Origin of the sequence: Acutalibacter sp. JLR.KK004, from assembly GCF_036941085.1 — a bacterium.
Taxonomy (GTDB): domain Bacteria; phylum Bacillota; class Clostridia; order Oscillospirales; family Acutalibacteraceae; genus Acutalibacter.
In genome coordinates this window covers 2078409-2304356 of record NZ_JAYMNQ010000001.1, presented here as the reverse complement: position 1 = coordinate 2304356, position 225948 = coordinate 2078409, and the positions used below count along the sequence as shown (strand labels likewise).

The window sequence follows — 225948 nt, the reverse complement described above, 5'->3', positions numbered from 1 at the left end:
GGCTGCCGCTGATGGGCGGCGGTTATTCTGTTATCATTCCCCGGAAGCAAACTTGTAGCCCACGCCTAAAACGGTCTTTATGTAAGTGGGCTTGCCACTGTCCGGCTCTATCTTTTTCCGTAGATTGCATATCACATTTGCCACATTTGACTGGCAGCTTTCGCTTTCCATGCTCCACACGGCTTCAAAGATTTGCGCCTTTGTGAATACCCTCCCCGGACTGGCGGCAAGGTAGCAAAGTGTGCCGTACTCTAAACGTGTGAGAGGAATGTCTGACCCGTCTTTCAGTACCCGGCGTTGGTGTAATCTGATTTCCAATCCCGGAAAAGTAAGTGCCGGGGAGTGGGGCGGCTGCATGGCTTCCAGCGGTATCATATCGGCAAGGGCGGCTATGGCTTTCTCAACCGCTTTTTCTTCGGTGTCGTTAAACATAAGCATAACTATTTTTGCGACAAATCTCACCTCCTGTTAGGTAGGCTGTCCGTCAAAGCGGAACTGGAACAGGGCAGCGATAAGCCGCCGTTTAATGTTGTCCTCGGTGTCCTTGTTGACCTGTCCGTTTTCAAGGGAAGCAAGCCGGATTCGCTTGCTGTAATGCCGTAAAACCTCGTCAATGGCTTCCGGCTCTCCGCTGGTTGCTCTGACAATAGTTTCATACGGTACAAGTTTAGGATTCCTCATGGAAAAGCACCTCCATTTCCTTATGCAGCATTTGCAAGGCACTGTGTATGTGATGCCACGCCGTACTCCGGCAGCGTCCGTATAGTTCCCCGATTTCCTGCTGTGTGTAACGTCCAAAAAAGTATAGGTAGATGATTTCCCTCTTTTTCTCCGGCAGAGAGGACAGAGCTTCGGCAAGATTTCCATTTGTGAGGATAACCCTCTGACCACATATCGTAACAGGGTATTGCTTGTAAGGGTCTATGAAATATGTGTCTGACGTACAAAATGGATAAAACTTTTCTTCTGTGAGGTATTCAAAAGATATTTCCCTTTGCCGCCGCTTGTCCCTGTCACGCCATGCGTTGATTGCTGCATAGTGTATAACAATTCTGCAAAAAGCGTTAAATGTGTATTCGATATGTTCTTTGTATGCTTCCGAAGAAGTCACTGGCAATTCCCCCTTTCCACCACAATAGGAACTGTTATTCAAGCTATAAAAGATAACAAGTCGGCCAATGCCATTAAGTTAAGCATTTTGTAAAAAGATAAAGAAACCGGCAAAAAGCCCTTGACAAAATGAGAAAAATATGCGGCGAAGCCCCTTGAAAAATAAAAACTTCAAGGGGCTTATAAAATGAAACAAACCGCAAAAAACTTACGAAAAAAGCTGCTGTCTCAGGTAAGGAAAATGGGAAAGAATCCCCAAATTTACGCCAGCCGGCCGGGACGGGATTTCACCCGCCGCAGGGCGCTGGATTTTGAAAATATCATTTTCTTCTTGCTCACCATGAGCTGTGAAAGCGTGGGCAAAAATCTCATGAAAGCTTTCCGTTTTCAAGAAAAAACACCTTCTGCCTCCGCCTTTGTGCAGCAGCGGAAAAAGCTTTTGCCTAAAGCCTTGGAGGACTTATTTCACAGCTTTTCAAATTCACTTACCCCCGAAAAGAAGTACCGGGGATATCGGCTGCTGGCAGTGGATGGAACGTCCTTGAAATCATCAGCATACCCTGCAGATTTGCTTTCTTATCTGCCCGGAACAGACCGCCAGCACGGTTGGAACAAGCACCTGATAAACGCTCTTTTTGACTTGGAAAACGGCATTTATACAGACTTAATTGTCCAAAAGGAACACGAGAAAAATGAAGGCAAAGCTCTGTGTGAAATGACAGACCGTTCGCGGATTTCAGAGCCGGTTATCCTTTTAGCTGACCGGAACTATGCGTCCCTGAACAACTTGGCGCATCTGGAAAACCGGGGATGGAAATATGTCATCCGCCTGAAGGAAAGGGATTCGGTTTTTGGTGTAAAACTTCCTTGTTTTCCCGAATTTGATATACCCGCAAGCCTCACTTTGGGGCGCCTCACAAAACGAAAACTGGAAACAAGAAATATCCCTGTTCCGGCAGATTATTATAAGCTTACAAGTCAGCGTGTTTTCGATTTCCTGCCTGTAGAAAGCGTTGGCTTTTACCGGCTTTCTTTCCGTATCGTACGCGTAAATTTCTGCAATGGAAAAACGGAAACCTTCCTGACAAATCTGAATAAAAATCAATTTCCGCCCGAAACTTTGAAAGCTCTTTACGCCAAACGCTGGGGCATCGAAACATCTTTCCGCAGCCTGAAATATTCAGTGGCGCTCATTCATCTCCACTCCAAAATTCCAGAACTTATTTTACAGGAGGTTTTTGCTGCTTTCCTGATTTTTAACTTTGCACAGGCAGCAGCCTGGAACGTGAAGCTTTCCTGCCACAACACAAAACAAAAACAGCGCCTCAATTTTTCCGACGCTGTCTTTGCCTGCTGTGCTTTCTTACGGAAACCTTTTCGAGAACTGGAAGGGTTGCTTTACAGGAAACGCTTTCCGGTAAGGCGGGGACGGGCTTTCCAGAGACCTGTTTCCTCGGGTAATCGGATTTCTTGGTTTTATCTTCCGGCACGATAGCGGGGCTCTTTGGGGGCGCTTAACTTAATGGCATTGAACAAGTCGGCAGGTCTTTCCAAAAAATAATCTGCCCGTATGTGCTTATTATGGCTACCCCATACTGCCAAAGCAAAATCAATTCCAGCATTTTCTGCACTTATACTGTCATATTTGCTATCTCCGATATAAAGCACTTTCCTATGTTCTGTTTTTGATAATTCCACATATTTCAAAAGCGGTGCGGCATTTGGTTTATGTTCCTGTGTATCGTCCGCACATATGATTGTTTTAAAATAATGGCTGATACCAAACTGGCAAAAATCATGTGTAAATTCTTCCCTTGTCTTTGAGGTGACAATTCCCATTTTATAATCCAGACTTAGAAGATTTTTCAATAGTCCGGTTATTCCGTCAAATACTTTAATAGTATCTGCATATTTACACATATTTTTATCCCATAATTCTGTCGCATAGGAAATGTCTTTTATCTCAAGTTTTTTCAAAGCGTCTATCCCGGTAATCCCTAACGCAAATTTTAGTTCAGAGCATGGTATCTCTCTCCCCGACAATGCCCTTATGGTTTCCTGTAAGGAATGTAAGACAGCATATTCCGTATCAATCAGAGTACCGTCAATGTCAAAAACGATATGCTTATATTTCATGTAGCCGCCTTTCTTTGTCTGTATCAAAATGACGTATCACCCTGCATGGATTCCCTACTGCAACACAATTAGCCGGGATAGGGCGGTTTACAACACTTCCAGCCCCTATTACGCTGTTTTCTCCTATGGTGACTCCTGGCAGAAGAATACAGCCGCCGCCAATCCAGACATTATTTTCTATCTCTATCGGACGTGCATAGGTTCTAAAAAATGTTGTCTGGCGTTCCCTCCAATCCGGCACAAGCCTTTCCATTGGCAAAACAGGGTGCGAAGATGTATAAATCTGCACATTTGAAGCAATCAAAACCCTGTCACCAATTCGGATAGTTTTGTTATCCACAAAGGTACAATTCATATTGATTATCACATCATTTCCCAAAAAAATATTTTTTCCATAATCACAATGAAAAGGTGTGTCGATTGCCACATTTTCCCCAATTCCCCCCAACAGCTTCCGAAGAATGGAAGTGCGTTTTTCCATATCTCCATAATCAGAGAAATAATATTCCCGTGTTAATTCCCTTGTGCGGGCAATCTGCTTTAATGTATCGCTGTCCGCAGTTTCTAAAAAATCGCTTGCTTCGTAATACACAATATCCCTCCCTAACGAAAACTGTTTTCCACAACGCCCGGAAGCAGAGTATAAACAGAGCAGCCAATCTGTTCTTCAAACAGTTCTTTAATCTCTAAAATTTTTTTCCACCTGTCTATTGTCGCCGGGTGGATGCCGTACCGTATTGTCACATCTACGAATCTCTTTTCCAAAAGGCAGAACCCCGTAGGCATAGCCAATGCGTCACATAGCTGTACCAGACGGTCATAATCATCATATACCGCATTTGCAACAAAATCTTTCATAAACAGGTAATCCTCATCACTGACATCAAACTCTCCGATAGAAGTATCAATATCCTGTATCATAAATGCGTGGGATATACATATCTGTGCAGCTTTTCCCCACCCACGCTCCATACAGTAACGATAGCCGTCTATCAAATGCCTTTCCGAACTCACTCCGGCATAACGTCCAATATCATGTAACAGCCCGAAAAGATACGCCTGTTCAGAAGATAAATCTTTACAGTGTGACGCAATATTTTTACAGGCTTTGGCTACATACCGGGAATGGTCTACCCATGCCCCCGGATTGGACTGCGCCGCTTCCGTTAATGTCATTTCCACGGTTTGAATGTTTAGTTCCATTTTAACTCCTTTCAAAAGGGCGGGGCTGGCAGATAAACCGTCCAGCCCCTTTATGATGAAATATTTACAGACAAATCAACAATCCCCGGCATAGTATGAAACAATGCTCATATAGTCCGTTGGATTAGGAATTTCTAAAACAAACCGCAGGCAGTTTTTGTTTTGGCGGTACTGCCGCCACAAACTGTCCTGTACCCTTTCTTCCCCATTGATATTTCGTTTTTTACCGTCCGGGCAGAGCATATTTACTTTGCCGGTACAGGCATTGACCGTATCTAAAAAATTTTTCATGTTCAGAATGTTCATTTTTACCACCTTGAACCCACCTCCTGTAAATTGCTGATTTACTTTACAGGTATCATTATAATTCAGGAAGTGCAGGAAAAATATTTCATTTCTGCCCTTATCTATCACTATTCTGCCATTTCTTCCGATATTCTGTTGGTGAACAATGTGCGTACTCCCGAAAAACTTTTCCAAAATAGCTGCTGCTCCCCAAACCGCAGTCATGGCTGATAACTGTAACAGGTTCCTGCCCCTTAGCCAACATCTGACAGGCGGCTTGCAGACGGTAAGCCTTTATATAGTCTACGGGGGTCATGTGCAGACAGTCATGGAACACTCTGTAACATTCCCTTTCGCTTAGATATGCTGCCGCTGCAAGCTCCGGGATAGAAATTTTCTCCTTATAATGCTCGTGAATGTATATCATCATCAACTTTATTTTATCGTTGCTCTTGTTCTGTTCTCCCGCCTTTTCACGCATAGGGCGGGATAGTTCAAAAATCATTAGCCATATTTCCGTTAGGATTTCCCGAAGTCTTATTTCATACCCAAATTCATCACCGGAAAAATGAAATGCTTTAAGAATAAGTTTCAAAATGTTTTCTTCTGCTGCATTGCCCGGAAAAAAAGGAATTAGTTCAATCTGCGGGGCAGTTATAACAGGGGCGATATACTTTTGCTCAATCCTGTTTCCCTGTTCTCCGGCAAGTAGGGAAACATCAAAAATATGAAGTAGTTGTATATTCTTTTCCCACTGTGATATTGCTTTTGTCATATGGAGTACGTTGGAATTTACCATGCCGCCGCTTCCGGCAGGAAACAATAGCTTTCCTCCCGGCGTATCATATTCAATGCTGCCGCTTTCCATGTAAAAAAGTTCCACCGTTTTATGCCAGTGCCACGGAACATAACGCCCTATATACTTGTCAAGTTCCGCTCTCGAAGCGATATAGGGAAAATCCTTTTCAAAATTGGGAAGCAATTCTTCCTTGCTTCCAGTATAAAATTCAATGCTGTGTATATTTTTCATGTCTATTCACCTGTATATCTGCGGTTTCGTCTGTTTTATTAAATATACTGGAATAGCTCTGTAATTGTCAATCAATATAGCGTGTTCTTTAACATCAAAAAAGAAGGAATGAGCGGGATTCCGTAGTAGTCGGCATTGTGGTAATGTGTATAACTGGCTATCTCATGGAATTGTGGGTAACTCTGTTTGCAGGACGTGGGAAAGCTGCACTTTAGCTTTTCCATGTGCTGTGAATAGAGTTATCCATGATTCCATAGCCTGTTATGCACATTTCCACAATGCTTGTCTTTTGGTCTTTGGTTCGGAATAGTGTGGTGCTGGCGGTCTATCTCTTGTTTTCGGTCGCTTGCTTCTTTACCGTACATGAGCATTTGCACCAGGGTTGTCATTGCCATAACCTTCCAGAAGGTTGATGACGCCCCATGCGCCGAGGCCGGCGCCCAGAGCAATAACCAGGATTTTCAGGGTATCAATCGCACTTGCAAAAAAAGCCATAAAGTTCCTCCTTTAATTTAAGAAATATTGTTTTTGTGTTGTGACCATATCAGGCCGGAAACGAAAAAAGCCCCTGTGCTTCAAGAACATTTACAAAAAGCACAGGGGCGGCAGAGTTCAGGATATACCTGAAAAAATATTCAGTTGTCAGGGAGGGGCACGAATCCTCAAAAGAACCTCCTTTCAGAGTGGTCAAAACTAAGTCCTAGCACTTTGACAGGCAGGGACAGTATTATGTGGTTTGAGCTTTCAAATTTCTGGCCATGACCGCATAATTAGATTATTTTTCTAAAAGTATTGCAATCGTGAAACTGTCTTTGTTATATGGACTGCCTGCTACATCACCAAAAATGCCGCATACCTTAAAGCCAGCTTCTTTTACCTCCTTAATCAATGTTTCTTTTGTAAAACATGTATTCCAAATGTAATAGGTATTTATTTCATTATCTGAAATAATAGATGTCTGCTCTAATGTCACATTATCGGGATATTTATATAATCCATTAAGTTCAAGGTAACTCCCCTCACGCCAAAAGCCGTTATGATTACAGAATTTCCATGTTTGACTTTCAGTGAAAGATTCATATTTTGCTGTTCCGAAAACGTCTAACAGAAATTTCCCACCGTATTTTAAGTGCTGATACACGTTTCTCATAATAATCTGCCTGTCAGATGTTGATAATGCTCCATAGTCACAATATATCATTGTTCCAAAATCAAAAACTTTTTTTAAATTCATTTGCAAATAATCTTGAAACAGATATGTAATACTTAATTCCTGCCGTAATGCAGATTCCAGTGCATAGTCTATTGACCTTTTTGAAAAATCAATGCCTGTTACCTGATAGCCCTCTTTTGTAAATCTTTCCGCATATATCCCTGGCCCACACCCAATATCAAGAAGTGTTGGATAGCAAATCGGGGCTACAAGCTCCTTCATCCATGCGACAGACCTTTCAATAAAATCCAATTTTCTGCTTGCACCCTCAAATTGGGGATCAAGGTGGGCTTTCAGCATTTGCTTTGAAATATACTCATCATTCCAAAAGGCACCCTCTGACTTTTTATAAAGGGGCGGTTTTTCTAAAGCCATACACATACTGTCTAACATAATTGTTTTCTCCTTTCTTGATGGGAAAAGAAAAAGCCGCAGATTTTACTCTACGACTTAACTTTCCAATGATGAAAACAGTTAAGAGTAAAATAAAATCAAATATAGGTATACAAAATAAACTGCCGAAACAGCTTGTTTTTACCTATTGAATTGATTCTATCTACTCTTTTCCAGTCATACCCATGCCACCGATTTTATGGCATCAAATATGCCGGAGTTTCATCACCTTTTCTATTTAATTTTTACATGTCTATCTTACAGCGTATGACAGGCTTTGTCAATAATACCGCACAAGAAAACCAGACAGGCAGAGACAGCATTATGCAGTTTGTATTTCCTGTTCCAAATCTCCGGTTGTGATTTCATAATTGCGGTACAGCTCGCCGGGACGCATCGGCATTTTTGTGGATAAAAATTTCTCAATGTCAAAAGCGTTCTTAGGGGCATAATCCGAAAGATATTTATAGTTCGGGTGTCTGGTAATATCGTACTTCCGGGAGAGGAAAGGCCGCACGCCTCTGATCTGCAGGAGGCATTTCCCTCCGTCCATGACAGCTAGCTCGTCCACCGACATCAAATCCTTTCCCAGCTTCTGGAAATTCTGGCCGTGGGATTCCTGGGTGCCTTTGGTGACGCTGGTGTTATACATGTCGATGGTCTCCTTTCCGAGCAGGGAGTTCCAGCTTTTTAACGGAGGTTGTCTGCATTGTCTGATAAGTCAAGCTGGTAAATGGAATAAGCGCTGATCCCATACTCTTTTTCATAGGAAGAAATACGCGCTAAAAGCGGCGCCGTTTCTCCCTCCATGTGTTCCTCCTGCTCAAATGCCGCCAGCCTCATGCGGATTTTTCCGGTATCTCCTGAAAGCAGCTCGTCCGCCATGCGTTCCTTTTCCGCATGGGAATCCGGGTACAGGTCTGCATAGGCCCCGCTGTTCTGCCTGAAAAATTCATCCAGGTCAAAGGCCAAATCCGTGGTGTCGTCAAGCCTTATATCGTCCACATCCGGTTCTTCCATGACAGGGGCCGGCTGCTGCTTTTCCTCCGGCGGGAGGGGCTGCTTCACCGCAACGATTTCACCCGCCAGCCGATAAAATTTTTCCGGATATTTGAACTGTTCCTTATACTGCTCCATAAAGTAATCGGGAAGGTCGGTAAAACTTTCCTCACCGAGACCGGCCATGAAAAAGGTACCCGCCATAATCTCGATCATTTCGCCGTCCTCATTATAAATTGCCCTGTTCAGGGCCAGCCCGTTTATTTTCCCTTCATCATTGCAGACAATCGCGACAGGTTCCGCATAAGGGTAATAGCCCTCTATGCCTCCCCCGACTGCCTCCTGCATGGATTCAAGGCTCCCGTCAAGCTCGGCCTCATAAGGCACTTTTCCCGGCTCTATCATTAACACTTTCAAATCTGCATGTCCTCCTTCCTTTTATTTGCCGCTTTCGGTTCTTTCCCTGCCTTTTCCTGTACCTTCACCGCAGACAGCTTTCCCAGCACGGAAGGTTTCTCCGGCTTTTCAGGCATAGAAATACCGCCCTCCGAAACTTCGGCAGCGGTGCGGTCTGTTTTTACCGGTTCCTGGCCTTCCACTGTATAGCCCGGCAGGAGCGCTCCATACACGGTAGGGCAGCTTATCTTTGATGTAACAGGCAAAAGCCCTGGCGGTCATTTCCACGTTGCTGTCCCAATAGCCGCCGTCCTTTTCACATTCCTTACCCATGCGCACGGAATTCCGGTAAAAATCGGTTTCCACACGTCCGACCTGCGGCGCCTCCTGTGCCTGCATCCCGGACAGCATGTGCTCGAATATTTCCAGCCGTTCCCGCTCACTTTTGGGGATCACCCGCCCGGTGACAGACTTCTTAAAGGCGTTTAACTGTTCCACGGAACCGGCCTCACCGGACAGAAACGCCTCCCTGAGAACCGCATAGGTTTCCATCTGTTCCTCATTGCCCTGCCGTTTCAGGGAACCGAGCACCGCGGAATCCAGCCAGCTTGCCGCATTTTTCCGGGTGCGCTCTGTCTGCGCTTCGGTGCGTTTCGCCGCCTGCTCCGGTGTCTCCGGCTTATATTTCATGGTTTCAATTAACTTCTGGAACGGCGCATAGAGACGGGGCTGTTCCGAAAGCATCCCCCCTGGCAGCTTCGGCAATCATCTGTAAAGCGGTATTTTCTGTATTTGTCATTGTAAATTCCTCCTGTTATTCTGGCCCCTCGCTGTTAAGCCGGGGCAAAGCTGATTTTGTTGTGTTCCATCCTCCGGGCAAATTCCTGGACGGCATATTTCACTCCGTCAATCTCCGCATGGGTCTGGTCCAGGAACCGGCAGAGGGAAAAATGCGTATCGCCGTTCCCATAGGAAAGGCAGAGTACGCCGTTGTCTGGAAGCGAAAACAGTTTCTTTCCTGTGCTGTCCGTAAAGCAAATCTGCTGAGCTTCATTCATAAGCAAATCCCCCTTAAATAGAAACAGCCGCCTCTTTCTGACGGCGTGGCTGCTGGTGTTCCTGTATCTGCTCCTTGACCTGCAGCAGCTTTTCGTTGTAGTCCTTCCCTGTGCGGGGCGGGTTGACGCCTACACGGATATGTTTGAACCGTTGATCTTCATGGAGCATTGCCTTGATTCTCCTGGCATTTTTAAGGCCGCCAAGGTCATTGTCCATGTAGAGATTGACGCGCCGGATTTCCGGGTGGCGTTCCAGAAATGCGGTCAGCGCCACATGGGAAGTGCCGCCCAAAGACAGCCGGTAGCCATCCCATTTCCAGCCTTCCAATTCCTGCAGCGTGGCATGGGAGAGGGCGTCAATGGGCGCCTCAAACACCGCCACATGTCGGCTGCCCAGATTCCTCGGTGGATAGCAGAAGCTATATTCCTTGTCGCTGCCGTAGACATCTTTTCTGAGATTACCGGTAATGCTCCGCATACATGCAAAGACGATCATGTGGCGTACCTCCGGGTCGAAGCGTTCCAGCGCCATGATGTCGTGCCCCTTCAATTTCTCCGCGCCGGATTGCTGCCTGGCCTCGGCAATCTTTTCCCCAATCGTCCGGGGCGGGTAGGGCAGACGGTAATTCTTCTGAATATCCCGCACAATGTCCATGCACTCGGCATCCGTCAGGACGCGCAGCTTTGCCATCAGATTCTCCGCTGCCTTCCGTTGTTCGGGATTCTTTGTGTACCGGGCGGTCATGTAAAGCTCGTTCAGGACTTTGGATTGATAGTCCCCCTCAACCTGAAAAAGCAGCCGTTTTTCTATTTCATTTAATTCCATGTGAATCTCCTTTCTTCTGAAAATGGGTATGAAAAAAGGGCGTCCACCTGCAAAAGTGAAACGCCCACGGCAATCAGCGATCCGGCAATATACCGGACCGCTGGCACTATTAAATTTTGTCGTTAATGAAACAGCCTCCTTTATTTGATAATTTTCTCGTCATATTTCAACTTGGAAAAGGAATTGAATAAATGACGGCAAACGCTCAAACCCCTTGAAAATAAAGGCTTTTTCCGTTTGTCGTTATTATACCGTAACGGCATACGGCGGCTACGAATATGCACCAACTGACAGGCGACTTCTACACAGTGGGCGAAGTCCTGGGACATACGCTTGCGGGTATCGGCGTATCGCTTGGGCTGTCTATGAACTTTGAAGCAGTCACAGCGCGTTATGTGGACGTGCGGCTTGAACGGAAGAAAGAAGTGCTTGACGCATACCATGACGCAGTAGGGAAAGCAGACCCGCCGAAAGCAAAGGAAGCCGAGCCGAAAAAAGCAAAGGGCAGGGCAAAGAAAAAAAGCACTGATTTAGAGCTTTGACGGGCGTATCTTTTTACTATTTCTTATGGCGGCTTATATCTGTCCGTCGAGTTAGGGCGTCAAATGGGCGTCAAAACAGATTTTTATACCGCAGCCACAGGAACGGGCAAAGTCGCAAAAACATAGTGTTTATGCGGCTTTGCGGCGTTTCTGGTATTCATTTTTCGCGGCGTGGTGAGCAGATTATTCTACTATTTTTTATTCTAAAACTGAATTGTTGCAGAATTGTCCTAACGCCCACTTCTTTCGACAGAAAAACAGCCCGAATTGCTTCATTTTTGTAGAAATTCAAAATTCAGTGCATTTCAGGCCGCAAAATAACCCGTTTGAACAGGGACATCGTGGCGCCGAAATAGGTCAGATATATCGCGCAGAACAGCAGGATTGTGACCAGACCATAAAACAGCACCAGTCCTTCCTGCAAAATTGCTTCCCCGAAAAAGAACTGCGTCCCCACAATCAGCAGAACCGTAAGAACGATAGGGAAAAACAGCGGGATCAGGAACACGGTGGACAGTTCCCTGCGGACGAGGGAAGCCTGCCTGCGGCCCGATACGCCCAGCCGGTCAATCACCGCATAATTTTTCCGGTTCCGGTCAATAGCGGAAAGCTGCTCAAAGGCCAGCACTGAACAGGAAAGAATGATAAAAATAATGCTCAGATATAGGCCGCAGAAAGAAAGTGTTGTGAATCCGGTGAGCGAATTGGCAACGCCCCACGCCTTTACTGTTACCCCCATCGTCACCCGTTCCGGCAATTCCTGTCCGGGCTGGATGTCAGGCTGCCATTTACCGCTGTTCAGGAATTGCTTGAGTTCGTTTTTCAGTTCCGGGTATCCGCTATCCTCAAGTTTCATCACCAGACGGATTTTCTCCCCGGACAGCCGGGAAGCCACTTCATCCGGTAGAACCAGAACATATCCCTTTGTTCCGGCCATCTGATACTGCTCCATCGGCTCTGTCAAAATCGGAGTTTCGGCAGGCGTCAGCGTCCAGCCGTTCAGCGTGATCTCCGGCTTCTGCTCTAAGCCCTGCCGGATGCCGTCCATATAGTTCCAGGTATCACAGTGAACCAGAAATTCATTGTTGTTCATGGACACAGGGGAAAGCCCCAGAATCTCCCGCAGGTGGTTATAATCGGACAAGGACAAGGCTTCAATCGTTTCATTGGGAACCGCATACAGGTAATAGGTTACGCTGTCCTCCACTTCGCAGCGTTCCTCTACAAAGGAACGGACGGAATCCATGCTGTCCTTGGTCAGCGGCGCGTCAATGGCTACACCGGCGTCATAGGGGTAATACGCCTCCATGTTGGCCTTATAGCCCGCACCCATCGTCATCCCCACAAACATGGTCGCAAGGGAAACGGTCAGCAGGATCGCCACCACCGCCATTGTCCGCCCGGAAGATTGGATGCGCCTGCCGATCTGTCCCAGGAAAAACAGCGTTTCTTCCCGGTACTTCCGGTGCGGGTTTCGTTTTGCCAGTTGGTACAACAGCATGGGGATTTTGCGGTGCAACTCATAAACGCCCGCAAGGATCAGTAGACAGGCCCCACCCCAATACAGCATTGCTTCATTGGTCTGAATGTGCAATCCCTTTTCCAGCAAAATCACTCCCGCCACCATCGCGGCAAGGGAAAGCAGACAGGTCAGGACGCTCCGATGCAAGGGCTGGAACCCAGCTTCTTCATTCTTCTGATTATCATAAAGCAGGTCAATCACTTTCCTACGCCGGATCACCTTTGCCGCGCGCAGCATCCCAAATCCATACATCAGGATGAAAAAGAAAAGGGTCATCCCTAACGCACGGAGAGAGAACAAGACCTGATAGCGGTGAGGAATTTCAAAAATATTCTGGACTACCTGATTCAGTAACCCTGACATGGCGGTTCCCAGCAGAGACCCCAGCAAAAAGGCGGCTCCGCCGATGATGCTGTTTTCCACCAGAAACAGGTTTCGGACCGTTTTCACTTCCATGTCCATCAGTTCGTAGGCGGCAAACTCCTTTTTCCGTTGGCCCAGCATAAACCGGATGGCGTATCCCACAACAAAGGAGGACAGCAGCGCGACCAGCACCGACAGCATCAGGATACCGGAGGTGAGCATGGACATATTCTCCGTCATGGCGAGAATATCCGGGGAGAACCCCAGCGCCAGGAAGGAGTACATCAACGCCGCCGTCAGGGTGAGCGTTACAAAGTAGATGATATAATCCCGCAAGCTCCTGCGGATGTTCCGAAAAGCCAGTTTAGAGTACATCATTCACTCCCCCTCCCATCATGGTGAGGACATCCAAAATCTTGTTAAAGAAAGTCCTACGAGAATCGCTGCCTTTGCGGATTTCCGTGAAAATCGCACCGTCCCGTAAAAAGAGAATACGGTTTGCATAGCTTGCGGAAAAGGCATCATGCGTTACCATAAGAATGGTCGCCCCCAAGGTTTCGTTGATGCCCTGAATAGTGGAGAGTAGCATTTGGGATGAGTGGCTGTCCAGTGCGCCGGTGGGTTCGTCCGCCAAAATCAGCTTGGGATTGTTGATGATGGCTCTGGCGCAGGCGCACCGCTGCTTCTGGCCGCCAGACACCTGATAGGGGTATTTGTCCAGAATATCTGTGATGTTCAGTTTTCCGGCCATTTCCCGCACCCGACCGTCGATCTCGCCTGCGGGGACCTTATTGATGGTCAGCGCCAGGGCGATATTTTCGGAGATGGTCAGGGTGTCCAGCAGGTTAAAATCCTGAAACACAAAGCCCAGATTCTCCCGGCGAAACCGGGCAATCTGCTTCTCGTGGATCTCGGTTACATCCGTTCCGTCCAGATAGATATGTCCCACGCTAACCGTATCAATGGTGGAAATACAGTTGAGCAGGGTGGTCTTGCCGGAACCGGACGCGCCCATGATCCCCACGAATTCACCCTCCTGCACAGAAAAGCTGATGTCCTGAATCGCTTTTGTGACATTCCCGCCGTTCCCGTAATATTTCTGGATATGTTCCAGCTTCAATACTTCTTTCATAGCAATATCACCTCTGCTTCCTATTGTAAAATAGTGTGAGCGCCGTTTGTATCAAGTTTTCTTACAAAGTTCTAACAGAAATGTAAGAAGTGCAGGACCGTTTTCAGCCCTGCACTTCATGGATCAAACAGTTGATGTGAAACGCCAGGAAGATGGCAGTTCCTTGTCCCGACGATTCCGCAGTAATGCCGATGTCCAGCTTGTTACAGAGCCGTTTGCACAGGTACAGACCGATACCTGTGGACTGCTGGACCATGCGCCCATTCTGTCCGGTAAAGCCTTTTTCAAAAACGCGCGGCAGGTCGGCGGGGGAAATCCCGATTCCGTTGTCCTCCACCACGAGGACCACCTGATCCTGCTGCCTGCGGGCGGAAATGCGGAGAACCGGCTGCCCGGACCGATACTTGACTGCGTTGGCAATCAACTGGTTCAGAATGAACCGCACCCATTTTTCATCGGAATAAACCGTATCCTCCATTTCCTCTACTTCCAGCCGCACCCCACTCTGAAGCAGCAGGTATTTGTTGTCCGCAATCGCCTGATGCACCACTTGGGATAAGGACATTTCCCGGACTGAATAATCCTTCTCGGTGTGTTCGCTGCGGGCATAGTAAAGCGCCTGTTCGGTAAAACGGTTGGTCTTTTCCAGTTCCTGAAGCAGTTCCTTTGTCCAGACCGTTCGGTGATTTTCGCACAGCAGCTTCATGGCGGTAATGGGTGTCTTGATCTCGTGAATCCACTGCTCAATGTACTCCTTGTATTCCAGGCGCTCCCGCCGAACCTCCCCGATCTGCTCCAGCATGGACTTCCCGGCCATTTTCAAAAGCTGGTAGTACACCTGATCCTCCGCCTGCTCCGGCAGCTCCATCACTTCGGAAATGAGATAGCGTTCCGAAAGCTGTCCCGCTATATCTAAAAGTTTCTGCATCTGCCGTTTCCGCTTCCAGTAGGTGAGGAACAGTCCCGTCAGCAGGACCACCGCCCACACCACGAGAATTAGAAGCACCGCCGAGATGGAATTGCCGCACACCAGCAAAAACACGGTGAGCGCCGCCATACAGACCAGGTTGGTCAGCAGGAATGGGATTCTGTTTTTCCAATATCGCCTGCGGTTCATATTGTGTACCCCTGCCGGTGCTTGGTTTTGATAAAATCGGTCAGTCCGATTCCTGCCAGCTTCTCCCGGATGCGGTTGATGTTGACGCTCAGGGCGTTATCATCCACATAAAGCTGGTTGTCCCACAAAAACTCCACCAGATCCCCACGGGCGCAAATTTTCCCCGCATTTTTGAACAGGTAATATAGGATTTTCAGTTCGTTCTTGGTCAGTTCCACACTCTGCCCGTCATAGTCCAGGCTACTGGATTCCAGGCGCAGCACCGCGCCTCCGCAGGCCATCTGCCCGCTTTGCTGGACCGGGTACGCCCGCTTGAGCAGGGAGGCAATCTTCGCCAGCAGGATGGCCGTATGGTATGGCTTCGTAATAAAGGCGTCGCCGCCCAGCATGATACTGTTGAGTTCGTCCATATCCGTGTTGCAGCTTGTCACAAAGATGATCGGCACCTGGGAGAAGGTGCGAATTTGAGTGCAGAGGGAAAATCCGCTGGTTCCCGGCAGTTTGATGTCCAGCAAAATCAAGTGCGGCTGTTCCGCCTTGATTTGGTCAATTACATTGTCAAAATCCTCCGGCGCGGCTGTTTCATAGCCGTTACTTTGTAGCAGGGTGTCCAGTTCATTTCGTATCAACGGGTCATCTTCTATCATCAATATTTTTTGCTTCATTTTATCCCTCGTTCAAAGAGCTTCAACGCCTCTTTTCAGAATCATCCTTTTTTCTTTTTTCCTCCCGATACTTACGGATCAGCTTGTTGCGGACAGGAATACCGACACCAATCAGAAGAACTACCGCTAAAATTGTGAAATCCATATTGCTCACCTCACATTTCTTTGTTTTCCATAATCCGAATGGAGAACCAGATCGACACAGCGTACATGACAACAACCAATACAAGCACAAGACCGATCAGCAGCACCGGGGAACTTACAACCGTAGTCACAATGGGATTGTCTGCGGGCATCTTGGGCAGGAAAAACAAGGTCGCCAAAAATCCAGCCACAGGAATATACATGAACACACGGCCTTTGATGGCTCCATATTTGTAATAGCCCGGAATTTGAAATACGGTATAAAGGGCAAACAGGAACAAACCGCCGATAGCCGCACTAATCATATCAAATGCTCCAACACTTTCACCCATTGCCCGCAGCACAATCGGCTGTGTGATAAGAGAAACCACCAGAGCCATCGCGCCCAGCGCAAGAACAAAGAGATACCTGCCTGTTACCATTTCGCTTTTCTTAATGGGCAAAATCCCATACAAACGCTCCATGCTGTTTTTTTCTGTTACCGAGAAGGTGTAGCCTGTGGTCATGGCGATAAAGCACATGGCAAAGGAAACGCCGGTCAGGATGGAACGGTTAATGGCCGCAAAAGCGATAGGAAGAAGCATGGTAAACCCGATCACCTTGATATAGGGCTTTACCAGCGAAAAGTCCAATTTTGTTGCTTTTAATGTATTACTCATAATCGTCACCTTTCTTGCTCGTGAATACAACGATTTCATCAATAGTCGCCGGTTCAATGCTCAAAGAGGAAAAAGCGCCCGTATCCTCGGTCTTGACCAGAGCCTCAAAGCCTGTGGGAAATGTACGGACACCGACCGCTTTTTCTCTCAGATCAGGAGTAAGCTCTTCTGTTCCTCCCTTGACAATGCGGAACATATCGACAAATTCATCCTTGCTGCCGCTGAAAAACAATTCTCCATAGCTGATATAAGTGATATAGTCAGCAGCGCGTTCCAGATCGCCGGTGATATGGGTAGAGAACAGTACACTGTGTTCTCCATCCTCAATATACTCCGAGAGAATTTGCAGCAGTTCATCTCTGGAAACCGGATCGAGGCCGCTGGTGGGTTCGTCCAGGATCAGCAGCTTTGCGTCGTAAGAGAACGCACAGGCCAGCATCAACTTCATCTGCATCCCCTTTGAGAGTTCTTTCACTTTCTTGGTGGGAGCGATGTGAAACTTCCGCAGCATCTCCGCAAACCGTTCCGACTTCCAGTTGGGATAGAAAACGGAGATAGATTTTTCTACCTGTGTTACCTGCCAATCATCGCTGAAATAGTTGGTATCAAATACAACACCAAGTTCCGATTTTGCTTTCTGCTCGTCAGCGATATTATCCAGCCCCATGATTTTGATTTCGCCGCCGTTGCGCTTGAGCATATTCAGAATGAGTTTGATGGTGGTTGTCTTGCCGGAGCCGTTTGGCCCGATCAGCCCCATAATATATCCTTTCGGCAAGGTGAAGCTGATATTGTGAAGCTGGAAACTGTCAAAGGATTTCGACAGGTTTTTCACCTCTAAATAGTTAGTCATCTTTATTCGCCTCCAATAAAATATCTAAAAGACGGTGCAGTTCTTCGTTTGGAAGATCTGCGATTCTTGCCGCCTTGATTGCATCGGTCAACCCATTTTCCACTTTACAAATAAGCTGCTCTCTCATCAGTTCAGAGCCACGGCCCATGACAAAGCAGCCGCGCCCCTGAACATTTTTGACGAATCCCTCTTGCTCTAATTCTGTGTAGGCCCGTGTAACCGTTAGAACGCTGATTTTCAAATCTTTTGCCAGCGTTCTGAGAGAAGGTAAGGCTTCGTCCTCTTTCAGTTCTCCAGATAGGATCGCCGCCTTGACCTGCTGCTTAATTTGCTCATAGATGGGTATGCCTGATACATTTGAAATAATTAGTTTCAATCCATCTCACCTTCTTGCTGTTTTAACTGTTATACTATTATACATAACACTATAACACAAAACAAATGAAAAGACAATACGATTCAAAAAAGTTTACAAATAGCAAAAACTGGTCGGCATCGGAATCTATGATTAAGATAGGTTTCATACGACAAATCCTCCCTTATACCGTAATCCTAAAGGGGAAATGTTGCAGAAATGTCCTGAAAACAAAAAAATTGGCCGGAACAGAAATTTTCTGTCCCGGCCAGCGGTTGTTATTCCACAAGCCGCATCTGCTCAATGAGAGAATTTTGCTCCTGCTTGCGGATGGTGCAGATGGAAAGTAGCAGTTCCAGCACCACCAGGACGCCGATATACAGCAGCATTGATCCAACGGGGAACTGATAAGGCATTACCTGTCCCATCATCGCTTCACCCATCCAGCGGCAAATCCCAATCGCCACGGGGGTTCCTGCCACCAGTGCGATCACGGCGCTGAACAGAACATAGAACATCCCTTCCGCTGTCAGCACCTGATAAAGCTGCCGTTTGGTCATGCCCACGGAGCGCATCATACAGAGTTCCCGGCGGCGGGAAAGTTGGTTCGAGAGGGTCATGTTGACCAGATTGACCACGCCAAAGAGGAAAATCATCCAGGATAACCCCTGAAGCCCGCCAAAAATCACAGCCTGCTGTAAGGTCAAAAAGTCCAGTTCCTCGGCATAGGTATAAAGCCCCATGCCGGAAGGCGCATTGGTAGCGACAGATTCCAATGCTGCTGTCACAGAATCCTCTTTGTTAGGGTCTGCGGAGATCACCCAGGTATAATCAAAGTTCTCCACGCTGGAAATCATTTCTCTGGCAAGCCCTTCTGTAATCATAACGGCGGCGGAGTCCAGGGCATAGGTTCCGTTGCTTGAGCCGGGCTTGCCATAGGTTCCTACCATTGTGACGGTCATGGTATCTTCTTCCGTTTCCAGCTCGATTTCTTCCCCTAATTGAATGAAGTTGTTGGAATCCGGATTATTGGCATAGGCGTCTGCTATGAGAATTTCCCGGTCGTTCTCCGGCATCCGCCCGGAAGTCAGGTGCTGAGCCACATAATCCTAATCCCCCTCCAAGGACAGCCCCTCTTTGGTCAGGATGTCGCATCTTCCACCGCCTTCGGAGGTTTCCCCTTTGAAATCGCTGCCTCCCACACTACGGCGCAGGGTCTGCACCTGCTCCACGCCGTTGATGCTCAAAAGTTCCTGTTTGAAATCCTCGGTGAAGGGCGAATCTTTCATCTGTTCATAAGAATTGAGTTCCGGGTCATCCAGATAAAGCCGGAAATGCCCATAGGGAAATTTTGCGTTTGCGTCCTGCTCCGGGGAGTAGGAGCCAAACACCGAAGCCAACACCACCAGGAGCAGCCCGCCGAAGGTCAGGGACACCAGCACACTGATGACTCGTTTCCGGTCGCGTCCCAGGTTCCGGGCTGCCATTGCCAGCGGAGTAAACCGACGGGGCTTTCTGAATTTCCCGACGGTTTTCTGGCAATCCGTCAGGCGCAGAGCCTCTATCGGAGAAGTGTTGGCGGCGATTTTTACTGGTTTCCGAACCGAAATGCTCACCATGCCATAGCTGACCAACGCCGTCACCAGCGCAACGGTCAGGTCGGTTTCCATGGAAAAGCCGCTGGCAAACAAGTTGGAGGCCAGCAAAGTTCCTGTGACGATTCCGGCCAGAATCCCAATGGGAATGCCAATCAGGGCCAGGAACCGGCTCTCCCGGCGCACCAGCCGCTGAATCTGCCGCTTAGTTGCCCCCAGTGTCCGAAGCTGACCGTAACTCTGGATTTTTTCCAGGATGGAAATGCGGAAAATGTTGCGGATGACCATACTGCCGCCCAGTACCACCGCCAGGACAACCGCCCCCAACTGGAGAATTTCTTCCGGCTGAATGGTGCGGCCGATGGAAAAGTAAATGGAACTGTACGACACGGAGCGCAGTCCCAGCCGATCCCGGATTTCTGCTCCCAGGTCTTTCAGATCATCGGCTTTATAGCTGTCGGCCTCCTTGAAATGGACATAGGCATTGTATTTGCCGGGGTCATAGCCAGGCTGTTCCTTCAGAAAAGATTGGGACACCATCACGCTGTATGCCTCCACGCCGGTATCCGGCGAGGACAGAATGGCGCTGACGGTAAACGGATACTCTTTCCCCTCAAACGGTACGGTGATCTGGTCGCCCACACCGCTGCCGGGGAAGAATTTTTCCAGATAAGAGGAACTGACTGCGGCTTCATCTACTGTTTGAGGGTAGGTTCCCTCCAAAATCTCCGACTGTTTCCGTGCGGCATAAAGGGTATCTTCGTCCCCATAGGACATCGAAACCAGCCCGCCGGTGTCGTTGTTGTCGTCCGTCCCCAGAGCGTATTGCAGTCCGGCCCGTTCGATTTCCGGCTGCTGGCGCAGGTTTTGCAGATCTTCCTCCGTAATCAAGGAATAGACGATTTCATAAGTATCCTCGGCCATCTTTCTCTGCATGGCTCCGGTGGAAAAGATCGCCGTTCCCACAGTGGACATCAAAAACGCCGCCAGCGCAATGGTGATAACCAGCAGGACATTTCGCCGCTTTTCGCTGGACAGGCTGCGCTTTGCCAGTCGATTTACAACCTGAGTTGTGTTATTTTCAAAGGGTAAAGTCATAGTATACGACCTCCTTTCCAGAGAATTGTGTGCTTCATTATTCCATCGTCTTAATCCGTTCCACAAGGGACTGTTTCTGCATATATCGTACTGCAAAGATGGAGTAAAGGACTTGCACAAAAAGCAGAGCCGCCGCAAAAATCAGCAGTTCCCAGATAGGAAATTGATAAATCAGCGTTCCTAAAATTTTGGTCTTATTTACAACTACCACCAGCAAAGAACCTATCAGTCCACCCAAAACCAATGTAATCAGCAAAGTAGCCACCACATAGCAGAAACATTCCATAGTAAGCATTTTGGAAAGCTGCTTCCCCGACATTCCGACCGATTGCAAAACCCCAAACTCCTGCTTTCGGGAAAGTAGATTCGTCATCAAGGTGTTAATCAGATTTACCAATGCAAACAAAAACAGGAAAATTAAAAGCCCATAGACTAACATCATAGTCATTTTTAGAAAACTTCCGAGTTGCTGGGCATAATCAGAACGGGAAACGATACTCAGCTGTGGGTCCTCTAATAAGGAAAAAAGTTCCTCTCGCAGCGCCTCTGTATCCTCACTGGTAAAAACATTCCATACTGTTTCCATATTTTCTATATCCGGGTAAAGCTGCCTTGCTAAATCAATCGGCAAGGCAAACGGTTTATAACCAGCTGCATCAGTTGCTTTTTGCCCATCGGCAATCCCCATAATTGTAAATTGCACTGGTTCTCCACCGTAAGGTTCGATAACCACTATGTCTCCTATTTCCGGGTTATAATCATAAAGCTGGGATTCAAATTCCTCCCGGTCAAAGAGCATTTCCGCGCCGCCCCCGTCCACCACCGTGTACACCGTCAAATCCTGCTCAAACAGTTCCAGCGCCCGCTCTTTGGAGAGGGGCAGCAAGTCCCCGTCCTGATAGCCGCAGTTTTTCAGATCGTCCTCCCGCAGCAAAGGGTCCGGCATCGGGTATTCATCCAGCGCCTGCTCCGGCGCGTCGGGCAGCTGGGCGGCTTCTGCGGCATGGCCGATGGAATCCAGCGCCCGCAGGTTTTGGCTGGCGGGCAAAAGGGCGTATTCCCGTTCCTGTTCGGCGGTCAGCGGCTGGGGGTAGTCGATACAGCCAAAGGCAGTGATGGAATCCTGTTCCACCTTTACCGGCGCGGCCAGTTCAGTGATGGTTTTCCCGTCCATCAAAGGATAGGTTCCCACATTCAGAGATGCCAGCTCTACTTTTTTCGCGCTGCTTTTCAAGTTTCAACACCTCCTTGGTCAGATTTGCGTAGCCCTCCGCTACTTTGCCGCCTGGGTCATGGGCGAAAATGCTCCTGCCCTCCGCGCTGGTTTCCTTTGCCCGGACAGAATGGGGGATCTCTGTGCCGAATACCTTGATTTTGCTGCCGTAGGTTTCCCGCAGCAGGGCGGCAATCTCTTTGGCAAAGTTGGTGCGGTTGTCCACCATCGTCAGCAGGATACCGTCTATTTGCAGTTTCGGGTTGATCTGCCGCTTGACTTTGGCTACCGTAGAGAGCAGCTGTTCCAGCCCTTTGGCGGGCAGATACTCCGCCTGGACGGGGATTATGATCCGGTTGGCGGCGGCCAGCGCGTTGACGGTGAGCATACCCAGGGAGGGCTGGCAGTCTATGAGGATATGGGAATACTGCCCCTTTACACTGTCCAGATATTGCCGCAGAATCGTTTCCCGGCTCATAGCGTTTACCAGCGACACCTCCAGGCCGGACAGCTGAATATCCGCCGGCATCAGGTCCACGCCCTCCGGGTGGCGCAGAATCCCCTCGCCGGGGCGGACCGGCTGATCGGTCAGGATACGGCCCATCGCGTCAGAAAGGGTAAAGGGCAGCTTATCCGGCTGGGGATTGCCCAGGCTGATGGTCAGGCTCCCTTGCGGGTCCCCGTCAATGAGAAGCACTTTCTTTCCGGCCTGCGCCAGTCCTATCCCTAAGTTGGCACAGGTTGTGGTCTTGCCCACACCTCCCTTTTGGTTGGCGATGGCGATGATTTGCGTGTTCAAGATAATCACCTCGTTTCTTGGTATGAAAAAAGGGAGAATGTGACCGGAATCAACATTCTCCCTTAGAAACGATATGTGATTGTGCAATAATCTGTCTTTTGTGAGGTTAGCTTTTGAGAGCCATCTCGCCGCAAACCCGCATGAATACTGGGCTTTTGCCTGTTTGCTTTCCCTTTCCCCAATAACCTGTGTTCAACGAGTTTTACGCCCGCGACACTTCAAAGAAAATCCGGGCTGTCAAACAGGCAAAGGCGCAGAAAGGCGAGCGCGTCAACGGCGAAGCCCCTTACGGCTACCTTATCGACCCAGATAACCGCAATCATCTGATACCTGACCCGGAAACGGCGCACGTCGTAAAACAGATTTTTGCAATGTATGTACGGGGCGACCGTATGTGTGAAATCCAGAACTGGCTACGGGACAATGAAATACTGACCGTCGGAGAACTGCGCTACCGTAGAACAGGAAGCAACCGCCACCCCCGCCCACAGCTCAACGCATGGTACAACTGGCCGGATAAGACGCTGTACGACATTCTGACAAGGAAAGAGTATTTAGGGCATACCATAACCGGGAAAACCTACAAGGTATCTTATAAGTCGAAAAAGACGAAAAAGAACCCGGAGGAAAAAAGGTATTTCTTCCCCAACACTCACGAACCTTTGATTGATGAAGAAACCTTTGAGCTTGCACAGAAGCGGATTGCCACCCGGCAACGCCCGACAAAGGTTGATGAAATTGACCTGTTTTCCGGGCTTCTCTTTTGTGGGGACTGCGGCTACAAAATGTATGCAGTACGCGGAGCCGGGACGCTTGAACGGAAACACGCCTACACTTGCGGCAACTACCGTAACCGGGCAAGAAATGATATGCTCTGCACTACGCATTATATCCGCAAAAGCGTATTAAAAGAACTTGTCCTTGCAGACTTGCAGCGCGTAACGTCTTATGTGAAAGAGCATGAACAGGAGTTTATCGAAACCGCCAACGAGTGCAGCGCAAAGGCAGTACAAAAAACGCTGACACAGCAGCGGAAAGAGCTTGACAAGGCGCAGAACCGTATGAACGAGCTGAACATCTTATTCCGCAAGCTCTACGAGGACAACGCTTTAGGGAAACTTTCAGATGAACAATTTGCTTTTCTGACTTCCGGCTATGATGAAGAAAAAAAGACGCTGACCCGGAGGATTGCGGAGCTGTCACAGGAAATCGACAACGCCACCGAGCGCAGCGCGGACGTAAAAAGGTTTGTCGCACTGGTACGCAGATACACAGCGATTGAAGAACTGACCTACGAAAACGTCCATGAATTTATTGACCGTATTCTTATTCACGAACTGGATAAGGAAACGAACACCCGCAAAATCGAAATCTTTTATAGCTTTGTCGGCAGAGTTGATACAGGCGACAAGCCTACTGAAAGTATCTCCTATTTCAGACAGATAGGAGCCGACGTAAAGAGTTATGCTATCTAACATACATCAAAAAGAGGTAAGATAGGCTCGTCCGCCAGAATCACCGGAGCTTCGCTTGCGAGCGCCCTTGCAATGGCTACCCGCTGCTGCTGGCCGCCGGAGAGTTTCAGCACGTTCCGTTTGGATTCCTCCCTCGTCAGCCCCAGCCGTTCCAGAAACGGGAGTGCCGGTTTCTTTGAAGTCAGCCGGACATTCTCCTGCGGGGTCATATAGTCAATCAGGTTGTAGCTCTGAAAGATAAAAGAAACATTCTTTTTCCGATGGCCTGCCAATCCGGCCTGTGCAATGTCTTTCCCTTCAAACAGGATATTCCCGCTTGTGGGGCTGTCCAGACCGCCCAGCAGGGATAGAAGGGTTGTCTTGCCGCACCCGGACGGGCCGAGAATGGCATACATTTTTCCCGCCTCCATCTGCGCATTGATCCCTCTCAGCACCTTCCTCTTTTTGTCATAAGAGTATGTTAGATTTTGCAGTTCCAAAATTCCCATAGAGGCACCTCCTATTCACCTTCGGGCACAAATTCATAGTCAAAATCATAGTCCTTTACTTTATCCGGCACCTCGTAATCTATGATGGGCGAGCCGGATTGCTCCTGCGTTTCGTCTGATTTATTCTCCTTGGGGGTACACCCTGTGAACAGCAATCCCACAAAAAGGAGGACAGAAAACATTTTCCATACTTTTTTCATATCGTTACCGCCTTTCTCAGCTCATTTTCGATAGAATTTCCCGCGGTTTCAGCCGCATGACGGAAATTGAGGATATTCCAGCGGATACCGTTACAATCCCGATCCCCAACAGGAATAGGAGGCCCATTTCCTCAAGCTGTACACGAACCTGTAATTCCGGGGTTTCGATTTCCGGCTCACCGGTATCTGTTCCGGCCTCCCCACGGGTTCCGGCAGATAAGCCGTCTTCCTGCTGCGCCTCCGTTACCGCCTGCCCGGATTGCAATACGTTTCCCATCTGGCCCGCAATGGCGCTGGCGGAGAAATAAGAGAGGGAAAATGCTAATATCGCAATCAGCAAAACCTCGGCAATATACTGCCCTAAGATGGACAGCTTGCTGATCCCAACCGAGAGCAGGACGCCGGTTTCATGGATGCGGGTTCTGGCCCACATGGTTAGAATGAGCGAGAGGATGGCGATGCTTACAATCAGCGCGATCATCAAAATGGTGGATACCAGCTCCGATAACTGTTCCAAAGAGGACGCGGCGTTTTCATAGTCCTCGTTGTCAACCAGAAAAGAAAAGCCTTTCCAGTCCACGCCGCTGATTTCCTTTACTTTAGAAATGATTTCCTCCATGTTCTGCGGGTCGTTCACCGATACCGTCAGCTCGTTAAAGCCCTGTATTGCGGGGCCGTTTTCGTAAGCCACCAAAGTGGCAAGGTCGGTGATGATAAGGTTTTGTATTTTATCGTAGGTTGTCACCTGATCGTTGATGCCTTCGATTTCTTTTGGAGAGAACAGGCCCACAATCTCAATCTCCACGCCTTTGTCCGTCTGGATTTTGTCACCAATTTTCAGGCCGTTTTTCTCAGCCAAATCCTTGCTGATCAGCCCCTTGTTTTTGTCGTCCGGCAGGATATGCCGCCCCTGCGTCAGCGTAAGCTGCCCGGAAGTAAACCGGGTAAGCTCCTCGCTTTTCCATGTGCTTAAAATCTTTGAGGATGCGCGAAATTCTTCCTCAATGGGGATATTGCCGGTAAATAGTTCCAGAGAGGGGAACGCCGCCAGCCCCTCCACGGTGGCGCTGCACTCCTTGATCCCCTCAATTTCCCGGATTTGCTCTACCAGCTCCGGGCTGATCTGCTGGGTGGAATACATCAGGGTTCCGCCCTCCACGCTTTCCACCTTCAAATAGGGGTTGTTTTCCGTGTAGTCAAAGCCAATGAGAAAACTCCCGCCAAGGCTTTGCCGCAGCTCCTGCTGGGCGGCTTTCGAAGCGTTCCCCAGTGCCAGAGCGGTCAATACAAAGGTTGCCATCACCAGCAAGATGACAAAAAGAAGGATACTCTTGCCCCTCTTGCGGACGATATACAGCCACGCTCGATTCATAAAGTTCATAGAATGACCTCCGTTTCATATAGGATAAGTGTTGCAACGCTGACAGCATAGCACCCCAATATGGAACCAGTATGAAACGGATAAAAAAAGCCATCGCTTTATGGGAGATAAAGGGTAAAGCACATTCCCGGCGGGTTTTTGGTCGCCTCAAATTGATAGGGCATCCCAAGGGCCTTTGAAAGCGTATCTACAATATATAATCCCAGCCCATTCCCTCCATCTTTGCGATCTCTGGCAAAGTCTGGGCGGTAGAACGGCTCAAATACATGGGCCAGCTTATCCGGCGGGATGGGCGTACACTCATTTTCTATTTTTATCTGTCGGGCGTTCAATATAACGGTGATCTTGCATCCCGGCTTTGTGTAAGCGACCGCATTGGAGAACAGGTTAGACAGGATCTTTTCAAGGCTTTTCTTTGACGTGTGGACAGGGCACTTTCCCTGTATGCTGAAAGAAAAGTCGAGTCCCTTTGCCTTCGCAATCAACTGATAGGGCTCGCAGATTGCCGGAAGACGCTCAGACAGGTCAAAGGTTTCCGCGTCCTGTTTCTCCTGTGTAAAATCCAGCCGGGAGGTATCCAAAATTTCTTTAATCATAAAGGATAGCTGCCCGGTAATCTCCTTACATTCCAACAGACAGCGATCCCGGTCTTTGTATTTTCCAATGCCTAAGATCATGTTTTCCAAAATCGCGTTCAGGGCAGTCACCGGCGTTTTCAGCTCATGGGAGGCGGCCCGCAGGAAATCAATTTTCAACCGTTCCGCCTCACGGACGTTTTGCTTTTCTTCCTCCAGATTTTCAATGGTGGAAAGCAGGCTGGCATACAGCTTATTGACGCGGGCGGCCAGCTCGCCAATCTCGTCCTTCGTATGCACCACGCAGGCTGCAGCCTTATCCAGCTTTTCCATCTTTTCCGTTGTAACCGCAATCTGCTTGATCGGCCTCGTCATGGCTCTGGAAAACAACAGGGAACACCCAGCGGAAATGATGGCGCAGCAAAGCAGGGATACCGGCAGTGCTTTTCCGATAGCGGATTTTATCAAAATACCAGTATTCACATCACTCTCAATAATGGCTCCTTCCACAAAACGGTTGGTGCTTACGGTCATTTGCGGCGCAAGCACATAGAGAAAAACATGAGCCATCACGGTGACAAACAGCATTACCAGAAAGGTGTATAAGAAGATTTTAGTAAAGAGCTTTAAATTTCTCATGGGTGTTCCTCATACTTGTAGCCAACGCCTTTTACCGTTACAATCCGGTTAAGACTCAGCTTTTTCCGTAAATTTTTAATGTAGGTATCAATCGTGCGGTCAATGATGGGGTAATCATATCCCCACAACTCGTCCAAGATCTGCGACCGTGTAAGCACCAGACCTTTATGCTCTATCAGCAATTTCAGCAGGTCGATCTCCTTTGGTGTCAGGTCAATAGGGCCGCCCGGCCCGGAAGCAGTATAGCCGCCAAAATCCACCGTAATATCGCCCATCTGAATTTGTTTCAGTTCCGGACTTTTCCCACACCGCCGCAGCAGGGCCGTCACCCGTTTTCCCAGCAAAAGCATGGAAAAGGGCTTTGTGATATAGTCGTCCGCCTGTTCATCAAAGCTGGCCGCCTGAGTAGGCTCATCGTCAAGGGCGGTAAGCATTAAGATAGGAATGTTGCTTGTTTGGCGCAATTCTTTTAATACCTCCAAACCGGTTCGCTTCGGCAGCATAATATCCAGAACCACTAAATCAACCGATTTCTCCCTTGCAATCTGCAAACCCTGTTCACCATCAAGGGCCGACAAGGTAATATGCCCTGCGGATCTCATATATTCACAGATTGCCTCGTTGGTGGCAGTATCATCTTCCACAATCAATAAAACAGCCATTTTTACACCTCCTCACATTATTATACCAAAGCAATATGGAAACAGTATGAAATGCTTTGTGTCAGATTGACAGTGTACTGAACTTAATGGGAAAAAGCAAGCCTTTCATAACGGATCAATCCACACAAGGCAGACTGGCTCATGTTGACAGGAAACTGGCCCGCCTTGCTGTAAGTGAAATACTTTCCCTATTTACTATTTCTATTAGATTCAGAACTATAAATGAATAAATACCAAATATTGCACAAAATAAAGACACCCGCTGCTGAATGATGTATCATTGAAGTACCAACAAACAACATAACTCGATATAATTTTTTCGTCATATATTTTCCCTTTCTTTGTGATTTAACCCTATCAGTAACAAAATTTGATAAGGCTATTGTAAAACCCAAATGTCCGCGAAATGTTATAGCGGACAGATTTTTTCAAAAAAATATCCACCTCTATTATAATTTGATTTGGTTAGTGATACAAGGATAGCGTTTATATCTCACTAAAAAAACAGTATAATCATACCTGTTAGTCGGTATAATAAGGTTATTCCTTTGCGTAAATCGGCACGATAGAATATACTTGAGGTGAATGATTATGCCGATTGATGATTTAACCGCTTTAGGGCAAAAAATGCGGGAAGCCCGAAAAGGAAAAAGCCTGACACAGCAGGAGCTTTCTGATTTGAGCCATGTATCTGTCAAGCAGATTGCCAAGATTGAAAAAGGGCAGATGAATCCGTCCTTTTTGATTTTGAAGGCACTGGCAAAGGTACTGCCGATTTCTCTGGATTCTTTAATCAATCCAGATGTTTCCCCGGAAGATGAGGGAGCCGGTCAGATGAAGATGTTGTATTGCAGCTGCCCGTCAGAAATGCGTGAAACCCTCTTGCACCATACGCAGGAAACCATGAAAGAACTAACCGAACTATCCGAGAAATTTGAAACGAATTGAGCTGGTGAGTGAATTTAACAAATTCCTCACCGGCTTTGTTCTTTTTCGAGAAAAAGAAGGTTATCCCGTTCCGGGATAACCGTGGCAAGCAATGCCCCAGGATAGCCAGCGCCTTTTCCGGCCTGCAATTTCTCCTGAATATCCACCAGAAGATTGACCTTGGGCGGCTCTGATTGAACAGCCGCTTTCTTTCTTGGGGTATGCTCTTTTTCCCCAGCCAGTACCGCCCGTATTTCATCTTCGCTGTACCCTTGTCCCAGCTTTTCATCCATGCGGGCAACATTCTTCCAGCCGGGGGCTTTGAGCCGGATTGCCTGTCCCCGGCGCGACACCTCACAGCCCATTTCCTCAAGCAGCTTTAACAGCGCGTCAAAGTCTGCCGGTTTCTGTTCCAACGTCTGGTCAATCATCATGCGGAGCTGTTCCCGGTGGGAGGGCTTTGCCCGATCCCCCAGCCATTTGTTGTAGCTTTTTCCATGCGGTTTTGGGTCCTCTACAATGGAATAGCCGTTCTCAACGCAGATAGTATCGTTGAGCCGCCGGACCGCGCGGGTACTGCCCCAAAAGTTTCGGAATTTCCGGTCGCAGTTCAGATTGATCGCGTTCCAGATGATGTGGTTATGGATATGGGACTTGTCGATATGGGTGCAGACCACAAAGGCGTGATTGCCCTTGGTGAACCGCTTTGCAAACTCCACGCCCAGCCGGTTGGCTTCTTCCGGGGTAATCTCGCCGGGGACAAAGGACTGCCGGACATGCCCCTGTTCCTGGCGTTCCAGGGACTTTTTATATCCCTCCTCTGTGAGAAAGGCGCGGCTGCGTTCCCCTTTCCAGCCAACAGGGGAATCAGCGGTCAGGGTATCAAAAATAATCATGTGCCGGGTGTCCTCCGCGAACCGGTTTAAGTCCATGTAACTATGGCCGGAATACTCCCGCGCCCCGGCTTTAAGCCGCATTTCCTCCATCAGCTGGCCGATGGTCTTTTGCTCAGGCATGGTGTGCGCCCCCTTTCTCCCGGCCCTGGCCTTTCACCGTCAGAATCCCGTCCAGCGTGGTGGCGGTGATCCGCAGGCGTTCAGCGGTGGCAATATCGTTTTTGACCGTTTCATCGGTCGAGTGTCCGCAGACCACCAGCACATGGGAGCGGCGCAGGTAATCTCTGGCGATGTCGATTCCGTCCTTTCCCGGTTGATAACAGCCAGGCCGGAAAGGGTGTAGTCCCAATCCTCCGGCAGTGAGAGCATCTGGGACAGCAGGCCCTTTGCTTTCAGGCTCAGGCTCTTGTCCCGCAGATGATAGTTGCTCATAACGGTGTATCCCTGTGTGCGTTCTACGCGAAAAACGGCCATTTTCTGCACTCCTTTCGTTTCCCAGGGCATGAAAAAAGCCACAATCCCGTAAAAAGAATTGCGGCGTTCATTTGCTGGCTGACTTCTGCCTGTACCGGTGAAAAAACGGCGGCATGGGCGGTTTGTCAAACAGGCTCTCTAACTGCGGAAACGTCAGGGTTTGAAAAATCCGGTCAATCTCAATGGTTTCCATGTTGCGCTGGGAGCGGCAGTCCTCCCGGATGGCTTCTCTGATTTCCTTAACGGTACACATATTCATTCCTTCCTCTCAATTTGTCGGGTTTACGGGTGGCGTTTCTTTTTGGGCTTGAAGTCCAGGATATGCCCCTCAATGACGCGGGCATACCGTTTGATTTTGATGTCCCGGCGTTTCTGGCTGGCGAGAACGGCCTGGTAGCCGTCCTCGTCCAGAAACAGGCGCGTTTCATCGCCGGGTGCGCCGTAGGCGGTACGGGGCCGCAGGACGGAAAACTCCACCATCCAGCGGGTCTTATCCTGAAACCGTTCCACAGCCAGTATGTTGTGGCCCTTTAACTCCCTGGCAACGTGATCTCTCATAGGCGCTCCTTTCAGCGTTCCTGATCTCTCTGACGCTTTTTCTGCCACTGTTCCAGCAGTTTGATGATGGTTTCCTGCATCCGGGCAGGGGTATAGCTTTTGGGAAAATACTTCCGCAGGGTGTCGGAGGTAAACGTCACCTTGTCCAGATCGCTTTTCTTTTCCTCGCCCATAATCGCCCGCATTACGTCTATGGATAAACGCCCCTCCTGGCTGAATTTCTTGAGCCGCTGGGCTTGGGAAAGGGAGGGGGTGGCCTGTTCGCTGTCCATCGCGTCCAAAAGCTGTGTCTGTTCTTCTTTTTTGAGAAAGGACAGCTCATAGGCCGGGTTCAGGGCAATTTTCTTTTCGTCCACCATGTTCAGCAGTTCGGGGATTAACTCGGTCAGGCGGATGTAGCGTTGCACCTGCCTTTGACTTTCACCAGCTTGATTTGCGACAAGCTGAATAGAAGTGCTGGACTTCTCGCCAACTTGGCGAGAAGTTAAATCCGACCGTTCTCCTTGATGTTTGATGGCCTCCAATTTCATCTTGTAGGCAAAGGCCCTTTCGCTGGGGAGCAGGCTTTCCCTTTGCAGGTTGCTGTCAACCATGATAATCGTGGCGGCGTCATCGTCCAAATCCCGGACAATGACCGGCATGGTTTCTTTCTCTGCCAGTTCACTGGCCCGATGCCGCCTGTGTCCGGCTACCAGCTCATAGCCGCCGCTGGGGTCAGGACGGGCGATAGCAGGAACAAGAACGCCGTACTGCCGGATGCTGTCCGCTGTTTCCATCATGGCATCATCATCTTTGACCTTGAAAGGGTGGCCCTTGAACGAGTGCAGCTCGCTTAAAGGGATTTCTACCACCTTTAATTTATGTGAAGATAAGACTTATGAAAAAATATATCTTGCCTTTGAAAATTACGTTGATGATTTTTTAAATCCCATAAATCTTTGCGGAATCTCGTTAGGTGCAGTTTTGGCATTAAATTATACGTTGAATCATGCTGATAAAGTTTCATCTTTAGTGTTGATTGCGCCACAGTACAAAATGCCGAAGCTATTATTAAGATTTCAAAATATAGTATTCCACATTATGCCAGACAGCCTTATTTCTAAAGATGGAATAGCAAAACAAGATATAATTCAATTAACAAATTCAATGAGGTTTTTGGATTTTGAGCAAGAGTTAAAAAGTGTCGCGTGTTCAACTTTAATTATATGCGGTCAAAAGGATACAGCAAATATTAAGGCGGCAAAGAAAATGGCAAATCTTATTTCTAATTCCAAATTATATTTAATTGATAAATCAGGACATGAAATAAATGTATTTGCTTCTAAAAAATTAGCAAATGCAATGAGTCTATTTTATAAGACAAATAATTAAGGAGCAACAGACTAAGCACTGCCTCACCTCTGAATTATAAATAAAACTGTAAACTACGCAATTTCCTTTAAGGGAGGAAAGGGGAAATTTCCTATGGTTTTCACAGAAGCATACAAGGAGCATATCGAATATACATTTAATGCCTTTTGCAGAGTAGTCATACGCTATGCGGCTATCAACGCATGGCGTGACAGGGATAAGCGGCGGCAAAGGGAAATATCTTTTGAATACCTCACGGAAGAAAAGTTTTAAACTACATGGGCAAAAAAGTGTACTTCCGCTATGACCCGGACGATTTAAGCGCCGTGCGGGTGTATGACCTGGAACAGTGGTTTTTCCGCACCCACTTTCACCGCAAAGAAGGATACATTCTCCCTGCTTGACATTCAAATCAATATGAGAGAGTGTCCTCTTATCAGCTGCCGCTGGGGATGGCCTGCCCCGGCTGTTTCCAGCACAAAGGCAACCATATCGTTGAGCAGGCCGGCATTGACCTCACCTTCATATATTTTCAACTGTGACATTCGGTCCTCCTTCTTTCAGCCGCATACGCAGCCAGTCGTAACCGCTGCTGCGGCCATTGAAGCCAATGTGGTAGCCGGTACGCCGGTAGAAGTCCGAGACAGTACGGGCAAAGAATATGTCCCAATCGGGAGCCTCCACCTCGCCGCTAGCCACGTCATAGGCCAGGTCTTGCAGCTCGCTGGGGATATCCAGGTTCGGCGCCTTGACGTCGTTGGCATAGGATGTGGAGCGGTTCCAGGAGTTCATGGTGTGGTATAGTTAACACAGTTCCAAGGAGGTGATACCTCTGAGGTATCACCTCCTTGGAACTTGGCGGCACGGGTGTGCCCGCGCCGCCCTGCTTGAAAATCGGCAATTACCGATTTTCAAGTGCGTTTACTATTGCGGTAGTGGCGGGCCAGGAAGCCGGTCATGGCCTCTCGGCTATGTCGGTTGACTTTCTGGTAGAACATGCTGCTCATCTCCTTTCGCTGGCGGGGGCCAGCGTCATTTCCCGCCGCCCTTGGCATCGGGAGATGCAAAAGAGGAACCTGCCGCCTGGGCAGATTCCTCTTTTGGGGATGTGCTTAACTGAATTCTAAGGGTCAGCAGGATGCCACCGCAGCAGTCCGCCTGCATATTTCAGAATATGAACTTAATTCTGCTGTCCCTTGAATTGTCCCTTATCAGCCTCCATAAACATTATGGAGCACTATGGAAAGATAAGGGACGGGATGGTTCGGGCAGTTAGGAAATTCCTCGGAATTTCGCCGCTTTTTTACACTTCCACGAAACGCTATGGAAAGCTGTGGAACATGGTGAATTCTTCACTGTAAAAACGCGGTTTTTTGAGCGAATATCTTTTTTATATCCACAGGATGGTCCGAGTGTAATTATAGGACCTGAAGAAAGTCAATCATATCAACGGTTTGCAGGCTGTCAACAAGAGGTTTTTATCCTATACTACTTCAACTTATCGCATATTCTTTGCTGAGCAGATTGGGTATTTCATTCCTTTTCGATAAAGTGAATTCCATAATCGCGGAAGATAAAGCATCCGCAAATGGATGATTAGCGATAGCAATACTACTTTTTTTGAAATGTTTATAAGGTTTTGATTTTTTAGAACATCCTCGTTAAGCCGCTTAGACATATATACATTTTCGGAATAACTGAAGATTATATAGTTTATTACTGCTAACTGTTCAGACAACGACAATTTGTTTAGTTGTCAGAAAACAAATTTATGGATTCAGAACTCGAATTCTATTCCTTATTCACTCGCTGAGAAAAATTGCGTGGTCAAGGGGCATCAGGCCCCTTGCAGGGTGTGGGGCAGCGCCCCACACCCTAACGGGCTGGTAAGTTACGGCTAAGCCCATGCATCCGCACGTAATATCCTGCCACCAGCAGCAGGGCGGCCCCTGTCCAGGCACCTACCTCCGCATAATAGATGCCCTCCTGTCCTATAGCCAGGGGCAGGAAAAGGGCAATGCCTATGCGCACAGCCATCTCCACAAAGCCGGAGCTCATGGGGATAACGGTATCCCCCAGGCCCATGAGGGCGGAACGGTAAATGTGCAGCATATATAAGATGGGCAGGCCCAGGCTCATCAGCGCCAGATAGTGGTAAGCAATGGCCATGGAGGCTTCAATCTCCTCCGGGGTGCCGGAGATGAACAGGCCCAGGATGCTTTTGCCGAAAAGCAGCATGGCCGCGGCAATTACCATGGAGGTGATCAGGGCCACCAAAGCGGCGGCCCGCATTCCCTGGCGGATGCGGCCCAGCAGCTTTGCCCCCAAGTTCTGGCCTACATAGGAAGTGACCGCGTAGCCGTAAGAGGTGGCGGCAATCTCCAGGATGCCGTACAGCTTGTTGGTGGCGGTAAAGCCTGCGATAAACAGCATGCCAAAGCGGTTGACCACAGACTGCACCACCATGCCGCCTACGGAGATGATGGCGTTTTGCAGGGCCACAGGCGAGCCAAGCCGGAGGAGGGCTGCCACCATGTCCCGCTGGAGCTTGAAATCTGTTTTTTCCAGGCGGATGATGGTGATTTTCCGCACATTCCCATAGCAGTATAGGGTGGAAACCGCCTGGGCAAACACCGTTGCCCCAGCCGCGCCCCCGATGCCCCAGTGAAAGCCCATTACAAAGAGGAGATCCAGGGCGATGTTCACAAAGGTGGCCAGCACCACAGCGTATAAAGGCGTTTTGCTGTCCCCCAAGGCCCGGAGGATGGAGGCCAGCAGGTTATAGGCCGCCACAATGGGGATGCCGCCAAACATGATGCGCAGATAGAGCACAGAGCCGCCCAGGATGTCTGCCGGGGTGTTCAGCAGCCCCAGCACCGGCAGGATGGCAAGCTGGCTGACCGCCAGCAGCAAAAGGGCCGCAATGGCGCTTAGGGTTACCGAGGCCCCCACAGAGCGGGAAAGCTGGCGGTAGTCCTTGGCGCCGAAATATTGGGCCATTAAAATGGCGAAGCCCTGGGTGAAGCCCTGGATGATCCCTAAGGTCATCCAGTTGAGCCAGTCTGCGGCCCCCAGGGAGGCCAGCGCCCCCACGCCCACCATCTGGCCCACCACTGCCGTATCCACCACAGTGTAAAGCTGCTGGAACACATTGCCTACCATTAGCGGCAGGGCAAAACTGATGAGCAGCTTTACAGGGCTTCCTTCTGTCATACTGCGAATCCGCTGTTGTGCCATATACCCTCCATCTTCGTTGCAAAACCGTACAGGATGCCTGTGAAAAACCCTGGAAAAGCAGCCTTTCAGGCCCTGCGCCGTTTCTTCTGTGTTTTTTGCAGAAAGCTTTATGTAAAAAAACAGCGCAAACGGTTTCCCGCTTCCGCCGCTTTTTGCGTGCATGGCTATCCTATCACAGTTTTTTGGTTTTTGCAATATGGGAGCGTAAATTTTTACAAAGGGGTGCAAAGGGCCTGGGCAGAAAAAGAGCCTGGGGACAAGCCCCCAGGCTCTTGGACAGACGTGGATGCGCCGCGGCTTTAGGCCGGCATGACAAGGGTGATGATGCGCAGCACGAACAGGGCAAAGGCCACCCACATAACGGGATGCACGTCCTTGACCTTGCCGGTGCAAACCTTCAGGACAACCCAGGCCAGGATGCCGAACATGATGCCGTTGGCGATAGAATAGGTAAAGGGCATCATGATGAGGGCCAGGAAGCCGCCGACGATGTCGGCGATATCCCCTTCAAACTTCATCTTCAGCACAGACTTCATCATCAGCAGGCCCACAAACAACAGGGCCGGCGTGGTGGCAAAGCTGGGGATTGCCAGGAAGATGGGGGACAGGAACAGGGCCAGCACAAACATAACGGCAGTGGAGATAGCGGTCAGGCCGGTGCGCCCGCCTTCCGCCACGCCCGCGGTGGATTCCACATAGCTGGTGACAGTGGAGGTGCCCAGCACAGAGCCTGCCACTGTGCCGATAGCGTCGCTCATCAGGGCAGCCCCCGCTTTGGGCAGCTTGCCGTCCTTTGTGAGCAGGCCGCCCTGGTCGGCCACGCCGATAAGGGTGCCCACAGTGTCGAACAGATCCACAAAGAGGAAAGCAAACACAATGGCGGCGAAGTTTACAAAATGCTTGCCTACAAAGGCGAAGTCAAACTGAAAGAAGGTGGGGGCTAAGGACGGGGGCAGGATGCCGGCGCTGAAATCAGGGATAAGGGACAGGCCCTGATACCAGCCGGCAAGCTGGGCGATAATGCCCAGCACCCATGTGGCGAGAATGCCCCACAGGATAGCGCCCTTGATTTTAAAGTGCCACATGACGCCAATGGCGATAAGCCCTGCAAAGGCCAGCACTACGCCGGGATCGCTGAGGTTGCCCATAGCGACCAGGGTGGAGGAGCTGACTGTTGCGGTGCCGTCCTCTGCCACAATGGCGAAAGCGTCTGTGGTGACAATGCCCGCGCCTTTAAGGCCGACAATGGAGATGAACAGGCCAATGCCCGCGGAGATGCCGTACTTCAGGTTGGCGGGGACGGAATTGACCAGGGCCTCCCGGAACTTGAAGAAAGACAGGATAATGAAGATGACGCCTTCTACCAGGATGGCGGTGAGGGCTACCTTCCAGGGGTCTGTGATGCCCATGCCAATGAGCATGGGGCAGACGGTGTAGGCAAAATAGGCGTTAAGCCCCATGCCGGAGGCCAGGGCTACCGGGTAATTTGCGAAAACGCCCATGATGATGGTGGCCATGGCGGCGGACACAGCGGTTGCTGTGAACACAGCCCCCTGATCCATTCCCGCGTCCGCCAGCATGCTGGGGTTCACAGCCAGGATATAGGCCATGGACAGGAACGTGGTGACGCCGGCGATAACTTCGGTCTTTACGTCGGTGCCGTGTTCCTTGAGCTTAAAAAAACGTATGATCTTTTCCAACGCAGTTCACTCTCCTTATTCCAAAAAGTATGATGAAAATAAAGGCGCCCCCGGCAAGCGAAAAGGCCGGGGGCTTTCAGGCTTATACCCTTAGTATAGCCTGTCCTTTATAGAAAAGCAATAGTCCTGTTACAATTTATTCATATATTTTCCTGGTTTCCCCCTTTTTTCTTTGCCACAAAGCCCTGATACCAGGAAATTTTGTGGTCGATTTTTTGTAGATATTTTTCCATCACGGCAATGCCCTCTATCACCCGTTCCCGATGGGAGGTGAAAATCTCCAGCCGCTGGTCCAGGGTTGCGTCCCCTTCCTGCACCAGCTGGAAGTACCGCTTGATTTCCTTTAAGGGCATGCCTGTGCTTTTCAGGCACAGGGCTGTTTCCAACTGGCTGACATCCTCCTCCGTATAGGTGCGGATGCCGCTGGGCGTGCGGCCCGGGGAGACAATCCCCTCTTTTTCGTAAAACCGCAGGGTGTGCGGCTCCAGCCCGAACTTTTCTGCCACCTGCGAAATGCTGTACTTTTCCATACTCTCGTCCTTTCCGCGCGGCTTTCTTGGGGGCTGCCCTGCAAACCTGCCGCCCCAGACACCGGGCAGGGAATTTTCAGGAAAAACGCCGTGCCTGCTGTTAAAAACCTTTGTGATGGCGCGCGTTTTGTGATTACGAGCCTTCCTTACAGAATTAGTTTACCTTTCCAATCAGGGTTTGTCAACTGGGCGGGAAGGGAGGGGAAAACGGGCGGAGTTGTATTTTTATACAAAACCATGTGCATAAAACCTGATAAATTTCCCGTTTTGCCCCTTTTCAACTGAAAAAATATGCTGTATAATAGGGCCTGTACTAAAACCATAATTCACAAACGGGCCGCAGTTTTCACAATAAAGAAGGGGAAAACGGCCCAGTAAGGAGAGAAAAGAACATGAAAAAATTTGCAATGCTTCTGGCAGCCCTGCTGCTGATGATGACTGTTTTCGCCGCCTGCGGCGAATCGAAGGACGCGGCTTCCGGCGCTTCCCAGCCCGGCGGCGCAGCCTCCAGTTCCGAAGCTGCCGGGGAGGAATCCGCCCAGCCCGCAGACACGGGCGACGGGGACAACACCCTGGTGATGGCCACCAACGCTTTCTTCGAGCCTTACGAGTATTATGAAGGCGACGATATTGTGGGCATTGACGCCGAGGTGGGCAAGGCCATTGCCGACAAGCTGGGCATGGACTTTGAAATTTCCGACGTGGATTTTGACGCCATCATCCCCAACGTCCAGAGCGGCAAGGCCAGCATGGGCATGGCAGGCATGACGGTTACAGAGGATCGGCAGAAGAACGTGAACTTTACCCGCAGCTATGCCACTGCCGTGCAGGTGGTTATTGTGCCTGAGGGCAGCGACATTGCTGCCATTGACGATATGGCAGGCAAGAAGATTGGCGTGCAGCAGGGCACTACCGGCGACATCTACTGCTCTGCCCCTGTAGAGGAGGACGGCTTTGGCGAGGAAAACGTCACCCGCTACAATAAGGGTACAGACGCGGTGATGGCCCTGCTTTCCGGCAAGGTGGACTGCGTGGTTATTGACAACGAGCCTGCCAAGGCTTTTGTGGCTGCCAACGAGGGCCTGAAGATTCTGGACACTGCCTATGCTGAAGAAGAGTATGCCATCTGCATTGCCAAAGACAACGAGGAGCTGCTGGAGAAGGTGGACACCGCCTTGGGCGAGCTGATTGACGACGGCACAGTACAGAAAATCGTGGACAAATACATTACCGCCGAGTAATTAAGGCATGCGGCACGAGGATAGGCTGGGCAGCGCCACGCTGCCAGGGGGGGCTTTTTCCGAAAAGCCCCCCTGATGCCTTGGGAAGAGGAGGAGTTAAAATATGGAATGGCTGTTGGACCAGTTGACACAGACATTCATAACGGACAACCGCTGGCGGTACTTTGTATCCGGCATCGCGGCCACGCTGGAGGTAACGGTGCTGGCGCTGGTGCTGGGGACCATCATCGGCGTGCTGGTGGCGGTGGCGCGCTCTGCCCATGATTCCCAAAGGGGGAACCAAAAGGGCCTGGGGCATATCGTATTGGGGGTGCTGGACTGGCTGTGCAAGCTCTATCTTACCGTCATACGCGGCACGCCCTCCACGGTACAGCTTTTGATTATGTGGTTCATCGTGTTCCAATGGGCCGGCAGCGATTCCATGCTCTGGGTGGCGTCCCTTTCCTTTGGCATCAATTCCGGCGCTTATGTGGCTGAAATCGTGCGGTCGGGCATCATGTCCATCGACCTGGGCCAGACTGAGGCCGGGCGCTCCCTGGGGCTGAATTACGCCCAGACCATGCGGTACATCGTTATCCCCCAGGCCGTTAAGAACATACTGCCTGCTTTGGGCAATGAGCTTATCACCCTGCTGAAGGAAACTTCGGTATGCGGCTTTATCGGCCTGACGGATCTGACCAAGGGTGCTATGATTGTACAAAGCCGCACCTATTCGCCCTTTGTACCCTATATTGCCATCGCCGTTCTGTATCTGATTATGGTGCTGGCCCTTACCTCGCTCTTGGGACTGCTGGAAAGGAGGCTGCGCACCAGTGATAGACGTTAAAAACCTGACGAAAGCCTTTGGGGATCATATGGTGCTTGCCGGTATCAACGAGCATATCCGCAAAGGGGAGAAGGTGGCGGTGATTGGGCCTTCCGGCTCGGGCAAGTCCACCTTCCTGCGGTGCCTGAACCTTTTGGAGCAGCCTACCGGCGGCACTATTACCTTTGAGGGCGTGGATATTACCGATCCCAAAACCGATATCAACAAGCTGCGCACCCGCATGGGCATGGTGTTCCAGCAGTTTAACCTGTTCCCCCATCTGTCTGTGCTGGAGAACATCCGGCTGGCCCCGGTGAAGCTGAAGCTGATGACAAAAGAGCAGGCCGGGGAAAAAGCCCTGGAGCTTTTAAAACGGGTGGGCCTGCCGGACAAGGCCGACGCTTATCCCAAGCAGCTTTCCGGCGGGCAGCAGCAGCGCATCGCCATCGCCCGGGCCTTAGCCATGAACCCGGATGTGATGCTCTTTGACGAGCCTACCTCTGCGCTGGATCCGGAGATGGTGGGGGAGGTGCTGGAGATTATGAAGGAGCTGGCGGACGACGGCATGACCATGGTGGTGGTTACTCACGAGATGGGGTTTGCCCGTTCTGTTGCCACCCGGGTGCTCTTTATGGACGAGGGGAACATCGCGGAGCAGGGCGCTCCGGAAGGGTTCTTCGACAATCCCCAAAACCCCCGGCTGCGGGAGTTTTTGTCTAAGGTGCTGTAAATCCCAGGCTTTCAAAAGCGGCAGGATAGAGAGACAAGAGGGCCAAAAACCTGTATTCTTGCAGGTTTTTGGCCTTCAATTCTGGGAAAGGCGTCGCCTGCTGAAAAAATTCAAAAAATCTGCAAAAAGATCTTGCTTTTTCCGGCAGGATAGGGTATAATTATCTACGTTGTCCGGGTGTGGCGCAGTTGGTAGCGCGCTTGACTGGGGGTCAAGAGGCCGTGAGTTCAAGTCTCGCCACTCGGACCATCCTGTGGATATAAAAAAGATATTCGCTCAAAAAACCGCGCGGTTGCGCGGTTTTTTGATGCCCGGAAGCCTGGATTTCAAAAGTGCGAAAACGTGGATGGCAAAACGGCTTTTTGGCTTTCCGGCAGGAAGTGAACTCTCACAACAACCGAATAGAACGAAATGAGAGGGCCAGCGGAGATGATCTGCTGGCCCTCTCATCGCAAAAATACATAGCCGGTCGCTGGAGAATTTCTCCGAGAACAAGCGACCGGCTTTTTTTTATTTCAGGAAGGAGCTGAATCTATGATAACCTTAAAAATCTGGCACGGCCCCATGCGGACCACGCTGATCCTCCCTCTGCGCGAAGCAGAAATTCAAAAGGCGCTCGTCAAGGAGCTCCGCACCGCACCCTTTAAGGTCACCGCCGACGATGTGTCTCCAGAGGCGCTGGCTATGCTGAATGGAAAGGAAATCGATCTGGACGAACTGAACTTCCTCGCCAAAAACCTGGATCGGTTCACCCCGTATGAACAAGATCAGTTTTGGGCGGCGGTGCAGGTGGAGCAGCCATCAGACCTCAAGGCCCTCATCAACCTGTCCTTCAACATGGAGAGGTACACGTTGGTGCAAAACGTCACCGACCTGGCCGCTGTGGGCAGGAAATATCTGCTCAATAAGATGGGCGCTCTGCCCGCTTCAGAGATTGACAAACTCGACTTCGAGCAGGCAGGCCGTGAACTGTTGACCAGCGGAGATGGAACTCCCACCACCTACGGCTTGCTCTTCACAAGTGAGGACGTACCGTACCGTGAAGTCTACCACGGCGCAACTTTCCCCTACTGCGAACCCCGCCGGGACATTATTGCCGTCGCGCAGATGGAGTACGGCCCCAAAACCGAGTACCTGTACCTGCCGGAAGATGAACTCGCCGTCATCAAAGCCGCCAGGCGGATGGGTGCGCCGTCTCCGGATATGTGCAAGGTGGAATTCACGGATTTCATGCTGGACAATCCAACCTGGAGAGCTGGGCAATTTCCAGATAAGCCAGACCGGCAGCGGGGTGACGGCAGAGTTTGACTGCACCACGGTTTACGGGCCGGATAAAATCCGATGGGAGGCGAAAGGAGTGAATCTGTAGTGAGTGAGCTTGATTTCAGCGCCAGCGCGGTGCTGCAGCGGATGCGGGAAAGCCTTAAGAATGACGCCAACCGCATGGAGGGCGGCTTCTGCATGGACAACCTGCAGGCAGTGGCGGAGGAGATATCCAGGCTTGACACCATGGAGGTCATGCCCATCCCGGACAGGGTGCTGCTGGACACAGCCGAGGGGGAGTTTTTAGACCGCAAGGCCCTGGACTATAACGAAACCAGGAACCCTGCCGCGGCAGCCACGGGCACCCTGCTCTTTACCGGAGACGTGGGCGCGGCCATCCCCCAGGGCACCGGGGCGCTGTACGGCGCTCTGGTGTTTGAAACAACCGCCCCGGCCCGGATCGGCGCAGACGGCACCTGCGAAGTGGGGGCCGTCTGCCAGACCACCGGGCCAGCGGGCAACGCCCCGGCAGGGGCTATAGCAGCCCTGCAGGCATCGGTGGACGGGGTGAAATCCGTCACCAACCCCCAGCCCTTTGGGGGCGGCACGGAATCCGAAAGTGACAATTCTTTCCGGCAGCGCATTTTTGACAAGATACGGCGGCCCATCACCAGCGGCAACCGCAACCACTTTATCTATTGGGCCAAGCAGGTGTCCGGGGTGGGCGGGGCCAAGTGCCTGGGCGCGGAGGTCTGCGGGGCGGGCAAGGTGAAAGTCATTGTTTTGTCCAACCAATACAAGGCCCCGGACAGGGTGGTGCTGGAAAATGTGAAAGCCCATATCGAGGAGGAACGGCAGATCGGCGCGGATGTGACGGTGGCGGGGGCAGCCCCCAAAGCCGCCCATATCGTGGTGGAGGTGCAGGCGGCCCCCGGCTACAACATAGCCGACATACGCCAGAACGCCATAGCGGTGCTGCAGGCGTATGTGGACAGCGTAAACCGGGAGGACTTCGACCAGGCCCCGGCCCGGGGCGATGAGGGCCGGGAAAGCACCATAAGCTATTACCGCATAGGAGACCTGATTTTTGGCGTGGAGGGCGTGGCCGATATCGTAAGCTATACCCTAAACGGCGGCCTTGCCTCCCTTTCCTGCGGGTATGGGGAATACTTCACCCTGGAGGAGGTGGACATCCATGCCCCTGACGGATGATTTCATGCTGCCCCGCAGGGTGCGGACTATGGAGCAAATGGCCGACCTGCTCCAGGCGGAGGAGGCGGAAATCAACCAGGCCCAGCGAACCATAGACGCTATGGCGGCCCAGCTGGCGGTGTGTACCAGCACTTTCCTCCTGCCCCGGCATGAGCGCATATTCGGCCTGCCGGTCAATACCGGGGAAAGCCTGGAGGTGCGGCGGGCCAGGGTGCTGGCCCGCCTTAACACACGGGGCGTCACTACGGTGCAGGCCATACGGGAGCTGGTGCAGATTATAACGGGCCGGGAGGGGGAAGTCACCGAGCATTTTGCGGGCTATGCCTTTTCTGTGACTGTCCGCCTGCTTTTCCCGGACGCCACCAAAGACCTGGGGGAGCTTATCCGGCAGATAGACGAAATAAAGCCCGCCCACCTGATTTTCGACACCATCGGGGCGGTGCAGCCGGTAGTGCTGGAAAACAAAAACCGGCTGCTGTTTGTAAACCAGAGCCTGCGGCTGCGGGTGAGCAACCTGGGGGAAAGCGCCATCTACCTGGACGGGCGCAGGAACCTGGACGGTACCTGGCAGCTTGCCCAAAGGTTTACACGGGGCGCGGCCTTTTCCCGGCTCCTGCTTTCCATGGGGGCCAGCAGCCGGGGCAGCTGGGGGCAGGCCCTTGCCTGGGCCGTCCGGGCCATGGCCCATACACAGCCCAGCTGCCCGCCGTGGCCTATGTTATGACGGGCCTTATCCTATCCGCAGGCGCTGCGCCTATCCATGAGCTGATTGAAAAGGTGCGGGCGTCCAGGGATACCATTTTACTGCCCGGTGAGATTTTCGAGCCGGAGAAAGGGGTGCGGGATGAGTAACAGCGCTTTAAGCTGTATGCGGCAGATAAGCCCCAACCGCAACAGCCCCCGGAACCACAAAATTGACACCATTACCATTCATTGTGTGGTGGGCCAGATGAGCGTGGAGGCCCTGTGTTCCCATTTTAGCAATCCAGGGCTGGGGGCAAGCTGCAATTATGGCATAGGCCCCGATGGCCGCATATGCACCATTGTGGACGAAAGCGACCGCTCCTGGTGCTCCAGCAGCGCCGCAAATGACAACCGGGCCATTACCATTGAGTGCGCAAGCGATGCTTTTTACCCTTACGCCATTAACGCCAACGTCTGGAAATCTTTGGTGGAGCTGTGCGCGGATATCTGTAAGCGCAACTCTATTAAACAGCTGCTGTGGCAGGCAGATAAAGGGCTGGCGGGCCGGATTGACCTACAGAATATGACGGCCCATCGCTGGTATGAAAACAAATCCTGTCCTGGCGATTACATTTACAACCGCCTGGGGCAGATTGCCAAAGAGGTAAACCAGAAATTGAGCGGCGCTCCCGCTGGCCCCTTTAAGCCGTATCAGGGCCAGGTCAATGCGGACGATGGCCTCAACTGCCGCGCGGCCCCGGTAAGCGGCCAGGTGCTCAAGGTTTACACGGACGGCACAGTGGTCACCATCACCAAAGAGGACGGCTGCTGGGGCTACACCGGCGAGGGCTGGGTGTGCCTGGACTATATTACCAAAATCGCCTCGGCTAAAGACCCGGCGGCAAAGGAGGAAAGCATCATGGACGGCAGGCAGTTTAAGAAAATGTACGGTGAAATCAACCCCACCTACAACACCCTGGATGAGGTGCCCGGCTACTGGCGGGAGGATATCCGGGAGCTGGTGGAGAAAGGTATTATCTCCGGCGTGGGCGGCGGCAAGCTGGGCTTGACCCATAGCGAGTGCAAGGCCGCTGTGCTTGCCAAGCGGATCGCGGAAAAGCTGAAATAGCCTGCTGCCCTTCGGTAGTCCGCCCGAGGATTCTGGCCCCTTAATTTACAGAAAGGGATGGACTATTATATGGACAGCTTTATGGGCTGGATCGGCGGCAAGCGTATGCTGCGCAAAGCCATTTTGGAGCGTTTCCCCACGGACAAGGTGGAGCGGTATATTGAAGTATTCGGCGGTGCGGCCTGGGTGCTTTTCGCCAAGGAAAAGCAGGCGGGCCAGCTGGAAGTCTATAACGATATCAACGGCAATCTGGTGAACCTGTTTCGCTGTGTAAAGTATCACTGCGGGGAGCTGCAGCGGGAATTTGACTGGCTGCTTTCTTCCAGGGAGCAGTTTTTTGATTATGTGGCCCAAGCCAACATGCGGGGGCTTACGGATATCCAGCGGGCCGCCCGGTTTTTCTATATGGTCAAGCTGAGCTTTGGCAGTGAGCACAGAACCTATGGAACCAGTAAAAAGATGGTAGATAATGCGGTTGAACGCTTAACCGCCATAAAAGAACGGCTCCGGGGCGTGAACATAGAACACAAGGACTTTGCAGACCTTATCCGGGTATATGACCGCAAGGCCGCACGGTTCTATCTTGACCCGCCGTATATTGGCACCGAGGGGTATTATGACTCCCCTTTTACCCCGGATGACCACCAGCGCTTACGGGCCGCTCTGGAGCCTGTTAAGGGCCGTTTTATCCTCTCTTACAATGACTGCCCCGAGGTGCGGAAATTGTATAAGGATTATACTATCGAGAGGATAGAGCGCAGGGAAAACCTGTCTGGCAGCGGGGAAAATAAAAAGCAGTATGCGGAAGTGATTATCCGTAACTTCTAACAGATATTGTAAGGTTCTTACGATATTTGTCACAACCTTACAAAGTGCGGACAAATTATACTCTTTCTGGTAAAATGCCCAATAAAGGGGCATGAAAGATGATTAAAATTCATCTATCCAGAATCCTCGGCGAACGCCGGTGGACACAAGCCAAATTGTCCAGGGAAACAGGCATCCGGCCCGGTACTATCAGCGATTTATATCAAGAAGTAGCCGAGCGGGTAAGCTTCGAACACCTGGACAAAATCTGTGAGGCTTTGGGCTGCACCCTGCCTGAGCTGCTGGAATACATACCGAACCAGCAGCCCCGGACAGGGGAAAATCTTATCCTTGAGGAACACGGAAACCGCAGGAAAAAGCCAAGCTGATTTCTAAAAAGTAAGAGCGCTTAAACGGTTTATTTTACCATTTAAGCGCTCTTCTTTTTTTGCAGATAATTTGAAATTTTTTTGCGGTTTTTTCGCAAAGCTACAGAGGCCCTCAAGGTTGCAGGCGAAGAAATCCATGCTGAAAGCACTTTCACTCCCGATACTACTGATGGCGAAACTGTAGTGCAGTTCACCTTTGACACCACTGGGCTGGTAGACTCCACGGAAATTGTGGCCTTTGAAAGCCTGTCTCGTGAGGGCATCGAGCTGGCAGCTCATGCCAATATTGAAGACCCGGCGCAGACGGTCAAAGTCACCGTTACCGGGCCGAGGATCGGCACCAAAGCAACTATTGACGGCAAGAAAGAAGTATCCACAGATGGACTCATCACCATCGAAGATGTGGTGTCTTACAAGGGACTGACCGCTGGCAAGGAATACAAGCTGACCGGTACGCTAATGAATAAGACCACCGGTGAACCTTTCAAGCTCAACGGCGAGGAAATCCGCGCCGAGGTTGTGTTTACTCCCGAAAAATCTGAAGGAGAGGTCACTGTTTCTTTTCCCTTTGACACCTCTTGGGTGAATGCCGCTACAGATATTGTGGTGTTCGAAAAGCTGTCATTGGGCGGCAAGGAAGTCGCTGTCCATGAGGATATCGGCGATAAGGAGCAGACCGTCACCTCATGATGGTACTGTCTGCAATCCCAGACATCGAAATCACCTGCACCGACTTCTGCGAATGCTTTGACGATAACAAGGCATATCTCCAGGGCAGGCTCCATCAGGAGCAGAATCCCCAGGTGCGGCGGCTCATCGAGCAGGACATGGATATGCTGGACCGGGCGCAGGCTGAGATGGCGACCGCCCGGCAGTTCCTGTTTATCAGCCGGTGCAAGGGGATGAAAGCTGACCAGGTGTTCCAGGCTGTGAACCGTATTGAGAAAGTAATCTCCGAGCAGGGGTTTGAAGTCAGGCGTATGCGCAAGAGCGACATCAAGCGATTCTTGGCTATCTATTTCGACGCCAGCATGAACGGCGACCAGCTCCCCGATACAGACGGCGGGCAGTTTTTCGAGGTGCAGTCCTATGAGCCGGAGGACTAAATTCGGCGTTTTCATCACTCTGCTGTCGGCTGTCCTTGTCACCTGTGGGATGATGATTGGAGGGGAATTGCTGTCACGGCAGAAAGAAAAAGAAGATTTCGAGGAACTTGCCAAGCTGGTGACAGTAGAAAAACCGTCAACCTCGCCAACACCATCTGCCTATCCACCTGCCAGTACCCTGCCAGACAATTCAGAAATACCAGAAGAAATGCCTGCTGAAGATGAACCGGCACAGCGCGCCCTCTCCGAACTGTTCGCCATGAATGAGGATTTTGTGGGCTGGCTGTGTATCCCTGAAACCGACATCAATTACCCTGTCATGCATACGCCGGACGATCCTGAAAAGTATCTGCGCCGAAATTTTCAGGGCGAGTACAGCGAATCCGGTGTTCCTTTTCTGGATTTCCGATGCAGTCTTGACAGCGACAACCTCATCATCTATGGCCACAACATGATGAACGGTACCATGTTCGCCGCTCTGCAAGGGTATGTGCAGGAGGATTTCTGTGAGCAGCACCCCATCATCGAGTTTCAAACTGCGGATGGCTGCGAGGAATATCAATTGTTCGCCGTGGCCTGGGTCAAAAGTAATGATGAATGGTACAAGTTTGTGAGCGCCGATGCCGCCGAAGATTTCAACAGCGCTGTTGAGAAAGTCATTGGCAAGGCACTGCTGACCATCAATCCTCCCCCTGAATACAGACAACAAATCCTGACTTTGTCTACCTGTTACGACTCCGCCCACAACGGCAGGCTGCTGGTGCTGGCTGCAAAATTATAGAAAGGTTGTGTGACTATGTCCAAGAAGAAAAAGAACAAGAAAATGAACCCGGCCCAGCTTGAAGCTGTGCGTACAAAAGATTTCTTCGACTGCATCCTGCCGGGCTCCGTGCGCTTCATGAGCGATTATTATATCGTGGGCGACTCGTACCGCTCGGTATGGTTGGTGCGGGAGTACCCGCCCAGCACAGAGGAACAGGCTATCCTGTCCCAGCTCGCCGACCGCAGCGGGGTGACCCTGCGCATTTATCACCGGCTGGTGGAGCCTATGGAGCAGAGGAAGATCCTGCAAAATGCCACAAGGAAGAACAAGCTCATGTCCGGCGGCAACGATGTCAACGAAACAATCGAGGCCCAGGGAAACCTCCAGGATGTGGTGGAACTGCTGGCCAATCTGCGAAAGAACAAGGAGCCTCTCTTGCATTGCTCCGTGTTTATAGAACTCAAGGCCCGGACACTCGACAAGCTGAAGGAACTCCAGAGCGAGATATCCATGGAGCTGACCCGCTCCAAGATATCCGTTGACCGCCTGACACTGCGGCAAAAAGAGGGATTTCTCTCTGTTCTGCCTGTGGGCGCGAACCAGTTCGGGGCGCAGTATGAGCGAGTATTACCGGCATCCAGCGTTGCCAATTTGTACCCCTTCAACTTCTCTGGCAAGACCGACCCCCATGGCCTTTATATCGGGCGGGACAAGTACGGTTCCAATGTGCTGGTGGATTTCGACCGCCGGGCAGAGGACAAGACCACCAGCAATATCCTGATTCTCGGCAACTCTGGGCAGGGCAAGTCCTACCTGTTAAAGCTCATTTTAACCAACCTGCGGGAGTCCGGCAAGACCTGCATCTGCCTGGACGCGGAATCCGAGTATGAGGAACTCACCCGCGCCTTGGGTGGCTGCTATATCGACTTCATGTCTGGCGAGTACACCATCAACCCGCTGGAACCCAAGGCTTGGACAGATGGTTCTGGCGAAGTGGATGCAGCTACGCCCGACGCATTCAAGCGGGTAACACGATTGAGCCAGCACATTGCGTTCCTCAAGGACTTTTTCAGGGCCTACAAGGATTTCAGCGACGCTCAGATCGACACCATAGAGATACTCCTCATGAAGCTCTACGCCCGGTTCGGCATCACCGACAGCACAGATTATGCCACCAAAAAGCCCTGCGATTTCCCCATTCTCTCCGATTTTTATAAGCTCTGCCAGGAGGAATATCACACCTATGATAAGGAGCGCAAATACCTTTATACCGAGGAAATGCTCCAGGAGGTGTGCTTGGGAATCCATTCCATGTGCGTGGGGGCTGAGTCCAAATATTTCAATGGGCACACGAATATCGTGGACGACCGGTTCCTGTGCTTCGGGGTGAAAGGGCTGATGGATACCAACAAGCGGCTCAAAGACGCCATGCTGTTCAACATTCTCTCCTATATGTCCAACGAGCTGCTGGGCAAGGGCAACACGGCTGCGTCCATCGACGAACTCTATCTGTTCCTCACCAATATGACGGCAATCGAGTATATCCGCAACGCCATGAAACGTGTTCGGAAGAAGGATTCCTCGATTATTCTGGCCAGGCCGTCTACCATCTGTGCCGGGAAGCTGGTGTGAAATTCGACGCTCACTACAGCCTGACCACCGTTGACCCGCCGGAGGTTATCTATGTTTATGCGGGAGCATTATCCCGACGTTGTTGTGGAGCGTCCCGGTATCACCATGTGGGATTTGATCGTCAAGAAAGGTATGCCTCCGACACGCATAGTCCGCTACTGCTGCGACCAGCTCAAGGAGCGCGGCGGCCAGGGGCGGTTTGTAATAACCGGCGTTCGCTGGGCGGAAAGTGCCAGGTGCAAAAATGGCTGGGGCGTGCTGGAGCTGAACAGCCACAGCAGCGTGCGTATCAAGCTAATGAACGACAACGATGAGGCCCGCCGCCTGCTGGAATCCTGCGTGATGAAAAGCATGCACACCCTCAATCCCATCATCGACTGGCTGGAAGAAGATGTGTGGGAGTATCTGGAGTCCCGTGGCATCTCCCACTGCTGCCTCTATGATGAAGGGTACTCCCGGATCGGGTGCATTGGCTGTCCCCTTGCCGGGGCCAAGCAGATGCGCCGGGAGTTTGCCCGATATCCCAAATATGAGCGGGCGTATCTGCGGGCCTTTGACCGTATGCTCCAGGCTCGGATCGATAACGGCAAGCCCTATTTGAAATGGCACTGCGGGCAGGATGTCATGGACTGGTGGCTCAGAGAGAGCAGCCATTCAGTACCTGAAAACCAAATAACTTTTGAAGATATCTCAGCAGAAGGAGTTGATACACTATGAAAAAAGATTCTATCACCCTCCCTTATGACGAAGAAAAGCTGGCGGCCCTGCGGCTGTACTTGGAGCAAAAGGGACAGTCGGTTGAGCAGGAAATGGTCTCTGCCGTGGATGCGCTCTACGCCAAGTCCGTCCCCGGCAATGTTCGTGAGTTCCTGGACCTGCGCTCCGGCATGGAGGTGAAACCTGCTGAGCGGCGCAAACGGCCCAGGCCGCAGGCAGAACAAGAACCTGTTTCGGCGCCTCTCTCAGAAAGCAGTGATAGCTTTTGAGAACCCAAAAATTTGGCATAGAGATTGAGATGACCGGCATTACCAGGGCCGCAGCCGCCCAGGTGATTGCCGGTCATTTTGGTACCAGCGCCACCCACGTGGGCGGGATGTACGACGCTTTCGCTGTCCGTGACGGTGACAGCCGCCAGTGGAAAGTTGTATCGGATTCGTCAATCCGCAGGGAGTCCCGGCGCGGCGAATCCCGCAATGCGGCCTATGCGGTGGAGTTTGTGTCTCCCATCTGCAAGTACGAGGACATCGGGACGATTCAGGAAATCATACGCAAATTGCGCTCTGCCGGGGCAAAGGTCAACAGTTCCTGCGGCATCCACATCCACATTGACGCAACACCCCACGACGTGAAAACCCTCCGCAACATTGTGAATATCATGGCGGCGAAGGAGGACTTGCTCTACAAGACCCTCAAGGTGGATGTGCATCGGGAACATTACTGTGCCAAAGCTGACACACGGTTCCTGGATGAACTGAACAGCAAGCGCCCATCGTCCATGTCCGACTTCGAGCATATCTGGTACAATGGGCGGTCCGGCAGGAATTATCACTATGATGAGAGCCGGTACCATGGCTTGAATCTGCACTCGGTGTTCTCTAAGGGTACGATAGAATTCCGGCTGTTCAACTCCACGCTTCATGCCGGGGAAATCAAGTCGTATATCCAGCTCTGCATGGCCATAAGCCACCAGGCGCTGGTACAGAAATCGGCTTCCCGCATCAAGACCCAGAGCAGCAATGAGAAATACACCTTCCGGGTGTGGCTGCTGCGGCTGGGGCTGATTGGCGATGAGTTCAAGACGGCCCGGCACCATCTGCTGAAGAATCTGGACGGCAATATTGCGTGGAAGGACCCGGCCCAGGCAGAGGCTCAAAAGCAGAGGTTAGCAGAAAAACGGCTGGCGGAGTCTATTGCTCAGGCCATGGAGCAGGCTCCCGCCCCTCCAATTTCAGAAGATGTAGAATCCGAAGAACCACGAATGTCTATGTGAAAGGATGAGAAAATTGGCTAAAAAATTGTATGTTGCCTACGGCAGCAATCTCAACAAGGGACAGATGAAGTACCGCTGTCCCACGGCAAAATATGTTGGCACAGGCGAATTGCAAGGGTACGAGTTGCAGTTCAAGGGCCGGGAGCGTTCAGCTTTCGCTACCATTGGCCGCAAAGATGGGGCATCCGTTCCCGTGGGTCTCTGGGAAATCCAGGCCAGGGACGAGCGGGCCTTGGATATGTATGAGGGCTTTCCCAGCCACTATTTCAAGCGGGATGTGCAGGTGCAGATGGGCGGCCGGGAGGTCAGCGCGATGGTTTACATCATGAATCCGCGCATGAATTTCAATCTCCCCTCGCCCAGCTACTATGCCACGGTGCATCAAGGCTACCGTGACTGCGGCCTGGATACTGCCGCGCTTGAACAGGCTTTGCAGAGCAGCGCCCAGCACTATTATGATGTAGCTTCGATGTACCAGCAGCAGTCCTTGTTTGATTATGACGAGGATGAACCGGAGGTAGATGAGGATTTTGAGGACGAGGAAGAAGATGAGTGGGAGGATATCGATGACGATGAGGACGAGAGCGAGGGGTATGATTTCCACTTTCATATGTGAGGGGGCGGCAGCATGAATCGTGTAAAAGAATTACGCCGTGCCATGGGTGACAGCTATTCATTCCAAAAATTCATAACAGACCGGGAGGTGTCCCGCCTGCGGCGGCAGGCTCCCCAGCACATGGAGGATACCATTGCCGCCAGCGAAGGGCGGCAATCCAGCAGAACATAGTCATAGTCCCGCTTTACGCTGTCCACATACTGACGCAGCACCTTTTCCCGGCTCATTACGTTCACCAGCCCCACCTCTACGGCGGACAGGCTGCGGTTTCCCGGCACAAAGTCAAAGCCCTCATGGTGCTGCATGATCTCCGGGTGGTCGCGGGGCATTGTCCCGGCCACAACGTCGTTCATGGCATTGGCAAGGGTCAGGGGCAGGTCGTGTGGCTTGCGCTGGCCCAGCATTTTGGTCAGATCACCCTGGGGGTCTACGTCCAGCAGGAGAACTTTCTTTCCTTCCAGCGCAAGACCGGCCCCCAGGTTGTAGACGGTCGTGCTTTTGCCAACTCCGCCTTTTTGATTTGCTACGCTTATCACTTTCGGTTTCGCCATTTTGGGGTTCCCTCCTTTCATAGATTTAGCCGCCTGCGGCGAAACAGACGGCTATGTACGGGCATGGAAAAAGCCGCCTTTCCCATGCAGAAAAGACGGCCTATCCAGTCGGGCAATATGTGATTTTAGAGGGCAGTTCAAAGGGCGGCGCAAAACCGTATGTCCGCATTTCCCGGTGTTTCGTCGTATCAAAGCTCATCCCTTGGTAGTAAATCCGTAGTAATTGGGGTGGTTTGCTGTCAGGAAATGCGGCGTTATGCGCTGTTCCGCAAGGTTTTGCCGGTTCTTACAAAATATTTATTGCAATTGCTCATCATTTCCAGCTGTTGTTTTTTTGCATCAATAACGCTGTTGATGCTTGAACAACATTCGGTCAAATGTGTTGCGATTTCATGCTGGATGGTGAGTGGCGGTACGGTTACTACTAAATTTTTAAGCCCTTCGATTCCCAATTCAGGTCGAGTGCTTTGCATAGAAGCTATATCCTCAATCTGTTTTTGGATAACTGCCGAGTTTAACACATGGAAATAATACTCTGCGTCTTGCGTTTTAGGCATAGTTATCTTACCTACATGGGACGTAGTATTGCTGATGGGCATCCAATCAGGAACCATAGCTGTTTTCCCAATGGTAGCACCTGTTTTTGCAATGAGAAGATCTCCGGGTCTTAATGTACTGTTTCGTATCTTTTCATTCATGTCCTCTGAAATGTACACCATGTTTTCAAGACTCAAACCTTGTCCCCAAGTAAGGTTTAAGACTCTGATATATGGAATTCCCTCGGTAAGGTAATCGTCTGCTTTCGTGATTCCATGATCACCATCGCCGATAAGCGCGGCGGTAAATTCCACAATGGTAATCACCTACTGGGAAATAGGAGAACAAATCTATAAAGCGTGTGGAGAAAATGACCGGGCCGAGTATGGAAAAAAACTTCTGGATTATTTATCTGAACAGCTGACTGTTGAGTTTGGAAAGGGTTTTACCGTCCGTAATCTTCGGGCAATGCGCCAGTTTTATTGCTTGTTTCCGATTCGGCACACACTGTGTGCCGAATTGAGCTGGTCCCATTATCGGCTTTTAATGCGTGTCCAGGATGAACAGGCAAGGACTTTTTATGCAGAAGAATGTGCAAAATCTGCGTGGAGTGTCCGGCAGCTGGAACGGCAGATTAACACCATGTACTACCAGCGCATTTTAGCAAGTCAGGATAGGGTGGCCTCCATATTGTTCCAGTGTAATGCATACTAGAACCTCCTTGTCTTTTTTTGCCATTATATCATGGTGCGGAGAAAATAAAAGTACGGTACTTTTTTGTAGTACCTTGCTTCTTGATTGCAAAGAAGATATAATACCATCAGGAGGTTATGAAAATGAGGAAAACAGAAACAGCAATCTAACGCTGTAAAACGATGTCAACGCTCCAAAAAATCTTAGGTGGCAAGTGGAAACTTGAAATTCTTTACTATATTGCTTTTAATGACATTCATAGATTTGGAGCGTTGCGCCGCCAACTTGGTGAAATTACAGAGTCATCCCTGACAAAACAGCTTCGGGAATTAGAAGACGATGGGTTTTTGATCCGGCATGATTTCAAGGAGATTCCGCCGAGAGTAGAATATACTCTGTCTGATTTAGGCCGGAGCTTCATGGATGTGATTGACTACATGAAAACCTGGGGCGATCAGAATTTGCCGGAAGAAAGATGACCTGTTTCACTCTGTTTTGAACGTTTGATTATCATAGAATAAGCGAAAACTATCAGTATTGCGAATTTGTGACATACTCCTTATCCTTGCATAATGGAACAAATAGAGTATCGTTTTAATTAAAAATGCGTGTGTGACAACAAGAATGTTGCTGCCATCAGGATAGGCCGATCCAACGGATACAAGCAGTTCCTTTAGCCGTTTGCTTATCTGCTCAAAGGTTTCTGCCATTCCAGTAGTATCATGCTGTTTGATTGCTGCGGCAACCTCTGGAAGTCGTTTGTTCATTTCAGAAAAGGAAACGCCTCCCAGCCATTCCGACACTTTTTTGATAAAGATGGTGTTTTGTTCTGCTTCCATTACTCCAAGACACCATTCCCGCAAGCGAGCATCCTGATGTATTGGAATATCGGGATGACCGTGTTCTTCTAACATCAGCCGAGCGGTATGGAATGCCCGGTATGTATCGCTTGTGTATGCTGCTTGAAATACAACGGAAGATAGGGACTTCCCCAACTCCTTTGCCGCCTGCTTTCCTGATGCGGCCAAGGGGGCGTCAGCCCATCCCTGCGCCCTGTCAAGCCGATTCAACAAGGTTTGCCTGTGGCGAACGATATAAAAAGTAATCATATTTTCCCCTGTAATATTAACTGGATGTATCTCCGATGTGCAAAATTTACTGATGTGCCCGAATATATTCAGCCTTGACTTTATCAATCGTTTTTCCACCAATACCAAAATTCTTATCAGGCACTTCTTTGATCGTGGTAACAAAAAACTCCTGCGGTACTTTCATAATTTCGGAAGATACTTCCGTCAACCGCTTTATCAGTTCCTCTTTTTGGGCGTCTGATAAATTCCCGCTTTCAACCGTGATATAGGGCATATTATCTCTCCTTTTCGTTTTGTTGCATTTATGTCAAGAACAGAATTTGTGTTATATATGGCCTCCATGATTAAACATTTTCCATTCCTCAGCATACGTTATGTCTTGATGCAACGGCTCTTTCAAAATTTTTTCGTAAAATGCTAATTTGCTTTGTGTTAAAGCCAATGCCTTTTGTAAATCGGCTATTTGCCCCATGATATTTTCTATATGCTCTTGAACCATCTCATAACGCTGTTCAAGCGTCTTTCCGCCTTGTATCAATAAAGAAACATATTCCTTGATAGATTGGATTGGTATATTAGCCATACGCATACATTGGATCATCCGAATCCATTCAATATCTTCATCTGTGTATTGTCTATACTTTTGGACATTTCTTTTTACTGGCGGCAATAAACTTTCTTTCTCGTAATATCTTAACGTTGCGGTAGAAAGGCCAGTGATCTCCGCAGCCTCCTTTGCTGAATACATTTCAAATCCCCCATTCACTTTGTAGAATAAGCTATGAAGCGCACTTCAAAGCAAGAGGAATTATACCATAAGACAAAAATTTTTTGAACTTTCTTAAAAACAGCACCAGGAGGACGCCCCCCTGGTGCAGTTAGTCGGTTTACAGGCTTTCGTAGGAAACCAGCTCCCTTACCGGGATTCGTGTCTGAATGTGCCGCTCCGGGTCAGTGAAATTCTCCCTAGCATAGCCGATGGCCAGGATGTTGACCGGCTCCAGATTGGCGGGGAGGCTGAACTCCCGGCGCAGAACATCCGGCTTGAAGTAGCACACCCATACGCTGCCCAGGCCCAGCTCCGTGGCCTGGAGCATCATGTGATCGGTCAGGATAGAGGCATCAATGTCCCCGGTCTGCTTCTGGTCAAAGGGCCGCACCCACGCTTTGTTGTGGTCGGCGCAGACGATGATAGCCAGGGGCGCACCGTAGATGTTGGTGGCTTTGCCGATCTTCGCCAGCCCGTCCTCGCTTTGGACGGCAATCAGGTGAACCGGCTGGAGGTTGGCGGCGGTGGGGGCCACATGAGCGGCCTCCAAAATTTTCTCCAGCTTCGACCGCTCCACCTTCTTGTCGGTGTAACTGCGGATGGAGCAGCGAGTTTTCGCAATCGTAATAAAATCCATGATATGTTGTCCTTTCTGAATAGTCTGATGGCTGATAACGGAGAGCGCCATCTGCAATAATTTTAACAACATTCAGAAATCTACACAAGATTGCACTTTTTAGGTAGGTACTTTCCAAAAAGTAAGTCCTTTTCCTAATCGCAACGATATGATATAATTTTCAAGAGGTGATTCCATGAAACAAACGCAATTCAACTGCCCTGTTGAGGCAACTCTATCGCTGATTGGCGGGAAATATAAGCCGCTCATCCTCTGGCACTTGGTAGACCGGCCTTTGCATTACATGGAGTTACAGCGGCGTATCCCCAGCGCAACACCTAAAATGCTTTCCCAACAGCTTCACGATCTGGAAGGATGCGGGATGATACATAGAGAGGTGATCCCGGAGAAGCCGCCGAAAACGGTGTATTCCCTGACGGCCTTCGGGGAAAGCATCATTCCCGTTATAGACGCTATGTGCCAATGGGGGACGGACTATCTGGACGGGTTGGATGTGCAGCCTCCATGCTGCGGCGCATAATTCTTATCGCAGCAACGGCATACTGCCGGTCAACTTATTGACCTTTTTCTTCGGGCCACAGATCGCAACGCCGAAATATTGCAGGGCGCTTTCGGGAATGTGGCCCATCTTCTCAATAAATTCGTCATAGGTCTTGCAGCCCTGGGCCAAATCGGAGAAATCTACCACTGTCAAATCTTGAAAATCAGGCTGGTAGAGCTTTTCCCGTATCTGTTTGATGATCTCCTTTGATCCCCGCAGGATGGGCACAGGAAATTCGATGATGCCAAGATGTTCGCTGCCGCTTTGGTCGGTCACGTCGGCCCCTACTACCTCCGGCATTTTCTTTCCCAAGGTGATCCCCATGATTGCCGCCGTATTTGCGATAATGCCCAGCGGCAGGCTCTCGTCAATGACCATGACGCACTTTTCATTTTGCCAGTCCATTTTGTTTTGCCTCTTTTCTCAAAAATAGTTTGCTCTCTGACAGGAGCAGACCCGCCAGCGTCAAAACCGTCCCGACAGCGGCCAGGGCGGTGATTTTCTCATGGAGAATTGCCACCGAAGTCACCACAGTAATCACTGGAACCATGTAGATATAAACACTTGTTTTGACCGCCCCCAGCGCCTTGACCGCAAAATTCCAGGTGACAAAGCACAGGGCCGATGCGCCCAATCCTAAAAAGAGAATGTTAAACAGATACACAGGATTTGCAAACCTTGTCAATTCCAGCTTGAAATCGAACAGGAACAGTGTCGGGAGCATAAACAGGATACCGTAGCAAAACACCCGCCGGGTAGTGAGGATGGTATTGTAGCCGTAGCCACTGATTCTCTTTGTCAGCACAGAATAACAGGCCCAAATCAGTGCGGCCAGCAGCGCCAGCAAGTCCCCGGTGGGGTTTAGCTCCAGCTTGGAGCCATTGAAGCTAATAAGGGCAATTCCAACCATTGCGACTACAAAGCCAATGAAAAAGCTGGCATGGGGCTTTTCCTCTTTCAAAAACAGATGGGATAGGATGGCCGTGAAAAATGGGGCTACGGAGATAATTACTCCGACATTGGAGGCCATTGTGTAGGTGAGTGCGATATTTTCCAGCAAGTAGTAAAGGCATATTCCACACAGGCCCGCGGCGGCAAAGGTCAATTCCTGCTGGCGGTTCGTCCCCTTCAAGCGCCGGGGACAAACAATAAACAGAGCCAGCAGCCCCATGACGAAGCGGAAGAACAGTATCGCTATCGGCTGGAAGTCCACCAGTAGAATTTTGGTGGAGATAAAGGCCGTTCCCCAAATGATGATTGTAAGCAGGGCGGAGAGATGTCCCGCCATGTTTTTACCTTTCATGCGGCATTTCCTCCGTATCCCTGAATATATCCCTATAAATTCCAGGGGCCAGTCCAATAAATCGGTTGAAATAATTGGAGAAGTGGCTTTGATCGGAGAAGCCGGTTTGCAGCGCCGCTTGGGCGGGGGGAACGCCTTGCTCCAGCAGCTTTTTGGCCTTGCCGATACGAATGTTTTCCAGGTAGCTGTACGGCGTAACACCTTTTGAGCAGGTAAAGGCCCGGAGCAGGGTAGATTTGCTCAATCCGGCGCAGCGGCAGATCTGATTCAGATAAATTCGCTCGGCATAATGCTGTTCCATAAAGGCACAGGCTTTCTCAATTTCCTCCCGGCACTCCGGGACGCAGTTCTCAAAAGGCTGACCGTATTGCTGGATCAGCAAAGAAATCAAAAACAGTAGATTTTCCTCTTTCCCAAATTCATTGGAGCCTTTCATCACCAGCTCATGGAGAGGGCGCAGATAGCAGGTGACTTCTTCATCAAAAATCACGTTTTGGGAAAATCCGGGCAGTTCCCGCTTGCCGGTGACTTCCTCCGCCAAATCCAACATGACCTCCTTGGTGATGTTGAAGCCCCGATAATCCAGCGTACCGCCGTCATTCTGAACACAGGCGTGGTTGTCCCCTGGGTTAAACAGGAGAACATCGCCCTTTGCGACGGTGTACTCCTGATTCTTGCAGGACAAAACGCGCTCTCCGTCCTCCATGAAGCCAATCACATAGTATTCATGGAAATGGTTCGGAAAAGGCTGCACAATGCCCTCAAAACGGTAAGCCTCAATGTGTAGCTCGTCATCGTAGACCACCGTTCGTACTTCTTTTTTCATGCGGTGTACCTCCTTGTCCGTCCCATTATACCAGCCGAGGATTGTGCTGGCTTGTAAAATATCTTCATTTTTTAGGGTTGATAAAACGGCGCAGGGATGGGTTAGCCAATCCCTGCGCCACTGTGTATCACTATACTCTTTGCCAGAGCAGCATATTATTTTCAAACAGGCCGTTCACCCTGCCAGTGTCCTTCAGCCACGCCAGATAGGAGCGGACGGTGCTGCCCACCAGGACGTATTGCTCAAAGTTCATTGTCAGCCCGTAGTCCGTAAACAACCGTTGCAGAATGGCCTCAAAGCAGAGCGGTTCCTGGCAGATGCCAATGATCTTATCCGCAATCTCCAGCACCTTGTCGATGTTGTACTGTGCGAGGTCAGCTATGTCCTCGGAGGCGGCGGCGTGGGCCGGGACAAACACCTTCGCTTGCAGGGACTTCACCATTTCCAGCGTTTTCAGATAGGCGGCAATATCGTAGATAAAGCCAATCTGATACTTGTCCAGCGTTTCCCGGCTGGACAAGCAATCCGCCAGATAGACCACATCATCAGGCGTCCGAAATCCCACCATATCAAAAAAGTGTCCCGGCAGGGGGATGATCTCAAAGCCCTCCGGCAGACATTTCTTCGTCAACTCTTGGGCATCGCTCTCTTGGGCCATGAGGAATTTATGCCGCAGCTCCTTACACGGATAGCCGCCGTACAAAAAGGACGGCTCCAGAATGGGGTGGCGGGTAAAGGCGCAGTCGATCCCCGGCGCGTAGATTTTACACCCGGTCTGGCCCTGCAAATACCTGTTGCCGCCGATGTGGTCAGCGTTGGAGTGGGTGTTATAGATGGCGGTGAGCCACCAGCCGTTGGCGTCCAAAAGCTGACGGACTTTGCGGCCAGCGTCCTTATCGTTGCCGCTGTCGATCAGGCAAACGTCCTGCCCGTCCAACCGCACCAGCCCGATCTTTGCTGGACTTTGGATGTAATAGCTTCGTTCCGAAACCTGGATCAATTCGTACATAATCGGTAACCTCCTTCGCTGTATTAGATGCTGACTGCTTTATGATATAATAAACCAACCGGCCGCGATTGTCCAGTTACGCTATCAAACTGTCCAGTCACGTCAACCGGGCTTACCCTGATAGCCATTTGAACGAATAAACAGGTAGAGGAATATCGCCATGATGAGAATATCAATTTGTGATGATGAAGCCCCCACCCGCGCCTACCTTACGTCCCTGATCCGGGCACAGGACTGCCCCTGTGAGGTCGTGGAGTACGCCTCCGCCAGTGACTGCCTCGCAGACCACCGGGGAATTGACCTGCTCTTTCTGGACATTGAGCTGAACGCCACCGGCCCGGACGGTATGGGGCTGGCTCGGAAGATCAGGGAACAGTCAGCCGTAACACAGCCGGTCATTATCTTTGTGACCGGCTATGAGCGGTATGTGTTCGACGCCTTTGACGTGGGTGCGTTCCAATATCTGCTGAAGCCGGTGGACGAGGAAAAGTTTGCCCAGGTCTTTGCCCGTGCTGTGAAACAGATCGAGGCGGGCCGTGTTCAGCCGCAGCTTTCCCATGCGCTCACGCTTCAATCTGCTGGCACCAGCCGAACCGTACCGCTGGACAGCATTTATTACATTGAAAGCAGCAATCATAAGGTAGTCCTGCGTCTGAAAGACGGAGAATTTTCCTGCTACGCGAAAATCCGGGACTTGGAGGCGGAGCTGGGCGATCAGTTCTGCCGTGTCCACAAGGGTTATCTTGTTAATCTCGCCTATGTGGAGGGGTACAGCAAGACGGAGCTAACGCTGACCAACGGGGAAAAGCTGTTGATCTCCAAATACAAGTATCAGGACTTCGTGAAAGCCTACCTCCGCTTTGTGAAAAGGGGGGCTGGGCTATGAGCGAGACAGGATTTCGGATATTCAATCAGGCATTTTCCGCTGGGGCGGAATTGACATACGCCGCCCTGCTCACTGCCTTTTTCCGGCCTTTCGTTCCCCAGGACAAACGGCGGCGCGGCCTGCCCCTTGTTTTTTTCGTCTACATTCTTTTTGAGATCGTCTGCAACCGGGCGGCGCTGCCCCAAGGTTCCTTTGGGCTGATCCTGATGATGCTGCTGCTGGCAGTATCCAGGTGGATCGGTCTGGAAAAGTCGTCTGTGTTTCTCCTGGCGCTGCTCTATTTCAACGCCAGGATTTCCAGCGGCCTAATGGTGCAAAGCCTGTACTTCATCGTGGAGCGGTCGCTGCCCTTCCAACTGGAACCGCCAGAGGCCGTCTTTCTCCGGGCCGCTTTTCTGGTTATGCTGTTCCTGGTGTCCCATGCCGCTCTGCTGGCCGTCATGCTCTATGCCCTCCAGCATCAAGTGAGAAAACAGCGAATGACGCTCCAACGGCGGGAACTGTGCTATATCAGCTTAGTGCCAACGGCGGGGATTCTGTTCGGACAGGTGATCTCCCGGCTGCTCATCGAGTTCAAGGACGGCGTTCTGTTCCAACTCTATGAGCGCCACCCGGCGTTTTTGGCGGTAGTGCCGGTGCTGGCCCTGCTGTTCTACGCCGGGGCCTGGCTGACCATCGCTTTTCAGCAGGGGATGGCGGCGCTCCGGGAGGAACAGGCCACACACTACATGGAATACCAGCAGACACAGGCGATTCGTGCGCGTATCCATGAGGCGGAACAGTTCTACACCCGTATCCGTGGACTGAAACACGAAATGCGGGGCCACCTGACCAACATCAAGGGGCTGGCGCAGAGCGGCGAATATGCCAGTCTGGAGGACTATATCGCCAAAATGGACGAGAGTATGAGCGGCTTTGAGCTAACGCTCCAGACGGGCAACCCGGTCACGGATGTGATTGTCAACGATATTCGGCGGCGGAGCCTTGACCTGGGCATCTGTTTCCAGGCGGAGTTCCATTACCCCGATCCGGGGGCCTATGATGCCTTTGATGTGGGTATCATCCTTCAAAATCTACTGCAAAACGCGGTGGAGGCTTGCGAGAAGGTGGGCGAGGGGGAACGGTTTATTGTGCTGACTGGAAAGAGAAAAGGACGTTTCTTTCTGATAGAGGTCAAAAACTCTTTTTCGGGTGAGGTGGTATTTGGGCAGGATGGCTTGCCTGTCACAACGAAACAGGAGGATGCCCCCATGCACGGCATCGGCCTTGCCAACGTGCGCCGGGAGGCGGAGAAGTATATGGGAGAATTGGAGCTGAAAGCAGTTCAGCAGGAATTTTCCGCAACGGTTCTATTGCAGGAAAGGAGTAATTTATGAGCGGCATGATTGATTGCAGATATTTGAACAGGGTGTATAGTCCCCTACCCGAAAACCGCACTGTTCGGAGCAGGTTGGCGCGGACTTCCAGTTTTCTGGATATGGCTTCGAGGGTTGGCAGAGGCACGGCTGACGTGCTGGAAATCAGCAGCAGGCCAGAAGTCACCAACGAGGGCGAAACATCAAATGTTGATGCTTACAAGAAACACCTGGAAAACAAATACGGACAGGTTACGATTCAGAGCGTCGGAAAAGACCAAGCCAGCCTTCAAAAAGCGGGCGGTCGCATGAACGGCAACAGCGTTGTGATTGCGCCCAACATTTTAGAGGATATGGCGAATGACCCGGAAAAGGCAGCATATTATGAGCAGAAGATTGATAATTTTTTCAATGCTACTCCAAGATTGAAAGCACAGTTCGCTACCCAGGGCCTTAACTATGAGCCTTGTGGCGTGGTGATCCATGAGGATGGAAGTGTGACCTATATTGGCGGCTGTGGCGATTCCCCAGAGCGCGTGGCCGAGGTAAACAGGATCAACGCGGAAAAGGCAAAGAAAAAAGCGGAACAGTCGCGGCAGTACCAGGAGCAGGCCGCAGCAGCGGCGGCACAGCGCAGGGCCATGTGGGAGCGCACCGCAGGGGCGGAGGTATTGGAAAAATCCTTTTCCAATATCGGTGATCTGCTGAAAACGCGGATGGTATCTGCCCCCGCTATCACGCCGGAGATTTCTTTACCAGCAGGAGCAAATATGTTTTTCCTCAATATGTAATGTCGGGAAGGGTGATACAATGAGCAATACGATTCAACCGGGTTACGGGGCGCAGATATACAGCGCCCCCGCAAAGGCCCGTGAAACAAAGCGGGCGGGGACGCAGGGCAGCAGCTTCATGGATATGGCGGCACAGGCCAGCAGAAGCAGGGCTGACACGTTCACCACCGGCCTGGGCGGTCTGGCAGGCATGGCGGCAATGCCCACCAGCCTGATGATGGATTTGGCGGTTCGGTCTGGCGGACAGGTGCAGGCCGGGGGAACGGAGGCGGTGGAGGCCCCCTCTCTGGAAACCATGCTGAAAGCGAAATATCCCAACATCCACTACCACGTTTTTGACGCCAGCAGCGGTTATTGGCGCACCCGAAACGACTATCCCCACTACCTGCTGTACCAGGATGGGGACAAGGCAAAGGAAACGCTGGAGAATTGGCAGCCCACCGGGGCCAATCCCTTCTACGGCTCCATAGACGGCAGGTTTACCGCTCCCAAGGAGATTCACGCCCTGGGCAACGTCCCGCCTGGGAGCAAAGCTGTGGTCATTCATCCCAAGGTGCAGGAGCGCATGGAGCAAGACCCGGCCTATGCCCAGGAGATTTTTGCCAAAATCGACACATGGTTTGCCTTTGACGTGGCGCGGAACGAGGCCATTATGCCCGGTAGTACCTGGGATATGTCCCAGGCCGTTGCCATCGGGGAGGACGGGAACATCTGTAATGCCTGTTCCTCCAGCGCAGGCGGGGAGATCACCTACTCCAAGAGCGGTTCTGACGATGAAGAAAGCTGGTGGGATTTGCGTATGGCCCGCCACGCCGAGTTTATGAAGCTGGCGGTGGAAAAACAGATTGAGCGCCACATACAAGCATCTCAACTGGCCGCGTCCGCTGCGGCAAAATCCCAGCTTGCCTCCATGCTGACGGGCGGGAACCTGCGGGAGATTTTCGGCAGCGAGATTGCCGGTATTCCCACCGAAACCGTTCTGGCGATCACGCAGTCCCAGGTTTGGGGCGGCGGCGCGATTTTGTGATAATCCCTCTCAGATAAAGCGGAAGGACAAGGCTCAAATAATGGGCCTTGTCCTTCCGCTTTTTGTTCAGATAACCATAGCAGTCTGTTGCCCTTTATATGTTGGGTCTAAGCTCGCCTTTTCCTGTTCGGTAAGATCGTCCCAAGTAATCTCAGGTTCACCATATTTCATATAGAGCCAGTAACAACGCCGTAAACAACGAGGACATTACTTATACGGGGCTTTACAACATGGCCCGGAATATGGGCATAGGCGTGGTGTAAAGGGGGCGCACAGGATGCAGATAAAGCTTGAACGCCGCCAGCCGGTGAGTTTCTACCACAGGCAGGAGAGGCGGCGGCTTTGGGAATGTATCCCGGTGGCCGCCATAGTGAAATACACAGCCCTGACCCTCGTGGGGGTGCTGGTGTTCCGGGCCGGACAGGCCCGCGCCCTGGCTGAGCGTGGCTATGAAGCGCTGGGCGGCGAGGTGTTTGCCCTGTTCCTTCCAGGCTTTTACTGGATGGTATCGCGGGTTATCCGGGATGCGCTGGACATGAGGGGCGGGGGAAAATGATAGTTGAAACTACAAGGGGCCTATGCCCCTCCTTAATGCGGCTGCCCTTTGGGGCAACGGTCACAAGCCCGTATAACGCAGAGTGAGGATAAAGACAAGGAGGCGGGGACGATGGCATGTAACTGGCCCTACACCTGCAGCAGGTGCGAGAAAGCCAATAAGCTGCTGGAAACAGGCGGGCGGGCCTGCTGCACCTGCCAATTTTGGGGGCTGGACATCGACTCCCCCGTGTGCTGGGAGAAAATGCAGATCATGCTGCCCTGCAAGGTATGTGGGGAATGGGAAAGGAGGCCAGCGTGGAATTGAAGCCATGCCCCTTTTGCAGGGGTGCAGCTGTAATAAGCAGCGAGTGGGCTATGGGCCAGTTGTGCGCATATAACGTATATTTTGCCGTGTGTACACGGTGCGGGTGCAGGACAGGCTTGCGTGTTTTGAGGTTATGATTGGCTTAATCAATCATAACCTTTTCTTTTTTCGGGGGTATTGGTATGGTATTTGACAATGGGACATGGTGGCTGGTGGTGCTGCTTTTGGGGTTTGCGACCGGGGCCTTGATATATCTGCTGAAACGCTCCCTTTTCGGGCGGGTGGATAAGCTGGATGAGTCTGTCAAAAGGCTGGATGAAAGCACGGTAAAAAAGGAGCCGTATGAAAAAGAAAAGGATAAGCTCCAGAGGGGCATTGAGCGCATAGAGCGGGACTACACCCCGCGCAGTGTACATGATAAATCCTATGATGAGTTAAAGTCAGATATAAAGACCATCATGCAGACGTATTTGACAAAAGATGATTTTATCCGGGAATTTTCCAAGATGGATAGAAAAATAGACAACCGGCTGGGCAACCTGCAGAGCCTGCTCGGCGGTGAAGGGGTGGCCGAGGACGAGTTCCTGGACAGTGTAAACTTTCTGGCATCTGAGGGCTATATCCATTTGCGGCTGATTTCTACACGGGAGCCCGCGCTGCTGGCAGACCATGAATACACTGAGCTGGAGGCAAAGCTTACCAGCCGGGGCAAGCGCCTTTTGAAAGGCGGCATAGAGGACAACATGATCGAGGTATAGAGAGGTAGGCATATGGGCAAAAAGGGCGCAAACCGAAAGCACAGCAAAATAGACGGGCTAGACCCCTCGCTGCGGGAAGCGGTGGAGCAGATGCTTTTGTCCAATGCCACCTATGGGTGTTTCGCCTCCTCTCTATGGATTTTCTTCATGGTTTCTCTATCGGAGCTGGTCTTCCCCCACTCTCCGTGCAAGGATACTTTGACGTTAGAAAAACAGTGTGCTATAATATCCCTTGAATGAAAGGGGGGGATGCCTGTGTACCGGGTTGCCATCTGTGATGATGAACCACACGCCGCAGAGCAGAATGAAGCCATGCTCTGCCATATCCTGGAGGACAGGAGCCTGAAACGCGATATTGATTATTCTGCCCATTGTTTTTCCTCCCCTGTGCCTTTGCTTGCACAGATGGAAAAACAACCGTCTGCCTTTCACCTGCTCCTGCTGGACATTAAACTGGAAAATGACAATGGACTTTCCCTTGCCGCGCATCTGCGGAAAATAGACGCGGACTGCTCCATTATCTATATCACTGCTTACCGGGATTATGTTTTCGACTGCTTTGACATCCGCCCGCTCCACTACCTGCTCAAACCAGTAGACCAGGAAAAGCTGGCAAAGGTAATCGGGCGGGACCTGGAGGAAAATTACCACCCGGAACAGATCAAGCTCATGGCGGATGGCTGCTGGCAGACAGTGGATGCCCGGAACATCCTCTATGCAGAAGCCGCCAGCCATAAATCCGCCGTCCACCAGCAAGGGGGAAAGGTTCTGTATATCAACCAGAACTTTTCCGACCTGCTCCCACGCCTGAATGGGAAACGGTTCTGCCGCATCCATTTCAGCATCCTTGTGAATCTGGAACACGTTTATCGCCTGACGGACAGCGCCCTCACACTGGATGATGGCAGGGAGCTTCCCGTCAGCCGCTCCCGGCAGAAAGAAGTCAAAAGACAGTATATCGCTTTCATCAAATAAAAAACCAGCCCTTACCGATTTTGCAAAAGGGCTGGTTTTTTATTTTTATCCCATGATCCGGTTTTACAAAAAGCCCCGTCATTCTTCCGGCATCTGCAAAGCTGTGGCGGCAGAAAACATTCCATCCGGAAATTCCAGCAGCAGCTCGCTCTGATATTTCTGTGCCACGGCCTGCACTGCTTTCAGGCCGAAGCCGTGAACCGTCCTGTCCGCCTTTGTCGTGTGGCACAGGCCGGTTTTTTCATCATATTTTACCGGGCCAAACCGGGGATTCTCCACGCCGATATACAGATGCGCTCCCCGGATGTGTATGCTGACCCGCAGCCATTTTTCCGCCCCTGCGGGTGCAAGGGCGTTGGCATCCAGGGCATTTTGCAGCAGGTTCATCAAAACAGTGCAAAGTTCCGTATCTGGAAACGGCAGCGTTTCCGGCGCGCTCACCTCATGCTCCACTTTAATCCCCTGCTTCTGTGCGCGGGCCAGGATCATGGTCAGGACTGCGTTGATAGCCGGATGTGCAACGTATACCATAGCAGGAACCGCCTCCACATCCGACAGCAGGCCGTCCAGATATGCTTCCAGCCTGTCCCATGCCCCGGCCTGGGACAGCTTTTGCAGGACGGTATAGTAATTTACGGTTTCATGCCGCATTTTTCGGAGGGACTCGTCGCTCTCCTGAACCGCCGCAAGCTGTTCCTGGGCCATGCTTTCCCGCGCGGCCAGCACCTGCATCTGTGTTTCCCGCGCAGCCAGAAAGCGAAGCTAGGACAATACACTCACCAGAAAACAAAGCAATAACAGAAAGGCGCTCCACCAGTACAGCGGGAAGTCTGGCTGATGCCAGGCAATTTCTGAAAAGAGCCACTGCATATAGGATAGCAGCCCGCCGCCGCACAGCCCGGACAGCAGGCTCGCCACCCCGATTCCTACGACGGATAACAAAAGCCCTGGCAGGAACAGACGGAATACCTGGTTTTCATCCCGGTATTCCAGTACGGCGCACACTACAAGCGCCGCCACGGTCAAATAGAACACTTCCCCCATCCGGGAGCCGATCATGGAGAACGCAGGAACCACCGTCTGAAACCCCGCTACTACAAAATAAGCCAGCCCTGGCAGAATGGCGAAGGGCAGGAACAGCTTCCGCCATTTTTTCATATGCAGCAGCAAAAACAGCGGCGGGAGGGCGAACAGCGCCGCCCTGGACAGGCAAAGTCACAGCCCATAAATTTCCGGGGGAAGGATATACCCGCCCCGGCTTTGTGCATGGAAATAAAATGCCTGGGACAGCGCCGCAAAACCAAGCAGCAGAACCGGCCAGTCACAGTGTCCCTCTGCCAGCCCAAAGAAAAACAGCCCAAGGACAAGCAGCGACACCACGGCAAAAACGGCTGCCGGGAGTGTGCTTTTCGCCGTATAAGCCCGGTCAGTTTCTCTCGTTACGCCGCTGTCCGTGAGGTACAAAAGCGGGAGCGGCTCCTCTGCTTCCTTTGCCGTTTCCAATGTCAACATTTTTCCCGCACAGTCTTTCGGCAGCATAAAGACGGCATTGCCCAGCGTTTTCCCGTCCCATGCCTCCATACGCCCTACGGAAAGCGTTTCTTATTTCAGGCAGATTGGCGCTAATGTCAAAAGCGTTGTCGTTTAGGGCTGAAAGCAAAATGCTGGGGCAAGATAGCGTACCATTCAAAAACGGTTACGTTATCTCACCCAGCAAACTGCAGGCCAGCAAAGGGATGATACAGGAAGAAGAAAATAGCATGCAGATGGCCGGGCTGGCCATGTAAAATTTTAGTGCCCGGAGGGTTTGCGGTCTAGGGCATCGTGTTCGGAACCCAGGTCGGCCCGGATTAGTTTAACAAGCACAATGCCCATGGGAACCAGAGTAATCCAAATGGCCTTTTCCGCCATGGCAGCGCAGAGGGAAGTCAGCAGGGCCGCGCCCACAAAGAAGCAGGCTACCATCCCCAGATGAATAAGCCCACGGCGAAGGGCTGTGCTGTCTTTTTTGCGCAGCGCCTTGGCAAAGCCCACCCCCACCTGCCGGATATGGTTGGTACAGAAGGTGGTGGCCATGGGGATACCCTCGGCTTGGCGGAAGGTGTTGTACTGCATGGACGCTAAAAAGTTGATGATGACCTGGACGATCTGGTGTGGCACAGTCAGCGGGACGAAGCCCAGAAGGAACAGCGCCGCTGTCTCTACTATTATAAGGTATGTATCCCAGCGGAGGAAGCCCAGCTTTTTAACCGGCGACGGCAGAATCTCCGATACAAACGCCCCCAGCAGGTACGCCGCGAAGGGGATCAGGTAGTATAGCCCGCCTGCCCAATCGCCTTTGCCAAAGGACATGCCCATGACGAGGATATTGGCCGTCTGGGCGTTGCAGAACACCCCGCCCCGCAGGAGGTAGGTGTAGGCCCCCATCATCCCGGCACTGGTCATGAGCAAGGCGTAGACCATCTTCTGCTCGCAGACAAGATACCCGTCCTTTTTTGAATCCTTCATAGAAAACCACTTCCCGCTTCTCGTTTTCAAATCCATTATAAAGGATCGGAGGAAGAAAGACAAGCAGAGAAGCCGAGCGCTTTCTGGGCAACAGCTTTGCCATGCTGCTGATCACCTCTGTCATTATTACCATCACCATTTTAGCGGGCAAAGCGCCTATCCTGCGGCTGTTCGGCGCCAGTGAGGCCACCATGCCCTTTGCCGACCAGTATATGTCGATTTACTGCCTGGGCACCATTTTCGTCCAATTAACCGTGGGCATGAACTACTACATCACCACCCAGGGCTTTGCCGCCACCGCTATGGTCACTACCATGCTGGGCGGGGTACTGAACATCGTCCTCGACCCCATTTTCATGTTCGGCCTGCATATGGGCGTGGCGGGCGCGGCTCTGGCCACCGTCTTGAGCCAGATGGCTTCGTTTGTTTGGGTGCTTATGTTCCTGTTTGGCAAAAAGACCGCCTTGCGCATCCGCCCCAAAAACATGCGGCCCAACTGGGCTATCCTCAAGCGCATCATGCTCCTGGGCGCGGCCCCGTGCTTCATGAGCGCCTCTGAGGGCGTCCTGCACATCTGCTTCAACAACCAGGTACTGGCCTGCGGCGGGGACGTGGCGGTCAGCGCCATGACAATTTTATTTACCATGTTCCAGGTGGTGCTGCTGCCCATCGAGGGAATTGCCCAGGGTTCCCAGCCCATCATCAGCTATAACTACGGCGCAAAGACATATAGCCGTGTGCGGGAAACCGTCTCTCTGGCCCTGAAAGCGGCTACCATCCTGGCTGTGGTCATGGGCTTCACGGTGGTGGGCTTGCCGGAGATCTTCATCCGTATCTTTAACTCCGACCCCCAGCTCATCGAAACCGGTGCGCCCATGCTGCGGCTCTATATGGCGGTGATGTTCCTCCATGGACCCAACTGCACCTTCCAGCAGACCTATAACTCCTTGGGCGAGGGCAAGAAATCCTTCTTCTTCGCCTTCTACCGCAAAATCATTTTGCTGATCCCCCTCTTGTACATACTGCCCGCCTTGCTCCCCGCTTGGGGCGTGATGTCCGTGATTCTGGCAGAGCCTATTTCCGACACGCTGACGGCCCTGGCCAACGCGGTTTACTTCCGGGCCTTTATGCGAAAGAAGCTGGGGTGATCTGGTGAAAAATATTCACACCCCGGAAAAAGTTTTCCATGTGCAGCCCACCAAACTGGCGCTATAATCGTTTCAACATCCAACAGGAGGAAGAATCCCCATGACGGAATCCAAATCAGACCGCAAGGCCCGCCAGCAGCTCTTAACAGAGGGCAAGCCCTATAAGAAAATAATCGCCTTCACCGTCCCTATTTTGATTGGCAGCCTGTTCCAGCAGCTATACAATATGGCGGACGCGCTGATTGTCAGCCGCACCCTGGGGGTGCAGGCTTTCGCCGGGGTGAGCAGCACTGGCAGCATCACCTTCCTGATTTTGGGCTTTGCCCAAGGCCTGACCGCCGGGCTGGCTGTCCAGATCTCCCAGAGCTTCGGCGCCGGGGATGCTCAAGCCGTCAAACGCCACTATGTACATAACCTGGTAATCAGCATCTCCGTGACAGCTATTCTCACCGCTCTAAGCCTGCTGGGTGCCGGCTGGCTTCTGCACATCATGCAGACCCCATCAGACATTTCAGGCTATGCCCGCCGCTACATCCGGGTAATCTTCGGCGGTATGGCAGCATCCATGTTCTATAACTTTTTTGCTAACACCCTCCGGGCCCTGGGGGACAGCAAGTCCCCGTTGTATTTCTTGTTCGTGGCCTCGGGGCTCAATATTGTGCTGGACCTGGTGCTGATTCTCTGCACTCCCTTGGGCGCGGCGGGGGCGGCCTGGGCCACGGTGATCTCCCAAGGTGTCTCGGCGCTGCTGTGTCTCGTCCTCATCTTGAAAAAGGTGGAAGTCCTGTCCCTCAAGGGCTACCATGAAAAGCTGCAGATGACCGTCATTTTTCAGAACCTGCGGCTGGGCCTGCCCATGGCGTTCCAGTCCTCCATTACCGCCATCGGCACCATTTTCATGACCTACGCCACTAACCGCATGGGCAGCTTGGCTGTGGCGGCTTACGCAGCAGGCAATAAGAACGATGGCATCGCCGTAGAGCCTTTGCGCTCCCTAGGGCTAACCATGATCGCCTATACAGGCCAGAACTACGGTGCGGGCAAGCACAAGCGTATCCTCCAGGGTGTGCGGCAGAGCGTCCTTTTATTGCCGCGCTCTTGTCCCTGGTTTTGGGCCTCACGATGTTTTTCGGCGGCCGCGGGCTTGCCTACATTTTCCTGGGTACCCACGATGAAGAAGTCCTGGGCCGCACGGCGCTGATGCTCCTGGTTCACGGCGTGTGCTACATGATTTTGGCGCTGCTGTTCCTCTGCCGCTTCACCGTCCAGGGCTTGGGCCAGACCCTGATGCCCACCCTGGCGGGGGTGATGGAACTGGTGATACGCACAATAGCGGCGTTCCTGCTGGTGCCGAAGCTGGAGTTTTTGGGGGCCGCTATTGCAACGCCACTTTCCTGGCTGGGGGCGCTGGCGCCGGTGGCTGTAGCTTGGTTTCTGGCGGCAGGGAAGCTGAAAAAGTGTTCATCCGGCACAAAGGCCGCTGTGCTGGAACCTGAAGAATGCTAATCGTTTATTCGCCCTTTATCCGATAATTTTTCTCCCGATAAGCCTTAGGCGTGTCTCCGTTATGCTTCTTGAACGCCCGGGTAAAATGGCTCTGAGAGCTGAATGCCAGAATAGAACTGATCTCTGAATAGCTATAGTCCGAGTATTTCAGCATATTCCGTGCGGCTTCCATTTTCTTTTCCATGATATAGGCGGTGATGGAAATTCCCATTTCCTTCTTAAACAGAGTAGAAAGATAACTGGGGCTTAGGCCAGCTTCCTCCGCCAACTCCTCTACAGAAATCTGGCGGTACAAGTTATTATAGATGAAGTCCAGGCACAAGGCGACGGGTTTGGAGTAGGCTTTTCGCTTGTCCAGCGCCGCTACCTCTTTGACGTAGAAGTTGAACATATCCTCATTGAGTTTTTTCAGCTCGTCAATGGTCTGCAGGCGGTCCATTTTCTGGATATACAGGTCACTGATGTTATAGGCCCGCTCGGCTTCCAGGCCAACCTCCATAGCGGCGCGGCTGGTCAGGGTGGCAGAGGCTACCGTCAGGTATTTGTAATTGCGCACCGGATCCTCTGACACCTTCCCCGGCAGGCCGGAAAAGAGGATGCGCACGTGCTCCTGGGCCGCCCGTGGGTCGCCTGCCCGCAGAAGGGCATATTGGTATTCGTCCTCGTCCAGCGTATGGTGCCGGTTGTCCGTTTCGCGGTTCAGGTATTCCATATAGCGCAAGGCTTTTTCGTTTACGAGATGCTGGGACATGGAGACAACTCCTTTTTGGAAAAACTGTAAGTATCCCAAAAATTGTACCACCAACCGAAGGAATGTGCAATACTGGCGTGTGTAAATTTGGTATACTAGTGGCACAATCAAGGAAACAAACCAAACACAAACGGAATTTACAGGAGGAATTTATTATGAAAAACCTGAGCATGATCAGCAAGCCCCAGACTGGCTACAACGTGAAGAAAGCCAACGCAAAAAAAGCTCGCGCCCATGCCAGCCGCGCCCGACAGAGTTCTTACGAGCGGTTCATGAGTGAGCACGGCGGTGCGGATATCCGCTATATCGGCGTACAGGGCGGCGCTGTGCCCCAGCCCAGAATCTAAATCGAAAAAGTATCAGGCCGTGAAACCCTCACGGCCTTTACTTTATAGATAACAAAACAGGAGGAAAACCTATGCTTTATCGGACTTTACCCCATGGCGGGGAAAAAATCGAAGCGTCCGTGGAAATGCATCTGTGCAAACTGAAAACGGATTACATGGACTTTGGGTTTATCCATTGCATCGATCAACAGGCCGAACTGGACAAGGCTTTGCAGGGCGGGATACTGGAGATGGTGCAGAAATACAAACAACAGGGCAAGGTGCGGCATATCGGCTTTTCCTCCCATAACCCCGCCATGGTACACAAGGTGTTGGACATACACATCGTGGATATGGTGATGTTCAGCATCAACCCGGCCTACGACTACACAGATAAGGAAGAATATGGCATCGGCACAGTCGGGGAGCGCATGGCCCTTTACCGCCGCTGTGAGCAGGAAGGCGTGGGTATTTCTGTTATGAAGCCCTATGGCGGTGGGCGGCTGCTGGACGGCAGGCGCACGCCCTTCCCCTTTGCCCTGACGCCCTGCCAGTGCATCCAGTATGCCCTGGACAAGCCGGGCGTGTTGTCGATACTGCCGGGCATCGGCAACCGGGACAGGCTGAAGGAGTATCTTGATTTCCTGGGATCCTCTATGGAAGAACGGGATTACTCCTGTCTGGGTGAAGTCTCCCCGGCGGAGGAGGTGGGCGCTTGTGTCTACTGCAACCACTGCGCGCCCTGCCCCGCTGGGATAGATGTGGGACTGGTTAATAAATACTATGACCTTGCCAAAGCAGGCGACCAGATGGCTGTGGAACATTACCGGAACCTCTCCCGGCACGCCGGAGACTGTACAAGCTGCGGGTACTGTGACGGGAGATGCCAGTTCAAAGTGAAGCAATCGGCAAGGATGAAAGAAATCAAGGAATATTTTGAAATTTGACGCTGTTCCAAAAAGAGGCGCCACAGAACGGGGAAATGTGCAATACAAGGGAAGAGGAAACTGTTATGATTTTTTCGATATATGCAGGAAAGATCACAATGGGAAAGCCAAAACCTGCAAAACAATACTTGAGCTATTCGTGTATACCCAGGGACAAAAAGGGGGTATTTTGCGACGGAAAAAAGCGGGCTTTTGAAAGGCTGCTTGTACATACTTGTACGAGTCAGCCTTTTTCTTTTGCCATGCATTTTTGAATATGGACACGCTTTACGCAGGAGCAAGGGTGTCAGCACATAATTTGCGTCTATGACAGATTTAGAATGACACATTGCCGTTCCCCACCCTCTGATCTGATTTTGACTTATCAACACCAAACTCTGGATGGGTGTCCCACCCTTTCCCCGGAACAGATTGAAAAGCTGGAAACCGATATGATTAACGGCTGGCACCTGGAGGACAAGCCCTATCCCACCTGGGTTCTGTCCAACAGCAGCGTGGAAATACGCCGGGTCAAGGGGCGCATTTCGTCTCTGACAGCGCATAAGACCGCCCACTATGAAGGGTGGGAATTTGATGGCGGTCATATAGAGGCCAATACCGAAGATAATCGTTTGCAGATTTTCTTTGATGAGAAGCCTGATGCGGATACCCGTGCCGCGCTGAAAAGCAACGGCTTTCGCTGGTCGCCTAACGCGGGCGCGTGGCAGCGGCAGTTAAACAATAACGCACTATATGCAGCAAAGCATCTGGATTTCCTATAGCCTGTGAGCGATGAGGGCCCCTCCGAAGATAGGCAGGATGAGTTGGAGCAGGAGGATGGCGGGATGCAGATGCTCTGACTCTTTCAAAAAAAGGTAGATTTCCACAACAGGCAGTGGTATAATAAGCAAAACGGCTGATGGAGGTGGACGCGTGGATCATGGGCGGCTTTATGAAAAGCGGGAGCGGCTTCACAGGCTGCTCTCAGGAATCCCCGGTGACGTCCTGGACAAATTCGACCGGGCCTTTGAAATTGAATACACCCACAACTCCACCGCCATCGAGGGCAATACCCTGACGCTCATTCAGACCAAGGCCATTCTGGAGGACGGCCTATCCATAGGCGGCAAGACCTTGCGGGAGATTTACGAGGTCACCAACCATGCCCGCGCATTCTCATATATAAAGGAGTGCGTGGCAGCTGGCAAGCCGTTGGACGAGTCCATCATGAAGGAGATCCACGCCCGGCTGATGGAGAATATCCAGGTGGGCGGCGTGTACCGGAATTTGGAAGTGCGCATCAGCGGCACCAGCCACAAGCCACCCCTGCCCAGCGAAATATATTGGCAGGTGAAAGAATTCTTTGCGGCTCTCCCGGAAAAAGCGGAGCTGGACTCCATAGAATCAGCCGTCTGGACACACGCGGAATTCGTGCGCATCCATCCTTTTTCAGATGGGAATGTAACACAGAGACACTCGCAGAAAGCGGCGTAACAGCGGCAAACTGCTTTGTATATAAAAAATTAGTTAAAGTATATTATCTTCTCTTGACAAGGGGAAACAGAAACTAATAACATAATGGGCTGTCAACCTTACGCAAAACACTGCTTTCGCTAAAAACGAAGCGGTGTTTTTGTATGCGTTCTGGACACCGTGACCAGAAGCGCTCCCGCCCGTTTTCTCCGTTCCGTCCACGGAGGCTCTGCCGGATTTATCCCCCGTCGCCGCGCCACCCATAGCACAGCCGGGGCTGCCTGTCAAGGGCAAAGCCGCCGCTGCGCGGCGGTGCTCCGCACCCTTGACTGGCTGTCCCGGTTGTGCTACCTCCCAAGGCGCGACGGGGGATATATCCTCCAGAGCCGCCCCCTTTCCCTGGATAGGGAAAGGGCGGGGGGATAGGGTCGAACCGCTTCTTCTCAAATCGCTATCTTTCCACGGCTGATATGTGGACAATTGGCAATTTCAACGCCTTGCCCCGCAAGGGTTTCCGGCCTTGGTTTCATAGGGGCTGGTATAGTATCATTCCCCAGGCCCGATTTATCGGGATACTGTCAACAATTTGAATTTATGGGAGGTATCTATGAACGGTAAAAAATCAACGTTTTGCAGCCCCCAAAGTCCGTCAACTGTGGTTGTGGGAAAGAAACGTGTTCGGAACACGCTGCTCCATGTTTGGCTGTCTCCAGATGAACGGGCAAAAATCCAGGAGCGCATGGCGGATGTGGGTATCCGCAACCTTTCAGCCTATGTGCGGAAAATGGCCCTCAACGGCTATGTGCTCCACGTTGACCTCGCTCCCGTCAAAGACATTGTTTCTCTGCAAAGGCGGTGTGCGAATAACCTCAATCAAATCGCGGTCCGAGCGAATATCAACGGCGGGGTTTACCCGGATGAAATCAAGGCCCTGCAAAAAGATTATGCGGACTTATGGGGGCCGCTTTCCGAACTGCTGGAGAGGCTTTCGGAAGTGGTTGCGCTGTAAGCGCGTAAGGCCCAGGAGCAAAGCGACGGGCCACAGACAGGGAGGCCTCTGGACACGGTGTCCAGAGGCCTCCGGCGGGTTTGGGGTGCAACCTCAACAAGCATTTTCGCAAGGCGAAAATGGTGAGTGTGTTGACACTCGCCCTGCTTGCCGTTTAGCGCGTCCTCCGGAAACGGTGCAAAAATGGAGTAGTGCTTTTAGCGTGTGATAACCATTCACAAGGTTTATCCAAATTTTATTTTTAAGACCAAAGTAGTATTGACAAGCAATTAAGACTGTGGTAGTATATGAGCGTAGCCACTACCACAGTCTTAAAAAGGAGGTGTTACCAAATGGACATTAAGCTGTTTGCTTCTGAACTGAAAGTGATGTCCGTCCTTTGGCGCGATGGCGACGTTCCCGCGAAACATATCGCCAAACTGCTGACCGAGGAATTGGGCTGGAATGTAAATACCACCTATACCCTGATTAAGCGTTGCATTAAAAAGGGGGCTATTGAACGCTCCGAACCCGGTTTCATATGTCATGCGCTTGTACCGCAGGCGGAAGTACAGGAGGCGGAAACAAACGAGCTGATTGACAGGGTATATGACGGCTCTGCCGACAAGCTGTTCGCGGCTTTGCTGGGGCGAAAAAAACTGAGTGCCGAGCAAATTGAAAAGCTGAAACAGATTGTTGGGGATTTGGAATGAGGTGGTGCAAATGAGCCTATTGCAAATGAGCTTTGCGGGGGCCGTGATGATTTTGGCAATCACCATCATACGCGCCCTGGCGATCAGCTTACTGCCCAAAAAGACTTTCCTGGCACTTTGGGGGATAGCGGTTGCGCGGCTGTTGCTCCCGTTCTCACTCCCCTCCACGTTCAGCGTATATTCGCTGATAGGCAGTCAAACTTCCGGGATTGCCGCAACAAAAGTCCCACAGATTGACAAGGTATTGCCGATTGATACGATAGGGCAAATGGCTACTATGCCCGGTGATATTGGCAATACCACAAGTACCGTTTCTATTTGGGGAGCTGTTTGGGCCGCTGGTACACTGATCTGCGCTATGGTTTTTGTAGTAGCGTATTGGAAGTGCCGACAGGAATTTCAAACTTCCCTGCCGGTGAAAAACGACTTCATCAAAAACTGGCTGAACGCCCACCAACTGAAACGTCCGATTTCTATTCGACAGTCCAGCCGGTTTTCTGCTCCGCTGACTTACGGCGTATTCCGTCCCGTGATTTTAATGCCCATATCCACTGATTGGGAAAACACAAAGTTGCAATATGTTTTGGCGCATGAGTATGTGCATATCCGGCGTTTTGACAGCATCACAAAATTGGTGTTGATTGCGGCGCTGTGTGTGCATTGGTTCAACCCCTTGGTTTGGGTGATGTATATTCTTGCTAACCGGGATATTGAGCTATCCTGCGATGAGGCGGTTGTCCGCCTTTTCGGGGAAACAACAAAGGCGGCTTATGCGCGGGCGCTGATCAGCATGGAAGAAACAAAAAGCGGCTTTGCTCCACTGTGCAACAATTTCAACAAAAATGCGATAGAAGAAAGGATAACAGCAATTATGAAATTCAAAAAGGCATCAATTTTCTCGCTCGCTCTGGCCCTGGCCTTGGTTGTCGGTGTAACTACTGCCTTTGCAACCTCCGCTATTGCTACGGCTACTGACAATACGAGCAATATTCCCTCTGAGCTGACAAATCCGGCCTATGATGACGCAGCATTGGTGCGTGATAATATCAATGCTGTACCGCCCGGCGTAACTGGAAATCAGGATAAAAATGAAACCGTAATTCCTGAAAAGTATATGGACATGGATGGTGCGCTCAATTATGAACTTGGAGAGGAACCCGAAGATTTGAACGCCCCCGCCAATGTAGCAAATACTACTTTGCTTTCAGTCAGCCACGATGACGAGCGTAAACATACCCCGGAAGAATGGGCAAAAATCCTCGACCTGATTGACGAGGGCAAGGTGTTTTGGGAAGATTGACCTGAGCTTTCAACCGAGCAAACACGGCATAATAAAAAAACCGTTGTTTTGGCGGCTGAAAACTGGTGCGCCCTAAACAGAAAATAAGAGCCTTGCAGCGGTTTTGAAATAACAAATTTCAAAGCCGCCGCTTTCTTTTGAAAAAATGGAAAACGGAGGGTGTGTTAAAGTCGCCCATTTTTAAGGACACGGCGGTATCCGGGAGGTATCGTCATGTCCTTTTCTTATAGTTTGCTGTCAAAAAAAGCCCACCCTCTCTAAAGGGAAGCCCTGGCCATAACTGCGAAAATTGTAATATCCTGTCGCCCCGGTACGTCCGTATAGCCTTGCGCTATGCGGGCGTTTTTCTATCCAGGCGGTGCTTCTGGACACCGTGTCCAGAGGCCCGCTGCCGCTCCCCGCCCCTCCATTTCGATCTGTCCCTTTCCGCCCCGTATCGAAATGGAGGTTACATATGACGACCATCAAATTGAATAACTACTACCCCCACCTGACCGAGTGCATCACCCTGGAAGTATCGGAGGAGATCGCCGTGACCCTCTCCATTGGAGGCCGTATGTGCGACAGCTACAAGCGGCGCAAGCGGGAGCATGACGAGTGCTCCCTGGACGCTGACCCCGGCTTTGAGCCGGATGTGATGTTCCCGCCCCTGACCCCGGAGGAAATCATTCTGGACGAGGAAAACCGTTCTGTCCTCTACGCCGCTCTTGACCAGCTCCCGCCCATCCAGGCCCGGAGAGTGTATGCCCATTATATCTTGGGCAAGAAGAAGTCCGAGATTGCCAGGGCCGAAAATGTGGAGGGGAGTGCCGTTTGCGACAGTATCCGCCGGGGCCTGAAAAATCTCTCTGAACTTTTGAAAAATTTTCATTGAGGGGTATCCGAAATCGCCTAAAAACCGCCTGATAGGTAAGGAGGCTTATACGCTTTTTGAGGACAACTGAATATACAGTATTCCAGGCACAAAACCCGTGTGATGAGCGACGAAAGGCGCGCCGCCAGGACAGCCCGCTTGAGGAGGTGACAAAAGCGGGTCGAGCGATTAACGCAAGCCTTTGACCCGGCCCTGGCAAGCCGGGCGCGACGACAGCGCGGGGGACAATGAAACTTGCTCACGCCCTCCCATGGACTTGCGGGGGAGCTTCGCAATCCTGCGGAGCTATGACAGCCGGAGCCGCCGGCGGCCTGGGATGCTCCCCTGTGCCGGGGTGCGTGGCAAATACGGCGCAAGCATTTATCAATTATAGATCGAAATGGATTGATCCCTGCTGGCCTCTGGACACCGTGACCAGATGTGGAGCAAGGTTGAAAGGCAGCACTTTTTCGGGTGCTGTCTTTCTGCGTTCCCCCACATCCTTGTGATTTGGGGCTGTCTTTGGTATAATATACTTGTAAAGGTTGACAGCTCCATTCCGACACGGAAAGGAGCCGACAATGGAAAATCGCATTGACGCTATCTACACGAGACAGTCTGTGGACCGTAAAGACAGTATCAGCATTGAAAGTCAAATCGAGTTTTGCAAGTACGAACTGCGGGGAGGGAATTTCAAGGACTACAAGGACAAGGGGTTTTCCGGTAAGAACACGGACCGCCCCCGCTTCCAGGAGCTTATGGCTGACATCAAGCGGGGCCTGATCCGCCGGGTGGTAGTTTACAAGCTGGACCGTATCAGCCGTTCTATTCTGGACTTCGCCACTATGATGGAGCTGTTCCAGCAATACAACGTGGAGTTCGTTTCCTCTACGGAAAAGTTTGATACTTCCACCCCCATGGGCCGGGCTATGCTGAATATCTGCATTGTGTTTGCCCAGCTTGAACGGGAAACAATCCAGAAGCGGGTAACGGACGCCTACTATTCCCGTTGCCAGCGTGGTTTCCACATGAGCGGCGCGGCCCCCTACGGCTTCAAGCTGGAGCCCACCACCATCCAGGGTATCCGCACGAAAATGATGATTCCGGACCCCGACACGGCAAATATCGCCCGGTTGATGTTTGAAATGTACGCCGAGCCGTCCACGTCATTCGGAGATATTGCCCGGTACTTCGCCCAGGAGGGCATACTGGTGTATGACAAGGAGCTGCGCCGGGGCTTCATTTCTCAAATGCTCCGCAACCCCATTTACGCCCAGGCGGACCTGGAGCTGTACGAGTTCTTCAAGGGGCAGGGGGCCGTGGTGGTGAACGAGGCGGCGGACTTCGCCGGGACCAACGGCTGCTATCTCTACCAGGGCCGGGATGTGCAGGAACGAAAAAACAAGGAACTGAAAAATCAGATCCTTGTACTGGCCCCCAGCGAGGGCATTGTTCCCGCCGATACCTGGCTGCGGTGCAGGAAAAAGCTGATGGCGAACATCACATTCCAGGGTGGGCGCAAACCGAAAAATACCTGGCTGGCCGGAAAGATGAAGTGCGGCCACTGTGGACGGGCGCTGAAAAGCCTGGGCAACCGGGCGGGGACCCAATACCTCTATTGTACCAAGCGGGCGGACAATATGAGCTGCGAGGGCTGCGGGACGCTTCGGACGGCGGAGTTTGAGCAGTTTGTCTATGAGGCCATGGTACATAAGCTCTCCGAGTTTCAGACGTTGACCGCCAAGGCCGAAACAGTCAACCCCAAGCTGACCGCTCTGAATGTGGAGCTGGCCCAGGTGGAGGACGAGATTGAAAAGCTGCTGAACACCCTGACCGGGGCCAGCGCGGTTTTGATGTCCTACGCCAACGGGAAGATCGAGGAGCTGGACGCCCGCCGTCAAGGGCTGATAAAGGAGATCGCCGCGCTGAACGCTGAAAGCGTCTCCCCGCAAAAGATTGAATACCTGTCCTCCCACCTGGGGAATTGGGACAACATCGACTTCGACGACCGGCGGCAGGTGGCCGACATTATTCTCTCCCAGGTCCACGCCACGGCTGACCGTGTGTCGTTTGAGTGGAAAATCTGATTTCTAATTCCTAGCGCCCTATTCAATGGTGTGTTTACCTTTGTCAAGCGTTGCTAGGAAGATTGTTGGAGAAAATGTGATTGATGAGCAGAAAAAGACAGAGAGATTGATCTATGAATAATTTATAAATTTGTTGAGCTATTTACAGATATGAAATATAATTATCTTGAAAAAAGATGTCTGCCTGTTGCTTAAATGTGCAAATACCATTCCCATAATCGACTAGAAGCTATAAATAGTAACGTTTAATTATACGATTAGAGTATGGAAGTGTTGACACATAAGGGAATACTTGCTATAATAAATCACTTTGGAGGAAAGTAATGGCGAAGAAAAAGATATATGCGGTAAGAAAAGGAAAATTAGTTGGGATTTTTAGAAGTTGGGATGAGTGCAGAGATTCAGTTAATGGGTATCCAGGGGCAGAATACCAGGGCTTTTTTACAGAGGAAGAAGCAAATGAATATTTATCTGGGATAGAGAAGAGCGAGTTGAATAGTTCTTTTGAAAAAAGGGAAGAATGTTTAGAAAATCAGATTATTGCATATGTTGATGGTAGTTTTGATGCAGATATTGGTAAGTATGCATTTGGTTGTATTATAATTACTCCTAATGGTGAGGTCGTTCGGGAGTCTGGAAATGGAGATAATCCTGATTCAATAGCGTTGCGAAACGTCACGGGAGAGATGCTCGGAGCAATGTTTGCTATAAAATGGTGTGATAAAAATGGATATTCTGCAATAGAGATATGCTATGATTATTTAGGTATAGAGAAATGGGCTACTGGCGAGTGGAAAGCCAAAAACAGTTTGACAAAGAAGTATGCGGATTTCATGAAAGAGAATAGTGATAAGCTTAATATTTCTTTCAAAAAAATCGCTGCACATACAGGGAATAAATATAATGAAGAGGTTGATAAATTAGCTAAAGCAGCATTGACGAATGGAAAGGGTATTCCTAAAATTAAAAAAGGAGATTTTTGGTTTACCGTTGATAATATCTCGTGGTCAGATTTAGAAACTATATTGATTTTGTTAGAGGAAGAATTTGGAACAAATAATATTCAGAAGGAAGAAAAAAGTATTGCATATGGGCGTTGTGTTTTATTAAAATTAGGCAATAAGGATAAAATAGTGATAAATTATTATAACAAGGGAAATAAACTTGTTATGCAAGGAAAACCCAAACAGCTTTTTTCAACAATTTTGTCATATGTGACTGAATTAGTAGAAATTGAGAAAATCCCACAGATATACAATGATACATACAAAATTAATATCGATAAAGATGAAATTTGTTCAAAAATTCAATATTATATGCCGAATGCTTATGATAAATTGCCAGCAAAAATGTCAAAGACATTGCATCAGGCAGTTTATAATTTAAAACTAGATGGGAATATGTTTGATGGCACATATTTGGCTCAACCAGTAATCAGAGCAATAGATGGTCATTTAAAAACGATTCTTTTGAATTTGGAGATTATTCCTGATTGGAAATATATAAAAGTAAATGGCTATGATATGTTTGAGAAAGTAGGGGCAAAATATAGGTTATGTTCTGACAGATATGGGAAAGCTACTACAGAACAAGTGAAATATATAGGGAATTGTTATACTTTCTTTAATAGTAACCGAAATAAATTATCTCATTGGGATGACCCTACAGCACCTTTGGACACAACAGATTTGCTTGATGTAGGAAGAGCACACGATTTAATTAAAAGAACATTATCGCTTATTGATGAATATTATGAATAAGTAGTAAAACCAAGAAAGGAGAATACATATGAATAATTTTGATATTGTAAATCTTGATAATAAAGAAATAAAACTCCTAGTTATTATGAAAACCAGTGATTCTCCTTTTGATTTTGTCAATGAACTTCAAGAACAATTAAGAACATTAGATTTTTCTGGTTTGTTTGTTATTGATGAATTACTGCATAGTGGCAATAATGATGAGCGATTTATTAGTGGTTTTTTTGATGGAAATTCGTTTGATAATTCAAAATTTAAATTTAAATATATAGATAAAAAAAGTATTATTCGTAGTTACATGTGCAATTATCTTAAATCTGATTTAGAAGTTTTGAATTATAGTAGTCTGACAGATAAACAGCAAAAATTGATTTCTCATGGGTGTGTTATATAGGTATAGTGTAAAGAGCAGATGTGATTAGATATATCTGTTATTTATTTGGAAAAATCGACTTGACAGTTATCCCCATCGTTCCATTACCAGATTGGAATGTAACACGGAGATACCAGCAAAAAATAACGTGGCAGCGGCAGACTACTTTACACTATCAAAATACGCCATTTTATGCCCTCCTGATTTGCTATATTGAAACATCAATACGTTGAATTTACATTTTTGTATTGTGATATAAAGAATAAAAGCATAAAACAGAAAATCTTAAATGATATTAAATTATATAATTAGGAAAGTGAATATTTCAAAAAAATAATAAATGATAAAAAATCTAAAGGGCTATATTTTTTCAGAGAAAAAAAACTCGGGAAATTGTATATGTTGGTGTTGGTGGTCTTGCCTTACAATCCTTAGGGAAAAGACTTAAGCAGTACATTAGACCCTCTGATGAGGGGACAAAGTCTTTCAAGTGTAAAGTGTGCGAAATTACAGATGATAAAGTCAAAAATAATTGGAAAAAGTTTAAAAAAGAATATCAAAAAAAACTGGAAAGAAAAATTCTCAGAATTTGAAGTGGGAGTTATATTATGTACTGATTATGAACAAAGAGATTTACTTTTTGAAGAAGCATTTGCTATTGCTGTTTTAAAACCAAGGTATAATTTTTAGTGAAATATATACTATAATTTAAAAGCAATAGTTCATACATTAATAAAAGTGATTCTAATTTTGGGCAGTGTTATTTTACATAAGGTACTATGTGCTAGTGTACTGACCATATTACATTTCGCAAAATATCTTGTCTGAATTTCCATCTGCAGCGTTAGATTTCCCAGACGTAGCCACCGCTACGCCGTCGGAAATCTGCCTTACAGACTGAAAATTCATTCTGCGTTATTTAACTGAAAGTAATCTGGTTGGTACACTAGTGCGAAGATACTTGATTCTATATTCGAAGGGACTGTTGATAAAAGTACTAAGTTAAATGCTATGCTTATATTTCAGGACGGAAATGTAACACGGAGACACTTGCAGAAAGCGGCGTAACAGCGGCAAACTGCTTTGTATATAAAATTGAATAGCGTACATGCCAAAGGACATTTCATCTTTTATTCAGGTGGATGTCCTTTTTTGTACCCATTTTCAGGAGAAAGGAGATTCACATGGAACTGAACGGGATAGATAAGGTAGAATAAGTTTCGCAAAAAGGAAAAGAGACATAGTTTGCAGAATTCTGGTAGAATGAAGTTACCACACACCATTCCGAAAGGAGACAGCAAACCATGTCTGAGAAGATTGTACAGCTAAACGAGGAAGTAATCAAGTGTCAGATCAAGGAACTTGTGCGAGGCAGCGTGGAGGAAACGCTGAACGAGCTGCTGGAGGCAGAGGCAGAGGTAGAGAAGTTGACCCAGGCGGCGCGGTACGAGCGCAATGAGCAGCGGCAGGGGTACCGCAGCGGCCACTACAGCCGTAATCTCACCACGACTTCCGGTGATGTCACCCTGAAGGTGCCCAAACTCAAGGGGATCTCTTTTGAGACTGCCATTATCGAGCGGTACCGCCGACGGGAGAGCAGTGTGGAGGAAGCGCTTATCGAGATGTATTTGGCTGGGGTGTCAGTCCGGCGGGTGGAGGATATCACCGAGGCGCTGTGGGGCAGCAAGGTATCTCCGGCCACCATCAGCGAACTGAACAAGAAAGCCTACGTCCATATCGAGGATTGGCGGAATCGGCCCTTGCAGGGCGGCAGATATCCCTACATTTATGTGGACGGGATCTATCTGCGGCGGAACTGGGGCGGAGAGTATGAAAATGTGGCAATCTTGGTGGCAATTGCGGTAAATGAGGATGGATACCGTGAGGTTTTGGGTGCCGCCGAGGGGATGAAGGAGGACAAGGCCAGTTGGGCCAGCTTCTTCCAATGGCTGCGTGGCCGCGGTCTGGACGGGGTCAAGCTGGTGGTTGGGGACAAGTGCCTGGGGATGCTGGAGGCTGTGGGAGAAGTGTTCCCGGAGGCCAAGTACCAGCGCTGTACGGTCCGCTTTTACCGCAATGTGTTCTCGGTAACACCTCGCTCCAAGGTAAAGCTGGTAGCCAAGAGATGCTCAAAAGATTTGCTTCGCAAACTTTGGCGATCCATGCTCAGGAGAGCAAAAAAGCCGCCCGGGAGAAGGCGAAAGCAGTTGTAGAGGAACTTCGTTCCATGAAACTGAAAGAAGCCGCCAAGAAGGTAGAAGATGGCATCGAAGAGACGCTTACCTACTGCGATTTTCCCAGCGAACACTGGACGCGCATCCGCACCAATAATGTCATTGAACGGCTTAACAGGGAAATCCGCCGCCGCACCCGTGTGGTGGGCTGTTTCCCGGACGGAAACTCCGCCCTCATGCTGGTCTGTGCCAGGCTGCGCCATGTAGCCGGTACTCAGTGGGGCAGTAAGAGGTACATGAATATGAAGCACTTAGAGGCAAGCCTGGAAGGTGTCTCTATCGCTGGCTGACTTCTTTCCCACAGAACCTGCTTACTATTTTGCGAAAAACTCTTGACACTACCCCGTGTGGATATTGCGGATGAAGTTTCAGTTTGCTTTTTGTGCTGGCTCTGCCTGGGATTCCTCTCTTTTTGTCTTGACCCACACCCCGGTCTCGCCTGCCGGCTCGGTCGGTTCGCACATGAGCGCCACTGGCGCTCGCTCACCCCACATGCGGAAATAAATGGAAACAGCTGGATACCTCCGGGTAGGAAGTTCCAGCCGTTTTTGCTTGCTTGACCTTCTTTCACATGACCTTGTCCATAAAATTTCCCATCTTATCTGCGGCTTGTTTCTGCTTGTTTTTCGATCATGCTTTCTCCGCCCTCTCTGACCGGATTATCTTTCATTTCAGTGCATATTCCTGCAACAGGTTGGTGCGGTTGCTCACGGAGGATTTGTGCTGCTGCCGGGGGTGAAACCAGACGCCCCTCACACATCGCCACAAATGCCTCAAAACGGCGTTTTGGGACTGCTCTCGTGCTTTCTTTTCTTCGAGAACGGCCCCAGTTCGCCTGACACGGCCCTCACAGGGGCCGCAAGCGGGTCACTTCCATGACTGGCACTCGTTGTGATACTCAATTTCTCCCTGGATGGGGAGAATCGCGAAAACCAGGTTGTCGTTCCGCACTTGAATGCTGTTGGCTGGGTTAGCTTTTTGCTAGACTAGGGCTTGTTTGAAAAATCGAAAACGTCGTCTTTTTTGCCATAAGAGGCCACCTTCTACGTCGAAAATCCTTGTCAATCACGAGATTGACTTGCGGTTTTCTTCTTGAAATTGTTCCTTTCTGGCCAAAAATCCGTCATTCCCTCTATTTTCAAACAAGCCCTAGTTGTGCAATCAGAGAATGTGTGGTAATATAGAAAACATAGGGTACATCCTTGTGGGTTTCGGTGGAGATGGAAACAGCAGTCGCCGCCCTTTCGGGTTAAATGGGTGCGGGTTCTGATTTGGGCGGCCTTCCCGAATGCACATAGATTCTTATTTCAGGTGCAAGGCCACGCAATATTGACAGACATCTAAACTCCATGTCAGCTTTTGTTGAGCTAGAATGTGCATCGCAATCGACAAAAATAGAATATGGGAGGACCATTATGAGCAGAGAAACCGAAAAAGTCTTGAAACAATTGACAAAGTACATGATGGAGCATCAAGATGAATTACGCAATGGCGTAAGTGAAAATGATCTGGCGCAACGGTTCATGGAGGAATATAATGCGTCACTGCAGCCCAATGATGTTCTTGAGGAGCCGCAGACCGCAGACGATTACATGGAACTGGCTGAAAACGTTTCCGCGAAAAAGAAGAAACTGGAATATCTTTCCAAGGCGCTGGAATTGGAACCGGATAATCTGGATGCCTCCCGTATGATAGCGGAGGTGAGCGCAAAAAAGCCGGAAGAGCTACTGGACGCGTTCTCTGCATTGCTTGAAAAGGGCGATTTTCTGATGGAGAGGGAGGGTTACTTTCGAGATGGTATAGGGGAGTTTTGGGGCATTCTTGAAACTCGGCCCTATATGCGTTTGCGACACAGCTATTTTGAATTACTGATTCAGTGTGGGATGATGAGCAAAGCTGTGAACGAAGGCGAGAGACTGTTGGAGCTTTGTGAAAATGACAACCTTGGCATTCGCTATGAGCTGATGCATCTCTATGCATATTTTGAAAATGAAGACGGTGCCCTTGCGCTCCACAAAAAGTATGACGGATATGAAGAGAGTCAAATGCTTCTCCCTTTAGCCGTACTATACTACAAAAAAGGTATTTTTGAACGCAGCATAGAATATCTCCGGCGTTTGGCTAAGGTGAATAAGGACGCAAAGAGATTTTTTCGTATCGTGTCCAAGAATGGCCCGGATAAATTATTGGAAGAAATGGGTCTATATGGCTATCGGCCGTTCACAATTGAGGAATTGATTGACGAATACCTTACGAACCGTCATTTATTTGACAGCGCGTCTTACTTTTTCGACTGGGCCTACAGGAATATGAGGAAACCTTCCCAGTCGACTGCGGCGTCAAAATAAGGATTTTACGTCAAAGCAGCCGAACCTTGAGAACCGCTGACCTCTGGGATCACAAAATATTTCCGAAACCAATCCCCGAACAGGCCCGGCAAGCGCCCCGTTTGCGCCGGATCTGGGCATACGATTCCAAATGGATTTCCATTACCCTGAGCTGGGGCCGATGATGTCTTTGACGCGGTAATCATCCTGCAAAATTGCGATAGAGACTTGCGAGAAGGTCAGCGGGGAGGAGCGATTTATTGCGATGACCGGAAAGAGAATTTGTGAACCATGCCCAGGAGAGCAAAAAGGCCGCTTGTGAAAAGGCGAAAGCTGTGGTGGATGAGCTGCACACTATGAAACTGTGAAGTTGAAGGAGACTGCCAAAAAAATTGAGAGTGACATTGAGGAGACTCTTACCTACCACGATTTTCCAAGCAAACACTAAACCTGCATCTGTACCAACAATTTAAATTAGACCTCTTGCGAAATTAGGCAAAACGGTCAAAATTGCAGATACCAGCAATCAAAGAAAAGCGAAATGCGAAACGATGCCTGCGGTTGCGATAGCGTTCAGAGAGAATGCGAAACCTTTTGACAAAGCGGATAGCGTGTTCAACAAAGATACGCTCCCTTGAAATCTTGCGGTTATCTTTGCGTTCTTGTTTGGACAACGGATGATTCTTGGAACGCTTTTTCGGCAGGAGAGAATTGGCGTGTATATGGGCAATCCCCTGGTATCCGGTATCCGCCTCCAACACCGTTTCTGCCTTGACATGGACATGAGAATCCTTGAATAGTTGAAAATCATGCCTCTTTCCGTTAGAAAATGCCAGTGTAATGATTTCTCCGGTTTGAAGGCTGACAAGCATCTGTGTTTTCAGCGTGTGCCGCTTTTTCTTTCCGGAATAGTATCGCTTTTGCTTTTTTTGGTCGTTCAATGGGCGATTCCGTTGCGTCAACCAGAATCACCTCATACTCGGCATCACTTTTCAGCGGCGCTTTCCGTCCTGGCAGCGAAAACGTTCCATCCTTTATCAGCGTGTCTTCCACCCACTTGATTCCTCGGTAGATATTACTTTCCGCTATCCCATAACTGGCCGCTATATGGGCATAGGTACGGTATTCCCGCAGATATTCCAGGGTGGCCAGCAGCAGATCCTCTATGCTCAGCTTTGGCGTCCTCCCACGGCGCCGGTGCTTTTCCGCATATCCTTTTTGCAGAATTTCTACCATCTTGTCAAATGTTGTCCGCTTTACCCCGGTAATTCTCCGAAATTTTGTGTTTGAATATTCCGCTAGCTTTTCGTATTTCATGCCTCTATTTTATCGCACTATTTTCATTTTCGCAAGAGGTGTATTCTATGCCCAAACGGACTGATCGATGGCGACTTATTCGTCTTTTGAAAAAGCGCGAACCCCTTTTTAGCAAGCAAAAAAATTCAAAATATCCAGCTTCTGGACGGGGGAAAGGTCAACATGGAGGATATAGCCGTTAAGGGCCATTTTGCGGATATAGGCACTCATATTGCGGATGCCCGCTTCTGTTCCCGGAGCGCGGCGCGGGCGCAAGCCTCGGAGCAGTAGCGCCGCCGCCCGTCCAGGAGAGCGGGCCGCCCGCAGACGGGGCAGGGCCGGGTTTTCGGGGCTGGCCCCTGGGCGGACAGGGCGGCCTCCAGCGCCGTGTCAAGGGGGAGGACGGCCTCCCGGAAGTAGCGGCAGTCTGCGCCTGTTTTCAAGCTGTCGGATTTCTTCCTCAATGCTCGTGATTTTTTCGGCTTTGGTCTTTGCCATGTATCAATCGCTCCTTTCGATTTTTGTGTGGAATGGATTTTTACGGACAATCGGTTTCCCGTTTTATTCCTGCTTATCGGCAAGTATCATTTTCAGAAGCTTGTCGCGGAATGTTTCTGTTCCGCTGTGGTTGAAAAACAGCTCCGCAAGGCAGGTTGGGGGGCAGGATTTTCTTTACATCCAGTTTCACAGTTCAATGCCCCCTTTCTTCCGGTTTTTGGCGGTATCCCGCGTCAGGTTCTTTGCAATCTCCTTGAAGTGGGAAAGCTGGCCTAACAGTGACGGCTTCTTCTGCGCGGAGCGGTTCAGGTTTTTCCCGGCATACTCGGCAAAGCCCGGTACCTGGCGCTGTCCGACGCGCCGGGCAGGTCTGTCCACCTCAGGGGATATCCCGGTAGCAACTCGCAATCCCCTGGGGTAAGCCTGCGGGTGGGGCGGGGCGGCTTCACCACCAGCTTGCCTTGTTCGGCGTAGATATTGCCCGCGCCTTTGCAGTCCCGTACAGCCAGCGTACCAGCCACAAGGGGCAGGTTATTGCCGCCTGTGCCCGCTCCCGCGCAGATGGTGGGTGACACAGACATCGGCCCTGTAAATCGCCCATCTTGCTTGTGGTTCTCAAACACCAGTGGCTGGTGCCCATGCTCCTGTGCCCGGAGGAGGCCTATGCAGGGCAATTCGTACCAACTAGCAGAACCATGTTCTGTTGAGATTAGAACATGGTTGACTTCCTGAACAGGTTGAAGTATAATGAACATTAACGCACTTAACTTGTTCTGGAGGGATAAAATCATGAGCGATCTCCCCATTGCAAAAAAGAAAGATATTCCCCTGGCGGTGTTGCTTTTGGCGGCGCATGTGGCGGTGAACTATAGGAGATTGATTGGAATTTTTACCGGACTCTCCTCTCTGGGTGCCGGAGGGGTTATCGGCCTCATGCAGTACCTGGCGAATGTGGTGTTGGCCCTTGTGCCGGTGGCAATGCTGGTGCTGGTAGCCATGTTCGTTTTCCAGGGCAAGGCGGTGGCGAAGGCCCTATTGGCTCTGTGTGTGCTCATAGTCCACAACCGTCAGCTGCCCGGTGTGCCACAAGAAGTATACCGACAACGGCAATAAACGCAGCATCCAGCGCAAGAATATGTGCAAGAGCTGTAGCATCGGATATAAAGCCACTAAGGACGCGCTTGGATGGTAAAGCAAGCCAATTATTGATTGACTGCCGTCTTTTCCGTTGCGCTTCGTATCAGCGGCCCTCCTCTCCGTTTTCCATCATTTCCTGACAGTAGGGGTTCCGGGCCATGACGGCCCACCAGGATGATGACAATAGTTTGCAGGGCGCTTGCAATGGCTCGGATAGGGACAGCCATTGTGCTAGTTCCATCGCCGGAACCGGGTGTACACACTTTTCCACAGGCCATACCGCTCCGGCAGGTTCCGCCATGGGATCCCTGTATTCAGCCAGTACAATATCCCATTGAGCATCATCCGGTTGTCCTTTCCCGGCCTTCCTCCATGCTTTGGCTTTTCTGGCGGCAACAGGTCTTTCACTTTTTTCCACTGTTCCTCTGTCATTTCATGTCGTTTCATTCTTCTATTTTACCATTGTTTCTCTTTGGGGAATACCATTTGTTTGAAGACACGCGCTAGTATCATAAGGTTATACCTGTAAATAAAATCCCCCCCGGCGGAGCCGGGGGGGATTTTATTTACAGGCTGTTATTTTTTACCGAACTGGTTCCAATATCCCATGATAAAGATGAACAGGACGATGACAGGCAGGATATACGTGACATAGAACCGCACGGCCCGGGGGAAGCGCATCCCCGTTCCTTCGTTGGCCTCGCGGAGGAAGTTTTCCCAGCCCCAGCCTCTTCTGGTGGTGCAGAACAGGACATAGAGCAGGGAACCTAGAGGCAGCAGGTTTTGGGACACCAGGAAATCTTCCAGGCCGGATATATCCATCCCCAGCACCGTAACGCCTGACCAGGCGTTGAAGCCCAGCACGCAGGGCATGGAAAGCAGCAGCACCCCGGCAAAGTTTATCAGCACAGCCTTGTCCCGGGACAGCTTCCAGCGATCCATGGTGAAGGAGATGATGTTCTCAAAAACGGCGATGACAGTGGATAGGGCGGCAAAGGACAAAAACAGGAAGAAGGCCCCGCCCCACAGCCTGCCTAAGGGCATATGGTTGAAGATATTGGGCAGGGTGACGAAAACCAGGGACGGGCCTTCCCCCGTGGATACGCCGAAAGCGGAACAGGCGGGGAAGATGATAAGCCCGGCGGTGAAGGCCACGCAGGTGTCTAAAAGGCTGATGCGCAGGGCTTCCCCGGTGAGGCGGTGCTCCTTGCCGATATAGCTGCCAAAGATGGCGATGGAACCCATGCCCAGGGACAGGGTGAAAAAGGCCTGCCCCATGGCGGCAAAGACAGTTTCTCCCAGAATCCAGTTGCCCTCCGCGTCATAAACCAGGTTGTGGAAATTGGGCTGGAGATAGAACCGCAGGCCCTCCCCCGCCCCTTCCAGGAGGACGGAATTCACCGCCAGCACCACCATCAGCGCCAGCAGGCAGACCATCATGATTTTGTTCACCCGTTCCACGCCGTTGCGCAGGCCCTGGAGGCATACCCCCATGCCAATACATACCACCACCGCCATGTAAAGGGTCATAATCCCCGGCCTGCCCATCAGGGTGTTGAACTGCTCTGCCACCCCTTGTGCGTCCAGGCCTGTGAAGCTGCCCTGCAGCATGCGGACAAAATATTGCAGAAGCCATCCGGCAATAACGGTATAGAACATCATCAGCAGGTAGTTCCCGGCAAAGCCGATATAGCTGTACCAGTGCCATTTTGTCCCCTTTGGCTCCAGCTTCTGGAAGGACAAAGCGATGCTCCGCTGGCTGGCCCGGCCTACAGAAAGCTCCATGACCATAACGGGCAGGCCCAGTATAGCCAAAAACACCAGGTACAGCAGGACAAAGGCCCCGCCGCCGTATTTGCCCGTGATATACGGGAACCGCCACACATTTCCCAGACCAATGGCACACCCCGCTGAGATGAGCACAAACCCAAGACGCGAGGAAAACGTTTCTCTTTTTTCCATCCTGACATACCCCTTTACCTTTTTTAGAAGCTGTTCCTATCGGTACAGGTTCTTAAACTCTGACGAACCGTATACTACAATTGAATTGTAGCATATTTCAAGCGCTTTGCCAAGAGGAAAACAGGGCTGGGCAGGGCTTTGGCGCAAAAAAAGCTTGCAATTGGAGGCAAAGTCCTGTACAATAAAGGAGAATATGAATTTGAGCCTTTGATTTGGAGGTGCTACCATGCCGGATGAGTTTTCCAACAATACCATCACCTTCTCCCTGGATCCTGTGCGGGAGGCGGACATGAAGCGCATTTTGCTTACGGTTTATGACGCCCTGAAAGAAAAGGGGTACAATCCCGTCAGCCAAATCGTGGGGTATCTGCTCAGCGAAGATCCCACTTACATCACCACCCACAACAACGCCCGCAGCCTTGTGCGCCGCATTGACCGCGACGAGCTTTTAAAGGCCATGGTGCGCTCGTATCTGGGAGAATGATCAGGGCTGCAGAACATCTGATATCATGTTAACTTTTATTTTGAGAAGGCGGTGATTATTTGAGCCAGCAGAAGCAAGGCTTTCCCACCTATAAGGGCAAGCCCCTGGTGCGCAGCGGCGACACCATTTATTACGGGAGTATGCGGGACAAATATGTGATTAAGATGGACGTGAAGTCCAAGAAAAAGGTGGGGGATCTGGAGGTGGCTGACAAGGTTGTGGTGCAGCTGATGTACACAGACCCTGAGATCCGCACCCGCAAGCAGATTGTGAAAACCAGCGAAAAGGACGGGCTGTATCTGGCGCTGGACATTGCAGACGCATGGCTTGCCCGCGCCCTGGCGGACTGAACCGCTATGGAACGGGCGCAGGCGCAAAGGGGAGCTTAGTACGGCGGTTTGGCCTCGCTTAGCCGGGGCAGGCCGCCGTTTTTCTTTGCGGGTTTCTTTATGGCGTTTGGGGAAAAAGCTTCCAAAAAAGTGAATACTCTGTGAATTCTTTCCTTTTCCCTTGCAAAACCATTGCAAATATGTTACAATGTAACCGTTTTGTAACTATTGTTTTCTCCTTATGCGGCGCTTGAGGAGTTCAAACAGAAAAACCGCGGGCGGGGCTTCCTGCTCCTCACCCCGCCTTTCATGATTGAGAGGGATCCTTTATGACAGGAATCAAACAAAAAGCAAATATTTTCCAGAAGCTGCTGTGCCTTCTGCTGGCAGCGGCAATGCTTGTTTCCCCGGCCTTTGTCCCAAAGGCCCGGGCCGCAGGTGCTGCCACAGGCATTGGCCTTGCGGAGCATGGCATTAAGGCCCATGCGGAGGGCTGGAAATATCAGTATGGCGGCAAGGGGGAGTATGTGGGCGGCACCCGGGTTTCTGACTGCGCCGGGCTTATTTACGCGTACTTTTCCGATATGGGTATGCGGGATCCGGCGGGCAACTGCACTGGCCACGTGAACCTCAGCAAGTTCCACGGCACCATCAGCGAGTGCCTGCCTAACATCCATGGCCTTTTGCTGACCATGCCGGAGTATAACGCGCCGGAAACCGGGATTTACTCCCACATCGGCATTTATATCGGCGGGGGCATGGCGACAGACAACAGCGATTATACCTATAACATGCGCAGGCTGCCGGTCAATGCCCCCGGGCGGGACTGGAACGCCTGGCACCTGCTGGACAACGGCCTGCTGTATCCCAGCAACGGCTGGTATGAGATGGATCAGAAAATGACCCACTATACAAGCTACCAGTACGACACAGATACGGTGATTGACGGCCTCACCATTAACAGCGAGGGCTACGCGGTAGACGAGGCAGGGGAATACCTGCCTGTGGATGAAACCATGCTGAGCAATGACTTTGTGCCTGCCTCTGTTGTGGCGGATCATCTGGCTACCCTTTACAGCGGCAAAGACAACACCCATGATCTGGTGTACGGCGTGCAGCCCGACCCGGATGACCCCGCCTATAACGGCATTATCACCGGGACAGGGGTAAACCTGCGGGCCGAGCCTACCACCCAGTCTTCTGCTGTGCGGGTGCTGCACAAGGGGGATCTGCTGAAGATAACCGGAGAAGTGGAGGGCATGGAAATCACAAGCGGCGGGAAAACCTCCTCCCTGTGGTATGCTGTTACCACTGCCACCGGAAAGAGCGGCTATGTTTGCAGCCTGTTTGTCTCCAAACGGAATGTTCCCGGCGGAGAGCTGGAGGCCCCTGTCATTGAAAGCGACGGCTATTCTGTTACAATCACCAGCAAAGACGAGGACGCCGACATCTATTACACCACTGACGGCACAGAGCCTACAGAGGACAGCACCCCTTACGTGGGGCCGGTCTATATGACAGGCTGCACCTATAAGGCTGTTGCCATAAAGGACGGGGCCGCAAGCCCTGCGGCCGTATCCACAGTGCTTTCCAACGGTACGGTTTTCACAGATTTCACCTATGCCGACTGGTATGCCGGGAACATCGACCAGGCTGTGACCTACGGGCTTTTCAAGGGCGTGGGGGAGAACAAATTTGAGCCGAACAGCAGGGTGCAGCGGGGGCAGTTTGTGCTGGTGCTGGCAAACCTTGCCGGGGTGAACCTGGACGCCTACAGCGGCGTTACCTCCTTTGCCGATGTAAGCCCCAGCGCATATTATGCTAAGGCTGTGCAGTGGGCCAGCGAGACAGGTATTACCAATGGGGACGGCACTGGGTTCCGCCCCACAGATTCTATCAGCCGCCAGGAAATGTGCGTGTTGATTTACCGCTTCCTGGGCCTGCGGCCTGTGGACATATACGCCTCCTTTGCAGATGATGGAAAGATAGCCTCCTGGGCAAAAGACGCGGTTTATACCTGCCGGGGGGCCGGCATTATCAACGGCGTGGGGGATAACCAGTTTGACCCCTTAGGCACTGCCACCCGCGCCCAGGCCTGCGTGGTTGCGGTGAACTGCTATAACCAGTAAGGGCATGTGCGCTGGATTAATAGAGATTTTTACATACAGAAAGGACGGGCGCTTTATGCGCCCGTCCTTTTTTGTGCTTTAAGAATATCTAAACGAATGTTCAAAGCAAAGCGTGAAACACGAAAGTTTCGTCAACCTTTTCAAAGGTTGCAGGGTTCTTAGGGACAGAGTCCCTAAGAACCCGGAGGCATTGCGTTTCAGCCTTAGCTTTCAAAGAATTTCTGGTGGATAGCCTCCACAGCCCGGTCGCTGTCAGATTTGTGAACCAGTACGGAAATCTTGATTTCGCTGGTGGAAATCATCTGGATGTTCACGCTGCGGCTGAAAAGGGCCTCGAACATTTCCGCCGCCACGCCGGGATGGCTTTCCATGCCCGCGCCCACAATGGACACCTTGGATACGTTGTCGTCCGCCACAATGCTGGAAGCGCCCCAGCGCTCGGTGTAGTCCTGCAGGAGGGTGAGGGTGTCCTCCATTTTGTTTTTCTCCACAGTAAAGCTGATGTCCTTGGTGCCGTTTCTGCCGATGGACTGCAGGATAATGTCTACGTTTACGCCTTTTGAAGCCAGCTTGGAGAAGATTTTAAAGGCCAGGCCCGGTTTATCCGGCACGCCGATAATGGAGATGCGGGCAATATTGTCATCCTTTGCCACACCGCTGATGAGCATTTTTTCCACGTTGCTTTCCTCCTTCACGATGGTGCCCCGGCTGCGTGTCAGGCTGGAAAGCACCTCAAGCTCAATATTGTATTTCTTCGCCATTTCCACAGAACGGTTGTGGAGCACCTGCGCCCCCAGGGTGGCAAGCTCCAGCATTTCGTCGTAGGAGATGCTGGGAAGCTTTACGGCGCCGGGAATTTTCCGGGGGTCAGCGGTATACACGCCGTCCACGTCTGTGAAAATCTGGCACAGGTCGGCGTGCATGGTGGCCGCAATAGCCACGGCGCTGGTGTCAGAGCCGCCCCGGCCCAGGGTAGTCATGTCCCCATAGCGGTTTACGCCCTGGAAGCCTGTCACCACCACAATGCGCCGCTTGTCGATTTCCTTCTTGATGCGGGCGGCGTCCACCTTCTTAATGCGGGCGTTGCCGTAATCGGAGGTGGTGTCGAACCCTGCCTGCCAGCCCAGAAGGGACACCACTGGGTATCCCATGCGCTCGATAGCCATGGCTAAAAGGGAAGCGGAAATCTGTTCCCCGGCGGAAAGGAGCATATCCATCTCCCGCTTGGAGGGCTTCTCGTTTATCTCCGCCGCCTTCTCGATGAAATCGTCGGTGGTGTCCCCCTGGGCAGAGACTACCACCACCACATCGTTGCCCTCTTTGTAGGCTGAGGTTACGATGTCCGCCACGTTGTTGATGCGTTCGGCGTCCCGGACGGACGTGCCGCCGAACTTCTGCACGATGAGTGCCATAGTCACACGCTCCTTCTTTCCTTATTGGGCTGCCGCCCAAACCTGCTTTAAGAAACTTTTTGAAAAAAGTTTCTTAAAAATCTTCAAAAACTTTTACGGCTCTGCCTGCAAATTCCCGGAGGAAGCGATGGGGTAGTCCGGGACGGACTCCAGATTCCCGGAGGAGGATATATATTTCTCCGGCAGCAGCTCCAGGTTGCCGTCGGTGGCTGTTGGCGGGTTGAACCATGCGTCCGTATTGGTGGATTCGTATAAATCTGCCACCTGTTGCCACAGCGCTGCTATAGCTTCCATGACGTCTTCCTCACCCAGGGCGTGAACTCGGTCTAGGCACTGCTTTGGAGTGGTGCCCTCTTCCCATACGAAAGCCTTTTCATAATAGGGTTTTAACTGTTCGAACAGCTCCCGGCAGGCCGCTTCCTCCGGGTGGGCGATATTGATCTGCGCCAGCATAGAGTAAGTCCCCATCAGCGTGGCAAGCTTGTTCTTTCCTGGTATCTCACTGGTGTCATCCAGCATTTTATCTATGTTGCTCATGCCGGACTGTTCATGCCATGCTTCCCAGTCAGCCAGGGTTTGGGGAAGTTTGTTAAAGTCTGGGGGGAAGTAGGACGATTTTTTCATATAGGAACTCGTCCATGTTTCTTCCCGCTGATGCCTATCCAGCGCCTGCTTGCCCACAATGATGCCTGCTATCAGGCCCACACAGGCCAGCAGAATCACCCAGGGAAGCCATTTTTTCTTTTTGGTGTTTTGCGTATTTTCCATTTTGAACCTCCGTTCACTCTATCACAATTTTCGCGCCCTCCCTGGCGGCGCTGAGGATTTCCACCCGCCAGCCCTTAATGCCTTTATCCTCCAGGTGCTTTTTGCAGCTTTCCCCGAAGGCCGCGGCCTCCTGGGAATCCACCATGGCGATGATGGTAGGCCCGGCGCCGCTGACATAGGTGCCCAGGGAGCCTAATTCGTAGCTCATGCGGAACACGTTGTCGTAATTTTCAATAAGCCCGGAGCGGTAGGGCTGGTGGAGCCGATCCTGCACCGCCACTCTCAGGTTATGCAGTTCGCCGGAGAAAAGGGAGGCCGTCATCAGGCCGGAACGGGAAAGGTTATACACCGCGTCCTCCCGGCTGTATTCCCTGGGCAGGGCGGCCCGGGCCTTTTCCGTTTTCAGCTCGAAGGGGGGGATCATCACCGCAAAGCGGATTTTGTCGGAAACGGGCACGCTCACGCTGTACACCCGCTCCCCTTCCATGGCAGAGGCCACCAGGCCGCCGGAAAGGGCGGGGCTGGTGTTGTCCGGGTGGCCTTCGATTTTAGCGGCCAGGTGGATTAAATCATTGTGGGACATGGGGTTGCCCATAAAGCGGTTGGCCCCTAAAATCCCGGCCACAATGCAGGCAGAGCTGCTGCCCAGGCCCCGGGCCAGGGGGATGTTGTTTTCCTGGATGATTTTCAGCCCCGGCAGCTTTTTGCCGCAAATTTCATACAGGTGCTTTGCTGCCCAGAAAATCAGGTTGGTGTCGTCGGTGGGCACCCTTACCCCGTCGGTGCAGGTGATGGAAAGCTCGTCAGATTCCTCCATCCACACCCGGTTCTGCATGGTCAGGGCAATGCCCAGGGAGTCGAAGCCTGCGCCCAGGTTGGCGCTGGTGGCGGGTACGTCAATGCGGATCACAAGAAGCCCTCCTTTTTTAATATGCAGAAAGTACAATGCGGCCCAGGAGGGACACGCCCTTTTGAGACAGGGCTTCTGCCTTCTGGTCAAAGTCCCGCTGGCTGAGGGCCTGCACTGTAAACCCGGCCTCGCCCTCGGCTTCCCCTTTGCGGATCAGGCGCTTAATATCCCCGAAAGCAGCCTCGGCGCAGGCAAAGGCGGCGTCGGACGTGCCCGGCCCCTGAATGTGGACAAAGAAATTCTGCCGCAGCTCCTCATAAGGCTCTACATAGCCGGGCTTTGCGTCCTCCCAGTACAGGTATTTGCGGGCCTTCATGTGCTTCACGCAGTCGATAACGTCTGCTACCACGGCGCTGGCAGTGGGGAGCTTGCCGGCCCCTTTGCCGTAAAACACCACGTCGCCTGTGGCGTCTCCCCGCACCAGGATGCCGTTAAACACATCGTCCACCCCGGAAAGCTGGCTTTCCCGGCTGATAAACATGGGGGCCACCTGGATGTGGATTCTGCCGTTTTCCAGGGCTTTCACTTCCCCAATCAGCTTGATAACCCCGCCCCAGGCCTCGGCATAGGCCACGTCCTCCAGGGTGACCTGGGAGATGCCCTCTGTATGTACCTGCTCCGGGTATACGTGGGAGCCAAAGGAAAGGGAAGCGAGAATGCAGATTTTCCGGCAGGCGTCTGCCCCTTCAATGTCGGCGGAGGGATCCCGTTCCGCATAGCCCAGCTCTTGGGCCATGCGCAGGGCGTCTGCAAAGGCCATGCGCTCCCGGATCATTTTCGTCAGGATGAAGTTTGTGGTGCCGTTTAAAATGCCCGCAATTTCCGTTACCTCGTTTGCCGCCAGGCACTGGCTGATGGGCCGGATAATGGGGATGCCCCCGCCAACGCTTGCCTCAAACAGGAAGTTGAGGTTTTTCTCCTGGGCCAGCGCCAGCAGTTCCGCACCCTTTGCGGCCACCAGCTCTTTATTGGAGGTCACCACGCTTTTGCCATTTTCCAGGCAGGCCTTTACATAGGAGAAGGCTGGCTCCAGGCCGCCCATCACCTCCACCACAATGCTTACCTCCGGATCTGCCAGGATGGCGCTGAAATCCTTTGTGAAAAGCTGGGAATAGGGCAGGCCGGGAAATTCCCGCAAATCCAGGATGTGCTTGAGTTCCACAGCCTCCTTGGCCCGGCGGGCAATGCTCTCCTCGTGGGTGCGCAGCACCTCCACTACGCCTGAACCTACCACGCCGTGCCCTAGTACCGCTATTTTCGCCATGTTGTTTCCCTTCCCTTTTCTATGTATTAGACGCGGCAGCCGCCCTTTTGGTAAGTGCTTTCTGAAAAAAAGCGGCTGCCGCTGAAAAAATGTTGCTTTTTATTGATCCAGCATACTGTCCAGGCACACCACGCCTTCCACCTGCTTGAGGTTTTCCAGCAGCCGGGGGACAGCGTGATCCATCTGATCCGTATAAGCGGAGACGGAAACGAAAGCCCGCCCCTTTACCGGGATGTTCTGGTTCACTGTGAGGATATTGGCCCCTGACTCGTAAAACACCGTGAGAAAGCGCACCAGCACCCCGGGGCGGTCGCTTAAAAGGGCCTGCACTGTCAGGATGCCTGTGGCTCCCTGCCGGGTGTAGGGGAACACTGCGTCACGGTATTTATAATATACGCTGCGGGAAATGCCCGCCATGCGTACCGCCTCAGAGGTGCTGCCTGCCTTGCCGCTTTTCAGAAGGTCGTTTGCCTGCACCACCTTCTGGTATATTTCGGGCAGGGCTTTTTCTTCCACTACGAGATAAGAATCCTTTTCCATTGTTCACCTATAAAATACGATTGTCTTTTGTACATGAACAGTTTACCATAGCCAGAGAAAAATTGCAACCATTGTGTAAGCAAAAAAACTGCCGAAAGGCGCTGCGCCCTCCGGCAGTTTTTTGTTGTATTTTACGTGCCCTGGCTTTACGCGGCAGGCACGTTCGGCTCAAAGTCTGGAATAGAGGTGACCGGTGGCGGCTCGGGCGGGCTGGGCGGCTCCGAGGGGATAGGAGGCTCTGAGGGGAAGGACACAAAGGGATCGGAAGAAACAGGAGGCTCCGTATCGCTGCTGAAGGGAGGCTCTAAGCCGCTGCTGGACTCTCCGCCGCTGCTTTCTCCCGGCGAGGGGGAAACAGAAGGATCTGCCGAAGGAGATGTGCTGGGGCTGGCAGAGGGGGAGGCGCTTGGCCCGGCCGAGGGGGAAGCCGACGGCGAGGGAGAAGCCGCCTTGCCTGCAATGTGGTCAGAGCCGCCGTTGCAGGTGCGGGGGATGTTGTCTGGGGAATAATACCCCAGGGCTGTGTCGTAACAGCTTCCTCCGGCAATCAGCCCGCTGCTGCGGCAGAAGGTGCGCTGCACCACGTTTTCGCTGAGGACATACTGTTTGCCGGACCAGTCGTAATTGTCCAGCAGATGCTGGATGACCGCCCGCCACAGCACCTTGGTGGTGGTGTCGTCCTCTAGCTGCACGCTGTATTCATAGCCGTTCCACACGCCTGCCACGCAGAAGGGGGTGCCGCCTACAAAGTACAGATCCTTAAAGCTGTCGGTGGTGCCGGTTTTGCCGAAAATATCTGTGGGCAGGCCGGAAAGGTAGTCGTAGGCTGTGCCGATGGAGGCATTGTAAATAGGCTCGTGGAGGAGCTTGTTCATAACAGTGGCGTTCTCCGGGGTCATCACCTGTTCTCCGGGGTTGTCCCGGTTGTCCAGAATCACATTTCCATTATGATCCTTCACGTAATAATACGTCATGGGCTTGTGGTACACGCCGCCGTTTGCGAAAATGCAGAAGGCGGCGGTCATGTCCCGCACAGTGACGCCGTAGGTCTGGCCGCCGATAGCCACAGCAGGACTGTTGCGGTCTTCCTCCACCAGGGTGGAGAAGTGGAGCTTGTCCACCAGCCACTCATAGCCCGCCTGGGGGGTGATGTCATAGGCAAGCCAGGCCGCCGGTGCGTTCTGGGACATGGCGATGGCCCTGTCCACGCACATATATTTCTGGTAGGTTTCGCTGAAGTTCTGGGGCCAGCCCCGGTTCCCGCTGCTGAACTCCGGGATGGGCTGGTCTTTCAGCACGCTGCCATAGGTGATGGCGCCGTTTTCAATGCCCATGGCATAGGGCCACAGGGCCTTTATAGACGAACCGGACTGCCGGGCGCTCTGGGTGGCGTTATTGAACAGGAGCAGGCCGTTTCTGGCCTCCCGGGCGCCGATAACCGCCATGACCTTGCCGGTGTAGGGATCCATCATAAAGAAGCCAAGCTGTACGGCAGGGTCGTCAGGGAGCATGTCTGTGTTTGTCAGGAACAGGTGCTCCATGTCCTGCTGCAGCTTCAAGTCCATGGCGCAGTGGATTTCCAGGCCAGAGTTATACATCATGCTCACAGCGTTTTCCCGGCTGTAGCCGTATTTCTCCATCAGGTCTGCCACCACATCTTCAAACATGACGTCAATATACCAGTTCCATTTCATCTGATCCTGGCTGGCCTCGTGTTCTTCGCTGGTGTCTGCCTGCTGGCCCCCGTCAAAGGTCATGGTTTCCAGTTCGGCTATAGCCTGGTCATACTCGGCCTGGGTAATTTTCACCAGGCGGGGATCGGTGAGTTCCCCCTTTTGCGAAAGTTCCAGCATACGGTCCAGCACGTCAACGCAGCGCTTTTTGGAGTCCTCCGGGAATATCTGGGGATTATACTGCCAGGGATACTGGGTGATGCCCGCTATCAGGGCGCACTCCGCCAAGGAGCAGTCCCCGATGGTTTTGCCAAAATAGGACAGGGCGGCGGCCTCCACGCCCTGGTTGGTCCCGCCATAGTTTACCAGGTTCAGATAGGCCTCCAGGATTTCTTCCTTGGTATACAGGTCGTCCTCCATGTTGAGGGCTGTGAAGATTTCCTTCACCTTCCGCAGGATGCTCACCTGCTTTTCGCCTGTGATGTTTTTAATAAGCTGCTGGGTCAGGGTGGAGCCGCCGCGGCCCGCGCCGCCGCCCACGCCCATCAGGCCCGCCACAGCGCCCAGGGTGCCCCGCCAGTCCACGCCCTTGTGCTCGTAGAAGCGGTGATCCTCAATGCATATCTGGGCGGTCTGCATAATGGGGGGGATATCCTTTAAAGGCATCCACACGCGGTTTTCATCCCGGTGCAGCTCCTGATATTCATATTCTGTGCCGTCATCGTTTTGCAGGTAGATGTGGCTGGAATATTTCAGCGCCATGGCGGAGATGTTGGGAGGCTCCACGTCCTTGAAGCTGAGAATAAAAGAGGCCACAGACAGGAACACCAGAAGCCCTGTGATGAAGGCCACCCAGAAGATGGTTTTAATGGTTTTCCACACCATGCCGCCCATGGTGCGCACAGTGGCCCCGGCAGTTTGGGAAAACTCCCCCTCCACCCGCTGGGAGGGCGCTGGGACGATAGGGGTATTGTATTTGTTCAGGTCTTGGTTTTTTCGCACGATGTACCTCCTTTATGCCCCGGTATAAGGAAAGGGAAAACAGCCCATACTACATATAAGAATTTTTCCAGAACCGAGGTGACAAGTGATGGATGAAAGGCAGCTTAAAAACTATAAAAGATATACCCTTGTGCTGCTTCTGGTAACGACAGGCGCATTAGTAGTGTGCGCCGCCGCCTTTTCATTTAAACGGGCTGCCCAGGGGCAAAACGTGAAGCCCCAGGCAGTGGTTACAGAACATTATACCCCAAAGCAGGCGGCAAGTCAAGAAACCCCTGCCCCGGAAAAAGCCGCTGCGGCAGAGGAGGGCGCTCCCCGCATCCAGGAATACCATGTGGGCATCTATAAAGGCCGGGTGGGCGTGTTCCAGGCAGGGAAGGGGACCCCTGTCCTGCTAAGCGAAACCCTGGCCCACCGTCTGCCCCAGGGGGACATCGACCTGCTGCAAAAGGGCATTCCTGCTGACAGCCTGGCAGAGGCCCGGGCCATTTTGGAGGATTACGAATAAGCCAGGGCCATGCGGAAAGCGCGGGAGGGGGCATGCAAAAGCATGCCCCCTTACTTATGTGGCGGAGGAAACCCGCCCTGTTTTGGCGTCCAGGGTTACCACAGTGCCGCTTTTCAGGATGCGTGCGGCGTGCTCTGCCCCGGTGATGACAGGCTTATCCATGGCAAGGCCCGCAATGGCGGCATGGGTGTTCAGCCCCGGCTGCTCGGTGATAATGCCGGAGGCCCGGCGGAGGTATTCCACCATGGCATTGTCTGTGTAGGGAGCCACGATGATATCCCCGTCCCGGAAGGTGGTTTTCAGCTCGTCAAGGTTTTTGCACACGCACAGGCGGGCGGAAACAGATTTTTCCGTAATGCCGGCGCCGGTTAAAAGCACGTGGCCCACCATGTGTACCTTCATCATGTTGGTGGTGCCGGACACCCCTAAGGGCACCCCGGCGGTTATCACCACCAAGTCGCCCCCCTGCACCATGCCTGTGTGCTCGGCAGCGTCTACGGCGTGGTCGAAAAGAGTATCGGTATCGCTTTCCTCCTCAATCAGCAGGGGATATACGCCCCAGGAAAGGCTGAGCTGCCGGTAGACGGTTTCCTCGGTGGTGCAGCCGATAATGGGGTAGAGGGGGCGGAATTTGGAGAGCTGGCGGGCGGTGATGCCGGACTTGGTGACTGTGATGATGGCGCTGGCCCCCAGATCGTGGGCCGTGGTGCAGGTGGCGTGGGAGATGGCGTTGGTCACGTCAAAGGCCACGTCGCTGTTGTCCCGGGAGTTGAAGCGTTTGATATAGTTGATGCTCTGCTCCGCCTTCTCCGCAATGCGCACCATGGTTTCCAGGGCCTCCACCGGGTATTTGCCCGCGGCCGTCTCGCCGGAAAGCATAATGCAGCTTGTGCCGTCGTAGATGGCGTTTGCCACATCGGTGGCTTCGGCCCGGGTGGGGCGGGGGTTTTTCATCATGGAGTCCAGCATCTGGGTGGCAGTGACCACCTGCTTGCCTGCCAGATAGGATTTCTGAATTAACTGCTTTTGCAGCACAGGCACGTCCTCGAAGGGGATTTCCACCCCCATGTCTCCCCGGGCCACCATGATGCCGTCTGCCACCCGGAGGATTTCGTCGATATTCTCCACGCCCTCCATGTTTTCGATTTTGGCGATGATGTTGACGGTGTGGCAGTTATATTCCTTTAAAATCCGGCGGATTTCCAGGATGTCCGCCGCGCAGCGCACAAAGGAGGCGGCGATGAAATCGAAGCCGTTCTGGATGCCGAAAATAATATCTGCCCGGTCCCGGGGGCTGATGAAAGGCATGGTGAGGCGGGTGCCCGGCACATTAATGCCCTTATTGTTGGAAACGCGGCCGCCGTTTACTACCGTACACATGATGTCCGTCTCCGACACATGCTCTGCCCGCAGTTCAATGAGGCCGTCGTCAATAAGCACCCTGGCCCCTGGCTGCAAATCCTTGGGCAGATCCTGGTAGGTAATGGACACCACCTTGCTGTCGCCGGGAGTGTCCCGGGTGGTGAGGGTGAAATTGTCCCCGGCCTGCAGCTCCACCGGGCCGTTCTCAAAGGTTTTCACCCGGATTTCCGGCCCCTTGGTGTCCAGGATGGTGGCAATGGGCAGGCCCAGCTCTTCCCGCAGGCGGGTGACCGCCTCCAGCTTGTGGGCCGCGTCCTCATGGGTGCAGTGGGAGAAGTTAAACCGGGCGGCGTTCATGCCGCCCAGCATCAGCCGGCGCAAGATGCCTTCGTCCTCTGTGGCGGGGCCTAAAGTGCAAATGATTTTTGTTTTTCTGAGCATAATATACCTGCCTTTCCGGTGAAAATAGGGTTTTCTCTGGGATTTTCCAGAGGCGAAAAATCGGTTTTTCCGTTTTTGGTTTTAGAAAAATGGCTCTGGAAAGCCATTTTTTGGCGGCTTAGGAGGGCGGTTTTGCAAATTTTGCATTTTTGATTTTGGTGTTTTTGAAATTATACAAATAGTATAATAGCGGCTATTTTATGCATATAGAAAAACTATACGCTTTAAGTTCCAGGTTTTTCCAGCCCTTGCAAGCGCCAGTTTGCCGCAAAAAAAAGAGCGCCCGCGGTATACGGGGAAGTCCTGGGGCGTGTGCCTCTTTTCTGGTTCTATTTTACTATATCCTGCCGGCTTTCGCAAGATGCCTCATATGTTTTGCGCGCCCTCGCGCGGCAGGGGTGCCGGAGCGCGCAAAAAAGAAGGATCCGGCGCCGCAAAGGCACTGGATCCTTCTTGCCTGCCTGGAAAGGCAGCTTACCCCCGGACGCTTTCTTCCCGGAATTCCTCCCGGTCCCGGAAGATGAGGGCCATGCACCACAAAGCGCAGACAGCCACCAGCGTGTAAATCACCCGGGCCAGTATGGTGGCCTGGCCGCCGCACAGCCAGGCTACCAGGTCGAAACGGAAAATACCTACCAGGCCCCAGTTCACGCCTCCCACTACCGTGAGGATCAAAGCGATTCGGTCCATCATGTTCATGGTCGTTCCCCCTCTTGCTTTTTGCAGCGCCTTTTTACAGGCGCCGGCTTTTGCAAGCCGGCCCTTTGTTTCCGCCTTAGAAAACAAAAAGGCTCGCTTAGCTGGCACACCTGGCGTTTTTGCATCTTTTCAGGTGTGCTGACCATAGTATTGCCCTCTGAAAAGCCGTCCATGCAAAAGAGGGGGTTGTCATATTTTTGAAAACGGCGCAGAACAAACGCCTTTCAAAATGGAGGCACACCGATTTCCCCAGCAGGGCGGCCTTGCCGCCGAATCAAAGGAGCTGATTTTTGGATAAAACCGGGGGCTGGAGAAAAAAAGGGCTGTTATTTTAGAGGGAAATGCGGTATACTATTAAGGTATAAGGGGCATGACCCGAAGCGGCAGGGCGCCCGGAGAAAGGATGGCGTTTTTATGGACGTGATAAAAAACATTGGCAGGGCAGTGGGCTATGCGGCTGCGGCCCTGGGGCATAAGCACAAGAAAACCGCGGTGCTCAACCGCATCCGCACAGTTATCCGCTGCGAGGAGCGGGCGGCCCAGAAGGAATATCTGGCCTTAGGCCGGTATTACTATCATGCCCTGCGGGACAAGGAAAATCTGGTGACAGAGCCTCACTGCGCCCAACTGGATGAAATTGAGGCCCGGCTGGAAAAGGCCCTGGAACTGATGCAGGCCTGTGCGGATGAAAGCTTTGCGGGGCTGGAGGGGGACGCCTGTCCCTGCGGCGAGGACTGCGAGGAAATCACCCTGGAGGATGTGGCCTGCTATGATGAGGATCCCGGCCTGGAACTGGAGGTGCCGGCAGAAGAGGAAAAGAATGAACCGGAGGAGAGCGCTGGCCTGCCCTTTGAGGGCTGAAAGGCCCTGGGAGGGAATTTAGGGAATGTCAACTGAAATTTTAAAGGATATCATCTGCCCCCAGTGCGGGGAGGCCCAGAAATACCGGCTGTTTGCCAGCATCAATGCCCAGGAAAATCCCGAGCTGAAGCAGCAGGCGCTGGAGGAAACTGTTTTTGACTGGCGGTGCCAGCGGTGCAATTATTTTGCCGCCATGGCTTACCCCTTCCTGTATATGGATCCCCAGGCCCGCTATGTAATCTGCGTGACCCCCGGGGGCGGCGGGCAGGCGGCAGAGCCTACTGAAGCAGTGGAGGATTTCGTGAAGCGCCGGGTGAAAAACCTGGCGGAACTGAAGGAGAAAATCCTCATATTTGACAGCGGCCTGGATGACGTGGCGGTTGAGGTGGTGAAAAACGCCCTGTGTACCATCATCAAGAACAAGTATACCGCCAACCGTGTACATGCCTATTTCAGCCGGGTGCAGGAGGGGAACATGGAGTTTGCCATCTTTGTCCCCGGCCAGCCGGAGCCGGCGTACCACTCCACCCGCATGGAGGTGTACCAGCAGTCCCAGGAGGTGCTTCGCACCTTGGACTTCCTGGATCCCCCTGGCTTTGCCACCATCGACGCGCGTTTGGCAAGAGGGATTATCGAGCAGTATCAGGCCACGTGAGCCAAACCTTTTCACAGGCAGGCAAATGAAAATCCCGGAAATCGCAAAAGGTTTCCGGGATTTTTCTATGCAGTCAAAAATCAGTCGAGAATCATCAGATCCCGCATGTACTTGATGGTGTACTTCACACCCTTCTCGCCCTTTTCGCCGCGCCAGGTGGGGCTGTGAGGCTCGATGGCAAGGTAGCCGTCATACCCGTACTTATAGAGGATGGCAAAGAAGGCCCGCCAGTTGATAACGTCGATGCCGGCAGGGGGGTTGTCATACCAGTCGTTGTCCACATGGCTGGTGGCGGAGGCAAGCTCGTCCTTCAGCTCCGGGAACTTCTCCACCAGGGCGCGCTTTGCCCACATGTCAGGCTCTTGGGACTCGCCCCGCTGGATAACGCCTTTGATGTGGCAATACTTGAAGTGCTTGCCCCACTCCAGGCCCTCGGTGAGGTAAGCGCCGTTCTGGCCGCCGTGTACAAAGCTGTGGGAGGGATCGTACTTGATGCCCAGGCCCGGCACCTCGCTGAGAATCAGCTTCCACTGCTCGGGGGTGCGGATATAGTTATCGCCCATAATGCAGTTGACAATGGCGCACTCCATGCCCTTTTCCTTGGCATAGGCCACAATGTCGTTTAAGACTTTAATGGCGCAGGTGATATTTTGATAATAGGAAATCTCCTTCACATAGGCGCAGGAGCACAGGTAATATTTGGCGCCCAGATACGCGCCGAAGTCGATAACAGACTTGACAGCCTCCCATTCTTCCGGGATAACCTGGCCCTTCTCGTCCAGGATGCGGCTGGCCCAGCGGCCCACCGCGCCCACCTCTACCCCGGTGCGCTGGCTGGCAGCCTTTAAATCGGCCTTCACAGCGTGAAGCTCCTCTACAGGCCTGCCGAAAAAGGCGGTGGGGTTGCAGTCAAATTCCACGAAGTCCAGGCCCAGCTCTTTGGCGTGGTCAAAGCTTTGGACTTCGGGTTGGGAGATGATACCGAGTTTCATAAAACTTTCCTCCAAAAGAATATTTGAATAAAAGCCCTAATACATCACAGTGACTTTGTGTATTACAGCTTTGCTTCCAAAGTGACGGAACGGGTGGCAAATCCTAATTTTTCATAAAAACGCAAGGCGTCTGAATTGAAAGGCCATACCATCAGGGTGATGCGCCCGGCGCCCTTTTCCATTGCCGCCCGTTTTACAGACTCTATCAAAGCCCTGCCCACCCCGGCCCTGCGGTATTCCTCCGACACATACAGATCGCCGATATGGGCAGCCTTTACGGGATGGAGGAAAGGCGCGGCGGGCGGTTCTTTTATGGTGGCCATGCAGATGCCGGCGGGCCTGTCCCCAACCTCGGCGATGAGGGCGATTTCATTAGGAGAGGCCAGCAGCTTTTCAAAATCCGCCTGAGTAAAGAGATGCTTGCAGGGAGCAAACAGATCGGGGCGGGCTTGCTGGTGCATGGCGTGCAGGGCGCCATCAAATCTATCGAAGGCGGGGAAATCGGTCAGAACCATGGAGCGGATGGCAGCCGGGGCCATAGAAGCCCCCCTTTCTGTGCAGGCCCCCAAACGGCCTGCTACTTTAATGTTTTAGATGATCGTAACACAAATTACCCATGCTTGCAATAGAAATTGGGAAATTGGAGAAAAAAGTGAAAAAAGAATGGAGGATTTTGATAGTTTCTTTTGCCTGGGAGGGAAGGGGAGAAGGTGGGCTGCGTAAATTTTTATGGGGCTGCTGGACTATATTTCTGAATTGGAATAAAAAACCCGCGTCCAGGGCATATTATAATACAATAGATTTTTGCAAAGGAGGCGTTCTTGTGGTATACGTTTGCGAAGCCTGCGGCTACCGGTACGATCCCGCCCTGGGCGATCCGGATAACGGCATTGCCCCTGGCACCAAGTTTGAGGACATCCCTGAGGATTGGGTTTGCCCCCTGTGCGGCCTGGGAAAGGATCAGTTCGTGGAAGAGTAAAGCAGAAAAGCGGCACAGCATTGCGCTGTGCCGCTTTTTTGCCCTGCGGGCGCTTACCCCGCCTTCTCCAAATCCCGCCGCAGCCGGGTGATAATCCGCTTTTCCAGCCGGGAGATGTAAGACTGGGAGATGCCCAGCTCGTCTGCCACTTCCTTCTGGGTGTGCTCTTTTTTAGAGGCAAGCCCGAAGCGCAGCTCCATAATGGTCTTTTCCCGGGGCGGCAGGCGGCTGACTGCGCTGAGGAGCAGTTCCTTTTCCGCTTCCTGCTCCACGCCCCGGTTCACCGCGTCCGGGTCGCTGCCCAGCAGGTCGGAAAGCAGCAGCTCGTTGCCGTCCCAGTCCACGTTTAAGGGATCGTCGATGGAAATTTCGTTGCGCAGTTGAGAGCTTTTCCGCAGGTACATGAGGATTTCATTTTCAATGCACCGGGAGGCATAAGTGGCCAGCTTGATGTTTTTCTCCACCCGGAAGGTGTTCACTGCCTTAATAAGCCCAATGGTGCCGATGGAGATGAGATCCTCCACCCCGGCGCCGGGGCTTTCAAACTTCTTGGCGATATACACCACCAGCCGCAGGTTGTGGGTGATAAGCGGCTCCCTGGCGCCGGGCACGCCTTTTTGCACCTCTTCCAGCACCTGGGCCTCCTGGGCCTTGGTGAGGGGAGGGGGCAGGGTGTCCGGGCCGTTTATGTAGTGGCAGTCCAAGGGGAAAAGCCGCCGCCAGATACGGGCGGCATGGAAGCGCATAATGGAGAACAGCGTATGGAACATGGGAAAAACCTCCGTTTCTATAGGGAAAATCGTATGCCCTGCCTCATTCGGGAAAGAGATCCGGGTTGAACAGGGCGGAAAACTGCCCGGCTGAAAGAGGGCTGCGGCATACGGCCAGATAACAGGGCAGCTTTTGCCCGGTGCCCTTGATGGAAACGCAGTCCGGGCGGAAGGCAGGCAGCAGGCCAGAGCCTCCTACGCTGGAAAAGGGCACCAGGCGCATGTGGTGGGCGGCGGCCTCTGGGCAGGGGCTGGTTAGGAAGTCCTGCACAGGCTGGGGCACAGCAGCTTTCAGCGCTTTCTCCTCGCAGATAATGACAGGCAGGCCGGAGAAAGGCTCCCGCAGGGCGTTGCCTGTGTCTGCCTTGGCGGCAAGCTCTACAGCCGCGCCCTGGTGGCAAACCTGCAGGGTACACAGCCGCAGGGCGGAGGCGTCCCGGGGGAAAAGCCGCTGGATGGCCCAGAAAAGGCCATAGGCCAGGCAGGTGAAGAAAAAGAGCAGGGGCAGGGAGATATCCAGATAAAGGGCGCTGCCCAGCACAGCCATGTTCCGGGGGGCCAGGAACCGGATGAGAAAAAGGAAAAAACCTGCCAGTAAAAAAGAGCACAGCCACATGCACAGCCAGGCCCGGGCCAGCCTCCGCCAGGGCAGGGGCCAGAAAGCGCCCCATACAGCGACCAAGGCCCCTGCGCCCCCGGCGGGCAATGCTGCCCAGGCAGGCAGGGGGACAAGGCTTATAAGGCCGCACAAGGCCCCGAAAAGGCCTCCCAGCACCAGCCGCCCCCCCTTGGCTTCCAGGTGCAGGAAAGCCCGGACACACCACAGCAGGAAAAAGTCTATGTACAGGTTTACAATGATGAATACGTCTGCGTATACTACCAATGGCATCCCCCCAGTCCATATATGATTATAAGCCTGGCAGGAGGCTTGATTCTGTCGCATTGTGGACAGGGGCGGAAAAAAGGCCGTGCAGGAAATAGAAAGTGAAAAAGTACTACATGATATTTTTCTGAAAAGGCAATATTTGTCCAAAGAAATTATATTATAAAAAAACTATAGTTTATACAGAGGGGATAAACCTGTCAGGCTTCGACGGCGATGTGCGACATGTGTTTACAAAATTTGAGCATACATGATATTGTGGCTATACTAAATATCACCATCGAATATTGTAGCTTTTTGTATGTCTGAATTTGTAGGAAAATTTGTTTTCCCTGAAAAAGGAAAATATCCCGCCAGATTCGACAGGATATTTTTTTGCTTTTTTATGTGAAAACACTTGCAGGAAAACAGGTTATGTGGTAAGATCTATTCACTTCAAAATATTACCGGGAGGTTCGGCATGGAAAAGCAAATAAAGATACTGATATGTGCGGATGACGGCGAATGGGGCCGTGAACCGCTGGAAAAGCTGAGACAGCGGGGAGGCCTGGCAGTGTTCGCCCCGAAAGACGGGCAGAAGGCTGTGCAGAGGATTAAGGAGGAGAAGCCTGCGGTGGTGCTGATGGATCTCTTTATGCCCGGCCTCGACGCTATCGGCGTGATACATGCAGCGGCCCAGGAGCTGGCAGCAGACCGGCCCATGTACATAGTAACCGCTTCTTACACCACGCCGATTTTAGAGCGCGAGGTCATTGGGGCGGGGGCGGCATACTTTGCCCTCTCGCCCTACGACAAGGAGGAAATGGTGGAACGCATTTTCTCCCTGAACGCCCTGCGGGGCCGGCATTTTGACTCGGAGCCTGTAAGCCCTGGCCTGCGGGTGCAGGTGACTGAGATCCTGCACCAGATTGGGGTTCCCGCGCACATTAAAGGCTACCATTACCTGCGGGATTCCATTATGATGGCCATTGAGGATCCGGAGGTCATCAATGCTGTCACCAAACAGCTATATCCCAGCGTAGCCAAGCGCTATGGCACCACCAGCTCCCGTGTGGAGCGGGCCATCCGCCATGCCATAGAGGTGGCATGGGATCGGGGAGACGTGGATGTGCTGAACTCCTACTTCGGCTATACCATCCACAACACCCGGGGCAAGCCCACCAACAGCGAGTTTATTGCCATGATTTCCGACAAGCTCTGCCTGCAAATGGCCAGTGCATCCTGACCTGCCCGTGCATTCCCCCGTCCCCTCAGACGGGGGAATGCTTGTTTCTACAGGCACATAGCGGCTTCCTTTGGCTTTTAAACCCGGCTCCATACTGTTTCCGGCGCGATAACAGTATAACAAAGAACATGGGTGGAATTTGTCGAAATCTGACGCTGTTACACATTTTCTTGTAAAAAAAGAATGAACAAGCGCTATATATGGTATAGGAAAACAAGACAAGAAAGATTTAAGACAGCAGATTTTTAAGACACTTTGGGTGATAGATCGCCTCCCTGCCCCGTTCAGAAGGGAAAAAGGAAAGGCCCCTGCCGTATGGCGGCGCGGGAAGCCTTTCCTTTTTTGCAGTGCCCTGCCTGTCCATATGAAGATTTACCGTTCCGGCAGCGTGTCCGGTTCGGGATACTCGGTGCCAAAGGTTTCTACCGTAACTTTCTCCATCACCTGATCCTCATCGGGACGGTCGGCCCGGCTGCGGGGGACGGAAACAATGGCCTGGGCAGCCTCCATGCCTTCAAGCACCTTGCCAAAGGCGGCATACTGCCCGTCCAGATAGGGAGCGTCATCCACCATAATGAAGAACTGGGAGCCGGCGCTGTCGGGCATTTGGGCGCGGGCCATGGAGAGCACGCCGGTGGTGTGCTTCAAATCGTTCTTTACGCCGTTGGAAGCAAACTCCCCTTTAATGCCGTATCCCGGGCCGCCCATGCCGGAGCCTTCGGGATCCCCGCCCTGAATCATAAAGCCGGGGATGACCCGGTGGAAGATGGTGCCGTCATAAAAGCCCTTTTTGACAAGGGAGATAAAGTTGTTGACCGTGTTGGGGGCAACGTCGGGGTAAAGCTCTGCCTTGATAACCCCCTGGCTGGTCTGGAACGTGACAACTGGATTTTGCATATGGGAAACCTCCGTTTTCAAATGTCTTTTTGCTCATTATACCCGCAAAGGGAATTGCTGTCAAATGGGTGCTAAGTTGCAAAGCTAAAAAAGAAGCCCACTGAATTTCTAAATGCTTAATTTTAGGGTCAACCCCTTTTAAAAAGGGGTTGCGGGGTGTGGGGTGGAACCCCACGACTTTGCGCTATCTGCATAAAACGCCCCGCAATGGGTATTTCCCCGCCAAATGCCCACCTTGCAAAGGGGGGCCGGATGTGGTATGATGGTAAAAACATAAGGGGATTAGGGCCTGTTTGAAAATAGAGAAAGTGCCAGATTTTTGAGACAAAACGCCCGTTTTGGGTAAAAGATGGTGTTTGCGGTTTTTCAAACAGGCCCTAGAGGGTGCGGTATGATGAAAAAGCTGGTTTCTTGGAACGTAAACGGCCTGCGGGCCTGTATGGGCAAGGGTTTTTCGGAGTTTCTGGAGCAGGAAGGGCCGGATGTTATCTGCCTGCAGGAGACGAAAATGCAGCGGGAGCAGGGGGATTTCGCTTTCCCCGGCTACCATGAATACTGGAACTCCTGCCAGGTGAAAAAGGGGTATTCCGGCACAGCCCTGTTCACAAAGGAGGAGCCGCTGAAGGTGTCCTTTGGCATTGGCGAGGAGGAATATGACGGGGAGGGCCGGGTGATCTGCGCCGAATTTGAAGGATATTTCCTGGTGACAGTGTACACCCCCAATGCCCAGCGGGGCCTGGAGCGCCTCGGCTTCCGCATGGGCTTTGAGGACGCGTTCCGGGGGTATCTCCAGGCCCTGCAGCAGGAAAAGCCTGTAATTGTCTGCGGGGACATGAACGTGGCCCACAGGCCCATTGACCTGAAAAACGCCAAAGCAAACATCGGCAACGCCGGGTTTTCCTATGAGGAGCGGGGGAAGTTTGCCGAGCTGCTGGCCTGCGGCTTTCTGGACACCTTCCGCCACTTTTACCCAGAACAGGAGGGGGCTTATTCCTGGTGGAGCTATATGTATAACTCCCGGCAGAACAACGTGGGCTGGCGCATCGACTATTTCCTGGCAGACCAGCGCCTTGCGCCCCAGCTTGCGGACAGCCGCATCCTCTCCCAGGTGCAGGGTTCGGATCACTGCCCGGTAGAGCTGGTTCTGCGGTAACTATATAGCCTGCCTGTGGAAAAGGGCGGCAGAAAAATCATAGTAAAATGCAGCGGGAAAGCATGAGAGAATGCTTTCCCGCTTTTATCGCTTTATTGGGTCTTATCTTGGTACAATCCCTTCATCAGGGCGATTTCCCGGCCATACCCCGCAAGGTCGTTGGGGGTTTCCAGATAAAAGGGCAGTTCCCGCAGGGCCGGATGGTTTATGATGCGCTCCAGGGCCTCTAAACCCAACTCACCCTCGCCCAGCTTCTGGTGGCGGTCTTTGTGGCTGCCCAGAGGGTTCATGGTGTCGTTGAGGTGGACGGCCCGCAGCCTCCCAAGGCCAATCACCTTGTCAAATTCCTCCAGCACCCCGGTAAGGTTCCCGGCAATGTCATAGCCGCCGTCAAACACGTGGCAGGTGTCCAGGCACACTCCCAGCCTGTCTGAAAGGTTCACCCGGTCTAAAATGTCCCGCAGCTCCTGGAAGGTGCGGCCCACTTCAGAGCCTTTCCCAGCCATGGTTTCCAGCAGCACGGTGGTCTGCTGCCCTTCCCAGAGAATCTCATTGAGCTGGGCGGCGATAAGCCCGATGCCCCTTTCCGCCCCCTGCTTTACATGGCTGCCGGGATGGAAATTGTACATGCTGCCGGGGATGTGCTCCAGCCGCTGCAGGTCGTCCAGCATGGTTTCTTTGGCAAAGGTGCGCAGGCCCTCGTCGGCGGCGCAGGCGTTCAGGGTATAGGGGGCGTGGGCCAGGATGGGGAAGAAGCCCTGTTCCGCCGCTAAGGCCCGGAAGGCCGCCACGTCCTCCAAATCCAGGGCCTTGGCCTTGCCGCCCCGGGGATTGCGGGTGAAAAACTGGAAGGTGTTGGCCCCGATTTTCACCGCATCCTTCCCCATGGCCAGGAATCCCTTGGCGCTGGAAAGATGGCATCCGATTTTCAGCATTTTTTTCTCTCCTTTACAACTGGCCCCGTAAGGCGGAAGCTGTCTCCAATCATGTTTTTCACGTCCGCCTCCGGCACCAGACCCAGCACAATGGTGTTCCAGTGGGATTTGTTCATGTGATAGCCGGGCAGCACGCCGCCGGGGTAAGCGCCCCGCCAGAAAGCGGTGTCTGCCGGGGCGCACTTCACGTTTACCCGCATTTTCCCTTGATACTCATACACAAAGGCAAAGCTCTTTTTGTTGGACTTGTGCCGCAGCACTGTCCAGTTGTTATCGTGAAAGGGCGCGTCGGCATAGGCGTCCTGCCACTGGAGGCAGAAATCCACCACCTCCTGCCGGGTGGTCATGGCTGGCCCCCGTCTTTCAGCAGGCGCTCTATCACCATCCTGTCCCGGGTCACCCAGGGGATGGGGCTTTCGCCCCGGGCGCAGAGTTCCGCCTGCTCTTTTTCAGCCCGGCGGTTCTGCTCCAGGGCTTCCGGAAGCGCTGCCCACACAGGGCAAAACCCGTGTTCTTCTTCGTATTCGTCCAGCTTCTGTTTTGCGGCAGGGCCTTCCACCTGGCAGAAAAAGTAGTGGGATTCCATCTCCACCATGTCCGCGGACAGCCCCCGGCGGCGCTCTGTGACCACGCCCCATTTTTCCAGGGAACCTGCCGCCACGGTATACCCGGTTTCCTCCCGCACTTCCCGCAGAAGGGTTTCCTCCAGGGTTTCCCCTGGCTCCGCGCCGCCGCCGGGGAACTTGTAGTCCCCGTATTTTTCCCGCACCAGCAGATATTTGCCCTGGCGCTCTATGATGCCCCGCACAGCAGTGCGCCGGAAAACAGAGCCGCCCTCCGAGTAGTTGTGCAGGTCAACCGTAAATTCTGTCATGCTTCCTCCTTATACCGCGTTCCCTTCTTGCAGGAGCCGTTCCATCACTTTAATTTCCCGGAGAAGCCGGGCAGGCCAGGGCGCGGTGACGCCGCTTTCCTCCAGGCGGCGGTTTGCGGCCAGGGCTTCTTCCAGATCCATCCATACCGGGCGCAGCCCGTCTTCCGCTTCGCCCTCGTCCAAAAGCTGCTCCCCGCCGGCCCCGCTTATTTCGCACAGGAAATAGTAAGAATCCATTTCCAGGATGTCCGCAATCAGGCCCTTGCGCCGCTCCCGCACCACGGCCCATTCCCGCGCTGTCTCCGGCCTTACGGAGTAGCCGCTTTCTTCCTTTACCTCCCGGCACATGGCGTCTGCCAGGGATTCCCCGTCTTCCACGCCGCCGCCGGGGAACCGGAGGGCGCCGTTATGGCCCGTTACCATCAGGTATTTGCCGTCCCTATGGGCGATGCCCCGGGCCGCTACGCGTTTATCCGTTTTCCCGTCTGGGTTGTAGTTTTGTAAGTCAAACGCCAGTTCAATCAACCCGTTTACGCCTCCTTGTCGCTTTCAAACCGCACCCCCAACTGCCGGCGGGCCTCCTCCAAAAATTCCGCCACCCACAGGCTCAGCTCCACGCAGTGGGCATACGCTTCCCGGCTTTCTTCCGGTTCCTGGATATAACGGTAAAAATCTTTGGCTTCCCAGCCCATCAGCTTATACTTTTCGTCCTCGCCGTAAAGCTTTTCGGTTGTGCCGTCCTTATGCCACAGGGAGATGTTGGCAAGGCGGGAAACGGACTCCACATAGACAGTGCCCTCATTCCCCTGGAAATCGGTGTTGGCCCCGGCCTGGCCCAGCTTGGAATAGGTGAGGGTTACCAGCTTGTCCGGGTATTTCATGGTGAGTATGCCTGCCCCGTCTGCCCCGGTGTGAAGCTTTATGCAGTCGGCCTGAAAGCTTTCCGGCCTGCCGAACAGGTGCAGGGCAGGATACACGCAGTATACCCCCAAATCCATCAAAGAGCCGGTTTCCAGCTTGGGGTTAAAGATATTGGGCACCTGCCCCTCCAGGAAGCTGTCCAGCTTGGAGGAGCGCTGGCAGAAGTCGATTTTTGCCATGGAGATGTTCCCAATCTTTCCCAGGGCCTCTTCCAGCACCGCCCGCTGGGGCAGGTGCATGAACATAATGGCTTCTAAGAAGATAACGCCCTTTTCTTCTGCCAGCTTCACCAGCTCTTTCACTTTTTCCGCCTGGGCGCACAGGGGCTTTTCGCAGATGACATGCTTGCCTGCTTCCAGCAGCACCCGGCACTGCTCATAGTGGGCGGCGTTGGGGCTGGCGATATACACTGCGTCCACCTCTTTGCAGCGGGCCAGTTCCTCCACATCTGTAAAGACCAGCTTTGCCCCATGCTTTTGAGCGTAGGCCTCTCCCCGCGCCCTGTCCCGGGAGTATACGGCTGTCAGCTCCCACAGGCCGCTGTCCTTGGCGCCGTGTATATATTCGTCGGTAATCCATCCTGATCCAATTGTTGCAAACCGCAGCATAGCGCTTTCCATCCTTTCTTGGGGCGCTGCCCCAAACCCCGCCAGGGAAACTTTTTTTCAAAAAAGTTTCCCTGGACTCTTCAAAAAATTTTGATTTGTTTTTATTCCGCTATTTCCACCGCGGTCTTGATGATGTCCTTGATGGCCTCCATGTCCTCCGCCACAACATACTCCAGCTTGCCGTGGGCATTGGCGCCGCCTGTGCAGATGTTGGGGCAGGGCAGGCCCATGTAGGAAAGCCGCGCCCCGTCTGTGCCGCCCCGGATGGGGATGGCGAAAGGTTCCACGCCGTTTGCCCGCATGGCCTTCTCCATGGTTTCGATTACCTCCCAGTGGGGCAGGATCTGCTCTTTCATGTTCCGGTAGCTTTCCGTGATGGCAAGCTTTACAGGCTTTGAGGGATACTTGGCGTTCAGGTATGCTGCCGCGCCCTCCATCACCTTTTTCTTTGCTTCAAAGAGCGCCGCGTCATGGTCGCGGATGATAAACTCCATTTTGGTGTGCTCCACATCGCCCTGGATGCCGTCCAGATGGATGAAGCCCTCATAGCCTTCTGTATACTCGGGCTTCTGCTCCCGGGGCAGCATCCCTACAAACTCCATGGCAATCTCCATGGAGTTTACCATTTTCCCCTTGGCGCTGCCCGTATGGATGGAAAGCCCTGAAACCTCCGCCACAGCCGCGGCTGCGTTGAAGTTTTCATATTCCAGCTCTCCCAGATGGCCGCCGTCTACAGTATAGGCGAAGTCGCACCCAAAGCCCTGCACGTCAAAGTGGTCGGCCCCCTGGCCGATCTCCTCGTCCGGGGTGAAGCCCAGCTTTACTGTGCCATGAGGCTTTTTCTCCAGGAGTATCTCCCTGGCGGCGCAGAGAATCTCCGCCACGCCGGCCTTGTCATCCCCGCCTAACAGGGTGGTGCCGTCAGTGGTAATCAGGGTTTTGCCCTTCTGCTCTTTCAGGGAGGGGAAGTCCGCGGGGGAGAGGGTCAGCCCGCTTTCTCCCAGCTTGATGTCCCCGCCGTCATAGTTCTCAATCACCTGGGGCTTGATGCCCTCGCCTTTCACCCCGCCGTAAGTGTCCATGTGGGCGATAAAGCCCACAGTTTTCCGGCCCTCCGCTGTGGCGGGGATGGTGCCGTATACATACCCTGTGTCAGACATATAGGCGTCCGCAATGCCTATTTCCTTCATCAGGTCTACAATGTGCGCACCTAAAACCTTCTGCCCAGGGGTGCTGGGGGTGACGCCAGTGGCGGGGTCGGAGTTGGTGGGATAGGAGATTAAATCTAAAAACGTTTCCTTTACAGACATAGTGTAAACCTCTTTCCTGTTTTGATTTTTCTGCACATCATACCGCATGGGGGTAAAGCGCGCCCCGTTTTTTTCCTGCTCCTCCGACAGGGCTGTAAAGCCCAGATGGAGGTAAAAGGGCAGGCCGTAAGGGGTGGCGTTCAGGGTGATGGCCTGCAGGCCGGGGCTTTTCCGAAGCCTGTCCGCTAAGAGATACCGGAAAACAGCCGTACCCACGCCCTGGCGGTGGTATTCCTTTTTTACAAAGGCTTGGCAGATATGGGTTTTGTCGGGCCGCAGAATCATCACGCCGATGATTTCCTCCCCGTCAAAGGCGCCGTAAACCGGGCAGATCCCCTGCCGGCAGGCCCGGATAAATTTAGGGTTTTCCGTAGTTTCCTGCCGGAAGGCTTCGGCTGCGTCCTCGCCCTCAGCAGGAGCGTCAAATTCCAGATACACCTGCCAAATCAGCGCCATGGCCGCCGGGATCTCATGGCTTTTCACCCGGCGTACTTCATAGCGGATCATACTTCATCCCAATACCGCTTTAAATTTGCAAGGCCAATGCGCACAGCCTCCACGCAAGGCTCCAGGCCCTCAAACTCAATGGCAATGGTATCGTCAAAGCCCGCGGCCTTTAAGGTGCGCAGGCACTGCTTCACAGGCACATTCCCCTGGCCGATGACGGTGCCCCGCAGGTAGTTCCCCGCCCGGGTCTGGAAAGCACCCTCCCCGGGATTTTCGGCATAGAAGCTTTTGCAGATAAAGTCTTTGGCGTGGACATAGGCCGTATAGGGGGCTACCCTGGCCACAGCCAGGGCCGGATTTTCATCGGCGCACAGGAAATTGCCCATATCGCACAGCAGCTTAAAGTTGGAGTGCCCCACTGCCGTATACAGCTTTTCCACCCGCTCCGAATCCTGGGAGAAAAAGCCGTGGTTCTCCGTCATAGTGAGGATGCCCTTGGCTGCCGCATACTCAGTGATTTCCCGCACAGCCTCCGAGAGCCGGGGGAGCAGGCTGTCATAGCTTTGGGCAGGCTTTGTGCCCTGGGTGATGTCGTGGCGCATACGGGGCGCGCCCAGCACTGCGGCTAAGTCCACATATTTTTTCACCCGTTCTATTTCTTTGGCGGTGTCCCCGCCGCTGCCGTTTAGCAAATCTGCCGCCACTGCCAAAGAGGAAAAGCACAGCCCCTGCTTTTCGGCCTCGGCCCGGAGGGCCTGGGCCTGCTGGGCCATCTCCTCCTGTGGGCACTGGAAGTTTACAAAATCCACGGCCTCCACCGCGTCAAAGCCCAGTTCTTTGGCCTTTCCAATGCACTGCATGGGGGTCAGTTCCCCGGCCTTTATGGCGCTGTAGAAGCTATATAAGCTGACAGAAAATTTCATAAGAACCTCCATACGATACAGGATTCCTACTTGTGTCCGGTATCGTTCCTTTCTTTATAATTTTTTTACATGAAGGGTTTTGTTATATATTTTATAGTTATATGTCTTTCAGCTTTACAGGGACAAACGCCTCCATCATCCCTTTCCCCAAGGCCTGGATAGCCTCTGGCGGGGTGATGATATGGCCCATGGAATAATGGCCGGGCCTTTCGTCCAGCTCGAAAATACCGCTGCCTTCAATATACTCCACAGCCTCCTGATAGAGCCTGCGGTTTTCCTCCTCGTCATGATCCCAATAGCAATAGGTGAGGAAAAGCCCGCCGTCAAAGGATGCCTTTTCATAGCCTCCGTCAGGCATACCTTCCTCTAAGGCATACCACCATTCCAGCCCGTTCTTTTCGCGGTTGAAGAACAGGAAATCCCGGGGCATAAAGCTGTCCCGGGGAGACGGCTTTATGCTGCTGAAATAGGCGTTGAATCTCCCCAGCACCCCTTCCGGGGAGAAGTCAAATGCCGGGCTTGGCCCGGAGGTGGCGGCGGTGAAGGGGGGCAGGGAGATAATACGGAAATCCATGGCAGCCCTCCTTTAATCGCCAAAGGATATGCCGATTTGGCGGGCAGCCTTGATTTCATCGCAGTCCACAGGGACAGCTTTCAGCTTCCCGGCCACGTCCTGGAGGGGCACAGGCACCGTTTTGCCATTTACCATGCCAATCATCACGCCAAACACTTTGTCCTTGATGCACTTAGCGGCAGTGGCCCCCAGGCGGGTACACAGCACCCGGTCGTAAGCGCAGGGGCTGCCGCCCCGCTGGAAGTGCCCGGGCACGCACACCCGGATTTCGTTGTCGATTTTGTCCGAAAGCTCCTCGGCAATGCGGTATACAATGGAGGGGTGCCGGAAGTCGGCCCGGGCCTTCTTCAGCTCCTTCTTGGAAAGCTTTGCCTCCTCTTTGGAGATGGCCCCCTCGGCTACTGCCAGGATGGAGAATTTCTTGCCGCTGTCAATGCGGCCCTGGAGGGTTTTCGCCACCTTGTTGATGTCGTAGGGGATTTCCGGCAGGAGTATCACGTCCGCGCCGCCTGCGATGCCTGCCGAAAGGGTGAGCCAGCCCACCTTGTGGCCCATTACCTCCACGATGAAAATGCGCCCATGGGAGGTGGCAGTGGTGTGGATGCAGTCGATGACATTGGTGGCGATTTCCACCGCGCTGTGAAAGCCAAAGGTGATGTCTGTGCCCCAGATGTCGTTGTCAATGGTTTTGGGCAGGTGGATAACATTGAGGCCCTCCTCCCGCAGGAGGTTGGCGGTTTTCTGGGTGCCGTTGCCCCCCAGAATCACCAGGCAGTCTAAATCCATTTTTTTGTAGTGCTTTTTCATGGCGGCAACCTTGTCCACGTTGTTCTCGTCAATGACCCGGATGGTTTTAAAGGGCTGGCGGGAGGTGCCCAGCAGCGTGCCGCCCAGGGTGAGGATGCCGGAAAAATCCCCTGGCTCCATCTTTTTATATTCCCCGAAAATCAGCCCGGTGTAGCCGTCTTTAATGCCGTAAATCTCCACGTCCTTGCCAAACTGCTCATACAGCCCCTTGGCAACGCCCCGGATGGCCGCGTTAAGCCCCTGGCAGTCGCCGCCGCTTGTTAAAATGCCTACTCTTTTCATGTGAAAACACCCCTTCTATATTTTTTACAGCCTGTTCGGCAGCAGCGCCCCAATGGTGGTCACGCTGCCGTCCTCCAGTATGACTTCGCATAAATAGTTTTCATCGCCTATGCAGTTGATAAATTCCCGGCACCGCCCGCAGGGAGCGCAGCCTTTTCCGCCATCGTCCACGCCGGAAGCCGCCAGCTTTACCATGGAGGACTCGCCGGCTGTGGCCATTGCCGCCACCGCTGCGTCATGGTGATGCAAAAACACAATCGCTATGCGATAGTGTTCCGTCACGTTGCCTCATCCGCTGTGTGAATGGGAATCAGCGGGCTGTCATGCTCTACATGCTGGCGGGCTTTCAGGCGCTCCTGGGCGTCTTTGTAGAAAGCCTGCTGGGCGCTGAGGGCCGGCTTGCCCCTGTGGGTGACGTGCTGGTAAGATTTGTCCGGCAGCATTTTCCGGGCGTTGGTGTTGTCGTTTAAGAGCATCTCCATAATGGAGAAGGCCCGCTGCTTCAGGTCCTCGTCCTCAATGGGGAACACCAGTTCCACCCGGCGGTCTAAATTCCGGGGCATCCAGTCGGCGCTGCCCATGTAGATTTTGGGGTTCCCGGCGTTTTCAAAGCGGAAAACCCGGCTGTGCTCCAAAAGCTGGCCCACAATGCTGATAACCTCGATGTTTTCGCTGACCTCCGGAAGGCCGGGAATCAGGCAGCAGATGCCCCGCACCACCAGGCGCACCGGCACCCCGGCGCAGCTTGCCTCATACAGCAGGCCGATAATCTCCGGATCCACCAGGGAGTTTACTTTGGCGGTGATGCCGCAGGGCAGGCCCTTTTTTGCATTCTCCGTCTCCAGTTGGATGCGCTGTTTAAAGAAGCTGCGCAGGCCATGAGGGGCCACAGCAAAGTGCTGGTACTCCGGGGGCCGGGAATATCCGGTTATCACGTTGAAAAGGGAGGAGGCGTCCGCCCCATACTGGGGGTTGCAGGTGAAAAGGCCCACATCTGTGTAGATTTTCGCGGTGGAATCGTTGTAGTTGCCTGTGCCCAGGTGCAGGTAACGGCAGATGCCGTCCTCCTCCCGGCGCACCACCAGGGCAATTTTGCAGTGGGTTTTCAGGCCATACAGGCCGTAAATCACGTGGCACCCGGCCTTTTCCAGCTTCTGCGCCCAGTTGATGTTGTTTTCCTCGTCAAACCGGGCCTTCAGCTCCACCAGCACAGTTACCTGCTTGCCGTTTTCCGCCGCCTTAATCAGGGCCGCGATAATGGGGGAGTTGCCGCTGACCCGGTACAGGGTCTGCTTGATGGCCAGCACGTCCTCGTCCTCGGCGGCCTGCTCAATGAATTTTACCACGCAGTCGAAGCTTTCATAGGGATGGTGAACCATCCTGTCCTTGTCCCGGATGGCTGCAAAAATATCGTCATAGCCCCAGAAATCTGCCGGGGCCACCGGGGAGATGGGCTTGAAGCACAGGTTTTCGCAGCCCTTGATGCCAGCGAATTTGGAGAGGAAGGTCAGGTCTAAAGGCCCGGCCAGCTCGTAAATTTCATTCTTCTTGATTTTCAGCATATCAATGAGAAAGCTTTTCAGGTTCTTGTCGCACTTTGCAGGCAGTTCCAGCCGCACAGGGCGGCCCCTTTTCCGGCGCTTGATGGACTTCTTCATCTCGCTCATGAAGTCCTCGCTCTCCTCGTCAATGGACATGTCCGAGTCCCGGGTGACCCGGAAGGGGCAGGCAGCCTTGATATCATGCAGCTCGAACAGCTCGTCAAGCTTATGCATGATGATGTCCTCCAGCAGGGTGAAGGCCCGGCCCCCCTCACAGGGCAGCTCTAAAAACCGGGGCAGGATGCCCGGCACCTGCACAATGGCAAAGCACTTGTCGTCCCCTTTTTTCTCTTTTTCCTTGGACTTTAGGTATACCGCAAGGTTCAAAGACTTGTTGGCCAGCAGGGGGAAGGGCCGGCTGTTGTCCACCGCCAGGGGGGTGAGCACCGGGAACAGCACTTCCTTAAAATATTGGGAGATATAGTCGAGCTGCTGGCTGTCCATCTCCTCGCAGGAGAGGAAGCAGATTCCCTGCTTTTCCAGGGCGGGCACAATGGAGCGGCTGAGGCAGGAATACTGCTTCTCCATGAAAACGTGGGTTTTCTCCTCCAGCTCCTTTAAAAGCTCCTGGGGGGTTAAATCAAAGGTATCTTTGGGTTTGTAGCCGGAGTTTACCTGGGCCTTCACCCCTGCCACCCGCACCATGAAAAATTCGTCCAGATTGGAGCCTGTAATGGCCAAAAAGCGCAGCCGCTCCATTAGGGGGTTCTCCCGTTTGGTGGCCTCCTCCAGCACCCGGGCGTTAAAGTCCATCCAGCTTAATTCTCGGTTATAATAGGGCATTTTCTTGTCTGCCATAGGTCATTCCTCAATTCTCTATAAAGTGGGGGAAGGGGCTGTTACAGGGCTTCAAATTTCACTGCCAGCTCCGGCAAAAGCCCGAATACATTCTGGAAGAACTGGGAGGCTTCCTCAAAGGCCCAGCGCTCCAAAAGGGTGTTTTCCCGGGCTTTGGCCCGGAACAGCACCCGGTCGCCGTCTGTGCTGATTTTTAAATCCCGCAGTTTTTCCCGGTGGGATTTGTCCAGGGCGTTTGCCATGCGGAACATGGCCTCCAGCTTCATGGCCTCCAGACGCTCCTTGTCGGAAAGGAGCAGAAGTTCCGGATCCTCCTCTGTGGAGGGGTTCACGCTGCCTGCCACCAAGGCGATTTGCAGCACCTGGGCCTCTGAAAGCCCGAAAATGTCCATGCCTTTAATCATATCAAAGGTGCAGCGGCTGTGCTGGCGCACGCATACAAAGCTGCCGCAGCTATGGAGCGTGGCAGCAAGCTCCAGAATCAGCCGGCGGGAGGGGTCCAGCCCGTGGACTTTTTTCAGCTTGTCAAAAATTTTGCAGCAAAATTCCCCGATGCGCTGGGAGTGCTCTAAATCGCACCCAAAGCTTCTGGCTGTGGCTTCGGCGCAGGCCAGAGCATTTTTCCGCAGGTAGGCAGCCCACTGGGCGTCTGCCCTGGGAGAGAGCATATACCGCATGACCCCCTGGGAAATGTCCGCTATGGGGGAAACAACCTCCTTGGCCCCTGGGCAGAAACGCAGAAGCCCTCTGTAAACAAACAGGGCTGTGTACAGCACAGCGGCTTTGTCCTCTGTCATGCCATAGCGCAGGCCAATGCTTTCCGCTGTCATGGAGCGCAGCTCGTCATAAAGGGAAATCAGCTTTTTCACGTCCAGGCGCACCATTTCCCCTTCCTGCCGGGCGCCGCTGAGCCTTGCCACCCGCCCCATCTGAGAGCCGGTGACAATCAGGTTCTGCACCCGGAAGGCGGAAATATCCACCCGGCTTAAAAGCAGATCCATATATTCGTCTACAATGCAGTGGAAATCCTGGGCGCCTTTTCTCATCTTGCTTAAGGCGTCGTGAAGCTTTAAAGGCCCGATGGGGATGTTCTGGGAGTATACGGCCTGCTGCCCGTCAAACACGGCAATGCCGATGCTGCCCGCCCCCACATAGGCGATAAGGGACGCGCCTCCCTTTACGGCCTGTTCCCGTTCCAGGCGCTCCATAATCTCCCCGTAAATATAGGCTTTTTCCTGGCTGTCATCCAAAACCTCCACGTCCAGGCCGTTGCGCACCTTTAGCTGGTCGATAACCAGGGCGCGGTTTTTGGCCTCCCGCAGGGCAGAGCAGGAAACCACCCGGGGCTTTTCGATATTGTAGGAAAGCAGGGCGGCGGAAAATTTGGACAAAGCGGCGGACAGCTCCCGCAGGCTGTCAAAGCTGACGCTGCCGTTTTCAAACACGTCGTGGCCCAGCCCGATGGGATATTCCAGCCTGTCCAGGGTCTGGATTTTGCCCTTTGACAACTGGGACACCCGCAGCTTCACATTGTTGGAACCAATCTCGATGACCGCCGCTATGGGGGCGGCGCTTTTCTTGTTCAAGGAAGATCCCTCCAGAGAGTATAAATTCATGATGTGTCATGCGGGCGGCGCCCGCATTCATCAATATTATACCAAACAGGGCGGGGGGAAGCAAATATTTTTTGAGAATTTTTGCCTGCAAAAGGGAAAGGGAAAAACCTTTTAAAAAAATTTTGAAAAAGGGGTTGATTTTTTCTGCAAAATTCGGTATACTTGTAAAGCCGATAGGGGATACGGAGAGGTATTCTAATTGGTAAGGAGCCACATTGGAAATGTGGTGTGCCGCAAGGCATTGTGCGTTCGAGTCGCATCCTCTCCGCCATAGCAGAGAGCGCCAGGTCATTTGCCCGGCGCTCTTTTCATTTTTTGCAGGAGGGTGGATGTATGGGCTATGAAGTGAACATAGAATTGACCAACATGTGCATGGTGGCAGACGGCACGAAAGTGCTGGTGCAAAACCGGGTGAAGCCCGGCTGGCCTGGCATCACTTTCCCTGGCGGCCATGTGGAGCCGGGGGAGGGCATTACCGCTTCCGTTATCCGGGAAGTGAAAGAGGAGACGGGCCTCGCCATAGAAAGCCCCAAACTCTGCGGAATTAAAACCTGGGGCGGGCCAGAGGGCCTTTTGGAAGTGGCTTTCCTTTATAAAGCAGAAAAGTTTTCCGGGGAACTGAAGCCTTCGGAAGAGGGGGAGGTTTTTTGGGCAGAGCGGGACAGCCTTCCTGCCATGCAGCTTGCCAGCGGCATGGAGGAAACCTTCCGGGTTTTCTTTGAAGAAGATATCAGCGAATTATATTACGAGAAAAAGGATAAAAACGCGCCTGCAGGCCCGTGGCGCTATGAGGACTGGCAATATACCTTGCAGTAACGGGGGATGGAAATGTCCAGGGAAGTTGCAGTGGAACTGACAAACATGTGCATGGTGTGTGACGGCGGCAAGGTGCTGGTACAGGACCGGGCAAAACCCGGTTGGTCAGGCATCACCTTTCCCGGCGGGCACGTGGAGCCGGGGGAGAGCATTACCGCTTCCGTTATCCGGGAAGTGAAAGAGGAGACGGGCCTCACCATAGAAAGGCCCAAACTCTGCGGCATTAAGGACTGGATGCGGGAGGACGGCAGCCGGTATATGGTTCTTTTGTTTAAGGCGGAGAAGTTTTCTGGCAGCCTTGCCCCTTCCAGGGAAGGAAACGTCTTTTGGGCGGAGCGGTCACAATTGCCGGGCATGAACCTGGCCCGCTCTATGAGGGAAACCATCGAGGTGCTGCTGGACGATACATTAAGCGAGTTATATTACACAGTCTATTCCCAAATTACAGACGGCAGCCACTGGGTGCTGCAATAAGGGGGAGCGTATGATGAGGGAAGTAAGGGCGGAAATCGCCAACATGTGTGTGATACAGGACGGCACAAAAGTGCTGGTGGAGGAAAGGAAAGATCCTAAGTGGCCGGGAATCGCGTTCCCGGGGGGCCATGTGGAGCCGGGGGAAAGCATTACGGCTTCTGTTATACGGGAAGTGAAGGAGGAAACGGGGCTTGCCATTGAACATCCCACCCTTTGCGGCATTAAGACATGGACAAAGGAAAACGGCGCCCGCTACCTGCTTTTCTTTTATAAAACAGACAAATTTTCCGGGGAGCTGCAATCCTCGGAAGAAGGGGAGGTCTTTTGGGCCGAGCTGGATGCTCTGCCCGGGATGAACCTGGCAAAGGATATGGAACTGCACCTCCGCTTGTTCCAAGAGGACAATCTCAGCGAACTATATTGTGTAAGGCAAGAGGGCGGCACGAAAAAGGTGCTGCTGTAAAGGAGGGGCTTTTATGTCTCGGGAAATAAAAGCGGAAATCACCAACCTGTGCATGATACAGGACGGCACAAAGGTGCTGGTGCAGAACAGGCTTGCCAAAAACTGGCCCGGCATCACCTTCCCGGGCGGGCACGTGGATCCGGGGGAGAGCGTTACCGATTCTGTCATCCGGGAAGTAAAGGAGGAGACAGGGCTTGCCATTGAACATCCCACCCTTTGCGGCATCAAGGACTGGACGCGGGACGATGGCTCCCGTTACCTGCTTTTCTTTTATAAAACAGACAAATTTTCCGGGGAGCTGCAATCTTCGGAAGAAGGGGAGGTGTTCTGGGCCGAGCTGGATGCTCTGCCCGGGATGAACCTGGCGGAGGACATGGAGGCAAACCTCCGGGTGTTCCTGGAAGATGATATCAGCGAGTTTTACTACGATAGGCAGAACGGCGGCTGGGAAAGCCAGTTGTTCTAAACCAACTTTTTAAGGAGTGAAGGACATGAAACGCGAGGAAATCGCAGCATTTTATAAAGACCTGGACAGCTACAAAGACAAGACGGTGACAGTGTGCGGCTGGGTGCGCTCTGTGCGGGACTCCAAGGCTTTGGGCTTTATCGACTTAAACGACGGATCCAGCTTCAAGGGCGTGCAGGTGGTGTTTGAGGACGGAAAGATTGAAAACTTCAAGGAGATTGCCGCCCAGAACGCCGGGGCAGCCCTGCGGGTGACAGGCACCCTGCTTGCCACTCCAGGCATGAAGCAGCCTTTTGAAATCCACGCGGAAAAGATTGTGGTGGAGGGTGCCTCCGCTCCCGAATACCCCCTGCAGAAGAAGCGCCATGGGGTGGAGTTTTTGCGCACCATTGCCCATCTGCGCCCCCGCACCAACCTCTACAGCGCTGCTTTCCGCATCCGTTCAGCGGCGGCCTTTGCCATGCATAAGTTCTTCCAGGAGAACGGCTTTGTGTATATCCACACCCCCATCATCACCGCCACCGACTGTGAGGGAGCGGAGATGTTCCAGGTGACCACCCTTGACCCGGCAAGCCCGCCCCGCACCCAGGAGGGCGGTGTGGACTACCATGAGGATTTCTTCGGCAAGCGGGTGTTCCTTTCCGGCTCCGGGCAGCTTCAGGTGGAGTGCATGGCCCAGGCCTTCTCCAAGGTGTACACCTTTGGCCCCACCTTCCGGGCAGAGCGCTCCAACACCCCCCGCCATGCCTCGGAGTTCTGGCACATCGAGCCGGAAATTGCCTTCGCCGACTTAAACGACGACATGGATCTGATTGAGTCCACGGTAAAATATGTTATTAACTATGTGCTGGAAACCTGTTCCCAGGACGTAGAGTTCTGCAGCCAGTTTGTGGATAAGGGCCTTTTAGAGCGCCTGCGCCATGTGGCCGGCTCCGACTTTGCCCGGGTGAGCTACACCGACGCCGTTGAGATTTTGAAAGAGCACAACGGCGAGTTTGAGTTCAAGGTGGAGTGGGGCGCGGACATCCAAACCGAGCACGAGCGGTATCTGGCGGAGAAGCACTTCGGCAGGCCCGTGTTTGTCACCGACTATCCCAAGGAGATCAAGTCTTTCTACATGCGCATGAACGACGACGGCAAAACCGTTGCCGCCACCGACCTGCTGGTGCCCGGCATTGGGGAGCTGGTGGGGGCCAGCCAGCGGGAGGAGCGCTACGACGTGCTGAAGGCCCGCATGGCAGAGCTGGGCATGAGCGAGGAGGATTTCTGGTGGTATCTGGATCTGCGCCGCTTTGGCACCACCGTGCATTCCGGCTTTGGCATCGGCTTTGACCGCCTGGTGATGTACCTCACCGGCATCCAGAACATCCGGGACGTGCTGCCCTTCCCCCGCACCACCGGCACAGCGGAGTTTTAATATAGCTTTAAGTCCCCTGGCTTAGCCGGGGGATTTTTATTCAGACACCCCCCTGCAAAAGAAAACCCTTGACAAATCCCCATAAAAAAGCTACTCTTTAAGAGGAACGAAGTCAGACGGGAAAAGCGAGGTGGACATTGTGAGCGTTCCGCGAAGCAGCGACGGCATAGTACCGGATCGATTATGGTTGAGGCACTGCGGGGCGCGCCTTTGCCCTTTCCGCTGATTTTCAGTCGGGGAGGCTCTGCGGGCTGGCAGGCCTGTCCGGTTTTGTGCCGTATCTCTCAAATAGTAAAGGAGGTACGGGAATATGGAAGAAAAAATTTTGGAGCTTTTGGAGGGGCGCGGCTTTTCCCAGGCCGCCGCTCTCTTAAAGGACATGAACCCCGCCGACGTGGCCCAGGTGCTGGGGGAGCTGCCAGAGCAGAAAATGCCTGTGGCCTTCCGGCTTTGCCCCAAGGAGCTGGCGGCAGACGCCTTTGCCTACATGCCCCCGGACGCACAGGAAATCCTGGTGCGTGGCTTCTCCGACAAGGAGCTGGAGGAGGTTATGGAGCAGCTCTTTGTGGACGATGCGGTGGACATGCTGGAGGAAATGCCGGCAAATGTCATCAAGCGGGTGCTGCGCCATGTGGATGCGGATACCCGGAAGATGATAAACCAGATGCTCAATTACCCCAAGGACAGCGCGGGAAGCATCATGACCATGGAGTATGTGGATTTAAAGCGCAGCATGACCGTGGAACAGGCTTTCGAGCGCATCCGTCGCACAGGCGTGGAAAAAGAAACGGTGTATACCTGCTATGTGACGGACAGCCGGCGGAAGCTGGAGGGTATTATCACAGTAAAAGACCTGCTGCTGGCCCCAAAGGACGCGGTACTGCGGGATATTATGGAAACAAATATCAAATTTGTTTCCACCCACACAGACCAGGAGGAGGCCGCCCGGGCCTTGAGCAAGTATGACTTCCTGGCCCTGCCTGTAGTGGACGGGGAAGAGCGGCTGGTGGGCATTGTCACAGTGGATGACGCCATTGACGTTATCCAGGAGGAGGCTACAGAGGATATTGAAAAGATGGCGGCTATGGCCCCGTCTGACAAGCCTTATATGAAAACCAGCATTTTGGACACCTGGAAAAAGCGGGTGCCCTGGTTGCTGTTTCTGATGATTTCCGCCACCTTTACCAGCAGCATTATCAACTCCTTTGAGGATGCCTTGGCGGCCAGCGTGGTGCTTACAGGCTTTATCCCTATGCTGATGGACACTGGAGGCAATTCCGGCTCCCAGTCCTCTATCACTATTATCCGTGGCCTGTCCCTGGGGGAGATACGGTATGGGGACGTGCCCCGCATCCTTTTAAAGGAAGGCTCTGTGGCCCTTATGTGCGGCTGCACCCTGGCTGTGGCGAATTTTATCAAGCTTATGCTCATTGACCGGGTGACGCTTTTAGTGGCAGGAGTGGTGTGCCTCACTCTCTTAATGGTGGTGCTGGTGGCAAATATTGTGGGCAGCACCCTGCCCATCTTAGCCAAGCGCCTGGGCTTTGACCCCACTGTAATGGCAAGCCCCCTTATCACGACCATTGTGGACGCAGTGTCCCTGGTGATTTATTTCAACATTGCCAAGGCTGTGCTGCGGATCTGAAAAGGCAGAAGAATAAGAAAAGGCCGCCTGAGGATATCCTCAGGCGGCCTTTTCCAGGCTTTTTTAGTTTTCCATATACTTTTCCAGCAGCCGGGCCACTTCTCTTACGTCGATAGGCTTTGCCACATGGGCGTTCATGCCGCAGTCCAGGCAGTGCTTGATGTCCTCGGAGAAAGCGTCTGCCGTCATGGCGATGATGGGCAGGTTCGCGTCTGGGTGATCCAGCTTGCGGATGGCCACAGCAGCCTCATAGCCTGTCATCACCGGCATACGGATGTCCATGAGAACAGCGCTGTAATGGCCGGGCTGGGAGTTTTGCAGCATTTCCACGCAGATTTGCCCGTTCTCCGCGTGATCCAACTGGAGGCCCAAATCAGTGAGCAACTCCTCTGCGATTTCCCAGTTCAGTTCGTTGTCCTCAGCCAGCAGGACGTGCTTGCCGTTAAAATCTATCGCATGGTGAGGGGATTCTTCCTTTGGCTCCCCTTCTTCTTTGCCGTCGGCAAATTTTTTCAGGCCATAGAACAGGGTAGACTTGAATAGAGGCTTGGAGATAAAGCCTGTTATGCCCGCCTGGCGGGCCTCGTCCTCAATCTCGCCCCAGTCGTAGGCGGAAATAAGCAGGATGGGGATGTCGCCTTCCATACGGGCGTGTATGGCTTTGGCTGTAGAGATGCCATCCATACCAGGCAGCTTCCAGTCCAGCAGGATAACCTGGTAGTCCTCCCGGCGCTGGTGCTTCTTCACAACCATTTCCACAGCTTCCTCGCCGGAAAGAACCCAGTCCGCCTTTATGCCGATAGACTGCAAAGCGCTGGCTGTGCTCTCGCAAAGCTGCTGATCATCATCCACCACCAGCATGTTCCAGGGAGGCAGCACCATGTCCACCTCAGCCACCTCGGCTTTTTCAAAGTCCAGGGTCACGTTGAATTCCGTACCCACGCCCTGCTGGCTTTCCACCTGGATGGTGCCGCCCATGGCGTCCACAATGTACTTGGTGATAGCCATCCCCAGGCCGGTGCCCTCTGTGCGGTGAATGCGGGTGTTGTCCTCCCGGGTGAAGGACTCAAACACCTTGGCTTTAAACTCCTCTGACATGCCCATGCCCGTATCCTTTACCTGCAAAAGGATGCGCACATATTCCGCCCCTTTGGGGGATTCCGTTTCCCGCAGGGTAATCTGAATGGTGCCGCCCTCCGGCGTAAACTTAATAGCGTTGGAAAGGAAATTCAGCAGCACCTGGTTTAAGCGCACGCTGTCGCAGCAGACGTTTTCAGAGGAAATATCGTAGATGCAGACATTGAAGTTCTGGTGCTTGGCTTTCACCTGGGGCTGGACAATGCTAACAATGCTGTCCATCACTTCCCGCAGGGAAACCTGGTCAATATTCAGGGTCATCTTGCCGCTTTCAATTTTAGACATGTCCAGCACGTCATTGATAAGCCCTAGCAGGTGCTGGCTGGAAAGGGAGATCTTCTTCAGGCAGTGCTGCACCTGCTGGCGGTTCTCTATATTGGCGGTGGCAATAGCCGTCATGCCTACAATGGCGTTCATGGGGGTGCGGATGTCGTGGCTCATGTTGGACAAAAATTCGCTCTTTGCCTTGTTGGCGTGTTCCGCCGCCCGCTGGGCCTTTTCCGCGTCCCGGCGCGCGTCCACCGCCATGGTCAGGGATTTTTCCGCTGTTTTCCTGGCATTGTCCAGATCTACCATCTGCTGCCGGGTCAGCCGGAAATAATATACAAAAATGGAACCCAGCACAATGAGAATCAGGGCGCAGCCCCCCAGCACAAGGCTTGTCCAGGTGTTGCCCATGCTGCTCACCACTTCGTCCAGTTGGCCGTAGGGCATGGCGGTAACCAGATACCACTCTGAATTGGGCAGGGAAGTGCAGTATAGGTGCCGGCGCTCTCCGGGCAGATGGTATACCACAGAGTAAGGCTCGTTTTTCTGCATGGCTTCATAGAGATCCGTAATATGCTTTTCCGCTTCTTCCAGGTTCTCCCCCTGATACAGGGAGCGCAGGCGGTCAAAGTAGTTGCCCCGGTAAGCGTCGGAGCTTTGGATTACAAAGGTGCCGTCCTTGCGGATTACATGGGAATACACCAGGGGGTTGCTTTCATCAGCGTCCAGGGCCAGAATCTGCTTGAAATAGTCTGTCGGCAGGGCCACCACCAGCGCCAGGCTTTCCCTGCCGTCCGCCATCTCATAGGCTGCCGGCACGCCCAGCAGCACAATGCTGTCGTCTGTCTCGTCTGTACCCACAGCCACTTTCTTTTCCTGGCTCTGCATGGAGCGGAAAAACGGCTCCGGATCCGTTACCTGGATCTGTTCGCCGCAGAGCATCTCAAAGGCCCCATCCTCCGCATACAGCGCAAGGCTGACAAAGCCCCGCTCCAGGGCGTTGCTGCCCATGTTTTCAGCCAAGGTGCCGTAGTCAGCGCTGCGTGGCGGGTAATTCTGGACAATGCTTTCAATCTGGTTCAGATTATAGTCGATAGTTGTCTCAAAGTGCATGGAGATGCGTTCATTGAGGCCAGCCATATAGATGGTGCCAATTTCGCTGATAGTAGCCGAGCTTTGGTAGTTCATATAGTAGGCGAGGAAGGTAAAGACAACAACGCACAGCAGCACCACCAAGGCCAGGCTGACCTTCAGGAAGCGCATGGTGTTGTATTTCATGTGGACATCCCCTCCTGGAAGCTTCTGATAGCGGTGACAGTGCGTCCATAGTCCTCCTTCACCCGCTCGCACAGAGGCCCGGCCTCCGGAGTGAGGCCGGAACGCAGCGCCTCGGTAAGCTCTGCGCTGGAAGCAAGCAGGGTGTTGAAGCCCAGGTTCTGGCACATGCCTTTAATGGTATGGGCCGCCCGGAAGGCTTCCTCGCTGTTGCCCTGCTCCAGGGAGGAAATCAGCAGATCATAGCTTTTGTCATCCAAAAATTTCAGCACGAATTTCTGTATGAATTTGTCGCTGGGCAGGCGCCCCCGAACCTCGTTGTAATCTCCGCCGATTTCTGTGTACAATTCCTGAAGGGTCATAGTAGGTTGCTCCTCTCTGTATGTGCCCTCTGTAGGGCAGGATAGATAATATACGTAATGCTGCCGGGCAGATACAACCGGCACACGCCTGAAAGTGTTCTGTCATTTATAGTAAATATTCAGCTTTCGGCTTTCCCGTCCTCTTTGCTCTCAATGGGGCTTAAAGACTGATCCGCATAATTGCCCCTTGTGGGCTTCAGGCTTTGCAGGGCGCCGTCATAGAACTGGAACCGGCCCCGGCCCGACTGCTTTACCGCATACAGGGCCTGATCCGCCGCCTTCAGCAGATCTGTAAACACAGGCTCCACCATCTCCGTGGTGGCTACCCCCATGCTCATGGAAACTGTGAAGCCCTGGAAATCCCCGCCGCTGATAGAGCGGTAGATACGGCGTATAACAGCCTCCAGCTCCTGCTGGTATTCCAGGAAGATAATGAACTCGTCGCCGCCCACCCGGGCCGCAATATCCATGCCGCGCACATTCTGCCGGAGCAGCTCTGCCACGTGGGCCAGCACATGGTTGCCAAAAGCGTGGCCATAGGTGTTGTTGGCGTCCTTGAAATGATCCAGGTCAAAGAAAGCCAGTGCATAGTTTGAATCCGGATGGGCCTTCATCCTGGCCTCAATCTGCTTGCGGGCGCTGTTCAGGTTCAGCAGATCCGTCAGGCCGTCATAGGAAGCCATGCGCTCCAAAGATTCCAGGTTGGTGCGCATATCGTGGATGTCCACAGCCTTGCCGATGCAGCCTGTCATCTGGGGTGGCTCTTCCCCTTCCCACACCGTCTGCATGATGAACCGGAACCACCGCCACTTGTCGTTGTGGCGCAGCCTGCACTCATAGGTAACATACGGGTGCTCTGGGGAGGTGTCCTCCAGCATTTCCATAATGGTCTGCCAGTCCTGTTCATCCAGCAGGCCCATCAGGTTCTTGTTCTCAAAAGGCTCCATAATGATTTCATCCACGCCCAGCCACTTGGCGCCCCAGGAATTCAGGGATACCATAGAGGGCAGGATGGTGTATTCAAACTGAACCTCCTTGCTCATGGCCGCAAAGAAGCTGTACTTCATGCGCTCGTGCTCCAGAAGCTGCAAGGTGCGGCTGGAGGCGCTCAGCTCTTTATGCTGCGAAAGATTCTGTATCATGTCGGAAAGCTCTGCCTGGCTGGGGCCTTCAAATTCCTTGGGTTCCATTTCCCTGGCAATGTCCCCGGAAATATCTTCCAGGCAGGAGAGCAGCAGGGGATTGAAGGTGCCGCATTCCCCGTTCACAATCATTTCCACAGCCTTTTCATGGGTGAAGGGGGGCTTATACACCCGCTTGCTGGTCAGGGCGTCATACACGTCTGCCAAAGCCACTGTCTGGGCGGAAATGGGGATTTCATCCCCCTTCAGGCCGTCGGGATATCCCCTGCCGTCATAGCGCTCGTGGTGCCAGCGGCAGATGTCATAGGCCATCTTGACCACCTTTTCCGCGTGGTACATGTTCAGGCTTTCCAGCATCTGGGCGCCTATGAGGGAGTGGGTTTTCATAACGGCGAATTCCTCAGCCGTCAGCTTGCCGGGCTTGTTGAGGATTTTTTCGTCGATGGAAATTTTTCCAATGTCGTGCAGGGCCGAGGCCATGCTCATGGCGGCAATATCGTCCTTGGAAATGTGGTACTGATCCGTTTTCTGCACCAGCCGGCGCAGCAGCAGCTCGGTAAGCGTGCGCACATGCAGCACGTGCAGGCCGCTTTCCCCGTTTCGGAACTCCACGATATGGCTTAAAATATCCACCATCAGGGCGCTGCTCTGCTGTTTTTCATAGATCTGCTCTGCCACCAGGGCCTCCAGATCCTTCTGCTTGGCATACAGCAGCAGGGTGTTTTTCACGCGCCGGTGGACTATCTGGGCGTCAAAGGGGCGGCTGATAAAATCTGTAATGCCCATTTCATAGGCCTGGTCAATGCGGGAGGTGTTGCTTTCCGCAGAAATCATCACCACAGGCACAGATTCAATCCAGTGCCTGCGGTTCATAACCTCCAGCACGCCGAAGCCGTCCATGTTGGGCATGACGATATCCAGAAGCATCAGGGCAATTTCCGTGCTGTGGTTTTGCAAAAGGCCCACAGCCTGCAGGCCGTCTCCGGCCTCCAGCATTTCATATTCCCCCTCCAGCATATCCACCAGGATGGAGCGGTTCATTTCCGAGTCATCTACAATCAATATGGTTTGTCTGTTCGAGCTGGACACAGTATGCACACCCTCTTTATCTTCTGGACGGCAGCCTGCCGGGACGCGCCGCCAACAGGGTAACGTCAGGTTTTCATTTGTAACAGAAATAGCGCGGCGGGCGCCGCCCGCCGGAGGAAGGGCCTGTTTTGCGCCTGCCTGGAAAGCCGCCTGTCCCTTACAGCAGGACAGCCAGAACCCATAGCGCAAAATTCCCTATAATTATTGTAATATAAAGTGATGAAAATAGCAATAGTTTTCGGCAGATTCAGGGGAAGAATTTAGCGGGAATTTTTCGCCCCTGTACAGGCTTTTTTTATCTATCCTTCCCATGCTGCAAAAAACACAGAAAAGGCGCTGTTTGCGCCTTTTCTGTGCCTTTTGCGGGCTTTATGGCAAAGGAGGATATTCTACTCTGCGTTTAAAAAAGCCTCGTTGATTGTCACCCCGAAATCCCTGGCAATGTCCCGGATGCCGCTGTCCGGGATGGTCTGCCCTGTCCGGCCGCCCCCGGCAGACTGCACCAGCATGTAAATCTCCGCAGCCTTTTCAATGGTGTGCATCAGCCCGAAGGCTGTGTCCAGATCCGGCCCGGACACAAACAGCCCATGGTGGGCCCACACCGCCGCGTCGTAGGTTTTCATCAGCCCGCTTGTCACATGGGCAATTTCCGCCCCGCCGGGCACCATCCAGGGGGCCACCCCCACGCCTTGGGGGAACACCACCGGGCACTCCGTTTCGCTTTTCCACAAGGCCCTGGTGAAGTCCCGGGCAGTCAGGGGCAGGATGTAGGTCATGGCCACAATGTTCACCGGGTGGGCATGGTAAATCACCCGGTTTTCCCCCTTTGTAACCTCCTTGCGCACGCTGTGGTTGAGAAAGTGGCTGGGGAACTCGCTGGTGGGCCTGCCGCCCTTTTCCAGCCCCCACACAATCCGCCAACTGTCCCCGGCATCGTTGATTTCCAGTATGCACAGGTTATCCTCCGGGGCAAGGGGCACGTTGCGGAAATATTTCCCGCTGCCTGTGGCAATAAAATACGTCCCCCGCAGGTTTTCCGCCTGCACCCCCATCTGCACCCACTCCCCGCAGGCTTCCCGGAAGAAAGGCTTCAGGGCTTCCGCCTCCTCAGCCTTCAGCAGATAGGTAAGGTTGCCGCCGTTGCGCTCGTGCCAGCCCTGGAGCCAGCCGTCCTCGCAGGTGCGGATAAAAGCTTGCAGTATCTCCGTGTCTGTTATTTTCATGCTTCCTCCTAAATCCGTTTCAGCAATACGTCACGCTCATAGGCTTCCACTTCTTTAAACCAGTCCCGGCCTCCGGGCACGCCCTGCATCTGGCAGTAATGCTCCCACACGTCTCCAAAAGGCAGGGTTTTCAGTTCCTCCCCGGTCATGAGAAGCTCTGTAAACCGCCCCTCTTCCTGCATGTTCTTCATGTCCTCCCAGGGCTGGAGCAAGGCGTACAGCAGGGCTTTTTCCATGCTCCGGGTGCCGATAACCCAAGCCGCCACCCGGTTGATGGAGGCGTCGAAGAAGTCTAGGCCGATAAGCACCTTCTCCAAAGCGCCGCTGCGCACAATTTCCTTGGCAATTTCCTGGATTTCTTCCTGGTACAGCACCACATGGTCGCTGTCCCACCGCACCGGGCGGCTGACGTGCAGGGGCACCTTGTCAAAAACCGTCAGCAGGCTGGAAATCTTGTCGCTGATATATTCTGTGGGGTGGTAGTGCCCGCTGTCCAGCAGGTTATAAACCCCGGGATGGGTGCAGGCATAGCCTAAATAGAACTCCGCTGAGCCAACGGTGTAGGACTCCAGCCCAATGCCGAACACCTTGCTTTCCACGCAGTCCAGGATCCCCGGCAGCTTTTCCGCGAAGATTTCGTCCAGGCTCTTTTGCAGCCGCAGCCGCGGCCCCAGCCTGTCGGCGGGGATGTCCTTCAGCCCGTCGGGAATCCACACGTTGCACAGCACAGGGGAGCCAAGCTCTCCCGCCATATAAGAGGCAATGCGCCTGCACTGGATGCCATGGCGCACCCAGAAGGCCCGCACCTCCTCTAGGGGGGAGGAGAGGGTAAGGCCGCCCTTCACCATGGGGTGGCTGAAAAAGGTGGGGTTAAAGTCTATCCCCAGGCCGTTTTCCTTGGCAAAGGCCACCCACTTTGCAAAATGCTCCGGCAGCAGCCCGTCCCGGTCTGCCCGCTGCCCCTCCTCAAAAACCGCGTAGCTTGCGTGGAGGTTCAGCCGCTTTTTCCCGGGGATAAGGGAGCAGGCCTTTAAAAAGTCGGCGGTCAGCTCCTCAAAGCTCCTGGCCCGTCCGGGATAATCCCCTGTGGCCTGTATGCCCCCGGAAAGGGCCTGGCCGCTGCCCTCCAGGCCGGTAACGTCGTCGCCCTGCCAGCAGTGGATGCTCACAGGCACCTCACGCAGGGCTGCCAGGGCTTTTTCCACGTCCACTCCCCAGGCGGCATACTGCTCTTTTGCGCTTTCAAACCTTGTCATAACCCTTCCTCCTTTGCAAAATTGACTATCTCTATGGGAAAGCTTTCCCGGATGCAGGCCCGGGCCTCCAGAAGTCCTGAAAATTCCCCGCCGGCTTCCATCTGCACCAGCAGGTTCCCCAGGGCTGTGCCCTCTGTAGGCCCGGCGTACACAGGCAGGCCCGTTTCCCTCGCGGTCAGTTCGTTAAGCAGGCTGTCCCGGCTGCCCCCGCCCACAATGTGTATCCGGCGGTATCTTTTCCCTGTAAGGCTTTCCAGTTCCTGTATGGCGTCCCGGTAACAGGCCGCCAAGCTGTGGTACACACAGGCGGCAAGCTCTCCCAGGCTTTGGGGAACCTGCTGGCCTGTGGTTTCGCAGGAATCCCTCACAGCCCCCGCCATGCTTTCCGGGGCCAAAAAGCTTTGGTGGTTCACGTCCACCCGGGAGGGGAAAGCTTCGGCTGCCCGGGCGGCCTGCTCCAGCTCCCCAAAGGAAACCGGGGCGAATTCCCGCCGCAGGGACTGGAGCATCCAAAGCCCCATAATGTTTTTCAGATACCGGAAGCGGTACTGATACCCGCCCTCGTTGGTGAAATTGGCCCTGCGGCTTGCTTCTGTGGTGACAGGCTCCTGGTTTTCCACGCCTAAAAGGCTCCAGGTGCCGCTGGAAAGGATAACGCTCTCCTCGTCCAGGGCAGGGACAGCCAGAAAGGCGGAGCCTGTGTCGTGGGTGGCGGGCAGCACCACCTGGCAGTTAAACCCCGCGGCCTGCTGTATCTCCGGCAGCAGCCCCCCTAAAGCTGTCCCCGGCATACGCGGCTCCCCGAAAATATGGGGAGGCAGGCCCAGCCTTTCCAGCAGTTCCCTGTCCCAGGTTTTCTCCCGGGCATTTATCAGGGACGTGGTGGTGGCGTTGGTATATTCGTTTTCCATCACCCCTGTCAGCTTGTAGTGAAGGTAGTCCGGCGCCATCAGAAAGCGGCTGGCCTTTTGGAAAATGCCCGGCTGTTCCTTTTGCAGGGCCGCAAGCTGGTAGATGGTGTTGATCTCCATGCGCTGTATCCCTGTCCGGGCATATAGATCTTCCGGCGGGATAAGCCTGTCCAGCTCCTCCGGCAGCCCCCGGGTGCGGCTGTCCCGGTAGGCCACCGGGTCTGTTAAAGGCGCGCCGTCCCCGTCCACCAGCAGGAAATCCAGCGCCCAGATGTCAATGCCCATGGCACAGGGGATTTTCCCCGCCTTGGCGCAGGCCCGCATTCCCTCCAAAACATGGGAGAACAGGGCCTCCATGTCCCAGCAGAGTCTGCCGCCCCTTTTGTGCAGCTTGTTTTCAAAGCGGTATACCTCCTCCAGCCGGATTTTCCCTTCCTCCAGCCATCCCAGGATATGCCTGCCCGAGGAAGCGCCGATGTCCACTGCCAGATAAAGCTTGTTTTCCATAGGCTTTTGCCCCTTTCCGCCCTGCGGCCTACTGCTTTCTGCCTATCACTATACCGCAAAAGGCATAAAAAAGTAAGGACGTGTTTTAAAACTTATACGTCCTTACTTTGCAGGGGCTTCTCCGCCCGGTATTCCTTGGGCGACATCCCATAGTCCTCCCGGAAGCGCCTGTAAAAATAGCTGCTGTTTTCATAGCCCACCGCCGCAATGATATCCTCCACTGGCAGGGAAGTTTCCGCCAAAAGCTGGGCCGCCTTTTTCAGGCGCTTTTCCCGCAGCAGCTCTTTAAAGGTGCGCCCGGTTGCCTGCCGCACAGCAGAGCTTAAATAAGACAGGGACACATGGCGTTCCTGTGCCAGGCGGGTTAAATCCGCCTCCCGGTAGTTTTCCTCAATTTCCCGCAGGGCCGCCAGCACCATGCCCCCGGGCAGCTCCCCCCGGGAGGAGAGGGTTTCCACATGGTTTAAAAGCTGCAAAAGCAGCAGGCCCATGGTGGCCTGGGTGATGCGGCCGGCGTTCTGCTGGGGACAGGCCAGACTCCACAAAAGGTTTTCCACCAGATTCTGCACCTGGGGAGCCTTTGCCACCTTGAAGTGCAGGCAGCTTATTTCCCCGCCGCCCCGGCGCAGGCCCTCCAGCAGGAAGCGGGCCAGCACGTTGTCTGTGCCGATAAGCTCAAGGGCATAGTCGAAAAAAGGGGGGAGCACAATGAAGTTTACGCCCACGTCCTCCAGGCCTGCCCGGGCCACCTGATGCCGGGCGTGCTGGTTGAGGAACAGAAGCTCTCCCGCCCCCAGGGTCAGGGAGGGGCCGCCGTTTACGGTGTGTACCGTCTGCCCGCTGCACATGTACATGATTTCAATGTAATTGTGGGCATGCTCCGGGAAAGCCGTAAACCGGGTGTGGGGCCGCACGGTGATAAGCCTGCCCCGGCTTAAAAGCTTCTCCCTGTCCACAGTGAATTCCCGCCGAGAGGTGTAAAGCTCCCGTTCCAGCGCCCCGCCTGCCAGCAGCCGCTCCTCCTCGGGGGTCACCCGGCGCAGTTGCTCCATCAATTCTTCACGCATAAGGTCGCCTCCGGCGGGCAAGGGAACTTTTTTCAGGAAAAAGTTCCCTTGCAATCTTCAAAAACCTTACTGTCTCCTGCCTCCCTGGGTCAAGCCAGCGGGAGCAGCCAGAGAACGCGATGGCTCACATAAGCGCGAAATCCCATTTCGCGGCGGAAAATTCTCGTTTGCGTTCCCCGCGTTTTAGATGCAGCGTTACGCTGCACGCTGCTATTGGTGGATGTCCAGCAGCTTCTGCTTCAGCTCGCCCTCCAGCCGGCCGATTTCCGCCTCGGCGGCCCGGCGCTTTGCCCGGCCCTCGTCCTGGATTTTTACCACCTCGTCCAGGGTCTGGATAAGGGACTGGTTTGTCATGCGCAGGGTTTCCATGTCCACAATGCCCCGCTCCGACTCCCGGGCTGTCTCGATGGTGCTGATTTTCAGCTTCTCCGCGTTCCGGCGCAGCAGCTCGTTCGTCATGTCCGTCACTTCCCGCTGGGCCTTCACCGCCTGCTCGGAGTGGGCCACGCCCAAAGCCAGCACCATCTGGCTCTTCCACAGGGGGATGGTGTTCACCAGGGTGGACTGGATTTTCTCCGTCATCAGCTTGTCGTTGTTCTGCACAAGCCGTATCTGGGGGGACATCTGCACGCTCACCATGCGGGTAAGCTCCAGGTCGTGAAGCTTCTTTTCAAAGTTGTCGCACTGCTGGGCAAAGTCGTTGGCCGCCTGGGCGTCCTCCGCAAGGCCTGTGCGCTGGGCCTTGGCCTTTAATTCCTCCAATGTGGTGGCCCGCTCCTTCTGCAGCTTCTTTTTGCCGGCAATGATATACATGGAAAGCTCTTTGTGGTAGTTCAGGTTCATCTCATAAAGCTTGTCCAGCATCACAACGTCCTTCATAAGCTGCACCTGATGGGCCTCCAGGGCAGCGGCAATTTTATTCACGTTGGTTTCAGCGGAGTCATACCGGGCCTTCATGGCGGTTATTTTGTTGCTTGTGTTTTTAAAGAAGCCGAAAAAGCCTTTTTTCTCCTCCTCGTCAATATCAAAGCCCTTCAGCTCCACCACCAGATGGGAAATCTGATCCCCCACCTCGCCCAGATCCTTGGTGCGCACGTTGTTCAGCGCCGTATCGGAAAAGGACGCGATTTTCTTCTGGGCCGCGGAGCCGTATTGCAGCACCATGGTGCTGTTCTGCAAATCTATCTTTTCAGAAAACTCCTCCACCACCTTCTGCTCCTCCGGGGTGAGCGCGCTTTCGTCCAAAGTGGTGGCCTCCGGCTTCTTTTCCTCCGGCGGCGCTTCCGGCTCCAGGGTCAGGGCCGGGGGTTCCAGGCCCTCCAGAGTCAGGGCGGGTATGCCCGGGGCCTCCTGCTCCAGGGCCAGCTTCTGTTCGTTTTCCATGTGGCGTCCCTCCTCAAAAAATGTGTGCAAAAAGATATAAGAAATGCAGAAGCTGTACCGGGAAACTTTATGGGATAGCCTGCTGGTACAGCTTCATAAAAGCGCTGGGATCCGTTTGAAATCCTGCCGCCTTACAGGGAAGGCTTTGTTTTGTCCTCCACAAACCCCTCCTGCTCCAGCATGGACTCAAACACTGTAATGTCGGCGGAAATGTCCATGGCCTCGTCGGTGAAAAGGGAGTCGAGCTGCTTTTCAAAGGCGTCTGCTACCGTGTGCATCATGCCCGCGATGTTGAACATGGTGGAAGTGATGTTCTCCCCCTTTACCGACTGCCTGGACAGCCGCTCATAGCTGCCCAGCAGCTTCAGGGTGGTGGGCAGGTAATAGCTCATGAACTTGCGGATCTGGGGGGCCTTCCCCGGATGATCCGCGATATAGGCGAAAATGTCGGCGGAGGCCCGCTCCATACGGTCGATGTCCTCGGAAAGGGCCTCGTCGGGAATGGCGTCGTTTGCCGCCCGCAGCTTCCTAAGATACCCGTTGCCCTCGTCGATAATCTTATCCACTTCCGGGTTCCCGGTGCGGGAGGGCTTCGCCTCCTCCTGGGGCTTTTCCGGTTCTTTGGGCTTTACAGGCTCCGGCTCTATAGGCACGAATTCCTTTTTGCCCTTGAAAAGCGCGGCAGAACCCAGAAACACCAGCACCAGCACCAGGGCGAATATGCCGAAATGAAACATGTTATACATGGGGAACATCTGGGAATAGAGCACTGCCGCCGCCCCTGTAATGTAGAACTTGGCGGGGCTGCCCCGGCGCACCACCTTCATAGGGGGCATTTTCGGCGCGGGGGCCGGGGTGACGCCTCCCGGGCGGCGGGCGGGCTGGGGGGCCGGCCTGGGAGCGGTCTGCCAGGTTTGGCCCTTTGGCTTCTGGTATGCCTGCTGCCGGTATCCTGGGGGCACCTTATTGGTAGGAGGCGGCGTTTGCTGGGGGGGCTGTTTATAGACGTGCTGCTGCCGGTATCCCGGCGGCACCTTGTTGGTGGGAGGAGGGGCCGGGCGGGGCTGGGCGCCCGGGTTTCCATAAGGATGGCGGGCGCCCCCCTTCATCCCGGCGGCAAAGCCGTTTATGGCCCCGTCAATGCCGGCGGCGGCCCGGCCCAGCCCCTCCGCCAGCTTGCCTGCCCCGGCCCCGGTGAGGGTTTTATATACCTGGGAGGAGCGGTATTCCTCCTCTAAAGGCTTGTTTCCATGTTGGTTCATATGCATCGCCATGCGGTATAAGGGCCGCGCCCGTACCGCTCCTTTCTCTCATTCGTTATGTACCTGCCCGGGGCGCCCCGGGTTCCGTTCCTTTTTATTCAGAGTATCTAAATCCCCACTTTTATTTTACGTGGAAATCGACTTTCTGTCAACCTGGTATAGCCATTCCGTTTGAAAATATCTTTTCCAGGCAAAGGGATATCCTGCCGCTGGTTCCTCATTAGAATGATGAACAAACTGTGAATAATGGGAATTTGCGGCGAAAAACCCGCGTTTTGTAAACTGTTTGTAATATTTTGTAACCTATTGTCATTTTTGCAGGAGCCTGTTGGTACAGCTTCTTAAAGAGGATAGGGGTTCCCCACCAGGGGATACAGCTTTTTCACCATATCCCCCTGGGCAATGCCGGCTGTAAAAGCTGTGGCGCAGCCTGCCGCCACGCCCCAGCGCAAAGCGCCCTCCCCGGTGCCATGGAGGCTCCAGCCGTATAGGAACCCTGCCACCAGGGAATCCCCAGCCCCTACGGCGGAAACAGCCTCTCCCTGGGCGGCCCGGCAGAAAAGCCGCCTGCCCGTGCTGTCTGCCAGCAGCGCGCCCTTTTCCCCCATAGACACCACCACGTTCTGGACGCCCATTTCCCGCAGCATCCCGGCATATTCGGCGGCCTGTGAAACTGTGGCGATTTCCACCTGGAAAAGCTCCTCCAGCTCCTGCAGGTTGGGCTTTATCAGGAAGGGCCTGCGGCAGAGGACGGCTTTCAGGGCCTCCCCGGAGGCGTCCACCGCTGTAAGCACGCCTTTCTCTGCGGCCTGCCCCAGCAGCCGGACATAGATATCCCTGGGCAGGGAGGGGGGCACGCTGCCCGCCAGCACCAGCCCGTCCCCAGGCCCCAGTGCCGCGCACTTCTCTTCCAGCTTTTCCAGAAAGGGCAGAGGGATTTCCGGGCCGTCCCCGTTCAGTTCGGTAACCCCGCCGTCCCCGCCCAGCAGCTTGAGGTTGATGCGGGTGCAGCCCGCGGGCAGGGGGAGGAAGTCTGTTTTGCAGCCCTGGGCCGCAAGCTGCCGCTCTACCTCCTGGCCGGTAAAGCCTCCCAGAAAGCCCAGGGCGCAGTTCTCCACCCCTAGGGAGGTGAGCAGCAGGGACACGTTTATCCCCTTGCCGCCGGCGATAAAGTCCCCCTGCCCATAGCGGGCCGCCCCACCGGAAGCTGGGGCGGCAGGGGCAGAGAGATCCAGGGCGGGGTTGAGGGTTACCGTATATACCATAATAAAGTCACGTCCTTACAACATTCTTAAAGGATTCTATCAATTTGTAAAAATTTTTTTCCTGCCCGCATAATCCCTGTCTGGCCGGGGCAGGCTATAGAGTGTTTCAAAACTCTATTTTGTACAGAAAGGGTCATAACCATGAAAGCTATGAACAGGAAAAGCCTGGGGGTGCTTGCGCTGTGCGCCCTTCTGGCCGTAAGCCTTACAGCCTGCGGCAACGGCAAGGTGGGCAGCGACGTTTCCAGCGCTGTGTCCAAGGCCGGCAACGCTATCAGCAGCACTGCCAGCAAGGCAGGCTCCAAGCTGGAGGAAGCAGTGGATCCGGACAGCTCCAGCAGGGCGGACAGCAGCATGGAGTCCACAAAGGACATCAGCAGCCGCCCGGACAGCGAAGCTGCTGAATAAAACACTGGCTCTTGGCCCGGGGACACAAAATCCCCGGGCCTCTACATAGCGATTCAGATAAAACTTTTTTAGAAAGCCTGTTGCCAAAGCCTGTCCTTCTGCGTCTAATGGACGGAAGGGGGGAGGGGCAGCTTATAGGCCAGCAGCATGTCCTTGTCCTCCCGGGGCACCCGGTAAGATTCCCGGATTTTCTGGATGCTTTTGTTCTGGGTGAAGGGGGGCAGGGTGCGGCGGGCCAAAAGGGGCAGGGTTTCGGCGGGGAACTTTACATAACACACCGACACCGCCCAGGCCACTGCCATGCGGACGTAATACTGGGGCTGGCCCATGCCCTCCAGCAGGGACAGGCCCTCCGCGATTTTGTCCTCTGCGGCAAAGTGGGAGAGAAACATCACCACAGCAAAGCGGGCGGAAAACTCCTCCTCCGACTGGAACAGGGGCAGCAGAAACTGCCACATGGCCTCCCGTTCCTCCGGCTTTTTCAGCTTAAAAGAGCTACAGAAGCAGTCGCACACAGCCCAGTTGTCAATGAGGGGCAGGAAACCTTCCACCAGGGGCAGGCGCCCCTCCATGGGCAGCTTCATGCCCGCGATAACCATCCCCCGCACCATGCACTCTTCATAAGAGGCCGGAAGGCTTGCCGCTAAAAAGCCCAGGGGGTCGCCTTTGGTGATTTTTTTGGCAATGGCCCGCATGACGGGCACCCGCACCCCGTAAGCCATCTGTCTGCCAGGGATAAGGCCCTCGTGAAACGCTTTATACTGGGGGTCTGCCTGGGCGGCAAGCTCCTGCAGCACTTTCTGGTAGTCCTCCTGGGTGAAAGCCATAGCCTGTCCTCCTCACTGGCCTGTTTCCTGCCCTGCCAGACGCTCTATCAGGGCCAGGAGGTTTGGGATGGACTGGGACTTGTCAAACTCCCGGCAGTTTTCCCGCATGGCGGAAAGCCGCTGCTTTTCCTGGAGCAGGGCGGAGATTTCCCCGGCAAAGTCCCCGTCCTTCTGCACCCGCACGCACATGTCGTGGGTGAGGAGGAAGTTGGCGTTGTCCTCCTCCTGGCCGGGGATGGCGTCGAACACAGCCATGGGCAGGTTGCAGGCTAAAGCCTCGGAGACAGTGAGGCCCCCGGGCTTTGTCACCAGCAGGTCGGCGGCGTGCATGTATTTCTCCACTTCGTCTGTAAAATACAGCAGGCGGGTGGGCACCTGGCTTTCCTGGGCAACCTCTTTTTCAAAGGCCTCGTAAAGCTTCTTGTTGCGCCCGGTGATAACGATAATCTGCATGGGCACGCTGGTGGCAACCAGCTCCCGGTACAGCCGGATGATGTTGTTCACCCCGAAGCTGCCTGCCATAAACAGCAGGGTGGGTGTTTCCGGGCTGAGGTTTAGCTGGCGCAGCAGCATGGCCTGGTCGCTTTTGTCAAAGAACACCCCGTGTACCGGGATGCCAAAGGGATATACCTTTTCCTCCGGCACGCCGAAAGCGGCAAGCTCCGGCAGCATGTGGCTGCCTGCCACCACATAGGCGTCCACCTCTTTGGCGATATAGGCCCGGTGTGCGCCGTAATCGGTGATGATGCAGATGAGGGGGGCCTTCACAAGGCCGTCTGCCTTCAGGGCTGCCGCCATTTCTGTGGCAAAGGGGTGGGTGGTGATGATGGCGTCTGGCCCATAGGCCTCAATGGCGGGGTAAAGCAGGCGGCTGAACAGGCCGCTGAGCTTTGGCACCAGGTCGGAAAAACGGCTGTTCTTGTTGGTGCGCTTGTAAAGGTGGCCGAAAAGGGCCGGGGCCTTTTTGGCCATAAACAGGTAGCTGTCGCACACCGTCTTGTCCAGCAGGCGGCCTACGGCCTTCAAGGTGTCCACGATGGTAACATCATAAGGGGTGTTGTCCCGGATGTACTGTTCTATGGCGTTTGCCGTGCGGATGTGGCCCCCGCCGGTAGCAGCCGTTAAGAGCATGATTTTCATAGTTTTATATCCCTCGCAAAAGTTAAGGCTTCCTTTTGAAAAAGCGCGGGCGCCATCTTCTGGCCCCTTGGGCGCCTGGGGTTCAGCCGCCTTGCCCTGCGCAAAATCCGTCACTTCCTCTGTTTTCAAAACAAGCCCTGAAAATTTATTACAAACATTGTAACATACACCCCGAAAAAATTCCAGTTTTTTAATCAAATTGAAACCATTTCCCCGTTTACTTTTCCCCGGGCAGACGGTATAATAAGAATGGCGCTTGCGCTGCCCGGCGCAAATGCGAAAAGCGGGAAAGCCGCTCTCACGCAGCAAAAGCCCTCTGCGGGCATGGGAATGGAAGGGTTTTCTTTGGAAGCCTTGTTTGGAAGCGTGGGAAGCTAACGCAGGGGAGCGGCAGGACGATAAAACGGTAAAAAGGCACGGCGCAGGCCGGCAGAGAGGATGGTAAAAGCATGAAGCATTTTTGGAAGTACGCGGTGGTGGCCGGGGCGGCCTCCCTGCTTTTGATTACAGGGCTGGGGGCCTGTTCCAAGCCGGAGGAGGATACTTCTTCCCTGCTTTCCTCAGCGGCGGAGGACGCCTCCCTGTTCCCGGCGGGCACCACCATGGGCGGGCGGAATATTGGCGGGAAAACCCTGGACGAGGCCCTGGATATCTCGAAGAAAGCCCTGGAGGAGGCGGTGAACAGCCTGGAAATCAGCGTGAAGTTCAAGGATGACACCATCCTGCTGCAAAAGGGGGATTTCGTTATCCAGGACGTGCTGGAAAAAGAGCTGCCAAAGCTTTTGGAAAACCGCAGCCCCCAGGAATATGCCCTGCCCTATGTGGCGGATTTGTCCCCCAGCGGCAGGCAGAAGCTGGAGGACGCGGCAAAAACCTGCTATGTAGAGGCCAAGGACGCCACAGTGGAAAGCTATAACGGGGAAAAGTTCTCCTTCACCCAGGAGCAGGCCGGCGTCAGGGTGGACATGGCCGCCACCCTGAAAAGCGTGCGGCAGCTTCTCTCCCAGAAGCATGACGGGGATATCCAGGCGGCGTTCCTGGAGACAAAGCCCAAGCTGACCCAAAGCTATTTAAACGAAAACTTTAAGCTCCTTTCCACCTATTCCACCACCTCCACCAACACGGAAAACGGCAACAGCAACATGCGCCTGGCCCTTTCCCACATAAACGGCACGGTTTTGGAGCCGGAGCAGGAATTTTCCTACAACACAGCCCTGGGCGACAGCACAGACCCATCCCGGGGGTGGCTGCCTGCCGGAGGCATTAACGGCGGGGTGCTGGTGCAGATGTATGGCGGCGGCATCTGCCAGGGTTCCACCACCCTGTATAATGCCGCGCTGCTGGCGGGCATGGAAATTACGGCCCGGGAATGCCACAGCATGCCCTCTTCCTACTGTCCCATTGGCCTGGACGCTACGGTGGACTATGGGAACATTGACTTTAAATTTAAAAACCCCCTGGACGCCCCGGTGTATATTGCCGCCTGGATGGACAATGTGGATCTCCACGTAAGCTTCTTCGGGGTGTTCCCCAAGGAGTGGGATAAAATCAGCGTTTCCTCTGAGCAGACCGGCTCTTCCGGCCCTCTTTCCGAGGTAAGCTTTGTGGTGGACGCGGGCCTTGCCAAGGGGGCCTATAAGCGCAAGACCTCCGGGAACAACGGCTATTCCGCCAAGGCATACCGCACGTTCCTGAAGGGCGACGCCACTGTGCGCACAGAAGAACTGCCCTCTTCCTACTATCCGCCTACAGGCAAGGTGTTCATCATTGGGGAGGGCACAGACACCAGCAAGATAGACACCGGCAAGGAGGAGGGCAATACCCTGCCCTCGCCCTCGCCCTCTCCCAAGCCCTCTGTTTCTCCCAGCCCCACGCCCAGCGTTAAGCCCAGCGAGCCTACGCCTCCTCCGGTAACCCCGCCTCCTGTCACGCCTCCTCCGGTAACCCCGCCCCCGGTTACGCCGGATCCTGTGCCCAGCTTTAACCCGGAGCCGCCTGTGTCCCAGCCCCCTGAAGGCGGGTCAGGAGAGGGCAGCGGCGTGCCCCAGGGATTCTTGGATTAGCGCGTATTGCAAAAGCCCGGGGCTTTCCGTACAAGAACGGCAGAAGAAGGAAGGTATCCCCTCGCCCGGGCGGCGGGGGGATACCCCTGTGAATATAGGAAGAAAGGAGCGGTACAGGACAGAAAAGGCTGCTTTGCAGGCACCCTGTATCCAGTGGCAATGAAGATGAAAGATGGATTTTTCCGGGTGGCGGTCGCCACCCCGGCTGTGCAGATTGCAGACGTGGGCTTTAACAGGCAGGGCATTTTGGAGCTGATTGGAAAAGCGGCGGGGGAGGGCTGCGGGGCTGTGTGCTTCCCGGAGCTTTCCCTCACAGGATATACCTGCGGCGATCTTTTCCGGGAGCGCACCCTTCTGGCAGCGGCAGAGCGTGGCCTTGTCCGCCTGCTGGAGGACACAAGGGAGTTGGACATCCTCTGCGCCGTGGGGGTGCCTGTGGCCCTGGAGGGCGCTTTGTATAACTGCGGGGCTGTGTTCCACCGGGGCAGGCTTTTGGGGCTTATTGCCAAGGAGAGCATTCCCAATTACAGCGAGTTTTACGAAATGCGGTATTTCACCCCTGCCTGCCCGCCCAGGGAGGTGGTTTTTGCCGGACAGCAGACTGTGCTGGGCAAGGGGCTTCTGTTCCCCTGCGAGAACGTGGAGGGGCTGTGCGTGGCCGGGGAAATCTGCGAGGACTTGTGGGGCGCTGCGCCGCCCAGCGCCAAGCTGGCCCAAAACGGCGCCACCCTGCTTTTCAACCTCTCCTGCAGCGACGAAACCATTGGCAAGGCGGAATACCGCCGGGATTTAGTGAAAATGTGGTCGGGCCATCTGCTGGGGGCCTATGTATACGCGGACGCGGGGCCGGGGGAATCCACCACGGACATGGTGTTCGCGGGGCATGACATCCTTGCGGAAAACGGCACTGTGTTACAGGAAAGCAGCCTGTTTTCCAGAGGGCTGGTTATAGGGGAAATTGACCTGGAGCGCCTTTTGCAGGAGCGGCTGCGGATGAATACCTGGCAGCCCCGGCGGGACGGCGATATCCTGCGCATCCCCTTTGCCTATAAGGCGGAAACCCTGGAAAGCTTTGTGCCCCGGCGGGATTTCTCCCGGTTCCCCTTTGTGCCTGAGGACAAGGCATGGCTTTCCGACCGCTGCCGGCTGATTCTCACTATGCAGAGCCAGGGCCTTGCCACCCGGCTTTCCCACATCCATGGCAGCAAGGTGGTAGTGGGCCTTTCCGGGGGCCTGGATTCCACCCTGGCCCTGCTGGTGTGCGTCCGGGCCTTTGACAGCCTGGGCCTTGACCGCAAGGGGATTCTGGCGGTGTCCATGCCCTGCTTTGGCACCACAGGCCGCACCAAAAGCAATGCCCAGCGCATTGCCGAGGAGCTGGAGGTGGAGTTCCGGGAAATCAGCATTGAGAAGGCGGTTTCCCAGCACTTTGCGGACATCGGGCAGAACCCGGAAACCCTGGACGTTACCTTTGAAAATGCCCAGGCCCGGGAGCGCACCCAGGTGCTGATGGATTTAGCCAACCAGCGGGGGGCGCTGGTGATTGGCACAGGGGATTTGTCCGAGCTTGCCCTGGGCTGGGCCACCTACAATGGCGACCACATGTCCATGTACGGCGTGAATGGTTCCATTCCCAAAACCCTGGTGCGCCATCTGGTGCGCCACGAGGCGGAGCACTGCCCGGAGACGGAAAGCGGGAAGCGCCTGCAAAAGGCCCTGCTGGACGTGCTGGACACCCCGGTAAGCCCAGAGCTGCTGCCTCCCAAGGACGGGGAAATCGCCCAGAAAACGGAAGAGCTGGTAGGGCCTTATGAGCTGCACGACTTTTTCCTTTTCTACATCCTGCGCTATGGCTTTTGCCCCGGGAAAATTTATAGGATGGCCTGCCGGGCTTTCCAGGGGGAATACAGCCCCGCTGTTATCAAGAAGTGGCTTGTCTCTTTCTACCGCCGGTTTTTCTCCCAGCAGTTTAAGCGTTCCTGCCTGCCGGACGGGCCAAAGGTTGGCTCTGTCACCCTGTCCCCCCGGGGAGACTTTCGGATGCCCAGCGACGCCTGCGCCGCCCTCTGGCTGGAAGAAGCAGAGAGGCTGTAAAGCTTCCGGGAAATCGGGCAGCGGTTATTCCCTGGTGGGCAAGTATGTTGGTATACGAACCTGTATTCACAACCAGTAACCGCCGCCTAAGCGTTCTTTTGGGAGCCAATCAAGGCTATTTCGATTATGCACACAGGTTCTAAGAAGAAAATTACAGACCCCCCTGGAAAATAGCAGGGGGGTCTTGCTGTTAAGACAGAAAATCCTGTAATTTGAAATAAAGTAAACGCACTTGAAAATCGGTACATCCCAATTTTCAAGTTGAGCGGCTGAGCCGCCTGGTTCAAAAGAAGTATTCTGCCTCTTTTGAACTGCGTTAACGATACACCGCTGAAATGCAGGGGAATCTGTCACCATAGCCGCAATTCCTTCACGCTGCGCCGACATCACGGCCGCAAGGCCTCCACGCCATAGGCCCCCACATTGTAGACGTTAATCAGGATAATCACCAGCATCAGGGCCAGCAGCAGCTTTTCCACGGCTTTGTTGTCCATCCTTTTGGCAAGCTCTGCCCCCAGCAGCGCGCCGCCCACGCCGCCCAGGGCCATCAGCACCAGTTGGGGCCAGGAAAACACCGGCACGTTTCCCTGGGCAATGGCGCTGAGCAGGCTGGCAATCTGGGAAAGCATGATGATGAAAATGGAGTTTTTCGCGGCCTCCTTGGCTTCCATGGAGAAGCAGAAAAACAGCAAGGCCATGTTCAGCGGCCCGCCCCCAATGCCCAGAAAGGCAGACACCACCCCCAGCATCCCCCCGGCAAACAGGCACGCTCCTGTGCCTTTCAAATGATAAGAAGGGAGCTTGTCCTTTTTCAGGGTGTAGAAAAACACCAGTACCGTGGTTATCAGCAGCACCAGGGATTGCACAGTGCCCAAAATGGCTTCGTTGGAACGGGCTTTCACCAGCTCGAACAGCCACTTGCCCAGCAGCCCGCCTGCCGCCGCGCCCACTGCCAGAGGGGCTGTGGTGGCAATGCGCAGCTTCACCCCGTTTCCCCGGCTGCGCAGCAGGGAAGCCGCGGACATGCACAGCACCGTGCAGCCTGACAGGAAGCTGATAGTGGAAACAGGCAGGATGTGCAGGGCGTCCAGCACGGGCTTGATGATAACCCCGCCGCCGTATCCGGCCACCGCCCCTACGCAGGAGGCCAGCAGGCACACAGCGAACATGATAAAGGCTGTCATAAGAAGCTCCCCCTTTGCGCCCGGCCCAGCACCCGCGCTATTTCCTGCAGGCGGGGCAGGGCATAGGTAAAAAATGCCTTATAGGCAGGGCAGAAATAGTTTTCCTGCGTCCCGCCCCCTTGGAGCGGCTCCCTGTCCCGGCGGCACCCGCCCCGGCAGAGGAAGAAATAGGGGCAGTCCCGGCAGGCGTCTGTCAGGCTTTTGGAGGAGGAGATAAACGCCAGGGCCTTTTCCTTTTGGGAGAGGGCAGGGAAACCATCCTCCTGCACAGTGCCCAGCTTCCACTGATCCAGGCAGTAAAAATCGCAGGGGTATACAGAGCCGTCCGCCTCCACCACGTGCTGCACCGTACACTGGCCTGAAAGGCCGCAGCTTTCCGGAGGGCGGCCCAGCAGCATGCCCACAAGGTTTTCAAAATACCGGATGTAGATAAAGTTCCCGGCCGTCACATCCCTGTACCAGAGATCGAAAAGGGTTTTCAGGAATTTCCCATACTGGGCCGGGGTGAGGGAATAAGGGGATGCGCCCCGGGGAGCCCCCAGGGGATCCAGGCAGGGGATATACTGCTGGTACAGCAGGCCGCTGCGGCGGAAGAAATTGTAGATTTTCGTGATGGAGTGGGCTGTTTTCCCTGTCACCACTGTGAGGATGTTAAAGTCTGCCTGGTGGGCTGTGAGGATTTGGGCAGCCCGCAGCACCCGGCTGTAGGTGCCCTTCCCTTCTGGATCCAGGCGGTTTTCATCGTGTATGTCCTTGGTGCCGTCTAAGGAAAGGCCCACAAGGAAATGGTTGTTGTGGAAAAACCGCGCCCAGCTTTCATCTATGAGCAGGCCGTTTGTCTGGATGGCGTTTGCCACCTGGGTGCCATGGATATTATATTTTTTTTGCAGGGCCACAGCTTTTTGAAAGAATTCCAGGCCCCGCAGGGTAGGCTCGCCTCCCTGGAAGCCGAAGGAGCAGTTCTGGGTGGCATAGGAAAGGGCCTTTTGGATGAGGGTTTCCAGGGTTTCCTCGGACATAAGCCCGTAGGAATAGGTGCCGCGGTTCTGCTGCTCGTCGGCATAGAAGCAGTACCGGCACCGGACGTTGCAGCCGCCGGAGGCGGGCTTTATCAGCAGGCTGAGGGATGGCATGGCATAACATTCCTTTCTGGGTTCTTATAGTTCTTCCTGCTCCGGCAGGGCAGGATATTCCGGGGGCGCGGCAGGGATGCGGATGTCCACCTGGGTGCCGTTGGGGTTGCTGAACAGGCTGATGCCATAGCTTTCCCCATATACCAGCTTAATGCGGCGGTTGATGTTATAAAGCCCCAGGCCAAAGGGAGAGGCCTCCTGAATGGACTCGGAAAAGCTGCGGCCCAGGTTTTCCTGGATTTTCTGCAGCTTCTCCCGGGGAATCCCCGCGCCATTGTCGATGATGTTGAACACCAGCTCCCCATCCTCCCTGCGCCCGTAAATGCGGATGGCAGGCCGCTTGTCTGTGCCGTTGTAGGCGTGGAGCATGGCGTTTTCCACAGTGGGCTGGATGATCATTTTCAGGATGCGGCAGTCTAAAAGCGGTTCCTCAATGTTCAGCTCATAGTCCAGCTTCCCGTCATACCGGATTTTATAAATAGACAAATACTGGCAGATAATGCCCACCTCCTCGGCGCAGTCCACAAAGGTGCCGGGGTGGATGGAATATTTAAACACATCGGACATGGCCAGGGCAATCTCCTGGATATCCCGGGTGCGCCCCATGGCGGCAAGGCCGCAGATGCACTGGAGGGTGTTGTAGAGGAAATGGGGATTCACCTGGCTTTGCAGGGCGTAAAGCTCCGCCTCCTTGGTGCGCAGCTCCGTTTCATACAGGGTGTTCTGGGTCAAGAGGATCTGCCGGGTGGCGCACTTGATTTTGTCGATCATCCGGTTGATATCCACAATGATAGCGTCAATTTCCCCCACGCCGGAATAGGCGATATGCTCGGAAAGGTTTTCCCCCTGGTATCCTGCAAGCTGGGAAATGGTGCCGGAAATGGGGCGCAGGATATAGCGCCTGGTGAACTGAACGAGGAGGATGAGGAACAGGGTGACTGCCAAAAAGCAGCAGCCCCCGAACAGCAGCATCAGGCCGGAGCCGCCCTGAACCTGCCCCAGGGTGGCGGCCCCCCGGAGGGTCAGCCCGCCCCGGGCCAGGGGGATTTCCTGGATGAGGGTGTTTGGCCCAGGCTCCGGCGGGACGGGGGAGCTGCTGAAAACGCAGTCATCCCCCTGGTACAGGGCGAAATATTCATAAGAAAGGGCGGTGTCTGTCATCAGCAGCCGGGAAATCCTGCTTTTGTTGCACAGCAGCAGGCCTGTGGCTACCTTCTGGGAGTCGCCGGGCCAGGAATTCAGGTTTAAGATAGGCACGCTGTATACAAAGTACACATTGCTCCACTGGCTTTCCGGCGGGAAGAAATGGAAGCTGCGCTCCAGGGCATAAGGGTCGTGCAGCTCCTCCTGGGAAGTGATCTCCGAGATGATATTGTAGTCCACCCCGGAAAAATAGCTTTTCCCCAGGCCGTTGATGTCCACAATCATCACGTCTGCAATGGAGGTTTCAATGCTGCACAGCAGGGACATGAGCTGGTGGGAGTTTGCCACAGCGCTGCCCACTTCCGTCGGATCTTCCCCGGAGTAGACATTGATAACCGACCAGTTGGAGGAAACGCCGAAGCCCAGCTTTTCCAGGGACATAAAGTATTCGTCAATGTTTTCCCCCATAATGGTCAGGGTTGCGCCCAGATGCTCCTCCAGGGCCTTGCGCTGTGAGGAGGCAAACCACCAGCAGGCCGCCGCCAGCAGGCATAAAAACAGCAGGCAGGCCGTTAAAAACAGGTGCAGAAGGCTTTTCTGGATGCTTCTGCAGCCGGGCGCGTCAGGAGCCGGGCTTTTCCCAGCGGGAGGCCGCCAGCTTCCTGTAGACCCCGGGAGACATGTTTTCCGCTTTTTTAAAAACCTTGCTGAAATAAAACTCATCTTTAAAGCCCACCTTTTCCGCTATTTCCAACTGCTTGAGGTTTGTATGGGACAGGTAGAACTTGGCCTTTTCCAGGCGGGCGCTTGTGAGGTATTGGGAAAAGGTTACGTCCAGGTGCTTTTTAAACAAGGCGCAGATGTACGTCCTGTTTAGAAAAAAGGTATCACTAATGGATTGCAAAGTCAAGTGCTGGTGGAGGTTCGCGTCAATATAGGCAAGGATTTCCTCGAAGCGCCCGGCAGGCAGGGTTTCGCCGGGGGACAGATGGTGCTCCTCGTCCAGGGTGGCCTTGATGGAGGAAAACAGGGTGGTAATTTCCCCGGGATGGATGGGCTTCAAATAATAGTCCACCACGTCCAGGCGCAGGGCGGCCTTGGCATAGTCGAAATTCCGGTGGGCGGAGAGGATGACAAAGCGGCTGGTGCAGCCGTCAAACTGGGCCTTGCGGATAAGCTCCAGGCCGTCCAGCACAGGCATGGAGATGTCGGTAATCACCACGTCGGGGGGATCGGCGCAGATGGCCCGCAGGGCTTCCATCGGGTTTGTGTACAGCCTGTCTATATAGAACCCCAGTTCCTTCCAGTCAATGCTTTCCTTTAAAACGGCGGCGCTCCATGGCTCGTCGTCAATCAATACAATGCGGTACAAAGTCTCACCCCCATAAGTATTTTGAGCAGGCAGTTGGTCTATAACCACTCCAATCATAGCAAAAACATATAAAAAGTCAAGTCAAAGCAAAGGGTGTTTTGGTGAATATATGAATAAATTGCAAACGAACCTGAATATTTTACATGTTTTCATACCCTCTTACCAACTATAATAAAATCACGGCGCAAGGCCGAAGCCCTCAAACCGGACGGGCCTGAAAAAGGCTTTTCCGTGTTTTCCCCGCCGGCAGGCGGGGAAAACACACGGGAAGCGGCTTTCGGGATGACCGTCCGCTCCCAAACCGGGCGGGGCCTTGGGACACGAACATAACTTTTAGGAGGCATGAACATGAAGAAAAGAAAGCTGAGCGCCCTGCTGGCGCTGGTGCTGGCGCTCCTGCTGGCGCTGTCCGGCTGCTCCGGCGGCACAGGCGGCTCCTCGTCCGCATCGTCCAAGGCAGACGCACCGGAAAGCTCCAAAGCGGAAGCCCCCGTAAGTTCCAAAGCGGAAGAGCCTGCTTCTTCCGCGGAAGAAAGCGAACCGGAAGCCCAGGGCACTGCCACGGGCGGCACCCTGCGCATGGGCGCTTACGTGCTGGACACCCAGATGTCCAACAAAAGCCCCTTTGCCACCTCCGGCACCTTTACGGACATGCTGGACATCCTTTACGAGCCGCTGTTCACCTTTAACGAGAAGAAGGGCGAGCTGGAGCCGGCCCTTGCCACGGAATACAGTTGGAACGACGGCTTTACAGAACTGACCTTCACCATAAATCCCGATGTGAAATGGCACGATGGCACCGCCTTCTCCGCGGAGGACGTGGCCTGCACCATGCAGATTCTCAAAGACGTGCCCACCTTCGACCAGTACGCCCTGTGGGACAAGCTGTCCGATGTAAAGGCGGACGGGGACAAGGTTGTGTTCACCTGCAGCCAGCCCTTCACCGCCCTGCCCCGGTATCTCACCAAGGTAAAGATTGTGCCCAAACACATCTGGGAAAACGAGGACGCGGAAAACTTTATTAACGAAACCCCTGTAGGCACCGGGCCTTTTGCCTGGGACAAGTACACAGTGGGCACCTCCGTAGAGCTTACCGCCTTCAAGGATTACTGGAACGGCGCCCCCAAGGTGGACAAAATGCTTATTGTGCTCTACAACACCTCTCCCAACACCACCCTGGGCCTCTTAAACGGGGAAATCGACTGCACCACCGGCACCATCGCCATGTCCAGCATTCCGGAGTTCACCTCCAAGGAATTTGCCCAGATGGATATTTACGCTGGCCTTGGCAACTTCTCCGTGCTGATAAACCATGAAAACGAGCTGCTCTCCGATGTGGCCGTGCGCAAGGCCATGGCCATGGCCATCAACCAGCCGGAGCTTATCTCCCGCGGCGAGTATAACGGCGTGCTGCCCACCAGCATCGGCTGGCTGCCGGATCTCTTTGGCGACTATGTAAGCGAGGAAGCCAAAAACTCCCTGGCCTTTGATCTGGAAGCCGCCCAGAAGGTGCTGGAGGACGCGGGCTACACCAAGGGCGACGACGGCATCTACCAGAAAGACGGCAAGCGGCTGTCCTTTACCTATCACAACGCTTCCGGCGCCCCTGCCCAGCAGATGGAAGCCGGCATGATTCAGCAGTGGCTTTTGAACCTGGGCGTGGAGATTATCCCCAAACTGGCCACCTGGCCCGAGCTGACCTCCCTGGCCCAGACCGGCAAGTTTGACCTTTTGCAGATGGGCATCAACTTCCCGCCCGACCCCTATGCCGCCCTCAATAGCTGCTTCAACTCCTCCATGACCGCCCCCGCCGGCGAGAGCACCCCCGGCCTGAACTATTTCCGCTACCGCAGCGATGAGATGGACGGCCTTCTGGAGCAGGCTTCCGCCGAGACGGACGAGGAAAAGCTGAAGGATCTCTACTACCAGATGCAGGATCTGCTGGCAAAGGATTACGTGTTCCTGCCCATGTATAACTCCAGCGGACACATCCCCTACTATGACGGCGCCGCCGTTACAGGCTGGACGGATTACGAGGCGTCTGTCAAGAGCAACCGCAACCTTATCAATGTGCGGCCCGTAGGCTGATTATAAGGGGTTCGGGCAAGTCTTTTGGGAAAAAATAAATACAGGTAAAAAATAAAGCGGAGGATATTCCTGGTAGCTGGGAGTATCCTCCCTTTTAAAAAGGAGGAGGAAAGCTTGAAAGGCATCACGGTAAAATATGTATGCAAAAGGTTTATAAGCGCTTTGTTCACCCTGTGGGTGGCGCTTACCTTCAACTTCCTGCTGCCCCGCATGATGGGCGGCGACCCGGCGGAATACCTGGCGTCCCAAAGCGCCCTTGGCTCTGCCGAGTATGCCCAGCAGGTGCGGGAGCAGTTCGGCCTGGACAAGAGCATCTTTGAGCAGTATGCGCGCTATCTGGGCGGGCTTTTTCAGGGGGATCTGGGGGTGTCCTACACAAACTTCCCCATCCCTGTCAGCGATATCATCACCCAGGCCATCCCCTGGACCCTGCTGGTGGTCATTATCTCCACCCTGCTGTCCTTTTTGATTGCCTGGATCATCGGGACCCTGGCGGCCCTGAAAAAGGGATCCTGGTTTGACAACCTGGCAGTAGGCACGTCCTTCTACATCCAGTCCATCCCCTATTTCTGGGTGGGCATGCTGCTGGTCATGGGCCTGGGGTATTACCTGGGGTGGTTCCCCATGGGCCACGCCATGACCCCCGGGGCAGAGCTTGGCAATTTCTGGGCCAAGGCGGGGAACATCGCCTACCACGCCTGCCTGCCGGTGCTGTCGCTGGTGATTGTGTCCCTTGCCGGGCGCATGATTATGATGCGCAGCAACATATTGCAGGTGTTCTCTGAGGACTACATTGTGCTGGCCCAGGCAAAGGGGCTGCGGCGCAGCAAAATCCTGACGAAATATGCCCTGCGCAACGCCCTGCTCCCTTCCTTCACCGGGCTGATGCTCAGCCTGGGCCAGGCGGTGGGCGGCGCCATCGCCACAGAGATTATCTTCTCCTATCCCGGCATTGGCCTAACCATTATGAACGCCATCCTGAGCCACGATTATCCCCTGGTGCAGGGCTGCTTTGCCATCATTGCCCTGAGCGTGGTGGCCATCAACTTCCTGGCGGATTTAATTTACCCGCTGATAGACCCCCGGGTATCCCTGGACTGAGAAAGGGGCGCGGGCGTGTGAAAAATATCAAAGAAAGGACGGTACCGGGCACAAAAGGGCATAGCGTTATGGCTTTTTGTGCGGATTCCGTATCGCGTGGCGATTACTTATGAAAAAAGAAAAGGCGGCAAGGCAGAAGTCCGACGGCTACTTGATGCTGGAAAAATACCTTTTGAAAAATATCCGGGCCAAGGTGGGGCTTTTCATCCTCCTGTTCTTCGCCCTGGTGGCAGTGTTTGCCCCCCTGATAGCCCCGTACCAGCCCAAGGATATCAGCTTCATGCCCTGGGAAAAGCCTTCCCTGGCCCACCCCCTGGGGGTGAACAGCTATGGGCAGGACATCTTCTCCCAGGTGGTGTACGGCACCCAGGTCACCATGTCCGTAGGCGTGCTGGCTGGGCTGCTCACCAGCTTCATCGGCATTTTCGTGGGGCTGCTGGCAGGCTATAAGGGCGGGCGCACAGGAGAAGTGCTGATGCGCATTGTAGACGTGTTCCTGGTGGTGCCCACCCTGGCCTTTATGATTGTGCTGGCGGCGTTTTTGCCCAGCATGGGCATCTGGAACCTGATTATCATTATCGGGGGCCTCAACTGGCTGTGGATGGCCCGCAGCATCCGCTCCCAAACCCTGTCGGAGGCCCGCCGGGAATATGTGGACGCGGCAAAGGTGCAGGGCATGGGCACCTTGGAAATCATGTTCCGGGAAATCCTGCCCAACATTATCCCTGTGGTCACAGCCAACATGGTGATGGTGATAACCTCCGCCATGCTTACGGAAGCCACCCTGAGCTTTTTGGGCCTGGGCGACCCTTCCCTCATAAGCTGGGGTCAGATGCTCTCCGTGTCCTTTGACAACAACGCCATTTTATACAACGCCTGGTGGTGGATGCTGCCCCCCGGCCTGTGCATCGCAACCTTAGGCTTCAGCTTTATGCTTATCGGCAACTCGTTCCTGGATATCTACGCAAACGACCGGGGCGGCGCCGTGAAGCTGTGACGGGGAAAGGATGGAAACCATGGAAAACCGGGAAATCGTATTGTCTGTAAAAAATCTCAATGTCCGCTACACAGCGGACAGAGGGGAGGTGCAGGCCGTAACGGACGTAAGCTTTGACATCCATAAGGGCGAGTTCTTCGGCCTTGCCGGGGAGTCCGGCTGCGGGAAATCCACAGTGGCCTTCTCCATCATGCAGCTTTTAAAGGGCGCGGCCCGCATATCAGGCGGAACCATTGCGTTCAACGGCAAAAACGTGCTGGCCTTTACCAAGGAGGAGCTGCGCACCTTCCGCTGGGAAAAATCCTCCATGGTGCTGCAAAGCGCCATGAACAACCTGAACCCTGTGGTCACCATTGGCAGCCAGTTGATGGACGCCATCCTGGCCCACGAAAAGCTTCCCCGCAAGGCGGCCCTGGAGCGGGCCGGGGAGCTTTTAAAGCTGGTGAATATCGACCCCGCCCGTATTAAGGCATACCCCCACGAGCTTTCCGGCGGTATGCGCCAGCGGGTGGTTATCGCCATGGCCCTGGCATTGCAGCCGGACTTAGTGATTTTCGACGAGCCTACCACAGCCCTGGATGTGGTGGTGCAGTATAACATCATCCGCAGGATACAGGAGCTGAAGGAAAAGATGGGCTTCTCTGTGCTGTTCATCACCCACGACCTGCCCCTGATGCTGGAAATGTGCGACCGCATTGCCATTATGTATGCCGGGCGCATGGCGGAAATCTCCCCTGTGGGAGAGCTGCTCCAGGGCGGGGCGCACCCCTACACCAGCGGGCTTTTGCAGGCCTTCCCCTCTTTGGTGGGGCCTCGCAAGGAGCTGAGCGGCATCCCCGGCAGCGTGCCGGATTTAATCACCCCGCCCCAGGGCTGCCTGTTCTACGAGCGCTGCACCCGCCGCCAGGAGGACTGCCTGTCAGCCCCGCCGGCGCTGGAGGATTTGGGGCGCGGGCATAGCTGCGCCTGCTACCACAGGCTTACAAAGGAGGTAGGGTAAATGGAAAATGTGGCGGTAAAGTTTGACCATGTAAAGAAATATTTCGTCAAGCGCCAGGGCCTTTTCGGCAAGGCCAGCCTAAAGGCTGTGGACGATGTGAGCTTTGAGATACGCAAGGGGGAAATCCTGGCGGTGGTGGGAGAGTCCGGCTGCGGGAAGTCCACCATGGCGAAAATGCTGTGCAAGGTGTATGAGCCTACAGAGGGCAGCATCTCCGTAAACGGCATGGACGTGACCGGCCACACAGGGAAAAAGGATGTGAGCCGCTTCCGCAAGGAGGTGCAGATGATTTTCCAGGATCCCTTCGGCTCTTTAAACCCCGCCCATAAGGCGGGCCGCATTGTGGGCCGGGCGGTGGAGCTGCACTATCCGGAACTGAGCACGGCCCAGGTGCGGGAGAGGGTGGTGGAGCTGTTTGAAACCGTAGGCCTCACCCCTGCCGCTGACTTCATGGAAAAGCACCCCAACCAGCTTTCCGGCGGCCAGCGCCAGCGCATTGTCATTGCCCGCGCCCTGGCGGTGAAGCCCTCCATCCTGGTGGCAGACGAGCCTACCTCCATGCTGGACGTGTCCATTGGCATTGACATTATGAACCTGATGCTGGACTTACAGAAAAAGGAAGGCCTCACCTATCTCTACATCACCCACAACCTGGCCTCTGCCCGGTATATGGCAAACCGCATGGTGGTCATGTACGCCGGCAACTGCGTGGAGCAGGGCGGCACAGACGATATCATCCAAAGCCCCCTGCACCCCTACACCGTCCTGCTGCTTTCCAGCACCCCGGAGCCTTTCCGGGAGGAAAAGCTGGAGATACACGCCAGCGAGGATTTGCCGGACTTGACAGGGGACATGAAGCAGTGCCCCTTTGCAAGCCGCTGCCCCAGGGCTACGGACCGCTGCCGGAAGGAAAAGCCGGAAAACTATGTGATAGGCGACAGGCAGGTAAAATGTTTTTTGTATGAGCACGCCAAAGAGGGGGACGGCCCCCTGGTGGACGTGTCCATCTACCGCTGAAAGGAGACGGAAGCTTTGGCTAAAAAACCGAATTTTATTGTCATTATGACAGATGATCAGGGATATGGGGATCTGTCCTGTATGGGCAGCAAGGACTTTGTCACCCCTCACATTGACGGGCTGGCAGCCTCCGGCGCGCGGTTTACCGACTGGTATTCCGGCAGCCCTGTGTGCTCCCCTTCCCGGGCCTGCCTGCTCACAGGCCGCTATCCCGGCAATGCCGGGGTGCGGGCCATTCTGGCAGGGCACAGGAAGGCTTCGGGCCTGACCCCCAAGGTGCCCACCATTGCCGCGGCCTTAAAGGGCCAGGGATATAAAACCTCCCTGGTGGGCAAATGGCACCTGGGGCTTAAAGATGAGTGCCGCCCCAACCAGAACGGCTTTGATGATTTTTACGGCTTCATGGCCGGGTGCGTGGATTATTACTCCCACATTTTCTACTGGGGCATGGCAGACGGCCACACCGACCCCACCCACGACCTGTGGGAAAACGAAAAAGAGGTGCGGGAGAACGGCCGCTACATGACAGAGCTTATTACGGAAAAGGCAGTGGAGAGCATCCGGGGCCACGCGGGGAAGCAGGAGCCTTTCTTCCTCTATGTGGGTTATAATGCCCCCCATTACCCCATGCACGCCCCGGAAAAATATATGGCCCGCTTTTCCCACCTGCCCTGGGACAGGCAGGTGATGGCCGCCATGATTGCGGCGGTGGACGACGGCGTGGGGGAGATACTAGACGAACTGAAGCGCTGCGGGGAATATGAAAACACCTGCATTTTCTTCCAAAGCGACAACGGCCCCTCCCGGGAGTCCCGCAACTGGCTGGACGGCACCCCCGACCCCTATTACGGCGGGCAGACCGGCGGCTTTAAGGGCCATAAATACAGCCTCTTTGAGGGGGGCGTCCGGGTGCCGGGCATCTTCTCCTGGCCCGGGGTTATCCCCGCCGGGCAGGTTATCAAAGAGCCTTGCGGCGCTATGGATGTGTTCCCCACCCTGCTGAGCTGGGCCGGGGGCGATCCGGGAGCCTACACCCTGGACGGCGCTTCTCTGCAGGAGGTGCTCACCCAGGGCGCGGAAAGCCCCCACGAAGATATTTTCTGGGAAATGGACGGGCAGACCGCTGTACGCCACGGCAGGTATAAGCTGGTTTTAAACGGCGTGCTGGTGGAAGGGGAGCCTGTGCAGGCCCCTGTGTTCCTGTCCGATTTGGAAGCCGATCCCGGCGAAACCCGCAACCTGGCGGAGGAGCTGCCGGAGCTTACAAAAGAGCTGACGGAAAAGGCCCTCAGGTGGCGGGAAGCCCTGGAGAAGAACTGGGACGAGAACTTTGCCGCCAATTACAGTCTGGCGTAGAAGCTGTTGGAAAGCTGGGCCAACATCCGGCGTTCCCCGTTTCCGGCCAAAAACAACAATATGGTTACAAAGATGACAATCCGTTTACAAAACAGCGGGTTTGCAGCGAACAGTTTTGTAATTTAATTGTTTGTTCACATTTGGATTGTGAGCATCCATCACCAAAATGCAAGCCCTGCGGAAAAATCCTGCATTTTCCCATCTTCAGGCAAAGCCTAAAGAAAAACCGGGATTAAGACGATAAACACATTAAAGAGAGGAGGAGCTATATGCGCGCAATCATGGTTATGTTCGATTCCCTCAACCGCCACATGCTGGAAGCATACGGCTGCACAGAATCCTTAACCCCCAATTTCCTGCGCTTGCAGCAGCGCTCGGTGCAGTTTGAAAGCTGCTATGCAGGCAGCCTGCCCTGTATGCCCGCCCGCCGGGAGCTGCACACCGGGCGGTACAATTTCCTGCACAGAAGCTGGGGGCCTATAGAGCCTTTTGACGACTCCATGCCCCAGATCTTATGGCAGAACGGCATACATTCCCATCTCATCAGCGACCACGGGCACTACTGGGAGGACGGCGGCGGCACCTACCACACCCGCTATGCCACCTGGGAAAACTTCCGGGGCCAGGAGGGGGATCGCTGGAAGGCGGTGATAGGCGGGGTGGAGGACAAAGACCCCAACCTTATCAGCTTTGACGGCTACCGGGGGATGCTCTACCGGCAGGACGTGGTGAACCGCAGCTTTATGCAGCAGGAGAAAGATCACCCCCAGGTGAAATGCTTTGACGCGGGAATTGAGTTTTTGCGGCAGAACAGGGACGCGGACAAGTGGTTCCTGCAAATTGAGTGCTTTGACCCCCACGAGCCTTTCTTCACCTATGACAAATATAAGGAGCTGTACCCCACAGAGTACGCGGGCAAGCGCTTTGACTGGCCCGACTATGCCATGGTGAAGGAATCCCCGGAGGAGGTGGCAGAGGGCAGGCGCAGCTATAAAGCGCTGCTGTCCATGTGCGACGCCCAGTTAGGCCGGGTGCTGGACGTGATGGACGAGCAGGACATGTGGAAGGACACCATGCTCATTGTCAACACAGACCATGGCTACATGCTGGGAGAGCATGGCTATTGGGCTAAAAATTACATGCCCCTGTACGAGGAAGTGTCCCATATCCCCCTGTTCATCTGGGATCCCCGCTGCGGGATAAAGGGGGAGCGGCGGGAGGCCCTGGTGCAGACCATCGACCTGCCGGTAACCCTCTTACGCTTCTTCCAGATTCCTGTGCCCAAGGACATGTTGGGCAAAGACCTGGGCAAGGTCCTCCAGAAGGAACAGCCTGTGCGGGAGGCGGCCCTTTTCGGCATACACGGGGGCATGCTCTGCTGTACAGACGGGCGGTATGTGCTGATGAAGGCCCCGGCCGCCCCGGAAAACCAGCCCCTTTACGAATACACCATGATGCCCACCCATATGGCAAGCTTCTTTAGTGAAGAGTCCCTGCAGTCCATGAAGTGGCACACGCCTTTCTCCTTTACAAAGGGCGCGCCTGTTATGCAGATGGAGCCTGACGGGAATTTGGGCGGCGGCCATGGCTATGGGGATCTGCTCTTCGATTTGCAGGCTGATCCTTCCCAGGAGCACCCCATAGAGGATGAAGCCCAGAAGGCCCGGCTGGAAGGGCTGATGGCAGCGCTGCTGAAGGAAAACGACGCGCCTCCGGAGCAGTTTGAGCGCCTGGGGCTGTAGAACCTGTATCCACAACCTGTAACCACCGTCTAAGCGGCCTTTTTGAAGCCACTCTATGTTAAATTTTCTTGCAAGGCGACAGCCTTGCTGCGAACATTTGCCTTGATTGGCTTCAAAAATTCCCGCTCATCCGGCAATTTCGATTATGAATACAGGTTCTAAAGGGTTTGACATAAGCTTTACGCCTTTTTGGAAATCCCCTGCTTACAGGCGGGGGATTTCCCTTAGCGGGAAAGGCCCCGCTTCTGCCCTGGTTTTCATAAAGTTCACGGGGTGTTTACAAAATCGAAAGAAATTAAAGGTTGACAAGCAGGTAGTTTGCGGATATAATTATTTGTGTTGTATTACACGACAGAGACCCCTGCCTTTGGGCGGATGGGAGGGATATACATGGCTGAGATCAGGCTCAAGGATAATGAATCGCTGGACAGTGCGCTGCGCCGTTTCAAAAAGCAGTGCGCCCGGGCGGGCGTCATCCAGGAAGTCCGCAAGAGAGAGGCATATGAAAAGCCCTCTGTCAAGCGCAAGAAAAAGTCAGAAGCAGCTCGCAAACGCAAGTATAAGTAAGCGCTGCTCCAAACCTTTCTGACGGAAAGCGGGCTTTGCTGCCCGCTTTTTTGTTTCCGGAAAGTCCCGGCCCGCAAACCGGGGGCGCGCCCCCGCCCGCGCCTAAAGGCGCGGCAGCGGCCCTTTGGGCCGCTGGTTTGCGGGCCGGGGCGCTGGGCGCAGGCGCATTTTTGAGAAGGAGCGTACCTATGGGACTATTGCGGCCCACTGCTATGAGGGCCAGAGTGACGCAGCTAACCCCGGAATTCCTGGAAAGCCTGGGGGTGGAAGCCCTGCTGCTGGACGTGGACAACACCATCGCCACCTACACTTCCCACACCCCTATCCCCGGGGCAGTGGAATGGGCTGAAGAAATGGTGGGGCGGGGGTTCCGGGTCATCATCGTTTCCAACAATTATAAAAAGCGGGTGGGGCCTTTCGCCCGGAAATTCGGGCTGGATTTTATCAGCTTTGCCATAAAGCCCTTGCCCTTTGGGTATTTGCGGGCCAGGCGGCGGCTGGGCGTGAAGCGGCGGGCCTGTGCCATTATCGGGGATCAGATTTTTACCGACGTGGTGGGCGCCAACCTCTGCGGCATGAAGTCAGTGCTGCTGGCACCTATTGAACCGGAGGAGGGCTTTACCTTCCGGGTGCGGCGCTGCCTTGAGCAGGGCCTGCGGAAAAAATTTACAGTGCGAAAGGATGTTTTGAAATGAAAAACCCTATAGAGCGCCTTGCAAAACGAGTGATAAACGGCGACAGCCAAAAGGCGGCGCTGGTGTTTTCCGAGCGCAACCGGCGGTATTTCACCCAGTTCCCTGCCACAGACGGGGCTTTGCTGGTGACAAGCGGAGCCGCCTACCTGCTGATGGATTTCCGCTATGAGGAAGCGGCCCGGTATCAGGCGAAATATTGCGAAGTGGTGGGCTTTAAGGACTTGAACACCGTCCTGTGCGAACTGCTTGGCAAGCACGGCATCAAGGAAGTCTTTCTGGAGGTGGACAAGCTCTCTGTGGCCCAGTCCCGGAAATTCCAGGAGGCCTTTGAAAAGCAGGGCGCAGAGTGCGTGCTGGACAAGACCCTGGACGATGCCATCCGGGATCAGCGGATGATAAAATCCCCGGAGGAGGTCAAGAAAATCGAGGCCTCCCAGGCCATTACAGACGCGGCCTTCCAGCACATCCTGCCCTTTATCAAGGAAGGGGCTGTAGAGCGGGATTTAGCCCTGGAAATTGAGTTCTTCATGCGGAAGAACGGGGCGGAGAACGTAGCCTTTGAGCTGATTGTGGCGGCGGGAAAGAACGGATCCCAGTGCCACGCCGTCCCCTCCGACAACCAGGTGCATAAGGGCGACTTTATCACCATGGATACCGGCGCCCTGTTAGACGGCTACCACTCCGACATGACCCGCACTGTGGCCCTGGGCAAGGTGTCTGACGAGCAGCGGGCCGTATATGAGACAGTGCTCAAGGCCCACATGGCGGTAATCGACCAGGTGAAGCCCGGTATGCCCTGCTGCGATGTGGACAAGATTGCCCGGGACATCATTGAAAAGGACTATCCCGGCACCTTTGGCCATGGCCTGGGCCATGGGGTGGGCTTTGAGATACACGAGTGGCCTCGGTTCTCCCACCTGGACAAAACGCCCTGCGCCCCTGGCATGGTGATAACCGACGAGCCTGGCATCTATGTGCCTGCCAAGTATGGCGTGCGCATTGAGGACATGCTGCTTATCACCGAGGAGGGCTGCCGCTCCCTCACCAAGTCCCCCAAGGAGCTTATGGAGCTGTAAGAAGCTGTACCAATAGGCTCCTCCACAAACCTTTTCGGGAAATTTTCGCACCAATCCTATCGGTACAGCTTCTAAGTGGTTTCTTTTTGGAAAAAAAGTGCCCCTAAAGGACGTTTTCCCTTGAAAAACCAGGCGGGATAGGGTAAAATAAGCAGAGAGACAGTTGTACGTGGAAGTAATCAGTATAGCTTTGGAGGTTTTTGCATATGATCACAGCAGGCGATTTCAGAAACGGCGCCACCTTTGAAATGGATGGTTCCGTGTATTCCATCATCGAATTCCAGCATGTAAAGCCCGGCAAGGGCGCGGCCTTTGTGCGCACCAAAATCCGCAACGTCATCACAGGCGCTGTGGTGGAGCGCACCTTCAGCCCCGACGAAAAGTATCCCACTGCCTTTGTAGAGAGAAAGGATATGGAGTATCTGTACAATGACGGCGACCTGTACTATTTCATGGACAACGAAACCTATGAGCAGGCCCCTATCAACAGCAGCATCCTGGGGGACAGCTTTAAGTTTGTGAAGGAGAACATGGTGTGCAAGGTGCTGTCCTACAAGGGCGATGTGTTCGGCGTGGAGCCTCCCAACTTTGTGGAGCTGGAAGTTACCCACACAGAACCTGGTGTGAAAGGCAACACCGCCACCAACACCCTGAAGCCTGCCACTCTGGAGACAGGCGCCGAGGTGCGCGTGCCCCTGTTTATCAACGAGGGCGAGAAAATCCGCATCGACACCCGCACCGGCGAGTACATGGAGCGCGCATAACGCCCCTACATCCATTAAGCGCCGCCAAACAGGGTGGCAAAAGGAGGAACTGTCATGACAAATTCAGAGCGCGCTTCTTATATCCGGGGCCTGATGGACGGCCTGGAGCTTGACCCCAACGCCAAGGAAACAAAGGTTTTAAACGCTATAGTAGAGCTGCTGGACGATCTGTGCCTCTCCGTGGAGGAGCTGGAGGATGGCTTTGCAGAGCTGAGCGAGCAGGTGGATGAAATAGACGAAGATCTGGGCAATGTGGAAGAGGACTTCTATGAGCTGGAAGGCGGCTGCTCCTGCCACCATCACGGGGATATAGATGATTTCGACGGCGCAGAGTTTGAGGTAACCTGCCCTAGCTGCGGGGATACCATTGAGCTTACAGACGATTTGCTGGAAGAGGGAAGCATTGTCTGCCCCGGCTGCGGCGAAACCCTGGAGTTTGACTTTGACGAAGATGAGGATGAAGACGGCTGCGGCTGTGGCTGCCATCACGACAAAGACGGCGAGTAAAAAGACAGATGGATAGATAAAAGCGCACCCCATAAGGGTAGCTACTCATAAAACAGTATCAACCAACAAACTGAGATAGGGTAGCTGTCATACAGGGTGCAGAAAAAGGCGAGTGAGAAACAAAGCGTTTCTTGCCTGCTTTTTTCATGCCCCTTGTTACGCAGTAGGGGCTGAAAAAGCATTGATACAGGCGGCTTGGTGGGCGCGTTTCCCACGCGGCAAGGGATTTACACCTTTTTCCTCAAAAACGCCTTTCTACGGCGTAACAAAACCGCGGTAATTATCCGGCGGAGCATAGACCGCCTATCTCGGATTTCCCTATGTTGGAAAAGCCTACGTTGGAAAATCCAACGCAACTATTGGTTTATGAAACTATAGTTAAGCAAGCACAGGCTGTTTTAGGTACGGCGTTATCTGGCACAAGCCAACAAGAATTGCTATTTGCAAGGCAAGATGAATATAGTAGGCAGGTGAGAGCGATCCAGGAGCAAAAGCGAGCCTTGTTTGAGAGGTTGGTTTTGGGTGAAATTAGCGAAAGAGATTACAAAGAGCAAAAATCGGTTTTCGACCAGGAGATAACCCGTATTCAACAGCTTCACAAGGCTGTGACAACACAGTTGGCACAGGTGCAGATGGATGAGCAAAGAAAAAACGCCAGAAACCAGTTGGCGCAGAAGGTTGTGGATACTGGAAAATTAAGCGCGAAATTGGTTGATGCGCTGATTGAGAGAGTGTATGTCTATCCGGGTAATCAGGTTGAAATTGTCTGGAAGATGCGTGATTTTGCTCTTGAAGCCTCTGAATTTCGGAAATGTTGAAAAAGTTTGTGTCGTGGGCTTGACATATGGGTGACGGAGCATATGGAAATGGAAGTCCTCCAGCCCCGGCACTTTCTTCTTTGCCTGAACGGCACATGATACTCACCGTACTCGGCGTTTCAATGGCCCCGTCAGGCCGGAGGCAGACAAAGGACAGATCCCGATACCCCTCCGGCACCTCCGCCGTCCTGGGCAGGGTATAAACCTCGTAATAGGCCCGGTCTTTCTCCCTGACCTCCGTGCAGTAGTTCAGGCTGCAAAGCTCGCCATAGCGCAGGCGGTTCCCAATCTGCTCTTTCTTGACCCTCCGCAGGATCGCCGCCAGCGTGTCGCAGAAGTCCACAGTACGGACTTTCTTCCGCTTGGTGGCCCCGATCTCCGTCTTGTGCCTTGCCCCGTTGTAGCGGATACTGCGCTGCACCGTGAGATACTGCTCGTCTAGGTCGATGTCCTGCCAGGTGAGGGCGCAGACCTCGCCAATCCGCAGCCCGGTGTAGTAGGCAATCTGGATGGGCAGCAGGGCCGGGTTATCTTTCTTTTTCAGAAAGTCCTCCAGCGCCCGGAACTGCTCATGGGTGAGGGTAGGCACAGCAGGGGCATCCCCATCCTCCTGGGAGAACAACTCGTATTCCTCTTTCTTTCCCCGCCAGACCATATACTGCATCTTGCTAATTTCTTGGATTGATATAGTTGAACACGCCATCCGCTTTGTCAAAAGGTTTCGTATTCTCTCTGAACGCTATCGCAACCGCAGGCATCGTTTCGCGCTTCGCTTTTCTTTGATTGCTGGTATCTGCAATTTTGACCGTTTTGCCTAATTTCGCAAGAGGTCTATTACAATCTATGCTTGGGGTTTTTATCAAAAATCCCCCTTGCAATTGGAGGGGATTTCGTGTATAGTATAAGTAGTAAAATTGTGGCGTTATGCCGCCAGAAATGGGGATGTAAAGGTTTCGACGGGGAAGGAAAGCCCTGGTAAGCGAGCAGCGGTGCGGACCGCTATAAAACCGCAAACCTTAAAATTAAACGACAACAATTCTGTTGCTGTTGCTGCTTAAATAAGCAGCCGTTCTTACCTGGAGTACCGCGGCCAGGATAAGAGCGCCGATGAGCGGTGAACGTGAATGAGGGCGCCGCCTTTCGCCCTCGTCATGACCCAAAAGGCTACTAAAACCCGGAGCCTGCTTTTGGGCGCCGGGCAGAGGGAATGTTAAAACAAAAGCTACGCTCGTAGAAAGCCTTGGTAATCTTTTTTCGGACGCGGGTTCGATTCCCGCCATCTCCACCAAACGTCAAGTATACGAACACCATGTCAAGAATCAGGTTGGCGGTGTATCGTAACGTGTTCGCCCTTATAGTCGAGATAGACGGCTATGAGGGCGAAACGCGTTTACAGACAAAACGCGCCACCTATAAGGACCTCCAGGCATGGGTCAAGGAGCGGTATGGCATCCATGTCAGCAATCTTGCCATATCCCAGACCAAGGAACTCTGCGGCCTTGCCAAGACGAAGTATAAGGGGTATGGAGATGCCGAAGGGCAGCCTGCCCCAAAGCTGGCCGCAAAGAAAGAGGCGGCTATCCGCGAGGCGTTCATTTGGTTCGGGTTGATAGAAAAGGAATAGTGGAAAGAGGCCATCCTGGACTTGCTGCCGGGGTGGCTTTTTTTGCATCTCCCGATGCCAAGGGTGGCGGGAAATGCCGCTGGCCCCGGCCAGCGAAAGGAGATGAGCAGCATGTTCTACCAGAAAGTCAACCGACGCAGCCGGGAGGCCATGACCGGATTCCTGGCCCGCCACTACCGCTACAACACCATGAACTCCTGGAACCGCTCCACGTCCTACGCCAACAATGTCAAAATCCAAAACCTGGATATCCCCAGCGAGCTGCAAGACCTGGCCTATGACGTGGCTAGCGGCGAGGTGGAGGCTCCCGATTGGGACATATTCTTTGCCCGTACTGTCTCGGACTTTTACCAGCGCACCGGCTACCATATCGGCTTCAACGGTCGCAGCAGCGGCTACCTGGTGCTGTACGAGGCCCAGGCAAACGAGGACGGCACTTACTCACTTTATCCCGGCCGCTCCATCGACATGTACGAGGACTTTGCCGGCTGGGATATGCAGGACCTGCGCGGCCGGGTGGAGCTGGTCCAGGATTTTGACCGCACCTGTGACCGGCTGCGGGAGGGCTTCATTTTCATGTTAGAGCACTACACCCCTGGCGAGTACACGGAAGTCAAGAGGATACCCCACCGCGTTATGAAACCCACCGGCAAGAGCCTGCTGGCCTGATGGAAGGAGGAAAACCTTTGCAACCTACTCCACAGATTATCGTCCGCAACTTCGAGCAGTGTGAGCGCATACTTTGTACTGAGACCGGAACCCTGGACAATTTAAACCTGTCCAGCATTATCACGCGTCTTATCCAAGACGTGGGCCGCTTCTGTGAGCGCTTCGCCAGCGATTTCATTATCAGCTGGGATATGGTTCGCAAGCAGCTGGAACCCCGTCCTGTCACAGAGCCTTACTATACCGTGGAGATTTTCGGCATCCGCCGCGCTGGGGTGGACCACAATAACTTCTTCCTGTCCCACTTGAGAAACGACAGCCGGGGCGGATACTTCTGCTGTGAGAATGTCTACCGAAAGGTGCTGGCGCTGGGCATTGAAATCCTGCCCGCCGAGTCTCCAGAGAGGTGCCCCCGCGTGACCTGCACACTAAAGGACCTGACGGACGAGCTTTGGCGTGTTGAGCCCGGCGACCTGGAGGAAAATGCAGCCTGATACAGCCAAAGCCCTTGCAAATCTCTGAAAAAAAGAATATACTAATAGTAAAGAAGGTGATACCCATGGCAATCAAGCCGTTCCATGAGCTGACGCTGGCGGACGACTTTATGTTCGGGGAGGTCATGCGCCGCCCGGAGAACGCAAAGCCCTTTTTAGAAGCCCTGCTGGGCAAGAAGATTGGCAGCATCACGGCGATAGACAAGCAGAAAGAGCTGACAGACGGCGCGGCCCTTCACGGCGTGCGTCTGGATGTGTGCCTGGAGGACGAGAGCCGCACCCAGTATGACGTGGAGATGCAGACCGGGGCCAGCTATGGCCTGGAAAAGCGCATCCGCTACTACCAGAGCAGCATTGACCGCAGGACCCTGAAATCAGCGGAAAGCTACCGGGAGCTGCGTCAGAGCTTTGTTATCTTTATCTGCACGGACGATTACTACAAGCGCGGGCTGGCGGTATACAGGCGCAGGTCCGTGATAGAAGGCGCGGAGGATATTGCCTACGACGACGGCTCCCATGCCTACATCCTCAACGCCAGCTTCACAGAGGGCAACAGCAGCGCTGAGGTGCTGGACTTCCTACGCTACATTGACGCGGGCTACAGAGGCAGGCCGCTGGACGTTCGCTCGGGCTATGTGGCCCAGATAGAGCAGGCGGTGGAGGCTGTGAAAACCGATGAAGAAATGGAGGGGACTTATATGACGCTGGCTATGAAATTGCAGGATATGAAGTGGGAAGGCCGGCAGGAGGGCAGGCAGGAGGGGGAAGAAAGCAAACTGTTTGCCAACCTCAAGGCTCTAATGGAGAACCTTGATATTCCAGCGGACAAGGCAATGGATTTGCTTAATGTCCCAGCCAGTGACCGGCCAAAGTACCGGAAGATGCTGGACGAGTAACAAGCACAGCAGAAAAGTGATGGGAGGCAGGTCAACTGGACCTGCCTCCTGTTTTATTTGCCCAGGGCAGGACAGTCGCAGGGACGACAACCGTGCGACCATGGTGCGACAGGTTGTGGGACATGGAAACATATTGCCAGGAAAGGAAAGCTGAGAGTTTGTCGCACTGTCTCACCTATTTTTGAAAACTTTTAAAAGTAAGGAAAAATAGGTAGTGTATAGTATTGGGAAAAAGTTTTTTTACAGGCTGCGACGGTGCGACAATGCGACAGCCAATCCGCATATCATGGCTCTGGTGTTATCATCCTCCCCTTTGTCCAAAGCCGCATCGTCCCGATGCCAGGAGCCGCCATGCCGTAATTTCACCTGAAAGGAGTGACCTGCCATGAGCCGCATATCCCTTGATACCCGCCTACAGACCCTGGAGGAAACGGGTTGCAGTGACCCTAGGACAGGCGATTTATGGCATTTTATTTGATATGTTCAAAAGTCAAACATGGATTGTGCTAATCGTTGCAGCTATTGCGTCTTTTTTAATTACGCTCTATTCAAAAAAACTGTTTTGTCAATTAGACGATAGCAATGAATAAAGTAGCCTTGTTTCAATAGTTTATCTACAACAAACACCGCTGCTTTTAGACAAATATAGGTTAAACGGCGGTACCTAATACTTAATAAAAACCGCCGTTTTCTGTTTTGAAAAATAGGAATATGGAGGTGTGTTACCGGGACTTCTCAAACTACACTCTCCCCTACAGGCACATCGACCAGGGCACAGGTTGCAGCGATCTTGCAGAGATATGGAGAGAAATTTCCAACTTTTGAGTAAGCGTAAATCTATCACGATTAGGGGGTGATACATAATTTACAAGGTGTCCGTTCAATACTAAAAATTTTTGGAGGTTCAAAATGAAAAAGCGTATTTTGTCCGTTGTGGTGGCCTTGTGCTTGATTGTAGGGATGTGCCCTATATTTGCGTCTGCTGGTGGAAGGGCATATACATATGTTTTTGACAGTAATGGCGTTAGAAAAAATGTTGCTACTCCTTCTGCGGCCGCAGGTACAAGCGCGGGTGGAACCACTATTTCTTCGGAAGGTAATGGTTGGGCGTGGGATAAAGCCACAAACACCTTAACTCTGAGTGGCGCAGATTTTACCGAGTCATCCGGTATGATGTCCATGTTGTTCTATTGTGACGCAACTATCCACTTAGCAGATAGTTCTCAGAACGTTGTCAGTGCTTCAAAGAGCTCAAATGCGGGAACTGGTATATATTGTATTGGTAACCTAACTATTACAGGGAAGGGTTCTTTGGATCTGCGATGGACAGGTGAAACCGGGTTTACAAGAACGGAACTTGAACTGGAAGCGAGTAAAAAGCTTTTAATAAGAGATGGAAAAATAACTGCACAGAGCCTTAGAGGAAAAGATAAAATCCAGGTTGCTGGTGGAAACGTAACTGTTAACTCCATTGGATATTGCCCTTTGGACGTGGAAAAAGGGATGGAAACCGGTTACGAAAATAAGAAGGTTAGTCTTTCTGTGTCTGGTGGAAACCTGTCCATATCAGAATTAAAGGGCAACCCAAGTGAACTACTTATAACTGGAGGCACTGTTTCTGTTACGGAAAACATGTTTGTGTTTGATTCAGTATTATCTGTAAAAAATGGAACACTAAACATAACTCAAGGAAAGATGTTTTCTCAAGTGAATTTTAAAAGTATTGAAATCGATAATGCAAATGTCAACTCCAACGTACACTTCCAAATAGCCTCATCGGATACTATTATCAGTTTTGACCAGCTGGACAGAATCTGAGAGGCTTTAGACTGCACCCTGCCGGAGCTGTTGGAATACATACCAAACCCGCAGCCGAAAACAGGGGAAAACCTGATCCTGGAGGAGCATGGAAACCGCAAGAAAAAGTCAAGCTGATTTTCCAAAAAGTAAGGGTGCTTAAACGGTTTATTTTACCGCTTAAACGCCCTTCTTTTTTTCTCAAATTATCTGAAAATCTTTCTCGGTTTTTTTGCAAAGCTACAAAGCTAGCGGAATATTCAAACACAAAATTTCGGAGAATTACCGGGGTAAAGCGGGCAACATTTGACAAGATGGTAGAAATTCTGCAAAAAGGATATGCGGAAAAGCACCGGCGCCGTGGGAGGACGCCAAAGCTGAGCATAGAGGATCTGCTGCTGGCCACCCTGGAATATCTGCGGGAATACCGTACCTATGCCCATATAGCGGCCAGTTATGGGATAGCGGAAAGTAATATCTACCGAGGAATCAAGTGGGTGGAAGACACGCTGATAAAGGATGGAACGTTTTCGCTGCCAGGACGGAAAGCGCCGCTGAAAAGTGATGCCGAGTATGAGGTGATTCTGGTTGACGCAACGGAATCGCCCATTGAACGACCCAAAAAAAGCAAAAGCGATACTATTCCGGAAAGAAAAAGCGGCACACACTGAAAACACAGCTGCTTGTCAGCCTTCAAACCGGAGAAATCATTGCACTGGCATTTTCTAACGGAAAGAGGCATGACTTTCAACTATTCAAGGATTCTCGTGCCCATGTCAAGACAGAAACGGTGTTGGAGGCGGATACAGGATACCAGGGAATTGGCCAGATACACGCCAATTCTCTCATGCCAAAAAAGCGTTCCAAGAATCATCCGTTGTCCAAACAAGAACGCAAAGATAACCGCAAGATTTCAAGGGAACGTATCTTGGTTGAACACGCTATCCGCTTTGTCAAAAGGTTTCGTATTCTCTCTGAACGCTATCGCAACCACAGGCATCGTTTCGCGCTTCGCTTTTCTTTGATTGCTGGTATCTGTAATTTTGACCGTTTTGCCTAATTTCGCAAGAGGCCTATTTAATATCTTTAACTGTGATTTACTTCTTAGAAGTTTTCCATTGTTAGTTGTCCTCCCGCCTTATCCTCCTACATAGGATTATTACTGCCGCCCTTCCTCCAATCCCGCCTTCTCTTTCGGGGCGGAGGCTTCCTTTTCCAGTTCCAGCAGAATCCGCTGGGCCGCGGCCCGTTTGGCGTTTGCCTCTGCTGCCAGGCGCAGGGCCTCCTGCCGGGAATCCCGGCCCTCCCCCATGCTTTGTGCCAGTTCGCGGCCTGCCTCCTTCATGGCGGCGTGGTGGGCTTCCCGGAAAAGCCCGTACAGTTCCTCCTGGGAGGCGTCCCCGGCAAAGAGGGTTTTGATGTCCTGCAAAGACAGCACCTGCTTGAGCATACACAGGACAGCCAGGGCCGAAAGCTGCCTGCGGTCGTATTTCTTTTTTTCCGGGCGGAGGACAGCCCCGTTTTTTACATAGTTATTGACCATAGAGCTGGTGAGTAGGGGGCTGCTTTCCCCCCGCTGGAACGCGGCAAGCAAATCTGTCAGGTACAGCACTACCTGATCCATATATAAAGGGATGCCCGGCAGGCTGTCCCATTCCGGCAGGGGCTGGCGGCCCGCCTCCTCTGCCCAGTCGGCGGCGTTTTTCAGGGCGTTCTGCATGATATAACTCCTTTCCCGGCAGCTTTGTGCCATGGAACAATTTCTTCGCATGTCCTTATTATAGCGGAAAACGGCAGGATTTTCAAATTTTCTTTCCCTCTTTCTTGCCTTGTAGGGCGCAATCATGTACAATAAAGGGCGGGATATGCTGTGAAAACAGAAACGGAAGCATGCCGGGCGCAAAGGACCGCTTTTTTATGGCCTTTTTGCGCGTATCCTGTATCCCGCAGCGATTTTATGAGAAAAGAAAGGCTTTTATGTGTATGCAAGCATTAAAAGAAGAAATCCTGGCCCTGCGGCGCAGGGTAATGGAAAAAGATTTTTCCCGGATGAACAGCCGCCAGCAGGAGGCTGTCTTTACGGCAAAAGGCCCTCTGCTGGTGCTGGCAGGGGCGGGCAGCGGCAAAACCACAGTGCTGGTAAACCGCATTGCAAGCCTTATCCGCTATGGCACAGCTTATGAAAGCAGCTTTGTGCAGCCGGAGCTGGCAGAGGAGGATTTGAAGGCCTGCGAAAGGTATGTAGAAGAGGGGCAGCCCCTTCCCAGCGAGGTGCGGGGCAGGCTCTCTGTTTCCGCCTGCCGTCCCTGGCGCATTATGGCTATCACCTTTACGAACAAGGCTGCCGGGGAATTAAAGGAGCGGCTGTGCGCCATGCTGGGAGAGCCAGGCAACGATATCTGGGCCTCCACCTTCCACGCAAGCTGTGCCAGGATACTCCGCCGGGACGGGGACAGGCTGGGCTACACCTCCCATTTCACCATTTATGATACAGACGACAGCCGCCGCCTGATGAAGGACGTGATGCGCCAGTTGAACATTGCGGAAAAGGCCCTTTCCCACAGGGCGGTGCTGGCGGAGATTTCCCGGGCCAAGGAGCAGCTTGTCTCCCCCAGGGAATATGAGATGACAGCGGAAAAGGACTACCGGCTCCAGCAGGTTTCCCGGTGCTACACCTTGTACCAGCGGCGGCTGGAGGACGCGGACGCCATGGACTTTGACGATCTGCTGGTAAACGCGGTGCGGCTCTTTGAAAAAGCGCCGGAGGTGCTGGAATATTACCAGGATAAGTTCCAGTACATTATGGTGGACGAATATCAGGACACCAACCACGCACAATATGAATTTGTGAACCTCCTGGCGAAAAAAAGCGGGAACCTGTGCGTGGTGGGCGACGACGACCAGAGCATCTACAAGTTCCGGGGGGCCACCATTGAGAACATTTTGAATTTCGAGCAGGACAACCCCGGGGCTAAGGTGGTGCGGCTGGAGCAGAACTACCGCTCCACCCAGAACATACTGGACGCCGCCAACGCGGTTATCGAAAACAACCTGGAGCGCAAGGGGAAAACCCTGTGGACAGCCGCCGGGGCCGGGGAGAAGCTGCGGCTCCACACAGCGGAAAACGAGCAGGACGAGGCAGACTGCATTGCCCGGGCCATTCTGGAAGGGGTGGCAAAGGGCCGGAAGTTTTCTGATTACGCTGTTTTGTACCGCATGAATTCCCAGTCCCTTTCCTTCGAGCGGATGTTTGCAAAGCAGGGCATCCCCCACCGGATTATCGGCGGGCACAGGTTCTTTGACCGCAAGGAAGTGCGGGACATGATAGCCTATTTAAGCGTGATAAATAACCCGGAGGACGAAATCCGCCTCCAGCGCATTATAAATGTCCCTAAGCGCGGCGTGGGGGATAAGACCGTAGCTACGGCCGCGGAGATAGGCCAGCAGGTGGGGGAAAGCCTGTATCAGGTGCTCTCCCGGGCGGCGGAATACCCGGTCATTTCCCGGGCGGCGGCAAACAGGCTTGCGCCCTTTATCCAGCAGATGGACAGCTTTATAGAGAAAAACGAGGGGGGCATGGCCCCCAGCGAGCTGTACGGGGAGCTGGTGGAGGCCATCGGCTATCAGCAGTTTTTAAAGGCGGACGAGCCGGACAAAGCCGAGGGCCGCTGGGAAAACGTGCAGGAGCTTTCCTCCATGATCCGCCGCTATGAGGAGGAAAACGGGGAGGAAGCAAGCCTTTCCGGCTTCCTGGAGGAGGTGTCCCTGTTTACGGACATCGACAATTACGATGAAGAAAACGATTCTGTGGTGCTTATGACTATCCACTCCGCCAAGGGCCTGGAATTCCCAGTGGTGTTCCTGCCCGGCTGGGAGGAGGGGGTCTTCCCCGGAAATGCGGTGCTGTTCGATCCTACCCAGGTGGAGGAGGAGCGCCGGCTTGCCTATGTGGCTATCACCCGGGCCAAGGAGGAGCTGTCCCTGTACCACGCGGAGTCCCGGATGCTGTTCGGCTCCACCAACCACAACCGCCTTTCCCGCTTTGCCGGGGAAATTCCGGAGGCGCTTTTGGAGCACAGCCGCTCCCGCACCTTTATCCAGCCCCGGCCCCAAAGCCCCACCCTGCCCGGGATGGGGGAAGGCCGCAAAAAGCCCCAGATGCCCCAATACCGCCCCCAGGTGAAGCCTGCCGCTCCCGGCACCTATAAGCCCGGGGATACGGTTTCCCACAAAACCTTCGGCCAAGGGCTTGTCCTCACCGCCACGCCTATGGCAAACGACACCCTGCTGGAAATCGCCTTTGACAAGGTGGGTACCAAAAAGCTCTTTGCAAACTTTGCAAGGCTGACGAAAGGATAAGGTGGTTTTTATGGCTAAAATCATGCTGGCTGTACCCAACCGCATGGAAGCAAAAACAGAAATGCCCCGCCTTTTGCGGGAGGGTCCCGCCGACCTGTATGTTTTTCCTGAAGGTTTTCTGCGTTCCGGCGAGGAGGAAGCCATGGCCCTGGCGCTTTCAGAAAAGCAGGAGGGCACCATACTTACCGGGTACCGCGACGGGGACACGGAAAAAGTCCTGGTTCTGGAAAGTGGCAGGGTCGTGGATGCATACACAAAGTGCATCCTGCACAGAAGCGAGAAAAAAAGGGGCAAGCGCCCCGGCAGCAAAATCGGCTGTGTAAATACGCGGCTGGGGAAAATCGCGGTGCCCATCTGTTATGAGATACATTTCCCGGAGGTCTGCCGCATTATGGCGCTGGAAAACCCGGTGCTGATGGTGAACCCTATCGGCACCGGCATGTACCACCGGCAGCAATATGAACAGTGGCGGGCCATTGCCAGAACCCGGGCAATCGAAAACGAACTGCCTGTTGCGGGTTGCTGCCATTTCTGCGGGGAGATCCCCCTGGCGTTTGCCTTTAACAGCGCGGGGGAGGAGCTTCTGGCTGTTTGTGGAGGCCATGGAGGCTTTGTGGCAGACATGGATTTGACAGAAGGTTTGAAGCGTCCTCTGGGCTACTTTGACGACCGGGTGCCTAGGCTGTTTAAAACACTTTCAACTTAATGGAAACGGAGGGGGAACCATGCTGGAAACCTATCACATAGAAGCCCTCCGCATCATAACCCAAGCGGCGGCAAAGGAACCGGGCCTTGTATGGGCCTTGACGGGCAGCACCTCCTTTGCCTTGCAGGGCATGGATGTGCAGGCCCACGACATTGACATCCAGACAGACCGGGACAGCGCCTATACGCTGGGGACGCTGCTTAAAGAACACTGTGTGGAGCCTGTGCGCTTTTGCGGCACAGAAAAGATGCGCTCCCATTTTGGGCGGTTCCAAATCGGGGGGGCCGAGGTGGAAATCATGGGGGACATTGAAAAGCGCCTGCCGGACGGCAGGTGGCAGGAGGCGCCAGGCCTGGGCGCGCTCACCCGGTATGTGGATTTTGAAGGTATGCGCCTGTCTGTGCTTTCCCTGCGGTATGAGGCGGAAGCATACCGCACTATGGGGCGCACGGCCCGGGCGGAGGAGATAGAACAATATGTGAAGGGAGAGGTAGCGTTGTGAAACGCCTGCTGGGTTACCTGACGGAATATAAAAAAGAGTGCGTGCTTGGCCCGCTTTTTAAACTTTTGGAGGCAAGCTTCGAGCTGCTGGTGCCCCTGGTAATGGCGGCGGTGATTGACACGGGCATTAAGAGCCGGAGCCAGGGATATGTGATACAGATGTGCCTGGTGCTTGTAGGCTTGGGGCTGGTGGGGCTTGTCTGTTCCATCACCGCCCAGTATTTTGCGGCAAAGGCCTCTGTGGGCTTTGCCGCAAAGGTGCGCGGGGCGCTTTTCGGGCACATCCAGCGCCTGGGGTTCCGGGAACTGGACAGGGAGGGCGCCGCCACCCTTATCACCCGCATGACAAGCGATTTAAACCAGGTGCAAAACGGCATGAACCTGGCCTTAAGGCTGCTGCTGCGCTCGCCTTTTGTGGTGTTTGGGGCTATGGTGATGGCCTTTACCATCGACTGGCGGGCAGCCCTCATTTTCGCTGTGGCAATCCCCCTGCTGGCGGCTGTGGTGTTTGGGGTGATGCTGTGGACTATGCCCCGGTATAAGCAGGTGCAGGCAGGGCTTGACCGGGTGCTGGGCAAAACCCGGGAAAACCTTACCGGCGTGCGGGTGGTGCGGGCCTTTGGCCGGGAGGAAACGGAAACCGCCGCCTTCCAGGAGGAAAACCAGGCCCTCACCCGTCTGCAGGTGTTTGTGGGGCGGGTTTCCGGCCTGATGAACCCGGTGACCTATATCCTCATCAACCTGGCCACCCTGGCGCTGGTGTGGGCCGGGGGCCTGCGGGTAGAGGCAGGCGCCATCACCCAGGGGCAGGTGGTAGCCCTCTTAAACTACATGGGCCAGATTCTGGTGGAGCTTGTCAAGCTTGCGAACCTTATCATCAACATCACCAAGGCCCTGGCATGCGCGGGCCGGGTGGCGGATGTGATGGACATTGCCCCCAGCCTTTCGGAAAAGCCCGGGGCAGTGAAGGCGGGAACCGGGGAGGGCCAGGGCCTTTCTGTGGAGTTCCGGGACGTGTGCCTTGCCTATGAAGGGGCTGGGGCCGAATCCCTCTCCCATATCAGCTTTTCTGTAAAGCCCGGGGAGACAGTGGGCATTATCGGCGGCACCGGCTGCGGCAAAACCTCCCTTGTAAACCTTATCCCCCGGTTTTATGACTGCACCCTGGGCCAGGTGCTTATTGGCGGCGTGCCCGCCGGGGACTGGCCCCTCCAAAGCCTGCGGGGGGAAATAGGCGTGGTGCCCCAGCGCGCCCAGCTTTTCTCGGGGACCATCCGGGAAAACCTGCAGTGGGGCGGCGGGGACGCCTCTGACGAGGAGCTGTGGCAGGCCTTGGAAACGGCCCAGGCCAAAGAGTTTGTGGAGAAAAAGCCCAAGGGCTTAGACGAGCCTGTGGCCCAGGGAGGCCGCAACTTCTCCGGGGGCCAGCGCCAGCGGCTTACCATTGCCAGGGCTTTAGCCCGCAGGCCCAGGCTTTTGATACTGGACGACAGCGCCAGCGCCCTGGACTTCGCCACAGACGCAAGGCTGCGCTCTGCCATTAAAAACCTTCCTTATGGGCAGACCGTGTTCATTGTGTCCCAACGGGCCTCCTCCATCCGGCACGCAGATAAAATCATTGTGCTGGACGACGGCTGCGCTGTGGGGATAGGCTCCCATGAAGAGCTGCTGGAAAGCTGCGGGGTGTATAGGGAAATCTGCGAGTCCCAGATGGAGAAAGGAGGAGAGGGCGCATGAAAGAGAAGGCACAGAAAGGCACTTTAAAAAAAGTGCTGCGCTATATTAAAAAATACCGGTTGTTTGTGGCCCTGTCCCTGGTGCTGGCGGCTGTGACAGTGGCGGGCACCCTGTATATCCCCATCCTTACCGGGCGGGCGGTTGACCTTATCGTTTCCCCGGGGCAGGTGGATTTTCCCGGCATTTTCCGGCTGCTTTTGCAGGCGGGGATTGTCATTGGGATTGCGGCGTTTGCCCAGTGGGTGATGAACCTGTGCAACAACCACGTCACCTACCGGGTGGTACGGGATATCCGCAGCGAAGCCTTCTGCAAGCTGCAAAGCCTGCCCCTTTCCTATCTGGACGCCCACCCCACAGGAGAGGTGGTCAGCCGGGTGATTGCAGACGTGGATCAGTTTGCCGACGGCCTTTTAATGGGCTTTACCCAGCTTTTTTCCGGGATTATCACCATTTTAGGCACCCTGCTTTTCATGCTCAGCGTAAATGTGGCCATCACCCTGGTGGTGGTGCTTATCACCCCGGTGTCCCTCCTGGTGGCGGCTTTTATCGCCAAGCGCACCTATACCATGTTCCACCAGCAGTCCCTGGTGCGGGGGGAACAGACCGGCTTCATTGAAGAGATGATAGAGGGGCAGCGGGTGGTGCAGGCCTTTGGGCAGGAGGAAAAAGCCCAAAAACGGTTTGACGAGATCAATGCCCGGCTGCAGGGCTGCTCTCTGCGGGCCATCTTCTTCTCCTCCATCACAAACCCCTCCACCCGGTTTGTCAACTCCCTGGTGTACACCGGTGTGGGGGTGGCCGGGGCCTTGTCCGTCATCGGCGGGGGCCTTACAGTGGGTATGCTTTCCTGCTTTTTAAGCTATGCCAACCAGTATACCAAGCCCTTTAACGAGATTTCCGGCGTGGTGACAGAGTTGCAAAATGCCCTGGCCTGCGCGGGCCGGGTGTTCGCCCTGATAGAGGAGAAGCCCCAGCAGCCTGATCCGGTAAACGCCCGCACGCTGGTGGATCCGGACGGGCGGGTGCAGGCGGAAAATGTCAGTTTCTCCTACCGCCGGGGCCAGCCCTTGATTGAAAATTTCAGCCTCCAGGTGAAGCCGGGCCAGCGGGTGGCCCTGGTAGGCCCTACCGGCTGCGGCAAAACCACCATCATCAACCTGCTCATGCGCTTTTACGATGTGGACAGCGGGGCTATCTCCGTAGACGGGGAGGACATCCGCCTTTTAACCAGGAAGAGCCTGCGGAAAAACTATGGCATGGTGCTGCAGGAAACCTGGCTGAAGCGGGGCACTATTGCGGAAAACATCAGCTATGGAAAGCCTGGCGCAGCCAGGGAGGAAATTGTGGAGGCAGCCAAAGCCGCCCATGCCCACAGCTTTATCAAGCGCCTGCCGAAGGGCTATGACACCATCATTGGGGAAGGGGCGGAAAATCTGAGCCAGGGCCAGAAGCAGCTTCTGTGCATTGCCCGGGTGATGCTCTCCCTGCCTCCCATGCTGATTTTAGACGAGGCCACCTCCTCCATTGACACCCGCACAGAAAGCCGTATCCAGCGGGCTTTCCAGAAGATGATGCAGGGCCGCACCAGCTTTATTGTAGCCCATCGGCTTTCCACCATCCGGGACGCGGATGTAATCCTGGTGATGCGGGACGGGCGCGTGGTGGAGCAGGGCAGCCATGAGGAACTGCTGCAAAAGGGCGGGTTCTATGCGGAGCTTTATAACAGCCAGTTCGCCAAAACATGACAAGGTTAGGAAAGGCTCCGCAGGGGCCTTTCCTCTTTTGAACCGGCGCAAAGCCGCCTGCCTGCAGGCCAAGCTTTGGGATATATCTGAAGAAAAAAGACAATGGGTTTGACGTTATGCCAAGAGTTTGGTATAATACGGGAAGCGGCGTGCTGTACTTTGGCAAACACCCCTTTTACAGGCAGCACACTTGAAAACAGGCAAACCCTTTCAAGCGCGCCGGATGCATGGCTGTGAAAAACACAAAGGAAAGGAACGAAGCAAGGGTATGAATCTGATGGGATTATTCCGCTCGCCCCAGAACGAACTGGAAAAAGGGGGCAAGGAAGCGGAGGATCAGGGGATCCGCAATAGCTGCCCCAAATGCGGCGTACAGCTTCCCCTTACCGACTTACAGGAAAACCTGAACGTGTGCAGCGCCTGCGGCTACCATTTCCGCATTGGCCCCCGGGAGCGCATTTTCCACATCTGCGACGAGGGCACATTTGCGGAGCTGGACGGGGATTTAATGAGCCGGGATCTGCTGGACTTCCCCGGCTATGACCAGAAGCTGCGAAACGCCAAGCTTGCCTCCCGAGAGAAAGAAGGCGTGCTGTGCGGCACAGCGGAAATTGCTGGCCGGCCCTGCGCCATTTTCTGCATGGATCCCAATTTCATGATGGGCAGCATGGGCACAGTGGTGGGGGAGAAAATTACCCGGCTGTTTGAGTATGCCACAGGGCACAACCTGCCGGTGGTGGGCTTTACGGTGTCCGGCGGGGCGCGGATGCAGGAAGGCATCCTCTCTTTGATGCAGATGGCGAAAACCAGCGCCGCCCTGAAAAAGCACAGCGACGCCGGGAATTTTTACCTCACAGTGCTTACCGACCCCACGCTGGGCGGCATTACCGCCAGCTTTGCTATGGACGGGGACGTGATTATGGCAGAGCCGGGGGCCACCATTGGCTTTGCCGGCGCCAGGGTGATTGAGCAGACTATCCGCAAAAAGCTGCCCCAGGGCTTCCAGACGGCGGAATTCCTGCTGGAGCATGGCTTTGTGGATTTGATAGTCCCCCGCAGCGAGCAAAAACAGGCCATTGCCTGGCTTTTGCAGATGCATACAGCAAAAGAGAGGAGGGAGCAGGATGAGCGCCTATGATAAAGTCCTGCTGGCCCGGGCCAAGGACAGGCCCACGGGCATGTCTTACATTGAAAATATTTTTTCCGCCTTTGTAGAACTGCACGGCGACCGCCGCTTTGGGGATGACCCTGCCATTGTGGGGGGGCTTGCGGAGCTGGAGGGAATGCCTGTGACGGTTATCGCTATGGAAAAAGGCGGAGACATGAAGGAAAAGGTGCGCCGCAACTTCGGCTCCCCCAATCCCGAGGGATACCGCAAGGCCCTGCGCCTGATGAAGCAGGCGGAAAAGTTCCACCGGCCAGTGGTGTGCTTTGTGGACACCTCCGGGGCTTACTGCGGCTTAGGCGCGGAGGAGCGGGGCCAGGGCCAGGCCATTGCGGAAAACCTGCTGGAAATGATCGACCTGAAAACCCCTGTTGTCTCTATTCTCGTTGGGGAAGGGGGCAGCGGCGGCGCTTTGGCTATGGCTGTGGCAGACCAGGTGTGGATCCTGGAAAATGCCGTGTATTCCGTCATCTCTCCCGAGGGCTGCGCCAGCATTTTGTGGAAGGATCCCAAGCGGGTAAAGGACGCGGCAGACTGCCTGCACATTACAGCCCAGGATATGGCGGAACTGGGCGTGGTGGAAAAGGTTATCTCGGAAGAGGAGGGGTTTGACTGCGCCTATGCCCAGATAAAAGAAGAGCTTTGCGCCCTGCTTCCCAGCCTCCTGGCCTTAACCCCGGAAGAGCTGCTGGAAAAACGTTACCAGCGTTTCCGCAACTTTTAGCAGCGTAACGCTGCGCCTAAGCCGCAGGATGAAATTCCGCGCTCATGTAAGCTGCCAGTTTTTTTGCTCTGGAAAGGAATATCCCAAGCGCAGGGCCTGAAAAATTCTAAGAAATATTTTTAAATTTAGTTTTAGGGCCAACCCCTTTTTTTAAAGGGGTTGTAGGGTGTGGGGGCGAAAATCGCCAGTGGCGATTGCTATGAGCTGACCGAGCCGGGAGGCGAGACTCAAAGCCCCAGGGTCTTAGAGTCCGTCTTAAAACTCTCATGATATGCCAAAATGAAGAAAGGAGCGCCCGGTATGGAAATCATAAGCAGTCTGGAAAATATAAGGGACGGCCAGCCCTGCTCTCTGGCCCTGGGCGCTTTTGACGGCCTGCACAGGGGGCACATGGCAGTGATAAAGGCTGCCTGCGGCGCAGAAGAGTTGGTTCCAGGGGTGTTCACTTTTGCTTCTGCCCCTAAGGGCGCGCCTGCCCTGCTTACGCCAGAGGACAAGCTGCTCTTGCTGGAAAAGGCTGGTATCCGCCAAGTGTGCCAGGTGGACTTCGCTTCCCTGTGCCATATGGAGGCGGAGCGCTTTGTGCGGGAAGTCCTCTTTCAAAGGCTTCATGCCGTCCGGCTTTGCTGTGGCGAGGATTTCCGGTTTGGCCGGGGTGCGGCGGGAAATACCAGCTTGCTGGCCGCCCTCTGTAAGGAATCCGGTGTTGCGCTGGAAATCCTGCCTCCTGTCCGGGAGAAGGGGAAGAAAATCAGCTCCACCCTTATCCGCGCTGCTGTGGAGCAGGGGGACATCCCTCTTGCCAACCGCCTTCTGGGCCGGCCCTTTGGCTTTTCCCTGCCGGTTATACATGGCAACCACATTGGGCATTCCCTAGGCACGCCCACCATAAATCAGGCCCTTCCCGAGGGCTTTATCCAGCCCCGCTTCGGCGTATACGCCGCCTGGTGCCAAGTGGAGGAGGCATTCCACTGTGGGGTGGCAAACATCGGCGTGAAGCCTACGGTAGGCTCGGAACGGGTGCTGGCAGAAACCTGGATGCCCCATTTTTCCGGAGACTTGTATGGGAAGGCTGTCCGGTTGTTCCTGCTGGAGTTTTTGCGTCCTGAAAGGAAATTCCCGTCCCTGGAAGCGCTGAAAGCAGAAATTCTGGAAAATGCCCGGCAAGCCCAGGCTGTTACCCGGCGGGTTCCTGCCCCTGCAGCCCTGGGAGAATGACGGGGCGGCGTTTTTCTGAAAAGAAAAAATTTAAAAAAATTTGCAGAACCCCTTGACTTTTTCTCAAAGTTTGGTATAATAGTAACTGCTCTTGAGTGACAGGCACGCAAGAGAGATATAGCGGTATTGTGTAATGGTAGCACAGCAGACTCTGACTCTGTTTGTCTGGGTTCAAATCCTGGTACCGCTGCCAGGCCCCGGTTTTATCTAACCCGGGGCTTTTTTTCGAGGTGTGGCTCAGTTTGGTAGAGCGCTACGTTCGGGACGTAGAAGTCGCAGGTTCAAATCCTGTCACCTCGACCATCCTGTGGATATAAAAAAGATATTCGCTCAAAAAACCGCGCGGCTGCGCGGTTTTTTGATGCCCGAGAGCCTGGATTTCGAAAGTGCAAAAACGTGGATGTAAGTCAACGAAAAATAGATTCGAACCCTCACAATGACAGAATAGGGTGAGAAATACATAGTCGGCCGCTGGAAGTTAGCTCTCACAAATAAGCGATCGGCTTTTTCATTTTCAAGAGAAAGACGTTGATAAAAATCAAGATAACTGCAAAGCATTGTCTGTTCCCTACCCGCGCTCTGCCCAATTGGGACAAGAGCTTCAAAAGCATCTTTAGTAGGTATTTCTTCGAGTTTGGTCTGGACTTATCAAAATCTTGTGGTATCCTTGTGGTCAAGAAAAACTCCAAGAAAGGATGATATCCATGAAGAAAACCCTAACAGTCCTCCTGGCCACAGCCCTCTTAGCGAGCGTTAATGGGTGCCAGACAGCACCTCCAGACTCAGAGCCTGCACAGCAGACCCTCATGGTAAAGGCTGAATCAGCCCCGTTGACTGACCAAACTGCTTTCAATATAGCTGCCACCCTTGAGCAGACCATCGCTGGAATAAATTTCAAACCGGCGGTATCCATACTCAGAAAATCCGCCAGCAAAAATGAAAACAATAGTCACCCCCCTATCCACACACGAAACAAGAAAGCGCACACGCATCCACCTCCAGCGTAGAAGACACCGATACGCAGGGCACAGAACCAAAGACAATAGACCCAACGCCTGCGCCAAAGCAGCCAGACACCGAGCATGATGCCACCCTGACAGTTACCGTGAGAGCAACTCCCACGCCAGTAGCTACACCCACTCCTACGCCCACGCCAGAGCCACCAGCACCCACTCCCATACCTCCCGCGCCAACTCCGGAACCGGTCATAGAGGAGCCCACCTTCGACATCGGCTACTGGATAGGCTACGCACAAAGCTATGCCCAGGGCCTTGGCCTGCGGCTGGAGAGCAGCGCGGTAGATTGCTGGGACAACCCCATAGGGGCCGGGCCACACAGCACCTGTCTTGAGAGGGACATCGCCAGCAGACTGAACCGGTATGCCAACGACCAGGACATCACCGATGTGTGGATCTGGTACGAGCCCACTGATGGGAACTGCTACGACATCTATATCGGGTACGCTTGACAGAAAAATGAATGCCAGCCCTGAGCGCATCGCAAATCGCGGTGCACTTTTTCTTTGCCACTCATCGCCACCTGTCGGCCCCTGCGTGGCCCCGTGTCGGGGCTTGCAGGGCTGGGTCGGGAAAACACACGGCCCTGCACCGGCGAGGGCCGTGTCGGGGCAATGTCGGCCCGGTTTGGAAAGGCACTGATTTCGAGGGGATTTGACCGGCTTTGGGCAAGGCCGAAAAGCAAGCAGGAGAAAGGAGGTGGGGTTGCTATGCTCCCCACCTCCGGGTCACAACGCCCGGCAACGCCGGTCGTTTCAGGGGATTCCGGGCTTTCGGGATTGCAAAATAAAATAGGGTTGCTAATTCTGCAGTTCCCGGAAAACAGGGTTGCAAGACCCATAAATGGCTGTATAACGGCAAATATCCAGGGGTTGCTATATAAATTGTGAAAAAAACACCTCCCGCCAAGAGTGGAGTGCGCCCTCTCGGTGGAAGGTGGTACCTGTCACCATGATAGGTCTAGTGAACTACCCAAGTGAAAAAGAAATACAAGCAGATAGAAAATAGTGATTAAAGCTTACTTAACTTCAATACCCCTTTTGTTAGCTGAAAGACTGCATCAGCCTCTTTCGCCAACTCATTGGAGTGCGTCACGATCACCACACATTTGCCGGATTTATGGGCGCTGTCTTTCAGAATGGCGGTAATCTCGGCGGCGGTGTCCTCGTCCAAGTTTCCGGTCGGTTCATCGGCCAGGATAACCTGTGCGTCACTGGCCAGAGCGCGGGCAATGGCCACACGCTGCTGCTGGCCTCCGGACAGCTTCAGCACATTCCGCTTTGCCTCTTCTGCGGTCAATCCCAACTGCTCCAGAATGGGGAGCGCCGGCAGTTTGGAGGTCAAAGCCACGTTCTCCATAGGGGTCAGATAGTCGATCAAGTTGTAACTCTGGAAGATGAACGCCACATGGCTGCGCCGATGATTGGCAAGGCCAGTCTTTGCAATGTCCTCCCCCTGGTACAAAATCTGACCGCTGGTGGGGCTGTCCAGACCACCCAGCAGGGACAGCAGCGTGGTCTTGCCGCACCCGGAGGGGCCGAGGATTGCGTACATCTTGCCCAGCTCCATTTGAGCGTTGATGCCCTTCAGGACTTTCTTTTTGCCGTCATAGGCATATTGCACATTTTGGATTTCCATGATATTCATAAGGCTACCTCATTTCTTCGTAAAATCATTCCATTTGTGACAGGATTGTTTTCGGCTTCAACCGCATGGCGGGGATGCAGGATGCTAACACTGCTGTCACCAATAGGACACCGCCCACGACAACAACCAGCATAAAGTGCTCCGATGTAACGATGATGTGTTCAGCCGTTTTGCCAAACAGTGTTCCCAAGGTTCCAGCTGCCTGTTTGCTGGACAGATAGGCCAGAGGAAACGCTGCCGCTGCAATCAACAGGACTTCCAGCAGATATTGGAGAACAACCACAGGTTTGGCAATACCAACCGCCAGCAAGATTCCGGTTTCTCTTTTCCGGCTGCGAACGGACATGGATAGAATAAGAACCATCAGCACCATGCTCACGGCGGTAATGACAATAATTAAGGTAGTAATCAGAGTACCTGTGTCAGAAAGGGCGCTGGAGATATTTTGGTACACTTCATCGTTGGCTGTAATAAAAAAGTTGTTCCAGTTGATTGTATTGATTTTTTGCACCTCATGGAGGATACTTTCAAGCCGTTCCGGGTCGGAAACAAAGAAATCTGCGGAGGCATAGCCCACATCTGTGTAATTTTCCAACAGCTTCTTCATTGCGGCTTCACTGACAAAGGCATTGTTCGTATACTCGTAGTAAGAAGATTCGTTGTAATGGTTGCGCTCGTCTGTTTTATCAGCCACGACTTCAAATAAACCAACAATTTCCAAATCCATTGTTTTGTCATCGGATAGAGGGTTATTGACTGCCTGGATGGTATCGCCTGCTTTAAGATCATGTTTATCCGCAATATCTTTACTGATAACGATCCCATTCTTAACAGAGGAATCGATCGTCCTCCCCTCGCACATAACCAAAGCCCCGGACAGGAAAAGAGAATGGTATTTTGAATTGATACAGCTATAAGAGTAAAACTGACAGTCAACAATCGCATGACCTGTAGGTTCCATTTGTTCCAGCCATTGCCCCCGACGATCAGACAGGCATAGAATGGTGCGGATCGAAGCGTTGTAACCCTCTATTCCATTGATAGCAGCGATGCTTTCCATTTTGTCAGCCGTAAGGTATTCCTGCGTGCTGTATGAGCCGCCTCTATCACTGCTCCAGCCACCTGTCGCAGTATTACGGCTGACGGTAAAACTTGCTCCTGTCGTTCCCCTGACCTCCTCGGCCTGTTCCTCCTGAACATCTGCTATGGCAAGCCCGGACAGAACCAGAGTGGTGATTGCCAGCAACAGGCAGAACAGCAGCAGGGTCTTTTTCCATTTTCTTGCGGTATACAAGACCGCTCGTGTGATGAAATTCATTGTGCGCCTCCTTAACTCATCTGCGACAAAATGCTCTTGGGCTTCATCTTCATAATTGGGTAAGCGGCCAAGGCGGTGGATGCCGTGCAAAGTACCATGCCGAAGGCCCACACGGTCAGGTAGTCCTTTGCCGAAACCGCCACTATGATCTCTGACAGTCCCAAATCCTCGGCAGGTCCTCCGCCGCTTTCAGAGTTCCCGGTCAAATCTACTGCTTCATAGGTTTCCGTAGTCACTTGGGACAGCAGACGGCTCCCAATCTGATTGGATATAGCCGAACTGACGCCATAGGAAAGAAGCAAGGCGATAGCCGCCGCCAAAATGACCTCCAGCAGATATTGCAGCAACACGGAACCTTTTGAAATTCCCATTGCCAGATAGACGCCGGTTTCGTGGACGCGCCCGCGAAGCCGCAGGGTCAGAAACAGCGCCAGCACCAAAAGACAGATTACCGACACCACAACGATGGCGATAAAGACGATGTTCCGCAGGCCCTCCAGGGATTCCTTTGCGTTCTGATAATCGTTGTCGTAACGGGTTATCGTACTGCTTTCCCAATCCATTCCTGGAAGTTCCTGCACCTCAGTCATGATGCGGTCAAGATCGTCCGGGTCGTTCACAAAGAAGTCTCCGTATTGGCTGCTGGCCGCGCCATCACCATAGAGCAGGAAAGAAGCGGTGGAGAGGTCGGTAAACACGATGTTGTCATAGAGATCGTAGGATGGAGCGATTCCAATGGAATCCTGCTCCTTTGTGTTGGTAAAGATTCCAGCCACCGTCACCGGGATTGTATGGGCGTTCTCCGATACATTTCCCAGCAGCATGGTATCGCCCACAGCCAGCCCATTGCGTTGGGCAAATTTCTCGTGAATCAGCACCTCATTCCTGCTTCCGGCGGTGACGGCGCTGCCGCCGGTTAGCACGAAGCCCCCATCTGTGAAATAGCTGTCCTCCTGCGAATTGGAGTTCGCCACGATCTTACCGGCATTTTCGTACCCCTCCGGCACCTGGGCCGCGCCCTCGGTGCTGATCTCCAGCAGCTTTCCACCCGCGTCATAATAATTTGCATGGGAATAGGAGCGCAGGGTGTACCTGCCGCTCAAGCCGTCTATGGCGAGAATGCTGCTCACCGCATCCTCCGGGATACCGCTTTCCAGATGCTTTGCGTTGATGGTAAAATATCCCAGCAGGGCCTTTTTGATGTTGGCGTTTGCGGTCTCTGTGGCGGACTGAATGGAGAGGCAGGTCAGCATCATGGTTGCCATGACCAGCAGAAACGCCAGAAGCGTGATTGCCTTGCCCTTTTTCCGTATGGAATATAGGCAGGCCCGTTTCCACAAATTCATTTTATCGACCTCCTTGAGTGGAATGACCCAATCATACGCCGTGAAGATGGAGTTGCGGTGGAGTTAAGAGGTAGATTCGATAGAGTTTTTGATTCTTAACATTTGATAGCTTGATTTGCCCATAAAATAAGGGTACAATCCCTTGTGCCCGAGAGAAAAATATAGGATTTCTCCACCTCAACTTCACAATCATGTTTTATAATAAGGTGAGAGATATGGGAGGCGAATCAGATGGGAAAGCGCATTTTAGTCATAGAAGATGAAGTGTCCATCCAAAACATCCTACGGATATTTTTGGAGGACGCCGGGTATCAAGTCACGCTGGCAGATGATGGCATGGACGGTATTGCCGCCTTTCACAAGGACAGCTTCGACCTTGTGCTGCTGGATATCATGATGCCCCGGCTGGACGGTTATTCGGTCTGCGAGATGATCCGCAACGAGAGCAGTACGCCTGTTATCCTGCTGACCGCTCTGGATGACGAGGATAACCAGATGAAAGGCTTTAATTTGCTGGCGGACGATTACATCACAAAGCCATTTTCTATGCCGCTGGTTTTGAAACGGATAGAGGCCGTGCTTCGAAGAGCCCGGTCCGGAGAGAAAAGCAGCGTGCTGGTTTATCAAAACGTCCAGCTGGACACAGAAAACTATAAGGTTTTTGTTGAGGGTAAAGAAATAACTTTGACCGCCCGGGAGTTTGACATCCTGCGCTTGCTGATGGAGAACCAGGGCCGGGTATTCACCAGGGAGCAGCTGCTGGATATTATCTGGAATTATGACTATCTGGGAGATGATAAAATCATCAACACCCACATCAAAAATATCCGCAAAAAGCTGGGGGTAGACTGTATCGAAACTATAAGAGGGGTGGGATATCGCATTGATAAAAACCATTAAGAACAGCCTATGGATGAAAATATTCTTCTCACTGACCATTCTGCTATTTGCCGTCAGTTTCCTCCTCTATGGAATTGTCACGGCGGTCATGCCAGCCAGCTACCGTTCACAGCAGACTCTGGGCTACACGGAACAGATGGGCCGATTGGTCACGGAACTGGAAAACGGTACTGTGGATGACGCCATAAACCATATCTATGAATTTTGCCTGAACCACAATGCTGTCGCCACGCTGAACGGAAAGCTGAATACTGTCACCTTTGGAGAAGGATCCACATCGGATGAAAAGCAGCCTGCTCAGACCGCTACCGCAAATTTGAAAATTGGCGAAGAAACCTATCAGCTTTCCGTTACCATATCCGGCAGGCTGGTAAATCGGCTTACCAAAGCGTTCTGGAATCTGCTACCCATTATCAGCCTTCTGATCCTGTCTATCTCCATCATCGCCGCCAGCGTGTACACACATTTTCTTGCAAAACCGATTTTGAAAATCAGTGATATTTCCAAGCGCCTTGCCGAGCTGGACATGACTTGGCGATGCGATACTACCCGCACGGATGAGGTGGGCATACTGGCGAGGAATCTCAACACTATGGCGGAACGCTTGGATATCGCGCTCCGGGAGTTAACCACCGCCAACGCAAAATTGCAGGAGGATATTGAGCAGGAACATAGGCAGGAGAAAGTGCGAATGGATTTCTTCCGGGCTGTGTCCCACGAGTTGAAAACCCCTATCACTGTGTTGAAAGGCGAGTTGGAGGGGATGATTTACATGGTTGGCGAGTATAAGGACAGGGATAAGCACCTTCGCGGCTCCATGCGGACTGTAAAAGAAATGGAAAATTTGGTCAAAGAAATCCTGTCCATTTCCCGGATGGCAGGCAGTGATTTCAGTTTGAACAAGGCTGAAGTAAACATGACCGCCCTCGTCCAGTCCTGCTGCCGGAAATGGCAGGGGATGGCAGAGGATAAGGGGCAGCAGCTGATAGCTGACCTCGAAGAATGCACCTGCATGGGTGACCGCGATTTACTTGAAAAAGCTGTGTCGAATATTATTGGGAATGCGGTCATCCATTCGGAAAATAATTCTGTCATCAGGGCGTCGCTGAAAGAGAACGTATTGGAAGTCCTCAACACCGGACGCATACCAGAGGGTGAGTTGGAGCGCATTTTCGAGCCGTTTTATCGGGTTGAGTCCTCCCACAACAGAAAGACCGGTGGCAGCGGGCTGGGGCTGTATATTGTTAAAGCGATTTTAGATCAGCATGGAATGGTATATGACATTAACAATATAGAGGGTGGGGTGCGTTTTATAGTTCACCTTTCTTAAAAAAGGAAAATGAAGGAGTACAACCGGTTCGAAGATGGTTGTACTCCTTTTTTGTTTTTCTTATTCCTGCGGCGCGCACTACCGTTAAAAAACTCTATCAAAACTCCCCCTCAACTCCACCTGTACTCCACTTTTACCCGCTATATTTTAGAAAAAAGCGGCCCGAGCCAGTTACCAGATACAGAGCCAGCGCCGCAGGAGGTGTAAATATGGACAAGAAGAAAGAGGAACATTGGATTCATTGCCCCATCTGTAGAGCAAAAACGCATACCAAAGTTAACCCGGATACAGTTCTGCTGAACTTCCCGCTCTACTGCCCGAAATGCAAGAGAAGTATCCGAATTGGCGTAATCAACCTTAAAATGGTTGTAAATGACGAACCGGGCAAGAACGTGGATTAGACCTTTTGACCCCGCTTGGCCTTTACAATGTTGAGCGCGGCCTCAACAACTGGAATCAGTGCGGCGATCTCGTCATCGCTGCACTCTTTCAGCAGAATTTGTATCTGCCGGAAAGCTGACTCGTCCTGCTTTAGTTCGGGATAAAAGATGTCCCATGGATCTATCCCCAACTCCCGAACTAAGGGATAGAGAATCGTCATCTTAGGATTTCCGTTATAGTTCTCTATGTTCAGAATCGTGCGGGAATCCATAGTGAGCTGTTCCGCCAACCCGCGCTGGGTAAAGCCATTGCGGATGCGGGCCTCTCTGATGGCATTGCCCAATGATTTTGCATACTCTGGCATTAAAATTCACCTCATATGCATTTTACAATACACTGTGCTCAGATGGAATGTTCGCAAATACGATTAATAGTGTATTTTAATTCACTACAAAGGAAGGAAAATCACCCTTGCATATTTGTGCTATTGAAGTACATTTCGTCTCCTTGCTGTAAGGTTTCACGCATCTGAATATGCATCACAGTACACCAACGGCGTTCTTACGGGCTTGATCTCCCGCAAGAACGCTGTTTTTAATCTTGCTTTTTGCTCTTTTGTAGGCTGCCGCAGCCCGCCCCAATCAATCGTTTTGCCAACCCAAAACAGATTGATTGGAGGAATCAACGGTGAAATATCCACCAAGGAAAGTGTTCGTTTTAGAAGATGGAGTGTATGAGGAGCTCACTTATGCTCAGTTCAATCAGAAAAAGACGTGCTATACAGGCAGGCGGTTCATACCCTTGCGCGGTATGTTGATGGAAGTGTCTGAGGGTGACTATAAAGCGTTCTACAAGGACAAACGCCGCCAGAAATATCTGGACGAGCGCTCTGCAAAGAACGGCGATTTTTCCTACGATATGCTCACCACGGATGAGTTCAATGGTGAGGATATTCTGGTTGACATGGCATCCGATACGGCTGGTGACGTAGAAAGAAAACTCATGCTGGACAACCTCCGGCCTGAGTTCAAGAGGTTGTCTAAAGATGAGCAGAAAATTCTGCATCTCATCTACTACCACCGGCTTAGCGAACGGGCTGTCGCGGAGCGCTTTCATGTGTCCCAGAACGCCATCCACAGGCGCAAGGTTCAGATTCTAGCAAGGTTACGGAAAAGCAAAAATTTGAAATAACTGGATGTCAGCCCTTTCGTTTTTCGGCATGGAAAGCGAGAGGGCTTTTTTCTGCCCTCTGTTGCTCTTTGAAAATTGAATATTCAGCGCACCTTTTACTTTCTTTCTGCCGCCGTGAGGAGCGGCAAGCTACATGGGCGGACGCCAATAGCTAACGCAATAGCGTTAGCTATACGCCTCCAGGCTCAGACGACGGAATGCACATCCATCGACGGCGATGACCGGCAGAAGGGATAATGATACTTGCGTCCAGTCCTAAAGCCGAGCGTGACCCGTCGCAGCAAAGGAGGGCGCCCTGCGGAGATCCCGCAGGTGGTAAGATTCCAATGAGGCCGAGATGCAAAGCATTTGAGATGCTTTGCATCTCATAGGCATAGGCCGGAAGGCGTGTTCCCTGTCCAGGGAAGTTGAGAACAAATATGGACAAGCAAAACGATTGATAAGATAACGTGGCCGTCTGTTTTGGGCGGTCACTTCATTATATAAAAGCCTTTTTATAGTGCAATTTTAGCATCACAAAATGGAAGAAAATATATGTCTGAAGTGAAAACTCTGGCGGTTTGCGCTGGATGTATCTGAACTCTTGTGGTATTGTTGGTGGTACCGAAGGGCGAAAATTTAATGAAGGGAATGGTGCATATGACTGTAACCGACATCAGCCGGGAACCACAAAAGCCCGAAATTATCCGGCTTGCCGCCTACTGCCGGTTGTCCAGCAAATCCGCTGACCAGCTGCACTCCTTTGCCGCTCAGATTCGCTACTACAAGGATTATGAACGCAAGAATCCACAGTACAAGTTGGTAGACGTGTACGCGGATGAGGGCCTGTCAGGTGTTGACATGAAGAAACGCGATGAGCAAAATCGGCTCATCCGTGACTGCAAGCTGGGCAAAATTGACCGTATCATCACAAAATCGGTGTCACGCTTCGCCAGGAATACGCAAGAACTTCTGGTGGCCCTGCGCTCTCTGAAAGAAATGGGAGTTAGCATTTATTTCGAGGAACAGGACATTGACAGCGACAAGATGAACATGGAAATGCTGGTGACCTTCCCCGGTATGGCTGCCCAGCAGGAGAGTGTGAACATCTCCGATCATATGCGCAAAAGTTATCAGATGCGCATGGAATCCAGGGACTTTAACTGTTGTGCTCCAGCATATGGGTTCGATTTGGTCGATGGGCAGCTTGTGGTCAAAGAGGACGAGGCCAAGATTATCCGACGCATTTTTGACCTTTATCTGCAAGGAATCGGCAAGCAAAATATTGCGAATATCCTCAACGCAGAGGGTGTCCCCCGCCGGTATGCGCAGAAGAAATGGTACCACAACACCATAAATTATGTGATCAACAATGAACGGTATATGGGCGATGCACTTCTGCAAAAGAAGTTCACAACGGACACTCTACCCTTCAGAAAGAAAAAGAATCGTGGAGAAAAGCCACAGTATTATGTAGAGAACAGCAACCCTCCTAGCCCAAGCTGGCAGTTAAAGAGCCTTGCGGGTCAACGTCTACCAGCAGGACGCGCTTGCCCTGGCGGGCCAGGCCAATGCCTAAATTCACGGTTGTGACGGTCTTGCCCACGCCGCCCTTTTGGTTGCAGATAGCAATGGTTTTTGCTGTTTTGCACATATTTTTATCCCTCTTTTTGATTGTTGAAAGTTTGTCGTTAATGTAAGGTCGCCGTTTTCCACCCCTCTTTTGAGAGCCGTTATTTGCCTGTTTTTTACTGGAAAAAGAATAAGGACAAACCCGAAACCCCTTGATATCACTGGGTTTTCCGATTTGTCTATATTATACCGTAAGGGGCAGCTACGCGACCAATTTCTACCAGGCGGGCCGATTTTTCAGAAAGTAGTCAGCAGGGGAAATTAGGGCTTTCCAGGGAAAAAGCAAAAACCCCAGAAACCATGCGGTTTCTGGGGTTTTCACTGGTGACCCATCGGGGATTTGAACCCCGGACACCCTGATTAAAAGTCAGGTGCTCTGCCAACTGAGCTAATGAGTCTTGCTCATGTGTTGAATATTATACCAAAGCTTCTGTAGGCTGTCAAGTGTTTTTTGCGGCAAGATTTGCCTTTGTTTCTAAAAATAAAAAATGCTTCCGGACTTGGTGGGCTTTAATATGACAACCCACGATACGGCTCACCCTCCTAATTCCTACTTGCATTTTAGGCAGAGCGTGGTATAATTATCATGATGCAAAACGAACGCGATGGCTATGTTTTTCTTCGGCCATTGCAACGGAGGTTGGTTTTTATGATAGGCGGTATTACAGGCACCGGCCCCCTTTATGGGGCCAGGGCTGTTTACGGGGCAGCAGGGTATTCCCGGATGTATGGCGCAGGTATGGACACAGGTGTTTTGCGGGGGCAGGCGGCTGCCCCTGAAACGCCTGTGCAGCCTGTTAAACCTATACCCACTGCTACGGCCCGGGAGCTTCAGCCCGCTGTTTATAGTGAACGGCTGCCCAGCGAGTTTTCCCAATACGCCATGCCAGTCCTGCCGGACAGCTATGCGGCAGAGCAGATGAACCGCGCCCGGGTGCAGTATCCCCAGGGCCAGGCTGCCAGCGGGGAAATCCAGGGGCAGGCAAATGCAGCCAGCCAACTGCCTGGCTGGCCGGGAGCGAATGCTGCTGAGTCTCTGGTGCGTATGCGCATCCAGTATGGGGCGGAAGAAGGGCAGGGCGTAGAAACCGGGGCTGTAGGCGCACAGGAAGCTTTGGAAGAAGGCAAGTGCGAAACCTGCGAAAAGCGCAAGTATCAGGACGGCTCGGATGATTCCAGCGTGTCCTACCAGACGCCCACCCGCATTGATCCGGATTTGGCGGCTTCCGCTGTGCGGGGTCACGAAATGGAGCATGTGTCCCACGAGCAGGCCAAAGCCCAGCGGGAGGACAGGAAGGTGGTCAGCCAGAGCGTGACGCTGCACACGGATATCTGCCCTGAGTGCGGCGAAACCTATGTTTCCGGCGGCACCACCCGCACTGTTACCAAGGCAAATCCTGAGGAGCCGGAGCAGCAGGAAGAACAGGCCCAGGCTCCTGAGGCCGCGTAAGGCAGAGAGCAAAATTTAGAAACGTGATGGTTTCAGGAAGGCGGCGTGGCTTTTGTCACGCCGTTTCCCCTATGGCATCAAACCAGCAGGGTGGGCGCCATGACAAAAAAGCAAAAAGGAGGCACGCGTATGTATCAGTTTAACCGCGAGGAATATGAAAAGCGCATGGCCTGGTATACGGAAGCCAGGTTTGGCATGTTTATCCACTGGGGGCTTTATGCCATCCCTGCCAGGGGCGAGTGGGTGCGTAGCGTGGAGGAAATCAAAAAAGAGGACTACATGCGGTATTTCCAGGAGTTCGATCCCGTAGACTATGAACCCCAGAAGTGGGCCAGAGCTGCAAAGGAGGCGGGGATGAAGTATATGGTGCTCACCTCCAAGCACCATGACGGTTTCTGCCTGTTCGACAGCCAGTATACGGACTTCAAGTCTACCAACACCAAATGCGGCAGGGATCTGGTGCGGGAATTTCTGGAGGCCGGCCGGGCCGAGGGCCTGAAGGTGGGGCTGTATTTCTCCCTTTTAGACTGGTATCACGATGACTACCCGCATTTTGGCGACCGGAACCATCCCATGCGCTTTAACCCGGAGTATCCCAACGAGGGCCGCAATTTTGACAACTACCTCACCTACATGCACAACCAGGTGCGGGAGCTGTGTACAAATTATGGGAAGCTGGATATCCTGTGGTTTGATTTCTCTTATGAGGACAAGTATAACGTCATGCGGGGGGAAAAGTGGCGCGCCACAGAGCTTGTGAACATGGTGCGCGCGCTCCAGCCCGAGGTGATTATTGACAACCGCCTGGAGGTAAGCGGCGAGGGCTTCGGATCTTTGTGGACAGGGGATCCGGCTCCTTTCCACGGGGATTTTGTCAGCCCCGAGCAGATTATCCCGCCAAACGGCATTCAGGACAAAAACGGCCGGGACATGGTGTGGGAAGCCTGCGTCACCATGAACAACAACTGGGGATACTGCCGAGACGACCGCTTTTTCAAGCCTGCCCCCATGCTCATCAAGAAGCTGGTAGAGTGCGTCTCCAAGGGCGGCAACCTGCTTTTGAATGTAGGCCCGGACGCCAAAGGGAACATTCCGCCGGAATCTATGGGAATCCTCCGGGACATTGGCGCGTGGATGGGCAAGAACAGCGAGAGCATCTATGGCTGCGGCAAGGCTGGCATGGAAAAGCCGGACAGCGGCCGCATCACCCGCAAGGGCAATACCCTTTACTACCATCTGTTTGAAAATACCATCGGCCCCATGCCCCTGCCCGGGATTTCCCCGGAACAGATTGACTGCGTGCGGATGCTGGAAACCGGGGCAGAGGTGCCTTTGTCCAATAGCTGGGTGCGCAATGACTATGCCCACATGGCTTTTGCGGATTTAGGCCCTGATCCGGTGCTGCCTGACCCGGTGGACACTGTGCTGAAGGTGCAGTTGAAATGACGGGCCTTTCTAAGGAGTTTTGCGGCTTTGCCCAGAGCGCCTGGCAGGCCAGGGCTGAGCGCCTGGGGGCGCGGGCGGAGGGCTGGGAGCGGGAGATAGCTGCCGCTGGGAAAAACGCACCCCTTCTGCGCTATGTGCTTGGCACTTTGCCCCTGCCTGATTTAGGGGAGTATCCTGCATCCCTCTTTGCGGGATTTGTCCGACACGCCTGCCGGGTGCGGGAGGAGTTCTCCTGGTGCCGGGAGCTTCCGGAGCATCTGTTTCTCAAAGACGTGCTCTATCCCCGGATTAACACGGAAGAGCTTTCAGAGTGCCGCCCCTTCTTTTATGAGGAACTGGCCCCCCGGGTGCGGGGCCTTTCCCTGGAGGAGGCCGTTTTGGAGGCGAACCGCTGGTGCGCTGAACAGGTTACCTACCGTTCTACAGACAGCCGCACCTCTTCGCCCCTGGCTGTTTACCGCCGGGGCTGGGGGCGCTGCGGGGAGGAATCCACCTTCACGGTAACGGCCCTGCGCAGTATAGGCATTGCTGCCCGGCAGGTGTACGCTCCCTGGTGGAGCCACTGCGATGACAACCACGCCTGGGCAGAGGCCTGGGACGGGAAGTCGTGGCGGTATTTAGGGGCCTGCGAACCGGAACCGGAGCTGGACAGGGGCTGGTTTACCGGGGCGGCGGCCCGGGCCATGCTCATACACACCCGGTCTTTCACAGGGGAACTGCCTGCCCCGCCATGGCTTTATCCCGGCATAAACCCGCTGGATTTGGATGTGCGGCAGGGTGTATGCTTTGAAACCCTTACAGCCCGGTATGCCCCTGTGGAGGCCTGCACCGTTACAGTGCGGGAGACAGGAGGCGCCCCGGTAAAGGGCGCGCGCCTCACCTTTTCCCTGCTGAACATGGCGGCTTACCGATCCATTGCCAGCCGGATAACTGACAGTAAGGGCCGAGCCTGCCTGCACTTGGGGCTGGGCTGCGTATATGTGACAGCAGAGAAGGAGGGGCGGGCAGCAGAAGCATGGTGGGACACTGCCCGCGCCCAGACGCTGGTGCTGGAGCTGCCCTCATCTCCAGGCCTTTCTGCCCAAACACCTGGGGATTTCCGGTTTACAGCCCCAGCCGCCCCGGAAACCTTCCCAGCTCCCTTAACCCCAGAGCAGAAAGCAGCCCGGCAGGCTGTGCTGGAACAAGCGGAGGCTTCCCGCAGGGAAAAGCAGGCTGTGCGGCGGGAAGAGGGGGAGAAGGCTTTAGGCCTCGCAGAACGGGTGCTTGCCCTCCTGCCCCGAAAGGACAGGGCCGACGGCGTGCCCCCAGAGGTAATAGCTGATTGCGCCCATGCCCTCCGGTGGGAAAAGGACTTTCCTTTGGAGGTATTTGAGCAGGCGCTGCTTTGCCCCCGCATAGGGCTGGAGCCTTTAAGGGCCTGGCGGGAGGATATCTCTCTGGAACAGCAAATGGCGGCCTGCTGGCGGGCAGATCCCAAGAAAGCGTGGCAGTGGGTGGAGGAGCACATTTCCCAGGCAGAAACCTATGGAGAACTGCCCCAAAGCCCTTACAGCGCCCTGAAGCTGGAAGCGGCAGGGGAGCAGGGACGTCGGGTGCTTTTCTGCGGGATGTGCCGGGCCTTAGGCATACCCGCCCGGCTTTCCCCTTTAGACGGCCTGCCGGAATATTGGCAAGACGGCGGCTTTTGCCGGGTGGAAAAACCGGAAGAGGCCTGCCTGCGCCTAGTAAACCCGGAAAACCGCCCTGCCCTGTGGGAGCAGGGGTATACCCTTTCCCGCTGGGAGGGAGGGGCTTGGCAGGTTCTTTCCACCAGGCACATACGCGCCGGGGAAATCCTTTCCCTAAAGCTTTCCCCAGGATTATACCGCCTGCTGACCGTCCTGCGTTTGCCTTGCGGGGATCAACTGGCCAGGCAGGAGGATGTCTGCCTGGCCGCAGGCGATAGCCGGGAGGTTTCCCTCTGTTTCCCCCGGGCGCAGCGAAGCCAGCTTTTGCAGAGCCTGCCCCTGCCGCCTTTTTTCCTTACAGATAAAAAGGGTCAGGCCCGTTCCAGCAGGGAGGTGTTGGCAGAGGCTCCTGTCAGCCTGCTCTGCTGGCTGGAACCCGGCCGGGAACCGACGGAACATTTATTGCTGGAACTGAAGGACGCGGCGGCAGGCTTTGAGGAGTGCCGGGGCTTCTGCCAGGTTTATTTGATAACGCCCCCTGGCGCGCGGGAAGATCCCGCCCTGCTGCAGGTGATGGAGGCGCTGCCCCAGGCACAGCTTTGGCAGGCCGACATGGGGGAGGTGCCGGCCCTTGCCCGCCAGCTCTTTACAGACCCGGAGCGCCTGCCTTTAGTATTGCTGGCAGATTCCCAGGGGCGGGGGCTTTATGCCTGCAGTGGGTACAATGTGGGGGTGGCGGTGCTGTTGCTGCGGCTTTTAGAGAAAGACAGTTGACTGAGGGCCTGTTTGAAAAATTGCAGATACGGCCTTTTTGTCTAAATCAAAAGGATTTCTGCGCCCCAAATTCAGCGCTTTCTCTGTTCTCAAACAAGCCCTAAAACCTTGTAATTTTTTCGCTTGCAGGCTATCTGCGGCGCCTTGTCCGCAAACGCCCGCCGCTTGCGGCGGGCGTTTGCGGACAAGGACGCTGGGGCGGGCGGCAAGCCGGACAGGAGGAAGAACCTATGGAAAATGACATGATCACTTTGCTGAAAACCCGCCGCAGCGTGCGGAAATACCGCCCGGAGCCGGTGGAAAAGGAAAGGCTGGACGCGGTTCTGGAGGCGGGCACCTATGCCCCTTCCGGCATGAATAAGCAGACCGCCACCATTGTGGCAGTGGAAAACCCGGAGGATCGCAGGGCGGTGCAGGAGCTTAACTGTAAGGCCCGGGGCGGCACAGGCGATCCCTATTACGGCGCGCCGGCCATTCTCCTGGTGCTGGGGGATCCCCGGAATTCCAACACCTGGGTGGAGGACGGCTCCTGCGTGCTGTCCGCCATGATGCATGCTGCCCACGCGCTGGGCGTTTCTACCTGCTGGATACACGGGGAACGGGAGATGTTCCGCCTGCCGGAGGGCAAGGCACTGCTGCGCAAATGGGGCCTGCCGGAGGGGCTGGAAGGCGTAGGCTCCCTTGCAGTGGGTTATGGGGACGGCCCTGCCCCGGAGGCAAAGCCCCGCAAAGCGGGAAATATTGTAAAAGTATAATTGCAGGCCGTCCGGCGGGAAGCCCGCTGGGCGGTTTTTCTGCGCCGAAAATCACTGTTCATATTTTTTAGCTTGTATTTTTTGCCATATACAGATATAATAAAACAATATGGGGTTCCATGGCATGTGCGCTGTGGATGGGAATCCCCTGAAGCAAAAATAAGGAATGGTACTTCACATGGGATATAAACGGTATACCGCACTGCTTTTAGCTTTGGTTCTTCTGATGGCCAGCCTTGCTGGCTGCGCCCCGGAGGAGGAAGATTTTCCCGTTTCCAGCGGGCCGCAGGTTACGCTGGAAAACACAGGGGAGGCGGCTGGGCTTAAAATGGCCTACACCCAGTTGGACGAAGCCTATCAGAAGGCACTGGAGGAGATTATTGAGAAATACCGGGCAGATTTCCCTGAAACGGAAATCATCCTTGTGCCCTGCGATACAGAGCAGCAGGCAGAGGAGCTGCTGCGCACCGGGAAAGCGGATCTGGTGCAGGTGGACAGCGGCAGCCAGCCTGCTTTGGCAGGGGAAAGGCTGTTGTGGAATTTTTATCCCTACCTGCAGGTGTGGCGGGAGGAATATGGCCTGACAAATGCCGCAAGGCAGGCGGTGTATTCCATGGGCGCCCGGCAGGCGTACATTATGCCGGCGGATTTCCGCCAGGAGGTCATGTTTTATCGGGCCGACTGGCTAGACGCCTATAATGAAACCCAGGAGCAGGAAGAGGACAAGCTCTGGTGCCGCACCTGGGGGCAGATCTCCGCTGTGAGAGAGAAGCTGGGAGAAAAGGGAAGGCTGGCTATTGCGGGAAAAGACAGGCTGGGAGATTATTTTGACACCATTATGTGGAGCCGCGCAGGCCGGGGCGCCATGATAAACCCTGCCGCCGGATACTTTGCCGCAGGCATGGACAAGGGGGACACCCTGTTTGCCACCCAGGCGGCAGAGCTTGCCTCAGAGCGGATTTACCTGACCATGAACGAGGACGTGCTGCCAGGCAGTGTGGACTGGACAGAGGAGGAGGCCCTTTCCGCCTTTAAAAACGGAGAGGCCTGCATGCTGCTGACAGACAGCTCCCATACGGCGGAGCTGCGGGAGGCCCTGCCCCAAGGGGCGCTGGGGGTGGAAGGCTTTACCCGGTGCGACAATAACCGCTCCGTGTTTTCCGCCGGATTCTGGGGCTGGGGCATCAGCGAAAACAGCGGGAACCGGGAAACTGCCATCCACTTTCTCACGTATCTTACCAATGCGGATAACAACACCCATATTGCCAAGGCAGCGGGCACTCTGCCCCTGCACGGGGAAGGCCTGGAGATGGATCCTTCCTTAAAGGAGGGGGAGCGGGCCGCCGAAATGCGCATGTGCCAGTTGGGCAATGAATATCAATATGCCTGCCGCCCGGACATGTACCGGGAAGAAAGCCAGGCTTTTGAGGGGGAGTATCGCCGGCTGTTAAAAGCGTTTTTACAGGATGAGGTTACACAGGAAGAGATGTTGTCCCAGTTAAACGGCTTCTGGCAGCAGGTATACCTGGAGCAGCCCAATACCTGGGAGCTGAAAGAACCGGAAGAAGATGAGGACGAGGAGAGCGGGAACGAGTAAACCCGCTGAGCATGATTATATAAACAGGAGGAAGCCTTATGCAGGTGAAACTGCTTGCCTATACCCCAAGCCCGGAGGCCACTGTGGCCTGTGCCGCCAAGCTGTGCTATGCCCAGGCGGACATTGGCACAGTGCAAAAAGGGCTTACGCCGGAAAAAACCGCCTCTTTTTTGGAGATGCTCTCTGAAATTGGCCATGAAAGCCCCATTGAGCACGCAAGCTTCACCTTTGGCATTGAGGGGGTGTCCCGCTCTTTGCTGGCCCAGATTACCCGCCACAGGATTGCTTCCTACAGCGTGCAGAGCCAGCGCTATGTAAAAGAGGACAGCTTTGAGTTTGTGCTGCCGCCGGAGATAGAAGCCTTGCCCGAGGCGAAAGAGGAATTCCTACGGGCCATGGAGGAGGATGCCCGGCATTACGAGCGTCTTGCCGCCCTTTTGCAGGAAAAGCATTATGAGGCCTTTCTGCGGGAAGGGGAGGAGCCTAAGGCCGCCGCCCGGAAGGCAGAGAAAAAGGCCATTGAGGACGCGCGTTTCGTGCTGCCAAATGCCTGCGCTACCAAGCTTATCTGCACCATGAACGCCCGATCCCTTTTGAATTTTTTTACCCACCGCTGCTGCAACCGGGCACAGTGGGAAATCCGCGGGCTGGCAGTGGAAATGCTCCGCCAGGTGCGGGAAGCGGCTCCCCATATCTTTGAAAAGGCAGGCCCGCCCTGCCTGCGGGGAAGCTGCCCGGAGGGGAAAATGTCCTGCGGGCAGGCGGCGCAGGTGCGGGAGAAATTTTCCAGCCTGTAGGGCCGGCATACTGCATGGGGAGGAGAAACAGATATGGGCCTGATTGTACTGGAGGGCTTGGACGGCAGCGGCAAGGCCACCCAGGCGGAGCTGCTCCATAAAGCTTTGGAAAAGCGGCTGGGGCAGGTGCGGAAGGTGGATTTCCCGGACTATGCTTCCCCTTCCTCGGCTTTGGTGAAAATGTATTTAAACGGGGATTTCGGCAGGGAGCCTGGAGACGTGAACGCCTATGCCGCCAGCTCCTTTTACGCGGTAGACCGCTTTGCAAGCTTTCGCCGGGTGTGGGGGGAGGACTACCGCCGGGGGGTGCCCGTCCTCTGCGACCGCTACGCCACCTCCAACCTGATTTACCAGCTTGTAAAGCTGCCCCGGGAGGAATGGGAGGGCTTCATAGCCTGGGCGGAGGACTTTGAATATGGCAGGCTGGGCCTGCCCCGCCCGGACAGGGTGATTTACCTTGCGATGCCTGTGGAGGTTTCCCAAAAGCTCTTAGCAGCGCGCTATGCGGAAAAGGGCGGGAAAAAGGACATCCATGAGAACCATCTGGCGTTTCTAAAGGCCTGCGCCCAAAGCGCCGCTTTTGTGGCGGAGAAGCAGGGCTGGGCCGTTATCCCCTGCGGTAGGGAGGGAAAGCCCCTGCCCCGGGAGGAGATACACCGGCAGGTGCTGGAAAAGGCGCTGGAAGCGCTATGAGTTGGCAGAAAGGAGAAAAGCTTTATGGTATATGTGTTTTTGGCGGAGGGCTTTGAACTGGTAGAGGCTTTGGCACCTGTGGACATCCTGCGCAGGGCCGGGGCGGAGGTGCAGCTTGTGGGCGTGGAAGGCCGGGAGGTTGCCGCGTCCAATGGGGTGACGGTGCGGACGGACTGCACCGCCCAGGAGATTTCCCGGGAAAACCTTGTGGGTATGGTACTGCCCGGAGGCCTGCCCGGCACCCTGAACCTGGAAAAATCCCCCATTGTCCAGGAGACACTGGACTATTGCGTAAAAGAAGGGAAGCTTATCGGGGCCATCTGCGCCGCCCCCTCCATCCTGGCCCACAAGGGGCTTTTAAAGGGCAGGGAGGCTACGGCCTTCCCCAAGTTCCAGCAGGACTTGATAGAAGGGGGCGCGTCCCTCAGCAAGGAATATGTCTGCCAGGACGGGCAGTTTATCACAGGGCGGGGCATGGGCGTTTCCACGGAATTCGGCCTTGCGCTGGCAGCGGCCCTGGTTTCCCCGGAAAAGGCGGAGGAGATAAAAGCCTCCATCCAGAAGCCCTGACCCATGGGACTTCAGGAGGAAAAAGCAGCCCTGCGCCGGGCGCTTTTGGAAAAGCGGGCGGCCCTGCCGGATAAGGAAAGGAAAAGCCGGGCCATCTGCCAGGGGGTTTTAGCTATGCCCCAATGGCGGCAGGCCGAAAGGGTGTTTCTCTATCTCAGCGCCAGGGGCGAGCCGGACACAGGGATGCTGATAGAGGCCGCCTGGGAGCAGGGCAAGGAGGTGCTGGCCCCGGCGTGCGGCGAAGGAGAGGGGGAAATGGCTTTTTTCCCCTTTGAAAGCTTTCAGGATCTGCGCCCCGGCAAATGGGGCATACTGGAACCGGAGTCCCGGGCGCGCGTACCCGGAAAAGGGCCGGGATTGTGCCTTGTGCCGGGCCTTGCTTTTGGCAGGCAGGGGAACCGGCTGGGCTATGGAAAGGGCTATTACGACCGCTTCCTGGCGGCGGGAATGGAATCGGTGGGGCTGTGTTATGGGGAACTGCTTTTTGACAGCCTCCCTGCCGGAAGCCATGACAGGAGGGTTGGCTTTATAGCCACTGAGACAGGCGTGTCCGCCTGCATTGGAAAAAGGCGCATGGCGTGAAAAATATCAAAGAAAGGATCGATACCGGGCATAAAAAGCCGCTTTTCATGGCTTTTTGTGTAAATCCTGTATCATGTGGCAACTGCTATGAACGAAAGACCGGATCAGAACAGAAGAACCCCAGGGGAACCCAGGGCCACGGGCAGCTTTAAGGTGAATATTGACCAGCGGGATCTGATGACTGGCAGCGTGGAACCGCCCGACCGCCGCAGCCGGCGGCAGGAGCCTTACGGAGAGCCGCCTGCCTCTGCCCGGGCCTATCTCACCGAGGAGGAGCGCAAGCAGGAAAAGAAGGCCCACCGCAAGCGCAACCGTATTAAGGCCAGGAAGAACAAGCGCATTTTTGCCTTTATGTGGCTGTGCATGGTGCTTTTAACAGCCTTTACCCTAGCAAGCTACCTTATTAGCGGCTCTAACGATTTCTTCGCCATAGGCCGCAATGAGGGCACCACCCAGGTGGAAATCCCGGAAAGCGGGATGGACATTGATGCTTTGGCGGAAATCCTGGCCCAAAGCGGGGCCATTGACAAGCCGGAGTTTTTCTCCCTGTACTGCAAGGTGAAGAAGGAAGAGCCGAAGTATTTCGTGCCAGGCGTCCACCATGTTGAGACAAACCTGGACTATGAGGATTTGATAAACACCCTGCAGACCAGGCAGGACACCCACGGCGACGAGGTGTCTGTCACCATCCCCGAGGGCTATAATGCCTTGGAGATAGCCCAGCTTCTGGAGGAAAAGAATGTCTGCACAGGCCAGGAGTTCCTGGACGCGCTGAACAACAAGGACTTTTCAAATTATGAGGTCATCGCTGCCATGAACAGCGAAGGCCGGTATTATAAGCTGGAAGGCTACCTGTTCCCCGACACGTATAATTTCTATGAGGGGGAAGAGCTGGAGTCTGTTATCGGCAAGATGATTAACAACTTCCAGAACCGCATCTCCAGCCAGACCTGGAACATGGGGGAGGAGCGGGGCATGACCAAGGATCAGGTGGTAATCCTGGCCTCTATCATCCAGGCGGAGGCGGCTGACACCTCGGATATGTTCAATGTTTCGTCTGTCCTCCACAACCGCCTTGACTTTGGCGCGGAGTATGACATCTACCGTTTGGAATGCGACTCCACCATGCATTACCCGTACCGCAACGCAGGGGCTATCCCTGAGTCGGGGGCGCTTCCCAACGCAGGTTACAGCACCTATGAGCTGGACGGCCTGCCGCCCGGGCCAATCTGCAACCCTGGGGCGGAAGCCATCCTGGCGGCAGTGCGCCCCAATGAAAGCAGCTATCTGTACTTCTGCCATGCCGACGACGGCACAGCTTACTATGCCACCAATTCCTGGGAGCATGAAGAAAACCTGTATGCTGCCGGGCTGATGGATTAGTCTGGTATGGGAGGGACGCTTATGCCAACTATAAGGCCCAAGCCGGAGCTTTTGGCCCCTGCGGGGGACATGGAGCGCCTGACGGCCGCTGTGGAATATGGGGCCGACGCCGTTTATCTGGCAGGGAAAAGCTTTGGTATGCGGGCCGCACCCCAGAACTTTGACGAGGAAGGAATCCGGCAGGCGGTGAAGCTTTGCCACAGCCGGGGGGTGCGGGTGTATGTCACCTGCAACACCCTGCCCCGCAATGAGGAGCTGCCTGCCCTCATCCCCTTCCTGCGCTGCTGCCAGGAAGCAGGGGTGGACGCCTTTATTATTTCCGATCTGGGGGTGCTGGCCCTGGCCCGGGAGCACGCCCCACTGGTGCAGCGCCATATCTCCACCCAGACGGGCATTGTCAATTATGCCGCCGCCAAGGCCTGCTATGATTTAGGGGCCAGCCGGGTGGTGCTGGCCCGGGAGGTGCCTCTCAGCGAAATAAAGGGCATCCGGGAGAACACCCCCCCGGAATTGGAGCTGGAGGCTTTTGCCCACGGATCTATGTGCGTGTCTTTTTCCGGGCGGTGCCTTTTATCCAACTATATGACGGGCCGGGACGCAAACCGGGGGGCCTGCGCCCAGCCCTGCCGGTGGGAGTATACCCTGATTGAGAAGGAGCGCCCCCAGCAGGCTTTTACCCTTATCCAGGAGGAAAAGGGCGCCTATGTATTTAACTCCAACGATATGCGGATGATAGAGCACATCCCCGCCATGGTGGACGCGGGGGTGCAAAGCTTGAAGCTGGAGGGCCGGGCAAAATCTGCCTACTATGTGGCCTGCGTTACAGCGGCTTACCGCCGGGCTATTGATTTCTTCCATGAGCACCCGGAAAAGCCCCTGCCCCCAGAGATTCTGGAGGAGACGGAAAAAATCAGCCACAGGGCCTATTCCCCGGGGTTTTACTTTGGGGGCCAGCCAGGCCAGACCACAGACCGCAGCCAGTACACCCGGAAATATGAGGTGGCGGCTGTGTGCCTGGGCCGGGAAGGGGAGTATCTCCGCCTTGCCCAGCGCAACCGCTTTTTCAAGGGGGATACAGCGGACATCCTCCAGCCGGGAAAGGCAAGCATCACAGCGCCCCTTGGGGAAATTTTTAACGAGGACTGGGAGCCTATTGAATCCGCCCCCCACGCGGAGATGACAGTCTACTGGAAAACAGATGTGGAAGCAGCCCCCGGGGCATACCTGCGCATTCAAAAAACATAGGGAGAAAGGCCGGGCACAGCGCCCGGCCTTTTCATGTTTTGCGGGCAGGGGGCATATCCATAGCGTATACAGCCAAAAGAAAGGATGAACCCTATGAAACGAAAACCCCTGTGCGCCCTGCTGATTTCCTCCCTGCTTTTCTGCTGGATTCTGGCCCTGCCCGCCCAAGCCGACGAGCTTACAGTCACCGCCCCTTCTGTGGTGCTGATGGAAGTCTCTACAGGCCAGGTGCTGTTTGAGAAGGAGAGCCATGCTGTGCGGCCCTGTGCCTCCATCACCAAGGTGATGACCCTGTGCCTGACCTTTGAAGCCATCCAGGCCGGCAAGCTGAATCTTACGGACACCCTCACCGCCTCTGCCCATGCAGCCTCCATGGGCGGCTCTGACATCTGGCTGAAGGAGGGGGAGCAGATGACTGTGGACGACTTGATAAAGGCCACTGTGATTATGAGCGCCAACGACGCCGCTGTTGTCCTGGCGGAAAACGTGGCAGGCAGCGAGGAAGCCTTTGTGCAGAGGATGAACGAGAAGGCCCAGGCCCTGGGCATGGCGGATACGGTTTTTAAAAACTGCAACGGCCTGGACGAGGAGGGCCACGTTACCAGCGCCCATGATGTGGCCCTGATGAGCCGGGAGCTTTTAAAATATCCCAAGATACAGGACTATACTCTTACCTGGATTGACTATGTCCGGGGCGGGGCCACCCAGCTTGTAAACACCAACAAGCTTATCCGCAGCTATAACGGCATCACAGGCCTGAAAACCGGCACTACCTCCCAGGCGGGAAGCTGCATCACCGCAACAGCGGAACGGGACGGGCTGGGGCTTATTGCTGTGGTGCTGGGGGCGGATTCCACAGACAACCGCTTTGCGGACGCCCGTGCCCTCCTGGATTACGGCTTTGGGGGCTGGTCTGTCACCATCCCGGAGGCCCCGGCCCTGGAGCCTGTCCCGGTTGCCGGCGGCATGGCCCCCACTGTGGCGGTGAAAGCAGGGGAAAGCCCGAAAATTTTGATGAAAGCGGCAGATTCCCAGTCTGTCCAGCAGGAGGTGCAAATGCAGGCGGATATTGCGGCCCCCATCCAGAAGGGGGATGTGCTGGGGCAGGTGGTGTATTCTTCCTCTGGGAAAACCCTGGCCCAGGTGCCCATCACAGCCGCTGAGGACGTGGAGGCCATCACGTTTGGATCTGCCTTCCGCTATTTGCTGGGGGCTTTCTTCTCCCTGTAAGGCTGCTTTTAGGGGCCTGCTCCAGGCCCTTGGAAAACTTTTTATGAAGATTGGCGAAAGCAACTTGCAAAACGCGCCGGTTTATTGTAGAATAGAAACACAAAGAAAGACTGCCGCCTTTCCCGGAAGCTCCGGACAGGGCGGGCAGGTTGTGAAAGGGCCGTTGTGCCGGCGGGAAGGCCTCCCGTGAGGCGGAAGCGGCGGAAGAAAAATATCCGGGCCGGGTTTTTTGCCCAGGCCGGAGAAAAGGGGTTTTTACTATGCCGTTGAAATTGCAAGACGGGTATTTAAAGGGCTTTGTGGCCCAGCACGAGTATCAGGCCATGGAGCCGCAGGTTAAAGCCGCTCATGAGACGCTTCATGCCGGAACCGGCATGGGCAGCGATTTCCTGGGCTGGGTCACCCTGCCTGAGGACTATGACAAGGAAGAGTTCAGCAGAATCAAGGCCGCTGCCGCCCGGGTGAAGGAAAATTCGGACGTGTTCGTGGTTATCGGCATTGGCGGTTCCTATCTGGGCGCCAGGGCTGCTATTGAGTTTTTAAAGTCAGACCGCTATAATGACATGAAAAAGGATACGCCGGATATCTATTTCACAGGCAACAGCATCAGTTCCACGGCTTTGCAGGAGCTTGTTTCCATCTGCGAAGGCCGCGACGTTTCCATCAACATGATTTCCAAGTCCGGCACCACCACCGAGCCTGCTATCGCTTTCCGGGTGTTCCGGGAGCTTTTAGAGAAAAAATATGGCAAGGAGGGCGCAAAGGAGCGCATTTTCTGTACCACCGACAAGCAGAAGGGCACCTTGAAGCAGCTTGCTGACAGGGAAGGCTATGAAACCTTTGTGGTGCCTGACAATGTAGGCGGACGCTTTTCCGTACTGACCGCTGTGGGCCTTTTGCCCATTGCCGTGGCCGGCGGGGATATTGACGCCCTGATGGCGGGCGCGGCCAAGGCAATGCAGCTTTACAGCGATCCTGACCTTGAGAAGAACGACTGCTACAAATACGCCGCCATCCGCAACATGCTGTACCGCAAGGGGAAGTCTACGGAGATTATGGTAAGCTATGAGCCTTGCTATACCATGATGAACGAGTGGTGGAAGCAGCTTTACGGCGAAAGCGAGGGCAAAGACCAGAAGGGCCTGTTCCCGGCCTCTGTGGTGTTCTCCACTGACCTACACTCTTTGGGCCAGTTCATCCAGGACGGTTCCCGCACTATGTTTGAAACGGTGGTGCTGATTGATAAGCCCAAATATGAAGTGGCTCTGGGCAACGACCCGGAGAACGTGGACGGCCTGAACTATCTGGAGGGCCGCACAATGGCCTTTATCAACGAGAAGGCCTTTGAGGGCACAGTGCTTGCCCACAACGACGGCGGCGTGCCCAATATCGTGCTGCACGTGCCTGACTTTTCTGAGGACAGCCTGGGCCAGGTTATCTATTTCTTTGAAAAGGCCTGCGCCATTTCCGGCTATATGCTGGGGGTAAACCCCTTTGACCAGCCCGGCGTGGAAAGCTACAAGAAGAATATGTTCGCCCTTTTGGGCAAGCCCGGCTATGAGGATCAAAAGGCTGCGCTGGAAGCCCGCTTAAACGGTTAAGGCTACAGCCGTGAGTTGTGCGGTATTGCCTTAAGGTACAGGAAGCTGCCGCGCCGGGGCGTCGGTACAAAAGCCCCCTGCGGAATTAAAATAAAGGAGAGTTGACTATATGGTTACACTTTTAACAGGTAAGAAGGGTTCCGGCAAGACAAAAAAGCTTATTGAACTGGCTAAGGAGGCTGTGGAGAAGTCCAACGGCAATGTGGTGCTCATTGAAAAGGGCCAGAAGCTTACCTACAACCTGCCCTATTCCGTCCGCCTGGTGGACTCCGATGCCTATGACGTGAAGGGCGCTGACGCGCTGCTGGGCTTTATCAGCGGTATCTGCGCGGGCAACTATGACGTTACCGACGTGTTTGTAGATTCCACCCTGAAAATAACCGGCACTGGCGCTGAGGTTACCGAAGCCCTGGTAGCAGAGCTGAAAAAGCTCAGCGCTGCTGCGGAAACCAATTTTGTTCTCTCTATTTCCGCCGGGGAAGAGGAAATCCCCGCCTCTGTGCAGGAGTTTGTGCTGAAATAAACTGCGCTGGGAAACAGCCGCCGCAAAGCCTCCTCAAAAGGCCTGCGGCGGTTTTTCGGTTTCCTTCCAAGCGGCGTCTGTTCACACGCGGGTTTTCGGCCCGGTGCGGCGGCTCCTGCATTACAAAATTTTGGAGTGGGGAAAGCGCGCCCGCCATTTTTTGCCTTTTAGAAAACACCTGTATATGGTGCCCTGCGGAAAAAAACCTCCAACCTCTGGCAAAAAGCGCTTGACAAACCCTGCGCCGCTTATTATAATATAGCAGTACGGTATGCGGGGATTTGTGCCCTATTGACAGGAAAGGAAAAGGCTGCGGTTGTGATCATCGATCTGAAACGTTTTTTTCAAGCAGACGGGCTTTCGGAAAGCTTTTCCTATGAGCTGGATTTGTCCGGTATGGAATTGGGCGGTGTCAAGCCGTTTTGTGCGCCGGTAAAGACCAGCAGTAGGCTTACAGCTTTTGGAGGTTCCGTGTTGCTGCAGGCAGAGACAGCGTATACGCTTACCATGCCTTGTGACAGATGCTTTGAGACTGTAAGCCGCACCTTTACGCCCTGTTTTTCCCATACGCTGGTGCAGGAGCTTTCTTCCCAGGAGGAAGATGGCGACTGGATACTGGTGCCGGATGGGAAGCTTGACTTGGACGGGCTTTTGCAGGAGGATATCCTGCTGGATCTGCCGGTGAAGTTCCTGTGCCGGGAGGATTGCAAAGGGCTGTGCCCCACCTGCGGGCAAAATCTCAATGAAGGCAGTTGCGGCTGTACCCAGCGGGAGGTAGATCCCAGGCTGGCAGTTCTGCAAAAGCTGCTGTAAATGCCGGAAAATGAAAAAAGTAAGGGACAAAGGGGTTATCCCCAGTCTCAGCAGTATAAGGAGGAGGTGTACCTCATGGCAGTACCCAAGGGAAAAGTATCCAGCGCAAGACAGAACAAGCGGCGTTCCAATGTGTGGAAGCTTCGGGCTCCCGCTCTGATGAAATGTCCCCAGTGCGGAGATTACAAGGCACCTCACAGAGTATGCGGCAACTGCGGCTATTATAACGGCCGGGTGGTTGTGAAGAAGGATGCCTGATGGCGCGGAATACAGAATGGTAAAAAGGAGGGAACGCGGTGGCGCTCCCTCTTTTCTTGATTATGCATCCCGGGAGGGCAGGATATGGCAGTTACCATAACAGGGGTGGAGCCTCACAGCAGGGCGGAGCGCATAGGCATCCGCCCAGGCGACAGCCTGGTGTCTATTAACGGGCACGGGATTATAGATGTGCTGGACTACCGCTTTTTCGAGACAGAGCGAGAGCTGCGCCTGGAACTGGAGCGGGAGGGGAACCCCTATACCCTGGAGCTGGCAAAGCCCCAGTATGCGGAATTGGGCCTGGAGTTTGCCACCTATCTGATGGACGAGCAGCGCTCTTGCCGGAACAAGTGCATTTTTTGTTTTATCGACCAGCTCCCGCCGGGTATGCGGGAAACCCTGTATTTCAAGGATGACGATGACCGCCTGTCCTTCCTGTTCGGGAATTATGTCACCCTGACCAACATGGATGACCGGGAGGTTGACCGCATTCTGCAAATGCACATCAGCCCCATCAATGTTTCTGTCCATACTATGAACCCAAAGTTGCGGTGCAAAATGATGCAGAACCGCTTTGCAGGGGACTCCCTCCGGCACTTATACAGGATGGCGGAAGGCGGTGTGAAGCTGAACTGCCAGATTGTGCTGTGCCCGGGGGTAAACGACGGGGAGCATCTTGCCTATACCCTGGAAAAATTATGGGGCTTAGGGGAAAGCCTCTTGAGCGTGGCCTGTGTGCCGGTAGGGCTGACACGCTTCCGGGAGGGCCTTTTCCCCCTGCAGCCCTTTGACCGGGAATCTGCCCGGGCGGCCCTGGACATACTGGAAGAATACGGGGAAAAATTCCGGAGGGAAAGGGGCAGCCGCACCGTATACCCTTCAGATGAGTTTTATTTAATTGCCCAGTGTCCCCTGCCGCCTCTGGAATTTTACGAGGATCTGCCCCAGATAGAAAACGGTGTGGGGATGCTCCGGGACTTAGAGGACGCCTTCCTCTGGGTGCTGGAGGACTGCATCCTGCCGGAAAAGCCCCGCCGGGTAACTATCCCCACCGGAGAAGGGGTGTTCCTCTTTCTCAATTCCATGCTGGACGCTTTGCGTGCAAAGAGCAGCGCCCTGCAAATAGATCTGGTGCCTGTCCGCAACGATTTCTTCGGCGGTACGGTGGACGTGACGGGCCTGCTCACCGGGCAGGACATTGTGAAGGCCCTGAAGGGCCGGGAGCTGGGGGATGAAATCCTGCTGGCGGGGAACATGATGAAGGCCGGGGAAGATATCTTTCTGGACGATATGACGCTGGAAGAGCTGTCCCAGGCCCTCCATACCCCGGCCCGGCGGGTGCCCAACACAGGAGACGCGCTGCTTATGGCTATCCTGGGCGAGGAAACGCCGGGGCATGACGGGCAGAACCCCTATGAGGGCAGCGGCAGCGCAACGCTGCACCCATGACGCGGCAGCGTGACGCTGCGCCTGTGGCGAGGGGAGCGTGCCATGGGCAACAGGTTCTCGCGTGTTCAGGGACGTGCCCAAAGTTTTTTAAAGATTCTTAAGATGATTTTTTTCAAAAAAGCATTTTAAGCCAGGAGTTTGAGGGCGGCGCCCTCAACAGGGAAAGGAAGGTGTGCAGTTATGGCAAAGCCGATTGTAGCCATCGTGGGCAGGCCCAATGTGGGGAAGTCCACGCTGTTTAATAAAATTGTGGGGAAGAGGCTCTCCATAGTGGAGGACACTCCCGGCGTTACCCGGGACAGGGTGTTCGGGGATACGGAGTGGTGCGGCAAGGCCTTTTCTATGGTGGACACCGGGGGCATAGAGCCTGCCTCCAAGGATGTGCTGCTGACCCAAATGCGGGAGCAGGCGCAGATTGCCATCGACTCAGCCTCTGCCATCATCTTTGTGACAGATGTGCGCACAGGGGTGACGGCTACAGACGCGGATGTGGGGGATATGCTGCAAAAAAGCGGTATCCCTGTGGTGCTGTGCGTCAATAAATGCGACAGCGTTGGAGAGCCGCCAGTGGAGTTTTATGAGTTTTACAACCTGGGGCTGGGAGATCCGGTGATGGTTTCCTCTGTCCATGGCCATGGCACAGGGGATCTGCTGGACAGGGTGTGCGAAAACCTGCCGGAAACTGTGGAAGAGGACGAGGAAGGCGATATTGTCAAGGTGGCGGTTATCGGCAAACCCAACGTGGGCAAATCCTCTTTGGTAAATAAGGTTTCGGGAGAGAACCGCTGCATTGTTTCCGACATGGCGGGCACCACCCGGGACGCAGTGGACACCACCATCCAGAACCAGTTTGGCACCTTTACTTTTATCGACACAGCCGGGCTGCGCCGGAAATCCAAGGTGGAGGACGCCATTGAGCATTACAGCAACCTGCGGGCGGAAATGGCGGTGGAGCGGGCCGATGTGTGCCTCATCCTTATTGACGCCCAGGTGGGCTTTACAGAGCAGGACTCCAAGGTGGCGGGCATTGCCCACGAGGCAGGCAAGGCCTGCATTGTCTGCGTGAACAAATGGGACGCGGTGGAAAAGGATGACAAGACCATGGGGGAGATGCGCCAGAAGCTGGAACAGGACTTCTCCTTTATGTCCTATGCCCCCATCCTGTTCATCTCTGCTAAAACAGGCCAGCGGCTTGACAAAATGTTTGCTTTGATTAAGGCCGCGGCAGCGAACAACGCCATGCGGGTGCCCACAGGGGTGCTCAACGACATACTGGCCCAGGCCACCGCCCGGGTGCAGCCTCCCACGGACAAGGGCAAGCGCCTGAAAATTTTCTATATGACCCAGGCCTCCACCAAACCGCCTACCTTTGTCTGCTTTGTCAATGACCACGAGCTGTTCCATTTTTCCTACCAGCGATATCTGGAAAACCGTATCCGGGAAACCTTTGGCCTGGAGGGCACGCCTATCCGGCTTGTGGTGCGGGAGCGGGGAGAGCAAAAATAACGAAGGGATGCGAGACTATGGTAAATGAAAACGCGATTCGGGGCATCGTCCTGCTGGGCATGCTGGCCTGCGCGGTGATAGGGTATCTGCTGGGCAGTGTGAACACTGCCATCATTGTCACCCGGCTTTTCAAGCAGAAGGCAGATATCCGGAACTATGGTAGCGGCAATGCGGGCATGACCAATGTGCTGCGCTCAGTGGGCAAGCTGCCGGCCCTGCTCACCTTCCTGGGCGATTTTCTGAAAAATGTGGCGGCTGTACTGCTGGGCTGGCTTGTGATGGTTTTGATTCTCCAAGTCATTCTGGACGGCGAGAGTCCCGAACTTATCCAGGCAGGCAAATACATCGCCGGGGTGTTCTGCGTGATAGGCCACATTTTCCCCCTGTACTACGGATTCCGAGGGGGCAAGGGGGTGGCTACGGCTGCCGCCATGATCCTTATTGTGGACTGGCGCGTTTTCCTGCTGGTCATCGCCACCTTCCTCATCACATTTATCTGGAAGCGCATCATTTCCCTGGCTTCCATCCTTTGCGCCGCCGCCTACCCTGTCTACACCTTCCTTATTATCTATTTCTTTGATTACAGATCTGATGGGTGTTCCCTGGGTTATCTGCTGTTTATCACAGGCGTTTCGCTTTTCTTAGGCCTGCTGGTGCTCATCAAGCACCGCTCCAACATAGGGCGCCTGCGCCGGGGAGAGGAAAAGCCTGTGGCCTTTGGAAAGAAGTGAGAGTTGCCCCCGGCGGCTTAAGAACCTTTTTTGAGGAAAAAGATTCTTAAGAATCTCCAAAAACCTTCTCGTTTGCTGTGGAAAGGAGCGTACTTATGGACTGTGTTTTTAAAACCCCGGAGGGCAATTTCAACTACCGGGTGGCAGGGGTTGTTTCCCGCCAGAACCGCCTGCTGGTTATGACTGAAAAAAATATCCCCCACTGGTATCTTCCCGGCGGGCGGGTAAAGCTGCATGAAAGCGCCGAAGCCGCCCTCAAGCGGGAATTTGCAGAAGAATTGTATCTCCCCGCAGAGATAAAGCGGCCTCTGTGGCTGGTGGAAAGCTTCTTTATGCTGGAAGGGAAAAATGAAAAGTTTCATGAACTTTGCCTGTGCTATTTGGTAGATTTGCCCTATGAAAACCTTCCCGCTACCGATACCTGGGAGCAGGCTGACAGCGACGGCGCCTCCCATATCTTCCGCTGGCTTACCCCCGAAGAGGTACGCGGCGCAAGGCTTTATCCCGTATGCCTGAAAGAGTGCTTCCCAGCCCTGCCGGAGCACCTGGAGCTTGTTACGGTTTTTGAGTAAAAAACGCATTTTATGGGGAAAGCGCATGAATGGAAAGAGGCGTTTTTGTTTAAAATGCTTTAAACCGCTGGTTAAACTTGACTTTTTCGCCGCGATGTATTATTATAGAGTCCAACCCCCATACTAATTATGTAAATCGAAATCTTTCAGACCGGGTTTTCCGGCCGTTAGGAAGTGTAAATTTTGGATAAATATGTGATTCATGGCGGCAAACGCCTGGAAGGCGCTGTGGATATTAGCGGCGCAAAAAACGCGGCGGTAGCCATCCTGCCCGCAGTCCTGCTGGCAGATTCCCCTTGCAGGATTGAGAACCTGCCGGACATCTCGGACGTAAAAACCCTCACCTATATTCTGGAAAAGATGGGCGCGGAGGTGGAGTATCTTGACCGTCATACGGTGCTCATCGATCCCCGGCCTATTGCCACCAGCGGCGTGTGTGCTGACGAGGCCCGGAGCATCCGGGCGTCCTATTACCTTATAGGCGCGCTTTTGGGCCGGTGCCAGAAGGCTGTGGTGCCCCTGCCCGGAGGATGCAACTTTGGCGTGCGGCCCATTGACCAGCACCTCAAGGGCTTTGAAGCCCTGGGCTGTACTCACAGCCTGGACAGCGGCGGCATGATTTCCGTGAAAGCGGAAGGGGATCTGCGGGGGGCCAACATCTATATGGACGTGGTGAGCGTGGGGGCCACCATTAACATTATGCTGGCCACGGTAAAGGCCCGGGGCCTTACCATTATTGAGAACGCTGCCCGGGAGCCTCATGTGGTGGACTTGGCAAACTTTTTGAACATGATGGGGGCAGATATCCTGGGGGCCGGTACGGATACCATTAAAATACACGGCGTGCAGAAGCTGCGGGGTGCGGATTACTCCATTATCCCGGATCAGATAGAAGCTGGTACGTATATGGTTGCGGCGGCGGCCACTGGCGGGGACGTAACGGTGCGCAATGTCACGCCCAAGCATTTGGAGTCTATCTCTGCCAAGCTGGCGGAAATTGGCGCGACTATTGAAGAAGGGGATGACAGCGTGCGGGTATACCAAAAAGGCCCCTTGCGCCGCTGTACGGTCAAGACCATGCCCCACCCCGGCTTTCCCACGGATATGCAGCCCCAGATTACCACTCTGCTGTCTATTGTCAACGGAACAAGCATGGTGATGGAGAGCATTTGGGACAACCGCTTCAAATATGTAGACGAGCTGCGCCGTATGGGCGCCCAGATTACAGTTGACGGCAAAATGGCGATTGTAGAAGGCGTGGGCAAGCTGAAGGGCGCTCCTGTAAAGGCTTTGGACTTGCGTGCCGGGGCAGCTATGGTTATCGCGGGGCTGATTGCCGAAGGCACCACCCAGGTGGAGAATATCCAGTATATTGAGCGGGGCTATGAAAGCATTGTGGACAAGCTGGCAGGCCTTGGCGCAGATATCTATTTTAAGCGGGAGCCTGACCGGGACATGGCAAAGCTGGGATAAGTTCTCAAAACGATAATAATTTGGATATGTGGGGGAAGCCCGTGGGGTTTCCCCTTTTTTATGGAGGCTGGCGTATGGCAAGGGTTTGTCCGCTGTTTTCCGGGAGCACCGGGAACAGCTATTACATAGGAAGCAAGTCGGCAGGGGTGCTTATTGACGCGGGTCGCAGCGCCCGGCAGATGGAAGGGATGCTGAAGCTTTGCGGCATCGACCCGCTAGCGGTACACGCCATTCTGGTGACCCACGAGCACAGCGACCACGTGTCCGGCTTGCGGGTGTTTGCTAAAAAATACGGCGTGCCGGTGTTCTGCACTCCCGGAACCCTTTCAGCCCTGGGTACGGCTGCGGCGGAATTTGAGGCGCGGCCTTTGTGTGCAGAGCTTACAATAGGCGATATAGCAATTACCCATTTCCCTGTTTCCCATGATTGCGCCCAGCCTGTAGGCTATCGGATTCATACGGCGGACGGCAGGGTGGTTGCTTTGGCTACAGACTTGGGCTTTCTTTCCGACGAGGTGAAGGCCGGCCTGCTGGAGGCGGATCTGGTGGTGCTGGAATCCAACCATGACATTGACATGCTGCGGTTCGGCCCGTATCCTTACCCTCTGAAGCAGCGGGTGCTGTCAGACAGGGGCCATCTGTCCAACGCTGCCTGCGCTGCTTTTCTGCCGGAGCTTTTGCGGGCGGGCACCCGGCGTTTTGTATTGGGCCATTTAAGCCACCAGAACAATACCCCGGAGCTGGCCCTCCAGACATCCCTTGCCTCCTTGGTGCAGGCGGGCTTTGTGCCGGAGGTGGACTTCCTGCTGGAAGCTGCGCCGGTGGAAAACCGGGCGGGGAAGTCTATTATCCTGTAAGGGGGGAAAGCTTGTGCTTTTAGTCAGGCTGGCCTGCGTGGGCAGGCTGAAAGAGGAATACTGGCGGCAGGCCGTGGCGGAATATGAAAAACGCCTGCGGCCTTTTTGCCGCTTTGAAATCCTGGAAATAGGGGAGAGCCGCTTGCCGGATAGTCCCACAGAGGGAGACATCCGCCGGGCGCTGGAGCGGGAGGGGGAGCAGCTTCTGCAAAAGTCCGTCGGGCTTTTGTGCCCCCTGTGCATAGAGGGCAGGCTTTTGGATTCGCCGGGCATGGCGGCGCTGCTGGGGCAGGCCATGCAGTCCCCAGGCGCCGTCACCTTTTTTATAGGAAGCTCCTTTGGGCTGAGCCAGCAGGTGAAGCAGTCTGGCAAAGGTTTTTCCATGTCCCCTATGACATTCCCCCATCAGCTTGCCAGGGTGATGCTCTGCGAGCAGTTGTACCGGGGTTTTCAAATACAGGCGGGGACGAAATACCACAAATAGGGGTGAAAAAGCTTTGTGTATTTTGCACAATTGCTTCCTGGTGAGTATTCTTACAATAAAACCAATATTTTTTAAGAGATTTTATGCAAGTTGTTGAAAGGTGTTGCTGTTACCAAATTGTAACCACTATATATGCCTGTTTTCACAAAGTTCCTATTGCAATTTTTTGATTTTAGGGTTATAATTCATAACGAACGCAGGAGATGCCTGTCTGCCCCTTGTGCAAATACAACACAACAGGCCGGGCGGCTGTCTCCCACACTCTAAATTTGCGGTTTGACCGCGAAAATCTAAGGAGGATCTACGCTATGAAAAATTGGCGGAAAGTCGCAGCACTGCTGCTGGCCCTGGCCCTGACAGTCTCCATGGCTGCCTGCGGCGGCGGGGAAAACTCTTCCAGCACGTCTGCTACTGACAGCAAGACCAGCAGTGCCGTATCCACGCCTGCTGAGAGCAGCGAAGCTTCCGAGCCCGCTGACGAAAGCGAGCCTGCAAGCTCTGAGGCCGGGGAAGAAGAGGATGATCCCATGGCCACTGCTACCACACCCCGTAATGAAACCCTGTACTATGGCGGCGAGCAGTGGGGCAAGCCCATCAACATGAACCCCCTGTCCAGCAACTCCGGCCTGATGTGCATGGAGCAGGATGACCAGGCCACCGTTATCGTCTGGGAAACCCTGTACATGTTCAACACCATTGACAGTAAGGCATATCCCCTGCTGGCTGACGGCGACTATGAGTGGAATGAGGATCGCACCCAGCTCACCTTCAAGGTAAAGGAAGCTGCCAAGTGGGATGACGGCACTCCTTTCACCGCTGACGACGTTGTAGCCACTTGGGATGCCCATGTAAAGTATGAGTCCGCTACAGGTATTGATTTCAGCCAGTACATTGAGGGCTTTGAGGCTGTTGACGAGCATACTGTCCTGATGAAAGGCAAGCCCGTTGATGATGAGAACTACAATCCCCTGAAGATGATGGAATACCTGAACAAGGTATACATGATGCAGAAGGCATACCTGGAGAAGCTGGACGGCGAGCTGAACGGCGACTCCGGTGAGATGAAGAACGCCACCATGTGGGATGCTCCCATTACCGGCGCATACCGTCCCACCACCTATGACTCCGAGCAGCGCGTTGTGTTCACCCGCAATGACGAGTACTGGGGCCAGGACGCCTCCATGTGGGGCAAGCTGCCTGTGCCGAAGTACATTGCCCACAACATGTACAAGGACAACTCCGGTTCCGCCCGTGCCTTTGAGAACGGCGAAATCGACATCAACCAGCAGTATGTAGCCAACCTCCAGGATATGTGGCTGGAGAAGGATCTGCCCATCTCCACTTACTATGATGAGCCTCCTTATCAGATGGCTGGCACCATGCCCAGCATCATCTTCAACACCCAGAAGCCCGGCCTGGATCAGAAGGTTGTGCGTCAGGCTATCGCCATGGCTATCGACTATGATCAGGTAGTTTCTTCCGCTATGACCGGTCAGTCCTACACCTTCACAGAGGTGCCCCGCACCCTGTTCAACCCCACTGAGCCTGAGCAGGCCCTGATTAAGGATCCCGAGGCTCTGAAGCCCTATCAGCATGCAGGCGGCGACGTTGAAGGCGCCAACAAGCTGCTGGATGAAGCTGGCATCACTGACACTGATGGCGACGGCATCCGCGAGTATGAGGGCCAGAACCTGGTGTTCAAGGCTGAGTGCCCCGATGGCTGGTCTGACTACCAGGCTGCTATCAACATCTGCGCTGCTGCTGGCCAGAACATTGGCATCAGCATTGAGGCGTACTTCCCCGAGTCTGCCACCTACACAGAAGACCAGCAGACCGGCAACTTTGACATCGTGGTAAACGGCTACGCTGGCGGCGGCATTTCTGCTCCTTGGCTGCGCGCTTACCAGACCATGTACGGCTTCGGCGGCAACTTCCCCGACACCATGACCTTCAACTACAGCCGTTACTACAACGCTGAGGTGGATGAGCTGCTCAAGCAGATCCCCCGCGAGACTGACGAGGCC

The 225948-nt window shown here is 53.8% G+C and carries 230 protein-coding genes, 5 tRNA genes, 1 other RNA gene and 16 pseudogenes (2 of these 252 running past the window's edge); 135 read left to right on the top strand and 117 right to left on the bottom strand.

The genetic code is table 11. The annotated features are described in order from the left end of the window. The 4 genes in view from srtB to VSQ30_RS12565 are tightly spaced (at most 36 nt apart) and all read right to left on the bottom strand, a layout consistent with a single transcriptional unit that may run on beyond the window. Positions 1-50: the 5' portion of a class B sortase gene (srtB, locus tag VSQ30_RS12580; RefSeq protein WP_334464414.1), read on the bottom strand. 3607 nt of this gene lie to the left of the window's left edge; only the first 50 of its 3657 coding nucleotides appear in the window; its start codon is at positions 48-50; its stop codon lies off the left edge, out of view. Then, complete coding sequence (locus VSQ30_RS12575) at positions 34-432, bottom strand: winged helix-turn-helix domain-containing protein (RefSeq protein ID WP_207900961.1); 399 nt, start codon at positions 430-432, stop codon at positions 34-36. Before VSQ30_RS12575 ends, srtB begins: the two co-directional genes overlap by 17 nt. A 36-nt stretch (positions 433-468) precedes the next feature. Next, entirely contained in the window at positions 469-681 is a 213-nt protein-coding gene (locus tag VSQ30_RS12570) for a helix-turn-helix domain-containing protein (RefSeq protein WP_004056518.1), read from the bottom strand. After that, on the bottom strand, positions 668-1111 hold the full coding sequence (locus VSQ30_RS12565) for an RNA polymerase sigma factor (RefSeq protein ID WP_004056520.1): 444 nt from the start codon (positions 1109-1111) through the stop codon (positions 668-670). The genes VSQ30_RS12570 and VSQ30_RS12565 overlap by 14 nt, the downstream gene beginning before the upstream one ends. Before the next feature lie 186 nt (positions 1112-1297). On the opposite strand from VSQ30_RS12565, the gene VSQ30_RS12560 reads away from it, so the two are divergent. Then, on the top strand, positions 1298-2605 hold the full coding sequence (locus VSQ30_RS12560; RefSeq protein WP_334461212.1) for an IS4 family transposase: 1308 nt from the start codon (positions 1298-1300) through the stop codon (positions 2603-2605). Here VSQ30_RS12560 and VSQ30_RS12555 read toward each other — a convergent pair. From VSQ30_RS12555 to VSQ30_RS12500, 12 genes and pseudogenes are all read right to left on the bottom strand, one after another. Continuing rightward, positions 2587-3246, bottom strand: coding sequence for an HAD family hydrolase (locus VSQ30_RS12555; RefSeq protein ID WP_334464413.1), 660 nt, complete (start codon positions 3244-3246; stop codon positions 2587-2589). The genes VSQ30_RS12560 and VSQ30_RS12555 overlap by 19 nt on opposite strands. Beyond that, entirely contained in the window at positions 3236-3838 is a 603-nt protein-coding gene (locus VSQ30_RS12550) for a sugar O-acetyltransferase (protein WP_016220908.1), read from the bottom strand. The genes VSQ30_RS12555 and VSQ30_RS12550 overlap by 11 nt, the downstream gene beginning before the upstream one ends. An 11-nt stretch (positions 3839-3849) precedes the next feature. Then, entirely contained in the window at positions 3850-4449 is a 600-nt protein-coding gene (locus tag VSQ30_RS12545; RefSeq protein ID WP_004056527.1) for an HDOD domain-containing protein, read from the bottom strand. Between the two features lie 75 nt (positions 4450-4524). Further along, the gene (locus tag VSQ30_RS12540) at positions 4525-4863 is read right to left on the bottom strand and encodes a hypothetical protein (protein WP_334464411.1); all 339 of its coding nucleotides are present in this window, start codon (positions 4861-4863) and stop codon (positions 4525-4527) included. Continuing rightward, positions 4853-5764: a helix-turn-helix transcriptional regulator gene (locus tag VSQ30_RS12535; RefSeq protein WP_004056530.1), complete on the bottom strand. Its 912-nt coding sequence runs from the start codon at positions 5762-5764 to the stop codon at positions 4853-4855. Before VSQ30_RS12535 ends, VSQ30_RS12540 begins: the two co-directional genes overlap by 11 nt. Before the next feature lie 366 nt (positions 5765-6130). Further along, a pseudogene (locus VSQ30_RS12530) lies at positions 6131-6259 on the bottom strand (Maff2 family mobile element protein); the annotation flags it as partial. Between the two features lie 280 nt (positions 6260-6539). After that, entirely contained in the window at positions 6540-7370 is an 831-nt protein-coding gene (locus tag VSQ30_RS12525; RefSeq protein WP_334464409.1) for a class I SAM-dependent methyltransferase, read from the bottom strand. 322 nt (positions 7371-7692) lie between these two features. Then, positions 7693-8064 (bottom strand): annotated as a pseudogene (locus tag VSQ30_RS12520) (VirD4-like conjugal transfer protein, CD1115 family); the annotation flags it as partial. Further along, positions 8061-8774, bottom strand: coding sequence for a DUF3846 domain-containing protein (locus VSQ30_RS12515; RefSeq protein WP_334464867.1), 714 nt, complete (start codon positions 8772-8774; stop codon positions 8061-8063). The pseudogene VSQ30_RS12520 and the gene VSQ30_RS12515, both read right to left, overlap by 4 nt. Positions 8775-8894: 120 nt before the next feature. Further along, positions 8895-9455, bottom strand: a complete 561-nt coding sequence (locus tag VSQ30_RS12510) for an LPD1 domain-containing protein (protein ID WP_334464407.1) — start codon at positions 9453-9455, stop codon at positions 8895-8897. A gap of 143 nt (positions 9456-9598) precedes the next feature. After that, positions 9599-9823, bottom strand: coding sequence for a hypothetical protein (locus VSQ30_RS12505; protein WP_334464405.1), 225 nt, complete (start codon positions 9821-9823; stop codon positions 9599-9601). A 13-nt stretch (positions 9824-9836) separates the two neighbouring features. Then, positions 9837-10649 (bottom strand): DUF5720 family protein, encoded by an 813-nt coding sequence (locus tag VSQ30_RS12500; RefSeq protein WP_334464404.1) that lies wholly within the window; start codon positions 10647-10649, stop codon positions 9837-9839. A 278-nt stretch (positions 10650-10927) separates the two neighbouring features. Here VSQ30_RS12500 and VSQ30_RS12495 point away from each other — a divergent pair, with 278 nt between their 5' ends. Next, positions 10928-11191 carry a hypothetical protein gene (locus VSQ30_RS12495; protein WP_237076302.1) on the top strand — a complete coding sequence of 88 codons (264 nt, stop codon included), beginning with the start codon at positions 10928-10930 and terminating at the stop codon, positions 11189-11191. 295 nt (positions 11192-11486) lie between these two features. Here VSQ30_RS12495 and VSQ30_RS12490 read toward each other — a convergent pair whose 3' ends face one another. The 12 genes from VSQ30_RS12490 to VSQ30_RS12430 form a co-directional block, all read right to left on the bottom strand. Next, positions 11487-13454, bottom strand: coding sequence for an FtsX-like permease family protein (locus tag VSQ30_RS12490; protein ID WP_334464402.1), 1968 nt, complete (start codon positions 13452-13454; stop codon positions 11487-11489). After that, positions 13441-14208, bottom strand: a complete 768-nt coding sequence (locus tag VSQ30_RS12485; protein ID WP_334464401.1) for an ABC transporter ATP-binding protein — start codon at positions 14206-14208, stop codon at positions 13441-13443. Before VSQ30_RS12485 ends, VSQ30_RS12490 begins: the two co-directional genes overlap by 14 nt. A gap of 103 nt (positions 14209-14311) precedes the next feature. Then, the gene (locus tag VSQ30_RS12480) at positions 14312-15325 is read right to left on the bottom strand and encodes a sensor histidine kinase (RefSeq protein ID WP_004074193.1); all 1014 of its coding nucleotides are present in this window, start codon (positions 15323-15325) and stop codon (positions 14312-14314) included. Then, positions 15322-15990 (bottom strand): response regulator transcription factor, encoded by a 669-nt coding sequence (locus VSQ30_RS12475; protein ID WP_004074191.1) that lies wholly within the window; start codon positions 15988-15990, stop codon positions 15322-15324. Before VSQ30_RS12475 ends, VSQ30_RS12480 begins: the two co-directional genes overlap by 4 nt. 22 nt (positions 15991-16012) lie before the next feature. Further along, a complete protein-coding gene (locus VSQ30_RS12470) occupies positions 16013-16135 on the bottom strand; it encodes a hypothetical protein (RefSeq protein WP_004075246.1) in 123 nt (40 codons plus the stop codon). 10 nt (positions 16136-16145) lie between these two features. Next, on the bottom strand, positions 16146-16832 hold the full coding sequence (locus VSQ30_RS12465; protein WP_502876248.1) for an ABC-2 transporter permease: 687 nt from the start codon (positions 16830-16832) through the stop codon (positions 16146-16148). Further along, positions 16786-17646 (bottom strand): ABC transporter ATP-binding protein, encoded by an 861-nt coding sequence (locus tag VSQ30_RS12460; protein WP_004074186.1) that lies wholly within the window; start codon positions 17644-17646, stop codon positions 16786-16788. The genes VSQ30_RS12465 and VSQ30_RS12460 overlap by 47 nt, the downstream gene beginning before the upstream one ends. After that, the gene (locus tag VSQ30_RS12455) at positions 17639-18022 is read right to left on the bottom strand and encodes a GntR family transcriptional regulator (protein WP_004074184.1); all 384 of its coding nucleotides are present in this window, start codon (positions 18020-18022) and stop codon (positions 17639-17641) included. The genes VSQ30_RS12460 and VSQ30_RS12455 overlap by 8 nt, the downstream gene beginning before the upstream one ends. Before the next feature lie 257 nt (positions 18023-18279). After that, the gene (locus VSQ30_RS12450) at positions 18280-19104 is read right to left on the bottom strand and encodes an ABC transporter permease (RefSeq protein ID WP_334464399.1); all 825 of its coding nucleotides are present in this window, start codon (positions 19102-19104) and stop codon (positions 18280-18282) included. 6 nt (positions 19105-19110) lie between these two features. Further along, positions 19111-20694, bottom strand: coding sequence for an ABC transporter permease (locus VSQ30_RS12445; RefSeq protein WP_334464397.1), 1584 nt, complete (start codon positions 20692-20694; stop codon positions 19111-19113). A gap of 37 nt (positions 20695-20731) precedes the next feature. Next, on the bottom strand, positions 20732-21928 hold the full coding sequence (locus VSQ30_RS20790; protein WP_502876247.1) for an FtsX-like permease family protein: 1197 nt from the start codon (positions 21926-21928) through the stop codon (positions 20732-20734). Next, positions 21846-22706 carry a ParA family protein gene (locus tag VSQ30_RS12430; RefSeq protein ID WP_334464395.1) on the bottom strand — a complete coding sequence of 287 codons (861 nt, stop codon included), beginning with the start codon at positions 22704-22706 and terminating at the stop codon, positions 21846-21848. The genes VSQ30_RS20790 and VSQ30_RS12430 overlap by 83 nt, the downstream gene beginning before the upstream one ends. A gap of 191 nt (positions 22707-22897) precedes the next feature. Between VSQ30_RS12430 and VSQ30_RS12425 the strand changes: the two are divergent. Continuing rightward, positions 22898-24181, top strand: a pseudogene (locus tag VSQ30_RS12425) (DUF4368 domain-containing protein); the annotation flags it as partial. Here VSQ30_RS12425 and VSQ30_RS12420 read toward each other — a convergent pair. From VSQ30_RS12420 to VSQ30_RS12400, 5 genes are all read right to left on the bottom strand, one after another. After that, positions 24178-24669 (bottom strand): ATP-binding cassette domain-containing protein, encoded by a 492-nt coding sequence (locus tag VSQ30_RS12420; RefSeq protein WP_502876246.1) that lies wholly within the window; start codon positions 24667-24669, stop codon positions 24178-24180. The pseudogene VSQ30_RS12425 and the gene VSQ30_RS12420 sit on opposite strands and share 4 nt — an antisense overlap. 11 nt (positions 24670-24680) lie before the next feature. Further along, positions 24681-24869 carry a hypothetical protein gene (locus VSQ30_RS12415; RefSeq protein WP_016215690.1) on the bottom strand — a complete coding sequence of 63 codons (189 nt, stop codon included), beginning with the start codon at positions 24867-24869 and terminating at the stop codon, positions 24681-24683. A 16-nt stretch (positions 24870-24885) separates the two neighbouring features. Beyond that, complete coding sequence (locus VSQ30_RS12410; protein WP_016215689.1) at positions 24886-26250, bottom strand: ABC transporter permease; 1365 nt, start codon at positions 26248-26250, stop codon at positions 24886-24888. Positions 26251-26348: 98 nt separating this feature from the next. Further along, positions 26349-27464 carry an ATP-binding protein gene (locus VSQ30_RS12405; RefSeq protein ID WP_334464393.1) on the bottom strand — a complete coding sequence of 372 codons (1116 nt, stop codon included), beginning with the start codon at positions 27462-27464 and terminating at the stop codon, positions 26349-26351. After that, on the bottom strand, positions 27461-28126 hold the full coding sequence (locus tag VSQ30_RS12400) for a response regulator transcription factor (protein ID WP_016215687.1): 666 nt from the start codon (positions 28124-28126) through the stop codon (positions 27461-27463). The genes VSQ30_RS12405 and VSQ30_RS12400 overlap by 4 nt, the downstream gene beginning before the upstream one ends. Positions 28127-28717: 591 nt before the next feature. On the opposite strand from VSQ30_RS12400, the gene VSQ30_RS12395 reads away from it, so the two are divergent. Then, positions 28718-29074 (top strand): helix-turn-helix domain-containing protein, encoded by a 357-nt coding sequence (locus VSQ30_RS12395; protein ID WP_004070777.1) that lies wholly within the window; start codon positions 28718-28720, stop codon positions 29072-29074. 101 nt (positions 29075-29175) lie between these two features. On the opposite strand, the pseudogene VSQ30_RS12390 reads toward VSQ30_RS12395, so the two are convergent. The 6 genes and pseudogenes from VSQ30_RS12390 to VSQ30_RS12365 form a co-directional block, all read right to left on the bottom strand. Further along, positions 29176-30069: pseudogene (locus tag VSQ30_RS12390) on the bottom strand (DUF5720 family protein); the annotation flags it as partial. After that, a pseudogene (locus VSQ30_RS12385) lies at positions 30062-30265 on the bottom strand (DUF7768 domain-containing protein); the annotation flags it as partial. The pseudogenes VSQ30_RS12390 and VSQ30_RS12385, both read right to left, overlap by 8 nt. Next, positions 30244-30453: pseudogene (locus VSQ30_RS12380) on the bottom strand (DUF6017 domain-containing protein); the annotation flags it as partial. The pseudogenes VSQ30_RS12385 and VSQ30_RS12380, both read right to left, overlap by 22 nt. Positions 30454-30490: 37 nt before the next feature. Continuing rightward, positions 30491-30676 carry a hypothetical protein gene (locus tag VSQ30_RS12375; RefSeq protein ID WP_016322379.1) on the bottom strand — a complete coding sequence of 62 codons (186 nt, stop codon included), beginning with the start codon at positions 30674-30676 and terminating at the stop codon, positions 30491-30493. A 29-nt stretch (positions 30677-30705) separates the two neighbouring features. After that, positions 30706-30981, bottom strand: coding sequence for a DUF5720 family protein (locus tag VSQ30_RS12370; RefSeq protein ID WP_004054662.1), 276 nt, complete (start codon positions 30979-30981; stop codon positions 30706-30708). An 11-nt stretch (positions 30982-30992) separates the two neighbouring features. Further along, positions 30993-31832 (bottom strand): ParB/RepB/Spo0J family partition protein, encoded by an 840-nt coding sequence (locus tag VSQ30_RS12365; RefSeq protein WP_334464390.1) that lies wholly within the window; start codon positions 31830-31832, stop codon positions 30993-30995. On the opposite strand from VSQ30_RS12365, the gene VSQ30_RS12360 reads away from it, so the two are divergent. Both VSQ30_RS12360 and VSQ30_RS12350 read left to right on the top strand, forming a co-directional pair. Further along, entirely contained in the window at positions 31795-32352 is a 558-nt protein-coding gene (locus tag VSQ30_RS12360) for an alpha/beta fold hydrolase (RefSeq protein WP_334464388.1), read from the top strand. The genes VSQ30_RS12365 and VSQ30_RS12360 overlap by 38 nt on opposite strands. Positions 32353-32609: 257 nt before the next feature. Next, complete coding sequence (locus tag VSQ30_RS12350) at positions 32610-32735, top strand: Mu transposase C-terminal domain-containing protein (protein WP_334464387.1); 126 nt, start codon at positions 32610-32612, stop codon at positions 32733-32735. A gap of 3 nt (positions 32736-32738) precedes the next feature. Here VSQ30_RS12350 and VSQ30_RS12345 read toward each other — a convergent pair whose 3' ends face one another. Further along, a complete protein-coding gene (locus tag VSQ30_RS12345; protein ID WP_334464386.1) occupies positions 32739-32876 on the bottom strand; it encodes a hypothetical protein in 138 nt (45 codons plus the stop codon). Further along, positions 32854-33123, bottom strand: a complete 270-nt coding sequence (locus VSQ30_RS12340; RefSeq protein WP_334464385.1) for a hypothetical protein — start codon at positions 33121-33123, stop codon at positions 32854-32856. Before VSQ30_RS12340 ends, VSQ30_RS12345 begins: the two co-directional genes overlap by 23 nt. 56 nt (positions 33124-33179) lie before the next feature. Here VSQ30_RS12340 and VSQ30_RS12335 point away from each other — a divergent pair, with 56 nt between their 5' ends. Further along, positions 33180-33458 carry a hypothetical protein gene (locus tag VSQ30_RS12335; RefSeq protein ID WP_334464384.1) on the top strand — a complete coding sequence of 93 codons (279 nt, stop codon included), beginning with the start codon at positions 33180-33182 and terminating at the stop codon, positions 33456-33458. Positions 33459-34206: 748 nt separating this feature from the next. On the opposite strand, the gene VSQ30_RS12330 is transcribed toward VSQ30_RS12335, so the two are convergent. The 3 genes from VSQ30_RS12330 to VSQ30_RS12320 all read right to left on the bottom strand — a co-directional run bounded on the left by VSQ30_RS12330 (position 34207) and on the right by VSQ30_RS12320 (position 37798). Further along, a complete protein-coding gene (locus VSQ30_RS12330; RefSeq protein ID WP_334464382.1) occupies positions 34207-35568 on the bottom strand; it encodes an MATE family efflux transporter in 1362 nt (453 codons plus the stop codon). 299 nt (positions 35569-35867) lie between these two features. After that, positions 35868-37259, bottom strand: coding sequence for an NCS2 family permease (locus VSQ30_RS12325; RefSeq protein WP_502876278.1), 1392 nt, complete (start codon positions 37257-37259; stop codon positions 35868-35870). Between the two features lie 149 nt (positions 37260-37408). Next, a complete protein-coding gene (locus VSQ30_RS12320) occupies positions 37409-37798 on the bottom strand; it encodes a MerR family transcriptional regulator (protein ID WP_160642443.1) in 390 nt (129 codons plus the stop codon). Positions 37799-38190: 392 nt separating this feature from the next. On the opposite strand from VSQ30_RS12320, the gene VSQ30_RS12315 reads away from it, so the two are divergent. The 19 genes from VSQ30_RS12315 to VSQ30_RS12225 all read left to right on the top strand — a co-directional run bounded on the left by VSQ30_RS12315 (position 38191) and on the right by VSQ30_RS12225 (position 52165). Next, positions 38191-39039 carry a transporter substrate-binding domain-containing protein gene (locus VSQ30_RS12315; RefSeq protein ID WP_160642444.1) on the top strand — a complete coding sequence of 283 codons (849 nt, stop codon included), beginning with the start codon at positions 38191-38193 and terminating at the stop codon, positions 39037-39039. 103 nt (positions 39040-39142) lie between these two features. Further along, complete coding sequence (locus VSQ30_RS12310) at positions 39143-39865, top strand: amino acid ABC transporter permease (RefSeq protein WP_160642445.1); 723 nt, start codon at positions 39143-39145, stop codon at positions 39863-39865. Continuing rightward, positions 39852-40574: an amino acid ABC transporter ATP-binding protein gene (locus VSQ30_RS12305; protein ID WP_334464377.1), complete on the top strand. Its 723-nt coding sequence runs from the start codon at positions 39852-39854 to the stop codon at positions 40572-40574. Before VSQ30_RS12310 ends, VSQ30_RS12305 begins: the two co-directional genes overlap by 14 nt. Positions 40575-40747: 173 nt before the next feature. Beyond that, a tRNA-Pro gene (locus VSQ30_RS12300) sits at positions 40748-40823 on the top strand. A gap of 435 nt (positions 40824-41258) precedes the next feature. Continuing rightward, positions 41259-41882: a hypothetical protein gene (locus tag VSQ30_RS12295; protein ID WP_334464375.1), complete on the top strand. Its 624-nt coding sequence runs from the start codon at positions 41259-41261 to the stop codon at positions 41880-41882. Positions 41883-41942: 60 nt separating this feature from the next. Beyond that, positions 41943-43049, top strand: coding sequence for a baseplate J/gp47 family protein (locus VSQ30_RS12290; protein ID WP_334464373.1), 1107 nt, complete (start codon positions 41943-41945; stop codon positions 43047-43049). Then, positions 43033-43773, top strand: a complete 741-nt coding sequence (locus VSQ30_RS12285) for a putative phage tail protein (protein WP_334464371.1) — start codon at positions 43033-43035, stop codon at positions 43771-43773. Before VSQ30_RS12290 ends, VSQ30_RS12285 begins: the two co-directional genes overlap by 17 nt. Then, entirely contained in the window at positions 43770-43901 is a 132-nt protein-coding gene (locus VSQ30_RS12280; protein ID WP_334464369.1) for a hypothetical protein, read from the top strand. The genes VSQ30_RS12285 and VSQ30_RS12280 overlap by 4 nt, the downstream gene beginning before the upstream one ends. Next, positions 43894-44862, top strand: coding sequence for an N-acetylmuramoyl-L-alanine amidase (locus VSQ30_RS12275; protein ID WP_334464367.1), 969 nt, complete (start codon positions 43894-43896; stop codon positions 44860-44862). The genes VSQ30_RS12280 and VSQ30_RS12275 overlap by 8 nt, the downstream gene beginning before the upstream one ends. Positions 44863-44931: 69 nt before the next feature. Continuing rightward, positions 44932-45690, top strand: a complete 759-nt coding sequence (locus VSQ30_RS12270; RefSeq protein WP_334464366.1) for a DNA adenine methylase — start codon at positions 44932-44934, stop codon at positions 45688-45690. Between the two features lie 98 nt (positions 45691-45788). After that, positions 45789-46058, top strand: a complete 270-nt coding sequence (locus VSQ30_RS12265; RefSeq protein WP_160578847.1) for a helix-turn-helix domain-containing protein — start codon at positions 45789-45791, stop codon at positions 46056-46058. An 81-nt stretch (positions 46059-46139) separates the two neighbouring features. Continuing rightward, the gene (locus tag VSQ30_RS12260) at positions 46140-46748 is read left to right on the top strand and encodes a VaFE repeat-containing surface-anchored protein (RefSeq protein WP_334464364.1); all 609 of its coding nucleotides are present in this window, start codon (positions 46140-46142) and stop codon (positions 46746-46748) included. Further along, positions 46745-47164 carry a hypothetical protein gene (locus VSQ30_RS12255; RefSeq protein ID WP_334464362.1) on the top strand — a complete coding sequence of 140 codons (420 nt, stop codon included), beginning with the start codon at positions 46745-46747 and terminating at the stop codon, positions 47162-47164. The genes VSQ30_RS12260 and VSQ30_RS12255 overlap by 4 nt, the downstream gene beginning before the upstream one ends. After that, positions 47148-47945, top strand: a complete 798-nt coding sequence (locus VSQ30_RS12250; RefSeq protein WP_334464360.1) for a class B sortase — start codon at positions 47148-47150, stop codon at positions 47943-47945. The genes VSQ30_RS12255 and VSQ30_RS12250 overlap by 17 nt, the downstream gene beginning before the upstream one ends. Positions 47946-47960: 15 nt before the next feature. Continuing rightward, the gene (locus VSQ30_RS12245) at positions 47961-49559 is read left to right on the top strand and encodes a VirB4 family type IV secretion system protein (protein ID WP_334464359.1); all 1599 of its coding nucleotides are present in this window, start codon (positions 47961-47963) and stop codon (positions 49557-49559) included. Positions 49560-49610: 51 nt separating this feature from the next. Then, on the top strand, positions 49611-50276 hold the full coding sequence (locus tag VSQ30_RS12240; RefSeq protein WP_160642950.1) for a phosphoadenosine phosphosulfate reductase domain-containing protein: 666 nt from the start codon (positions 49611-49613) through the stop codon (positions 50274-50276). Further along, positions 50273-50545: a DUF6103 family protein gene (locus tag VSQ30_RS12235; RefSeq protein ID WP_160642951.1), complete on the top strand. Its 273-nt coding sequence runs from the start codon at positions 50273-50275 to the stop codon at positions 50543-50545. The genes VSQ30_RS12240 and VSQ30_RS12235 overlap by 4 nt, the downstream gene beginning before the upstream one ends. Continuing rightward, positions 50542-51549, top strand: coding sequence for an amidoligase family protein (locus VSQ30_RS12230; RefSeq protein ID WP_334464357.1), 1008 nt, complete (start codon positions 50542-50544; stop codon positions 51547-51549). The genes VSQ30_RS12235 and VSQ30_RS12230 overlap by 4 nt, the downstream gene beginning before the upstream one ends. Positions 51550-51562: 13 nt before the next feature. After that, the gene (locus VSQ30_RS12225; protein ID WP_334464356.1) at positions 51563-52165 is read left to right on the top strand and encodes a gamma-glutamylcyclotransferase family protein; all 603 of its coding nucleotides are present in this window, start codon (positions 51563-51565) and stop codon (positions 52163-52165) included. Positions 52166-52218: 53 nt separating this feature from the next. On the opposite strand, the gene VSQ30_RS12220 is transcribed toward VSQ30_RS12225, so the two are convergent. Together VSQ30_RS12220 and VSQ30_RS12215 are read right to left on the bottom strand one after the other, a co-directional pair. After that, entirely contained in the window at positions 52219-52716 is a 498-nt protein-coding gene (locus VSQ30_RS12220; protein ID WP_334464355.1) for a ParA family protein, read from the bottom strand. Between the two features lie 254 nt (positions 52717-52970). Next, the gene (locus tag VSQ30_RS12215) at positions 52971-53567 is read right to left on the bottom strand and encodes a restriction endonuclease subunit S (RefSeq protein ID WP_334464353.1); all 597 of its coding nucleotides are present in this window, start codon (positions 53565-53567) and stop codon (positions 52971-52973) included. A 1-nt stretch (position 53568) separates the two neighbouring features. On the opposite strand from VSQ30_RS12215, the gene VSQ30_RS12210 reads away from it, so the two are divergent. Both VSQ30_RS12210 and VSQ30_RS12205 read left to right on the top strand, forming a co-directional pair. Further along, the gene (locus tag VSQ30_RS12210; protein ID WP_334464351.1) at positions 53569-53967 is read left to right on the top strand and encodes a DUF1016 N-terminal domain-containing protein; all 399 of its coding nucleotides are present in this window, start codon (positions 53569-53571) and stop codon (positions 53965-53967) included. A 161-nt stretch (positions 53968-54128) separates the two neighbouring features. Further along, positions 54129-54425 carry a winged helix-turn-helix transcriptional regulator gene (locus VSQ30_RS12205; RefSeq protein ID WP_334464349.1) on the top strand — a complete coding sequence of 99 codons (297 nt, stop codon included), beginning with the start codon at positions 54129-54131 and terminating at the stop codon, positions 54423-54425. Between the two features lie 6 nt (positions 54426-54431). Here the strand turns inward: VSQ30_RS12205 and VSQ30_RS12200 are convergent, their stop codons facing one another. From VSQ30_RS12200 to VSQ30_RS12185, 4 genes are all read right to left on the bottom strand, one after another. Then, positions 54432-55055, bottom strand: a complete 624-nt coding sequence (locus tag VSQ30_RS12200) for a histidine phosphatase family protein (RefSeq protein ID WP_334464348.1) — start codon at positions 55053-55055, stop codon at positions 54432-54434. Positions 55056-55101: 46 nt separating this feature from the next. Next, complete coding sequence (gene dmpI / locus VSQ30_RS12195; protein WP_066535663.1) at positions 55102-55311, bottom strand: 4-oxalocrotonate tautomerase DmpI; 210 nt, start codon at positions 55309-55311, stop codon at positions 55102-55104. 51 nt (positions 55312-55362) lie between these two features. Beyond that, a complete protein-coding gene (locus VSQ30_RS12190) occupies positions 55363-55785 on the bottom strand; it encodes a MerR family transcriptional regulator (protein WP_334464347.1) in 423 nt (140 codons plus the stop codon). Positions 55786-55924: 139 nt separating this feature from the next. Continuing rightward, positions 55925-56443: a nitroreductase family protein gene (locus VSQ30_RS12185; RefSeq protein ID WP_334464345.1), complete on the bottom strand. Its 519-nt coding sequence runs from the start codon at positions 56441-56443 to the stop codon at positions 55925-55927. Positions 56444-56618: 175 nt separating this feature from the next. Between VSQ30_RS12185 and VSQ30_RS12180 the strand changes: the two genes are divergently transcribed. Then, on the top strand, positions 56619-56963 hold the full coding sequence (locus VSQ30_RS12180; protein WP_334464343.1) for a winged helix-turn-helix transcriptional regulator: 345 nt from the start codon (positions 56619-56621) through the stop codon (positions 56961-56963). Positions 56964-56966: 3 nt separating this feature from the next. Here VSQ30_RS12180 and VSQ30_RS12175 read toward each other — a convergent pair whose 3' ends face one another. From VSQ30_RS12175 to VSQ30_RS12160, 4 genes are all read right to left on the bottom strand, one after another. Then, complete coding sequence (locus VSQ30_RS12175; protein WP_334464341.1) at positions 56967-57389, bottom strand: DUF2000 domain-containing protein; 423 nt, start codon at positions 57387-57389, stop codon at positions 56967-56969. After that, complete coding sequence (locus tag VSQ30_RS12170) at positions 57373-58287, bottom strand: DMT family transporter (RefSeq protein WP_334464340.1); 915 nt, start codon at positions 58285-58287, stop codon at positions 57373-57375. Before VSQ30_RS12170 ends, VSQ30_RS12175 begins: the two co-directional genes overlap by 17 nt. After that, positions 58277-59113, bottom strand: a complete 837-nt coding sequence (locus VSQ30_RS12165; RefSeq protein ID WP_334464338.1) for a helix-turn-helix domain-containing protein — start codon at positions 59111-59113, stop codon at positions 58277-58279. The genes VSQ30_RS12170 and VSQ30_RS12165 overlap by 11 nt, the downstream gene beginning before the upstream one ends. Positions 59114-59243: 130 nt before the next feature. Then, entirely contained in the window at positions 59244-60122 is an 879-nt protein-coding gene (locus tag VSQ30_RS12160) for an MBL fold metallo-hydrolase (RefSeq protein WP_334464337.1), read from the bottom strand. 160 nt (positions 60123-60282) lie between these two features. On the opposite strand from VSQ30_RS12160, the gene VSQ30_RS12155 reads away from it, so the two are divergent. From VSQ30_RS12155 to VSQ30_RS12120, 8 genes are all read left to right on the top strand, one after another. Next, on the top strand, positions 60283-61008 hold the full coding sequence (locus tag VSQ30_RS12155; RefSeq protein WP_334464335.1) for a LytR/AlgR family response regulator transcription factor: 726 nt from the start codon (positions 60283-60285) through the stop codon (positions 61006-61008). Continuing rightward, complete coding sequence (locus tag VSQ30_RS12150) at positions 61005-62384, top strand: sensor histidine kinase (protein ID WP_334464334.1); 1380 nt, start codon at positions 61005-61007, stop codon at positions 62382-62384. The genes VSQ30_RS12155 and VSQ30_RS12150 overlap by 4 nt, the downstream gene beginning before the upstream one ends. 134 nt (positions 62385-62518) lie before the next feature. After that, entirely contained in the window at positions 62519-63154 is a 636-nt protein-coding gene (locus VSQ30_RS12145) for a DUF6033 family protein (RefSeq protein ID WP_334464332.1), read from the top strand. A gap of 19 nt (positions 63155-63173) precedes the next feature. Further along, positions 63174-64181, top strand: a complete 1008-nt coding sequence (locus VSQ30_RS12140; protein WP_334464330.1) for a hypothetical protein — start codon at positions 63174-63176, stop codon at positions 64179-64181. 277 nt (positions 64182-64458) lie between these two features. Beyond that, on the top strand, positions 64459-64737 hold the full coding sequence (locus tag VSQ30_RS12135) for a hypothetical protein (protein ID WP_334464328.1): 279 nt from the start codon (positions 64459-64461) through the stop codon (positions 64735-64737). A 111-nt stretch (positions 64738-64848) separates the two neighbouring features. Further along, on the top strand, positions 64849-65043 hold the full coding sequence (locus VSQ30_RS12130; protein ID WP_334464327.1) for a hypothetical protein: 195 nt from the start codon (positions 64849-64851) through the stop codon (positions 65041-65043). Between the two features lie 182 nt (positions 65044-65225). Then, entirely contained in the window at positions 65226-65801 is a 576-nt protein-coding gene (locus VSQ30_RS12125) for a hypothetical protein (protein ID WP_334464326.1), read from the top strand. Positions 65802-66056: 255 nt separating this feature from the next. Then, entirely contained in the window at positions 66057-66776 is a 720-nt protein-coding gene (locus tag VSQ30_RS12120; RefSeq protein ID WP_334464325.1) for a LytR/AlgR family response regulator transcription factor, read from the top strand. A 78-nt stretch (positions 66777-66854) separates the two neighbouring features. Here the strand turns inward: VSQ30_RS12120 and VSQ30_RS12115 are convergent, their stop codons facing one another. Genes VSQ30_RS12115 through VSQ30_RS12105 form a run of 3 tightly spaced genes read right to left on the bottom strand, consistent with a single transcriptional unit; the run spans position 66855 to position 68357 of the window. Beyond that, on the bottom strand, positions 66855-67508 hold the full coding sequence (locus tag VSQ30_RS12115; protein ID WP_334464324.1) for a sensor histidine kinase: 654 nt from the start codon (positions 67506-67508) through the stop codon (positions 66855-66857). Positions 67509-67538: 30 nt separating this feature from the next. Then, positions 67539-67934 carry a hypothetical protein gene (locus VSQ30_RS12110; protein WP_334464322.1) on the bottom strand — a complete coding sequence of 132 codons (396 nt, stop codon included), beginning with the start codon at positions 67932-67934 and terminating at the stop codon, positions 67539-67541. Positions 67935-67991: 57 nt separating this feature from the next. After that, positions 67992-68357 (bottom strand): hypothetical protein, encoded by a 366-nt coding sequence (locus VSQ30_RS12105; RefSeq protein WP_334464321.1) that lies wholly within the window; start codon positions 68355-68357, stop codon positions 67992-67994. Positions 68358-68401: 44 nt separating this feature from the next. Between VSQ30_RS12105 and VSQ30_RS12100 the strand changes: the two genes are divergently transcribed. Further along, positions 68402-68563 (top strand): hypothetical protein, encoded by a 162-nt coding sequence (locus VSQ30_RS12100; protein WP_334464320.1) that lies wholly within the window; start codon positions 68402-68404, stop codon positions 68561-68563. Between the two features lie 4 nt (positions 68564-68567). On the opposite strand, the gene VSQ30_RS12095 is transcribed toward VSQ30_RS12100, so the two are convergent. Continuing rightward, positions 68568-69284 (bottom strand): YoaK family protein, encoded by a 717-nt coding sequence (locus VSQ30_RS12095; protein ID WP_334464319.1) that lies wholly within the window; start codon positions 69282-69284, stop codon positions 68568-68570. 44 nt (positions 69285-69328) lie between these two features. Between VSQ30_RS12095 and VSQ30_RS12090 the strand changes: the two genes are divergently transcribed. The 3 genes from VSQ30_RS12090 (at position 69329) to VSQ30_RS12080 (ending at position 71938) form a co-directional block, all read left to right on the top strand. Continuing rightward, positions 69329-70432: an MATE family efflux transporter gene (locus VSQ30_RS12090; protein ID WP_334464864.1), complete on the top strand. Its 1104-nt coding sequence runs from the start codon at positions 69329-69331 to the stop codon at positions 70430-70432. A 100-nt stretch (positions 70433-70532) separates the two neighbouring features. Next, complete coding sequence (locus VSQ30_RS12085) at positions 70533-71633, top strand: MATE family efflux transporter (RefSeq protein WP_334464318.1); 1101 nt, start codon at positions 70533-70535, stop codon at positions 71631-71633. Continuing rightward, entirely contained in the window at positions 71633-71938 is a 306-nt protein-coding gene (locus tag VSQ30_RS12080; protein WP_334464317.1) for a hypothetical protein, read from the top strand. The genes VSQ30_RS12085 and VSQ30_RS12080 overlap by 1 nt, the downstream gene beginning before the upstream one ends. Positions 71939-71942: 4 nt before the next feature. On the opposite strand, the gene VSQ30_RS12075 is transcribed toward VSQ30_RS12080, so the two are convergent. Then, entirely contained in the window at positions 71943-72689 is a 747-nt protein-coding gene (locus tag VSQ30_RS12075; RefSeq protein WP_334464316.1) for a helix-turn-helix domain-containing protein, read from the bottom strand. A gap of 155 nt (positions 72690-72844) precedes the next feature. Between VSQ30_RS12075 and VSQ30_RS12070 the strand changes: the two genes are divergently transcribed. The 15 genes and pseudogenes from VSQ30_RS12070 to VSQ30_RS12000 form a co-directional block, all read left to right on the top strand. Next, a complete protein-coding gene (locus VSQ30_RS12070; protein ID WP_334464315.1) occupies positions 72845-73036 on the top strand; it encodes a hypothetical protein in 192 nt (63 codons plus the stop codon). 71 nt (positions 73037-73107) lie between these two features. After that, positions 73108-73962: an aldo/keto reductase gene (locus VSQ30_RS12065; RefSeq protein WP_334464314.1), complete on the top strand. Its 855-nt coding sequence runs from the start codon at positions 73108-73110 to the stop codon at positions 73960-73962. A gap of 356 nt (positions 73963-74318) precedes the next feature. Continuing rightward, on the top strand, positions 74319-74723 hold the full coding sequence (locus tag VSQ30_RS12060; protein WP_334464313.1) for a DUF8626 domain-containing protein: 405 nt from the start codon (positions 74319-74321) through the stop codon (positions 74721-74723). Between the two features lie 151 nt (positions 74724-74874). Next, the gene (locus tag VSQ30_RS12055) at positions 74875-75435 is read left to right on the top strand and encodes a Fic family protein (protein WP_334464312.1); all 561 of its coding nucleotides are present in this window, start codon (positions 74875-74877) and stop codon (positions 75433-75435) included. A 640-nt stretch (positions 75436-76075) separates the two neighbouring features. Next, positions 76076-76423, top strand: coding sequence for a plasmid mobilization protein (locus VSQ30_RS12050; RefSeq protein WP_172538555.1), 348 nt, complete (start codon positions 76076-76078; stop codon positions 76421-76423). A gap of 332 nt (positions 76424-76755) precedes the next feature. Next, a complete protein-coding gene (locus VSQ30_RS12045; protein WP_016324176.1) occupies positions 76756-77115 on the top strand; it encodes a BlaI/MecI/CopY family transcriptional regulator in 360 nt (119 codons plus the stop codon). 10 nt (positions 77116-77125) lie between these two features. Next, positions 77126-78415, top strand: a complete 1290-nt coding sequence (locus VSQ30_RS12040; RefSeq protein WP_334464310.1) for a M56 family metallopeptidase — start codon at positions 77126-77128, stop codon at positions 78413-78415. 454 nt (positions 78416-78869) lie between these two features. Continuing rightward, the gene (locus VSQ30_RS12035) at positions 78870-79289 is read left to right on the top strand and encodes an RNA polymerase sigma factor (protein ID WP_160208267.1); all 420 of its coding nucleotides are present in this window, start codon (positions 78870-78872) and stop codon (positions 79287-79289) included. 560 nt (positions 79290-79849) lie between these two features. Further along, positions 79850-81355 carry a recombinase family protein gene (locus tag VSQ30_RS12030; protein WP_334464306.1) on the top strand — a complete coding sequence of 502 codons (1506 nt, stop codon included), beginning with the start codon at positions 79850-79852 and terminating at the stop codon, positions 81353-81355. A gap of 323 nt (positions 81356-81678) precedes the next feature. Then, a complete protein-coding gene (locus VSQ30_RS12025) occupies positions 81679-83115 on the top strand; it encodes a ribonuclease H1 domain-containing protein (RefSeq protein ID WP_334464305.1) in 1437 nt (478 codons plus the stop codon). Between the two features lie 28 nt (positions 83116-83143). Next, positions 83144-83509, top strand: a complete 366-nt coding sequence (locus VSQ30_RS12020; protein WP_334464304.1) for a type II toxin-antitoxin system RnlB family antitoxin — start codon at positions 83144-83146, stop codon at positions 83507-83509. A 492-nt stretch (positions 83510-84001) separates the two neighbouring features. Next, complete coding sequence (locus VSQ30_RS12015) at positions 84002-84178, top strand: hypothetical protein (protein WP_334464302.1); 177 nt, start codon at positions 84002-84004, stop codon at positions 84176-84178. Between the two features lie 614 nt (positions 84179-84792). Further along, positions 84793-86012: pseudogene (locus VSQ30_RS12010) on the top strand (IS256 family transposase). 1125 nt (positions 86013-87137) lie between these two features. Then, on the top strand, positions 87138-88070 hold the full coding sequence (locus tag VSQ30_RS12005) for a tetratricopeptide repeat protein (protein WP_334464300.1): 933 nt from the start codon (positions 87138-87140) through the stop codon (positions 88068-88070). Between the two features lie 269 nt (positions 88071-88339). Next, positions 88340-88494, top strand: a pseudogene (locus VSQ30_RS12000) (IS256 family transposase); the annotation flags it as partial. Positions 88495-88540: 46 nt separating this feature from the next. On the opposite strand, the gene VSQ30_RS11995 reads toward VSQ30_RS12000, so the two are convergent. The 5 genes and pseudogenes from VSQ30_RS11995 to VSQ30_RS11975 form a co-directional block, all read right to left on the bottom strand. Beyond that, a protein-coding gene (locus tag VSQ30_RS11995; RefSeq protein ID WP_334464299.1) for an IS5 family transposase occupies positions 88541-89366 on the bottom strand; the annotation gives its coding sequence in 2 pieces (ribosomal slippage) (positions 88541-88979 and positions 88978-89366; 828 coding nt in all). Positions 89367-89501: 135 nt separating this feature from the next. Beyond that, positions 89502-89633, bottom strand: a pseudogene (locus tag VSQ30_RS11990) (plasmid mobilization relaxosome protein MobC); the annotation flags it as partial. Then, positions 89573-89788: a cysteine-rich VLP protein gene (locus tag VSQ30_RS11985; protein ID WP_502876242.1), complete on the bottom strand. Its 216-nt coding sequence runs from the start codon at positions 89786-89788 to the stop codon at positions 89573-89575. The gene VSQ30_RS11985 and the pseudogene VSQ30_RS11990, both read right to left, overlap by 61 nt. A gap of 118 nt (positions 89789-89906) precedes the next feature. Beyond that, a pseudogene (locus VSQ30_RS11980) lies at positions 89907-89999 on the bottom strand (TnpW family protein); the annotation flags it as partial. Positions 90000-90172: 173 nt separating this feature from the next. After that, positions 90173-90505: pseudogene (locus VSQ30_RS11975) on the bottom strand (hypothetical protein); the annotation flags it as partial. A gap of 85 nt (positions 90506-90590) precedes the next feature. Between VSQ30_RS11975 and VSQ30_RS11970 the strand changes: the two are divergent. Next, entirely contained in the window at positions 90591-90956 is a 366-nt protein-coding gene (locus tag VSQ30_RS11970) for a hypothetical protein (protein ID WP_334464296.1), read from the top strand. Positions 90957-91217: 261 nt separating this feature from the next. Here VSQ30_RS11970 and VSQ30_RS11965 read toward each other — a convergent pair. Both VSQ30_RS11965 and VSQ30_RS11960 read right to left on the bottom strand, forming a co-directional pair. Beyond that, positions 91218-91412: pseudogene (locus VSQ30_RS11965) on the bottom strand (transposase); the annotation flags it as partial. Between the two features lie 144 nt (positions 91413-91556). Then, complete coding sequence (locus tag VSQ30_RS11960) at positions 91557-92942, bottom strand: sodium-dependent transporter (RefSeq protein WP_334464293.1); 1386 nt, start codon at positions 92940-92942, stop codon at positions 91557-91559. Between the two features lie 226 nt (positions 92943-93168). Between VSQ30_RS11960 and VSQ30_RS11955 the strand changes: the two genes are divergently transcribed. The 3 genes from VSQ30_RS11955 (at position 93169) to VSQ30_RS11945 (ending at position 95884) form a co-directional block, all read left to right on the top strand. Beyond that, entirely contained in the window at positions 93169-93426 is a 258-nt protein-coding gene (locus VSQ30_RS11955) for an IreB family regulatory phosphoprotein (RefSeq protein ID WP_160641487.1), read from the top strand. Positions 93427-93485: 59 nt separating this feature from the next. Then, a complete protein-coding gene (locus VSQ30_RS11950) occupies positions 93486-93776 on the top strand; it encodes a hypothetical protein (RefSeq protein WP_334464291.1) in 291 nt (96 codons plus the stop codon). A gap of 308 nt (positions 93777-94084) precedes the next feature. Next, complete coding sequence (locus VSQ30_RS11945; protein WP_334464289.1) at positions 94085-95884, top strand: S-layer homology domain-containing protein; 1800 nt, start codon at positions 94085-94087, stop codon at positions 95882-95884. Between the two features lie 203 nt (positions 95885-96087). Here VSQ30_RS11945 and VSQ30_RS11940 read toward each other — a convergent pair whose 3' ends face one another. The 6 genes from VSQ30_RS11940 to VSQ30_RS11915 all read right to left on the bottom strand — a co-directional run bounded on the left by VSQ30_RS11940 (position 96088) and on the right by VSQ30_RS11915 (position 103453). Further along, a complete protein-coding gene (locus VSQ30_RS11940) occupies positions 96088-97296 on the bottom strand; it encodes an aspartate kinase (RefSeq protein ID WP_334464288.1) in 1209 nt (402 codons plus the stop codon). A 93-nt stretch (positions 97297-97389) separates the two neighbouring features. Further along, complete coding sequence (locus tag VSQ30_RS11935) at positions 97390-98064, bottom strand: hypothetical protein (RefSeq protein ID WP_334464287.1); 675 nt, start codon at positions 98062-98064, stop codon at positions 97390-97392. Between the two features lie 13 nt (positions 98065-98077). Further along, a complete protein-coding gene (thrB, locus tag VSQ30_RS11930) occupies positions 98078-98974 on the bottom strand; it encodes a homoserine kinase (protein ID WP_334464285.1) in 897 nt (298 codons plus the stop codon). 16 nt (positions 98975-98990) lie between these two features. Next, positions 98991-100238 (bottom strand): homoserine dehydrogenase, encoded by a 1248-nt coding sequence (locus tag VSQ30_RS11925; protein ID WP_160641493.1) that lies wholly within the window; start codon positions 100236-100238, stop codon positions 98991-98993. Positions 100239-100337: 99 nt separating this feature from the next. Next, positions 100338-100778 carry an ACT domain-containing protein gene (locus VSQ30_RS11920; protein ID WP_334464283.1) on the bottom strand — a complete coding sequence of 147 codons (441 nt, stop codon included), beginning with the start codon at positions 100776-100778 and terminating at the stop codon, positions 100338-100340. 146 nt (positions 100779-100924) lie between these two features. Next, positions 100925-103453: a transglycosylase domain-containing protein gene (locus VSQ30_RS11915; RefSeq protein WP_334464281.1), complete on the bottom strand. Its 2529-nt coding sequence runs from the start codon at positions 103451-103453 to the stop codon at positions 100925-100927. An 88-nt stretch (positions 103454-103541) separates the two neighbouring features. Here VSQ30_RS11915 and VSQ30_RS11910 point away from each other — a divergent pair, with 88 nt between their 5' ends. Beyond that, positions 103542-103961: a hypothetical protein gene (locus VSQ30_RS11910; protein WP_166554231.1), complete on the top strand. Its 420-nt coding sequence runs from the start codon at positions 103542-103544 to the stop codon at positions 103959-103961. A gap of 54 nt (positions 103962-104015) precedes the next feature. Here the strand turns inward: VSQ30_RS11910 and pyk are convergent, their stop codons facing one another. Next, positions 104016-105764 carry a pyruvate kinase gene (gene pyk, locus VSQ30_RS11905; protein WP_334464278.1) on the bottom strand — a complete coding sequence of 583 codons (1749 nt, stop codon included), beginning with the start codon at positions 105762-105764 and terminating at the stop codon, positions 104016-104018. A gap of 474 nt (positions 105765-106238) precedes the next feature. Next, a complete protein-coding gene (locus VSQ30_RS11900; RefSeq protein ID WP_334464276.1) occupies positions 106239-106463 on the bottom strand; it encodes a DUF378 domain-containing protein in 225 nt (74 codons plus the stop codon). A gap of 414 nt (positions 106464-106877) precedes the next feature. On the opposite strand from VSQ30_RS11900, the gene VSQ30_RS11895 reads away from it, so the two are divergent. Together VSQ30_RS11895 and VSQ30_RS11890 are read left to right on the top strand one after the other, a co-directional pair. Further along, a complete protein-coding gene (locus tag VSQ30_RS11895; protein ID WP_160641497.1) occupies positions 106878-107324 on the top strand; it encodes a hypothetical protein in 447 nt (148 codons plus the stop codon). A gap of 25 nt (positions 107325-107349) precedes the next feature. Next, entirely contained in the window at positions 107350-107979 is a 630-nt protein-coding gene (locus VSQ30_RS11890; protein ID WP_160641498.1) for a CpXC domain-containing protein, read from the top strand. A gap of 80 nt (positions 107980-108059) precedes the next feature. Here the strand turns inward: VSQ30_RS11890 and VSQ30_RS11885 are convergent, their stop codons facing one another. Beyond that, positions 108060-108971, bottom strand: a complete 912-nt coding sequence (locus VSQ30_RS11885) for a sugar phosphate isomerase/epimerase family protein (RefSeq protein ID WP_160641499.1) — start codon at positions 108969-108971, stop codon at positions 108060-108062. A gap of 62 nt (positions 108972-109033) precedes the next feature. Continuing rightward, positions 109034-109510 carry a GNAT family N-acetyltransferase gene (locus VSQ30_RS11880; protein WP_334464273.1) on the bottom strand — a complete coding sequence of 159 codons (477 nt, stop codon included), beginning with the start codon at positions 109508-109510 and terminating at the stop codon, positions 109034-109036. A 284-nt stretch (positions 109511-109794) separates the two neighbouring features. Here VSQ30_RS11880 and rd point away from each other — a divergent pair, with 284 nt between their 5' ends. Continuing rightward, positions 109795-109950, top strand: coding sequence for a rubredoxin (gene rd, locus VSQ30_RS11875; RefSeq protein ID WP_334464272.1), 156 nt, complete (start codon positions 109795-109797; stop codon positions 109948-109950). A gap of 53 nt (positions 109951-110003) precedes the next feature. On the opposite strand, the gene sigE is transcribed toward rd, so the two are convergent. Then, positions 110004-110696 carry an RNA polymerase sporulation sigma factor SigE gene (gene sigE / locus VSQ30_RS11870; protein ID WP_160641521.1) on the bottom strand — a complete coding sequence of 231 codons (693 nt, stop codon included), beginning with the start codon at positions 110694-110696 and terminating at the stop codon, positions 110004-110006. A gap of 67 nt (positions 110697-110763) precedes the next feature. Continuing rightward, the gene (locus tag VSQ30_RS11865; RefSeq protein WP_334464271.1) at positions 110764-111603 is read right to left on the bottom strand and encodes a sigma-E processing peptidase SpoIIGA; all 840 of its coding nucleotides are present in this window, start codon (positions 111601-111603) and stop codon (positions 110764-110766) included. A gap of 460 nt (positions 111604-112063) precedes the next feature. On the opposite strand from VSQ30_RS11865, the gene spo0A reads away from it, so the two are divergent. Then, positions 112064-112828: a sporulation transcription factor Spo0A gene (spo0A, locus tag VSQ30_RS11860; protein ID WP_160641503.1), complete on the top strand. Its 765-nt coding sequence runs from the start codon at positions 112064-112066 to the stop codon at positions 112826-112828. 372 nt (positions 112829-113200) lie between these two features. Here the strand turns inward: spo0A and VSQ30_RS11855 are convergent, their stop codons facing one another. Beyond that, entirely contained in the window at positions 113201-113725 is a 525-nt protein-coding gene (locus tag VSQ30_RS11855) for a peptidylprolyl isomerase (RefSeq protein ID WP_334464269.1), read from the bottom strand. A 394-nt stretch (positions 113726-114119) separates the two neighbouring features. Between VSQ30_RS11855 and VSQ30_RS11850 the strand changes: the two genes are divergently transcribed. Then, positions 114120-114878, top strand: coding sequence for an exodeoxyribonuclease III (locus VSQ30_RS11850; protein ID WP_334464862.1), 759 nt, complete (start codon positions 114120-114122; stop codon positions 114876-114878). Between the two features lie 92 nt (positions 114879-114970). Here the strand turns inward: VSQ30_RS11850 and VSQ30_RS11845 are convergent, their stop codons facing one another. From VSQ30_RS11845 to VSQ30_RS11790, 13 genes and pseudogenes are all read right to left on the bottom strand, one after another. After that, a complete protein-coding gene (locus VSQ30_RS11845; RefSeq protein WP_334464267.1) occupies positions 114971-115813 on the bottom strand; it encodes a deoxyribonuclease IV in 843 nt (280 codons plus the stop codon). Beyond that, the gene (locus tag VSQ30_RS11840) at positions 115807-116160 is read right to left on the bottom strand and encodes an MmcQ/YjbR family DNA-binding protein (RefSeq protein WP_160641506.1); all 354 of its coding nucleotides are present in this window, start codon (positions 116158-116160) and stop codon (positions 115807-115809) included. The genes VSQ30_RS11845 and VSQ30_RS11840 overlap by 7 nt, the downstream gene beginning before the upstream one ends. Next, positions 116157-116687: an NUDIX hydrolase gene (locus VSQ30_RS11835; protein WP_334464265.1), complete on the bottom strand. Its 531-nt coding sequence runs from the start codon at positions 116685-116687 to the stop codon at positions 116157-116159. The genes VSQ30_RS11840 and VSQ30_RS11835 overlap by 4 nt, the downstream gene beginning before the upstream one ends. A 9-nt stretch (positions 116688-116696) precedes the next feature. After that, the gene (locus VSQ30_RS11830) at positions 116697-117212 is read right to left on the bottom strand and encodes an NUDIX domain-containing protein (protein WP_334464263.1); all 516 of its coding nucleotides are present in this window, start codon (positions 117210-117212) and stop codon (positions 116697-116699) included. Positions 117213-117217: 5 nt separating this feature from the next. Beyond that, a complete protein-coding gene (locus VSQ30_RS11825) occupies positions 117218-118216 on the bottom strand; it encodes a Gfo/Idh/MocA family protein (RefSeq protein ID WP_334464261.1) in 999 nt (332 codons plus the stop codon). Positions 118217-118317: 101 nt separating this feature from the next. Further along, positions 118318-119526, bottom strand: coding sequence for a peptidase T (gene pepT / locus VSQ30_RS11820; RefSeq protein ID WP_502876277.1), 1209 nt, complete (start codon positions 119524-119526; stop codon positions 118318-118320). 51 nt (positions 119527-119577) lie between these two features. Then, positions 119578-119982, bottom strand: a pseudogene (locus VSQ30_RS20785) (GNAT family N-acetyltransferase); the annotation flags it as partial. Positions 119983-120029: 47 nt separating this feature from the next. Then, a complete protein-coding gene (locus VSQ30_RS11815; RefSeq protein WP_334464257.1) occupies positions 120030-120896 on the bottom strand; it encodes a sugar phosphate isomerase/epimerase family protein in 867 nt (288 codons plus the stop codon). A 97-nt stretch (positions 120897-120993) separates the two neighbouring features. After that, positions 120994-121470 carry a hypothetical protein gene (locus VSQ30_RS11810; protein ID WP_334464255.1) on the bottom strand — a complete coding sequence of 159 codons (477 nt, stop codon included), beginning with the start codon at positions 121468-121470 and terminating at the stop codon, positions 120994-120996. A gap of 12 nt (positions 121471-121482) precedes the next feature. Then, a complete protein-coding gene (locus VSQ30_RS11805; RefSeq protein ID WP_334464253.1) occupies positions 121483-122559 on the bottom strand; it encodes a 6-phosphofructokinase in 1077 nt (358 codons plus the stop codon). A gap of 24 nt (positions 122560-122583) precedes the next feature. Then, positions 122584-122841, bottom strand: coding sequence for a hypothetical protein (locus tag VSQ30_RS11800; protein ID WP_334464252.1), 258 nt, complete (start codon positions 122839-122841; stop codon positions 122584-122586). Beyond that, complete coding sequence (locus tag VSQ30_RS11795; protein WP_334464251.1) at positions 122838-124958, bottom strand: RNA degradosome polyphosphate kinase; 2121 nt, start codon at positions 124956-124958, stop codon at positions 122838-122840. Before VSQ30_RS11795 ends, VSQ30_RS11800 begins: the two co-directional genes overlap by 4 nt. A gap of 41 nt (positions 124959-124999) precedes the next feature. Next, on the bottom strand, positions 125000-126544 hold the full coding sequence (locus tag VSQ30_RS11790; protein WP_334464250.1) for a Ppx/GppA phosphatase family protein: 1545 nt from the start codon (positions 126542-126544) through the stop codon (positions 125000-125002). Between the two features lie 214 nt (positions 126545-126758). On the opposite strand from VSQ30_RS11790, the gene VSQ30_RS11785 reads away from it, so the two are divergent. The 7 genes from VSQ30_RS11785 to mgtE all read left to right on the top strand — a co-directional run bounded on the left by VSQ30_RS11785 (position 126759) and on the right by mgtE (position 131855). After that, a tRNA-Ser gene (locus tag VSQ30_RS11785) sits at positions 126759-126845 on the top strand. 62 nt (positions 126846-126907) lie between these two features. Beyond that, on the top strand, positions 126908-127390 hold the full coding sequence (locus tag VSQ30_RS11780; RefSeq protein ID WP_334464248.1) for an 8-oxo-dGTP diphosphatase: 483 nt from the start codon (positions 126908-126910) through the stop codon (positions 127388-127390). Between the two features lie 12 nt (positions 127391-127402). Continuing rightward, positions 127403-127864, top strand: a complete 462-nt coding sequence (locus tag VSQ30_RS11775) for an 8-oxo-dGTP diphosphatase (RefSeq protein WP_334464246.1) — start codon at positions 127403-127405, stop codon at positions 127862-127864. Between the two features lie 10 nt (positions 127865-127874). After that, positions 127875-128327, top strand: a complete 453-nt coding sequence (locus VSQ30_RS11770; protein WP_334464245.1) for an 8-oxo-dGTP diphosphatase — start codon at positions 127875-127877, stop codon at positions 128325-128327. A gap of 13 nt (positions 128328-128340) precedes the next feature. Then, complete coding sequence (locus VSQ30_RS11765) at positions 128341-128793, top strand: 8-oxo-dGTP diphosphatase (protein WP_160641525.1); 453 nt, start codon at positions 128341-128343, stop codon at positions 128791-128793. 25 nt (positions 128794-128818) lie between these two features. Further along, entirely contained in the window at positions 128819-130210 is a 1392-nt protein-coding gene (gene asnS / locus VSQ30_RS11760; RefSeq protein WP_334464243.1) for an asparagine--tRNA ligase, read from the top strand. A gap of 310 nt (positions 130211-130520) precedes the next feature. Continuing rightward, complete coding sequence (gene mgtE, locus VSQ30_RS11755; protein ID WP_160641527.1) at positions 130521-131855, top strand: magnesium transporter; 1335 nt, start codon at positions 130521-130523, stop codon at positions 131853-131855. Positions 131856-131918: 63 nt separating this feature from the next. Here the strand turns inward: mgtE and VSQ30_RS11750 are convergent, their stop codons facing one another. The 10 genes from VSQ30_RS11750 to VSQ30_RS11705 form a co-directional block, all read right to left on the bottom strand. Further along, the gene (locus VSQ30_RS11750; protein WP_334464241.1) at positions 131919-134537 is read right to left on the bottom strand and encodes a hybrid sensor histidine kinase/response regulator; all 2619 of its coding nucleotides are present in this window, start codon (positions 134535-134537) and stop codon (positions 131919-131921) included. Then, entirely contained in the window at positions 134534-134896 is a 363-nt protein-coding gene (locus VSQ30_RS11745; protein WP_334464239.1) for an Hpt domain-containing protein, read from the bottom strand. The genes VSQ30_RS11750 and VSQ30_RS11745 overlap by 4 nt, the downstream gene beginning before the upstream one ends. Positions 134897-135015: 119 nt before the next feature. Then, positions 135016-137127: a diguanylate cyclase gene (locus VSQ30_RS11740; protein ID WP_334464237.1), complete on the bottom strand. Its 2112-nt coding sequence runs from the start codon at positions 137125-137127 to the stop codon at positions 135016-135018. A 389-nt stretch (positions 137128-137516) separates the two neighbouring features. After that, on the bottom strand, positions 137517-138350 hold the full coding sequence (gene rhaD, locus VSQ30_RS11735; RefSeq protein WP_160641531.1) for a rhamnulose-1-phosphate aldolase: 834 nt from the start codon (positions 138348-138350) through the stop codon (positions 137517-137519). Positions 138351-138358: 8 nt separating this feature from the next. After that, on the bottom strand, positions 138359-139606 hold the full coding sequence (locus VSQ30_RS11730) for an L-rhamnose isomerase (protein WP_334464234.1): 1248 nt from the start codon (positions 139604-139606) through the stop codon (positions 138359-138361). After that, on the bottom strand, positions 139603-141024 hold the full coding sequence (gene rhaB / locus VSQ30_RS11725; protein ID WP_334464232.1) for a rhamnulokinase: 1422 nt from the start codon (positions 141022-141024) through the stop codon (positions 139603-139605). Before rhaB ends, VSQ30_RS11730 begins: the two co-directional genes overlap by 4 nt. Positions 141025-141116: 92 nt before the next feature. Further along, entirely contained in the window at positions 141117-142091 is a 975-nt protein-coding gene (locus VSQ30_RS11720; protein WP_334464230.1) for an AraC family transcriptional regulator, read from the bottom strand. Between the two features lie 210 nt (positions 142092-142301). Next, the gene (locus VSQ30_RS11715; RefSeq protein WP_334464228.1) at positions 142302-143474 is read right to left on the bottom strand and encodes a toxic anion resistance protein; all 1173 of its coding nucleotides are present in this window, start codon (positions 143472-143474) and stop codon (positions 142302-142304) included. 131 nt (positions 143475-143605) lie between these two features. Further along, a complete protein-coding gene (locus VSQ30_RS11710; protein ID WP_334464226.1) occupies positions 143606-144736 on the bottom strand; it encodes a 5-bromo-4-chloroindolyl phosphate hydrolysis family protein in 1131 nt (376 codons plus the stop codon). A 341-nt stretch (positions 144737-145077) separates the two neighbouring features. Beyond that, the gene (locus VSQ30_RS11705; RefSeq protein WP_334464224.1) at positions 145078-146001 is read right to left on the bottom strand and encodes a 1-phosphofructokinase family hexose kinase; all 924 of its coding nucleotides are present in this window, start codon (positions 145999-146001) and stop codon (positions 145078-145080) included. Positions 146002-146142: 141 nt separating this feature from the next. On the opposite strand from VSQ30_RS11705, the gene VSQ30_RS11700 reads away from it, so the two are divergent. After that, entirely contained in the window at positions 146143-146409 is a 267-nt protein-coding gene (locus VSQ30_RS11700) for a hypothetical protein (protein WP_334464222.1), read from the top strand. A 104-nt stretch (positions 146410-146513) separates the two neighbouring features. On the opposite strand, the gene VSQ30_RS11695 is transcribed toward VSQ30_RS11700, so the two are convergent. Together VSQ30_RS11695 and VSQ30_RS11690 are read right to left on the bottom strand one after the other, a co-directional pair. After that, a complete protein-coding gene (locus VSQ30_RS11695; protein ID WP_334464220.1) occupies positions 146514-147236 on the bottom strand; it encodes a DNA alkylation repair protein in 723 nt (240 codons plus the stop codon). Between the two features lie 12 nt (positions 147237-147248). Further along, complete coding sequence (locus VSQ30_RS11690) at positions 147249-148376, bottom strand: MGDG synthase family glycosyltransferase (RefSeq protein WP_334464218.1); 1128 nt, start codon at positions 148374-148376, stop codon at positions 147249-147251. A gap of 449 nt (positions 148377-148825) precedes the next feature. Here VSQ30_RS11690 and VSQ30_RS11685 point away from each other — a divergent pair, with 449 nt between their 5' ends. Both VSQ30_RS11685 and VSQ30_RS11680 read left to right on the top strand, forming a co-directional pair. Next, complete coding sequence (locus VSQ30_RS11685) at positions 148826-150439, top strand: VanW family protein (protein ID WP_334464216.1); 1614 nt, start codon at positions 148826-148828, stop codon at positions 150437-150439. Between the two features lie 165 nt (positions 150440-150604). Next, positions 150605-152533: an NAD(+) synthase gene (locus tag VSQ30_RS11680; RefSeq protein WP_334464214.1), complete on the top strand. Its 1929-nt coding sequence runs from the start codon at positions 150605-150607 to the stop codon at positions 152531-152533. Between the two features lie 386 nt (positions 152534-152919). Here the strand turns inward: VSQ30_RS11680 and VSQ30_RS11675 are convergent, their stop codons facing one another. Genes VSQ30_RS11675 through VSQ30_RS11660 form a run of 4 tightly spaced genes read right to left on the bottom strand, consistent with a single transcriptional unit; the run spans position 152920 to position 157365 of the window. After that, positions 152920-153717, bottom strand: coding sequence for a sulfite exporter TauE/SafE family protein (locus VSQ30_RS11675; protein WP_334464213.1), 798 nt, complete (start codon positions 153715-153717; stop codon positions 152920-152922). Further along, positions 153714-154850, bottom strand: a complete 1137-nt coding sequence (locus tag VSQ30_RS11670; RefSeq protein WP_334464212.1) for an anaerobic sulfatase maturase — start codon at positions 154848-154850, stop codon at positions 153714-153716. Before VSQ30_RS11670 ends, VSQ30_RS11675 begins: the two co-directional genes overlap by 4 nt. A gap of 24 nt (positions 154851-154874) precedes the next feature. Further along, positions 154875-156716, bottom strand: coding sequence for a sensor histidine kinase (locus tag VSQ30_RS11665; RefSeq protein WP_334464210.1), 1842 nt, complete (start codon positions 156714-156716; stop codon positions 154875-154877). Next, on the bottom strand, positions 156616-157365 hold the full coding sequence (locus tag VSQ30_RS11660; RefSeq protein WP_334464209.1) for a response regulator transcription factor: 750 nt from the start codon (positions 157363-157365) through the stop codon (positions 156616-156618). The genes VSQ30_RS11665 and VSQ30_RS11660 overlap by 101 nt, the downstream gene beginning before the upstream one ends. Positions 157366-157713: 348 nt before the next feature. Here VSQ30_RS11660 and VSQ30_RS11655 point away from each other — a divergent pair, with 348 nt between their 5' ends. The 12 genes from VSQ30_RS11655 (at position 157714) to VSQ30_RS11600 (ending at position 170275) form a co-directional block, all read left to right on the top strand. Next, positions 157714-159453 (top strand): ABC transporter substrate-binding protein, encoded by a 1740-nt coding sequence (locus VSQ30_RS11655; RefSeq protein ID WP_334464207.1) that lies wholly within the window; start codon positions 157714-157716, stop codon positions 159451-159453. 114 nt (positions 159454-159567) lie between these two features. Next, on the top strand, positions 159568-160554 hold the full coding sequence (locus VSQ30_RS11650) for an ABC transporter permease (RefSeq protein WP_160642751.1): 987 nt from the start codon (positions 159568-159570) through the stop codon (positions 160552-160554). Between the two features lie 109 nt (positions 160555-160663). Beyond that, positions 160664-161551, top strand: a complete 888-nt coding sequence (locus VSQ30_RS11645; RefSeq protein ID WP_334464205.1) for an ABC transporter permease — start codon at positions 160664-160666, stop codon at positions 161549-161551. A 19-nt stretch (positions 161552-161570) separates the two neighbouring features. After that, positions 161571-162551: an ABC transporter ATP-binding protein gene (locus VSQ30_RS11640; RefSeq protein WP_334464203.1), complete on the top strand. Its 981-nt coding sequence runs from the start codon at positions 161571-161573 to the stop codon at positions 162549-162551. Beyond that, the gene (locus VSQ30_RS11635) at positions 162552-163568 is read left to right on the top strand and encodes an ABC transporter ATP-binding protein (protein ID WP_334464202.1); all 1017 of its coding nucleotides are present in this window, start codon (positions 162552-162554) and stop codon (positions 163566-163568) included. 15 nt (positions 163569-163583) lie between these two features. After that, positions 163584-164924, top strand: a complete 1341-nt coding sequence (locus tag VSQ30_RS11630; RefSeq protein WP_334464201.1) for a sulfatase family protein — start codon at positions 163584-163586, stop codon at positions 164922-164924. A 269-nt stretch (positions 164925-165193) separates the two neighbouring features. Beyond that, a complete protein-coding gene (locus VSQ30_RS11625; RefSeq protein ID WP_334464199.1) occupies positions 165194-166666 on the top strand; it encodes a sulfatase in 1473 nt (490 codons plus the stop codon). Positions 166667-167056: 390 nt separating this feature from the next. Beyond that, on the top strand, positions 167057-167233 hold the full coding sequence (gene rpsU, locus VSQ30_RS11620) for a 30S ribosomal protein S21 (RefSeq protein ID WP_160577521.1): 177 nt from the start codon (positions 167057-167059) through the stop codon (positions 167231-167233). Between the two features lie 188 nt (positions 167234-167421). Continuing rightward, positions 167422-167928 (top strand): YqeG family HAD IIIA-type phosphatase, encoded by a 507-nt coding sequence (locus tag VSQ30_RS11615; protein ID WP_160643664.1) that lies wholly within the window; start codon positions 167422-167424, stop codon positions 167926-167928. Next, positions 167925-169004: a M24 family metallopeptidase gene (locus tag VSQ30_RS11610; protein ID WP_160643666.1), complete on the top strand. Its 1080-nt coding sequence runs from the start codon at positions 167925-167927 to the stop codon at positions 169002-169004. Before VSQ30_RS11615 ends, VSQ30_RS11610 begins: the two co-directional genes overlap by 4 nt. Positions 169005-169210: 206 nt before the next feature. Further along, entirely contained in the window at positions 169211-169768 is a 558-nt protein-coding gene (gene efp / locus VSQ30_RS11605) for an elongation factor P (RefSeq protein WP_160643679.1), read from the top strand. A gap of 54 nt (positions 169769-169822) precedes the next feature. Beyond that, complete coding sequence (locus tag VSQ30_RS11600) at positions 169823-170275, top strand: CD1247 N-terminal domain-containing protein (RefSeq protein ID WP_334464197.1); 453 nt, start codon at positions 169823-169825, stop codon at positions 170273-170275. Between the two features lie 528 nt (positions 170276-170803). Here VSQ30_RS11600 and VSQ30_RS11595 read toward each other — a convergent pair. Next, positions 170804-171748: a site-specific integrase gene (locus tag VSQ30_RS11595; protein WP_334464196.1), complete on the bottom strand. Its 945-nt coding sequence runs from the start codon at positions 171746-171748 to the stop codon at positions 170804-170806. A gap of 58 nt (positions 171749-171806) precedes the next feature. Here VSQ30_RS11595 and VSQ30_RS11590 point away from each other — a divergent pair. The 8 genes and pseudogenes from VSQ30_RS11590 to VSQ30_RS11555 form a co-directional block, all read left to right on the top strand. After that, positions 171807-171911 (top strand): annotated as a pseudogene (locus VSQ30_RS11590) (IS5/IS1182 family transposase); the annotation flags it as partial. A gap of 120 nt (positions 171912-172031) precedes the next feature. Beyond that, positions 172032-172381: a transfer-messenger RNA gene (ssrA, locus tag VSQ30_RS11585) on the top strand. Positions 172382-172402: 21 nt separating this feature from the next. Beyond that, positions 172403-172717, top strand: coding sequence for a hypothetical protein (locus tag VSQ30_RS11580; protein WP_334464195.1), 315 nt, complete (start codon positions 172403-172405; stop codon positions 172715-172717). 111 nt (positions 172718-172828) lie between these two features. Next, positions 172829-173386: a hypothetical protein gene (locus VSQ30_RS11575; protein WP_334464193.1), complete on the top strand. Its 558-nt coding sequence runs from the start codon at positions 172829-172831 to the stop codon at positions 173384-173386. Positions 173387-173403: 17 nt separating this feature from the next. After that, positions 173404-173877: a hypothetical protein gene (locus VSQ30_RS11570; protein WP_161474834.1), complete on the top strand. Its 474-nt coding sequence runs from the start codon at positions 173404-173406 to the stop codon at positions 173875-173877. Between the two features lie 65 nt (positions 173878-173942). Continuing rightward, positions 173943-174773 carry an Rpn family recombination-promoting nuclease/putative transposase gene (locus tag VSQ30_RS11565; protein ID WP_088364426.1) on the top strand — a complete coding sequence of 277 codons (831 nt, stop codon included), beginning with the start codon at positions 173943-173945 and terminating at the stop codon, positions 174771-174773. Between the two features lie 909 nt (positions 174774-175682). After that, positions 175683-176591: a carbohydrate-binding domain-containing protein gene (locus VSQ30_RS11560; protein ID WP_334464191.1), complete on the top strand. Its 909-nt coding sequence runs from the start codon at positions 175683-175685 to the stop codon at positions 176589-176591. A gap of 260 nt (positions 176592-176851) precedes the next feature. Continuing rightward, positions 176852-177630 (top strand): IS5 family transposase gene (locus VSQ30_RS11555; RefSeq protein WP_334464861.1). Its coding sequence is split into 2 segments (ribosomal slippage): positions 176852-177191 and positions 177191-177630, totalling 780 coding nucleotides; the frame shifts between segments, so codons are not numbered across the junction. A 99-nt stretch (positions 177631-177729) separates the two neighbouring features. Here the strand turns inward: VSQ30_RS11555 and VSQ30_RS11550 are convergent. Further along, complete coding sequence (locus VSQ30_RS11550; RefSeq protein WP_334464190.1) at positions 177730-178323, bottom strand: DUF1836 domain-containing protein; 594 nt, start codon at positions 178321-178323, stop codon at positions 177730-177732. Between the two features lie 230 nt (positions 178324-178553). On the opposite strand from VSQ30_RS11550, the gene VSQ30_RS11545 reads away from it, so the two are divergent. The 10 genes from VSQ30_RS11545 (at position 178554) to VSQ30_RS11500 (ending at position 189028) form a co-directional block, all read left to right on the top strand. Then, positions 178554-180929 carry an ATP-dependent helicase gene (locus tag VSQ30_RS11545; RefSeq protein ID WP_334464188.1) on the top strand — a complete coding sequence of 792 codons (2376 nt, stop codon included), beginning with the start codon at positions 178554-178556 and terminating at the stop codon, positions 180927-180929. A 10-nt stretch (positions 180930-180939) separates the two neighbouring features. Continuing rightward, entirely contained in the window at positions 180940-181635 is a 696-nt protein-coding gene (locus tag VSQ30_RS11540; protein WP_334464186.1) for a carbon-nitrogen hydrolase family protein, read from the top strand. Between the two features lie 19 nt (positions 181636-181654). After that, the gene (locus tag VSQ30_RS11535) at positions 181655-182137 is read left to right on the top strand and encodes a nucleotidyltransferase domain-containing protein (RefSeq protein WP_334464185.1); all 483 of its coding nucleotides are present in this window, start codon (positions 181655-181657) and stop codon (positions 182135-182137) included. Then, a complete protein-coding gene (locus tag VSQ30_RS11530; RefSeq protein ID WP_334464184.1) occupies positions 182134-183873 on the top strand; it encodes an ABC transporter ATP-binding protein in 1740 nt (579 codons plus the stop codon). Before VSQ30_RS11535 ends, VSQ30_RS11530 begins: the two co-directional genes overlap by 4 nt. Further along, a complete protein-coding gene (locus tag VSQ30_RS11525) occupies positions 183870-185618 on the top strand; it encodes an ABC transporter ATP-binding protein (RefSeq protein WP_334464183.1) in 1749 nt (582 codons plus the stop codon). Before VSQ30_RS11530 ends, VSQ30_RS11525 begins: the two co-directional genes overlap by 4 nt. 277 nt (positions 185619-185895) lie before the next feature. Then, complete coding sequence (accD, locus tag VSQ30_RS11520; RefSeq protein WP_502876276.1) at positions 185896-186756, top strand: acetyl-CoA carboxylase, carboxyltransferase subunit beta; 861 nt, start codon at positions 185896-185898, stop codon at positions 186754-186756. Next, positions 186743-187507: an acetyl-CoA carboxylase carboxyltransferase subunit alpha gene (locus VSQ30_RS11515; RefSeq protein WP_334464181.1), complete on the top strand. Its 765-nt coding sequence runs from the start codon at positions 186743-186745 to the stop codon at positions 187505-187507. The genes accD and VSQ30_RS11515 overlap by 14 nt, the downstream gene beginning before the upstream one ends. Before the next feature lie 300 nt (positions 187508-187807). Next, complete coding sequence (gene ribF / locus VSQ30_RS11510) at positions 187808-188725, top strand: riboflavin biosynthesis protein RibF (RefSeq protein ID WP_334464179.1); 918 nt, start codon at positions 187808-187810, stop codon at positions 188723-188725. Between the two features lie 119 nt (positions 188726-188844). Beyond that, a tRNA-Gln gene (locus VSQ30_RS11505) sits at positions 188845-188918 on the top strand. A gap of 33 nt (positions 188919-188951) precedes the next feature. After that, a tRNA-Pro gene (locus VSQ30_RS11500) sits at positions 188952-189028 on the top strand. 370 nt (positions 189029-189398) lie between these two features. Here the strand turns inward: VSQ30_RS11500 and VSQ30_RS11495 are convergent. The 4 genes from VSQ30_RS11495 to VSQ30_RS11480 all read right to left on the bottom strand — a co-directional run bounded on the left by VSQ30_RS11495 (position 189399) and on the right by VSQ30_RS11480 (position 194052). Beyond that, positions 189399-189671 (bottom strand): hypothetical protein, encoded by a 273-nt coding sequence (locus VSQ30_RS11495; protein ID WP_334464178.1) that lies wholly within the window; start codon positions 189669-189671, stop codon positions 189399-189401. 1081 nt (positions 189672-190752) lie between these two features. After that, positions 190753-191388 (bottom strand): ATP-binding cassette domain-containing protein, encoded by a 636-nt coding sequence (locus VSQ30_RS11490; protein ID WP_334464176.1) that lies wholly within the window; start codon positions 191386-191388, stop codon positions 190753-190755. 25 nt (positions 191389-191413) lie between these two features. Then, the gene (locus tag VSQ30_RS11485; protein WP_334464174.1) at positions 191414-192706 is read right to left on the bottom strand and encodes an ABC transporter permease; all 1293 of its coding nucleotides are present in this window, start codon (positions 192704-192706) and stop codon (positions 191414-191416) included. 11 nt (positions 192707-192717) lie between these two features. Further along, positions 192718-194052: an ABC transporter permease gene (locus tag VSQ30_RS11480; RefSeq protein WP_334464173.1), complete on the bottom strand. Its 1335-nt coding sequence runs from the start codon at positions 194050-194052 to the stop codon at positions 192718-192720. A 231-nt stretch (positions 194053-194283) separates the two neighbouring features. Here VSQ30_RS11480 and VSQ30_RS11475 point away from each other — a divergent pair, with 231 nt between their 5' ends. The 3 genes from VSQ30_RS11475 (at position 194284) to VSQ30_RS11465 (ending at position 196683) form a co-directional block, all read left to right on the top strand. Beyond that, positions 194284-194952 (top strand): response regulator transcription factor, encoded by a 669-nt coding sequence (locus VSQ30_RS11475; protein ID WP_334464171.1) that lies wholly within the window; start codon positions 194284-194286, stop codon positions 194950-194952. After that, entirely contained in the window at positions 194936-196282 is a 1347-nt protein-coding gene (locus VSQ30_RS11470) for a HAMP domain-containing sensor histidine kinase (protein WP_334464169.1), read from the top strand. Before VSQ30_RS11475 ends, VSQ30_RS11470 begins: the two co-directional genes overlap by 17 nt. 209 nt (positions 196283-196491) lie before the next feature. Next, a complete protein-coding gene (locus tag VSQ30_RS11465) occupies positions 196492-196683 on the top strand; it encodes a cysteine-rich KTR domain-containing protein (protein ID WP_161475288.1) in 192 nt (63 codons plus the stop codon). On the opposite strand, the gene VSQ30_RS11460 is transcribed toward VSQ30_RS11465, so the two are convergent. Further along, positions 196680-197027: a helix-turn-helix transcriptional regulator gene (locus tag VSQ30_RS11460; protein WP_161475289.1), complete on the bottom strand. Its 348-nt coding sequence runs from the start codon at positions 197025-197027 to the stop codon at positions 196680-196682. The two genes, VSQ30_RS11465 and VSQ30_RS11460, sit on opposite strands and share 4 nt — an antisense overlap. 323 nt (positions 197028-197350) lie before the next feature. Between VSQ30_RS11460 and VSQ30_RS11455 the strand changes: the two genes are divergently transcribed. Next, positions 197351-197854 (top strand): sigma factor-like helix-turn-helix DNA-binding protein, encoded by a 504-nt coding sequence (locus VSQ30_RS11455; RefSeq protein WP_334464168.1) that lies wholly within the window; start codon positions 197351-197353, stop codon positions 197852-197854. A 621-nt stretch (positions 197855-198475) separates the two neighbouring features. After that, positions 198476-199282 (top strand): annotated as a pseudogene (locus VSQ30_RS11450) (recombinase family protein); the annotation flags it as partial. Between the two features lie 46 nt (positions 199283-199328). Here the strand turns inward: VSQ30_RS11450 and VSQ30_RS11445 are convergent. Next, a pseudogene (locus VSQ30_RS11445) lies at positions 199329-199487 on the bottom strand (ParA family protein); the annotation flags it as partial. Between the two features lie 300 nt (positions 199488-199787). Further along, positions 199788-199863: transfer RNA gene (locus VSQ30_RS11440), tRNA-Lys, on the bottom strand. 251 nt (positions 199864-200114) lie between these two features. On the opposite strand from VSQ30_RS11440, the gene VSQ30_RS11435 reads away from it, so the two are divergent. The 24 genes from VSQ30_RS11435 to VSQ30_RS11320 all read left to right on the top strand — a co-directional run. Next, positions 200115-200915, top strand: coding sequence for a hypothetical protein (locus VSQ30_RS11435; RefSeq protein WP_334464167.1), 801 nt, complete (start codon positions 200115-200117; stop codon positions 200913-200915). A 99-nt stretch (positions 200916-201014) separates the two neighbouring features. Continuing rightward, the gene (locus VSQ30_RS11430; RefSeq protein ID WP_334464166.1) at positions 201015-202361 is read left to right on the top strand and encodes an alpha-L-fucosidase; all 1347 of its coding nucleotides are present in this window, start codon (positions 201015-201017) and stop codon (positions 202359-202361) included. Then, positions 202358-204805 (top strand): transglutaminase family protein, encoded by a 2448-nt coding sequence (locus tag VSQ30_RS11425; protein WP_334464164.1) that lies wholly within the window; start codon positions 202358-202360, stop codon positions 204803-204805. Before VSQ30_RS11430 ends, VSQ30_RS11425 begins: the two co-directional genes overlap by 4 nt. Before the next feature lie 230 nt (positions 204806-205035). Continuing rightward, positions 205036-205560, top strand: coding sequence for a nitroreductase (locus VSQ30_RS11420; protein WP_334464163.1), 525 nt, complete (start codon positions 205036-205038; stop codon positions 205558-205560). A 178-nt stretch (positions 205561-205738) separates the two neighbouring features. Then, positions 205739-207157 (top strand): extracellular solute-binding protein, encoded by a 1419-nt coding sequence (locus VSQ30_RS11415; RefSeq protein ID WP_334464161.1) that lies wholly within the window; start codon positions 205739-205741, stop codon positions 207155-207157. Positions 207158-207195: 38 nt separating this feature from the next. After that, on the top strand, positions 207196-207954 hold the full coding sequence (gene thyX / locus VSQ30_RS11410; RefSeq protein ID WP_334464160.1) for an FAD-dependent thymidylate synthase: 759 nt from the start codon (positions 207196-207198) through the stop codon (positions 207952-207954). A 33-nt stretch (positions 207955-207987) separates the two neighbouring features. Then, positions 207988-208647: a dTMP kinase gene (locus VSQ30_RS11405; protein ID WP_160643372.1), complete on the top strand. Its 660-nt coding sequence runs from the start codon at positions 207988-207990 to the stop codon at positions 208645-208647. A gap of 24 nt (positions 208648-208671) precedes the next feature. Further along, entirely contained in the window at positions 208672-209217 is a 546-nt protein-coding gene (locus tag VSQ30_RS11400) for a DJ-1 family glyoxalase III (protein WP_160643374.1), read from the top strand. A gap of 3 nt (positions 209218-209220) precedes the next feature. Then, positions 209221-209799, top strand: a complete 579-nt coding sequence (locus VSQ30_RS11395) for a 5-formyltetrahydrofolate cyclo-ligase (RefSeq protein ID WP_334464158.1) — start codon at positions 209221-209223, stop codon at positions 209797-209799. 87 nt (positions 209800-209886) lie between these two features. After that, the gene (mltG, locus tag VSQ30_RS11390) at positions 209887-211182 is read left to right on the top strand and encodes an endolytic transglycosylase MltG (RefSeq protein ID WP_334464156.1); all 1296 of its coding nucleotides are present in this window, start codon (positions 209887-209889) and stop codon (positions 211180-211182) included. A gap of 21 nt (positions 211183-211203) precedes the next feature. Then, a complete protein-coding gene (locus tag VSQ30_RS11385) occupies positions 211204-212427 on the top strand; it encodes a peptidase U32 family protein (protein ID WP_334464155.1) in 1224 nt (407 codons plus the stop codon). Positions 212428-212520: 93 nt separating this feature from the next. Then, positions 212521-213657: a D-alanyl-D-alanine carboxypeptidase family protein gene (locus VSQ30_RS11380; RefSeq protein ID WP_334464153.1), complete on the top strand. Its 1137-nt coding sequence runs from the start codon at positions 212521-212523 to the stop codon at positions 213655-213657. Positions 213658-213917: 260 nt separating this feature from the next. Then, positions 213918-215258 carry a glucose-6-phosphate isomerase gene (locus VSQ30_RS11375; RefSeq protein WP_160643385.1) on the top strand — a complete coding sequence of 447 codons (1341 nt, stop codon included), beginning with the start codon at positions 213918-213920 and terminating at the stop codon, positions 215256-215258. Between the two features lie 109 nt (positions 215259-215367). Then, positions 215368-215781, top strand: coding sequence for a hypothetical protein (locus tag VSQ30_RS11370; protein WP_160643387.1), 414 nt, complete (start codon positions 215368-215370; stop codon positions 215779-215781). Positions 215782-216072: 291 nt separating this feature from the next. Continuing rightward, a complete protein-coding gene (locus tag VSQ30_RS11365) occupies positions 216073-216594 on the top strand; it encodes a YceD family protein (RefSeq protein ID WP_334464151.1) in 522 nt (173 codons plus the stop codon). A gap of 75 nt (positions 216595-216669) precedes the next feature. Continuing rightward, positions 216670-216852: a 50S ribosomal protein L32 gene (gene rpmF / locus VSQ30_RS11360; RefSeq protein ID WP_334464150.1), complete on the top strand. Its 183-nt coding sequence runs from the start codon at positions 216670-216672 to the stop codon at positions 216850-216852. Between the two features lie 84 nt (positions 216853-216936). Then, positions 216937-218301, top strand: coding sequence for a DUF512 domain-containing protein (locus VSQ30_RS11355; RefSeq protein ID WP_334464149.1), 1365 nt, complete (start codon positions 216937-216939; stop codon positions 218299-218301). A 180-nt stretch (positions 218302-218481) separates the two neighbouring features. Further along, the gene (der, locus tag VSQ30_RS11350) at positions 218482-219807 is read left to right on the top strand and encodes a ribosome biogenesis GTPase Der (protein ID WP_160643395.1); all 1326 of its coding nucleotides are present in this window, start codon (positions 218482-218484) and stop codon (positions 219805-219807) included. Positions 219808-219824: 17 nt separating this feature from the next. Continuing rightward, entirely contained in the window at positions 219825-220538 is a 714-nt protein-coding gene (gene plsY, locus VSQ30_RS11345) for a glycerol-3-phosphate 1-O-acyltransferase PlsY (RefSeq protein WP_334464148.1), read from the top strand. Between the two features lie 95 nt (positions 220539-220633). Further along, a complete protein-coding gene (locus VSQ30_RS11340; RefSeq protein ID WP_334464147.1) occupies positions 220634-221110 on the top strand; it encodes an NUDIX hydrolase in 477 nt (158 codons plus the stop codon). 183 nt (positions 221111-221293) lie between these two features. Then, complete coding sequence (gene murA, locus VSQ30_RS11335) at positions 221294-222583, top strand: UDP-N-acetylglucosamine 1-carboxyvinyltransferase (RefSeq protein WP_334464145.1); 1290 nt, start codon at positions 221294-221296, stop codon at positions 222581-222583. A 74-nt stretch (positions 222584-222657) separates the two neighbouring features. Continuing rightward, the gene (locus VSQ30_RS11330; RefSeq protein WP_334464144.1) at positions 222658-223440 is read left to right on the top strand and encodes an MBL fold metallo-hydrolase; all 783 of its coding nucleotides are present in this window, start codon (positions 222658-222660) and stop codon (positions 223438-223440) included. 13 nt (positions 223441-223453) lie between these two features. Beyond that, entirely contained in the window at positions 223454-223924 is a 471-nt protein-coding gene (locus tag VSQ30_RS11325) for a 23S rRNA (pseudouridine(1915)-N(3))-methyltransferase RlmH (RefSeq protein WP_334464143.1), read from the top strand. A 308-nt stretch (positions 223925-224232) separates the two neighbouring features. Further along, positions 224233-225948, top strand: the 5' portion of a protein-coding gene (locus VSQ30_RS11320) for an ABC transporter substrate-binding protein (RefSeq protein WP_334464142.1). It continues 216 nt past the right edge of the window; 1716 of the gene's 1932 nt are visible here — the first part of the coding sequence; the start codon lies at positions 224233-224235; its stop codon lies off the right edge, out of view.

Coding starts and splice junctions, on each gene's coding strand:
- VSQ30_RS12080 (WP_334464317.1), top strand. CDS start 71,633: ATGCTCCTGGTTCACGGCGTGTGCTACATGATTTTGGCGCTGCTGTTC.
- VSQ30_RS12220 (WP_334464355.1), bottom strand. CDS start 52,716: ATGGCGAAACCGAAAGTGATAAGCGTAGCAAATCAAAAAGGCGGAGTT.
- VSQ30_RS11825 (WP_334464261.1), bottom strand. CDS start 118,216: ATGCTGCGGTTTGCAACAATTGGATCAGGATGGATTACCGACGAATAT.
- VSQ30_RS12490 (WP_334464402.1), bottom strand. CDS start 13,454: ATGATGTACTCTAAACTGGCTTTTCGGAACATCCGCAGGAGCTTGCGG.
- VSQ30_RS12155 (WP_334464335.1), top strand. CDS start 60,283: ATGATGAGAATATCAATTTGTGATGATGAAGCCCCCACCCGCGCCTAC.
- VSQ30_RS11515 (WP_334464181.1), top strand. CDS start 186,743: ATGAGCGCCTATGATAAAGTCCTGCTGGCCCGGGCCAAGGACAGGCCC.
- VSQ30_RS12075 (WP_334464316.1), bottom strand. CDS start 72,689: ATGTCCCAGCATCTCGTAAACGAAAAAGCCTTGCGCTATATGGAATAC.
- asnS (WP_334464243.1), top strand. CDS start 128,819: ATGAAACGCGAGGAAATCGCAGCATTTTATAAAGACCTGGACAGCTAC.
- VSQ30_RS12095 (WP_334464319.1), bottom strand. CDS start 69,284: ATGAAGGATTCAAAAAAGGACGGGTATCTTGTCTGCGAGCAGAAGATG.
- VSQ30_RS11690 (WP_334464218.1), bottom strand. CDS start 148,376: ATGAAAATCATGCTCTTAACGGCTGCTACCGGCGGGGGCCACATCCGC.
- VSQ30_RS12130 (WP_334464327.1), top strand. CDS start 64,849: ATGGCATGTAACTGGCCCTACACCTGCAGCAGGTGCGAGAAAGCCAAT.
- VSQ30_RS11685 (WP_334464216.1), top strand. CDS start 148,826: ATGAAGCATTTTTGGAAGTACGCGGTGGTGGCCGGGGCGGCCTCCCTG.
- VSQ30_RS12235 (WP_160642951.1), top strand. CDS start 50,273: ATGAAAAAAGATTCTATCACCCTCCCTTATGACGAAGAAAAGCTGGCG.
- VSQ30_RS11910 (WP_166554231.1), top strand. CDS start 103,542: ATGGATGAAAGGCAGCTTAAAAACTATAAAAGATATACCCTTGTGCTG.
- VSQ30_RS11890 (WP_160641498.1), top strand. CDS start 107,350: ATGTCAACTGAAATTTTAAAGGATATCATCTGCCCCCAGTGCGGGGAG.
- VSQ30_RS11465 (WP_161475288.1), top strand. CDS start 196,492: ATGGACAAGAAGAAAGAGGAACATTGGATTCATTGCCCCATCTGTAGA.
- pyk (WP_334464278.1), bottom strand. CDS start 105,764: ATGCTCAGAAAAACAAAAATCATTTGCACTTTAGGCCCCGCCACAGAG.
- rpmF (WP_334464150.1), top strand. CDS start 216,670: ATGGCAGTACCCAAGGGAAAAGTATCCAGCGCAAGACAGAACAAGCGG.
- VSQ30_RS12315 (WP_160642444.1), top strand. CDS start 38,191: ATGAAAAAATTTGCAATGCTTCTGGCAGCCCTGCTGCTGATGATGACT.
- VSQ30_RS11405 (WP_160643372.1), top strand. CDS start 207,988: ATGGGCCTGATTGTACTGGAGGGCTTGGACGGCAGCGGCAAGGCCACC.
- VSQ30_RS12100 (WP_334464320.1), top strand. CDS start 68,402: ATGTCAAAAGCGTTGTCGTTTAGGGCTGAAAGCAAAATGCTGGGGCAA.
- VSQ30_RS12525 (WP_334464409.1), bottom strand. CDS start 7,370: ATGTTAGACAGTATGTGTATGGCTTTAGAAAAACCGCCCCTTTATAAA.
- VSQ30_RS12070 (WP_334464315.1), top strand. CDS start 72,845: ATGAAAAACCTGAGCATGATCAGCAAGCCCCAGACTGGCTACAACGTG.
- VSQ30_RS11385 (WP_334464155.1), top strand. CDS start 211,204: ATGCCAACTATAAGGCCCAAGCCGGAGCTTTTGGCCCCTGCGGGGGAC.
- VSQ30_RS11560 (WP_334464191.1), top strand. CDS start 175,683: ATGAAAAAGCGTATTTTGTCCGTTGTGGTGGCCTTGTGCTTGATTGTA.
- VSQ30_RS11670 (WP_334464212.1), bottom strand. CDS start 154,850: ATGCCATCCCTCAGCCTGCTGATAAAGCCCGCCTCCGGCGGCTGCAAC.
- VSQ30_RS11775 (WP_334464246.1), top strand. CDS start 127,403: ATGTCCAGGGAAGTTGCAGTGGAACTGACAAACATGTGCATGGTGTGT.
- VSQ30_RS11460 (WP_161475289.1), bottom strand. CDS start 197,027: ATGCCAGAGTATGCAAAATCATTGGGCAATGCCATCAGAGAGGCCCGC.
- VSQ30_RS12340 (WP_334464385.1), bottom strand. CDS start 33,123: ATGAACTCCTGGAACCGCTCCACATCCTATGCCAACGACGTCAAGGCG.
- VSQ30_RS12415 (WP_016215690.1), bottom strand. CDS start 24,869: ATGAAAAAAGTATGGAAAATGTTTTCTGTCCTCCTTTTTGTGGGATTG.
- VSQ30_RS11525 (WP_334464183.1), top strand. CDS start 183,870: ATGAAAGAGAAGGCACAGAAAGGCACTTTAAAAAAAGTGCTGCGCTAT.
- VSQ30_RS11535 (WP_334464185.1), top strand. CDS start 181,655: ATGCTGGAAACCTATCACATAGAAGCCCTCCGCATCATAACCCAAGCG.
- dmpI (WP_066535663.1), bottom strand. CDS start 55,311: ATGCCCTATATCACGGTTGAAAGCGGGAATTTATCAGACGCCCAAAAA.
- VSQ30_RS11955 (WP_160641487.1), top strand. CDS start 93,169: ATGCCGGATGAGTTTTCCAACAATACCATCACCTTCTCCCTGGATCCT.
- VSQ30_RS11805 (WP_334464253.1), bottom strand. CDS start 122,559: ATGAAAAGAGTAGGCATTTTAACAAGCGGCGGCGACTGCCAGGGGCTT.
- thyX (WP_334464160.1), top strand. CDS start 207,196: ATGCAGGTGAAACTGCTTGCCTATACCCCAAGCCCGGAGGCCACTGTG.
- VSQ30_RS12320 (WP_160642443.1), bottom strand. CDS start 37,798: ATGGAAAAGTACAGCATTTCGCAGGTGGCAGAAAAGTTCGGGCTGGAG.
- VSQ30_RS12135 (WP_334464328.1), top strand. CDS start 64,459: ATGCAGATAAAGCTTGAACGCCGCCAGCCGGTGAGTTTCTACCACAGG.
- VSQ30_RS12035 (WP_160208267.1), top strand. CDS start 78,870: ATGACGACCATCAAATTGAATAACTACTACCCCCACCTGACCGAGTGC.
- VSQ30_RS12475 (WP_004074191.1), bottom strand. CDS start 15,990: ATGAAGCAAAAAATATTGATGATAGAAGATGACCCGTTGATACGAAAT.
- VSQ30_RS12140 (WP_334464330.1), top strand. CDS start 63,174: ATGAGCAATACGATTCAACCGGGTTACGGGGCGCAGATATACAGCGCC.
- VSQ30_RS11705 (WP_334464224.1), bottom strand. CDS start 146,001: ATGGTATATACGGTAACCCTCAACCCCGCCCTGGATCTCTCTGCCCCT.
- VSQ30_RS11895 (WP_160641497.1), top strand. CDS start 106,878: ATGGACGTGATAAAAAACATTGGCAGGGCAGTGGGCTATGCGGCTGCG.
- VSQ30_RS12180 (WP_334464343.1), top strand. CDS start 56,619: ATGAAACAAACGCAATTCAACTGCCCTGTTGAGGCAACTCTATCGCTG.
- VSQ30_RS12275 (WP_334464367.1), top strand. CDS start 43,894: ATGAGTAACAGCGCTTTAAGCTGTATGCGGCAGATAAGCCCCAACCGC.
- VSQ30_RS12420 (WP_502876246.1), bottom strand. CDS start 24,669: ATGGGAATTTTGGAACTGCAAAATCTAACATACTCTTATGACAAAAAG.
- rhaB (WP_334464232.1), bottom strand. CDS start 141,024: ATGGAAAACAAGCTTTATCTGGCAGTGGACATCGGCGCTTCCTCGGGC.
- VSQ30_RS12280 (WP_334464369.1), top strand. CDS start 43,770: ATGACGGGCCTTATCCTATCCGCAGGCGCTGCGCCTATCCATGAGCTG.
- rpsU (WP_160577521.1), top strand. CDS start 167,057: ATGGCTGAGATCAGGCTCAAGGATAATGAATCGCTGGACAGTGCGCTG.
- VSQ30_RS12495 (WP_237076302.1), top strand. CDS start 10,928: ATGCACCAACTGACAGGCGACTTCTACACAGTGGGCGAAGTCCTGGGA.
- VSQ30_RS12265 (WP_160578847.1), top strand. CDS start 45,789: ATGATTAAAATTCATCTATCCAGAATCCTCGGCGAACGCCGGTGGACA.
- VSQ30_RS11420 (WP_334464163.1), top strand. CDS start 205,036: ATGGAAAATGACATGATCACTTTGCTGAAAACCCGCCGCAGCGTGCGG.
- VSQ30_RS12285 (WP_334464371.1), top strand. CDS start 43,033: ATGCCCCTGACGGATGATTTCATGCTGCCCCGCAGGGTGCGGACTATG.
- VSQ30_RS11435 (WP_334464167.1), top strand. CDS start 200,115: ATGATAGGCGGTATTACAGGCACCGGCCCCCTTTATGGGGCCAGGGCT.
- VSQ30_RS12045 (WP_016324176.1), top strand. CDS start 76,756: ATGGACATTAAGCTGTTTGCTTCTGAACTGAAAGTGATGTCCGTCCTT.
- VSQ30_RS11795 (WP_334464251.1), bottom strand. CDS start 124,958: ATGGCAGACAAGAAAATGCCCTATTATAACCGAGAATTAAGCTGGATG.
- VSQ30_RS12190 (WP_334464347.1), bottom strand. CDS start 55,785: ATGTATTCAGCAAAGGAGGCTGCGGAGATCACTGGCCTTTCTACCGCA.
- VSQ30_RS11330 (WP_334464144.1), top strand. CDS start 222,658: ATGGCAAGGGTTTGTCCGCTGTTTTCCGGGAGCACCGGGAACAGCTAT.
- VSQ30_RS11355 (WP_334464149.1), top strand. CDS start 216,937: ATGGCAGTTACCATAACAGGGGTGGAGCCTCACAGCAGGGCGGAGCGC.
- accD (WP_502876276.1), top strand. CDS start 185,896: ATGGGATTATTCCGCTCGCCCCAGAACGAACTGGAAAAAGGGGGCAAG.
- VSQ30_RS12400 (WP_016215687.1), bottom strand. CDS start 28,126: ATGGCTGTTTTATTGATTGTGGAAGATGATACTGCCACCAACGAGGCA.
- VSQ30_RS11400 (WP_160643374.1), top strand. CDS start 208,672: ATGGTATATGTGTTTTTGGCGGAGGGCTTTGAACTGGTAGAGGCTTTG.
- spo0A (WP_160641503.1), top strand. CDS start 112,064: ATGGAAAAGCAAATAAAGATACTGATATGTGCGGATGACGGCGAATGG.
- VSQ30_RS12480 (WP_004074193.1), bottom strand. CDS start 15,325: ATGAACCGCAGGCGATATTGGAAAAACAGAATCCCATTCCTGCTGACC.
- VSQ30_RS12040 (WP_334464310.1), top strand. CDS start 77,126: ATGAGCCTATTGCAAATGAGCTTTGCGGGGGCCGTGATGATTTTGGCA.
- VSQ30_RS12510 (WP_334464407.1), bottom strand. CDS start 9,455: ATGAAATATAAGCCGGAGACACCGGAGCAGGCGGCGAAACGCACCGAA.
- efp (WP_160643679.1), top strand. CDS start 169,211: ATGATCACAGCAGGCGATTTCAGAAACGGCGCCACCTTTGAAATGGAT.
- VSQ30_RS11945 (WP_334464289.1), top strand. CDS start 94,085: ATGACAGGAATCAAACAAAAAGCAAATATTTTCCAGAAGCTGCTGTGC.
- VSQ30_RS11780 (WP_334464248.1), top strand. CDS start 126,908: ATGGGCTATGAAGTGAACATAGAATTGACCAACATGTGCATGGTGGCA.
- VSQ30_RS11550 (WP_334464190.1), bottom strand. CDS start 178,323: ATGGCACAAAGCTGCCGGGAAAGGAGTTATATCATGCAGAACGCCCTG.
- VSQ30_RS12115 (WP_334464324.1), bottom strand. CDS start 67,508: ATGCAGGTGCTGGCCGCGCGGGAAAGCATGGCCCAGGAACAGCTTGCG.
- VSQ30_RS11765 (WP_160641525.1), top strand. CDS start 128,341: ATGTCTCGGGAAATAAAAGCGGAAATCACCAACCTGTGCATGATACAG.
- VSQ30_RS11375 (WP_160643385.1), top strand. CDS start 213,918: ATGCCGTTGAAATTGCAAGACGGGTATTTAAAGGGCTTTGTGGCCCAG.
- VSQ30_RS12445 (WP_334464397.1), bottom strand. CDS start 20,694: ATGACTTTACCCTTTGAAAATAACACAACTCAGGTTGTAAATCGACTG.
- VSQ30_RS12405 (WP_334464393.1), bottom strand. CDS start 27,464: ATGAGAAATTTAAAGCTCTTTACTAAAATCTTCTTATACACCTTTCTG.
- VSQ30_RS12515 (WP_334464867.1), bottom strand. CDS start 8,774: ATGATAGAGCCGGGAAAAGTGCCTTATGAGGCCGAGCTTGACGGGAGC.
- VSQ30_RS12240 (WP_160642950.1), top strand. CDS start 49,611: ATGTTTATGCGGGAGCATTATCCCGACGTTGTTGTGGAGCGTCCCGGT.
- VSQ30_RS11580 (WP_334464195.1), top strand. CDS start 172,403: ATGTCAAGAATCAGGTTGGCGGTGTATCGTAACGTGTTCGCCCTTATA.
- VSQ30_RS11485 (WP_334464174.1), bottom strand. CDS start 192,706: ATGAATTTCATCACACGAGCGGTCTTGTATACCGCAAGAAAATGGAAA.
- VSQ30_RS11680 (WP_334464214.1), top strand. CDS start 150,605: ATGAAAGATGGATTTTTCCGGGTGGCGGTCGCCACCCCGGCTGTGCAG.
- VSQ30_RS12460 (WP_004074186.1), bottom strand. CDS start 17,646: ATGACTAACTATTTAGAGGTGAAAAACCTGTCGAAATCCTTTGACAGT.
- VSQ30_RS11900 (WP_334464276.1), bottom strand. CDS start 106,463: ATGAACATGATGGACCGAATCGCTTTGATCCTCACGGTAGTGGGAGGC.
- VSQ30_RS11925 (WP_160641493.1), bottom strand. CDS start 100,238: ATGGCGAAAATAGCGGTACTAGGGCACGGCGTGGTAGGTTCAGGCGTA.
- VSQ30_RS12065 (WP_334464314.1), top strand. CDS start 73,108: ATGCTTTATCGGACTTTACCCCATGGCGGGGAAAAAATCGAAGCGTCC.
- VSQ30_RS11695 (WP_334464220.1), bottom strand. CDS start 147,236: ATGGCTTTCACCCAGGAGGACTACCAGAAAGTGCTGCAGGAGCTTGCC.
- VSQ30_RS11885 (WP_160641499.1), bottom strand. CDS start 108,971: ATGAAACTCGGTATCATCTCCCAACCCGAAGTCCAAAGCTTTGACCAC.
- VSQ30_RS11815 (WP_334464257.1), bottom strand. CDS start 120,896: ATGAAATTTTCTGTCAGCTTATATAGCTTCTACAGCGCCATAAAGGCC.
- VSQ30_RS11675 (WP_334464213.1), bottom strand. CDS start 153,717: ATGACAGCCTTTATCATGTTCGCTGTGTGCCTGCTGGCCTCCTGCGTA.
- VSQ30_RS11750 (WP_334464241.1), bottom strand. CDS start 134,537: ATGAAATACAACACCATGCGCTTCCTGAAGGTCAGCCTGGCCTTGGTG.
- VSQ30_RS12560 (WP_334461212.1), top strand. CDS start 1,298: ATGAAACAAACCGCAAAAAACTTACGAAAAAAGCTGCTGTCTCAGGTA.
- VSQ30_RS12245 (WP_334464359.1), top strand. CDS start 47,961: ATGTCCAAGAAGAAAAAGAACAAGAAAATGAACCCGGCCCAGCTTGAA.
- VSQ30_RS12150 (WP_334464334.1), top strand. CDS start 61,005: ATGAGCGAGACAGGATTTCGGATATTCAATCAGGCATTTTCCGCTGGG.
- VSQ30_RS11395 (WP_334464158.1), top strand. CDS start 209,221: ATGGGACTTCAGGAGGAAAAAGCAGCCCTGCGCCGGGCGCTTTTGGAA.
- VSQ30_RS11640 (WP_334464203.1), top strand. CDS start 161,571: ATGGAAAACCGGGAAATCGTATTGTCTGTAAAAAATCTCAATGTCCGC.
- VSQ30_RS12110 (WP_334464322.1), bottom strand. CDS start 67,934: ATGAAAAAATGGCGGAAGCTGTTCCTGCCCTTCGCCATTCTGCCAGGG.
- VSQ30_RS12005 (WP_334464300.1), top strand. CDS start 87,138: ATGAGCAGAGAAACCGAAAAAGTCTTGAAACAATTGACAAAGTACATG.
- VSQ30_RS11845 (WP_334464267.1), bottom strand. CDS start 115,813: ATGCTGAAAATCGGATGCCATCTTTCCAGCGCCAAGGGATTCCTGGCC.
- VSQ30_RS12470 (WP_004075246.1), bottom strand. CDS start 16,135: ATGGATTTCACAATTTTAGCGGTAGTTCTTCTGATTGGTGTCGGTATT.
- VSQ30_RS11770 (WP_334464245.1), top strand. CDS start 127,875: ATGATGAGGGAAGTAAGGGCGGAAATCGCCAACATGTGTGTGATACAG.
- VSQ30_RS11575 (WP_334464193.1), top strand. CDS start 172,829: ATGTTCTACCAGAAAGTCAACCGACGCAGCCGGGAGGCCATGACCGGA.
- VSQ30_RS12020 (WP_334464304.1), top strand. CDS start 83,144: ATGAATAATTTTGATATTGTAAATCTTGATAATAAAGAAATAAAACTC.
- VSQ30_RS12575 (WP_207900961.1), bottom strand. CDS start 432: ATGTTTAACGACACCGAAGAAAAAGCGGTTGAGAAAGCCATAGCCGCC.
- VSQ30_RS12345 (WP_334464386.1), bottom strand. CDS start 32,876: ATGTCACAGTTGAAAATATATGAAGGTGAGGTCAATGCCGGCCTGCTC.
- VSQ30_RS11430 (WP_334464166.1), top strand. CDS start 201,015: ATGACAAAAAAGCAAAAAGGAGGCACGCGTATGTATCAGTTTAACCGC.
- VSQ30_RS11380 (WP_334464153.1), top strand. CDS start 212,521: ATGAAACGAAAACCCCTGTGCGCCCTGCTGATTTCCTCCCTGCTTTTC.
- VSQ30_RS12105 (WP_334464321.1), bottom strand. CDS start 68,357: ATGGAGGCATGGGACGGGAAAACGCTGGGCAATGCCGTCTTTATGCTG.
- VSQ30_RS12015 (WP_334464302.1), top strand. CDS start 84,002: ATGATAAAGTCAAAAATAATTGGAAAAAGTTTAAAAAAGAATATCAAA.
- VSQ30_RS12175 (WP_334464341.1), bottom strand. CDS start 57,389: ATGGACTGGCAAAATGAAAAGTGCGTCATGGTCATTGACGAGAGCCTG.
- VSQ30_RS11970 (WP_334464296.1), top strand. CDS start 90,591: ATGAACATTAACGCACTTAACTTGTTCTGGAGGGATAAAATCATGAGC.
- pepT (WP_502876277.1), bottom strand. CDS start 119,526: ATGTCTGTAAAGGAAACGTTTTTAGATTTAATCTCCTATCCCACCAAC.
- VSQ30_RS12085 (WP_334464318.1), top strand. CDS start 70,533: ATGACGGAATCCAAATCAGACCGCAAGGCCCGCCAGCAGCTCTTAACA.
- VSQ30_RS11415 (WP_334464161.1), top strand. CDS start 205,739: ATGGGATATAAACGGTATACCGCACTGCTTTTAGCTTTGGTTCTTCTG.
- VSQ30_RS11340 (WP_334464147.1), top strand. CDS start 220,634: ATGGACTGTGTTTTTAAAACCCCGGAGGGCAATTTCAACTACCGGGTG.
- VSQ30_RS11595 (WP_334464196.1), bottom strand. CDS start 171,748: ATGGTCTGGCGGGGAAAGAAAGAGGAATACGAGTTGTTCTCCCAGGAG.
- VSQ30_RS12505 (WP_334464405.1), bottom strand. CDS start 9,823: ATGAATGAAGCTCAGCAGATTTGCTTTACGGACAGCACAGGAAAGAAA.
- VSQ30_RS12310 (WP_160642445.1), top strand. CDS start 39,143: ATGGAATGGCTGTTGGACCAGTTGACACAGACATTCATAACGGACAAC.
- VSQ30_RS12185 (WP_334464345.1), bottom strand. CDS start 56,443: ATGGATTTTATTACGATTGCGAAAACTCGCTGCTCCATCCGCAGTTAC.
- VSQ30_RS11810 (WP_334464255.1), bottom strand. CDS start 121,470: ATGGATTTCCGTATTATCTCCCTGCCCCCCTTCACCGCCGCCACCTCC.
- mgtE (WP_160641527.1), top strand. CDS start 130,521: ATGGAAGAAAAAATTTTGGAGCTTTTGGAGGGGCGCGGCTTTTCCCAG.
- VSQ30_RS12570 (WP_004056518.1), bottom strand. CDS start 681: ATGAGGAATCCTAAACTTGTACCGTATGAAACTATTGTCAGAGCAACC.
- VSQ30_RS12410 (WP_016215689.1), bottom strand. CDS start 26,250: ATGAACTTTATGAATCGAGCGTGGCTGTATATCGTCCGCAAGAGGGGC.
- VSQ30_RS11960 (WP_334464293.1), bottom strand. CDS start 92,942: ATGGAAAAAAGAGAAACGTTTTCCTCGCGTCTTGGGTTTGTGCTCATC.
- VSQ30_RS12200 (WP_334464348.1), bottom strand. CDS start 55,055: ATGATTACTTTTTATATCGTTCGCCACAGGCAAACCTTGTTGAATCGG.
- VSQ30_RS11425 (WP_334464164.1), top strand. CDS start 202,358: ATGACGGGCCTTTCTAAGGAGTTTTGCGGCTTTGCCCAGAGCGCCTGG.
- VSQ30_RS12025 (WP_334464305.1), top strand. CDS start 81,679: ATGGCGAAGAAAAAGATATATGCGGTAAGAAAAGGAAAATTAGTTGGG.
- VSQ30_RS11615 (WP_160643664.1), top strand. CDS start 167,422: ATGGGACTATTGCGGCCCACTGCTATGAGGGCCAGAGTGACGCAGCTA.
- plsY (WP_334464148.1), top strand. CDS start 219,825: ATGGTAAATGAAAACGCGATTCGGGGCATCGTCCTGCTGGGCATGCTG.
- VSQ30_RS11545 (WP_334464188.1), top strand. CDS start 178,554: ATGCAAGCATTAAAAGAAGAAATCCTGGCCCTGCGGCGCAGGGTAATG.
- VSQ30_RS12030 (WP_334464306.1), top strand. CDS start 79,850: ATGGAAAATCGCATTGACGCTATCTACACGAGACAGTCTGTGGACCGT.
- VSQ30_RS11835 (WP_334464265.1), bottom strand. CDS start 116,687: ATGACAGAATTTACGGTTGACCTGCACAACTACTCGGAGGGCGGCTCT.
- VSQ30_RS11610 (WP_160643666.1), top strand. CDS start 167,925: ATGAAAAACCCTATAGAGCGCCTTGCAAAACGAGTGATAAACGGCGAC.
- der (WP_160643395.1), top strand. CDS start 218,482: ATGGCAAAGCCGATTGTAGCCATCGTGGGCAGGCCCAATGTGGGGAAG.
- VSQ30_RS11940 (WP_334464288.1), bottom strand. CDS start 97,296: ATGGCACTCATCGTGCAGAAGTTCGGCGGCACGTCCGTCCGGGACGCC.
- VSQ30_RS11370 (WP_160643387.1), top strand. CDS start 215,368: ATGGTTACACTTTTAACAGGTAAGAAGGGTTCCGGCAAGACAAAAAAG.
- VSQ30_RS12500 (WP_334464404.1), bottom strand. CDS start 10,649: ATGGAATTAAATGAAATAGAAAAACGGCTGCTTTTTCAGGTTGAGGGG.
- VSQ30_RS11710 (WP_334464226.1), bottom strand. CDS start 144,736: ATGAACCAACATGGAAACAAGCCTTTAGAGGAGGAATACCGCTCCTCC.
- VSQ30_RS11880 (WP_334464273.1), bottom strand. CDS start 109,510: ATGGCCCCGGCTGCCATCCGCTCCATGGTTCTGACCGATTTCCCCGCC.
- ribF (WP_334464179.1), top strand. CDS start 187,808: ATGGAAATCATAAGCAGTCTGGAAAATATAAGGGACGGCCAGCCCTGC.
- VSQ30_RS12465 (WP_502876248.1), bottom strand. CDS start 16,832: ATGAAATCGTTGTATTCACGAGCAAGAAAGGTGACGATTATGAGTAAT.
- mltG (WP_334464156.1), top strand. CDS start 209,887: ATGAACGAAAGACCGGATCAGAACAGAAGAACCCCAGGGGAACCCAGG.
- VSQ30_RS11475 (WP_334464171.1), top strand. CDS start 194,284: ATGGGAAAGCGCATTTTAGTCATAGAAGATGAAGTGTCCATCCAAAAC.
- VSQ30_RS11540 (WP_334464186.1), top strand. CDS start 180,940: ATGGCTAAAATCATGCTGGCTGTACCCAACCGCATGGAAGCAAAAACA.
- VSQ30_RS11665 (WP_334464210.1), bottom strand. CDS start 156,716: ATGAGTTTTATTTCAGCAAGGTTTTTAAAAAAGCGGAAAACATGTCTC.
- VSQ30_RS11855 (WP_334464269.1), bottom strand. CDS start 113,725: ATGCAAAATCCAGTTGTCACGTTCCAGACCAGCCAGGGGGTTATCAAG.
- VSQ30_RS12255 (WP_334464362.1), top strand. CDS start 46,745: ATGATGGTACTGTCTGCAATCCCAGACATCGAAATCACCTGCACCGAC.
- rhaD (WP_160641531.1), bottom strand. CDS start 138,350: ATGAAAATAACAGACACGGAGATACTGCAAGCTTTTATCCGCACCTGC.
- VSQ30_RS12395 (WP_004070777.1), top strand. CDS start 28,718: ATGCCGATTGATGATTTAACCGCTTTAGGGCAAAAAATGCGGGAAGCC.
- VSQ30_RS12545 (WP_004056527.1), bottom strand. CDS start 4,449: ATGGAACTAAACATTCAAACCGTGGAAATGACATTAACGGAAGCGGCG.
- VSQ30_RS12295 (WP_334464375.1), top strand. CDS start 41,259: ATGCTGAATGGAAAGGAAATCGATCTGGACGAACTGAACTTCCTCGCC.
- sigE (WP_160641521.1), bottom strand. CDS start 110,696: ATGCGCTTCCATGCCGCCCGTATCTGGCGGCGGCTTTTCCCCTTGGAC.
- VSQ30_RS11635 (WP_334464202.1), top strand. CDS start 162,552: ATGGAAAATGTGGCGGTAAAGTTTGACCATGTAAAGAAATATTTCGTC.
- VSQ30_RS12535 (WP_004056530.1), bottom strand. CDS start 5,764: ATGAAAAATATACACAGCATTGAATTTTATACTGGAAGCAAGGAAGAA.
- VSQ30_RS11730 (WP_334464234.1), bottom strand. CDS start 139,606: ATGACAAGGTTTGAAAGCGCAAAAGAGCAGTATGCCGCCTGGGGAGTG.
- VSQ30_RS12160 (WP_334464337.1), bottom strand. CDS start 60,122: ATGTACGAATTGATCCAGGTTTCGGAACGAAGCTATTACATCCAAAGT.
- VSQ30_RS12270 (WP_334464366.1), top strand. CDS start 44,932: ATGGACAGCTTTATGGGCTGGATCGGCGGCAAGCGTATGCTGCGCAAA.
- VSQ30_RS12165 (WP_334464338.1), bottom strand. CDS start 59,113: ATGAAAAAAGAAGTACGAACGGTGGTCTACGATGACGAGCTACACATT.
- VSQ30_RS12485 (WP_334464401.1), bottom strand. CDS start 14,208: ATGAAAGAAGTATTGAAGCTGGAACATATCCAGAAATATTACGGGAAC.
- VSQ30_RS11490 (WP_334464176.1), bottom strand. CDS start 191,388: ATGAATATCATGGAAATCCAAAATGTGCAATATGCCTATGACGGCAAA.
- VSQ30_RS12250 (WP_334464360.1), top strand. CDS start 47,148: ATGAGCCGGAGGACTAAATTCGGCGTTTTCATCACTCTGCTGTCGGCT.
- VSQ30_RS11850 (WP_334464862.1), top strand. CDS start 114,120: ATGAAAAAGCTGGTTTCTTGGAACGTAAACGGCCTGCGGGCCTGTATG.
- VSQ30_RS11715 (WP_334464228.1), bottom strand. CDS start 143,474: ATGGAAAACGAACAGAAGCTGGCCCTGGAGCAGGAGGCCCCGGGCATA.
- VSQ30_RS11840 (WP_160641506.1), bottom strand. CDS start 116,160: ATGACCACCCGGCAGGAGGTGGTGGATTTCTGCCTCCAGTGGCAGGAC.
- VSQ30_RS12370 (WP_004054662.1), bottom strand. CDS start 30,981: ATGAGAGATCACGTTGCCAGGGAGTTAAAGGGCCACAACATACTGGCT.
- VSQ30_RS11700 (WP_334464222.1), top strand. CDS start 146,143: ATGAAAGCTATGAACAGGAAAAGCCTGGGGGTGCTTGCGCTGTGCGCC.
- VSQ30_RS12125 (WP_334464326.1), top strand. CDS start 65,226: ATGGTATTTGACAATGGGACATGGTGGCTGGTGGTGCTGCTTTTGGGG.
- VSQ30_RS11645 (WP_334464205.1), top strand. CDS start 160,664: ATGAAAAAAGAAAAGGCGGCAAGGCAGAAGTCCGACGGCTACTTGATG.
- VSQ30_RS11625 (WP_334464199.1), top strand. CDS start 165,194: ATGCGCGCAATCATGGTTATGTTCGATTCCCTCAACCGCCACATGCTG.
- VSQ30_RS12350 (WP_334464387.1), top strand. CDS start 32,610: ATGGGCAAAAAAGTGTACTTCCGCTATGACCCGGACGATTTAAGCGCC.
- VSQ30_RS11920 (WP_334464283.1), bottom strand. CDS start 100,778: ATGGAAAAGGATTCTTATCTCGTAGTGGAAGAAAAAGCCCTGCCCGAA.
- VSQ30_RS12170 (WP_334464340.1), bottom strand. CDS start 58,287: ATGAAAGGTAAAAACATGGCGGGACATCTCTCCGCCCTGCTTACAATC.
- VSQ30_RS11935 (WP_334464287.1), bottom strand. CDS start 98,064: ATGGAAAATACGCAAAACACCAAAAAGAAAAAATGGCTTCCCTGGGTG.
- VSQ30_RS12555 (WP_334464413.1), bottom strand. CDS start 3,246: ATGAAATATAAGCATATCGTTTTTGACATTGACGGTACTCTGATTGAT.
- VSQ30_RS11655 (WP_334464207.1), top strand. CDS start 157,714: ATGAAGAAAAGAAAGCTGAGCGCCCTGCTGGCGCTGGTGCTGGCGCTC.
- VSQ30_RS11745 (WP_334464239.1), bottom strand. CDS start 134,896: ATGACCCTTCAGGAATTGTACACAGAAATCGGCGGAGATTACAACGAG.
- VSQ30_RS12375 (WP_016322379.1), bottom strand. CDS start 30,676: ATGTGTACCGTTAAGGAAATCAGAGAAGCCATCCGGGAGGACTGCCGC.
- VSQ30_RS11720 (WP_334464230.1), bottom strand. CDS start 142,091: ATGCGTGAAGAATTGATGGAGCAACTGCGCCGGGTGACCCCCGAGGAG.
- VSQ30_RS11480 (WP_334464173.1), bottom strand. CDS start 194,052: ATGAATTTGTGGAAACGGGCCTGCCTATATTCCATACGGAAAAAGGGC.
- VSQ30_RS11565 (WP_088364426.1), top strand. CDS start 173,943: ATGGCAATCAAGCCGTTCCATGAGCTGACGCTGGCGGACGACTTTATG.
- VSQ30_RS12330 (WP_334464382.1), bottom strand. CDS start 35,568: ATGGCACAACAGCGGATTCGCAGTATGACAGAAGGAAGCCCTGTAAAG.
- VSQ30_RS12205 (WP_334464349.1), top strand. CDS start 54,129: ATGTCAACGCTCCAAAAAATCTTAGGTGGCAAGTGGAAACTTGAAATT.
- VSQ30_RS12210 (WP_334464351.1), top strand. CDS start 53,569: ATGGTAATCACCTACTGGGAAATAGGAGAACAAATCTATAAAGCGTGT.
- VSQ30_RS11600 (WP_334464197.1), top strand. CDS start 169,823: ATGACAAATTCAGAGCGCGCTTCTTATATCCGGGGCCTGATGGACGGC.